At 75.4% G+C, this 228,511-nt stretch carries 213 protein-coding genes and 5 pseudogenes (2 of these 218 only partly in view); 145 read left to right on the top strand and 73 right to left on the bottom strand.

What is annotated here, in order from left to right; all coding sequences use genetic code 11:
• The 4 genes in view from ACYX4T_RS10200 to ACYX4T_RS10185 are tightly spaced (each overlapping or abutting the next) and all read right to left on the bottom strand, a layout consistent with a single transcriptional unit that may run on beyond the window.
• Positions 1–593 carry the start of a (Fe-S)-binding protein gene (locus tag ACYX4T_RS10200; RefSeq protein WP_476014409.1) on the bottom strand. Its footprint begins 820 nt before the window's first position, so 593 of the gene's 1,413 nt are visible here — the first part of the coding sequence; the start codon lies at positions 591–593; its stop codon lies beyond the left edge, outside the window.
• Complete coding sequence (locus tag ACYX4T_RS10195; protein ID WP_476014408.1) at positions 590–1,735, bottom strand: FAD-binding oxidoreductase; 1,146 nt, start codon at positions 1,733–1,735, stop codon at positions 590–592. The genes ACYX4T_RS10200 and ACYX4T_RS10195 overlap by 4 nt, the downstream gene beginning before the upstream one ends.
• On the bottom strand, positions 1,732–3,258 hold the full coding sequence (locus ACYX4T_RS10190) for an FAD-binding oxidoreductase (RefSeq protein ID WP_476014407.1): 1,527 nt from the start codon (positions 3,256–3,258) through the stop codon (positions 1,732–1,734). Before ACYX4T_RS10190 ends, ACYX4T_RS10195 begins: the two co-directional genes overlap by 4 nt.
• Positions 3,258–4,010: an HAD family hydrolase gene (locus ACYX4T_RS10185; RefSeq protein WP_476014406.1), complete on the bottom strand. Its 753-nt coding sequence runs from the start codon at positions 4,008–4,010 to the stop codon at positions 3,258–3,260. Before ACYX4T_RS10185 ends, ACYX4T_RS10190 begins: the two co-directional genes overlap by 1 nt.
• 277 nt (positions 4,011–4,287) lie before the next feature.
• On the opposite strand from ACYX4T_RS10185, the gene ACYX4T_RS10180 reads away from it, so the two are divergent.
• Together ACYX4T_RS10180 and ACYX4T_RS10175 are read left to right on the top strand one after the other, a co-directional pair.
• Positions 4,288–4,551 (top strand): GNAT family N-acetyltransferase, encoded by a 264-nt coding sequence (locus ACYX4T_RS10180; protein ID WP_476014405.1) that lies wholly within the window; start codon positions 4,288–4,290, stop codon positions 4,549–4,551.
• 96 nt (positions 4,552–4,647) lie between these two features.
• A complete protein-coding gene (locus ACYX4T_RS10175; RefSeq protein WP_476015234.1) occupies positions 4,648–5,331 on the top strand; it encodes a uracil-DNA glycosylase in 684 nt (227 codons plus the stop codon).
• A gap of 4 nt (positions 5,332–5,335) precedes the next feature.
• Here the strand turns inward: ACYX4T_RS10175 and ACYX4T_RS10170 are convergent, their stop codons facing one another.
• Entirely contained in the window at positions 5,336–5,755 is a 420-nt protein-coding gene (locus tag ACYX4T_RS10170; protein WP_476014404.1) for a hypothetical protein, read from the bottom strand.
• A 121-nt stretch (positions 5,756–5,876) separates the two neighbouring features.
• Between ACYX4T_RS10170 and ACYX4T_RS10165 the strand changes: the two genes are divergently transcribed.
• Positions 5,877–6,152, top strand: a complete 276-nt coding sequence (locus tag ACYX4T_RS10165) for a DUF397 domain-containing protein (RefSeq protein ID WP_476014403.1) — start codon at positions 5,877–5,879, stop codon at positions 6,150–6,152.
• A 104-nt stretch (positions 6,153–6,256) separates the two neighbouring features.
• Positions 6,257–7,216: a helix-turn-helix domain-containing protein gene (locus tag ACYX4T_RS10160; protein WP_476014402.1), complete on the top strand. Its 960-nt coding sequence runs from the start codon at positions 6,257–6,259 to the stop codon at positions 7,214–7,216.
• A gap of 22 nt (positions 7,217–7,238) precedes the next feature.
• On the opposite strand, the gene rpmB is transcribed toward ACYX4T_RS10160, so the two are convergent.
• A complete protein-coding gene (gene rpmB / locus ACYX4T_RS10155; protein ID WP_274198923.1) occupies positions 7,239–7,427 on the bottom strand; it encodes a 50S ribosomal protein L28 in 189 nt (62 codons plus the stop codon).
• A 181-nt stretch (positions 7,428–7,608) separates the two neighbouring features.
• Here rpmB and recG point away from each other — a divergent pair, with 181 nt between their 5' ends.
• From recG to ACYX4T_RS10140, 3 genes are all read left to right on the top strand, one after another.
• Positions 7,609–9,867, top strand: coding sequence for an ATP-dependent DNA helicase RecG (gene recG / locus ACYX4T_RS10150; protein ID WP_476015233.1), 2,259 nt, complete (start codon positions 7,609–7,611; stop codon positions 9,865–9,867).
• Between the two features lie 398 nt (positions 9,868–10,265).
• On the top strand, positions 10,266–11,192 hold the full coding sequence (locus tag ACYX4T_RS10145) for a C40 family peptidase (protein ID WP_476014401.1): 927 nt from the start codon (positions 10,266–10,268) through the stop codon (positions 11,190–11,192).
• A gap of 348 nt (positions 11,193–11,540) precedes the next feature.
• Positions 11,541–12,293, top strand: a complete 753-nt coding sequence (locus tag ACYX4T_RS10140) for an alpha/beta fold hydrolase (protein WP_476014400.1) — start codon at positions 11,541–11,543, stop codon at positions 12,291–12,293.
• Positions 12,294–12,385: 92 nt separating this feature from the next.
• Here ACYX4T_RS10140 and ACYX4T_RS10135 read toward each other — a convergent pair whose 3' ends face one another.
• The gene (locus tag ACYX4T_RS10135) at positions 12,386–13,153 is read right to left on the bottom strand and encodes a hypothetical protein (RefSeq protein ID WP_476014399.1); all 768 of its coding nucleotides are present in this window, start codon (positions 13,151–13,153) and stop codon (positions 12,386–12,388) included.
• Between the two features lie 143 nt (positions 13,154–13,296).
• Between ACYX4T_RS10135 and ACYX4T_RS10130 the strand changes: the two genes are divergently transcribed.
• From ACYX4T_RS10130 to ACYX4T_RS10120, 3 genes are all read left to right on the top strand, one after another.
• Positions 13,297–16,674, top strand: coding sequence for a pyruvate carboxylase (locus ACYX4T_RS10130; RefSeq protein ID WP_476014398.1), 3,378 nt, complete (start codon positions 13,297–13,299; stop codon positions 16,672–16,674).
• Entirely contained in the window at positions 16,675–17,214 is a 540-nt protein-coding gene (gene rsmD / locus ACYX4T_RS10125) for a 16S rRNA (guanine(966)-N(2))-methyltransferase RsmD (RefSeq protein ID WP_476014397.1), read from the top strand.
• Between the two features lie 344 nt (positions 17,215–17,558).
• Positions 17,559–18,374, top strand: a complete 816-nt coding sequence (locus ACYX4T_RS10120; RefSeq protein WP_476014396.1) for a hypothetical protein — start codon at positions 17,559–17,561, stop codon at positions 18,372–18,374.
• Between the two features lie 45 nt (positions 18,375–18,419).
• Here the strand turns inward: ACYX4T_RS10120 and ACYX4T_RS10115 are convergent, their stop codons facing one another.
• On the bottom strand, positions 18,420–18,659 hold the full coding sequence (locus tag ACYX4T_RS10115) for a hypothetical protein (protein WP_476014395.1): 240 nt from the start codon (positions 18,657–18,659) through the stop codon (positions 18,420–18,422).
• Entirely contained in the window at positions 18,656–19,810 is a 1,155-nt protein-coding gene (locus ACYX4T_RS10110; RefSeq protein ID WP_476014394.1) for a hypothetical protein, read from the bottom strand. Before ACYX4T_RS10110 ends, ACYX4T_RS10115 begins: the two co-directional genes overlap by 4 nt.
• 136 nt (positions 19,811–19,946) lie before the next feature.
• On the opposite strand from ACYX4T_RS10110, the gene ACYX4T_RS10105 reads away from it, so the two are divergent.
• Entirely contained in the window at positions 19,947–20,315 is a 369-nt protein-coding gene (locus ACYX4T_RS10105; RefSeq protein WP_476014393.1) for a hypothetical protein, read from the top strand.
• Here the strand turns inward: ACYX4T_RS10105 and ACYX4T_RS10100 are convergent.
• Positions 20,305–20,967 (bottom strand): GNAT family N-acetyltransferase, encoded by a 663-nt coding sequence (locus ACYX4T_RS10100; protein WP_476014392.1) that lies wholly within the window; start codon positions 20,965–20,967, stop codon positions 20,305–20,307. The genes ACYX4T_RS10105 and ACYX4T_RS10100 overlap by 11 nt on opposite strands.
• Positions 20,968–21,003: 36 nt before the next feature.
• Here ACYX4T_RS10100 and coaD point away from each other — a divergent pair, with 36 nt between their 5' ends.
• From coaD to mutM, 6 genes are all read left to right on the top strand, one after another.
• Positions 21,004–21,477 (top strand): pantetheine-phosphate adenylyltransferase, encoded by a 474-nt coding sequence (gene coaD / locus ACYX4T_RS10095; protein WP_476014391.1) that lies wholly within the window; start codon positions 21,004–21,006, stop codon positions 21,475–21,477.
• 69 nt (positions 21,478–21,546) lie between these two features.
• A complete protein-coding gene (locus tag ACYX4T_RS10090; protein ID WP_476014390.1) occupies positions 21,547–22,302 on the top strand; it encodes a DivIVA domain-containing protein in 756 nt (251 codons plus the stop codon).
• A gap of 71 nt (positions 22,303–22,373) precedes the next feature.
• Positions 22,374–22,976: a YceD family protein gene (locus ACYX4T_RS10085; RefSeq protein WP_476014389.1), complete on the top strand. Its 603-nt coding sequence runs from the start codon at positions 22,374–22,376 to the stop codon at positions 22,974–22,976.
• 15 nt (positions 22,977–22,991) lie between these two features.
• Positions 22,992–23,174, top strand: a complete 183-nt coding sequence (gene rpmF, locus ACYX4T_RS10080; RefSeq protein WP_285649338.1) for a 50S ribosomal protein L32 — start codon at positions 22,992–22,994, stop codon at positions 23,172–23,174.
• A gap of 28 nt (positions 23,175–23,202) precedes the next feature.
• The gene (rnc, locus tag ACYX4T_RS10075) at positions 23,203–23,928 is read left to right on the top strand and encodes a ribonuclease III (RefSeq protein WP_476014388.1); all 726 of its coding nucleotides are present in this window, start codon (positions 23,203–23,205) and stop codon (positions 23,926–23,928) included.
• Positions 23,921–24,799, top strand: coding sequence for a bifunctional DNA-formamidopyrimidine glycosylase/DNA-(apurinic or apyrimidinic site) lyase (gene mutM, locus ACYX4T_RS10070; RefSeq protein ID WP_476014387.1), 879 nt, complete (start codon positions 23,921–23,923; stop codon positions 24,797–24,799). The genes rnc and mutM overlap by 8 nt, the downstream gene beginning before the upstream one ends.
• 62 nt (positions 24,800–24,861) lie before the next feature.
• Here mutM and ACYX4T_RS10065 read toward each other — a convergent pair whose 3' ends face one another.
• Both ACYX4T_RS10065 and ACYX4T_RS10060 read right to left on the bottom strand, forming a co-directional pair.
• Positions 24,862–25,074 carry a hypothetical protein gene (locus tag ACYX4T_RS10065; RefSeq protein WP_476014386.1) on the bottom strand — a complete coding sequence of 71 codons (213 nt, stop codon included), beginning with the start codon at positions 25,072–25,074 and terminating at the stop codon, positions 24,862–24,864.
• An 83-nt stretch (positions 25,075–25,157) separates the two neighbouring features.
• Entirely contained in the window at positions 25,158–25,607 is a 450-nt protein-coding gene (locus ACYX4T_RS10060) for an SRPBCC family protein (protein WP_476014385.1), read from the bottom strand.
• A gap of 169 nt (positions 25,608–25,776) precedes the next feature.
• Between ACYX4T_RS10060 and smc the strand changes: the two genes are divergently transcribed.
• The 8 genes and pseudogenes from smc to ffh all read left to right on the top strand — a co-directional run bounded on the left by smc (position 25,777) and on the right by ffh (position 39,190).
• On the top strand, positions 25,777–29,502 hold the full coding sequence (gene smc / locus ACYX4T_RS10055) for a chromosome segregation protein SMC (RefSeq protein ID WP_476014384.1): 3,726 nt from the start codon (positions 25,777–25,779) through the stop codon (positions 29,500–29,502).
• A gap of 146 nt (positions 29,503–29,648) precedes the next feature.
• Positions 29,649–30,254, top strand: a complete 606-nt coding sequence (locus ACYX4T_RS10050) for a hypothetical protein (protein WP_476014383.1) — start codon at positions 29,649–29,651, stop codon at positions 30,252–30,254.
• Positions 30,255–31,533: 1,279 nt separating this feature from the next.
• A pseudogene (ftsY, locus tag ACYX4T_RS10045) lies at positions 31,534–32,469 on the top strand (signal recognition particle-docking protein FtsY); the annotation flags it as partial.
• Between the two features lie 65 nt (positions 32,470–32,534).
• Positions 32,535–32,921, top strand: a complete 387-nt coding sequence (locus tag ACYX4T_RS10040) for a VOC family protein (protein ID WP_476014382.1) — start codon at positions 32,535–32,537, stop codon at positions 32,919–32,921.
• 250 nt (positions 32,922–33,171) lie between these two features.
• Positions 33,172–34,467: an ammonium transporter gene (locus tag ACYX4T_RS10035; RefSeq protein ID WP_476015232.1), complete on the top strand. Its 1,296-nt coding sequence runs from the start codon at positions 33,172–33,174 to the stop codon at positions 34,465–34,467.
• A 5-nt stretch (positions 34,468–34,472) separates the two neighbouring features.
• Positions 34,473–34,811 carry a P-II family nitrogen regulator gene (locus tag ACYX4T_RS10030; RefSeq protein WP_133824904.1) on the top strand — a complete coding sequence of 113 codons (339 nt, stop codon included), beginning with the start codon at positions 34,473–34,475 and terminating at the stop codon, positions 34,809–34,811.
• Between the two features lie 126 nt (positions 34,812–34,937).
• Positions 34,938–37,406 carry a [protein-PII] uridylyltransferase gene (locus tag ACYX4T_RS10025; protein WP_476014381.1) on the top strand — a complete coding sequence of 823 codons (2,469 nt, stop codon included), beginning with the start codon at positions 34,938–34,940 and terminating at the stop codon, positions 37,404–37,406.
• 146 nt (positions 37,407–37,552) lie between these two features.
• Positions 37,553–39,190, top strand: a complete 1,638-nt coding sequence (ffh, locus tag ACYX4T_RS10020) for a signal recognition particle protein (protein WP_476014380.1) — start codon at positions 37,553–37,555, stop codon at positions 39,188–39,190.
• Here the strand turns inward: ffh and ACYX4T_RS10015 are convergent, their stop codons facing one another.
• Positions 39,191–39,601, bottom strand: a complete 411-nt coding sequence (locus tag ACYX4T_RS10015; protein ID WP_476014379.1) for an MmcQ/YjbR family DNA-binding protein — start codon at positions 39,599–39,601, stop codon at positions 39,191–39,193.
• Between the two features lie 73 nt (positions 39,602–39,674).
• Between ACYX4T_RS10015 and ACYX4T_RS10010 the strand changes: the two genes are divergently transcribed.
• Positions 39,675–40,772 (top strand): amidohydrolase family protein, encoded by a 1,098-nt coding sequence (locus tag ACYX4T_RS10010; RefSeq protein ID WP_476014378.1) that lies wholly within the window; start codon positions 39,675–39,677, stop codon positions 40,770–40,772.
• Positions 40,773–40,776: 4 nt separating this feature from the next.
• On the opposite strand, the gene ACYX4T_RS10005 is transcribed toward ACYX4T_RS10010, so the two are convergent.
• The gene (locus ACYX4T_RS10005; protein ID WP_476014377.1) at positions 40,777–42,234 is read right to left on the bottom strand and encodes an MFS transporter; all 1,458 of its coding nucleotides are present in this window, start codon (positions 42,232–42,234) and stop codon (positions 40,777–40,779) included.
• A 63-nt stretch (positions 42,235–42,297) separates the two neighbouring features.
• Between ACYX4T_RS10005 and ACYX4T_RS10000 the strand changes: the two genes are divergently transcribed.
• The 4 genes and pseudogenes from ACYX4T_RS10000 to rimM all read left to right on the top strand — a co-directional run bounded on the left by ACYX4T_RS10000 (position 42,298) and on the right by rimM (position 44,328).
• Entirely contained in the window at positions 42,298–43,050 is a 753-nt protein-coding gene (locus ACYX4T_RS10000) for a LamB/YcsF family protein (RefSeq protein ID WP_476014376.1), read from the top strand.
• Between the two features lie 150 nt (positions 43,051–43,200).
• Positions 43,201–43,533, top strand: a pseudogene (gene rpsP / locus ACYX4T_RS09995) (30S ribosomal protein S16); the annotation flags it as partial.
• A gap of 20 nt (positions 43,534–43,553) precedes the next feature.
• Positions 43,554–43,793 carry an RNA-binding protein gene (locus ACYX4T_RS09990; RefSeq protein WP_133824910.1) on the top strand — a complete coding sequence of 80 codons (240 nt, stop codon included), beginning with the start codon at positions 43,554–43,556 and terminating at the stop codon, positions 43,791–43,793.
• A 4-nt stretch (positions 43,794–43,797) separates the two neighbouring features.
• Positions 43,798–44,328: a ribosome maturation factor RimM gene (rimM, locus tag ACYX4T_RS09985; RefSeq protein ID WP_476014375.1), complete on the top strand. Its 531-nt coding sequence runs from the start codon at positions 43,798–43,800 to the stop codon at positions 44,326–44,328.
• Positions 44,329–44,336: 8 nt separating this feature from the next.
• Here the strand turns inward: rimM and ACYX4T_RS09980 are convergent, their stop codons facing one another.
• Entirely contained in the window at positions 44,337–45,065 is a 729-nt protein-coding gene (locus ACYX4T_RS09980) for an MgtC/SapB family protein (protein WP_476014374.1), read from the bottom strand.
• A gap of 45 nt (positions 45,066–45,110) precedes the next feature.
• Between ACYX4T_RS09980 and trmD the strand changes: the two genes are divergently transcribed.
• The 10 genes from trmD to ACYX4T_RS09930 all read left to right on the top strand — a co-directional run bounded on the left by trmD (position 45,111) and on the right by ACYX4T_RS09930 (position 55,632).
• A complete protein-coding gene (gene trmD / locus ACYX4T_RS09975) occupies positions 45,111–45,959 on the top strand; it encodes a tRNA (guanosine(37)-N1)-methyltransferase TrmD (protein WP_476014373.1) in 849 nt (282 codons plus the stop codon).
• A 99-nt stretch (positions 45,960–46,058) separates the two neighbouring features.
• A complete protein-coding gene (rplS, locus tag ACYX4T_RS09970; RefSeq protein WP_476014372.1) occupies positions 46,059–46,418 on the top strand; it encodes a 50S ribosomal protein L19 in 360 nt (119 codons plus the stop codon).
• A gap of 1,080 nt (positions 46,419–47,498) precedes the next feature.
• A complete protein-coding gene (gene lepB, locus ACYX4T_RS09965; RefSeq protein ID WP_476015231.1) occupies positions 47,499–48,470 on the top strand; it encodes a signal peptidase I in 972 nt (323 codons plus the stop codon).
• Between the two features lie 74 nt (positions 48,471–48,544).
• Complete coding sequence (locus ACYX4T_RS09960) at positions 48,545–49,414, top strand: ribonuclease HII (RefSeq protein ID WP_476015230.1); 870 nt, start codon at positions 48,545–48,547, stop codon at positions 49,412–49,414.
• Positions 49,411–49,731, top strand: coding sequence for a DUF2469 domain-containing protein (locus tag ACYX4T_RS09955; RefSeq protein ID WP_476014371.1), 321 nt, complete (start codon positions 49,411–49,413; stop codon positions 49,729–49,731). The genes ACYX4T_RS09960 and ACYX4T_RS09955 overlap by 4 nt, the downstream gene beginning before the upstream one ends.
• A gap of 228 nt (positions 49,732–49,959) precedes the next feature.
• Positions 49,960–50,346 (top strand): YraN family protein, encoded by a 387-nt coding sequence (locus tag ACYX4T_RS09950; protein ID WP_476014370.1) that lies wholly within the window; start codon positions 49,960–49,962, stop codon positions 50,344–50,346.
• Positions 50,347–51,948 (top strand): YifB family Mg chelatase-like AAA ATPase, encoded by a 1,602-nt coding sequence (locus ACYX4T_RS09945; RefSeq protein WP_476014369.1) that lies wholly within the window; start codon positions 50,347–50,349, stop codon positions 51,946–51,948.
• A complete protein-coding gene (dprA, locus tag ACYX4T_RS09940) occupies positions 51,945–53,168 on the top strand; it encodes a DNA-processing protein DprA (RefSeq protein WP_476014368.1) in 1,224 nt (407 codons plus the stop codon). The genes ACYX4T_RS09945 and dprA overlap by 4 nt, the downstream gene beginning before the upstream one ends.
• Positions 53,169–53,579: 411 nt before the next feature.
• A complete protein-coding gene (locus tag ACYX4T_RS09935; protein ID WP_476015229.1) occupies positions 53,580–54,515 on the top strand; it encodes a tyrosine-type recombinase/integrase in 936 nt (311 codons plus the stop codon).
• Positions 54,508–55,632 (top strand): FliA/WhiG family RNA polymerase sigma factor, encoded by a 1,125-nt coding sequence (locus tag ACYX4T_RS09930; RefSeq protein WP_476014367.1) that lies wholly within the window; start codon positions 54,508–54,510, stop codon positions 55,630–55,632. Before ACYX4T_RS09935 ends, ACYX4T_RS09930 begins: the two co-directional genes overlap by 8 nt.
• 3 nt (positions 55,633–55,635) lie before the next feature.
• Here ACYX4T_RS09930 and ACYX4T_RS09925 read toward each other — a convergent pair whose 3' ends face one another.
• Entirely contained in the window at positions 55,636–56,217 is a 582-nt protein-coding gene (locus ACYX4T_RS09925) for a peptidoglycan DD-metalloendopeptidase family protein (RefSeq protein WP_476014366.1), read from the bottom strand.
• 298 nt (positions 56,218–56,515) lie between these two features.
• Between ACYX4T_RS09925 and ACYX4T_RS09920 the strand changes: the two are divergent.
• From ACYX4T_RS09920 to ACYX4T_RS09850, 15 genes and pseudogenes are all read left to right on the top strand, one after another.
• Positions 56,516–57,650, top strand: a pseudogene (locus ACYX4T_RS09920) (IS30 family transposase).
• 427 nt (positions 57,651–58,077) lie between these two features.
• A pseudogene (rpsB, locus tag ACYX4T_RS09915) lies at positions 58,078–58,840 on the top strand (30S ribosomal protein S2); the annotation flags it as partial.
• A gap of 357 nt (positions 58,841–59,197) precedes the next feature.
• A complete protein-coding gene (gene tsf, locus ACYX4T_RS09910; protein WP_476014365.1) occupies positions 59,198–60,022 on the top strand; it encodes a translation elongation factor Ts in 825 nt (274 codons plus the stop codon).
• Positions 60,023–60,140: 118 nt separating this feature from the next.
• The gene (pyrH, locus tag ACYX4T_RS09905; protein WP_476015228.1) at positions 60,141–60,887 is read left to right on the top strand and encodes a UMP kinase; all 747 of its coding nucleotides are present in this window, start codon (positions 60,141–60,143) and stop codon (positions 60,885–60,887) included.
• A 13-nt stretch (positions 60,888–60,900) separates the two neighbouring features.
• Entirely contained in the window at positions 60,901–61,458 is a 558-nt protein-coding gene (gene frr, locus ACYX4T_RS09900; protein ID WP_476014364.1) for a ribosome recycling factor, read from the top strand.
• Between the two features lie 21 nt (positions 61,459–61,479).
• Entirely contained in the window at positions 61,480–62,418 is a 939-nt protein-coding gene (locus tag ACYX4T_RS09895; RefSeq protein ID WP_476014363.1) for a phosphatidate cytidylyltransferase, read from the top strand.
• Positions 62,415–63,137 (top strand): class I SAM-dependent methyltransferase, encoded by a 723-nt coding sequence (locus ACYX4T_RS09890; RefSeq protein WP_476014362.1) that lies wholly within the window; start codon positions 62,415–62,417, stop codon positions 63,135–63,137. Before ACYX4T_RS09895 ends, ACYX4T_RS09890 begins: the two co-directional genes overlap by 4 nt.
• Positions 63,138–63,299: 162 nt before the next feature.
• Entirely contained in the window at positions 63,300–64,523 is a 1,224-nt protein-coding gene (locus ACYX4T_RS09885; protein WP_476014361.1) for a glycine cleavage T C-terminal barrel domain-containing protein, read from the top strand.
• A gap of 7 nt (positions 64,524–64,530) precedes the next feature.
• On the top strand, positions 64,531–65,412 hold the full coding sequence (locus ACYX4T_RS09880) for a methylenetetrahydrofolate reductase (protein ID WP_476014360.1): 882 nt from the start codon (positions 64,531–64,533) through the stop codon (positions 65,410–65,412).
• A 25-nt stretch (positions 65,413–65,437) separates the two neighbouring features.
• A complete protein-coding gene (locus tag ACYX4T_RS09875) occupies positions 65,438–67,933 on the top strand; it encodes a GcvT family protein (RefSeq protein WP_476014359.1) in 2,496 nt (831 codons plus the stop codon).
• A gap of 7 nt (positions 67,934–67,940) precedes the next feature.
• Positions 67,941–68,717 carry an electron transfer flavoprotein subunit beta/FixA family protein gene (locus ACYX4T_RS09870; protein WP_476014358.1) on the top strand — a complete coding sequence of 259 codons (777 nt, stop codon included), beginning with the start codon at positions 67,941–67,943 and terminating at the stop codon, positions 68,715–68,717.
• Complete coding sequence (locus ACYX4T_RS09865; protein WP_476014357.1) at positions 68,717–69,688, top strand: electron transfer flavoprotein subunit alpha/FixB family protein; 972 nt, start codon at positions 68,717–68,719, stop codon at positions 69,686–69,688. The genes ACYX4T_RS09870 and ACYX4T_RS09865 overlap by 1 nt, the downstream gene beginning before the upstream one ends.
• Before the next feature lie 85 nt (positions 69,689–69,773).
• Positions 69,774–70,370, top strand: coding sequence for a hypothetical protein (locus tag ACYX4T_RS09860; protein WP_476014356.1), 597 nt, complete (start codon positions 69,774–69,776; stop codon positions 70,368–70,370).
• Positions 70,367–71,530: a dual-specificity RNA methyltransferase RlmN gene (gene rlmN / locus ACYX4T_RS09855; RefSeq protein ID WP_476014355.1), complete on the top strand. Its 1,164-nt coding sequence runs from the start codon at positions 70,367–70,369 to the stop codon at positions 71,528–71,530. The genes ACYX4T_RS09860 and rlmN overlap by 4 nt, the downstream gene beginning before the upstream one ends.
• Before the next feature lie 19 nt (positions 71,531–71,549).
• Positions 71,550–72,812 carry a GNAT family N-acetyltransferase gene (locus ACYX4T_RS09850; RefSeq protein ID WP_476014354.1) on the top strand — a complete coding sequence of 421 codons (1,263 nt, stop codon included), beginning with the start codon at positions 71,550–71,552 and terminating at the stop codon, positions 72,810–72,812.
• Here ACYX4T_RS09850 and ligD read toward each other — a convergent pair.
• On the bottom strand, positions 72,809–73,765 hold the full coding sequence (gene ligD, locus ACYX4T_RS09845) for a non-homologous end-joining DNA ligase (protein WP_476014353.1): 957 nt from the start codon (positions 73,763–73,765) through the stop codon (positions 72,809–72,811). The two genes, ACYX4T_RS09850 and ligD, sit on opposite strands and share 4 nt — an antisense overlap.
• 51 nt (positions 73,766–73,816) lie before the next feature.
• Between ligD and ACYX4T_RS09840 the strand changes: the two genes are divergently transcribed.
• Positions 73,817–75,229 carry an FAD-dependent oxidoreductase gene (locus ACYX4T_RS09840; protein ID WP_476014352.1) on the top strand — a complete coding sequence of 471 codons (1,413 nt, stop codon included), beginning with the start codon at positions 73,817–73,819 and terminating at the stop codon, positions 75,227–75,229.
• 122 nt (positions 75,230–75,351) lie between these two features.
• On the opposite strand, the gene ACYX4T_RS09835 is transcribed toward ACYX4T_RS09840, so the two are convergent.
• The gene (locus ACYX4T_RS09835) at positions 75,352–75,657 is read right to left on the bottom strand and encodes a DUF2631 domain-containing protein (protein ID WP_476014351.1); all 306 of its coding nucleotides are present in this window, start codon (positions 75,655–75,657) and stop codon (positions 75,352–75,354) included.
• Between the two features lie 107 nt (positions 75,658–75,764).
• Between ACYX4T_RS09835 and dxr the strand changes: the two genes are divergently transcribed.
• From dxr to ispG, 3 genes are all read left to right on the top strand, one after another.
• Positions 75,765–76,961 (top strand): 1-deoxy-D-xylulose-5-phosphate reductoisomerase, encoded by a 1,197-nt coding sequence (gene dxr / locus ACYX4T_RS09830; protein WP_476014350.1) that lies wholly within the window; start codon positions 75,765–75,767, stop codon positions 76,959–76,961.
• A gap of 92 nt (positions 76,962–77,053) precedes the next feature.
• Complete coding sequence (locus tag ACYX4T_RS09825) at positions 77,054–78,346, top strand: M50 family metallopeptidase (protein WP_476015227.1); 1,293 nt, start codon at positions 77,054–77,056, stop codon at positions 78,344–78,346.
• Between the two features lie 85 nt (positions 78,347–78,431).
• Positions 78,432–79,595 carry a flavodoxin-dependent (E)-4-hydroxy-3-methylbut-2-enyl-diphosphate synthase gene (ispG, locus tag ACYX4T_RS09820; protein ID WP_476014349.1) on the top strand — a complete coding sequence of 388 codons (1,164 nt, stop codon included), beginning with the start codon at positions 78,432–78,434 and terminating at the stop codon, positions 79,593–79,595.
• Positions 79,596–79,649: 54 nt separating this feature from the next.
• Here ispG and ACYX4T_RS09815 read toward each other — a convergent pair whose 3' ends face one another.
• Entirely contained in the window at positions 79,650–80,258 is a 609-nt protein-coding gene (locus tag ACYX4T_RS09815) for an SDR family oxidoreductase (RefSeq protein WP_476014348.1), read from the bottom strand.
• A 216-nt stretch (positions 80,259–80,474) separates the two neighbouring features.
• Here ACYX4T_RS09815 and ACYX4T_RS09810 point away from each other — a divergent pair, with 216 nt between their 5' ends.
• The 10 genes from ACYX4T_RS09810 to ACYX4T_RS09765 all read left to right on the top strand — a co-directional run bounded on the left by ACYX4T_RS09810 (position 80,475) and on the right by ACYX4T_RS09765 (position 89,957).
• The gene (locus ACYX4T_RS09810; RefSeq protein WP_476014347.1) at positions 80,475–81,080 is read left to right on the top strand and encodes a TetR/AcrR family transcriptional regulator; all 606 of its coding nucleotides are present in this window, start codon (positions 80,475–80,477) and stop codon (positions 81,078–81,080) included.
• Positions 81,081–81,149: 69 nt separating this feature from the next.
• Positions 81,150–82,088: a hypothetical protein gene (locus ACYX4T_RS09805; protein WP_476014346.1), complete on the top strand. Its 939-nt coding sequence runs from the start codon at positions 81,150–81,152 to the stop codon at positions 82,086–82,088.
• Between the two features lie 4 nt (positions 82,089–82,092).
• Positions 82,093–84,114: a S9 family peptidase gene (locus ACYX4T_RS09800; protein WP_476014345.1), complete on the top strand. Its 2,022-nt coding sequence runs from the start codon at positions 82,093–82,095 to the stop codon at positions 84,112–84,114.
• Between the two features lie 52 nt (positions 84,115–84,166).
• Entirely contained in the window at positions 84,167–85,000 is an 834-nt protein-coding gene (locus ACYX4T_RS09795) for a GNAT family N-acetyltransferase (RefSeq protein WP_476014344.1), read from the top strand.
• On the top strand, positions 84,997–85,383 hold the full coding sequence (locus ACYX4T_RS09790) for a DUF3054 domain-containing protein (protein WP_476014343.1): 387 nt from the start codon (positions 84,997–84,999) through the stop codon (positions 85,381–85,383). Before ACYX4T_RS09795 ends, ACYX4T_RS09790 begins: the two co-directional genes overlap by 4 nt.
• A 9-nt stretch (positions 85,384–85,392) precedes the next feature.
• The gene (gene map / locus ACYX4T_RS09785; RefSeq protein WP_476014342.1) at positions 85,393–86,250 is read left to right on the top strand and encodes a type I methionyl aminopeptidase; all 858 of its coding nucleotides are present in this window, start codon (positions 85,393–85,395) and stop codon (positions 86,248–86,250) included.
• Positions 86,251–86,254: 4 nt separating this feature from the next.
• Positions 86,255–87,262 (top strand): dihydrofolate reductase family protein, encoded by a 1,008-nt coding sequence (locus ACYX4T_RS09780; RefSeq protein ID WP_476014341.1) that lies wholly within the window; start codon positions 86,255–86,257, stop codon positions 87,260–87,262.
• 24 nt (positions 87,263–87,286) lie between these two features.
• Positions 87,287–87,799, top strand: coding sequence for a hypothetical protein (locus ACYX4T_RS09775; RefSeq protein WP_476014340.1), 513 nt, complete (start codon positions 87,287–87,289; stop codon positions 87,797–87,799).
• A gap of 59 nt (positions 87,800–87,858) precedes the next feature.
• On the top strand, positions 87,859–88,434 hold the full coding sequence (locus ACYX4T_RS09770; RefSeq protein ID WP_476014339.1) for a pyridoxamine 5'-phosphate oxidase family protein: 576 nt from the start codon (positions 87,859–87,861) through the stop codon (positions 88,432–88,434).
• Positions 88,431–89,957 (top strand): cobyric acid synthase, encoded by a 1,527-nt coding sequence (locus ACYX4T_RS09765; protein ID WP_476014338.1) that lies wholly within the window; start codon positions 88,431–88,433, stop codon positions 89,955–89,957. Before ACYX4T_RS09770 ends, ACYX4T_RS09765 begins: the two co-directional genes overlap by 4 nt.
• Here ACYX4T_RS09765 and ACYX4T_RS09760 read toward each other — a convergent pair.
• On the bottom strand, positions 89,936–91,159 hold the full coding sequence (locus ACYX4T_RS09760; protein WP_476014337.1) for a saccharopine dehydrogenase family protein: 1,224 nt from the start codon (positions 91,157–91,159) through the stop codon (positions 89,936–89,938). The genes ACYX4T_RS09765 and ACYX4T_RS09760 overlap by 22 nt on opposite strands.
• Positions 91,160–91,228: 69 nt before the next feature.
• Entirely contained in the window at positions 91,229–91,630 is a 402-nt protein-coding gene (locus ACYX4T_RS09755; RefSeq protein ID WP_476015226.1) for a nitroreductase/quinone reductase family protein, read from the bottom strand.
• A gap of 159 nt (positions 91,631–91,789) precedes the next feature.
• Here ACYX4T_RS09755 and ACYX4T_RS09750 point away from each other — a divergent pair, with 159 nt between their 5' ends.
• The 4 genes from ACYX4T_RS09750 to ACYX4T_RS09735 all read left to right on the top strand — a co-directional run bounded on the left by ACYX4T_RS09750 (position 91,790) and on the right by ACYX4T_RS09735 (position 94,740).
• The gene (locus tag ACYX4T_RS09750; RefSeq protein WP_476014336.1) at positions 91,790–92,464 is read left to right on the top strand and encodes a TetR/AcrR family transcriptional regulator; all 675 of its coding nucleotides are present in this window, start codon (positions 91,790–91,792) and stop codon (positions 92,462–92,464) included.
• 65 nt (positions 92,465–92,529) lie between these two features.
• Positions 92,530–92,793, top strand: a complete 264-nt coding sequence (locus ACYX4T_RS09745; RefSeq protein WP_476014335.1) for a hypothetical protein — start codon at positions 92,530–92,532, stop codon at positions 92,791–92,793.
• 82 nt (positions 92,794–92,875) lie between these two features.
• Positions 92,876–93,856, top strand: coding sequence for an ATP-binding cassette domain-containing protein (locus ACYX4T_RS09740; protein WP_476014334.1), 981 nt, complete (start codon positions 92,876–92,878; stop codon positions 93,854–93,856).
• Positions 93,856–94,740: an ABC transporter permease gene (locus tag ACYX4T_RS09735; protein WP_476014333.1), complete on the top strand. Its 885-nt coding sequence runs from the start codon at positions 93,856–93,858 to the stop codon at positions 94,738–94,740. The genes ACYX4T_RS09740 and ACYX4T_RS09735 overlap by 1 nt, the downstream gene beginning before the upstream one ends.
• Here the strand turns inward: ACYX4T_RS09735 and ACYX4T_RS09730 are convergent, their stop codons facing one another.
• On the bottom strand, positions 94,741–96,126 hold the full coding sequence (locus tag ACYX4T_RS09730; protein WP_476014332.1) for a mycothione reductase: 1,386 nt from the start codon (positions 96,124–96,126) through the stop codon (positions 94,741–94,743).
• 353 nt (positions 96,127–96,479) lie between these two features.
• Here ACYX4T_RS09730 and ACYX4T_RS09725 point away from each other — a divergent pair, with 353 nt between their 5' ends.
• The 9 genes from ACYX4T_RS09725 (at position 96,480) to ACYX4T_RS09685 (ending at position 106,583) form a co-directional block, all read left to right on the top strand.
• Entirely contained in the window at positions 96,480–97,373 is an 894-nt protein-coding gene (locus tag ACYX4T_RS09725) for a S1 family peptidase (RefSeq protein ID WP_476014331.1), read from the top strand.
• Between the two features lie 251 nt (positions 97,374–97,624).
• A complete protein-coding gene (locus tag ACYX4T_RS09720) occupies positions 97,625–99,694 on the top strand; it encodes a VWA domain-containing protein (RefSeq protein WP_476015225.1) in 2,070 nt (689 codons plus the stop codon).
• 58 nt (positions 99,695–99,752) lie between these two features.
• The gene (cobO, locus tag ACYX4T_RS09715) at positions 99,753–100,367 is read left to right on the top strand and encodes a cob(I)yrinic acid a,c-diamide adenosyltransferase (RefSeq protein WP_476014330.1); all 615 of its coding nucleotides are present in this window, start codon (positions 99,753–99,755) and stop codon (positions 100,365–100,367) included.
• A 2-nt stretch (positions 100,368–100,369) separates the two neighbouring features.
• On the top strand, positions 100,370–101,743 hold the full coding sequence (locus ACYX4T_RS09710) for a cobyrinate a,c-diamide synthase (RefSeq protein ID WP_476015224.1): 1,374 nt from the start codon (positions 100,370–100,372) through the stop codon (positions 101,741–101,743).
• On the top strand, positions 101,707–102,087 hold the full coding sequence (locus tag ACYX4T_RS09705; protein ID WP_476014329.1) for a cobalamin biosynthesis protein: 381 nt from the start codon (positions 101,707–101,709) through the stop codon (positions 102,085–102,087). Before ACYX4T_RS09710 ends, ACYX4T_RS09705 begins: the two co-directional genes overlap by 37 nt.
• 91 nt (positions 102,088–102,178) lie before the next feature.
• Positions 102,179–102,637 carry a LapA family protein gene (locus tag ACYX4T_RS09700; protein WP_476014328.1) on the top strand — a complete coding sequence of 153 codons (459 nt, stop codon included), beginning with the start codon at positions 102,179–102,181 and terminating at the stop codon, positions 102,635–102,637.
• Positions 102,634–103,722, top strand: a complete 1,089-nt coding sequence (locus tag ACYX4T_RS09695; protein WP_476014327.1) for a cysteine--tRNA ligase — start codon at positions 102,634–102,636, stop codon at positions 103,720–103,722. Before ACYX4T_RS09700 ends, ACYX4T_RS09695 begins: the two co-directional genes overlap by 4 nt.
• A 135-nt stretch (positions 103,723–103,857) precedes the next feature.
• Entirely contained in the window at positions 103,858–104,763 is a 906-nt protein-coding gene (locus ACYX4T_RS09690) for a hypothetical protein (protein ID WP_476014326.1), read from the top strand.
• Between the two features lie 68 nt (positions 104,764–104,831).
• On the top strand, positions 104,832–106,583 hold the full coding sequence (locus tag ACYX4T_RS09685; RefSeq protein WP_476014325.1) for a proline--tRNA ligase: 1,752 nt from the start codon (positions 104,832–104,834) through the stop codon (positions 106,581–106,583).
• A 3-nt stretch (positions 106,584–106,586) separates the two neighbouring features.
• Here ACYX4T_RS09685 and ACYX4T_RS09680 read toward each other — a convergent pair whose 3' ends face one another.
• The 3 genes from ACYX4T_RS09680 to ACYX4T_RS09670 form a co-directional block, all read right to left on the bottom strand.
• On the bottom strand, positions 106,587–107,885 hold the full coding sequence (locus ACYX4T_RS09680) for a hypothetical protein (RefSeq protein WP_476014324.1): 1,299 nt from the start codon (positions 107,883–107,885) through the stop codon (positions 106,587–106,589).
• A 235-nt stretch (positions 107,886–108,120) separates the two neighbouring features.
• Positions 108,121–109,383 carry an MFS transporter gene (locus ACYX4T_RS09675; RefSeq protein ID WP_476014323.1) on the bottom strand — a complete coding sequence of 421 codons (1,263 nt, stop codon included), beginning with the start codon at positions 109,381–109,383 and terminating at the stop codon, positions 108,121–108,123.
• Positions 109,380–110,027, bottom strand: a complete 648-nt coding sequence (locus ACYX4T_RS09670) for an HAD-IA family hydrolase (RefSeq protein ID WP_476015223.1) — start codon at positions 110,025–110,027, stop codon at positions 109,380–109,382. The genes ACYX4T_RS09675 and ACYX4T_RS09670 overlap by 4 nt, the downstream gene beginning before the upstream one ends.
• Positions 110,028–110,089: 62 nt before the next feature.
• Between ACYX4T_RS09670 and ACYX4T_RS09665 the strand changes: the two genes are divergently transcribed.
• Positions 110,090–111,277: an ROK family transcriptional regulator gene (locus ACYX4T_RS09665; protein WP_476014322.1), complete on the top strand. Its 1,188-nt coding sequence runs from the start codon at positions 110,090–110,092 to the stop codon at positions 111,275–111,277.
• Here the strand turns inward: ACYX4T_RS09665 and ACYX4T_RS09660 are convergent.
• Positions 111,274–111,684 carry a secondary thiamine-phosphate synthase enzyme YjbQ gene (locus tag ACYX4T_RS09660; RefSeq protein ID WP_476014321.1) on the bottom strand — a complete coding sequence of 137 codons (411 nt, stop codon included), beginning with the start codon at positions 111,682–111,684 and terminating at the stop codon, positions 111,274–111,276. The two genes, ACYX4T_RS09665 and ACYX4T_RS09660, sit on opposite strands and share 4 nt — an antisense overlap.
• A 79-nt stretch (positions 111,685–111,763) precedes the next feature.
• On the opposite strand from ACYX4T_RS09660, the gene ACYX4T_RS09655 reads away from it, so the two are divergent.
• Together ACYX4T_RS09655 and ACYX4T_RS09650 are read left to right on the top strand one after the other, a co-directional pair.
• Positions 111,764–112,546, top strand: coding sequence for an SDR family NAD(P)-dependent oxidoreductase (locus ACYX4T_RS09655; RefSeq protein WP_476014320.1), 783 nt, complete (start codon positions 111,764–111,766; stop codon positions 112,544–112,546).
• Between the two features lie 81 nt (positions 112,547–112,627).
• Positions 112,628–114,082 carry a hypothetical protein gene (locus ACYX4T_RS09650; RefSeq protein WP_476014319.1) on the top strand — a complete coding sequence of 485 codons (1,455 nt, stop codon included), beginning with the start codon at positions 112,628–112,630 and terminating at the stop codon, positions 114,080–114,082.
• 12 nt (positions 114,083–114,094) lie between these two features.
• On the opposite strand, the gene ACYX4T_RS09645 is transcribed toward ACYX4T_RS09650, so the two are convergent.
• Both ACYX4T_RS09645 and ACYX4T_RS09640 read right to left on the bottom strand, forming a co-directional pair.
• On the bottom strand, positions 114,095–114,580 hold the full coding sequence (locus tag ACYX4T_RS09645; protein WP_476014318.1) for a DUF4439 domain-containing protein: 486 nt from the start codon (positions 114,578–114,580) through the stop codon (positions 114,095–114,097).
• Complete coding sequence (locus ACYX4T_RS09640; protein WP_476014317.1) at positions 114,577–115,083, bottom strand: hypothetical protein; 507 nt, start codon at positions 115,081–115,083, stop codon at positions 114,577–114,579. Before ACYX4T_RS09640 ends, ACYX4T_RS09645 begins: the two co-directional genes overlap by 4 nt.
• Before the next feature lie 264 nt (positions 115,084–115,347).
• Between ACYX4T_RS09640 and rimP the strand changes: the two genes are divergently transcribed.
• The 8 genes from rimP (at position 115,348) to ACYX4T_RS09600 (ending at position 124,198) form a co-directional block, all read left to right on the top strand.
• Positions 115,348–116,040, top strand: coding sequence for a ribosome maturation factor RimP (rimP, locus tag ACYX4T_RS09635; RefSeq protein ID WP_476014316.1), 693 nt, complete (start codon positions 115,348–115,350; stop codon positions 116,038–116,040).
• Positions 116,037–117,140, top strand: coding sequence for a transcription termination factor NusA (nusA, locus tag ACYX4T_RS09630; protein WP_476014315.1), 1,104 nt, complete (start codon positions 116,037–116,039; stop codon positions 117,138–117,140). Before rimP ends, nusA begins: the two co-directional genes overlap by 4 nt.
• A 3-nt stretch (positions 117,141–117,143) precedes the next feature.
• Positions 117,144–117,551 carry a YlxR family protein gene (locus ACYX4T_RS09625; RefSeq protein ID WP_476014314.1) on the top strand — a complete coding sequence of 136 codons (408 nt, stop codon included), beginning with the start codon at positions 117,144–117,146 and terminating at the stop codon, positions 117,549–117,551.
• 61 nt (positions 117,552–117,612) lie between these two features.
• Complete coding sequence (infB, locus tag ACYX4T_RS09620) at positions 117,613–120,858, top strand: translation initiation factor IF-2 (RefSeq protein WP_476014313.1); 3,246 nt, start codon at positions 117,613–117,615, stop codon at positions 120,856–120,858.
• 27 nt (positions 120,859–120,885) lie between these two features.
• Positions 120,886–121,182 (top strand): DUF503 domain-containing protein, encoded by a 297-nt coding sequence (locus ACYX4T_RS09615; protein WP_476014312.1) that lies wholly within the window; start codon positions 120,886–120,888, stop codon positions 121,180–121,182.
• 27 nt (positions 121,183–121,209) lie between these two features.
• Positions 121,210–121,758, top strand: coding sequence for a 30S ribosome-binding factor RbfA (gene rbfA / locus ACYX4T_RS09610; protein WP_476014311.1), 549 nt, complete (start codon positions 121,210–121,212; stop codon positions 121,756–121,758).
• Positions 121,759–121,835: 77 nt separating this feature from the next.
• Positions 121,836–122,846, top strand: coding sequence for a DHH family phosphoesterase (locus tag ACYX4T_RS09605; RefSeq protein WP_476014310.1), 1,011 nt, complete (start codon positions 121,836–121,838; stop codon positions 122,844–122,846).
• Positions 122,843–124,198, top strand: coding sequence for an MATE family efflux transporter (locus ACYX4T_RS09600; protein ID WP_476014309.1), 1,356 nt, complete (start codon positions 122,843–122,845; stop codon positions 124,196–124,198). Before ACYX4T_RS09605 ends, ACYX4T_RS09600 begins: the two co-directional genes overlap by 4 nt.
• A gap of 225 nt (positions 124,199–124,423) precedes the next feature.
• On the opposite strand, the gene ACYX4T_RS09595 is transcribed toward ACYX4T_RS09600, so the two are convergent.
• A complete protein-coding gene (locus ACYX4T_RS09595) occupies positions 124,424–125,695 on the bottom strand; it encodes a geranylgeranyl reductase family protein (RefSeq protein ID WP_476014308.1) in 1,272 nt (423 codons plus the stop codon).
• Positions 125,696–125,750: 55 nt separating this feature from the next.
• Here ACYX4T_RS09595 and ACYX4T_RS09590 point away from each other — a divergent pair, with 55 nt between their 5' ends.
• The 8 genes from ACYX4T_RS09590 to dapB all read left to right on the top strand — a co-directional run bounded on the left by ACYX4T_RS09590 (position 125,751) and on the right by dapB (position 134,656).
• The gene (locus tag ACYX4T_RS09590; protein WP_476014307.1) at positions 125,751–126,788 is read left to right on the top strand and encodes an alcohol dehydrogenase catalytic domain-containing protein; all 1,038 of its coding nucleotides are present in this window, start codon (positions 125,751–125,753) and stop codon (positions 126,786–126,788) included.
• A gap of 35 nt (positions 126,789–126,823) precedes the next feature.
• The gene (gene truB, locus ACYX4T_RS09585) at positions 126,824–127,768 is read left to right on the top strand and encodes a tRNA pseudouridine(55) synthase TruB (RefSeq protein WP_476014306.1); all 945 of its coding nucleotides are present in this window, start codon (positions 126,824–126,826) and stop codon (positions 127,766–127,768) included.
• Between the two features lie 75 nt (positions 127,769–127,843).
• The gene (locus tag ACYX4T_RS09580; protein ID WP_476014305.1) at positions 127,844–128,809 is read left to right on the top strand and encodes a bifunctional riboflavin kinase/FAD synthetase; all 966 of its coding nucleotides are present in this window, start codon (positions 127,844–127,846) and stop codon (positions 128,807–128,809) included.
• 102 nt (positions 128,810–128,911) lie between these two features.
• Entirely contained in the window at positions 128,912–129,487 is a 576-nt protein-coding gene (locus tag ACYX4T_RS09575; RefSeq protein ID WP_476014304.1) for a helix-turn-helix domain-containing protein, read from the top strand.
• A 198-nt stretch (positions 129,488–129,685) separates the two neighbouring features.
• The gene (gene rpsO / locus ACYX4T_RS09570; RefSeq protein ID WP_274198811.1) at positions 129,686–129,955 is read left to right on the top strand and encodes a 30S ribosomal protein S15; all 270 of its coding nucleotides are present in this window, start codon (positions 129,686–129,688) and stop codon (positions 129,953–129,955) included.
• 272 nt (positions 129,956–130,227) lie between these two features.
• A complete protein-coding gene (locus ACYX4T_RS09565) occupies positions 130,228–132,591 on the top strand; it encodes a polyribonucleotide nucleotidyltransferase (protein ID WP_476014303.1) in 2,364 nt (787 codons plus the stop codon).
• A complete protein-coding gene (locus tag ACYX4T_RS09560; protein WP_476014302.1) occupies positions 132,588–133,925 on the top strand; it encodes a M16 family metallopeptidase in 1,338 nt (445 codons plus the stop codon). The genes ACYX4T_RS09565 and ACYX4T_RS09560 overlap by 4 nt, the downstream gene beginning before the upstream one ends.
• Positions 133,922–134,656 (top strand): 4-hydroxy-tetrahydrodipicolinate reductase, encoded by a 735-nt coding sequence (dapB, locus tag ACYX4T_RS09555; RefSeq protein WP_476014301.1) that lies wholly within the window; start codon positions 133,922–133,924, stop codon positions 134,654–134,656. The genes ACYX4T_RS09560 and dapB overlap by 4 nt, the downstream gene beginning before the upstream one ends.
• 31 nt (positions 134,657–134,687) lie before the next feature.
• Here dapB and ACYX4T_RS09550 read toward each other — a convergent pair whose 3' ends face one another.
• Both ACYX4T_RS09550 and ACYX4T_RS09545 read right to left on the bottom strand, forming a co-directional pair.
• A complete protein-coding gene (locus ACYX4T_RS09550; RefSeq protein ID WP_476014300.1) occupies positions 134,688–135,344 on the bottom strand; it encodes a hypothetical protein in 657 nt (218 codons plus the stop codon).
• Positions 135,345–135,409: 65 nt separating this feature from the next.
• On the bottom strand, positions 135,410–136,003 hold the full coding sequence (locus tag ACYX4T_RS09545) for a GNAT family N-acetyltransferase (protein ID WP_476014299.1): 594 nt from the start codon (positions 136,001–136,003) through the stop codon (positions 135,410–135,412).
• 143 nt (positions 136,004–136,146) lie between these two features.
• Between ACYX4T_RS09545 and ACYX4T_RS09540 the strand changes: the two genes are divergently transcribed.
• Both ACYX4T_RS09540 and ACYX4T_RS09535 read left to right on the top strand, forming a co-directional pair.
• Complete coding sequence (locus ACYX4T_RS09540; protein WP_476014298.1) at positions 136,147–136,638, top strand: beta-class carbonic anhydrase; 492 nt, start codon at positions 136,147–136,149, stop codon at positions 136,636–136,638.
• A complete protein-coding gene (locus ACYX4T_RS09535; protein ID WP_476014297.1) occupies positions 136,635–137,405 on the top strand; it encodes a hypothetical protein in 771 nt (256 codons plus the stop codon). The genes ACYX4T_RS09540 and ACYX4T_RS09535 overlap by 4 nt, the downstream gene beginning before the upstream one ends.
• 14 nt (positions 137,406–137,419) lie before the next feature.
• Here the strand turns inward: ACYX4T_RS09535 and ACYX4T_RS09530 are convergent, their stop codons facing one another.
• Positions 137,420–137,686 (bottom strand): hypothetical protein, encoded by a 267-nt coding sequence (locus tag ACYX4T_RS09530; RefSeq protein WP_476014296.1) that lies wholly within the window; start codon positions 137,684–137,686, stop codon positions 137,420–137,422.
• A gap of 143 nt (positions 137,687–137,829) precedes the next feature.
• Between ACYX4T_RS09530 and ACYX4T_RS09525 the strand changes: the two genes are divergently transcribed.
• A complete protein-coding gene (locus tag ACYX4T_RS09525) occupies positions 137,830–139,074 on the top strand; it encodes a winged helix-turn-helix domain-containing protein (RefSeq protein WP_476015222.1) in 1,245 nt (414 codons plus the stop codon).
• Here ACYX4T_RS09525 and ACYX4T_RS09520 read toward each other — a convergent pair.
• Positions 139,044–139,988: a LysR family transcriptional regulator gene (locus ACYX4T_RS09520; protein WP_476014295.1), complete on the bottom strand. Its 945-nt coding sequence runs from the start codon at positions 139,986–139,988 to the stop codon at positions 139,044–139,046. The two genes, ACYX4T_RS09525 and ACYX4T_RS09520, sit on opposite strands and share 31 nt — an antisense overlap.
• Before the next feature lie 76 nt (positions 139,989–140,064).
• On the opposite strand from ACYX4T_RS09520, the gene ACYX4T_RS09515 reads away from it, so the two are divergent.
• From ACYX4T_RS09515 to ACYX4T_RS09505, 3 genes are read left to right on the top strand one after another with little or no spacing between them, the layout of a single operon-like run.
• Positions 140,065–140,760 (top strand): succinate dehydrogenase cytochrome b subunit, encoded by a 696-nt coding sequence (locus ACYX4T_RS09515; protein ID WP_476014294.1) that lies wholly within the window; start codon positions 140,065–140,067, stop codon positions 140,758–140,760.
• Positions 140,761–140,762: 2 nt separating this feature from the next.
• Positions 140,763–142,739, top strand: a complete 1,977-nt coding sequence (locus ACYX4T_RS09510) for a fumarate reductase/succinate dehydrogenase flavoprotein subunit (protein ID WP_476014293.1) — start codon at positions 140,763–140,765, stop codon at positions 142,737–142,739.
• A 22-nt stretch (positions 142,740–142,761) separates the two neighbouring features.
• Positions 142,762–143,517: a succinate dehydrogenase/fumarate reductase iron-sulfur subunit gene (locus ACYX4T_RS09505; protein ID WP_476014292.1), complete on the top strand. Its 756-nt coding sequence runs from the start codon at positions 142,762–142,764 to the stop codon at positions 143,515–143,517.
• A 123-nt stretch (positions 143,518–143,640) separates the two neighbouring features.
• Here the strand turns inward: ACYX4T_RS09505 and ACYX4T_RS09500 are convergent, their stop codons facing one another.
• Both ACYX4T_RS09500 and ACYX4T_RS09495 read right to left on the bottom strand, forming a co-directional pair.
• Positions 143,641–144,588: a DUF4097 family beta strand repeat-containing protein gene (locus ACYX4T_RS09500; RefSeq protein ID WP_476014291.1), complete on the bottom strand. Its 948-nt coding sequence runs from the start codon at positions 144,586–144,588 to the stop codon at positions 143,641–143,643.
• Complete coding sequence (locus tag ACYX4T_RS09495; protein WP_476014290.1) at positions 144,585–145,436, bottom strand: hypothetical protein; 852 nt, start codon at positions 145,434–145,436, stop codon at positions 144,585–144,587. Before ACYX4T_RS09495 ends, ACYX4T_RS09500 begins: the two co-directional genes overlap by 4 nt.
• Positions 145,437–145,548: 112 nt before the next feature.
• Here ACYX4T_RS09495 and thyX point away from each other — a divergent pair, with 112 nt between their 5' ends.
• From thyX to ACYX4T_RS09480, 3 genes are all read left to right on the top strand, one after another.
• Positions 145,549–146,301 (top strand): FAD-dependent thymidylate synthase, encoded by a 753-nt coding sequence (gene thyX, locus ACYX4T_RS09490; RefSeq protein WP_476014289.1) that lies wholly within the window; start codon positions 145,549–145,551, stop codon positions 146,299–146,301.
• 34 nt (positions 146,302–146,335) lie between these two features.
• The gene (locus ACYX4T_RS09485) at positions 146,336–146,977 is read left to right on the top strand and encodes a TIGR03085 family metal-binding protein (protein ID WP_476014288.1); all 642 of its coding nucleotides are present in this window, start codon (positions 146,336–146,338) and stop codon (positions 146,975–146,977) included.
• A 76-nt stretch (positions 146,978–147,053) separates the two neighbouring features.
• Entirely contained in the window at positions 147,054–148,841 is a 1,788-nt protein-coding gene (locus tag ACYX4T_RS09480) for a ribonuclease J (protein WP_476014287.1), read from the top strand.
• Here the strand turns inward: ACYX4T_RS09480 and ACYX4T_RS09475 are convergent.
• Positions 148,838–149,224 carry an NUDIX hydrolase gene (locus ACYX4T_RS09475; RefSeq protein ID WP_476014286.1) on the bottom strand — a complete coding sequence of 129 codons (387 nt, stop codon included), beginning with the start codon at positions 149,222–149,224 and terminating at the stop codon, positions 148,838–148,840. The two genes, ACYX4T_RS09480 and ACYX4T_RS09475, sit on opposite strands and share 4 nt — an antisense overlap.
• 35 nt (positions 149,225–149,259) lie before the next feature.
• Here ACYX4T_RS09475 and ACYX4T_RS09470 point away from each other — a divergent pair, with 35 nt between their 5' ends.
• Together ACYX4T_RS09470 and fdhA are read left to right on the top strand one after the other, a co-directional pair.
• Positions 149,260–149,862, top strand: coding sequence for a hypothetical protein (locus ACYX4T_RS09470; protein WP_476014285.1), 603 nt, complete (start codon positions 149,260–149,262; stop codon positions 149,860–149,862).
• Positions 149,863–150,057: 195 nt separating this feature from the next.
• Positions 150,058–151,272 (top strand): formaldehyde dehydrogenase, glutathione-independent, encoded by a 1,215-nt coding sequence (fdhA, locus tag ACYX4T_RS09465; RefSeq protein WP_476014284.1) that lies wholly within the window; start codon positions 150,058–150,060, stop codon positions 151,270–151,272.
• 27 nt (positions 151,273–151,299) lie between these two features.
• Here the strand turns inward: fdhA and ACYX4T_RS09460 are convergent, their stop codons facing one another.
• The 13 genes from ACYX4T_RS09460 to ACYX4T_RS09400 all read right to left on the bottom strand — a co-directional run bounded on the left by ACYX4T_RS09460 (position 151,300) and on the right by ACYX4T_RS09400 (position 160,088).
• Positions 151,300–152,370 carry a sodium:calcium antiporter gene (locus ACYX4T_RS09460; protein ID WP_476014283.1) on the bottom strand — a complete coding sequence of 357 codons (1,071 nt, stop codon included), beginning with the start codon at positions 152,368–152,370 and terminating at the stop codon, positions 151,300–151,302.
• 7 nt (positions 152,371–152,377) lie between these two features.
• Positions 152,378–152,965: a TMEM165/GDT1 family protein gene (locus ACYX4T_RS09455; protein WP_476014282.1), complete on the bottom strand. Its 588-nt coding sequence runs from the start codon at positions 152,963–152,965 to the stop codon at positions 152,378–152,380.
• Between the two features lie 38 nt (positions 152,966–153,003).
• Positions 153,004–153,297 (bottom strand): amphi-Trp domain-containing protein, encoded by a 294-nt coding sequence (locus ACYX4T_RS09450; RefSeq protein WP_476014281.1) that lies wholly within the window; start codon positions 153,295–153,297, stop codon positions 153,004–153,006.
• A gap of 34 nt (positions 153,298–153,331) precedes the next feature.
• Positions 153,332–154,459 (bottom strand): pyrroloquinoline quinone biosynthesis protein PqqE, encoded by a 1,128-nt coding sequence (gene pqqE, locus ACYX4T_RS09445; protein ID WP_476014280.1) that lies wholly within the window; start codon positions 154,457–154,459, stop codon positions 153,332–153,334.
• Entirely contained in the window at positions 154,452–154,733 is a 282-nt protein-coding gene (pqqD, locus tag ACYX4T_RS09440; protein ID WP_476014279.1) for a pyrroloquinoline quinone biosynthesis peptide chaperone PqqD, read from the bottom strand. Before pqqD ends, pqqE begins: the two co-directional genes overlap by 8 nt.
• A complete protein-coding gene (gene pqqC / locus ACYX4T_RS09435; RefSeq protein WP_476014278.1) occupies positions 154,730–155,482 on the bottom strand; it encodes a pyrroloquinoline-quinone synthase PqqC in 753 nt (250 codons plus the stop codon). Before pqqC ends, pqqD begins: the two co-directional genes overlap by 4 nt.
• A gap of 5 nt (positions 155,483–155,487) precedes the next feature.
• Positions 155,488–156,420, bottom strand: a complete 933-nt coding sequence (gene pqqB, locus ACYX4T_RS09430) for a pyrroloquinoline quinone biosynthesis protein PqqB (RefSeq protein WP_476014277.1) — start codon at positions 156,418–156,420, stop codon at positions 155,488–155,490.
• 82 nt (positions 156,421–156,502) lie between these two features.
• Positions 156,503–156,595, bottom strand: a complete 93-nt coding sequence (pqqA, locus tag ACYX4T_RS09425; protein WP_274198783.1) for a pyrroloquinoline quinone precursor peptide PqqA — start codon at positions 156,593–156,595, stop codon at positions 156,503–156,505.
• A gap of 73 nt (positions 156,596–156,668) precedes the next feature.
• Positions 156,669–157,433 carry a ribonucleotide-diphosphate reductase subunit beta gene (locus ACYX4T_RS09420; protein WP_476014276.1) on the bottom strand — a complete coding sequence of 255 codons (765 nt, stop codon included), beginning with the start codon at positions 157,431–157,433 and terminating at the stop codon, positions 156,669–156,671.
• Positions 157,434–157,446: 13 nt separating this feature from the next.
• The gene (gene rd, locus ACYX4T_RS09415) at positions 157,447–157,662 is read right to left on the bottom strand and encodes a rubredoxin (RefSeq protein ID WP_274198781.1); all 216 of its coding nucleotides are present in this window, start codon (positions 157,660–157,662) and stop codon (positions 157,447–157,449) included.
• A 92-nt stretch (positions 157,663–157,754) separates the two neighbouring features.
• On the bottom strand, positions 157,755–157,844 hold the full coding sequence (gene pqqA, locus ACYX4T_RS09410) for a pyrroloquinoline quinone precursor peptide PqqA (protein ID WP_274198780.1): 90 nt from the start codon (positions 157,842–157,844) through the stop codon (positions 157,755–157,757).
• Positions 157,845–157,901: 57 nt separating this feature from the next.
• Positions 157,902–159,593: a PQQ-dependent dehydrogenase, methanol/ethanol family gene (locus ACYX4T_RS09405; protein WP_476014275.1), complete on the bottom strand. Its 1,692-nt coding sequence runs from the start codon at positions 159,591–159,593 to the stop codon at positions 157,902–157,904.
• A gap of 36 nt (positions 159,594–159,629) precedes the next feature.
• The gene (locus ACYX4T_RS09400) at positions 159,630–160,088 is read right to left on the bottom strand and encodes an MSMEG_3727 family PQQ-associated protein (protein WP_476014274.1); all 459 of its coding nucleotides are present in this window, start codon (positions 160,086–160,088) and stop codon (positions 159,630–159,632) included.
• A gap of 576 nt (positions 160,089–160,664) precedes the next feature.
• Between ACYX4T_RS09400 and ACYX4T_RS09395 the strand changes: the two genes are divergently transcribed.
• Positions 160,665–161,441, top strand: coding sequence for a hypothetical protein (locus tag ACYX4T_RS09395; protein ID WP_476014273.1), 777 nt, complete (start codon positions 160,665–160,667; stop codon positions 161,439–161,441).
• Between the two features lie 62 nt (positions 161,442–161,503).
• Entirely contained in the window at positions 161,504–164,299 is a 2,796-nt protein-coding gene (locus tag ACYX4T_RS09390; RefSeq protein ID WP_476014272.1) for a DNA translocase FtsK, read from the top strand.
• A gap of 148 nt (positions 164,300–164,447) precedes the next feature.
• Here the strand turns inward: ACYX4T_RS09390 and ACYX4T_RS09385 are convergent, their stop codons facing one another.
• On the bottom strand, positions 164,448–166,580 hold the full coding sequence (locus ACYX4T_RS09385; protein WP_476014271.1) for an HNH endonuclease signature motif containing protein: 2,133 nt from the start codon (positions 166,578–166,580) through the stop codon (positions 164,448–164,450).
• A 457-nt stretch (positions 166,581–167,037) separates the two neighbouring features.
• On the opposite strand from ACYX4T_RS09385, the gene ACYX4T_RS09380 reads away from it, so the two are divergent.
• Both ACYX4T_RS09380 and ACYX4T_RS09375 read left to right on the top strand, forming a co-directional pair.
• Positions 167,038–167,700 carry a response regulator gene (locus tag ACYX4T_RS09380; RefSeq protein WP_476014270.1) on the top strand — a complete coding sequence of 221 codons (663 nt, stop codon included), beginning with the start codon at positions 167,038–167,040 and terminating at the stop codon, positions 167,698–167,700.
• Positions 167,697–169,721, top strand: a complete 2,025-nt coding sequence (locus ACYX4T_RS09375) for a sensor histidine kinase (protein WP_476014269.1) — start codon at positions 167,697–167,699, stop codon at positions 169,719–169,721. The genes ACYX4T_RS09380 and ACYX4T_RS09375 overlap by 4 nt, the downstream gene beginning before the upstream one ends.
• On the opposite strand, the gene ACYX4T_RS09370 is transcribed toward ACYX4T_RS09375, so the two are convergent.
• Positions 169,722–170,267 (bottom strand): amino-acid N-acetyltransferase, encoded by a 546-nt coding sequence (locus tag ACYX4T_RS09370; protein ID WP_476014268.1) that lies wholly within the window; start codon positions 170,265–170,267, stop codon positions 169,722–169,724.
• A 56-nt stretch (positions 170,268–170,323) separates the two neighbouring features.
• Between ACYX4T_RS09370 and ACYX4T_RS09365 the strand changes: the two genes are divergently transcribed.
• From ACYX4T_RS09365 to ACYX4T_RS09350, 4 genes and pseudogenes are all read left to right on the top strand, one after another.
• Entirely contained in the window at positions 170,324–171,901 is a 1,578-nt protein-coding gene (locus ACYX4T_RS09365) for a MiaB/RimO family radical SAM methylthiotransferase (RefSeq protein WP_476014267.1), read from the top strand.
• A complete protein-coding gene (gene pgsA, locus ACYX4T_RS09360) occupies positions 171,898–172,515 on the top strand; it encodes a CDP-diacylglycerol--glycerol-3-phosphate 3-phosphatidyltransferase (RefSeq protein ID WP_476014266.1) in 618 nt (205 codons plus the stop codon). Before ACYX4T_RS09365 ends, pgsA begins: the two co-directional genes overlap by 4 nt.
• 154 nt (positions 172,516–172,669) lie before the next feature.
• Positions 172,670–172,886, top strand: a pseudogene (locus ACYX4T_RS09355) (helix-turn-helix domain-containing protein); the annotation flags it as partial.
• Between the two features lie 571 nt (positions 172,887–173,457).
• Positions 173,458–174,303: a PspA/IM30 family protein gene (locus tag ACYX4T_RS09350; protein WP_476014265.1), complete on the top strand. Its 846-nt coding sequence runs from the start codon at positions 173,458–173,460 to the stop codon at positions 174,301–174,303.
• Between the two features lie 25 nt (positions 174,304–174,328).
• On the opposite strand, the gene ACYX4T_RS09345 is transcribed toward ACYX4T_RS09350, so the two are convergent.
• Positions 174,329–175,129, bottom strand: coding sequence for a helix-turn-helix domain-containing protein (locus ACYX4T_RS09345; protein ID WP_476014264.1), 801 nt, complete (start codon positions 175,127–175,129; stop codon positions 174,329–174,331).
• A gap of 51 nt (positions 175,130–175,180) precedes the next feature.
• Here ACYX4T_RS09345 and ACYX4T_RS09340 point away from each other — a divergent pair, with 51 nt between their 5' ends.
• Positions 175,181–175,597, top strand: coding sequence for a DUF2000 family protein (locus tag ACYX4T_RS09340; RefSeq protein WP_476014263.1), 417 nt, complete (start codon positions 175,181–175,183; stop codon positions 175,595–175,597).
• Between the two features lie 2 nt (positions 175,598–175,599).
• Here ACYX4T_RS09340 and ACYX4T_RS09335 read toward each other — a convergent pair whose 3' ends face one another.
• From ACYX4T_RS09335 to ACYX4T_RS09325, 3 genes are all read right to left on the bottom strand, one after another.
• Positions 175,600–176,475 carry a DNA-formamidopyrimidine glycosylase family protein gene (locus tag ACYX4T_RS09335; protein ID WP_476014262.1) on the bottom strand — a complete coding sequence of 292 codons (876 nt, stop codon included), beginning with the start codon at positions 176,473–176,475 and terminating at the stop codon, positions 175,600–175,602.
• Positions 176,476–176,511: 36 nt separating this feature from the next.
• Positions 176,512–176,832 carry a hypothetical protein gene (locus ACYX4T_RS09330; RefSeq protein ID WP_476014261.1) on the bottom strand — a complete coding sequence of 107 codons (321 nt, stop codon included), beginning with the start codon at positions 176,830–176,832 and terminating at the stop codon, positions 176,512–176,514.
• 78 nt (positions 176,833–176,910) lie between these two features.
• Positions 176,911–178,698, bottom strand: coding sequence for an MFS transporter (locus tag ACYX4T_RS09325; protein WP_476014260.1), 1,788 nt, complete (start codon positions 178,696–178,698; stop codon positions 176,911–176,913).
• Between the two features lie 209 nt (positions 178,699–178,907).
• Here ACYX4T_RS09325 and ACYX4T_RS09320 point away from each other — a divergent pair, with 209 nt between their 5' ends.
• From ACYX4T_RS09320 to ACYX4T_RS09310, 3 genes are all read left to right on the top strand, one after another.
• Complete coding sequence (locus ACYX4T_RS09320; RefSeq protein WP_476014259.1) at positions 178,908–180,401, top strand: alkaline phosphatase D family protein; 1,494 nt, start codon at positions 178,908–178,910, stop codon at positions 180,399–180,401.
• A gap of 58 nt (positions 180,402–180,459) precedes the next feature.
• Positions 180,460–181,989 (top strand): M28 family metallopeptidase, encoded by a 1,530-nt coding sequence (locus ACYX4T_RS09315; protein ID WP_476014258.1) that lies wholly within the window; start codon positions 180,460–180,462, stop codon positions 181,987–181,989.
• A gap of 104 nt (positions 181,990–182,093) precedes the next feature.
• On the top strand, positions 182,094–182,906 hold the full coding sequence (locus ACYX4T_RS09310; RefSeq protein WP_476014257.1) for an IclR family transcriptional regulator: 813 nt from the start codon (positions 182,094–182,096) through the stop codon (positions 182,904–182,906).
• A gap of 89 nt (positions 182,907–182,995) precedes the next feature.
• On the opposite strand, the gene ACYX4T_RS09305 is transcribed toward ACYX4T_RS09310, so the two are convergent.
• Entirely contained in the window at positions 182,996–183,982 is a 987-nt protein-coding gene (locus tag ACYX4T_RS09305) for a hypothetical protein (RefSeq protein WP_476014256.1), read from the bottom strand.
• A gap of 91 nt (positions 183,983–184,073) precedes the next feature.
• The gene (locus ACYX4T_RS09300; protein WP_476014255.1) at positions 184,074–188,867 is read right to left on the bottom strand and encodes a DEAD/DEAH box helicase; all 4,794 of its coding nucleotides are present in this window, start codon (positions 188,865–188,867) and stop codon (positions 184,074–184,076) included.
• Between the two features lie 81 nt (positions 188,868–188,948).
• Here ACYX4T_RS09300 and ACYX4T_RS09295 point away from each other — a divergent pair, with 81 nt between their 5' ends.
• Positions 188,949–190,175: a patatin-like phospholipase family protein gene (locus tag ACYX4T_RS09295; protein WP_476014254.1), complete on the top strand. Its 1,227-nt coding sequence runs from the start codon at positions 188,949–188,951 to the stop codon at positions 190,173–190,175.
• Positions 190,172–190,843: a GAP family protein gene (locus ACYX4T_RS09290; protein ID WP_476014253.1), complete on the top strand. Its 672-nt coding sequence runs from the start codon at positions 190,172–190,174 to the stop codon at positions 190,841–190,843. The genes ACYX4T_RS09295 and ACYX4T_RS09290 overlap by 4 nt, the downstream gene beginning before the upstream one ends.
• Here the strand turns inward: ACYX4T_RS09290 and ACYX4T_RS09285 are convergent.
• On the bottom strand, positions 190,824–191,522 hold the full coding sequence (locus ACYX4T_RS09285; protein WP_476014252.1) for a response regulator transcription factor: 699 nt from the start codon (positions 191,520–191,522) through the stop codon (positions 190,824–190,826). The genes ACYX4T_RS09290 and ACYX4T_RS09285 overlap by 20 nt on opposite strands.
• Positions 191,519–192,742, bottom strand: coding sequence for a sensor histidine kinase (locus ACYX4T_RS09280; RefSeq protein ID WP_476014251.1), 1,224 nt, complete (start codon positions 192,740–192,742; stop codon positions 191,519–191,521). Before ACYX4T_RS09280 ends, ACYX4T_RS09285 begins: the two co-directional genes overlap by 4 nt.
• Positions 192,743–192,872: 130 nt before the next feature.
• Here ACYX4T_RS09280 and ACYX4T_RS09275 point away from each other — a divergent pair, with 130 nt between their 5' ends.
• Positions 192,873–194,369 (top strand): glycosyltransferase family 39 protein, encoded by a 1,497-nt coding sequence (locus ACYX4T_RS09275; protein WP_476014250.1) that lies wholly within the window; start codon positions 192,873–192,875, stop codon positions 194,367–194,369.
• 4 nt (positions 194,370–194,373) lie between these two features.
• Here ACYX4T_RS09275 and ACYX4T_RS09270 read toward each other — a convergent pair whose 3' ends face one another.
• Complete coding sequence (locus ACYX4T_RS09270; protein WP_476014249.1) at positions 194,374–194,514, bottom strand: hypothetical protein; 141 nt, start codon at positions 194,512–194,514, stop codon at positions 194,374–194,376.
• 87 nt (positions 194,515–194,601) lie between these two features.
• Between ACYX4T_RS09270 and ACYX4T_RS09265 the strand changes: the two genes are divergently transcribed.
• From ACYX4T_RS09265 to ACYX4T_RS09255, 3 genes are all read left to right on the top strand, one after another.
• Positions 194,602–194,796, top strand: a complete 195-nt coding sequence (locus ACYX4T_RS09265) for a DUF3046 domain-containing protein (RefSeq protein ID WP_476014248.1) — start codon at positions 194,602–194,604, stop codon at positions 194,794–194,796.
• A gap of 237 nt (positions 194,797–195,033) precedes the next feature.
• Positions 195,034–196,074, top strand: coding sequence for a recombinase RecA (recA, locus tag ACYX4T_RS09260; protein ID WP_476014247.1), 1,041 nt, complete (start codon positions 195,034–195,036; stop codon positions 196,072–196,074).
• A 5-nt stretch (positions 196,075–196,079) separates the two neighbouring features.
• On the top strand, positions 196,080–196,790 hold the full coding sequence (locus ACYX4T_RS09255; RefSeq protein WP_476014246.1) for a regulatory protein RecX: 711 nt from the start codon (positions 196,080–196,082) through the stop codon (positions 196,788–196,790).
• A 6-nt stretch (positions 196,791–196,796) separates the two neighbouring features.
• Here the strand turns inward: ACYX4T_RS09255 and ACYX4T_RS09250 are convergent, their stop codons facing one another.
• Complete coding sequence (locus ACYX4T_RS09250) at positions 196,797–197,264, bottom strand: GNAT family N-acetyltransferase (protein WP_476014245.1); 468 nt, start codon at positions 197,262–197,264, stop codon at positions 196,797–196,799.
• Positions 197,265–197,518: 254 nt separating this feature from the next.
• Here ACYX4T_RS09250 and ACYX4T_RS09245 point away from each other — a divergent pair, with 254 nt between their 5' ends.
• The 3 genes from ACYX4T_RS09245 to ACYX4T_RS09235 are packed head-to-tail and all read left to right on the top strand — an operon-like array spanning position 197,519 to position 201,257.
• Positions 197,519–198,355, top strand: coding sequence for a hypothetical protein (locus ACYX4T_RS09245; protein ID WP_476014244.1), 837 nt, complete (start codon positions 197,519–197,521; stop codon positions 198,353–198,355).
• A complete protein-coding gene (locus ACYX4T_RS09240) occupies positions 198,355–200,385 on the top strand; it encodes a fumarate reductase/succinate dehydrogenase flavoprotein subunit (RefSeq protein WP_476014243.1) in 2,031 nt (676 codons plus the stop codon). Before ACYX4T_RS09245 ends, ACYX4T_RS09240 begins: the two co-directional genes overlap by 1 nt.
• A 2-nt stretch (positions 200,386–200,387) precedes the next feature.
• Entirely contained in the window at positions 200,388–201,257 is an 870-nt protein-coding gene (locus ACYX4T_RS09235; protein WP_476014242.1) for a succinate dehydrogenase/fumarate reductase iron-sulfur subunit, read from the top strand.
• A gap of 68 nt (positions 201,258–201,325) precedes the next feature.
• Here the strand turns inward: ACYX4T_RS09235 and ACYX4T_RS09230 are convergent, their stop codons facing one another.
• The 6 genes from ACYX4T_RS09230 to ACYX4T_RS09205 form a co-directional block, all read right to left on the bottom strand.
• Positions 201,326–201,988: a DUF3592 domain-containing protein gene (locus tag ACYX4T_RS09230; protein WP_476014241.1), complete on the bottom strand. Its 663-nt coding sequence runs from the start codon at positions 201,986–201,988 to the stop codon at positions 201,326–201,328.
• Between the two features lie 88 nt (positions 201,989–202,076).
• A complete protein-coding gene (locus ACYX4T_RS09225; RefSeq protein WP_476014240.1) occupies positions 202,077–202,592 on the bottom strand; it encodes a GNAT family N-acetyltransferase in 516 nt (171 codons plus the stop codon).
• Positions 202,589–203,443: an amino acid ABC transporter permease gene (locus tag ACYX4T_RS09220; RefSeq protein WP_476014239.1), complete on the bottom strand. Its 855-nt coding sequence runs from the start codon at positions 203,441–203,443 to the stop codon at positions 202,589–202,591. The genes ACYX4T_RS09225 and ACYX4T_RS09220 overlap by 4 nt, the downstream gene beginning before the upstream one ends.
• A 25-nt stretch (positions 203,444–203,468) precedes the next feature.
• Positions 203,469–204,113: an amino acid ABC transporter permease gene (locus ACYX4T_RS09215; RefSeq protein WP_476014238.1), complete on the bottom strand. Its 645-nt coding sequence runs from the start codon at positions 204,111–204,113 to the stop codon at positions 203,469–203,471.
• Between the two features lie 86 nt (positions 204,114–204,199).
• Positions 204,200–205,096 carry a glutamate ABC transporter substrate-binding protein gene (locus ACYX4T_RS09210; RefSeq protein ID WP_476014237.1) on the bottom strand — a complete coding sequence of 299 codons (897 nt, stop codon included), beginning with the start codon at positions 205,094–205,096 and terminating at the stop codon, positions 204,200–204,202.
• Between the two features lie 13 nt (positions 205,097–205,109).
• Positions 205,110–205,838, bottom strand: a complete 729-nt coding sequence (locus ACYX4T_RS09205; RefSeq protein ID WP_476015221.1) for an amino acid ABC transporter ATP-binding protein — start codon at positions 205,836–205,838, stop codon at positions 205,110–205,112.
• A gap of 220 nt (positions 205,839–206,058) precedes the next feature.
• Here ACYX4T_RS09205 and ACYX4T_RS09200 point away from each other — a divergent pair, with 220 nt between their 5' ends.
• Both ACYX4T_RS09200 and ACYX4T_RS09195 read left to right on the top strand, forming a co-directional pair.
• Positions 206,059–206,775 carry a response regulator transcription factor gene (locus ACYX4T_RS09200; protein WP_476014236.1) on the top strand — a complete coding sequence of 239 codons (717 nt, stop codon included), beginning with the start codon at positions 206,059–206,061 and terminating at the stop codon, positions 206,773–206,775.
• Between the two features lie 3 nt (positions 206,776–206,778).
• Positions 206,779–208,203: a sensor histidine kinase gene (locus ACYX4T_RS09195; protein WP_476014235.1), complete on the top strand. Its 1,425-nt coding sequence runs from the start codon at positions 206,779–206,781 to the stop codon at positions 208,201–208,203.
• A gap of 93 nt (positions 208,204–208,296) precedes the next feature.
• On the opposite strand, the gene ACYX4T_RS09190 is transcribed toward ACYX4T_RS09195, so the two are convergent.
• Both ACYX4T_RS09190 and ACYX4T_RS09185 read right to left on the bottom strand, forming a co-directional pair.
• Complete coding sequence (locus ACYX4T_RS09190; protein WP_476014234.1) at positions 208,297–209,955, bottom strand: alanine/glycine:cation symporter family protein; 1,659 nt, start codon at positions 209,953–209,955, stop codon at positions 208,297–208,299.
• Positions 209,956–210,037: 82 nt separating this feature from the next.
• Complete coding sequence (locus ACYX4T_RS09185) at positions 210,038–211,006, bottom strand: TAXI family TRAP transporter solute-binding subunit (protein WP_476014233.1); 969 nt, start codon at positions 211,004–211,006, stop codon at positions 210,038–210,040.
• Between the two features lie 62 nt (positions 211,007–211,068).
• Between ACYX4T_RS09185 and miaB the strand changes: the two genes are divergently transcribed.
• Both miaB and ACYX4T_RS09175 read left to right on the top strand, forming a co-directional pair.
• Positions 211,069–212,571 (top strand): tRNA (N6-isopentenyl adenosine(37)-C2)-methylthiotransferase MiaB, encoded by a 1,503-nt coding sequence (miaB, locus tag ACYX4T_RS09180; protein WP_476014232.1) that lies wholly within the window; start codon positions 211,069–211,071, stop codon positions 212,569–212,571.
• Between the two features lie 3 nt (positions 212,572–212,574).
• A complete protein-coding gene (locus ACYX4T_RS09175) occupies positions 212,575–213,030 on the top strand; it encodes an Rv2732c family membrane protein (RefSeq protein WP_476014231.1) in 456 nt (151 codons plus the stop codon).
• Here ACYX4T_RS09175 and ACYX4T_RS09170 read toward each other — a convergent pair whose 3' ends face one another.
• Entirely contained in the window at positions 213,031–214,452 is a 1,422-nt protein-coding gene (locus tag ACYX4T_RS09170; RefSeq protein ID WP_476014230.1) for a DUF349 domain-containing protein, read from the bottom strand.
• A gap of 222 nt (positions 214,453–214,674) precedes the next feature.
• On the opposite strand from ACYX4T_RS09170, the gene ACYX4T_RS09165 reads away from it, so the two are divergent.
• Together ACYX4T_RS09165 and miaA are read left to right on the top strand one after the other, a co-directional pair.
• Positions 214,675–215,418: a class III extradiol ring-cleavage dioxygenase family protein gene (locus ACYX4T_RS09165; protein WP_476014229.1), complete on the top strand. Its 744-nt coding sequence runs from the start codon at positions 214,675–214,677 to the stop codon at positions 215,416–215,418.
• A complete protein-coding gene (gene miaA / locus ACYX4T_RS09160) occupies positions 215,415–216,356 on the top strand; it encodes a tRNA (adenosine(37)-N6)-dimethylallyltransferase MiaA (protein ID WP_476014228.1) in 942 nt (313 codons plus the stop codon). Before ACYX4T_RS09165 ends, miaA begins: the two co-directional genes overlap by 4 nt.
• 122 nt (positions 216,357–216,478) lie before the next feature.
• On the opposite strand, the gene ACYX4T_RS09155 is transcribed toward miaA, so the two are convergent.
• Both ACYX4T_RS09155 and ACYX4T_RS09150 read right to left on the bottom strand, forming a co-directional pair.
• Complete coding sequence (locus tag ACYX4T_RS09155) at positions 216,479–218,464, bottom strand: MDR family MFS transporter (protein WP_476014227.1); 1,986 nt, start codon at positions 218,462–218,464, stop codon at positions 216,479–216,481.
• A 65-nt stretch (positions 218,465–218,529) separates the two neighbouring features.
• On the bottom strand, positions 218,530–219,132 hold the full coding sequence (locus ACYX4T_RS09150) for a TetR/AcrR family transcriptional regulator (RefSeq protein ID WP_476014226.1): 603 nt from the start codon (positions 219,130–219,132) through the stop codon (positions 218,530–218,532).
• 89 nt (positions 219,133–219,221) lie between these two features.
• Here ACYX4T_RS09150 and dapF point away from each other — a divergent pair, with 89 nt between their 5' ends.
• From dapF to ACYX4T_RS09135, 3 genes are all read left to right on the top strand, one after another.
• The gene (dapF, locus tag ACYX4T_RS09145; RefSeq protein ID WP_476015220.1) at positions 219,222–220,073 is read left to right on the top strand and encodes a diaminopimelate epimerase; all 852 of its coding nucleotides are present in this window, start codon (positions 219,222–219,224) and stop codon (positions 220,071–220,073) included.
• A 60-nt stretch (positions 220,074–220,133) separates the two neighbouring features.
• Positions 220,134–221,669, top strand: coding sequence for a GTPase HflX (hflX, locus tag ACYX4T_RS09140; RefSeq protein ID WP_476014225.1), 1,536 nt, complete (start codon positions 220,134–220,136; stop codon positions 221,667–221,669).
• Positions 221,670–221,758: 89 nt separating this feature from the next.
• Positions 221,759–222,754 (top strand): hypothetical protein, encoded by a 996-nt coding sequence (locus tag ACYX4T_RS09135; protein ID WP_476014224.1) that lies wholly within the window; start codon positions 221,759–221,761, stop codon positions 222,752–222,754.
• Positions 222,755–222,944: 190 nt separating this feature from the next.
• On the opposite strand, the gene lexA is transcribed toward ACYX4T_RS09135, so the two are convergent.
• A complete protein-coding gene (lexA, locus tag ACYX4T_RS09130; protein WP_476014223.1) occupies positions 222,945–223,706 on the bottom strand; it encodes a transcriptional repressor LexA in 762 nt (253 codons plus the stop codon).
• 215 nt (positions 223,707–223,921) lie between these two features.
• Here lexA and ACYX4T_RS09125 point away from each other — a divergent pair, with 215 nt between their 5' ends.
• From ACYX4T_RS09125 to ACYX4T_RS09115, 3 genes are all read left to right on the top strand, one after another.
• The gene (locus ACYX4T_RS09125) at positions 223,922–224,560 is read left to right on the top strand and encodes a hypothetical protein (RefSeq protein WP_476014222.1); all 639 of its coding nucleotides are present in this window, start codon (positions 223,922–223,924) and stop codon (positions 224,558–224,560) included.
• Positions 224,561–225,003: 443 nt separating this feature from the next.
• The gene (gene nrdR, locus ACYX4T_RS09120) at positions 225,004–225,567 is read left to right on the top strand and encodes a transcriptional regulator NrdR (protein WP_476014221.1); all 564 of its coding nucleotides are present in this window, start codon (positions 225,004–225,006) and stop codon (positions 225,565–225,567) included.
• An 82-nt stretch (positions 225,568–225,649) separates the two neighbouring features.
• On the top strand, positions 225,650–228,511 hold the 5' portion of the coding sequence (locus ACYX4T_RS09115; protein WP_476014220.1) for a vitamin B12-dependent ribonucleotide reductase. It continues 6 nt past the right edge of the window; the window shows 2,862 of its 2,868 coding nt (coding positions 1–2,862); it begins with the start codon at positions 225,650–225,652; the stop codon falls past the right edge of the window.

Raw genomic sequence — 228,511 nt, 5'->3', positions numbered from 1 at the left:
AGCGACTCCATCGCCACCAGCCGCGAGAACCGCTCGGGCAGCCGCGCCATGAGCCGGTCCATGCTCCTGGGCCGCAGCTTCTGGTACAGCGCGCCGCCCAGCGACGCCGCGCGCAGCCGCCGCTTGTAGGGGAACAGCGCGAAGATCGCCTCGCGGAAGAGCCGGTCGGAGCGCGAGCGCGCCACGTTGCGCTCGATCTGCGGCCGCGTGGCCTCGAGCAGCCGGTCGTACTGGACGCCCGACGGGCACGCCGTCACGCACGCCATGCAGCCCAGGCAGCGGTCGATGTGCGTCGTGAAGGCGCCCTCGAGCGGGATCTCGCCCTTCTCCGCCATCTCCATGAGGTAGATGCGCCCGCGCGGCGAGTCCATCTCCTCGCCCCACAGCGCGTACGTCGGGCACGTCGGCAGGCAGAAGCCGCAGTGCACGCAGTCGTCGAGCAGTTCCTGGGCCGGCGGGTGGTGGTCGTCGAACGAGCCGAAGTCGCCGCCAAGGAGGTCCGCGCGCTCCGGGGCGGGCTTCTCGCCGCGCTCGGAGGAGAAGTCGGGCGGCCCGGAGTAGTCGTGCGGACCGGTGGTGGGATGGCTGGTCATGCGCTCACTCCGGTCGGTGCGGGGATCCAGGGCGCGAGCCGTCCGCGGCCCAGGCGCTGGTCGGGGTCGAGGGACGCGGCGACGGCGCGCATCAGGGCCGCCGACGCCGGGGCGGGCCCGAACGCCGGCAGGTCGGTGCCGGCCGGCCGCTGGCGCAGCGAGGACGTGCCGCCGGCGTCGGCGACCCGGCGGTGCGCGGCCGCGACGACGTCGGCGTCGGCCGCGAGTGCCACCGTCGCCACGCCGGTGCGCGGCGAGGTCGTGACCTCGGTGAGCCCCCCGGTGTCGGCCTCGAGGCCGTCGAGCACGCCGGTGAGCGACGAGGGGATGACGCCGCAGCGGAACACGGCGCGGTCGCCGGGACGCGCCCGGACCGACGCCGCGTGCGCCTCCCACGCCGCCCCGGCGTCGTCGGGGGCGAGCAGCTCGCCGCCCACGGCCTCGGCGAGCCGTCGGGCCCGGGCGTCGGCGCCGCTCTCGGAGCCCTCGATGAGGACGAGCAGACGGTCCGCATGCCACTGGACCGCCGCCGCCTCGACCGGGCTGTCGGCCACGCGCCGGGCGAGGTCCGCCGACGCCGACCGCGCGCACGGCACCGCGACGGTCGCCGTGACCTGCGGCGTCGGGTGCAGGCGCAGCACGAGCCGGGCGACGACGCCGAGCGTGCCGTGGGCGCCGTGCAGGATCTTCGTGAGGTCGTAGCCCGCGACGTTCTTGATGACGTGCCCGCCGGAGCGGGCGACGGTGCCGTCGGCGAGCACGATCGTCGCGCCGATGACGAGGTCGCGCAGCGAGCCGTACTGCAGCGCGCGCGGGCCCGCGTCGGCGGTGGCGAACAGTCCGCCGAGCGTGGCGCCCTCGGCGGCCCGGGCGGGGTCGACGGCGACGCGCTGGTGGTGCTCGCCCAGCTCCTCCTGGAGCTGCGCCAACGGCGTGCCGGCGCCGACCTCCACGGTCATGTCGCCGGGGTTGTGGGTGACGATGCCGGACAGCCCCGTGAGGTCGAGGACCGTGTCGGCGGGCGCCGGCGTGCCGGCCCAGTCGGCGGCGGTGCCGGCGCCGGCGACGCGGACGGTGCCGGGCCGGTCGAGGACGGCGGTGCGCAGCTCGTCGACGGTGGTGGGCGTGACGGTCTCACTCACAGGCGCTCGATCACTCCGGCTTCCTCGAGGGGGTGGGGCGCGTACTTGCCGGGCCGCTCGCCGCAGAGCCGGGGCGTCGGGAAGAGCTTGCCGGGGTTGCAGCGCGAGTCCGGGTCGAACGCGAGCCGCACGCGGTGCATGACGCCGAGGTCGTCGGGAGAGAACATCACCGGCATCGAGCACGCCTTGTCCGTGCCGATGCCGTGCTCGCCCGACAGCGACCCGCCCAGCTCGACGCACAGCTCGGCGATGTCGGTGGAGAGCTTCTCCGCGGCGTCGTGCTCGCCCGCGGACTCCGAGTAGAGCACCAGCGGGTGCAGGTTGCCGTCGCCGGCGTGGAAGACGTTGGCGACGCGCAGTCCGGCGTCGCGGCCCATCTCCGCGATCCGCGTGAGCACCTCGGCCAGGCGGGTCCGCGGGACGACACCGTCCTGAACGATGTAGTCGGGGCTGATCCGCCCGACCGCGGCGAACGCGGCCTTGCGCCCCTTCCACACCTTCTGGCGCTCCTCGGCCTCGGTGGGGACGTGCAGGCGGGTGGCGCCGTGGCGCTCGCAGATGGCGGTGAGGTGGGAGAACTCGGCGTCGACCTCGTCGGCGGGCCCGTCCAGCTCGATGATCAGCGCCGCGGGGGCGTCGACGGTGAGACCGGCGCCGGTGGCGGCCTCGGAGGCCTCCATCGACAGCGAGTCCATCATCTCCACCGCGGCCGGGATGATCGCCGCGTCGACGATGTCGCCGACGGTGTCGCCCGCGGCCTCGATCGACGGGAAGTCGGCCAGCACCGTGCGGACGCTCTCGGGGGTCTGCAGCAACCGCACGGTGACCCTGGTGCAGACGCCGAGCGTGCCCTCCGAGCCGATGAACAGCCCCCGCAGGTCGGGGCCGGCCTGCTCGCCGGTGGGGCCGCCGAGGGTGACCACCGAGCCGTCGGCGAGCACGACCTCCATCTCGAGGACGTGGTTGGTGGTGAAGCCGTACTTCAGGCAGTGCGCGCCGCCGGAGTTCTCCGCGACGTTGCCGCCGATCGTGCACACCTGCTGGCTCGACGGGTCGGGCGCGTAGTAGAGGCCGTACGGGGCGGCCGCCCTGGAGATCTCGAGGTTGTAGACCCCGGGCTCGAGCACCGCGCGCCGGTTCTCCACGTCGATCTCGAGGATGCGTCGCAGCTTCTGCAGCGAGATCACGACGCCGTCGGCGACGGGCATCGCCCCGCCCGACAGCCCGGTGCCGGCGCCGCGGGCGACGAACGGGACGCCGTGGCGACCGCAGATCCGCACGCAGGCGGCGACCTCGTCCGCGTCGCGCGGCAGCACCACCAGGGCCGGGACCTGGCGGAAGCCGGTCAGCCCGTCGCACTCGTAGCTGCGCCGGCCCACCTCGTCGGTGATCACCAGGTCGGCGGGCAGGACGTCGCGGAAGTCGCGGGCCAGCTCCGGCCCCACGGGCGCGGGCGGGGTCGCCGCCGCGGGCGCGGCGTCCCCCGTGCCGGCGTGGGGGGCCTCCATCGTGCGCTCGGGCATCACGAGCCTCCTTGCATGGTGTGCCACGAATCCTCGCGCGCCGACCGCACCACCGCCACCAGACGGGACGGGTCGGACAGGTCGTCGAGGACGTGCTCGGCCCCCGACGCGACCAGTTCGTCGCGCGTCGCGCTGCCCGTGGCGACGCCGACCGCGACCGCGCCGGCCCCGTGCGCGGCCTCGACGTCGAGCGGGGTGTCGCCGACGACGACCAGCGCCGGGGAGGCGCCGAACCGGGCGGCGAGGGCCTCGCGGGCCGCCACCACCACCCGGACCCGGGCGCCCGGTCCCTCACCGTAGCCGCCGAGGTCGACGTCGATCGGCCCGTCGTGCAGGCCCACCGCGGCGAGCTTGGCGCGGGCCCCGGCCCGGACGTTGCCGGTGGTCAGCGTCTGCACCACGCCGGGCTCGGCGGCCAGGGCGGCGACGGTCTCTCCGACGCCGGGCAGGGTGCGCGCGACGGCGTGGAGGCCGGGTGCGCGCCGCGACCAGCCGTCGGCGACCGCCGCGATCATGGCGTGCCCGAACGCGTCGCCCCGCGCGAGCACCGCGGCCGCGTCGTCGGGGTCCAGCGCGTCGCGCAGCGCCTCGCCGATGAGCCAGTCGGTGCGCCCACCCATGGCGACGGCCTCGGCGCGGGCGGGGTGGCCGGTGACGGTGGTGAACGCCTCGAGCAGCACCTCGCGCCCGACCGTCCCGCCGTGCAGCAGGGTGCCGTCGACGTCCCAGCAGACGGCGATCCCAGGGGTCATCAACGCGGGTCCTCCTCGGGCGGGCCGGCGAGCTCCTCCCGGAGCGGGGCCGGATCGGGGTGCGGGGGTCGGGGTGGGTGGGTCGGGGCGCGTGGGAGCGCGCGCCCTCCACCCTTCCCGGAGCGCTACGGCGGTGCCGACCGCACACCCGTCGACCCCGCCGACTTCGCCCGCCCCGCGGGCTGTTCGTGCTCGGCAGCTTCCCGGTACGGGGCCGGTGTGCTGCGGGGGCTGGCGGCGCCACGACGCGGCGACGATCGATCCGCGCGACGAGGGCGTGCTGCTCCCGGGCGACGCCGAGATCAAGCGGATGTGGGTCGACCCCGCCCACCGGCGCCGGGGCATCGCGACGGCGGTGCTGGCCGAGCTCGAGCGCACCGCCCTCGCCGCCGGCTGCCGGCGCACCGTCCTCGAGACGGGCACCGAGCAGCCCGAGGCGCTGGCGTTCTACCGGGCCCGGGGCTACGGCGCCCTCCCGCGCTTCGGGACCTACCGCGACGAGCCCGACAGCCTCTGCTTCGTGCGCACGCTGGTGCCCTGACCTCCGGGCGGGTGGGCGACGGGCGCGGGCGGCGGTGGCGCTAGCGTCGCCCGGACGGGTCGGCCGGCCCGTCGCCGACCCGGCACGGAGGCTCGCATCGTGGCCCGTCCCCTCTCCGAATCCGTCGAGGCCGGGTGGGCCGAGGCGCTCGCGCCGGTGGCGGACACCGTGGCGGCGATGGGCGACTTCCTGCGCACCGAGGTGGCCGAGGGCCGCACGTACCTGCCGTCGGGCCCGAACGTGCTGCGGGCGTTCCAGCAGCCGTTCGACGAGGTGCGGGTGCTGGTCATGGGCCAGGACCCCTACCCGACCCCGGGGCACGCCGTCGGGCTCTCGTTCTCGGTCGCGCCGGACGTGCGGCCGCTGCCGAAGAGCCTCGTCAACATCTTCCGCGAGTACACGAGCGACCTCGGCCACCCGCCGCCGAGCAGCGGCGACCTCTCGCCCTGGGCCGCGAACGGCGTGCTGCTGCTCAACAGGGTGCTGACGGTCGGGCCCGGAGCGCCGGGGTCGCACCGCAACAAGGGCTGGGAGAAGGTCACGGAGGCGGCGGTGGCGGCGCTCGTCGCGCGGCCCGACCAGCCGCTCGTCGCGGTGCTCTGGGGGCGGGACGCGCAAACGGTCAAGCCGCTGCTGGGCGAGGACGTCCCGACCGTCGAGTCGGCGCACCCGAGCCCGATGTCGGCCGACCGCGGCTTCTTCGGCTCGCGGCCGTTCAGCCGCGTCGACGAGTACCTGACCGAGCTCGGGGACGAGCCGGTCGACTGGCGCCTGCCCTAGCGGGTCAGTGGCCGCCCCAGCGGCGGGTGCGCCGCCGGCGCTGCGGCGAGATCATGCTCCAGCTCTGCGGCGGCGTGGTCTCCGGACGGTGACGCCCGGCGCGGCGGCGCGTGAACACCAGACGCCACAGGTCGGACCACCGGCGCCGCGGGCGCGGAGCCCTCACCGTCAGGCCGGGCCGAGGGGCGACGACGGGCGCGGCGGAGGCGGACGCGGGCTGCGGGGGGCCGACCGCGAGCGGGCCGGAGGGCGTGACGGTGGCGGTGCGCGCCGGCGCGGCCACGGAGGCGGCGACGGCCGCGACGTCGGCCGCCGCGTCGGCCTTCCGGGCCTCCCGGGCCTCGTCGTCCCCGAGGCGTTCGGAGGTGACACGGAGCGGCGCAGGTGCACGCCCTGGAGCCCCTGGGCGTCCCGGCTGGCTCACGTGGACCTCCGTTCGTCGCACTCCCCGACGTCGGCGACGGCCTCGATCCTGACCGACGTACTGTGCAGATGCAAGAACATCTGCACCGCCGAGAGCTGTTGCACGACCAGGGGGAGGTCGCATGACGGATCAGACGGAGCCGACGAGACCGTCCGGAGCACCGGCGCCAGGGGTCCGCGGCACGGTCGCCGACGACATCTCCTGGCGCAAGAGCCGCCGCAGCAACCCGAAGGGCAACTGCGTGGAGGTGGCCCCGCTCCCCGACGGCGGGGTGGCCGTGCGGAACTCGCGCCACCGCGAGGGCCCGGTGCTCGTCTACACACGCGCGGAGATGACGGCCTTCCTGCTGGGCGCGAAGGACGGTGACTTCGACGACCTCCTCGCCGAGGGCGCCTGACGCGCCGGTGGGCCGTCCCCCAGCCAACCGCTGTTAGGGTCGGCCGCCTGACCGGGCGTGCCTCCGTGCGCCCGGCGCGCGGCGAGGCTGGTGGAGGTACCGGCGTGGTCCCACCCCGGGAGCAGGTCGGGTCGGCGGCCGAGCAGGTCGCGGAGCAGGTCGCCGAGCAGGTGCGGGAACCCCCGCGCGACCTGCGTGACGCCTCCGGCGGCGGCCCGACCGTCCTGCGGATCATGCTGGGCCAGCAGCTGCGTGGCCTGCGCGAACGGGCGGGGGTGAGCCGCGAGGCCGCGGGCGACCGCATCCGCGGCTCCCACGCCAAGATCAGCCGGCTGGAGAACGGACGCACCGGCTTCAAGGAGCGCGACGTCGGCGACCTGCTCACGCTCTACGGCGTGCACGACGTCGACGAGCGCGACGCCCTGCTCGCGCTGGCGCGGCGGGCCAACGCGCCGGGCTGGTGGCACCGGTACTCGGACCTGCTGCCGCCGTGGTTCGAGACCTACGTCGGGCTCGAGCAGGCCGCGGACCGGATCCGCACCTACGAGCCGCAGTTCGTGCCCGGACTGCTGCAGACCGAGGCGATGATCCGCCACGTCACCGCGCTCCGGCCCGGCTCGATTCCGGCCGCCGAGCACGAGCGGCGCGTGGAGCTGCGGCTGCGCCGGCAGGAGGTCCTCGTCGGCGACGACCCGCCGACGCTGCGGGCGGTGCTCGACGAGGCCGCGCTGCGGCGGCTCACCGGTGGCGTCGAGGTCATGCAGGCCCAGATCGACCACCTGCTCGAGGTCTCCGAGCAGGACCACGTCGTCGTGCAGATGGTGCCGTTCGGGGTCGGCGGGCACGCCGGAGCCGGCGGGCCGTTCAGCATCCTGCGCTTCCCGCGGGAGGCCGGGGTGCCGGACGTGGTCTACCTCGAGCAGCTCACCAGCGCGCTCTACCTCGACAAGCGCTCCGACGTGGACGACTACCTCGCCACCATGGAGCTGCTGTGCGCCCAGGCGCTGCCCCCGGACGAGACCCGGGACGCGCTCCGGACGCTGCGCGACGACCTGGCCCGTTAGGGCCGGCCGCCGGGGCGGGCGCTCAGCGCGCGATCTTGCCGGCCTTCAGGCACGAGGTGCAGACGTTCATGCGCTTGCGGTTGCCGTTGGCCAGGCGGGTGTGGACGACCTGGACGTTCGGGTTCCAACGGCGGTTCGTGCGCACGTGCGAGTGCGACACCGACTTCCCGAAACCGGGGCCCTTCGCGCACACGTCACAGACGGCACTCACGGCTGAACTCCTCGACACGCTGGTGATCTACGCAGGCGCACGGACACCGGACGGTGGTGCGCACTCCCGACCAGCGTAACCGAGTCCCGCGCCGCGACCGGGCGCCGGGGTCGGCGGCACCGTCGGCCGCGCCGGGCCGTCGCCGTCGGACCGGGATGACATCCTCTCCCGCGTGGTCGGGATGGACACGTCGCTGCGCACGGCCCTGGGCGACAGGACCGCGCGGCCGCTCGCCCGCCAGCTCGAGCTGGAGACGGTGGGCGACCTGCTGCGCCACTACCCGCGCAAGTACATCGAGCACGCCATGGTCACCCACGCCTCGGAGCGGGAGGACCAGCGGTTCCGCCCCGGCGAGCACGTGACGCTGCTGGGCACGGTCGAGAAGCTGGCGAGCCGGCGGATGCGCCACCGCCGAGGCCACATCGTGGAGGCGTCGGTGGCGGTCGGCGCCCAGCACGTCACCTGCACGTTCTTCAACCAGCCCTGGCGCGAGCGCGACCTCGCCGTCGGCACGCGGGCGCTGTTCTCGGGCGACCTGAGCCGCTACCGCGGTGGCTGGCAGCTCGCCGCGCCCGAGTTCATCGTGCTCAACGCCGGCGTCGAGGCGCAGCTGCCCGGCCTCATCCCGGTCTATCCGGCGACGCGCAAGCTGCGGTCCTGGGTGATCCTGTTGGCGGTGCGCCAGGTGCTCGACCTGCTCGACGAGCCCGAGGACCCGCTGCCCGACACCCTGCGCGCCGCCCACGGCCTCGCGTCGCTCGGCGACGCGCTGCGCCGGGTCCACCTGCCCGACACCCGCGAGGAGCAGCGCGCGGCGCGGCGCCGGCTCGTGTGGGACGAGGCGTTCGGTCTGCAGCTCGCGATGATCGGGCGGCGGGCGAGCGCCACCACCCGGCCCGCCCCCGCCTGCCCGCGCCGCGACGACGGGCTCGCGGCGGCGTTCGATGCGCGGCTGCCCTTTGCGCTCACCGGCGCCCAGCGCTCGGTGGGGGAGTCGCTGGCCGAGGTGCTCGCCGGCGAGGACCCCCTCAACCGCCTGCTGCAGGGCGACGTCGGGTCGGGCAAGACGGTCGTGGCGCTGCGGGCGATGCTCCAGGTGGTGGACGCCGGGCGGCAGGCGGTGCTGCTCGCGCCGACCGAGGTGCTCGCGGCCCAGCACGCCCGGTCGCTGCAGGCGATGCTCGGGCCGCTCGGTCGGGCCGGCGAGCTGGACGCCGACCCCGAGCACGCCACCCGCGTCACGCTGCTCACCGGCTCACTGGGCGCGAAGGCCCGGCGCGAGGCGCTGCTCGACGCCCAGTCGGGGGCGGCGGGGATCGTCGTCGGCACCCACGCGGTGATCCAGCAGAGCGTGGGCTTCGCCGACCTCGGGCTGGTCGTCGTCGACGAGCAGCACCGCTTCGGGGTCCACCAGCGCGACGAGCTGCGCTCGCGGCCCGGCCCGACGACGCCGCACGTGCTCGTCATGACGGCCACGCCCATCCCGCGCACGGTGGCGCTGACCCTCTACGGCGACCTCGACACCTCGGTGCTCGACGAGCTGCCGCAGGGCCGCCGGCCCATCGCCACCACGGCCGTGCCGGCGGGCGTCAAGCCACGGTGGCTCGAGCGGGCGTGGGAGCGGGTGCGCGAGGAGGTCGCCGCGGGCCACCAGGCCTACGTCGTGTGCCCGCGGATCGGCGAGGAGGGCGGGGAGCCGGGCGAGCAGTGGCCCGAGCCGCCGGCCGGCGACCTGCTCGACCCGGAGGCGCCGGGGCCCGACGAGTTCGAGGAGGCCCTCCGGAAGCTGCGCCCGCCGGACGAGGAGGAGCAGGAGGAGGCCGCGCGTCCGCCGCTGGCGGTCACCGAGGTCGGGCCGGAGCTCGCCGAGGGCCCGCTGGCCGGGCTGCGGCTCGAGATCCTCCACGGCCGGATGCCCACCGACGAGAAGGACGCCGTGATGCGGGCGTTCTCGGAGGGCCGGGTCGACGTGCTCGTGGCCACCACGGTCATCGAGGTGGGCGTCGACGTCCCGAACGCCACCATGATGATCATCATGGACGCCGACCGCTTCGGCGTCTCCCAGCTCCACCAGCTGCGCGGACGCGTGGGACGCGGGACGGCGGCGTCGTCGTGCCTGCTCGTCACCGAAGCCGCCGAGGGCTCGCCGGCCCTGCAGCGCCTCGAGCGGCTGGCGGCGACCCCCGACGGGTTCGAGGTCTCGCGTATCGACCTCGAGGTGCGCGACGAGGGCGACGTCCTCGGCGCCGAGCAGTCCGGGCGGCGCTCGGGCCTGCACATGCTCTCGGTGCTCAAGCACGGCGACCTCGTGGCCGAGGCCCGCGAGGAGGCGCGCGCGGTGGTGGCCGACGACCCGTCGCTCGCCCGTCACCCGGGACTGGCCGGGCTCGTGCGGTCGGTGGTCGGCGAGGCCGAGGCCGCGTTCCTCGATCGGCTGTAGGCCCGGCCCGTCCGGCCGCACGACGGCGACGAGGCGTGAGCACGCCCGCTCGTCGTCACCGGATCGGGTCAGGCTCGCGCCGAGCGGTGCCGGGTCCCCCGCCCGCACCAGTGAGCGCGGTGCAATGACCGGTGAGCGCGCTGTGACGGCGTGGCGTGGTCGGCGGGGGTCACGGATCGGTTACGTTCCGGTGGTCGCCAGGCATCAGCGTGGCGGCGCGCTCGGCCGCTTCGTCCGACTCCCCGTCCGGCGGCCTCCCCGGAGCGCACGACCTCCCAGGACGGGGCGGGTGACCGACGTCGAGCCGCAGCTCCCCAGCGGCCCGCCGTCCGCGGACCCCGGCCGTCCCCGCGGCCGTGGGCCCGGCGAGCGCCGCCCGGCGGGCGAGGAGATCGCGCATGACGGCTGTGCTGCCCGAGATCGCCGAGGGTGCCGCGCCGCGTCCCGCCGGACGCCACCGCGCTCCCGAGGACGCCACGACCGGCTCGATGGGCGTCGTCCCCGCCGACCGCCGCTCCCGCTCCGCCCACGGCCGTCACGGCCGCCCGGCCGGCCCCACCGGCTCGACGGGCAGGGCTCACGGCTCGGCCACCCACCCCGTGTCGCGGGCCGCGCGCACCGCCGGCCTCTCGCTGGCCGCCCTCGGTGCCGTCGCCACCGCCGGCGGGATGGCCACGCACGGCCTCCTCGGGGACGAGGAGCCGCCGGCCACCGGCGAGTTCGCCGCCGCCCCCGAGCTCGCCTCCGCGGCCCTCGCCGTCACGCCCGCCGTGTCGTCCGGGCACAGCACCGACGCCGCGACCTCCTCGGTCCTGCCGGTCGTCAGCCCGGCCGTGGCCGCCGCCCCGTCGATCAAGCACGACTCGCCGTCCTCGCGCGCCGCGGCCAGCGCGCAGCAGGCCGAGCGGCAGTCGGCGCGCAGCAGCGAGTCGTCGGAGAGCCGCGAGCAGGCGTCCTCGTCGGCCGGCTCCTCGGTGGCGCAGGAGGCCATCTCGGCGGCGCGCAGCCAGCTCGGCGTGCCCTACGTCTGGGGCGGCACCAGCCCCGACGGCTTCGACTGCTCCGGCCTGACGCAGTGGGCGTTCGAGAAGGCCGGCATCGAGCTGCCGCGCACGTCGCGGGCGCAGGCCACCGAGGGCGAGGAGGTCGACTCCGACAGCATGCGGCCCGGCGACCTCATCTTCTTCAACAGCCCGGTCAGCCACGTCGGCATCTACATCGGCGGCGGCAAGATGATCGAGGCGCCGCAGACCGGCTCCGACGTGAAGATCTCCAATGTCGAGCGGCGCATGGACGACATGAACACGATCCGCCGTCTGACCTGAGATCGTCGTCGGGCCCTCGGCCCGGAAGAGGAGGATCCGGGCCCGTCGCCCCGAACGACGGGCCCGGACCATACGGTGGCCGGAGGCTCCCCAGCTCCCACCCACCTGGTCTGCGTACGGTCGGATGCCCCACTGAGATCGTGACAAACATCCGCGTCGCGGCCGATCGGTCGTTCTCGCGCGCCGACCGGTCACCCTGGGCGAGTGGCGCGGGTCGTGGCGGTCGTCCTCCTGGGGCTCCTGGTGCCACTGACCGCGTGTGTTGCGCCGAACGGTCCTGACCCGTGTGCTCCGATCGTCGCTGGCGGGACCACGCGGGACGTCGACACCGCCGATACGCGCCTGCACGTGACCCTCGCGGGGCCGCCGGACGCGCCGGTCGTCGTGCTGCTGCACGGCTTCCCCGAGACGGCGGCGACCTGGCGCGCCGTCGCCGCCGACCTCGCCACCGACCACCGCGTCGTCGTCCCCGACCTGCGCGGGGCCGGCTGCTCAGGCCTCGCCCCACCCGGTACCGACGCCTACGCGACCGCGGAACTCGCCGCCGACCTCACCGACCTGGCGGGCGCCCTGGACCTGCCGCCGGCCACGGTCGTCGGCCACGACCTGGGCGCGATGACCGCCGTCGCCTGGGCCCGCGCCCGCCCCGACCGCGTGGCGCGCCTGGTGCTCTCGGGCGGCGGCGTCCCCGGCTACGGGCTCGCCGAGCTCGGACCGCCGCACCTGCGGACCTTCGGCGACGCCCCACCCGGCGCGGTGGAGGCCGCCGAACGCCCCCGCCTGCGCGCCTTCCTCGCCGCCTTCACCGGCTCGCCCGCCTTCCCGCTCGACGAGGCGGTCGCCGCCTACGCCCCGCTCGGGCGCCTCGACGCCGCGATGGGTCGCTACCGGGCGCTCGAGCGGGACGCGGTCGCCCAGCGAGCGGACCCTCGGCCGCTGGCGATGCCCGTCCTCGTCGTCGCGGGCGGGGCCCCGGACCTCAGTGCCGCGACCGTGACCGCGCTGCGCCCCGACCGGCGCCTGGTCGTGGTGCCCGGGGCGGGGCACTACGTGCAGGTCGAGCAACCGGCGGCGTTCGCGGACGCCGTCCGGGCAGCGTGATCAACGAGGACTTCGCGCGCCGAGAAGCAGCGAACAGCGCGTTCGTTGCCCAAGGCTCAGGCGCGCACCACAGGCTCGGGCGCGCGGAGGGGTCAGGCGCGCAGGCGGTCGCGCAGGTCGCGCGCCCCGCGGACGGCGGCGCGGCGCACGGCGTCGGCGGCCTGGGTGTACTCCGACCCGGGCGGCGGCGCGACACGCGGGGGAGCGGGGTCGACGGCGCGGGTCTCGCGGACCGGCGGGGCCTCGTGCCCCGACGGGGCCTCGGGCGGTGACGGGGCCTCGGGCGGTGACGGTGCCTCGTGCCGCGACCGGGCCAGGCCCTCGGCGACGCGCTGGGCGTCCCGCCACGCGGTCTCGGCCCGGTCGACGGCGGCCGCGAACTCGGCGCGGCGGGGCCCGGCCGGCTCGGTCTCGGTGGCGAGGAACTCGGCGTCGCCCATCGCCTGCACGAAGCGGGCGGTGGCCGGGACGGTGACGTCGGCGAGCGCCGGGCGGGCGGCGACCGCGCGCGGGTCGGCCTCGAACGCGGCGTACTCGGCCTGGAGCGTCGCGAACCGGTCGCGGGCGAGGTGCCAGCGCGCGGCGTCGTGCTCGGCCATGCGCCCGACCCGACCCTGCGGGTGGCCGTGCACCACCGTGCGCACGCGGGTGACGCCACGGCGGACGGCGAGCACGGTGGCGGTGACCGCGGCGACGGCGGCGAGGAAGAGGTCGACGACCGCGGCGAGGAGGGCCACGCCCACGCCCTCGACATCGCCCGCCGCGACCCAGACGGCGAGGAAGACCACGGGTGAGAGCAGCGTGAGCAGCGCAGCGAGGCCGAACAGCCACGGGGCGGCGGAACGTCGGGGTCGGTCCACGATGTCCTCCTCCTGGGGTCTGCTCGCCCCTCCTTGATACCGCACCCTCATGACACACGTCGCCCTCACGGGACGGCCCGGTCGCGATAGCCTCCGCCGACCCGGGTGCCGGGTGGTGCCGGTGGGAGGGGTGTGTCGCAGAGATGTTCCGCAAGGTGCTCGTCGCCAACCGTGGCGAGATCGCGATCCGGGCCTTCCGGGCGGCCTACGAGCTCGGCGCCGCCACCGTGGCCGTGTTCCCCCACGAGGACCGCAACTCCGAGCACCGGCTCAAGGCCGACGAGGCCTACCAGATCGGCGAGGTCGGGCACCCGGTCCGCGCGTACCTCTCCGTCGAGGAGATCATCAACGCCGCGCAGCGCTCCGGCGCCGACGCCGTCTATCCCGGCTACGGCTTCCTCTCGGAGAACCCGGGGCTCGCCACCGCGTGCGAGCAGGCCGGCATCACCTTCATCGGGCCGCCGCCGCGGGTGCTCGCGATGGCGGGCAACAAGCACCGCGCCGTCGCCGCCGCCCGCGAGGCCGGCGTCCCGGTGCTGGACTCGTCGGACCCCTCCGACGACCTCGAGACGCTGCTGGCGGCGTCGGAGTCGATGACCTTCCCGGTGTTCGTCAAGGCCGTCGCGGGCGGCGGCGGGCGCGGCATGCGGCTGGTCCGCGAGCCCCGCGCGCTGCGCGACGCGCTGCAGGCGGCGATGAACGAGGCGTCCAGCGCGTTCGGCGACGCCACCGTCATCCTCGAGCAGGCCGTCGTCGACCCGCGGCACATCGAGGTGCAGATCCTCGCCGACGGCGACGGGCACGTCATGCACCTCTTCGAGCGCGACTGCTCGGTGCAGCGGCGTCACCAGAAGGTCGTCGAGATCGCCCCCGCGCCGCACCTGTCGCCCGAGCTGCGGACGAGCATCTGCGCGGACGCGGTCAAGTTCGCCGAGGCCATCGGCTACGTCAACGCGGGCACCGTCGAGTTCCTGCTCGACGCCGACGGCCACCACCACTTCATCGAGATGAACCCGCGCATCCAGGTGGAGCACACGGTCACCGAGGAGGTCGCCGACGTCGACCTCGTGGCGGCCCAGATGCGTATCGCCTCGGGGGAGACCCTCGCCGACCTGGAGCTCTCCCAGGACTCGGTCGCCCTGCACGGGTTCGCCGTCCAGTGCCGCATCACCACCGAGGACCCGGCCAACGAGTTCCGTCCCGACATCGGGATGATCTCGGCCTACCGCTCGGCCTCCGGCTCGGGCGTGCGCCTCGACGGCGGCACGGCCTACGCCGGCGCGGAGATCAGCGCGCACTTCGACTCGCTGCTGGTCAAGGTCACGTGCCGCGGCCGCGACTTCACCACCGCGGTGCGCCGGGCCCGCCGCGCGCTCGCCGAGTTCCGGGTCCGCGGCGTCGCCACCAACATCCCGTTCCTCATGGCCCTGCTCGACGAGCCGGACTTCCGCGAGGGCCGGGTGACGACGAGCTTCATCGCCGAGCACCCCGAGCTGCTCTCCGCGCGGGCGCCCGCCGACCGCGGCACGCGCCTCATGGCCTACCTCGCCGACGTCACGGTCAACAAGCCCTACGGCGAGCCGCCGCGGCTGGTCGACCCGCGCGAGAAGCTGCCCGCGGTCGACCTGTCGGCCGCGCCGCCGGACGGCTCGCGCCGCCGCCTGGCCGAGCTGGGCCCCGAGGGGTTCGCGTCGTGGCTGCGCGCGCAGACGACCGTGCCGGTGACCGACACGACCTTCCGCGACGCCCACCAGTCGCTGCTCGCGACGCGCGTGCGCACCCGCGACCTGCTCGACATCGCCCCGCACGTCGCGCGCACCACCCCCGAGCTGCTCTCGCTCGAGTGCTGGGGCGGGGCGACGTACGACGTGGCGCTGCGCTTCCTCGCCGAGGACCCGTGGGAACGCCTCGCCCGCCTGCGCGAGGCCGCCCCGAACCTCTGCCTGCAGATGCTGCTGCGCGGGCGCAACACCGTCGGCTACACGCCCTACCCGACCGAGGTGACCGACGCCTTCGTCGCCGAGGCCGCCCGCGTCGGCATCGACATCTTCCGGATCTTCGACGCGCTCAACGACGTCGCGCAGATGCGCCCGGCCATTGACGCCGTCCGGGCCTCCGGCGGGGCGATCGCCGAGGTGGCGCTCTGCTACACGAGCGACCTGAACGACCCGTCGGAGAAGCTCTACACGCTCGACTACTACCTGCGCCTCGCCGAGCAGATCGTCGAGGCCGGCGCGCACGTGCTCGCGATCAAGGACATGGCGGGGCTGCTGCGCCCGCCGGCCGCCCGCCGGCTCGTCACCGCGCTGCGGGAGCGCTTCGACCTGCCCGTTCACCTGCACACCCATGACACCGCGGGCGGCCAGCTCGCGACGCTGACCGCGGCGATCGACGCCGGCGTGGACGCGGTGGACGCCGCGGTGGCGTCGATGGCGGGCACGACGTCGCAGCCGTCGCTGTCGGCGCTCGTCGCCGCGACCGACCACTCCGAGCGCCCGACCGGGCTCTCGCTCGACGCGGTCAACGCCCTCGAGCCGTACTGGGAGCTGGTCCGCAAGGTCTACGCGCCGTTCGAGGCCGGGCTGGCGTCCCCGACCGGGCGCGTCTACACCCACGAGATCCCCGGCGGCCAGCTGTCGAACCTGCGCCAGCAGGCCGTGGCGCTGGGACTGGGGGACCGGTTCGAGCAGGTCGAGGACGCCTACGCGGCCGCCGACCGGATGCTCGGGCACCTGGTGAAGGTCACGCCGTCGTCGAAGGTCGTCGGGGACCTCGCGCTGCACTTCGTCGGGGCCGGCGTCGACCCGGCGGCGTTCGAGGCGGAGCCGTCGCGCTACGACATCCCCGACTCCGTGATCGGCTTCCTGCGCGGCGAGCTCGGCGACCCGCCCGGCGGCTGGCCCGAGCCGCTGCGCACGCGGGCGCTCGAGGGCCGGACCGAACGGCCGGGACTCGCGGAGCTCACCGACGACGACCGCAAGGGCCTCGAGGCCGACCGCGCCGCGACGCTCAACGACCTGCTCTTCCCCGGGCCGACGAAGGACTTCCGCGAGCACCGCCAGTCGTACGGCGACACCTCGGTGCTGCGCAGCCAGGAGTTCTTCTACGGCCTGGAGTCCGAGCGCGAGTACGCCGTCGACATCGACACGGGCGTGCAGCTGCTCATCGAGCTGCAGGCGATCTCCGAGCCCGACGAGCGCGGCATGCGCACGGTGCTGATGTCGCTCAACGGGCAGCTGCGCCCCCTGTCGGTGCGCGACCGCGCCGTCGACACCGACGTGAAGGCCGCCGAGAAGGCCGACCGCAGCGACCCGGGCCACGTGCCGGCGCCGTTCGCGGGCGTGGTGACGCTGCAGGTCGGCGAGGGCGACCGGGTGGAGGCCGGCGACACCGTCGCGACGATCGAGGCGATGAAGATGGAGGCGTCGATCACCGCGCCGAAGGCCGGGACGGTGGAGCGCCTGGCGATCGGGTCGGTCCAGCAGGTGGAGGGCGGCGACCTGGTCGTCGTGCTGGGGTAGGTGACGCGCATCATCGGCGGTGTGGCGGGGGGTCGGCAGATCGCGGTCCCGCCGACCGGTACCCGCCCGACCGCGGACCGGGTCCGCGAGGCCCTCTTCTCCGCGCTCGAGGCACGCGGGGCGCTGGCGGACGCCGAGGTCCTCGACCTCTACGCCGGCTCCGGCGCGCTGGGCATCGAGGCGCTCTCCCGCGGGGCGTCCACCGCGGTGCTCGTCGAGCGCGACCCGCGGGCGTGCGGGGTGATCCGGAGCAACGTCGGGGTCGCCGGGGTGCGGGGGGCGCTGGTGCGCCGGTCGTCGGTGCTCGCGTACCTGCGCCGCACCCCGGGCCCGGTGGACCTCGTCTTCGTCGACCCGCCCTACGCCGACCCGGTCGACGACGTGCTGGCCCTCCTCCCGCCCTGGGTGCGCGGGGGCGGGCTCGTGGTGGTCGAGCGGGACACGCGCTCGCCCGCGCCCACCTGGCCCGGGGGCCTCGACCCCGAGGCACCCCGCACCTACGGCGAGACGACCCTCCATCTCGCGACCGCCCCGACCTGATCCCGCTCCCGCGCGCTGAGCGGGATGGCCACGGGGTGTGCCAGCGATGCGGCGTTGCTGGCGTTCAACGCCAGGATCGCCACATCCTCGCCGGCCCGACACGCCGGGACGGGCGGGGCGGTCGGTCGCGCCGACCGGACGGACGCCCGCGCGACCGCGGCGCAGCGCCCCGCGGTGGCGGGGCGCACCGGATGCGCCGCTCGGAGCCACTTCGCCGTGACGGCTCGGCGTGCGGCGTCACCCGTCCGTGGGTCGGGAATGCCGGGCTCCCACGCGGCGGATCGACCACCTCGGCCCGCCCGCTCCCTCGGACAGCGACGTCCGGACCACGGGAAGGACCCACCATGACCGGAGCGCTCGGCATCGGATCGATCGACCTCCACGGCAGCGTCGTCATCGGCGGCCGTCGGGTGCGGATCGACATCACGACCGAGGACGACCGGCCGCGCAACACCGAACAGTCCGGGGACGGAGACGGCTCCGGCGAGCAGGTCGGTGTCGGCGTCCGGTCCGACGAGGACACCCGCGGGGTCACGGACGAGGACGCAGGCGAGGTCGAGGACGGCGACGAGGCCGAGGACGGCGACGCCGAGGGCGTCGACGCCGAGGCCGACGAGGACGACCTCGAGGCGGAGGGCGCCGATGACGAGGACGCTGAGGCCGCGGCCGACGAGGACGCCGACGAGGGCGCCGACGAGGACGCCGACGAGGACCTCGAGGACGAAGTCGAGGACGAAGCCGACGACGAGGCCGAGGGAGCGGCCGAAGACTCCGACGCCGAGGACCAGGACCAGGACGAGGACCAGGACCAGGACCAGCGCCACGGCCTCGCCGAGCGGCTCCACCTGCGCCGCGCTCGCCGGCCCGAGCAGCCCGAGAGCTCGACGGAGCCCTCGGAGTCGTCGAAGTCCGCGGCGACGCGGACGGCGCAGTCCCCGCAGTCGTCGACCCGGTCCCGCCGGTCGAAGCGCCCCGACGAGACCCCCGACGTGCAGCCGGGCCGGAACGGTGGGGCGCGGCGCCGGCGGTCGTCGGAGTCAGGTACCGAGGAGCCGGCGCGTCCGCGCTCGCCGCGGCGTCCCCGGCAGCCGAGCGAGGGCGGCGACCAGGAGCAGCCGGCGACCCGCCGTCGCCGCAGCTCGTCGGGGTCGGCCGGCTGATCGGTCATCGCGGGCGGCCGGCGCGGTGCCGGCCGCCCGGGACGGTCAGGTCGGGTCGTCGGGCGCGTCGATCCAGGACAGGATCGCCTCGGTGACCTCGATGTCGCGGTAGGTCGTGTGGGACTGGACGCGGTCGGGGAGGTTCCGCCGCCGGCTCCCGGAGGACGAGGCGTCGTCCTGGTCGCCGGTCAGGTCGACCCGGACCTCCGGCTCCTCGTGGAAGCGGAGCCGGCGGGCCCGGATCGTGGTGCGGAACTCGAGGTCGGGCGGGCGGTCGTCGCTCATCCGGTCGCCCGGCGTGCGGGTCGGGGCCGCGTCGACGACGTCGCGCGACGGGAACGCCCGCCGCTCGAGGACCGCTTCGGGGTGCGGGCAGCGCCCTCCTCGCCGGTGCCTTCGCTCCCGGAGGCGTCCGATGCCGCGTCGTCCGCGGCGGGGTCGTCGGCAGACCCGGCCACCTCGTCGAGGTCGGAGCCGGAGTCGGAGTCGGAGTCGGCACTCCCTGCCGGGTCGTCGCCGGCCGCGCCGGCGTCGCCCGCCGTCCGGCTCGCCGACCTCGCCGCCGAGCCCGCCGCCGAGCCCGCCGCCGAGCCCGCCGCGGCGCTCGTCGAGCCGACGACTTCCCCCGCCCCCTGGGTCACGCTGCCCGCGGCCTCACCGGCCGCACCCCCGACAGCGTCGCCAGCCTGCTGGCCGACCTCCCCGACCTCGCCGACCGCGTCGCCCGCCGTGTCCCCGACCCGGCCGACCACGCCGCCGGCCTGCTGCCCGACGTCGCCGACGGCGTCGCCCGCCGCCTCGCCGACGTCGCCGACGGCATCGCCGGCCGCACTCCCGAGCTGACCGACGACCCCGCCGGCCTGCTGCCCGAGCTCGCCCACGGCGCCCCCCGCCTGCTGCCCGAGCTCGCCGACCGCGCTCCCGGCCGCGCGCCCGACCTCGCCCGTCGCCTCGCCCAGGCCCGAGCCGACGTCCTGCACCGCGCTCGCCGCGCTGCGCACGACCGTCTCGAGGATCTGCGGATTGCGGTCGATCGTGGTCAGGACCCGGTCGATGATCCCGGCGACCTCGTCGAGGCGGACCTTCAGTGTCGCCTCGGCCTGCACCCCGTCGATCTCGAGCGCGACCTTGCCGAGCTGGGCGTCGACACCGACGTTGAGCTTGAGCAGGTCGAGGACCTCCGCCTGCAGCGACACCTTCGCGCGCAGGTCCTCGACCTCGAGCCCGATGTGGTCGACCTCGAGCTTCGGGATGTCGAGGTAGACGTCGGGGCGGCCGTTGCCCTCCGCGCGGGGGCTCGTCGACCCGGACGCGCGGCGTTCCGGGCGCTGCTCGCCCCGCCGCCGCGGGGCACTCTCCTCGGACTCGGTGCGGCGGGCGCCCTCGCCCGTCGAGGTGCTCGTCCGCCGCGTCCGCCGCGGGGAACCGTCAGCCATGTGCGCCTCCTTGTGGGGTACCTCGCAGGGTCACCGCCGCCGTGAGGTGCGGAAACGACGCCGGTCGGCGCAGCCGGACCCGCCCGACGGACCAGGTCACGGTTCCCCGCAGGGAGCACCTGCCAGGATCGGCGTCGTGCGGTCGACCGTCCTGCGCGTCCTCCTGACGGCCCTGCTGGTCGCCCTGACGGCGTGCACGACCGAGCCGCCGCCCCGCGACGCCCCGCCCACCCCGGCCCGGGTCGACCGCGCCCTGCGGTTCGCCGCGCTCGCCCCGCTGCCCGCGGGCGCGGTGGTGACGCGGCTGGACACCGAGAGCGGGATCGACACCCGCGTCGTGCTCGCGATCCGCCTCGCCGAGGCCGACGCCGGCCCGTGGCGCGCCGCCTCCGGGCTCCCGCCCGACGACGGTCAGCAGCGCGTGGCGAACCCCGACGGTGCCATCGTGTACCGGTCCGCCGTCGCCGGGGCCGGCGAGGTGACCGTCACGGCGTTCACGACGTGACGAGCGCCAGGAACGCGTCCACGCCCTCGACGTCGACGTCGGACAGGCGCCGCCGTCGCCAGGCCGCCGGCGTGATCGCGGCGTGGACCTCGACGACGCCGTCGCCACCCGTGACGCGGTGGGTCTCGCGGTAGCCGAGGCGGCCCGTCACGGCTCGCGACGCCGCGTTCCCCTCCGCCGCCCCGGTCACCGCCCGCCGGGCCCCGAGGTGCGCGAACGCCAGCTCCAGCAGCATCAGCCGCACCCGCCGCCCCAGCCCGCGGCCCTGCTCGGCGCGCGCCAGCCACGAGGACGTCCGCACCGTCCCCGCAGGGTCGTCGAGCTCGTGCGCCAGCACCGCCAGCCCCAGCGCCCGGCCCCCGTCGAGGATCGCCAGCGGCGCCCGCCAGCGCGCGGGGGTCGGCGCCTCCCGCAGCCGCCACGCCCACTCGAGGAACCGGCGGGCTGCGACCTCACCCTGGTCCTCGGGCCAGCCCAGGAGCTCTCCGGAACGCCCCGGCTCCACCACCCCGCCGGGCTCGGCGACGACGTCGGCGAGCTCGAGCAGCTCCTCGTCGGTGGGCCCGAGCAGCACGGTCCCGGCGTGGGCCACCCGCAGCCCGAACTGCGGGTAGAGCGCGGCGAGGTCGGCGCGCAGGAGGTCGGCGTCCACGCCGCTCATCGTCGCGCTCTGGAATGATCAGGCGCCATGGCGATCGCGGTCTGCCCCGGCTCGTTCGACCCCGTCACGCTCGGGCACGTCGACGTCGTCGCCCGCGCCGCGGCGCTGTTCGACGAGGTGGTCGTCGCGGTCGCGGTGAACCCGAACAAGCAGGGCCTGTTCACCGTCGACGAGCGCCGCGAGCTGCTCGCCGCGGCGCTGGCCGACGTCCCGAACGTCCGCACCGACGCCTTCTCCGGCCTCGTCGTCGACTACTGCCGCGGCATCGGCGCGGCGACGCTGGTCAAGGGGCTCCGGTCGTCGGTCGACTTCGGGTTCGAGGAGCCGATGGCGCAGATGAACCGCCACCAGACCGGCGTCGACACGACGTTCCTCCTCACCGACCCCCGCTTCTCCTACGTCTCGAGCTCGCTGGTCAAGGAGGTCGCGCGCGGCGGCGGGGACGTCAGCGCCTTCCTGCACCCCGAGGTGCACCGGCGCCTGCGCGAGCGCATCGGCTGAGGTCCCCGACACGCCGACGGACGTGCGCAATCCCCGGCCCCGGTGATCGCCGGGCGCACACTGTCCGCCGTGTACCGCGTGTTCGAGGCGCTCGACGAGCTCGTGACCCTCTGCGAGGAGGCGCGCGGGCTCCCCATGACCAGCAACTGCGTCGTGCCCCGCGGCGACGTGCTGGAGCTCCTCGACGACGTCCGCGAGGCGATCCCGGGTGAGCTCGACGACGCCCAGGACGTCCTGGACCACCGCGACAAGATCGTCGCCGACGCGACCGAGGAGGCCGAGACCGCGCGCCGCGAGGCCCGCGAGGAGGCCGACCGCCTCGTGGCCGAGGCGCGCGAGCAGGCCCAGCAGATGATCGCCGAGGCCGAGCACGAGGCGGAGCGCACCGTCGGTCGCGGGCGTCGCGAGTACGCCGAGCTGACCGAGCGCGCCGAGGCCGAGGCCGAGCGGATGGTCGAGGCCGGCCGACAGAACTACGAGCGCTCGGTGGCCGACGGGCGCGCCGAGCAGGCGCGGCTCGTCGAGGCCCACGAGGTGACGCGCGCGGCGCAGGCCGAGGCCGAGCGGATCGTCGACGCCGCCACCGACGAGGCCGACCGCCGCCGCGCGGAGTGCGACCACTACGTCGACGGCACCCTCGCCGACTTCTCCGAGACGCTCGAGTCGGTGCTCGACACCGTCGGGCGCCACCGCCACCAGCTGCGGATGAGCGCGCCGGTCGGTCCGGCGGCCGCGGGCCCGCCCCGTCGGGACGAGGAGCCGGAGCCCCGCGAGGAGGCGCCGCGCGAGGGCTGGCGGCGCTGGACCGAGCGTCTCGGCGCCTGATCGTGCTCGCGTAGACTGGCTCGTCGGGCCGTGATCACGCGGCCTCCGAGCACCACGTCACGAGCAGCGAGATGACGAGCGAGAAGAAGAGCCCCGAGCCGACCCCCATCCGGGCCACTCCGGACGCGACCAGCCCCTGGGTGGTCGACGTCGCGCGCGAGCTGCTGCGTCGCCCCGGCCAGATGAAGACGCTGCGCCGCGACGTGCCCGCTCCCGAGGGCTTCGGCCTGGAGATGGTCGGCGTGCCCGTGGGCGAGCCGATCCACCTCGACCTGCGTCTCGAGTCGGTCATGGAGGGCGTGCTGGCCTCCGGCACGGTCGAGGCCGACGTCACCGGCGAGTGCTCGCGCTGCCTCGAGCCGTTCACCGACCACGTGGACGTGGACCTCACCGAGCTCTACGCCTACCCCGACTCGGTCACCGACGACACGGCCGACGAGGACGAGGTCAGCCGCATCGTCGACGAGCGCATCGACCTCGAGCCGGCCGTGCGCGACGCGGTCCTGCTCGAGCTGCCGGTGACCCCGCTGTGCCGCGAGGACTGCCCCGGCGTGCCGACCCCGGACCCGGAGGCATGGGCCTTCGTCCCGGCCGGAGAGGCGCGTGAGACAATCGATCCTCGCTGGGCCGCGCTGCAGGAGAAGTACGGCGGCACCGGCCGCACCGAGAACTGAGGAGAAGGAACCACCGTGGCCGTCCCCAAGCGCCGGATGTCCCGCGCGAACACCCACGCCCGCCGCTCGCAGTGGAAGGCGTCGGTGCCGCAGCTGGTGGCGTGCCAGAACAAGGCCTGCGCGAAGCCGAAGCCGCCGCACGTGGCGTGCCCGCACTGCGGCCAGTACGCCGGCCGCCGCGCCGTCACCCCGGCCTGAGGCCGCACCGGACGTCACCGTGACGGCCATGAGTGCGGAGCCGGTGGAGCCACCCCAGGAGCCGACGCTCAGCGAGGTCCTGCAGGTCGATCTCGACCAGGAGCTGGTCGAGCTCGCCCTGACCCACCGCTCCTACGCCTACGAGCACGGCGGCCTGCCGACCAACGAGCGTCTCGAGTTCCTCGGTGACGCCGTGCTCGGCGTCGTCGTGACCGAGCGGCTCTACCGCGAGCACCCCGACCTGCCCGAGGGGCAGCTGGCGAAGCTGCGGGCGAGCGTGGTCAACATGCACGCGCTCGCCGGCGTCGCCCGCGAGCTCGGTCTCGGCGACCGCCTGCACCTCGGGCGCGGCGAGGAGCTCACGGGTGGGCGCGACAAGCCGAGCATCCTCGGCGACGCGGTCGAGGCCGTGCTCGGCGCGGTCCACCTCCAGCACGGCATCGAGACCTCGCGCTCGCTGGTCGAGCGCCTGTTCGGCGAGCTGCTGCGCACCGCGCCGCTCCTGGGCGCCGGGCTGGACTGGAAGACGAGCCTGCAGGAGCTCACCGCCGCCCGCGACCTCGGCGTGCCCGAGTACCGGATGGCCGAGGAGGGCCCGGACCACCTCAAGGAGTTCACGGCGACGGTCGTCATCGCCGGCGAGGAGCGCGGCACCGGGGTCGGGCGCACCAAGAAGGAAGCCGAGCAGAAGGCCGCCCGCGCGGCGTACCAGTACCTCGAAGGGGACGACGGGACGCCGTCCGGCAGTGCCTGAGCTGCCCGAGGTCGAGGTCGTCCGGCGGGGGCTCGCCGACCACGTGCTGGGCCGGCGGGTGGGCGCGGTGGAGGTCCTCCACCCCCGCTCGGTGCGTCGCCAGCCCGGCGGCGGCCCGGAGCTCGTCGCCCGCCTGACGGGCCGGGTGCTGCGCGACGTCCGGCGCCGCGGCAAGTACCTGTGGGTCGAGCTGGGTCCTGTCGGCGCCGACGCCCCCGAGGCCGCGTTGCTCGCCCACCTCGGGATGAGCGGCCAGCTGCTCGTCCAGCCGGCCGAGCGCCCCGACGAGAAGCACCTGCGCATCCGGCTCCGCTTCGACGACGACGGCCCCGAGCTGCGGTTCGTCGACCAGCGCACCTTCGGCGGGCTGACCGTCGTCGACGTCGCGGGCCCGGAGGCGCTGCCCCTGCCGGTGGTCCACATCGGCCGCGACCCCCTCGACCCCGCGTTCGACGGCGAGGCCGCGGTCGCCGGGCTGCGCCGGCGCCGCACCGGCCTCAAGCGGGCGCTGCTCGACCAGACCCTGGTCTCGGGCATCGGCAACATCTACGCCGACGAGGCGCTGTGGCGCGCGCAGCTCCACTACGAGCGGCCGACGGCGACGCTGACGCGTCCCGAGGGCCGGCGCGTGCTCGCCGCAGCCACCGCGGTGATGGGGGAGGCCCTGGCCGCGGGCGGCACCTCGTTCGACGCGCTCTACGTCGACGTCCACGGCGAGTCCGGCTACTTCGACCGCACCCTCGCCGTCTACGGGCAGGAGGACCGGCCCTGCCCGCGCTGCGGCACGCCCGTGCGGCGCGCGCCGTTCATGAACCGGTCGTCGTACTGGTGCCCGCACTGCCAGCCGCGGCCGCGGCGCCGGCACCCCTGAGGGTCGAGCTCCGGGGACGACCGCACGGCGGCGGCCAAGGGGGGTGGGCGCGGGGTGAGGCCCTACTGCTCGCCGCGCAGCGAGCGGCGGATCTCCTCGAGCTTGTCGCGGGCCGCGGCGTCGTGGTCGGCCTCGCGCTCCGCGCGCTCCCGACCCGCGGGGCTCTCCCCGACGAGCTCCTCGTAGCCCGCGGCGGTGGCGGAGCGGCGCTCGATGGTCTCGCGGACGTGCTCGAACGTGGGCACGCCGTCCTCGGTGTATCCCGGCTCGGTCACGTCGCCCAGCCTAGCGGCCCGGAGACACGTCGGGCCCCGTCCGCGAGGGCGGAACGGGGCCCGGGAGCGTGCCGAGATCGTGCTCAGACGTTCTGGGAGGAGCGCTCCATGAGCTGCTTGAACTCCTCGAGCGCCTTCTCGATCTTCTTCTGCGGGTCGGCGAACAGCTTGGCGACGGCGTCGCCCGCGGCGCCGCCCGGGGTGTTCACGTGCAGGCTGACCTCGACACCGGTGGTGTCACCGTGCGGGTCGAAGCGCACCGCGCCGCCGGTCTCGACCTGGTTGTTGCTCTGCTCGAGCGACTTCCACGCGATCTTGCGGTCGGTCTCCTCGTCGATGATCTTGGCGTCCCACTCGACGGACTTGCCGAGGGGGCCGTCCACGACCCAGTGCGTGACGTCGGCCGAACCATCCTTCGGCTCCACCGACTTCACGTCCTCCATGATCTGCGGCAGGTGGGTCAGCGGCCGCCACCACTGGTAGCACTGGGCGGCCGGGGCGTTGACCTCGAGGTAGTGCGTTGCGGTAGCCATACCAGCGGGTTGACGGTCTGTCACCAGCCCGAAACCGCCCGATCCGACCCACCCGTGCGACGCGACCCACGGGCTCGACCGATCCGGACGACGTTTCACCGTGCCCGCAGGGGTGTCGGGGGGCTCGCGTAGCGTCTGGCGCACCCGGGGCGGGGAGGAGGACCGGGCCGTGCACCTCAAGAGCCTCACGCTGAAGGGCTTCAAGTCCTTCGCGTCGACCACCACCCTGCGCTTCGAACCGGGCATCACGTGCGTCGTCGGGCCCAACGGCTCGGGCAAGTCCAACGTCGTGGACGCCATCAGCTGGGTGCTCGGCGAGCAGGGCGCCAAGGCGCTGCGCGGCGGCAAGATGGAGGACGTCATCTTCGCCGGCACGTCGGGACGTGCCCCGCTGGGCCGCGCCGAGGTCACGCTGACCATCGACAACGCCGACGGCGCGCTGCCCATCGACTACGCCGAGGTGTCGATCACCCGGCGGGTCTTCCGCTCCGGGGCGGGCGAGTACGAGATCAACGGCGCGAGCTGCCGCCTGCTCGACGTCCAGGAGCTGCTGTCGGACTCCGGCATCGGCCGCGAGCTGCACGTCCTCGTCGGCCAGGGGCAGCTCGACACCATCCTGCAGTCGCGTCCCGAGGAGCGGCGGGCGTTCATCGAGGAGGCCGCGGGCGTCCTCAAGCACCGCAAGCGCAAGGAGAAGGCGCTGCGCAAGCTCGAGGCGATGCAGGCGAACCTCACGCGCCTGTCCGACCTCACCACCGAGCTGCGCCGCCAGCTCAAGCCGCTCGGGCGCCAGGCCGAGATCGCCCGGCGCGCCCAGACCATCCAGGCCGACCTGCGCGACGCCCGGCTGCGCCTCGCCGCCGACGACCTCGTGACGCTGCGGACGACCATCGAGCGCGAGCAGGCCGACGAGGACGCCGCCCGCCGCCGTCGCGACGAGACCGAGCGGGCGCTGGCCGAGGCGGGCTCGCTGGTCGCGGAGCTCGAGGCGGCGGTCGAGGCCGCGACGCCGGCGCACACCCGCGCGCAGGAGGGCTGGTACCGGCTCTCGGCGCTGCAGGAGCGCCTGCGCGGCACCGTGGCGCTGGCCGCCGAGCGTCACCGGCACGTCGCCGGGATCGAGGACGCGCCGTCCGGGCCCGACCCCGACGAGCTCGAGCGCCGCGCCGGCGAGGCCGCCCAGCACGAGGCCGCGCTGGAGGCCGAAACGGCCGAGGCGCGCGCCGTGCTCGAGGGGCACGCCGAGGGCCGCGAGCGCGCCGAGGACGCCCTCACCACCGCCGAGCGTCGCCTGGCCGCCGCGACGCGCGCGGCCGCCGACCGTCGGGAGGGCGTGGCGCGGCTCGCGGGTCAGGTCGAGACGCTGCGCGGGCGCCTGGCGTCGTCGGTCGAGGAGCTCGAGCAGCTCGCGTCGTCGCTCACCGAGGCGCAGGAGCGCGCGGCCACCGCCCGCGAGGAGCTGGCCGCGGTGGAGGAGGAGGCCGGGCCGGAGCCGGCGGTCGCACCGTCTGCGGAGCCGGTCGAGCAGGCACCCGACGACGCCGGGCCCGACACCCCGGACCCCGAGGCCGCCCTCGACGCCGCGGTCGAGCGCCACGAGGCCGCCCGTGCCGCCGTCGACGCCGCCAGCGCCACCCACCGCGACGCCGAGCGCGACCGCGCCCACTGGAAGGCGCGCACCGACGCGCTCGCCCTCGGCCTGACCCGCCGCGACGGAGCGGGCGCCCTGCTCGCCGCCGCCGACGCGTCGTCCGGGGTACTCGGGTCGGTCGCGGCCCTGCTGCGGGTCGGGGCGGGGGACGAGGACGCGGTCACCGCCGCGCTCGGGCCGGCCGCCGACGCCGTCGCGGTGCGCGGGCCGGAGGCGGCCGCCGACGCGCTCGACCGCCTGCACGACACCGAGGGCGGGCGCGCGGGCCTGCTGGTCGGGGGCGGCCCCGCTGCCGCGGAGCAGGGCGAGCCGCCGGCGGGCACCCGCTGGGCCGCGGACCTCGTCGCCGCCCCCGACGAGCTCGCCGGCGCCGTCGCCCGCGTCCTGGCCGGCGTCGTCGTGGTGGAGGACCGCGCGGCCGCCCGCGCCGTGGTGCGCGACCACCCGCACCTGCGCGCCGTCACCCGCGACGGCGACCTCCTGGGTGCCGACTGGGCGGCCGGCGGCCCGTCGGGCAACCAGAGCCTGCTCGAGATGCAGGCCGCCGCCGACGAGGCGGGCGACCGGCTCGCCGCCGCCGAGCGCCACGTCCGCGAGGCCCACGAGGCGCTCGAGTCCGCCCGGGAGGCCGAGTCGGGGGCGCGCGCCGAGGTCGGCGTGGCCCGCCAGGTCCGCGACGACCGCCGCCGTGCCGACGCCGAGGCCCGCCGCGCCGCGGACGCCCGGCGGGCCGCCGACGACGCCGCGCGCGCCGAGGCCGCCCGTCGCCACGGGCGCCTGAGCGAGACCGTGCGCGCCGCGGAGGCCGAGGCCCAGCGGCTCACCGAGCGGCGCGCGGCCGTCGAGCGCACGCGGGACGAGCGCCGCGACGAGCTCGACGAGCTCACCGAGCGGCTCGCGATGGCGCAGGACGAGGCCGCCGACGACGCGGCGGGCGACGCGACCGACGAGTACGCGGCGGCGCGCGACGAGGCCTCGGCGGCGCTGAACGCCTCCCGCGCGGCCGAGGTCGACGCGCGCCTGGCGCTGCGTACGGCCGAGGAGCGGCTGCGTGCCGTCGCCGGGCGCGCCGAGGGGCTGCGCCGCCGCGCCGAGGGCGAGCGCGAGGCGCGGGCCCGGGCGGAGGAGCGCGCGCAGGCACGGGCGCGGGCGGCGGCGGTCACCGAGGAGGCCGTGCGCCACGGGCAGGAGGCCCTGGCGCGCCTGGAGTCGTCCCTCGCGGCGGCGGCCGAGGCCCGCGACGCCGCGGCCGCCGTGCGCACGGCGCGCGCCGGCGAGCTGGACACCGCCCGCGAGCGCCAGCGAGAGCTGCAGGCGAGCCTCGAGCGGCTCACCGACGCCGTCCACCGCGACGAGGTCGTGCGCGCCGAGCAGCGCACGCGACTGCAGCAGATGGAGGCGGGCATCGGCGAGCGCTTCGGCATCGGGCTCTCCGACCTCGTCGGCGAGTACGGGCCGGACGCGCCGATCCCGCCGCCCGCCGGCGAGGTCGCCGAGGTCGAGGCGGCCCGCGAGCGCGGCGAGCAGGTCGTCATGCCCCCGCCCGAGCCGTTCGACCGCGCCACCCAGCAGCGCCGGGCCGCCCGCGCCGAGAAGGAGCTGGGCACGCTCGGCAAGGTCAACCCGCTCGCCCTCGAGGAGTACGCGGCGCTCGAGGAGCGCTACCGCTTCCTGTCCACGCAGCTCGAGGACGTCAAGAACAGCCGCAAGGACCTCCTCGAGGTGGTCTCGCAGGTCGACGCCACGATCCTCGAGGTCTTCGCGTCCGCCTTCGCCGACGTCGCCCGCGAGTTCGAGGCCGTCTTCCCGGTGCTCTTCCCCGGCGGCGACGGCCGGCTGGTGCTCACCGACCCCGACGACCTGCTGGCCACCGGTGTCGAGGTCGAGGCGCGCCCGCCGGGCAAGAAGGTCAAGCGGCTCTCGCTGCTCTCCGGCGGGGAGAAGTCGCTGACGGCCGTGGCCATGCTCGTCGCGATCTTCCGCGCGCGGCCGTCGCCGTTCTACGTCATGGACGAGGTCGAGGCGGCCCTCGACGACGCCAACCTCCGACGCCTCATCGGCCTGCTCGCGGAGCTCCGCCGCAACTCGCAGCTCGTCATCATCACCCACCAGAAGCCGACGATGGAGATCGCCGACGCCCTCTACGGCGTCAGCATGCGCGGCGACGGCATCACCGCCGTGATCTCCCAGCGCCTGCGGGGAAGCGACGCGCCGGGACCCTTCGCGCAGACCACCCCAACGTGATCACTGTGCGTGCTGCTACGTTGCTGTGAGTATCGCCGGGGTCATCGTTCGAGCGGTGAGGACGACGCTGTCGTGGCCTCCCGGCGTGCGGTCGGCGCCTCTACCGTGCTGGTGAGGGCGCTGCGAGGACCCGGGGGGGAGCGGACATGACGGCGGTGCGATCCGGTCCGGTGCACGCGGCCCCCACCACCTCCGCCGCGCCCGCTCCGGGCGTCGTGGCGCCCGTGCCGTCGAGCGGGACCACCGGACGCCACGCCCGGCGCGAGACCGGCGCGCCGTCGGGCCCGCTCGTGCCGCTGCGCACCGTCGTGCGCGCGCCCGAGCCGGAGCGCGCGCTCGAGGTCGCATCGGGCCGCCTGGTCATCGACAGCTCCTACAGCCGCCTCACCCCGCACCTCGGAGCGCGGCGGGTCGCGGTGAGCGTGGACGGGCTGCCGTGGCGTTTCGCCTGGGGGCGCACGCCGATCGACCTGCCCGCCGGCCGGCACCTCGTGGAGATCGAGGTCGAGCAGGGCCGCGCCGGCCGCCGCGCGTGGGGCCACGTCGCCGACGCCGTCCCCGTGGCGGCGGGCCACACCGTCGAGGTCTTCTACCGCGCGCCCGCCCTGCCGCGCCTCGCCGGCTCGCTCGGTCCGTCGCGCCAGCGCACGGCCGGGTTCTCGCTGTGCGCGGCGCTGCTGGTGGTCGGCGGCGCGGCCGTGCTCGCGGTCCTCGCCCTGCTCGTGACGGCGCTGGTCCCGCTCGTCGCCTGACGGCCTGCTGCCGGGTGATCAGGGGGCACCTGGCGCACCACGTCCACCGACGCGTGCCCATGATCGCTGCGGGTGCTCCCGTGACCTCCTCACACCGGGTCCGCGGAGCACCTGGAGCGATCATGGTCGGCGTCGGGGACGGACCCGGCTCCCGGCCGCCGAGCGACCCCGGCCGCGCGCTCTCACCCCGCCCGGCTGGGACACTGACCAGGTGTCGTTCCGGAGCTCGTCGCTGACCTCCCCGCTCGACCTGACCCCCGCGGACCAGGCGGCGCTCGCCGTCGCGGCTCCGTCCGCGGGGCTGTCGCCCGGGCTGATCGCCACGATCGTGGTCGTCGCGGTGGTCGTCGTCCTGCTCATCATCCTGGGCGTCGGCCTCTACCTGCGCCGACGCCGGCAGGTCTCGCTCGCCGAGCCCGAGCCGGAGGAGCCGGCCAAGCCGACGAAGGGCACCTACCAGGCCGGCGGCGGCTTCAGCTTCAGCGCGGGGACGGGCGGCTCGACGCTCACGCCACCCCGTCGGGAGCCGGGCGCCCCGCCGCCCGAGGAGCCCACCGAGCCCGCCGAACGCCCCGAGGCCGGCGGCCCCCAGGGCACCGCGCCGCCCGGAGCTGCCGAGGCGCCGCCGCTGTCCGCGCCCACGGACTCCGCCGCCACGGCGACCCCGGACACCGACACCGCGCCCGACACCACGCCCGACACCACGCCCGACAGCGCGCCCGACACCGCCGCCACGGGCCCCGGCGTCCTCGAGGAGCCCGAGCTCGCCGGCCCCCAGGCCACCGCGCCTCCCGAGGCCGCCGACGCGCCGCCCGCGCCGACGGCCCCGACGACCCCGACGACCCCGACGCCGGTCACCCCGACCACGGACACCACACCGACCGCCGACACCACCACCGAGCGCGCCGACACCCGCGCCACCGACACCCGCACCACCGACACCGAGCCCGTCGCCGAGCCCGAGGTCGCCGGCCCGCAGGCGACGGCGCCCCCCGAGGCCGCCGACGCCCCGCCCGCCGCCGCGACGACGGCCCCGGACCTCGACACCGCCGCCGACACGACGACCGACACCGACACGACGACCGGCACCACCGGCCCCGGCGTCCTCGACGAGCCCGGGCTCGCCGGCCCCCAGGCCACCGCCCCGCCCGAGGCCGCCGAGGCCCCGCCCGCGCCGACGACCCCGACCCCCACCACCACCCCGACCCCCGGCATCACCACCGAGGACACGACCGAGGTCATCCCGCCCCCGACCGGCGACACGGTCGCGCCGGCGGCGCCGACCGAGGAGATCGCGCCGGCCGAGGGGCGGCTCGAGCGCCTGCGGGGCCGGCTGGGCCGCTCGCGGTCGACGCTCGGCCAGGGCCTGCTGGGCCTGCTCGGCGCCGGGGACCTCGACGAGGACTCGTGGGAGGAGGTCGAGGACACGCTGCTGATGGCCGACCTCGGTTCGTCGACCACGCAGGAGATCGTCGCCAAGCTGCGCGAGCGCATCGCGGTCCGCGGGGTCCGCACCCCCGACCAGGCCCGGGAGTTGCTGCGCGAGGTGCTCGTCGAGCAGCTCGGGCCCGAGATGGAGCGCTCGGTGCGCGCGCTGGCCCACGACGGGCGGCCCGCGGTGGTGCTCGTCGCGGGCGTCAACGGCACCGGCAAGACCACGACCACCGGCAAGCTCGCCCGCGTCCTCGTCGCCGACGGCTTCGTCGTGCTCCTGGGCGCCGCGGACACCTTCCGCGCGGCCGCCGCCGAGCAGCTGGCCACCTGGGGCGAGCGCGCCGGCGCCGAGACCGTGCGCGGCAAGGAGGGCGCCGACCCCGCCAGCGTCGCGTTCGACGCGGTCAAGCGCGGCACCGAGTCGGGCGTCGACGCCGTTCTGCTCGACACCGCCGGGCGTCTGCACACCAAGACCGGCCTCATGGACGAGCTCGGCAAGGTCAAGCGGGTCGTCGAGCGCCAGGCCGTGGTCGACGAGGTCCTGCTGGTCCTCGACGCCACGACCGGCCAGAACGGCCTGACCCAGGCGCGCGTGTTCAGCGAGGTCGTCGACGTCACCGGCGTCGTGCTCACCAAGCTCGACGGCACGGCCAAGGGCGGCATCGTCTTCCAGGTGCAGCGGGAGCTGGGCGTGCCGGTGAAGCTCGTGGGGCTCGGCGAGGGCCCCGACGACCTCGCGCCGTTCGAACCCCAGGCGTTCGTGGACGCGCTGCTGCGCTGACCCGCGCCGACCTCGCGCCGGGAACCGGAGGGCCGCTGTCGGTGCCCACCCCTAGCCTGCGTGCCGTGACCGCGATCGCCCGCCTGCAGCTGACCGCCATCGACACCCCGGACCCCTCCGCGCTCGCCCGCTTCTACTCGGCGCTGACCGGACTCCCCGTCGCCGAGGACTCCGAGGACGACTGGGTCGAGCTCGACGCGGGCGGCGCGCCCACGCTGGCGTTCCAGCTCGCGCCGCGCAAGCGCGCCCCGGCGTGGCCCGAGGAGGGCGCGCTGCAGTTCCACCTCGACCTCGAGGTCGGTGACCTCGACATCGGCGAGGCGGCCGTGCTCGAGGCCGGGGCGACCAAGCCGGAGACGCAGCCGGGGACGACGTTCCGGGTCTTCCTCGACCCCGACGGCAACCCCTTCTGCCTCGTGCTCGCCGGCAGCGACGGCGTCGGGGGCGCGTGAGAGGCTCTCCGCCGTTCGGGAGGCCGGTCATCGCGCAGCGTCATGACCCACGTCTCGCCCGGCGGCGGGACGCGGCGAAATGCCCGCCCGCGAAACATGATGGTGACACGGCCGAGCGGGCTGTTAACTGCCACGAAACGAACCGCGACGCCGCCCGAAACACGACCTGCGCATCCTCGCTCAACGAAACCGCCCCCCGCGAGGAAGGATGCTGCTGGCCGTGGAACTCGACAGCGGAACAATCGCCTGGATGTTGACCAGCGCCGCGCTGGTCCTGCTCATGGTGCCGGGCCTGGCGCTGTTCTACGGCGGCCAGGCACGCTCGAAGAGCGTCCTGAACATGATGATGATGGTCTTCAGCACGTTCGCCACGGTGGGCGTGCTGTGGGTGATCTTCGGCTACTCGGTCGCGTTCGGCGACAACTTCCTGGGCGGCTTCATCGGCAACCCGGGCCAGTACTTCATGCTCTCGAGCCTGCTCTCCGAGACGGTACAGACCGACGGTCTGCCGGACATCGCCTTCGTGGCCTTCCAGGCCATGTTCGCGATCCTCACGGTCGGCCTCATCGCCGGCGCCGCCGCGGACCGCATGAAGTTCAACTCGTGGATGGTGTTCTCCCTGCTGTGGGCGACGCTCGTCTACTTCCCGATCTGCCACTGGGTGTTCGACCTCGACGCCGGCTGGATCGCCAACGGCATCGGCGCGGTCGACTTCGCCGGCGGGACCGCGGTCCACATCAACGCCGGTACGGCCGCGCTCGTGCTCTGCATGGTGCTGGGCAAGCGTCGCGGCTGGCCGCGTGAGGCGATGCGCCCGCACAACCTGACGCTGGTCATGCTCGGCGCCGGGATGCTCTGGTTCGGCTGGTTCGGCTTCAACGCCGGCTCCGCCGCCGTCGCCGGCTACGCCGCCTCGTACGCCTTCCTCAACACCGTGGTGGCCACCTGCACCGCGATCTGCGGCTGGCTGATCATCGAGCAGATCCGCGACGGCAAGGCCACCTCGCTGGGTGCCGCCTCGGGCATCGTCGCGGGCCTCGTCGCCATCACCCCGGCCTGTGCCGCGGTGACGCCGCTCGGCGCCATGGCCATCGGCTTCATCGCCGGCATCGCCTGCGCCTACGGCGTCGGCCTGAAGTACAAGCTGGGCTTCGACGACTCGTTCGACGTCGTGGGGGTCCACCTGGTCGGCGGTCTCGTCGGCACCCTGCTCATCGGCTTCTTCGCCTGGGACGGCGCCCCCTCCGAGGCGGGCGGCGTGTTCTACGGCGGGGGCTGGGGCCAGCTCGGCATCCAGGCGCTCGCCGCCGTCGCCGTCATCGCCTACTCGGGCATCGTCACCGCGATCATCGCCTTCATCGTCAAGGCGATCATGGGTCTGCGGGTCGACGACGACAGCGAGGCCGCCGGCGTGGACGAGGGCGAGCACGCCGAGTCCGGGTACGACTTCTCCAGCCTGCGCAGCGGGGGTGGCGGACTGGGGTCCTCGCACTCGACGCTGTCCGCTCCGACGCAGGTCACCGCGACCGCAGGCAAGGAGGGCTGAGCGAGATGAAGATGGTGACGGCGATCATCAAGCCGTTCGTGCTGGAGGACGTCAAGGGCGCCCTGGAGCAGCTCGGGGTCCTGGGCATGACCGTCAGCGAGGTCCAGGGCTACGGCCGCCAGAAGGGCCACACCGAGGTCTACCGGGGCGCGGAGTACTCCGTGGACTTCGTCCCCAAGGTCCGCATCGAGGTCGTCACCGACGACACCGCCGCGGAGAAGGTCGTCGACGCGATCGCCGAGACCGCCCGCACCGGCAAGATCGGTGACGGCAAGGTCTGGGTGACCCCGGTCGAGACCGTCGTGCGGGTGCGCACCGGCGAGCGCGGGGCGGACGCCCTCTAGGGGCCTGCCCTCACGGGCTGCGCACGTGACGACGCCGGGTCCCCTGTCGCACGGGGGACCCGGCGTCGTCGTCGGGGACGGCGCCGTCGTGGTGTCGTCGAGGAGGACCACCGGAGAGGGGACAGCGTGGCCGTGGCGGACGCGGGGCGGGGCGGCACCAACGGGGGACCGTCCGGCCTCGACGACGAGCGGGGGACGAGGGGCGGCGACGCCGTCGACCTCGTCCGCGCCCGCGCCGCCCTGCTCGACCCGCCGCCCGGGGCGCGCCGGCTCGGTCCGGCGGCGCTGCGCGAGGCGCTGGTCGAGCTGCACGACTTCTGGCTCTCCTCGCGCGCCGCGGCGGTGGGCGTGGGGGAGGGCTCGGCGCTGGTCGCGGTCGGTGCGCTCGGCCGCCGGGAGCTCGCGCCGTACTCGGACCTCGACCTCGTCCTCGTGCACGACGGGCGGGGGCGCCGCGGCGGGCGGGAGCAGATCTCCCAGGTCGCCGACGCGCTCTGGTACCCGCTGTGGGACGCGGGGATCGGGCTCGACCACTCGGTGCGGACCGTCGGCGAGGCGATCGAGGTCGCCACCACCGACCTGCGCGTCGCCCTCGGGCTGCTCGAGGTCCGCCACCTCGCGGGCGACCCCGAGCTCGCCGAGCGCCTCGCCGCCACCGCACGCCAGGCCTGGCGGGCGGGCATCCGCCACCGCTTCGACGACCTCGTCGCCGCCACCGAGGCGCGCTGGTCGCGCTCCGGCGAGGTCGCCCACCGCATCGAGCCCGATCTCAAGAACGGGCACGGGGGCCTGCGCGACGTGCAGCTCCTCGACGCCCTGGCCGCGGCCCAGCTCGTCGACCGCCCGACCGTCGACGTCCAGGACGCCCGCCGCCTCATGCTCGACCTGCGCGTCGAGCTCCACCGCCGCGCCGGACGCGCCCGCGACGTCATGCAGGCCGAGGACGCGCACGAGGTGGTGGCCGCCGCCGCGGGCGACCTCGGCGTCACCGACCGCTTCGACCTCGCCCGCGCCCTGTCCGGCGCCGCCCGCACCGTCGTCTTCGCCACCGACACCGCCCTGCGCTCGGCGCGCTCCGCGCTGCCGCGCCGGGGCCTGGCCGCGCTGCGCCGGGCGCCCGCGCGCCGCCCCCTCGACGACGGGGTGGTCGAGCACGGCGGCGAGGTGGTCCTCGCCCGCGACGCACAGGTCTCGCGCGACCCCGCCCTGGTGCTGCGCCTCGCCGCCACCGCGGCCCGCACCCGCCTGCCGATCGCCGCGAGCACCCTGCACCGCCTCGCCGAGGCGGCCCCGGAGCTGCGCGAGCCGTGGCCGCGGGCCGCCCTGTCCGAGCTGCTCGCGCTCCTCGGGGCGGGGGAGGGGATGGTCGACGTCGTCGAGGCGCTCGACCGCACGGGCCTGTGGGGGCGGCTGTTCCCCGAGTGGGGCGCGGTGCGCGACCTGCCCCCGCGCGACCGCCAGCACGTCTGGACCGTCGACCGCCACCTCGTCGAGGTCACCCGCCGGGCCGCGGAGCTGACGACGCGGGTCTCGCGGCCCGACCTGTTGCTGCTCGGCGCGCTGGTGCACGACATCGGCAAGGGCCGCGACGAGGACCACTCCGTGGTCGGCGAGCGGCTGGCCGCGCACCTCGGCAAGCGCCTGGGCCTGTGGCCCGCCGACGTGGACACGCTCGCGGCGATGGTGCGCCACCACCTGCTGCTGCCCCACACCGCGTCGCGCCGCGACCCCGAGGATCCGGCGACCGTCGAGCGGGTCGTCGAGACCCTCGGCGAGGACCCGATCCTGCTCGAGCTCCTGCACGCCCTCGCCGAGGCCGACGCGCTGGGCACCGGCCCGGGCGTGTGGACGCCGTGGCGCGCCACGCTGATGGGCGATCTCGTGCGGCGGTGCCGCGTGGTCATGGCCGGCGACCCGGCGCCCGGGCCGTCACCGCTGTCCGAGGACGCCCTCGCGCTGGCCCGCGTGGTGGCCGCCAACGGGCGCCCGGAGGTGTCGATCGACGGCGACGGCGAGCTCACCACGATCACCATGACCGTCGCCGCCCCCGACCGTCCCGGGCTGCTCTCGCGCGCGGCGGGGGTGCTGGCGCTGCACTCGCTGCAGGTCCACACGGCCGACCTCGGCGAGCACGACGGCGTCGCGGTCGACGCGTTCACCGTCTCGCCGCGCTTCGGGCGCCTGCCCGAGGCGTCGCTGCTGCGCGAGGACCTCGTGCGCGTGCTGCGCGGCTCGCTCGACCTGCCCGCGCGGCTGGAGGCCAAGGAGCGCGACTACGACCGTCCCGGCCCCGCGCCCGCCCCGAGCCGCGTGGTGTGGTTCGACGACGAGGCCACGGGCGCGGTGGTGCTCGAGCTGCGCACCTCTGACCGGATCGGGCTCCTGCACCGCGTCGCGGCCGCGCTCGAGACCCAGGAGCTCGACGTGCGGTGGGCGCGGGTGTCGACCATCGGCAGCTCGGTGCTCGACGCGTTCTGCCTGGAGACCGCCGAGCACGAGGGCCTCGACGACGAGCGCCGCCGGGCCGTCGAGGAGGCGGTGCTGGCCGCGGCCGAGGCCGGGCTCGTGGCCCCGGAGCGCTCGTCGGCGGGATGAGACCCGGTGGTGCGGCGGCCCGCACCGCACGAGGGCGGACGGCGAGGTCGCCCGGGGCCGGCGGTTAGGCTGGGGGTTCGTTCCCGGCGGGCCACCTCACCTGCCCGGGCCCCGCGCCGCCGGCGAGAACAAGGAGAGCGAGCGCCGTGTTCGACACCCTGTCCGACCGCCTCACGTCGGTCCTGTCCGACCTGCGCGGCAAGGGCCGTCTCTCCGAGACCGACATCGACACGACGTGTCGCGAGATCCGTATCGCGCTGCTCGAGGCCGACGTCGCCCTTCCCGTGGTGCGGGCGTTCGTCAAGCAGGTCAAGGAGCGGGCGCGCGGCGCCGAGGTCTCGGAGGCGCTGAACCCGGCGCAGCAGGTCGTCAAGATCGTCAACGAGGAGCTCGTCGGCATCCTCGGCGGCGAGACCCGGCGGCTGCGGTTCGCCAAGAACCCGCCGACGGTGATCATGCTCGCCGGCCTCCAGGGCTCGGGCAAGACGACCCTCGCGGGCAAGCTCGCGCACTGGCTCAAGGGCCAGGGCCACACCCCGATGCTCGCCGCCTGCGACCTCCAGCGCCCCAACGCGGTCAACCAGCTGCAGATCGTCGGCGAGCGCGCCGGCGTCGAGGTGTTCGCGCCCGAGCCCGGCAACGGCGTCGGCGACCCGGTGGACGTCGCGCGCCGCGCCGTCGCCGACGCGAAGAGCCGCCAGTACGACGTGCTCGTCGTCGACACCGCGGGCCGTCTCGGCGTCGACGAGGAGCTGATGCGCCAGGCCGCGGACATCCGCGACGCCGTCAGCCCCGACGAGACGCTCTTCGTGCTCGACGCGATGGTCGGTCAGGACGCCGTCGTCACCGCCGAGGCGTTCCGCGACGGCGTCGGCTTCTCCGGCGTGGTGCTCACCAAGCTCGACGGCGACGCCCGCGGCGGCGCCGCGCTGTCGGTCCGTGAGGTCACCGGCGAGCCGATCCTCTTCGCCTCCAACGGCGAGAAGCTCGACGAGTTCGACGTCTTCCACCCCGACCGGATGGCCTCGCGCATCCTCGGCATGGGCGACGTCCTCACCCTCATCGAGCAGGCCGAGCAGGCCTTCGAGGAGGGCCAGGCCGAGGCCGCCGCGGCCAAGATGGGCTCCGGCGAGCTCACCCTCGAGGACTTCCTCGAGCAGATGATGGCCGTGCGCAAGATGGGCCCGATCGCCAACGTGCTGGGCATGCTGCCCGGCGCGGCGCAGATGAAGGACCAGCTCTCGGGCCTCGACGAGAAGCACCTCGACCGCGTGCAGGCGATCATCCGCGGCATGACCCCGGCCGAGCGGGCCGACCCGAAGATCATCAACGGCTCGCGCCGCCTGCGCATCGCCAACGGCTCCGGCGTCGGCGTCTCCGACGTCAACCAGCTGGTCGAGCGGTTCTTCGAGGCCCGCAAGATGATGAAGAACATGGCCGGCCAGTTCGGGCTGCCGGGCATGGGCGGGGGCCGCAAGGGCAAGCGCCAGGCCGCGAAGGCCGCGAAGAACGTCCGCAAGGGCCCGAAGCAGATGCCGGCGATCGCGGGCATCGCGGCGGAGAGCGCCGGGAGCTCCGCGCAGGCGAGCGAGCGGTCGGTCGGCAGCTACCAGACGCCGGGGCTCAACCAGCTCCCGCCCGCGCTCGCGGGGATGAACGAGCTGCCCGCGGGCTTCGACCCCGGCGCGCTGAGCTTCCCCGGCGGGGGCGGCGGGGGCGGTGGGGGCGGTGGCTCCCGTGGCAGCGGCGGGGGCAAGAAGGGCAACAAGAAGAAGCGCAAGTAGTCAGCGCTCCTGCTCGGCCAGCCACTTCTCGCGGCGGCGGTTCGAGGCCCGCGACAGCCAGGCGTCCTGCACGATCTCGGCCAGCTCGTCGCGGGAGAGCCGGTCGAGGTGGGCCGCGCGCAGCCGCACCGAGAGGTGCCCGTCGAAGCGCGGCGTGGTGAAGAACGGCGTGGTCGGGTCGTGGACGAGGGCGTCCTTGTCCTCCTCCGACTCGACCCAGAACATGATCACGTCCGGGTACTTCTCGCCGGTCCCGGGGTCGCGGGCGTCGGGCTGGGGCGTGCGGAAGAAGACGAACGACTTCCCGCCGACCTGGTAGACCGTGTTGCCCTTGGGCCCCTCGACGCTCGTGACGTGGGGCATCGCCGCCGCGAGGGCGTGCACGTCCTCGACGCGGGCGGGCTCGGTCACCCAGCGGAGCCTAGGTGGCGTGACGAGGTCGTCACCGGGCCGGCGCCGCGGTGGTCTCGTTATCCTGCCCGGCATGACGTCGGCGTCCCCGGCCCTGCACCTGCGCGGTGTGCTCCTCGACGGCACGGCGGAGGGGGAGCGCGTCGGCGAGCTGTGGGTCACGCCCGAGGGCCGGATCAGCCTCGACCCGCTGCCCGACGCGCAGACCGTCGCCGACGGCGGGTGGATCCTCCCCGGCCTGGTGGACGCGCACTGCCACGTCGGTATCGGGCCCGAGGGCGCGGTGGAGCTCGAGACGGCCCGCGAGCAGGGCCACACCGACGCCGCGGCCGGGGCGCTGCTCGTCCGCGACTGCGGCAGCCCCGTCGACACCCGCCCGCTCGACGACGACCCGCGGATGCCCGAGATCGTCCGTGCCGGGCGCCACCTCGCCCGCCCCAAGCGCTACATCCGCGGGCTGCCGATCGACCTCGAGCCCGACGAGCTGCCCGCCGCCGTCGCCGAGACCGCCAAGGCCAACCCGTGGGTCAAGCTCGTCGGGGACTGGATCGAGCGCACCGAGGGCGACCTCGCGCCGCTCTGGCCCGACGACGTGCTGCGCGAGGCCATCGACGCCGCGCACGCGGAGGGTGCGCGGGTCACCGCTCACGTCTTCGGCGAGGACGCGCTGCCGGGGCTGATCGGCGCGGGCATCGACGGCATCGAGCACGGCACGGGCCTGACCGACGAGACGATCGCGATGATGGTCGAGCGGGGCACGGTGCTGGTCCCGACGCTGATCAACGTCGAGAACTTCCCGGAGTTCGCGGACGCGGCCGGCGAGAAGTTCCCCCGCTACGGCACCCACATGCGCGAGCTCTACGCCCGCGCGCCCCGCACCATCGCCGCCGCCATCGAGGCCGGCGTGCCGGTGTTCGCCGGCACCGACGCGGGCGGGGGCATCGAGCACGGCCGGATCGTCGACGAGGTCGCGGCGCTCGCCGGGGTCGGGCTCGGCCCCGCCCGGGCGCTGGCGGCGGCGTGCGGCGACGCCCGGGCCTGGCTGCGCCGCCCCGGCCTCACCGACGGCGCGCCCGCCGACCTGGTCGTCACCGCCGAGGACCCGCGCGTCGCCACCGACGTCCTGCGCGCGCCCGAGCTCGTGCTGCGGGCGGGGACGTCGCTGCGCTGAGTCGTCACGTCCGGTGCGGCAGGCGCCGGGACAGCGCGATGGCCACGACCAGCACGCCCGCCACGACCAGCAGCGCGTCCGAGAACGGCGCGCCGGGCCCGTCGTGCAGCGGGTTCCACGAGCCGGCGCCCCCCGAGGTGCGGGCGGCGAGCACGGTCCCGAGCACCGCCGCGCCCGTGCCGCCGCCCAGGAAGAACGCGCCCTGGTAGAGCCCGAGCCCGACGCCCGCGTGCTCGCCGGGTACGGCCGCGGCGACCGCGTTGATCAGGGGCGAGGTGATCGTCGCGAGCGCGACACCGACGAGGAACGTCACCGCCGACAGCAGCACCGCCGACCCGCCCGCCGCGCTCGACAGCGTGGCGACGGCGAGGAGCAGCAGCGTGAGGCCGAGGCCGACGAGTGTGCGCGGGCCGAGGCGGTCGGAGAGCCGTCCGGCGAGCGACGACAGCAGGGCGACCGCGACGGCGCCGGGCAGGAGCACGAGGCCGACCTGGCCGACGCCGAGCCGGTTGACGTTCGCGACGAGCAGCGGCACCAGCAGGATCGTGCCCAGGTAGCTGAACATCGCGAGGAACCCGACGGCGACCGCGGTGACGAACGGGCCGTGGGTGAGTAGCGCCGGGGGCACGAACGGCCGCGGCGTGCGGCGGATCCACAGCGTGAAGCCGACGGCGAGCACGACGGCGGCCACCAGCGCGCCCCACGACGTGACCGCGCCGAGCCCGACCTGCTGGGCGCGCGTGAGCCCGAACAGGCCGAGGCCGACCGCGCCCCCGAGCAGGACGCCGCCGACGAGGTCGACCTGGCGCCACGACCCCGGGGTGTCCGGGCGACCGTCGGGCAGCACCCGCGGCGCGATGACCAGCAGGGGAGCGACGAGCAGCGCGGCGCCGAGGAACGGCCAGCGCCAGCCGGCGGCCTCGGCGACGAACCCCGCGAGCGGCGGCCCGAGCGCCTGCCCCGCCCCGACGCCGGTGCCGACGATGCCGAACCCGAAGCCCCGCCGCCCCGGCGGCAGCGAGCGCGCGACGGCCACCGACCCCAGGGCGGGCACCGCGGCGCTGCCGAGGCCCTGGAGCACGCGGCCGACCAGGTGCAGGCCGATCGCGGGCGCGAGCCCCGCGACCACCGAGCCGACGATGAAGATCGCGAGCCCGGCCGCGAACACCCGCCGCACCCCGAACACGTCGGCGATCCGCCCGTAGAGCGGCGTGGCGACCGCGAAGCTCAGCGAGAACGCCGTCACCACCCACGCGAGCCCGCCGGGCGAGGCGGCGTAGTCACGGCCGATCTCGGGGACCAGGACGAGCACCATGCTGTTGGCCAGCACCGCCGTCGCGACCGCGACCAGCAGCACGCCGAGGAGCAGGCCGACGCGGACCGGCGGCTCCGGGGCGACCGGCTCGGGTGTCGGGTCGTCGCCGGGGCGGGGCTCGACCGTCGACGGCCGCGGATCACTCACCCCTACAGCCTGCGCCTTCGAGTGCGATCGAGGTCAAGGGACCGCGGGTCCTAGGCTGGCACGGTGGCGCGCCTCGACCTCAACGCGGACCTCGCCGAGGGCTTCGGCACCTGGTCGCTGACCGACGACGACGCGTTGCTCGAGGTCGTGACCTCAGCGAACGTCGCGTGCGGGTTCCACGCCGGCGACCCGGCGACGATGCGACGGGTCTGCGCGGGCGCCGTGGCGCGGGGGGTGGCGGTCGGGGCGCAGGTGTCCTACCGCGACCTCGCGGGCTTCGGGCGGCGGTTCATCGACGCCGACCCCGACGAGCTGACCGCGGACCTGCTCTACCAGGTCGGCGCGCTGCGCGAGTTCACGCGCGGGGCGGGCGGTGAGGTCGCCTACCTCAAGCCGCACGGCGCGCTCTACAACGCCGTCGTGCACCACGACGCCCAGGCCGACGCGGTGGTCGCGGCCGCGCGGGAGGCGGGCCTGCCGGTGCTCGGCCTGCCCGGCTCGCGGTTCCTGGCCCGCGCCGCGGCGGCCGGCCTGACGACCTACGCCGAGGCGTTCGGCGACCGCGGCTACACGCCGGAGGGCACGCTGGTGCCCCGCAACGAGCCCGGCGCCCTGCTGCCCGACGCCGACGCGGTCGTCGAGCGCGCCCGCCGCCTGGCCGTCGACGGTGTGCTCGTGGCCGTCGACGGCACCGAGATCCCCGTCGAGGCCGCCTCGCTGTGCCTCCACGGCGACAGCCCGGACGCGGTGGACTCCGCGCGGCGGGTCGCCGAGGCCCTCCGCGACGCCGGGGTCACCCTCGGCCCCTTCACCTGAGGGCCTGTCTGGCACAATCGACGAGTTGCCGTGAGCACGCCCGGACGTCCCGGGCGGGAGGCCGCGGCCGCGCACGAGCGGGCACGCCGTCCCGGGTCCCCACCCAGCAGGGCGGCCCCGAGCACCATCGACCGAGGAGCACTCAGAGCAGTGGCTGTCAAGATCAAGCTGGCGCGCATGGGCAAGATCCGCGAGCCGCACTACCGCGTCGTCGTCGCGGACGCCAAGAACCGTCGCGACGGGCGCGTCATCGAGCAGATCGGCGAGTACCACCCCAAGAGCCAGCCGAGCGACATCAAGATCGACTCGGAGCGCGCGCAGTACTGGCTGGGCGTCGGCGCTATCCCGACCGAGCCGGTGCACGGCCTGCTCAAGATCACCGGCGACTGGCAGAAGTTCAAGGGCCTCCCCGGCGCCGAGGGCAAGCTCAAGCCGCAGCCCGAGAAGGTCGACAAGCAGGCCCGCTTCAACGAGGAGCTGGCCAAGGTCACCGGCTCCGCCGAGTGAGCGAGCTGGCCGAGGCGCTCGAGCACCTCGTGCGCGGGATCGTCGCGCACCCCGACGAGGTGGCGGTCGACCTCGTCACCAACCGTCGCGGTCGCACCCTCGAGGTCCGGGTCCACCCCGACGACCTCGGCAAGGTGATCGGCCGCAACGGCCGCACCGCCACCGCCCTGCGCACCGTCGTGGGCGGCATCGGCGGCCGCGGCGTCCGTGTCGACGTCGTCGACACCGACCGCTGAGGCCATGAGCACGCCGTCCGGCGAGCGCGTCGTCGGTCGGGTCGTGAAGGCCCACGGCCTGCGCGGCGAGCTCGTCGTCGAGCCCCGCACCGACAACGTCGACGCCCGGTTCACCCCGGGCGCGGTGGTGGCGGTGCGGGGCTCGCGCGCGTCCGGGGCCGGGAGCCTCACGATCACCGCCGCGCGCCGCCACGGCGACCGGCTGCTCGTCACCGTCGAGGAGGTCGCCGACCGCGACGCGGCCGACGCCCTGCGCAGCGCGGAGCTCACCGCGCCCGCGCTCGACGCCGACCCCGAGGACCCGGACGAGTTCGGGGACCACCAGCTCGAGGGCCTCGCCGCGGTCCTCGCCGACGGGACGGCCGTCGGCACCGTCACCGCCGTGCTGCACGGCGCGGGCGGGGAGCTGCTGGCCATCGAGCGCCCGGACGGCGGCGAGGCGCTCGTCCCGTTCGTCGCCGCGATCGTGCCCGAGGTCGACCTCGCGGGTGGACGGCTCGTGCTGGACCCGCCCGAGGGCCTGCTCGAGGAGTAGCGCCCGGCCTACTCCTCCTCGGTCGGGACCCCCACCGCGAGCACGCCCGGGAGCTCGGACAGCTCGCCCGTCAGCGGCGCGAGCGAGCCGCGCCCGGCCAGCGAGAGCGTCACCGTCGCGACGTGCGTGGTGCCCTCGGTACCCCCCACGCCGTCGGTGGCGTCCTCCCGGTCCACGTGCATGCCGGCGACGGCGAACCCGCGCTCCGTGCAGATCGAGAGCACGCGCCGCAGCACCCCGCGCCCGTCGGTGTAGGAGAGGTGCAGGTCGCGCGGCGCGCCCGACGTGCGGGTGACCAGCCGGGCCAGCGGGCGGTACCCCCGCGTGACGAGGTAGTGCACGAGGGTCCCGGCGACGGCGAGCAGCGGCAGGCCGGCGCCGGAGGCCGTCCCGACCGCCGCCGCGGCCCAGATCGTCGCGGCCGTCGTCAGCCCCCGGACCGCGTCGCGGCGCACGAAGATCAGCCCACCGCCGATGAACCCGATCCCCGACACGATCTGCGCCGCGACCCGTGACGGGTCGAGGGTGATGTCGGGGGAGGACAGCAGGTCGTCGAAGCCGTACTTCGAGATGAGCATGAAGCCCGCCGCGCCGACGCCCACCAGCGTGTGCGTCCGCAGCCCGGCGCTCTTCGCCGCGAGCTCGCGCTCCAGCCCGATCAGCGTGCAGAGCAGCAGCGCCAGCCCGAGCGGGGCCAGGAGGCGCCACTCCTGCGGGTACGACGAGAACTGCTCCACCCCGCGCCACCCCCTTCCCGGACACCAGGGGCAGGATCGTGCCCGATGCGCATCGACGTCGTCACCATCTTCCCGGGCTACCTCGCACCGCTCGACGAGGCGCTCGTCGGGCGCGCGCGGCGGGCCGGGCTGCTCGACGTCCGGGTGCACGACCTGCGGGGGTGGGCCACCGGCGTGCACAAGGCCGTCGACGACGCCCCCTACGGCGGCGGGCCCGGGATGCTCATGACGGCACCGGTGTGGGGCGCGGCCCTCGACGAGGTCACCGGGTCCGGCGACGGGGTGCCCCGGCTCCTCGTGCCGACGCCCGCGGGGGCACCGCTGACCCAGCGCCGGGCGGCGGGCTGGGCCACCGAGCCGTGGCTGGTGCTCGCCTGCGGGCGCTACGAGGGCATCGACGCCCGGGTCCTCGACGACGCGCGCCGGCGCATGCCGGTCGAGGAGGTCTCGCTGGGCGACTACGTGCTCGCCGGCGGAGAGGTCGCAGCGCTCGTGGTGGTCGAGGCGGTGTCGCGGCTGGTCCCGGGGGTGCTCGGGAACCCGGCGTCGGCGGAGCTGGACAGCTTCTCCGAGGGGACGGCCGGCCTGCTCGAGGCCCCGGCCTACACGCGCCCCGAGCGGTGGCGCGACCTCGAGGTCCCCGAGGTCCTGCGCGGCGGCAACCACGCCGTCGTCGAGCGCTGGCGCCGCGACCGCTCGCTCGAGCGCACCGCCGCCGTGCGCCCCGACCTGCTCGACGCGCTGCTCGCCCGCCACGGCGCGGCCGCGTTCGACACCCGCGACCGCGAGGTGCTCGCCGCGTGCGGGTACGACCCGGCCGGAGGAGCACGGTCGGCGGCATGGCAGACTGGGGAGGTTGCCGCGGACGGCGCACGGCCCGATGGAGGCCGGTGAGAGCCGCCCGCCGCCCGAGAACCGCCCTGGCCGGCTGCACTCGGACGCCCGTCCCCGCGGGCTCCGGCGCCGGCCCGTGAGACCGCGAGGACGCTGACGATGAACGCCCTGGACGAGCTCGACGCCAAGTCGCTGCGCTCCGACATCCCGGACTTCCGCGCCGGGGACACCGTGAAGGTGCACGTCCGGGTCATCGAGGGTTCACGCTCTCGTGTACAGGTCTTCCAGGGTGTCGTCATCCGTCGCCACGGCGGCGGCCTGCGCGAGACGTTCACCGTCCGCAAGGTCTCCTTCGGCGTCGGTGTCGAGCGCACCTTCCCGGTGCACTCGCCCAACATCGACCACATCGAGGTCGTCACCCGCGGTGACGTCCGGCGCGCGAAGCTGTACTACCTCCGTGAGCGTCGGGGCAAGGCCGCGAAGATCCGCGAGAAGCGCGAGACCACGCCGGTCTCCTGAGCCGACCCGCCCCGGTCTCCTAACCTGAACCGCGTGCGCCCCCAGGAGCCCTACGGCCCCCCGTCCCGGAATCCCGGAGCGGGCGGCGAGACGACCCGTCGCGACGGCGGGTCCGACGGCTACGGCGGACGCGCTCCGGCGCACGCCCGTCCCGACGACGAGCACCCCGCCGATCCGTACGGCGACGTGCCCGCCCCGACGGCCGGCGGCGTGCAGGCGCCCTACGGCGCCTCGGGCTGGAGCGGCTCCGACCGGCCCGGCGCCGGGCGTGCCGACGTGGGCAACGGCTCCTCGGGCGACCCCTACGGGCACGGCGCCTCCGGGAACGGCCGCCACGGGGACCCGTACGGCGACCCCTACGGCGACCCCTACGGCGAGGCGCACGGCTCGCCCGCGGCGGGTCGCGGCGCGCCCGGGTACGGCAGCTCGTTCGGCCCCTCCGGGGTCTCCTCCGGGGCGGACGGCCCCGACGGTCCGCGCCCGGCGTCGCCCGGCGGGCCGACCGGGTGGCCGGGCCAGCAGGCACAGCAGGGTCAGCACGGTCAGCAGGCACCCTCGGGACCGCCCGGCCGACCCGATGACGGTGGCCGGGGCGCGTACCCGGCCGCGACGCCGGCCGCCCCGCCGGCGCCCTCGGGACCGCCCTGGGCCGCCGCGCCGCCGCCCGCACCCTTCGGGGTGCCGCGACCCTCCGGAGCCTCGGGACCCCCGCCCGGCGGGCCGACCGCGCCCGGCCCGGGCAACGGCCACGCCCCCCGCCCGGTGGGCCCGCCGCCGGGTACGAACGGCGCCGCACCCTCGGGTCCGGCCGGCCCGGCGCCGGGGGCGAACGGCGCCGCGTCGTCGGCCCCGTCGTCGGCCTCGTCGTCGGCCTCGTCCTCGACCCCGGCGTCGTCCGGTGGGGCCTCCCAAACGACCTCCGCCGCCGACAGCGGCCTCGCGGGCGCGGACGGGTTCGCCTCGCGGCCGCCGAGGCCGCGCACCGAGAGCACGACGACGGCCACGACCACCGCGCTGGGCGGAAACCCTGCCAACCCCGGCCGGCACCGCCGCGGCGCCGGGGCGGCGGCCGACGAGGACCTGGTCGACGACGACGGCGGCGAGGACGGCGAGGCCGACCCCGGTCGCCGCGGCCGGCACGGCGGCGCCGCCGGCAAGCCCAGGGGCAAGGCGAAGAAGAAGGGCTCGTTCTGGCGCGAGCTCCCGCTGCTCATCGTGGTCGCGGTCGTCCTGACGTTCGTCATCCAGACGTTCCTCGCGCGCATCTACGTCATCCCGTCGGCGTCGATGGAGCGCACGCTGCACGGCTGCAACGGCTGCGCGAACGACCGCGTCGCCGTCGACAAGCTGACCTACCGGTTCTCCGAGCCGTCGCCCGGCGACGTCGTCGTCTTCCGCGGCCCGCCCGCGTGGGGCGACAACAGCGAGGTCGGCGGCAGCGGCCCGCCGTCGGGGAACGTGCTGGTCCGCGGCCTGCAGAGCGGGCTGTCGCTGATCGGCCTCGCGCCGCCCGACGAGAAGGATTTCGTCAAGCGCATCATCGCCGTCGGCGGCCAGACCGTCGCGTGCTGCGACCCGCAGAACCGCGTCACGGTCGACGGGCAGCCGCTCGACGAGCCGTACCTGTACTTCCAGCCCAACCTCGGACGCACCCAGGCCGACTTCGCGCCGGTGCAGGTCCCCGCGGGCCAGTTGTGGGTGATGGGCGACAACCGCAACAACTCCGCGGACGCCCGCGTGCACGGCCCGATCGGCGTCACCGACGTCATCGGCAAGGCCCGGGTCATCGTGCTGCCCGTCGGCCGCTGGGGCGGGGTGCCCGACACGAACCCGCAGGCCCAGGTGTCCGCGCTCGGCGCCCCGTCGTGGACCTCGGCCGCACCGCTGGCCGCCGGCGTCCTCGGTGCGGTCCCGCTCGTCGGGGTGTCCCGGCGCCTGCGCCGGCGCTGGTGGTCCTCCGGCGGCGGCGTGCGCGGTCCCGACGAGAACCCCGGTGACGATCCGGGCCGCGAGCCCGGCGCGTCACCGCCGTCCCCCGATCCCGGCCGGTGACGGCGGGACACGACGCGGGCCGACGGCGCCCCGCCGCGCGCACGAACGGCCGGGGTCCCGCCCGCCGCCGCCCGTTGCCGCCGCGCACCGGGGTGCAGCCGCCGCGCGCGATCGTGCGGCGCAGCACCGAGAGCTGGGCGCTGCAGTCGGCGCTGGAGCGCCACGGGCTCGGGCCGGTCGTCGGCGTCGACGAGGCCGGACGCGGAGCCTGCGCGGGCCCGCTGGCGGTCGCGGCGTGCATCCTGCGACCCGGTGACGCCCGCCGCTTCGAGGGGCTGACCGACTCGAAGCTGCTGACCAGGGACGAGCGCGAGGAGTTCGCGCGGATCATCGAGCGGCGCGCGCTGGACTGGCACGTCGTGCTCGTCGACCCGCCCGAGGTCGACCACCGTGGCGTGCACATCGCGAACATCGACGGCATGCGGCGGGCGGTCGCGCGCCTCGGGGTCCGTCCGGGCTACGTCCTCACCGACGGCTTCCCGGTCACCGGCTTCGGCGTCCCGTCCCTCGCCGTGCCGAAGGGGGACCTCGCGGCGGCGTGCGTGGCGGCGGCGTCGGTGCTGGCCAAGGTCACCCGGGACCGCCTGATGGCCGAGCTGCACGAGAAGCACCCGGAGTACCGCTTCGACCTCCACAAGGGCTACTGCACGCCCACCCACAGCGCAGCGCTGGCCGCGCACGGGCCGTGCGAGGACCACCGCTTCAGCTTCGTCAACGTCGCCGCCGCCGCGCGGGGCCGGAGCCCGGACGGGCACGCGGTCGGCGTGCGCCACAATGGGGCCGTGACCGTCGACGACGTGTCCGCCGAGAGCGGGGAGGCAGACGAGCTCGTGGTCCTCGACGAGACCGAGCTCGACGAGAGAGAGCTCGACGAGACCGAGCTCGACGGCGACCTGCCCGCCGGTCTCACCGAGGACGTGCCGCAGGGGGGAGAGCCGCGATGAGCGCGGAGGATTTCGAGAAGTACGAGACCGACATGGAGCTCTCGCTCTACCGCGAGTACCGCGACATCGTCGCCCAGTTCTCGTACGTCGTGGAGACCGAGCGGCGCTTCTACCTGGCCAACTCGGTCGACGTCGCGGTCCGCAACGCCGACGGCGAGGTCTACTTCGAGGTCACGATGTCCGACGCGTGGGTGTGGGACATGTACCGGCCCGCGCGCTTCGTCAAGAACGTCCGCGTGGTGACGTTCAAGGACGTCAACGTCGAGGAGCTCGAGAAGCCGGACCTGCGCCTCGACGAGGGCCCCTTCAACGGCTGACGCCCGTCGCGTGCGGCTGCACGCCCCGTCCTCGGCGGGCGACGTCCGCGGCCGTGCTGCCGTCGTCGCTGAGCCGTCCGGCGGCTGACCGCGGCCGCCACGACACCGGTCCGTCCCCACCCCCGCGAGCTGTCCCCAGGCGCGCAGCGCGTGCTCCCGCCGCGGCGGGCGACGGCTGCAGGCTCGCCCGTGCCGCCGGAGCGTCCGGCGAGGACGAGGGGGCCGGACATGGTCACGACACACGGGACGCCCGATCGGAGGGTGCTCGGGCGCCGCGGCGAGGACATCGCCGCCGAGCACCTCACGGCCCGCGGGCTGACGGTGCTCGACCGCAACTGGCGCTGCCGCGAGGGCGAGCTCGACCTGGTGGCCGCCGAGGGCGGGCGGCTCGTCGTCGCCGAGGTGAAGACGCGCTCGGGCACCGGGTTCGGGGTGCCCGCCGAGGCGGTGACCGGCGTCAAGGCCGCCCGCATCCGGCGCCTCGCGCAGCGCTGGCTCGCCGAGCGGCACGCCGCCGGGGGCACCGGCTTCGCCGAGGTGCGCTTCGACGTGCTCGCGGTGCTGGTCCGGCCCGGTGCGGCGCCCGAGGTCGAGCACTACGAGGGGGCGTTCTAGGTGGCGCTCGCGTGTGCGTGGTCGATCGGCCTGCGCGGGGTGGACGGTGAGGTCGTGGAGATCGAGGCCGACATCGGCCAGGGGCTGCCCGGTGTCTCGCTGGTGGGGCTGCCGGACGCCGCGCTGGCGGAGTCGCGCGACCGGGTGCGCGCGGCGGTGGTCAACTCGGGGGAGACGTGGCCGGCCCGGCGGATCACGCTCGCGCTGTCGCCGGCGACCCTGCCCAAGCAGGGCAGCGGCTACGACCTCGCCCTCGCCTGCTCGGTGCTGGCCGCGGCGCGGGCGGTGCCGGTCGCGGCGCTGCGCGGGGTGGTGCTGCTCGGGGAGCTGGCGCTCGACGGCCGGGTGCGCGGCGTGCGGGGCGTGCTGCCGGCACTGCTGGCGGCGCGGCGCCTCGGGGTGGAGCAGGCGGTGGTGCCGGCCGCGGCGTCGGTGGAGGCCGGGCTGGTCGACGGGCTGGAGGTGCTCGGCGCCGAGCACCTCTCCGACGTCCTGGCGTGGCTGCGCGGCGACCGGGGGCGGCTGCGGCCGGTGGGTCCGAGGGCGCGCCCGCGCCACGGCGGCCCGCGGGAGGACCTCGCCGACGTGGTGGGGCAGCGCATCGCGCGCCGGGCGGTCGAGGTCGCCGCGGCGGGCGGGCACCACCTGTTCATGGTCGGCCCGCCGGGCTCGGGCAAGACGATGCTCGCGCGGCGGATGACCGGCCTGCTGCCCGACCTCGACGGTGACGCGGCGCTGCAGGTCGCCGCGGTCCGCTCGCTGGCGGGCGCCACCGACCCCCAGGAGGCGCTGCCGGCCGCGCCGCCGTTCGTCGCGCCGCACCACTCGGTGTCGTCGGCGGCGCTGGTCGGCGGCGGCAGCGGGCTCGCCCGCCCCGGCGCGGTGTCGCTGGCCCACCGCGGGGTGCTCTTCCTCGACGAGATCTACGAGTTCGGGCCGCACGTGCTCGAGATGCTGCGCACGCCCCTGGAGGAGGGCGAGGTGCGCCTGGCCCGCACCGACGGCGTCGTGCGCTACCCGGCGCGCTTCCAGCTGGTGATGGCGGCCAACCCGTGCCCCTGCGCGCCGCCGCGGCCGACCGACTGCCGCTGCACGAGCCTGGAGCGCCGGCGCTACCAGCTGCGGCTCTCGGGCCCGATGCTCGACCGCGTCGACCTGCAGGTGACGCTGCGGGCGGTCGAGGAGCTGACGTTCGCGGGCGGTCTCGCCGCGGCCCTCGAGGAGGTCCCCGAGGACACCGCATCGGTCCGGTCGCGGGTGCTGGCCGCCCGGGCGGTGGCGCGGGAGCGCTGGCGCGACGCCGGCTGGCGCACGAACGCCGAGGTCCCGGGCCCGGAGCTGCGCCGGCGATCGCGCCTGCCGGTGGAGGCGGCGGCGGTGCTCGAGCGCCAGCTGCGCAGCGGCGCCATGACCGCCCGCGGCGCCGACCGCGCGCTCCGGGTCGGGTGGACCATCGCCGACCTGCGCGGGGCCCCGAGCCCCGAGACCGCGGACATCGAGGAGGCCGTCGCCTACAAGGGTTTCGTGGACGAGAACGGGCCGGAGCAGGCCGTCGCGGCCCTCGACCCGGCCGTGGCCGCGAGCGACGAGGTCGTCGCGTGAGCGCCACGGTTCCCCGCGCGGTCCCCGGGACGGTCGCGCCGGTCGACCCGGCGGTCCTGCGCGCCCGCGCCTACCTCTCGCGGGTGGCCGAACCGCCGGCCCCCGCCCTGGCGGCCTTCGTCGAGGACGTCGGGCCCGTCGCGGCCGCCCGGCGGGTGCGCGACGGGGACACCGACGGGCCGGGTGCCCTGCCGCCCGAGGTCGCGAAGGAGACCGCCGCGCGCCGGGGCACCGACCGGGCGGAGGCCGACCTCGCCCTGCTCGCCGCGCGGGGCGGGCGGCTGCTCGTGCCGGAGCACCCGGAGTGGCCCGCGGCGGCGCTCGCCGGCCTCGGGTTCGTGGCCGGGCCGGATGGGGCGCCGGGCCTCGACGGCCCCGCCGGTCGGGACGGGCCCGCCGAGCCCCTCGCGCTGTGGGTGCGCGGGCCGCTGCGCCTCGACGGCGGACCGATCCGCTGGGCCGGCATCGTCGGGGCGCGCGCGGCGTCCGACTACGGCCTCTGGGTCGCCCGCGACTGGTCCGCCGAGCTCGCCGACCGGGGCATCACCGTGGTCTCGGGAGCGGCGCTGGGCATCGACGGCGCCGCGCACCGCGGAGCGCTCGCGGTCGGCGGCCCCACCGTCGCGGTCCTCGCGTGCGGCATCGACCGCGCCTACCCGCCGAAGCACGCCACACTGCTCGAGCACATCGCCCGCCACGGCCTCGTCGTCACCGAGTACCCGCCGGGCGCCAACCCGGCGCGCCACCGCTTCCTCGTGCGCAACCGCCTCATCGCGGCGCTCACCGCGGGCACGCTGGTCGTCGAGGCCGCGGCGCGCTCGGGCGCGATGCGCACGGCGCTGGTCGCCGAGGCGCTCGGGCGGGCCGTCATGGTCGTGCCGGGGCCGGTGACGTCGCTGATGTCGCTGGGCTGCCACGAGCTCGCCCGCCGGCCCGCGATCTCGGTCGCCGGACGCGTGGACCACGTCGTCGAGGAGGTGAGTCAAGTGGGCGACGGCCTCGCCGCTCCACCGGGGACCCCCTCGCGTCCGACGGACGGTCTTGACCCGGATGCCCTGCGTGTGCGTGAAGCCCTGCCCCTCCGCGCGGCGCGCACAGCCGCGCGTCTGGCCCACGACGCGGGCGTGGACCCCGCGGACGTCACCACCCACCTGAGCGAACTCGAGGCCCGCGGACTCGTCACGGGGGACGGTGGGCGGTGGCGACGCCGACCCGGGTGAACAGGCACAGCGCGACGAACGGTTGCAGAGCGCGACGAGTGGAACCGCTCCCCGACGGTGGCCCTCGGTCACCGAACGCGTCGTGGCGGTGCTTGACCGTCGGCGCCCGGATCGGGAGTCTTCACCGCGATGACCGGCACGTTCTCTCCCGACGGCTCGACCGGACGCCCCGTGCGGGCGTCTCGGTCACCTGGTCGAGGGCCCTCTCGTGAGTTCCCCTTCGACCCGGTCACGTCGTCACGCTCCGCGTTCACCGGGACGGACGCAGCGGGGGCTCCGCGGCCCACCCCGACCGCCGGTCCGGACGCTGCGCGTGACGTCGTGCCCGACGACGTGCCCGACGACCGCTCCGCCGCCGTGCCGGCCCCGCGGGACGGGGACGCGATCGCCGCCGGGACCGGCGCCGGCGAGATCACCGCCGGCGAGACCACCGCCGCCACGCACCTCGCCGCCTTCGCGTCGCACCTGCGCTACGAGCGGGCGCTCTCCCCGCACACCGTGCGCGCCTACGTCGGCGACGTGGGCTCGCTGCTCGCTCACCTCCGTGGCCCGGACCTCCCCGAGGACGCGCCGCTCGAGCTCGACGCGCTCGACCTCGCGGGCGTGCGCGCCTGGCTGGCCGACGAGCGGGGCCGCGGCGCGAGCCGGACGACGCTCGCGCGCCGGGCGGCCGCCGCGCGCACGTTCACCGCCTGGGCGGCGCGCACCGGGCGCGCGCCCACCGACGCCGGCGCGCGTCTCGCGTCGCCGCGCGCGCACCGCCGCCTGCCCGAGGTCCTGCGCGCCGACCAGGCCGCCGCCGCCCTGGCCGCCGCGGCGTCCGGCGCCGCCGAGGGCGACCCCGTCGCCCTGCGCGACCACCTGCTGCTCGAGCTGCTCTACGCCACCGGAGTGCGCGTCTCCGAGCTGTGCGGCCTCGACGTCGACGACGTCGACGACGGCCGTCGCACCCTGCGGGTCCTCGGCAAGGGCGCCAAGGAGCGCACGGTCGTCTTCGGGGCGCCGGCCGCGGCCGCGCTCGACACCTGGCGCCGGGAGGGCCGCCCGGCGCTCGCGGTCCCGTCCTCGCCACCGGCGCTGCTGCTCGGCGCGCGGGGCGGGCGGCTCGACCCGCGCATCGCACGCAAGGTCGTGCACGACGCGGCGGGCGCGGTGCCGGGCGCGCCCGACATCGCACCGCACGGGCTGCGGCACTCGGCGGCCACACACCTGCTCGAGGGGGGAGCGGACTTGAGGAGCGTCCAGGAACTGCTGGGCCACGCCTCACCGGCGACGACCCAGCTCTACACCCACGTGTCCGCCGAGCGACTGAGGGCCATCCATGACACCGCCCACCCCCGTGCCTGAGCCCGGGCGGGACGGCGCCTCCGGGACCTCGACGGCCACCGTGGCCGGGTCCGACCGCTTCCCGAGCACCGGCCCGCTGCCCGCCCTGCCGGGCTCCGACTCCGACGCCGCCGTGCGCGCCGCCGGCGTCGCCGCCCGAACCCCGCGCCGTCGCGCCCCGGAGCGCCACGAGCCGCCGGCCACCGAGGGCGCCACGGCGCTCGCCCCCGTCCCCGTGCCGGCCGACGGGGAGCGGGGCGGCGCGCGGGACGACCGGTCCGCGCCCGCCGAGGTCCACCCCCTGCCCGCCACGCTCGGCCGCGCGCCCTCGGGCAGCGCGGACGAGGAGGCGATGGTCGAGGCCGGGATCGCCGAGCTCTGGGCCGCGTTCGCCGACGACCCGCGCAAGTCCACGAAGGACCGGCTGGTGCTGCACTACGCGCCGCTGGTCAAGTACGTCGCCGGTCGTGTGGGCACCGGTCTGCCGGCCCACGTCGACATCGCGGACCTCATCCAGTGCGGGATCTTCGGGCTGGTCGACGCCATCGAGCGCTTCGAGCCCGACCGCGGGCGCAAGTTCGAGGTCTACGCGATGCAGCGCATCCGCGGCGCGATCCTCGACGAGCTGCGCTCCCAGGACTGGGTGCCGCGCTCCGTGCGGTCCCGCGCCCGCGAGATCGAGCGGGCCATCGAGCGCCTCGAGGGCCGCGAGCAGCGGTCGGTCAGCGACGCCGAGCTCGCCGCCGAGCTGGACACGTCCACCGACGACCTGCGCTCCACCTTCGGGCAGATCGCGATGACAAGCGTCGCGGCGCTCGACGAGCTCGTCGCGGCCGGACGCGGCGGCGGTTCGGTCGACGGAGCGACGGCCCCGTCGCTCGCCGACTCGCTGCCCGACGCCGGCGCGGAGGACCCGCTCTCGGCGATGGAGGACCGCGAGACGCGGCGCCTGCTCGCCGAGGCGGTCGGGCAGCTCGCCGAGCGCGACCGGACGGTCGTCGGTCTCTACTACTTCGAGAACCTGACGCTGGCCGAGATCGGCCGCGTCCTCGGGGTCACCGAGTCGCGCGTCTGCCAGCTGCACACCCGCGCGGTGATGCGGCTGCGCGCCCGGCTCGCCGAGCTCCAGCACGCCTGACGATCACGGGTCGGTCGGCAGCAGCCGCACCCGCCCGAGGCCGAGCAGCAGGAGCGGGTCGAGGTACTCCAGCGCGCCCGCCGCCGGGTCGGCCGCCGGCCGGCGCAGGCCCCAGTGCAGGCACGCCGCCACGGGGCAGCCGCGGTGCCCGGGCTCGAGGGCTCCGAGGGTGTCGCCGCGGTGCACCACCGCGCCCGGCGCCACGGCCACGGCGACGGGCTCGTAGGTGGTGCGCAGGCCCGCCGCGTGCTCGACCGAGACCACGCCGCGCCCGGCGATGCGGCCCGCGAACACCACGGTCCCGTCGCCGGCGGCCACCACCGCGTGGCCCGGGCGTCCGGCGACGTCGGCGCCGCGGTGCCCGCGGCCGTAGTAGTGCGGGGGCGGGTCGAACAGCCGGGTCACCGCACCCGGCGTGCCGGACGTCGCCGGGGCGCCGTCGCCGGCCACCCCGGCCAGCGGCCAGCCGAACGCTCCGACCGGCACGGCGGGCGGGGGAGCGGGTGCGGCGCGCGCCGGGGTGCCGGCGAGCGCGACCGCGAGCAGCAGCAGGACCGCGAGACCCCTCGCGCGGGAACACCTCACACCGGTTTCGACGCACCCGGCGCCCCGCAGGCTCCCTCGGCGTCGGGATCCCCCGGCCGCACCGACCCGAACGGAGATCACCAGGACGTCAGGCACCCTGAACGGCGGGCGGATTCAAGGGGCTGTCGCAACACCTTGAGTCTGAGCGAGGTGTGCGGTGCCGGGTGCGGGGCGGACGAGGGCGAAGGTGCGCGAGTTCTGGCGGGCTCGGCTTGCGGGGCTCGAGCACGAGCAGGCGTGCGCGCGGGTGGGCGTGTCACGCCACACGGGGTGGCGGTGGGTTCGTGAGGTTGGCGGGATGGTCCCGGATCTCAGCGAGCCGCAGGGTCGGTATCTCTCGTTGGCCGAGCAGGAGGAGATCTCGCGCGGCCTGGTGAGCGGGCTGAGTTACGCCGAGATCGGTCGCCGTCTCGGGCGGCACCGCTCCACGATCAAACGGGAGGTCGACCGCAACCACGCCCGCGGGGAGCGGCGGGGCGCGCACGGGCGCGGCGACGCGCCGGCGCCGCTCGGCCCGCCGCGCCCGCATCGGCGGGTGGATGCCCGTCAGGCCCGCCGGGATGCCTACCGGGCGGGGCCGGCGCGGTTGAAGGCCGACGCGCGGGCCCGACGGCCCAAGGCGACCAAGTTCACCGGGCATCCTGAGCTGATCGCCGAGGTCCAGCGGCGACTGGTGCTGCGCTGGAGCCCCGAGCAGATCGCCGCTGAGCTACGCGACAGATTCCCCGACCGCCCGGAGATGTGGGTGTCCCACGAGACGATCTACCAGGAGCTCTACGTCCAGGGCCGGGGCAGCCTGCGCCGCGAGCTGCACCGCTGCCTGCGCACCGGCCGCGCGGTGCGCCGCCCCCCCCCGCGTTCACCGGCCGCGCCAGCCGCCCCTACATCACCCCGGAGATCATGATCTCGCAGCGGCCCGCCGAGGCCGAGGACCGCGCCGTGCCCGGGCACTGGGAAGGCGACCTGATCCTGGGCGCCGAGAACGCCTCGGCGATCGGCACCCTGGTCGAGCGCAGCACCCGCTTCGTGCTGCTGCTGCACCTACCCGCCCGCCACAACGCCGAAGCCGTGCGTGACGCCATGATCTCCACCATGCAGGCGCTGCCCGCCGCGCTGCGCCGCTCACTGGCCTGGGACCAAGGCAGCGAGATGGCCCGCCACGCCCAGATCAGCATCACCGCCGACCTGCCGATCTACTTCTGCGACCCGCACAGCCCCTGGCAACGCGGCAGCAACGAGAACACCAACGGCCTGCTGCGCCAGTACTTCCCCAAGAGCAGCGACCTCTCGGTCCACACCGCCGACGATCTCGCCGCCGTCGCCGCCGAACTCAACGCCCGACCCCGCAAGACCTCAGCTGGCGCTCCCCAGCCCGAGCCCTCGAGCAACTACTCTCCGGCCCACCAACCACCGATGTTGCAACGACCCCCTGAGCTCAGGGCGTCCCGCGGTGCGCCACGCCCTCCTGATCTCCCTGGAGAGGAGGCGCGCCGCCCACCCCGGCGTGTCGCGCCGGCGAGGATGTGGCGATCCTGGCCTCAGACGCCAGCAATGCCGCATCGCTCGCACGCCCACGCGGGTCAGGGGTGAGGGCGGGGGAGAGGGCGGCGTGGGCGCGGGTACACTCGTGACCAGCGGTCCGTCGTCTCCTCGTCCGCGTGGAGCCGAACGGGCCGACTTCGCGTGCCCTCCAAGCGCCCGCCTCGCGGGCGCTGCCAGCACCCGGGCGGTCCCGCTCCCGAGCGGGTTCCGGGGCCGGTTCCACGAGGGCACCAGGGCGGCGGCCCGGCCGGGACCGCCGCGACAACCGCCAGGCCTGGCCGCAGCGCGCCGGGCCGCCGAGAGAGGTAGTTCCACCGCATGGCCGTCGTCACGATGCGCCAGCTGCTGGACTCCGGTGTCCACTTCGGTCACCAGACCCGCCGCTGGAACCCCAAGATGCGCCGCTTCATCTTCACCGAGCGCAACGGCATCTACATCATCGACCTGCAGCAGACGCTGTCCTACGTCGATCGCGCCTACGAGTTCGTCAAGCAGACCGTCGCCCACGGCGGCACGGTGCTCTTCGTCGGCACGAAGAAGCAGGCCCAGGAGGCCATCGACGAGCAGGCGCGCCGCGTCGGCATGCCGTTCGTCAACCAGCGCTGGCTGGGCGGCATGCTCACCAACTTCACCACCGTGCACAAGCGTCTCCAGCGCCTCAAGGAGCTGGAGGCCATGGAGCAGAGCGGGGGCTTCGAGGGTCGCACCAAGAAGGAGATCCTCATGCTCACCCGCGAGCACGACAAGCTCGAGAAGACGCTCGGCGGTATCCGCGACATGGGCCGCGTGCCCAGCGCGGTGTGGGTGGTCGACACCAAGAAGGAGCACATCGCGGTCGGCGAGGCCCGGAAGCTCAACATCCCGGTCGTCGCCATCCTCGACACCAACTGCGACCCCGACGAGGTCGACTACCCGATCCCGGGCAACGACGACGCCATCCGCTCGGCGGCGCTGCTGACCCGCGTGGTCGCCCAGGCGTGCGCCGACGGCCTCCAGGCCCGCGGCCAGCGCGACGGCGCCGAGCGTGGCGAGGACGAGCCGCTGGCCGAGTGGGAGCAGGAGCTCGCCGCCGGGATCAACGGAGCCCAGGGCGGCGACGGCGCCAGCGCGCCCACCGGCCTGGAGCAGGGCAGCACGAGCTCCGCGGTCGACGCCCCCGGCGACGTGCCGGTGGCGACGCCGGAGGCCGAGGCCACGACCAACGCGATCGGCGACGACACCACGCCGACCAGCCGCCCCGAGCGGACCGGCGGCACGGTCGACGCGAACTCCGAGAGCGACGACAACGCGATCGCCGCCGCCCCGGAGGCCGGCCAGCAGAACGGCGCGCCGACCCCGCAGGGCGGGGCCGGCTGACGGTCGGCCGCACTCGGCCGCACCTGGCCGACGACGCCGACCGCGAGCACCCCACGACACGAGGACGGACGAGAGCCGCACCATGGCGAACTACACCGCTGCGGACGTGAAGAAGCTCCGGGACCTCACCGGGTCCGGGATGATGGACTGCAAGAAGGCCCTCGAGCAGAACGAGGGCGACATGGACAAGGCCGTCGAGGCCCTGCGCATCAAGGGTGCGAAGGACGTCGGCAAGCGGGCCGGCCGCACCACCGCCAACGGCGTGGTGGCCGCCCGTGACGGCGCGATGATCGAGCTCAACTCCGAGACCGACTTCGTCGCCAAGAACGCCGACTTCGTCGCGCTCGCCGACGACATCCTCGGTGTCGCGCTCTCCGCCGGCGCCAAGGACCTCGAGTCGCTCAAGGCCGCGAGCCTGGGCGAGGGCACGGTCGAGGACAAGGTGCAGGAGCTCTCGGCGCGCATCGGCGAGAAGCTCGAGCTGCGCCGCGTCGCGGTGCTCGACGGCCCGACCGCCACCTACCTGCACCGCCGGTCCTCGGACCTGCCCCCGGCCATCGGCGTGGTCGTCGCCTACACCGGCGACGGCGACGACGCGGCCGAGGCGGCCCGTGGCGCGGCCATGCAGGTCGCGGCGGCGCGCCCGCTCTACACCTCCCGCGAGGAGGTGCCCGCGGACGTGGTGGAGAACGAGCGCCGCATCGCCGAGGCCACCGCCCGCGAGGAGGGCAAGCCGGAGAAGATCATCGACAAGATCGTCGACGGTCGCCTCAACGGCTACTACAAGGACACCGTCCTCGTGGAGCAGGACTCGGTGGCGGTGGAGAAGAAGACGGTCGGCAAGGTGCTGGAGGAGGCGGGCGTCTCGGTCCGCACCTTCGCGCGCTTCGAGGTCGGCCAGCCCTGACCCCCGGCGGGGCGGGACCGGAGCACCCGGTCCCGCCCCTCTCCGGGTCCACTCCGGTAGCCGTCGCGCCGAGCACACCATCGGCGGTGGGAGGAACAGCGTGGCCAGTCCCCAGACCGTGCCGGACGCCGGCCCCGAGGCCCGCGCGGGCCACCGCCGGGTCCTCCTCAAGCTCGGCGGCGAGATGTTCGGGGGCGGCGGGGTCGGGGTCGACCCGGTCGTCGTCCAGACCGTCGCCCGCCAGATCGCCGACGTCGTGCGCTCCGGCGTGCAGATCGCCGTCGTCATCGGCGGCGGCAACTTCTTCCGCGGCGAGGAGCTGCACCGCTACGGCATGCAGCGCCAGCGCGCGGACTACATGGGCATGCTCGGCACGGTCATGAACTGCCTCGCCCTGCAGGACTTCCTCGAGCGCGAGCACCACATCGACACCCGCGTGCAGACCGCCATCACGATGGGCCAGGTCGCCGAGTCGTACATCCCGCGCCGCGCGATGCGCCACCTCGAGAAGGGCCGCGTCGTCATCTTCGGCGCGGGCGTCGGCATGCCGTACTTCTCCACCGACACCACCGCCGCGCAGCGCGCGCTGGAGATCGAGTGCGAGGTCGTGCTGCTGGCCAAGGGCGTCGACGGCGTCTACACCGCCGACCCCAAGCTGGACCCCACGGCGACCATGTACCACGAGATCTCCCACCGCGAGGTGCTGGAGAAGGGCCTCAAGGTCGCGGACGCCACCGCGTTCAGCCTCTGCATGGACAACCGGATGCCGATCATGGTGTTCAACCTGCTGGTCGAGGGGAACATCGCACGGGCCGTGCGGGGTGAGAGGATCGGCACGCTGGTCCACACCCCATCCGGCTCCTGAGGAGAGGCGACCCATGATCGACGAGACGCTCCTCGACGCCGAGGAGAAGATGGAGAAGGCGGTCAGCGTCGCGAGGGAGGACCTCGGCGGTGTCCGCACCGGCCGGGCCAGCCCCGCGATGTTCAACCGCATCAACGTCGAGTACTACGGCGCGTGGACCCCGCTGAACCAGCTCGCCTCGGTCCAGGTGCCCGAGGCCCGCATGGCCGTCATCAAGCCCTACGACGCGAGCCAGCTCCAGAGCATGGAGCGCGCGATCCGCGACTCCGACCTCGGCGTCAACCCGAGCAACGACGGTCAGATCATCCGGGTCGTGTTCCCGCAGCTCTCCGAGGAGCGCCGCAAGGACATGGTCAAGGTCGCGCGCAGCAAGGGCGAGGACGCCAAGGTGTCGATCCGCAGCGTGCGCCGCACCGCCATGACCGAGCTGCAGCGCATCGTCAAGGACGGCGAGGCCGGCGAGGACGAGACGAGCCGCGCCGAGAAGGAGCTCGAGAGCGTGACCTCGCGCTACGTCGCGCAGGTCGACGACCTCGTCAAGAACAAGGAAGCCGAGCTCCTCGAGGTCTGAGGTCGTCTGAGGTCTGGAGCCATGCCCTCCTCCGCATCGCGGCCCCGCCGGCCGGCAGCGAGCGTCCCCGCCACGGGCGCGGACGCCCCCCCGTCGGACGAGCCCGGCCAGGCGCGGACGGAGGACCCGCCGGAGAAGCCCTCGTCGCGCGCCGGGCGGAACCTACCGGTCGCGATCGGCGTCGGCCTGGCGATGGGCGCGGTGGTCCTGGTCGCGCTGCTCACGGTGCGGCAGGCCTGGATCGGCATCGTCGCGGTCTGCGCGGTGATCGGGACCTGGGAGCTCTTCGGCGCCCTGCACCGCGCCGCGGGGATCCGGCTCTCGCGGGTCCCCGTGCTGGTCGGCGGCCAGGCGATGATCTGGCTGGCCTGGCCGTTCGGGACCGAGGGCATCCTCGGCGGCCTGCTGGTCACGGTCATCGGCTGCTTCCTGTGGCGCATGCGCCTCGGTGCCGCGGGCTTCGTGCGCGACGTGGGCGCGTCGATGCTCGTGCTGTGCTGGATCCCGCTGTTCATGGCGTTCGGGACGATGCTCGTCGTCCCCGCCGACGGCGCGCAACGGGTCCTGACGTTCCTCATCGTCGTCATCTGCTCCGACACCGGCGGCTACGCCGTGGGCGCGCTCATCGGTCGGCACCCGATGGCGCCGAAGGTCAGCCCGAAGAAGTCCTGGGAGGGCTTCGCGGGCTCGATCGTGTTCGGCTCGCTCGGAGCGTCCCTGTCGATCGCCCTGCTCCTCGGGGACCGGTGGTGGTGGGGCCTGGTCGTCGGCCCCTTGCTCGTCGGCGCCGCCGTCACCGGTGACCTCGTCGAGTCGCTGGTCAAGCGCGACCTCGGCATCAAGGACATGGGCTCGGTGCTGCCCGGGCACGGCGGGCTCATGGAGCGCCTGGACTCCCTGGTCACCTCCGCGCCGGTCGCCTGGCTGCTGCTCTTCCTCCTGGTCCCCGTCCACGGGTGACGCGCTTCCGCAGGGGCGACGTCGTCGAGTCGCCCAACATCTGGCGCTGGCCCGAGGTCTACGAGCGCGAGAACGAGGCGCAGGACGTCACCGGCGCGCTGTGGGACACCGTCGCCGAGCTGGCGCCGTACGACGGCGCGGACGTCGTCGACGTCGGGTGCGGCGACGGCTACCACCTGCCGCGGTTCGCGCAGCGCGCCCGCACGGTCGTCGGCGTCGAGCCCCACGCGCCGCTCGTGGCCCGCGCCCGCGAGCGGGTCGCCGGGCTGCCGTCCTGCCGGGTGGAGCCGGGGAGCGCGGCCGCGCTGCCGCTCGCCGACGACAGCGCCGACGTCGTGCACGCCCGCACCGCGTACTTCTTCGGCCCCGGCTGCGAGCCCGGCCTGGCCGAGGCGTCGCGGGTCCTGCGGCCGGGCGGCGTGCTCGTCGTCGTCGACCTCGACGCCACCCGGCACTCCTACGGCACCTGGATGCGCGCCTCGGCCCCGCGCTACGACCCCGGCGCCGCCGAGCGCTTCTTCGCCGAGCAGGGGTTCGCGGTGCGGCGGGTCGACACGCTGTGGCGCTTCGCCGACCGCGCGACGCTCGGCGACGTGCTGCGGATCGAGTTCACGCCGGCCGTCGCGCAGCGGGCCCTGGACGGCACCCCGGGCCTCGCGCTGCCCGTCGCCTACCGCGTGCACACCCGCCGCGAACCGTCCGGGCTCCTCCGGCCCTGAGGCCCTGCACCGTTCCAGCAACCCACTGATCGAGATCCCTTGACGTGATCTCGGTCACGGTCGCACGCTGGTTGCGGCCAGCGAAACCCGTTGCTGGCAGCGCAACGACCGTCCGCATGCCGGCTCGGGGGGCCGCCGGACGCACGACGAGGTGAGGTGCTGATGACGGACGTCCTGCCCGGCCGCGCGGCGGTGGAACTCGCGCCGGAGCCGTCGTCGACGGTGGTGAGCCCGGGGATCCTGCTCTACCCACGGCTGCGGAAGTCGCCGTACTTCTGGAAGTCGCGCGCGCACGGCGTCGCGATGTACAGCGTCTACAACCACACGTACCACCCGCGCCACTACGGCGACCCGATCGCCGAGTACTGGGCGCTGCTCGAGGACGTGACGCTCTGGGACGTCGGCGTGGAGCGCCAGATCGAGATCGCGGGCCCGGACGCCTTCGCGTTCACGAACTCGCTCGTGCCCCGCGACCTGCACAAGTGCGCGGTCGGCCAGTGCAAGTACGTGTTCCTCACCGCGCCCGACGGCGGGATCATCAACGACCCGGTCCTGCTGCGCGTCGAGTCCGACCGCTTCTGGCTCTCGCTCGCCGACTCCGACGTCGGTCTCTGGTGCACGGCCCTGGCCCACGCCGGCGGCTGGGACGTGCAGGTCCGCGAGATCGACGTCGCACCGGTGCAGGTCCAGGGGCCGAAGGCGAAGGCCGTCGTCACCGACCTGTTCGGGGCCGACGTCGCCGAGATGCCCTACTACCACCTGCGCCACGCGGTGATCGACGACATGGAGGTCGTCGTCAGCCGCACCGGCTACAGCGCCGAGATCGGCTACGAGATCTACCTGCGCGACGCCGTCCGCCACGCGGGCCGACTGTGGGACCGCGTGTGGGAGGCGGGGCGCCCGCACGGGATGCGCCCGATCGGTCCGTGCCACATCCGCCGCATCGAGGGCGGCATGCTCGCCTACGGCTGCGACATCACCCTCGACACCAACCCGCTCGAGGTCGGCTACGACTACACGTGGATGGTCGACCTCGCCCAGGAGGCCGACTTCGTCGGCAAGGACGCCCTCGTCCGCGCCAGGGAGCAGGGCCCGTCGCGGTCGATGGTCGGCGTCGAGATCGGCGGCGCGCGGCTGGGGACGTTCAACGACGGCTCGATGATCGAGCCGTTCACGGTGCGGGACGAGGCCGGCGAGGTCGTCGGGAAGGTCACCAGCGCCTGCTGGTCCCCGCGGCTCGAGCGCAACATCGGGCTGGCGATGGTCGCGACGCCGTCGACGCCGCTCGGCACGACGCTGCAGATCGCCACGCTCGACGACGTGCGCGACGGCGTCGTCGTCGAGAAGCCGTTCGTCGACCCGCGCAAGCAGACACCCAAGGGCTGACCGGCTCGTGGACCACCTCACGGACGGCGCCGGCGAGGGTGGTGCGGGACCCCGCACCACCCTCGCCGCCCTGCTCGCCGACCCGCGCTTCGAGGTGGCGCCGACGGCGGACGTGCTCGACACCCCGGACACCATCGCCGCCGACCTGCCCGCCGGCGCCACGGTCACGGTGACGACCACCCCGCGCCGGGGCGTGGCCGCGACCGTCGCCGCCGCCGAGGCGCTCGCCGCCCGGGGCTTCGCGGCCGTGCCCCACCTCGCGGCGCGCAGCGTGCGCGACCGCGGCGAGCTCGCCGAGCACGTCGACCGGCTGGCCGCGGCCGGGGTGCGGGAGGTGTTCGTCGTCGGCGGCGACGCGCGCGAGGCCGCGGGGCAGCTGCCCGACGGCCTGGCGCTGCTGCGGGCGATGGAGGACCTCGGGCGGCGCCCGGCGCGTGTCGGCGTCCCGTCGTACCCCGACGGCCACCACCGCATCGACGACGACGCGCTCTGGGCCGACCTGCGGGTCAAGCAGTTCCACGCCGACTACACCGTCACGCAGCTGTGCTTCGACGCCGACCTCGTCGGCCGCTTCACCCGGGAGGCCCGCGCGCGGGGGATCGACCTCCCGGTGATCGCCGGCGTGCCCGGCGTCGTCGACGCCGCGCGGCTGCTGCGGCTCTCGGTGCGGATCGGGGTCGCCGACGCCGCGCGCTTCGCCCGCGCGCACCGCGGCACCGCCGGGTCGCTGCTGCGATCCGGTCGCCACACCCCCGACGCCCTCGTCGCGGAGCTCGCGGCGGGTGCGGCGGCCGGCACTGCCGACCTCGCCGGCCTGCACCTCTACACGTTCAACCAGGTCGCGCCGACCGTGCGGTGGCTCTCGCGGGCCCGCCGCTCGGCCGCGTGACGCCACGCCTTCGCGAGGAGGAGCCGTGAGCGCATTCCCGGACCGGGCCCAGGTCGTCGTCATCGGGGCCGGCATCGTCGGCAACGCCGTCGTGCACCACCTCGCCCGCCTCGGGTGGCGCGACGTCCTGCTCGTCGACAAGGGGCCGCTGCCCGACCCGGGCGGCTCCACCGGGCACGCGTCGAACTTCGTGTTCCCGGTGGACCACTCCCGGGAGATCACGCTGCTGACCGGCGACTCGGCGCGCCAGTACACCGAGCTCGGGACGCTGACGACGTGCGGCGGCATCGAGGTCGCGCGCACCGAGGAGCGGGTCGGTGAGCTGCACCGGCGGATGTCGTCGGCGCGGGCGTGGGGCATCGACGCCGAGATGATCAGCCCGGCGGAGGTGGCCGACAAGGTCCCCTTCCTCGACCCGTCGGTGGTGCTCGCGGGGTTCTGGACGCCGTCGGTGTCGGTCGTCGACCCGCTGCGGGCCGGCGAGCTGATGCGCGAGCGCGCGACGGCGGCCGGGGCGCTGACGGTGTCGGCGCTGACCGAGGTGCTCGGCATCGACACCGAGGACGGCCGGGTGACCCGCGTGCGCACCGACCGCGGCGACGTCGACACCGAGTACGTCGTGGTCGCGTGCGGGGTGTGGAGCCCGCGCATCGCGGCGCTGGCCGGCGCGACGATCCCGCTGACGCCGGCCGTGCACCAGATGATCGACGTCGGGCCCATCGCCGAGCTCGCCGCGACCGGGCGCGAGATCGCGTTCCCGATCATCCGCGACATGGACCCGCTGATGTACGAGCGGCAGAGCGGCCCCGACCTGGAGATCGGGTCCTACGCCCACCGGCCGATCCTCTGCGACCCCGCCGACATCCCGTCGATCGCGGCCGCGGCGCTCTCGCCGACGCAGCTGCCGTTCACCCCCGACGACTTCGACCCGCAGATGGAGGCGGCGCTCGAGCTCTTCGGCGGCATCCTCGACCGGCCCGACGCCGGTATCCGCCACGCCATCAACGGGCTGCTGTCGCTGACCCCCGACGGGCACCCGCTGCTCGGGGAGACCCCCGAGGTGCGGGGCCTGTGGTCGGCCGCCGCGGTGTGGATCAAGGAGGGCCCGGGCGTCGGTCGGCTGATCGCCGAGTGGATGACGTGCGGCGCGCCGGAGATCGACCCGCACGCGTCGGACGTCGCCCGGTTCGCGCCGCACGAGCGCACCCGCGCCCACGTGCGCGCCCGCGCCGCCGAGGGCTTCAACAAGACCTACGGGATCATCCACCCGCGCGAGCAGTGGAGCTCGGACCGCGGGGCCCGCCGCTCGCCCTTCCACCCGCGCGAGGAGGCCCTCGGCGCCGAGTTCTTCGAGGTCGCGGGCTGGGAGCGCCCGCAGTGGTACCGGTCCAACGAGCCGCTGGTCGCCGAGCTGGGCGTCGAGGACCGGCCGCACGAGTGGGACGCGCGCTGGTGGTCGCCGATCACGAGCGCCGAGCACCTCGCGATGCGGCGCGGCGTCGCGATGATCGACCTCAGCGCCTTCTCCCAGTTCGCGGTGCACGGGCCGGGCGCGCTCGCCTACCTCCAGCACCTGTGCGTCGCGCAGATGGACCGGCCGGTGGGTCGCGTGGTCTACACGCCGGTGCTCGGGCCCGACGGCGGCTTCCGCAGCGACCTGACGGTGGTGCGGCTCGGCGACGACGCGTTCCGCGTGATCACGGGCGCGTCGGACGGCGCGCGGGACCTCGCGTGGTTCCGGCGTCACCTGCCGGCCGACGGATCGGTCGCCCTGGAGGACGTGACGTCCGCGGTGTGCACCCTCGGGCTGTGGGGCCCGCGGGCGCGCGACGTCCTCGCCGCCGTCACCGACGAGGACGTCACCGACGCTGCGTTCCCGTTCGGGACAGCGAGGACCGTGCACGTCGGCTCGGTCCCGGTGCTCGCGCTGCGGCTGTCCTACGTCGGCGAGCTCGGCTGGGAGCTGCACACCGCCACCGAGCACGGCCTGCGGCTCTGGGACGCCGTCGCCGCGGCCGGCGCGCCGCACGGGATCGTGCCGGCCGGCATCGGCGTCTACGGCACCACGGCGCGCCTCGAGAAGGGCTACCGGCTCATGGGCCACGAGCTCGACGCGGAGCACGGGCCGGTGGAGGCCGGGCTCGCGCTGCCCCGGCTCAAGGAGGCGGACTTCGTCGGCAAGGCCGCCTACACCAAGGCGCGCGAGGGCGAGCCCGAGGCGACGCTGTGCTCGTTGACGCTGGACCCGGGCACGGACCGATGCCCGCAGGGCGGCGAGCCGATCCTCACCCCCGACGGGGAGCGCATCACCGACCGTCGCGGCCGGCCGTCGTACGTCACGAGCGCGGGGACGGCGCCCTCGCTGGGCACCTACCTGATGCTCGCGTACCTCCCGCCCCAGCTCGCGGTCGAGGGCACCGGCCTGCTCGTCGAGTACCGGGGGGAGCGGTACCCGGTGACGGTCGCGCGGGCCGGGCGCACGCCGCTGTTCGACCCCGACGACACGCGGATGCGCGGGTGAGGCCGGCATGCCCACGACGACCGACGTCCTGGTCTGCATCAAGCGCGTCCCCGCCGTCGGCGCCGAGATCGCGCTGACGGCCGACGCGACGGCGGTCGACACCCGCCACCTCGGCTTCACCATCGGCCCGCACGAGGAGTGCGCGGTCGAGGAGGCGGTCCGCATCGCCGAGCGGACGGGCGGGCGCGCGGGCGTGCTGACCGTCGGGCCGCCCGAGACCGAGGAGCAGCTGCGCTACGCGCTGTCCATGGGCGCCGACCACGCTGTCCGGGTCGAGGCGGCGGGGTCGTCCGTGGCGGACCCGGAGCCCGAGGTCACCGCGGCCGCGATCGCGGGCGCGGTGCGGGAGCTGCCGCCCTACGACCTCGTGCTGTTCGGGGAGGCGTCGGCCGACGCCGGGCACGCGCAGGTCGGGTTCCGCGTGGCGTGCGCGCTGCGGCGCCCGATCGTCGGTGGCGTGAAAGGGATCGAGGTCGGGGACGGGCACGTCGTCCTGCGCCGCGAGGCCGGCGGCGGCGTCGAGGTCCACGAGGCCCCGCTGCCTGCGGTGGCCGCGGTGCTCGAGGGCCTCAACCTCCCGCGCTACCCGACGATCAAGGGGCGGCTGCGGGCGAGGAAGGCGCCGGTCCGGGTGCTCGCGGGCCCGGCGGCGACGAGCGGCCTGCGGACACTGCGGCTGCGCCACCGGCCCGAGGCGCGCGCGGAGACCGTCCTGCTCGGGCACGGGGCCGGGGCCGCCCCGGCGGTGGTGGACGTCCTGGCGGAGCTGGGGGTGGTGCGCTGATGGTGCTCGCGTGGATCGAGAGGGACGCGCAGGGGAGCCCGACCGCCGCGGCGGGCGAGGTGCTCGCCGCCGCGCGCGAGCTGGCCGGGGAGCTCGACGCCGAGGTCACGGCCGTCGCGGTCGGGGAGCCCGGCGACCTGCCCGACGACCTGGCCAAGCAGGGCGTGGCGCACCTGGTCCTGCTGCGCCACGAGCTGCTCGCCGACGCGTCGCCGGCCGCCGTCGGCGAGGCGCTGGCCGGGCTCGCGACGGCGCGCGGGCCCGCGGCGGTGCTCGCGGCGGCGACCCCGGAGAGCACCGAGGCGCTGGCGTGGGCGGCCGCGGCGCTCGGTGTGCCGCTCGCCACGGCCTGCACCGGGATCCGGCCCGGCGAGCCGTGGGAGGTCACCCGGGAGCGCGCCGGGGGCATCCTGCTCGAGGACGCGGTGCTCGACGCCCCCGTCCGCCTCGCCACCCTCACCGGCGGTGCGCGGACGACCGGCGAGACCGCGCCGGCGCCGGAGGTGGGCGTCGAGGTCGTCGTCCCCGAGCTGGACCCGACGCTGCCGCGGGCGCGGCTGGTCGAGCACCGGGCGCGGGCGTCGGGGATGACGCTCGCGACGGCGCCGGTGGTCGTCTCGGGCGGGCGCGGGGTCGGCAGCGCCGAGGGCTACGCCGTGCTCGAGGAGCTCGCGGGCCTGCTCGGCGGGGCCGTCGGCTGCTCGCGCGTCGCCACCAACAACGGCTGGCGCCCGCACGCCGACCAGGTCGGGCTCACCGGCACCCGGATCAGCCCCGACCTCTACGTCGCGTGCGGGATCAGCGGCGCCACCCAGCACTGGGTGGGCTGCATGTCGGCGCGGTCGATCCTCGCGGTGAACACCGACCCGGAAGCGGCGATGGTGCGCCGGGCGACGTGGGCGGTGGTCGGGGACGTGCACGAGGTGCTGCCGGCCGTGGTGGCCGAGATCCGGCGGCGTGCAGGGGATTGACGGCCCGGGACGGGACGGGTCGGACCGACGTGGAGGGCGGGGCTGGCGTCCGGTGCCCGCCCGCGCCCGCGTTACCGTGGAGGTCGTGTCCGCGTACCCGCCGCCGCGCCCGCCCGGGCGGGGCTTCCAGGGCTCCCCGCCGCCGCGCGGGGGGCGTGCCGTCCGCCTCGACCCGGTGCTCGTCGAGATCGGGGCCGGGCTGGTGTGGCTCGCGGCGGGGACGCTCGGCCTCGGTGCCGACGGCGTGGGCACGCTGATCCTCGCGGTGGGCATCGCCGTGGCCATCGGCATCGCGGTGGAGAACCGCCGGCGCGGGCCGCGCCCGTTCGACACCACGCGCTCGAGCGAGGTGCTGCGCCTCGGCGGCGCGGTGATCGTGCTGGTGATCGTCGCGTCGATCGTGCTCGGGCTCATCAGCGCCTCGGCGTTCCTGCCGGGCCTCGCGCTGATCGCCACCGGTGTCGCGTTCGTGCTGCTCAGCCGTTCGACCGGGCAGCGACCGACGCGCTGGCTCGGGTTCGTGCTCGTCGGCGCCGGGGTGCTCTCCGCGCTGGTCACCACGGCCACCGCGGGCGGGTTCGTCTCCCAGGGGCTGCTCGGGCTGCTCGCCGGCGTGCTCCTCCTGCTGTCGGCCGCCGACCGTGTCGGCCTCGTCGAGATGCTGCGGGACCGCGCGCGATGACCGAACCCGTGACCGCCCCGGACGCGCAGGACGCGCAGGACGCCCCCGGCCCGGTGCTCTCGCTCTCCCCGCGCGGCACCCGGCGCACGCGCCCGCCGCGCCACCTCGCCGACCTCGACCCGGCCGCGCGCCGCGAGGCCGTCGCCGAGCTCGGCCTGCCCGCGTTCCGCGCCGACCAGCTCGCCCGGCACTACTTCGCGCGCCTCGAGGCCGACGCCGCGGCGATGACCGACCTGCCCGCGGCGGCCCGCGAGGCGCTCGGGCCGGCGCTGCTCCCCGAGCTGCTCACGCCCACCTCGGTGGTCGACTGCGACGGCGGCGCCACCCGCAAGACGCTGTGGCGCGCGAACGACGGCGCGCTCGTCGAGAGCGTGCTCATGGGCTACCCGGACCGCGCCACCGTCTGCATCTCCAGCCAGGCCGGCTGCGGCATGGCGTGCCCGTTCTGCGCCACCGGCCAGAACGGCCTGGAGCGCAACCTGTCCACCGCCGAGATCGTCGAGCAGGTCCGCTCGGCGGCGGCCGTCGTCCGCGACGGCGCGCTCGGCGCGGACTTGCGGCGGCTCTCGAACGTGGTGTTCATGGGCATGGGCGAGCCGCTGGCCAACTACCGCCGGGTCGTCGACGCCGTGCACCGCCTGTGCGACGCGCCGCCCGCCGGCCTGGGGCTCTCGCAGCGCTCGGTCACCGTCTCGACGGTCGGCCTCGTCCCGGCGATCCACCGCCTCGCCGACGAGGGCCTGCAGGTGACCCTCGCGGTCTCCCTGCACACGCCCGACGACGAGCTGCGCGACAGCCTCGTGCCCGTCAACCAGCGCTGGCCGGTCGCCGAGGTGTTCGCCGCCGCCCGCCGCTACGCCGACGTCACCGGGCGGCGCATCTCCATCGAGTACGCGTTGATCCGCGACGTCAACGACCAGCCGTGGCGGGCCGACCTGCTCGCCAAGCTGGCCTCGAAGCACCTCGGCCGGCTGGTGCACGTCAACCTCATCCCGCTCAACCCGACGCCGGGCAGCAAGTGGGACGCGAGCCCGGCGCCGGTGCAGGCGGAGTTCGTCCGGCGGGTGCGCGACGGCGGCGTGGCGTGCACCGTGCGCGACACCCGCGGCAGGGAGATCGCCGCGGCCTGCGGGCAGCTCGCGGCCACCGCCCGGCCCTGACGCCCGGCATGATCGCCGCGTGAGCACCCCGGAGGTCCGCCGCCTCGTCCCGCACGTCGTCGAGGGCGTCGCGGACGCGGACACGGTGACGTGGGCGCGGGCGATGACAGCGGCCTTCCTGCGCCCCCGCATCGATCCCGCCGACCTCGCGCGGGCCGCCGCCTCCTACGCGGGGCAGCGGCTGCGCGGGGTGTACGAGACCGGCGACCCGGCTCCGGTCGCGACGCTGCGCTCGTGGGACTCGCGGATGACGGTGCCCGGCGGCGAGGTCACCGTCGACGCCGTCACCTCGATCGGCGTGCGCTCCACCCACCGCCGCCGCGGTCTGCTGCGCGCGGTGCTCGTCGACGACCTCGCCGAGGCCGTCCGCGCCGGCACCCCCGTGGCCGCGCTGACCTCCACCCAGGGCGCGCTCTACGAGCGCTTCGGGTTCGGGGTGGCGTCCTGGACGCGGTCGCTGCGCCTCGACACCCGCGCCGCGCGGTTCCGCGTGCCCGAGCCCACCGGCCGCCTGCGCACCCTCGACGTCGCGACCCTGCCGTCGGCCGCGGCGCCGGTGCAGGACCGCGCCCGGCGCCGGCACCCCGGCTCGATGGACCGCGCCGGTCATCCGTGGACCGCGCTGATGACCGGCGAGAACACCTTCACCGGCATGACCCCCGACCGCATGCGCCACGCCGTGCTCTGGTCCGACGGCTCGGGCCGTCCGGGCGGCTACGCCGTCTACCGCGTCGCGCGGGACTGGATCGGCGAGGACGGCGGCGAGATCGCCGTGCTGGACCTGCAGGCCACGACGCCCGAGTCGTACCGCGAGCTCTGGCGCCACCTCGCCTCGCTCGACCTCGTCGGGTCCGTGACCTGGTCCGACGCCTCGGTCGACGAGCCGCTGCCGTGGCTGCTCGAGGACCACCGGCCGGTCACCGCGGGCGCGACCCGCGAGATGCTCTGGCTGCGGATCCTCGACGTCCCGGCCGCGCTCGGCGCCCGCCGCTACCCGGTGACCGACCGGATCGTGCTCGCGGTCGACGACCCGGCCCGGTACACCGCGGGCACCTGGGCGCTCGACACCACCGACCCCGTGGAGCCCCGGGCGTCGGGCACCACCGACGAGCCCGACGTCGCCCTCGACGTCGCGACGCTCGGCGCGCTCTACCTCGGCGGCGTCGACCCGCGCGTGCTCGCCCGCGCCGGGCGGCTGGAGGAGCGCACGCCGGGGGCCGCCGGGCGCCTCGCCCGGCTGCTCGCCGCGCCGAGCGTGCCCTGGAACGGGATCCGCTTCTAGACCTCGGGCACCTCGTCCGGCGGCTCGTCGGGCACCGTGTCGTCGCGGTCGGCCCAGTCGAGCAGGGCACGCAGGTCGAACACCGCCTCGTCGATGCCGTCGGTCAGGTCGCCGACCCGCGCGTAGCGGGCCGGCATCGTCGCGATGGTGAAGTCGCCGGGCTCGGCGTCGTCGACCTCGTCCCACCGCAGCGGCGCCGACACCCGCGCCTCCGGCGTCCCGCGCACCGAGTAGGCCGAGGCGATGGTGTGGTCGCGGGTGTTCTGGTTCCAGTCGAGGAAGACCGTCCCGGGCTCGCGGTCCTTGCGCCACCAGGCGGTGGTGACGAGGTCGGGCGCGCGCCGCTCGACCTCGCGGGCGAACGCCAGTGCCGCGCGACGCACCTCGGTGAAGGAGTGCTCGGGGCGGATGCGCACGTAGACGTGCATGCCCTTGCCCCCGGAGGTCTTCGGGAAGCCGACGGCGCCGAGCTCGTCGAGCACCTCGTGCACGACGGCGGCGACCCGCCGGATCGTCGGGAACTCGACCCCGGGCATCGGGTCGAGGTCGATGCGCCACTCGTCGGGCGTCTCGACGTCGGCGGCGCGCGTGTTCCAGGGGTGGAACTCCACGGTCGACATCTGCACCGCCCAGACGACGTCGGCGGGGCTCGACACGCAGAGCTCGTCGGCGGTGCGGTTGAAGCGGGGGAAGTGCACCCGCACGGTGCGCACCCAGTCCGGTGCGCCCTTGGGCAGGCGCTTCTGGTGCACCTTCTCGCCGTCGACGCCGGTGGGGAAGCGGTGCATCATGCACGGCCGGTCGCGCAGCGCGCGGACGATGCCGTCGCTGACGGCGAGGTAGTAGTGCGCGAGATCGAGTTTGGTTTCCCCCCGGGCCGAGAAGTACACCCTGCCCGGGTTGGTCAGCCGCACGGTCCGGCCGTCCACCTCGATCTCCGCAGCGTCCGCCACGGCGGCACCGTACCGCCGCGACGGCCCGATCCCCGGCACGAACGGAGCGCCATGAGCAAGCGGATCGTCGTCCTCGGCGGCGACGCCACCGGCATGTCCGCCGCCTCGACGGCCCTGCGGCACGCCGAGGACGGCGAGCTGGAGGTCGTCGTCCTGGAGCGCGGTCACTACACGTCGTACTCCGCCTGCGGCATCCCGTACTGGATCTCCGGCCACGTGCAGGACGGGGACCAGCTCATCGCCCGCTCACCCGAGCAGCACCGCGAGGCCGGCATCGACGTGCGGATGCGCGCCGAGGCGACGGCGATCGACCTGGAGAAGAAGTCGGTCAGCGTGCGCGGGGTCGACGACGGCGACCGCTACGAGCTCGGGTTCGACGAGCTCGTCATCGCCACCGGCGCGGTGCCCACGGTGCCGCCGCTCGCGGGTTCGGACGCGCAGGGCATCTTCGGGGTGCAGTCGCTGGAGCAGGGCGAGGAGATCGTCAAGGATCTGGCCGGGGGCGAGCGGAGCGACGGGGAAGGCGGACGCGGCGAGCGTCGCCGCGCGGTCGTGGTCGGCGCCGGCTACATCGGTGTCGAGATGGCCGAGGCGATGGTCGTGCGCGGCATCGAGACGACGATCCTCGACCAGGCGCCCGAGCCGTTCACGCAGGTCGACCCCGACATGGGCGCGCTCATCCGCGAGGCCATGGAGGGCATGGGCATCACGGTGGTCACGGGCACGTCGGTCGACGGCTTCGACGTCGGCGAGGACGGCCGCGTGCGCGCGGTGCGCGCCGGCGACGCCGTCCACCCGGCCGACATCGTCATCATGGGGCTGGGCGTGAAGCCGAACGCGCAGCTCGCCGCGGACGCCGGCCTGCCGATCGGACCCTCCGGCGGGATCGTCACCGACGTGCGGATGCACGTCGCGCCCGGGGTGTGGGCCGGCGGCGACTGCGTCGAGGTGCGCCACCGCCTGTCGGGGGAGAGCGTGCACATCGCGCTCGGTACCCACGCCAACAAGCACGGCCGGATCATCGGCACCAACATCGCGGGCGGCTACGGCGCGTTCCCGGGCGTCATCGGGACCGCCATCAGCAAGGTCTGCGACCTCGAGATCGGCCGCACCGGCCTCGGCCAGGCCGAGGCCGACGCCGTCGGCTACGCCTACGTCTGCGCGACCGTCGAGTCGACGACGACCGCGGGCTACTGGCCCGGGGCCGAGATGATGACGGTGAAGGTGCTCGCCGAGCAGCGCACCGGGCGCCTGCTGGGCGCGCAGATCGTGGGCCGGCCCGGCTCGGGCAAGCGCATCGACGTGTTCGCGACGGCGATCTGGAACGGCATGACCGTCGAGGAGATGACGTTCATGGACCTCTCCTACGCCCCGCCGTTCTCGCCGGTCTGGGACGCCGTGCTCGTCGCGGCCCGCAAGGCGGCCAAGGAGGTCCAGGGCGAGATCCCCGCCTCGCCGGTCTGAGGGGCGTCAGCCCACGTGGACGGCGGGGCGGCGGTCGCGGTCGGGCTCGGCCTCGGCAGGACCTCGCGGGTCACGGCCGACGACGACCGGCCCCGACGCCCGGGGAGCGGTCGGTGGGGCGCTCACCGACGCCAGGACGTCCGGGAACGGATGATGGCGCCGAGCGAGAGCGCGAAGAAGCCGATGGCCAGGGCCACCAGCCAGACGTCCTCCTGGCGGCCCTCGTGGTTGCCCCAGAGCATCACGAGCATGATGGCCGCGACGAGGAAGCCCGCGAAGCGCGCGACCTTCGGGTAGTGGCCGTGCCACCCCCACTCGACCGAGGGCTCCTGGTCGGACGAGACGCCGTTGACGACGACGGCCTTCTCGTCGTGGTGGGCGACACCACCGCCGCCCTGGTGCTGGCGGGCGGGGCTGTTCGAGGCCACGGTGACTCCTGGAGGGATCGCTCGTGCGGGCGCGCCCAACCTACCGCGAGCCCGGCCACCGCGCCCCGGCTACCGCGCGAGGCGGGCGCCCGTGATGATGAGCCGCGATGAGCACACCCCCCGAGCCGTCGGAGCCGTCGGACCCGTCCCTGCCGCGCCGGCTCGTCGTCCTTGGCTCCACCGGGTCGATCGGCACGCAGGCCCTCGACATCGTCCGCGCGCACCCCGACCGCTTCGTCGTGACGGGTCTCGCCGCCGGCGGCGGGCGCCCCGACCTGCTCGCGCAGCAGGCCGCCGAGTTCGGGGTCCCGACGCTCGCCGTCGCCGACCCCGCGGCCGCGCCGGACCTGCGCCGGCGCAGCGGGGCCGAGGTCCTCGCGGGGCCGGACGCCGCGACCGAGCTCGCCGGGACCGACGCCGACGTCGTGCTCAACGCCATGGACGGCTCCCGCGGCCTCGCGCCGACCCTGGCCGCGCTGGCCGCGGGGTCGACGCTGGCGCTCGCGAACAAGGAGTCGCTGGTCGCCGGCGGCCCGCTCGTGACGCGCGCGGCGACGCCCGGGCAGATCGTGCCGGTCGACTCCGAGCACTCGGCGCTCGCGCAGTGCCTGCGCGGCGGGCTGCCCGAGGAGGTCGCGCGCCTCGTCCTGACCGCCTCCGGCGGGCCGTTCCGCGGACGCCCGCGCGCCGAGCTCGCCGGGGTGACCGTCGAGCAGGCCCTGGCCCACCCGACCTGGGCCATGGGGCCGGTGGTGACGCTGAACTCCTCGACCCTGGTCAACAAGGGACTCGAGCTCATCGAGGCCCACCTGCTGTTCGGCGTCCCGTACGCGCGCATCGACGTCGTCGTGCACCCGCAGTCGATGGTCCACTCGATGGTCACCTACACCGACGGCGCCACGATCGCGCAGGTCAGCCCGCCGGACATGCACATGCCGATCGCCCTGGCGCTGGCCTGGCCGCAGCGCCTCGCGGGGGCGAGCCGGCCCGAGACCTTCGCCGACCCGACCAGCTGGACCTTCGAGCCCGTCGACACCGCGGCGTTCCCCGCCCTCGAGCTCGCCCGGGCCGCGGGCACGGCGGGCGGGTGCCTGCCGGCCGTGTTCAACGCCGCCAACGAGGAGGCCGTCGCCGCCTTCCTCGCCGGGCGCTGCGCGTGGACCGGGATCGACGAGACCCTCGCCACGGTGCTCGACGCCGCCGGCGACTGGGCCGCCGACCCACGCGACGTCGACGACGTCCACGCCGCCGAGGCCTGGGCGCGACGGGCGGCGTCCGAGCGGCTGTCCTCGCCGGTGGGCTGAGGTCCCACGCCGGTCCCGCGCCGCTCCGACGCGGCTCGGGCACGGGCCCCACGTCGGGCACACGGAGGTCGGGGCTACCGTCGTCGTCCGTGATGCTCGTCCTCGGGATCGTGCTCTTCGCGCTGGGGCTGCTGCTCTCCATCGCCTGGCACGAGCTCGGCCACTACTCCACCGCGCGGCTGTTCGGCATCCGCGTGCCCGAGTTCATGGTCGGCTTCGGGCCGACCGTGGTCTCGTTCCGGCGGGGCGAGACGGAGTTCGGGGTCAAGGCGATCCCGCTCGGCGGCTACATCCGCATGATCGGGATGATCCCGCCGCCACCGGGCGAGAAGGTCGGGCGCAGCCGCCGGTCGGGGCCCTTCCAGGGCATGATCGACGACGTCCGCGCCGACTCGGTGCGCGACATCCGGCCCGGCGACGAGGACCGCCAGTTCTGGACCCGCAAGCCCTGGCAGCGGATCATCGTCATGCTGGCGGGCCCGTTCATGAACCTGGTGCTCGCGATCGTGCTGTTCGCGATCGTGCTCATGGGCTTCGGCGTCGCGACCCCGCAGCCGGTGGTGAGCGCGGTCAGCGAGTGCGTCGTGCCGGCCTCGCAGGTCACGCCGGGCTGCCCGCCGGGGGCGCCGCCGACGCCGGCCGCCCAGGCGGGGTTCCGCGCGGGGGACCGGATCGTCTCGTTCGACGGCCGCGCCTACGGGGACTGGGAGAGCCTGCAGCGGGCGATCCGCGACGCCCGCGGCACCGTGCCGGTGGTCGTGGAGCGCGACGGGGCCCAGCTCACGCTCTACCCGACGCTCATCGAGAACCAGGTGCCCGACCTGGACACCCCGCTGGGCGCCGACCCCACCTACGTCACCGCCTCGTTCCTCGGGCTCTCGCCGATCGAGCCGGTCATGCGGCAGAGCGTCGGCCAGGTCACCGAGCGCATGGGGGAGATGCTCGAGGGCTCGGTCTACGCGATCGCGCGCCTGCCCGAGAAGGTGCCGGCGCTGTTCGGGGCGGTGTTCCTCGGCGAGGAGCGCGAGGTCAACGGACCGGTGAGCCTCGTCGGCGTCTCGGTCATGGGCGGCCAGGTGCTCGAGCAGGAACGCCCGGTCGCGGTGGAGGTCGCATTGTTCCTCAACCTGCTCGCCGCGGTGAACCTGTCGTTGTGCCTGCTCAACCTGCTGCCGATCCTCCCGCTGGACGGCGGGCACGTGCTGCCCGCGGCGTGGGAGGCGGTCAAGAAGCGGATCGCGCGCCTGCGGGGGCGTCCCGACCCCGGCCCGGTCGACCTCGCCCGCCTCATGCCCATCGGCGTGGGGTTCGCCGCGGTGATCATGGCCTACGGGGCGCTGGTGATCGTCGCGGACATCGTCAACCCGATCGACCTGGGGCTGTAAGCCGCGCCACCGGCGGGCGCCCGCGTTCTGGGGGAGACTGGATCGTGACGCGCCCACGTCGTCTCTATGTGAGTCGAGGAGAGAGATGACCGTCGACCTCGGTCTGCCCGAAGCTCCCGCCGTGCTCGCCGCGCGCCGCAAGACCCGCCAGCTCGACGTCGGCGGTGTCGGTGTGGGCAGCGATCACCCGGTCTCGGTGCAGTCGATGACCACCACGCTGACCGCGGACATCAACGCGACGCTGCAGCAGATCGCGGAGCTGACCGCGGCCGGCTGCGACATCGTGCGCGTCGCCGTGCCCAGCGCCGACGACGCCGAGGCGCTGCCCGCGATCGCGAAGAAGTCGGGGATCCCGGTGGTCGCCGACATCCACTTCCAGCCCAAGTACGTCTTCGCCGCGATCGACGCCGGCTGCGCCGCGGTGCGCGTGAACCCGGGCAACATCAAGAAGTTCGACGACAAGGTCGGGGAGATCGCCCGCGCCGCCAAGGACGCCGGCACCCCCATCCGGATCGGCGTCAACGCCGGCTCGCTCGAGCCGTCGATCATGGCCAAGCACGGCAAGGCCACGCCCGAGGCGCTGGTGGAGTCGGCGCTGTGGGAGGCGTCGCTCTTCGCCGAGCACGACTTCCACGACATCAAGATCTCGGTGAAGCACCACGACCCGGTGACGATGGTGCGCGCCTATGAGCTGCTCGCCGAGCAGTGCGACTACCCGCTGCACCTCGGCGTCACCGAGGCCGGGCCGACGTTCCAGGGCACGATCAAGTCGGCGACGGCCTTCGGCGCGCTGCTGTCGAAGGGCATCGGCGACACCATCCGGGTCTCGCTCTCGGCGCCGCCGATCGAGGAGGTCCGCGTCGGGCTCTCGATCCTGGAGTCGCTGAACCTGCGCCCGCGCAAGCTCGAGATCGTCTCCTGCCCGTCCTGCGGGCGCGCGCAGGTGGACGTCTACAAGCTCGCCGACGAGGTCACCGCCGGGCTCGAGGGCATGGAGGTGCCCCTGCGCGTCGCGGTCATGGGCTGCGTCGTCAACGGCCCGGGCGAGGCCCGCGACGCCGACCTGGGCGTGGCGTCCGGCAACGGCAAGGGGCAGATCTTCGTCAAGGGCGAGGTCATCAAGACCGTCCCCGAGGCCCAGATCGTCGAGACCCTCATCGAGGAGGCCCTGCGCCTGGCCGAGGAGTCGGGCGAGGAGGAGCTCGCGGGCGGCACCGCCGGCGGGGCCCCGACGGTCACCGTCGGCTGACTCGTGTCAGCGAAGTGCCGTCGCGGACGTTGAGTGTCCGTATCGGTACTTCGATCACGGTTGCGACGGGCGCTCAGGCCTGCGCCGTCGGGCGGACGACGAGCTCACCGACGTCGACGCCGGGCGGCTGCTCGACCGCGTAGGCGATCGCCGGCGCGACGGCGTCGGGCGGCATCGCCTCTCCGTGGCCCACTGCCGCAGCTCGTCGTCGTCGGTGGCGTCGACGAACGGCGTCGCCGTCGTCCCGGGCGACACGGCGGTGACGCGCACGCCCGGCCCGGCCTCCTGGCGCAGCCCCTCGCACACCGTCTGCACGGCGTTCTTCGTCGCGGCGTAGACGCCCTGGCCGGGCACGATCCGCAGCCCGGCGGTGGACACGACGGTGACGAAGTGGCCGCTGCCCTGCGCCCGGAAGACCGGCAGCGCGGCGGCGACCCCGTGCAGCACCCCGCGCAGGTTCACGTCGATCATCTCGTCCCAGTCGTCGACGGTGAGGTCGTCGAGCGGGGCAACGTGACCGACGCCGGCGTTCGCCACCAGCACGTCGAGGCGGCCGAAGCGTGCGCGGGCGCGGTCCACCAGGCCCGCGAGGTCCTCGCGGCGCCGGACATCGGTGGTGGCGGTGACCACCTCGCCGCCGGCGCCCTCGATCTCCTCCGCCACCGCTGTGAGCTGCCCGGTGCGCCGCGCGCCGAGGACGAGGCGGGTCCCGCGGGCCCGAGCAGGCGGGCGGTCGCGGCGCCGATCCCCGAGCTCGCCCCCGTGATCGCGACGACCTTGCCCTGCACGCCGTCGTCCACCGAGCGGGCTCCTTCGGCTTCGGAAGTGATAGGCCTCTTGCACGCTGGAGTAAGTGGTCCATCACTTCGAGGGGGTGCGATGCCCGACACCGGGGGCGCGGCTCGACGTGGGCGCTACCACCACGGCGACCTGGCGTCGGTGCTCGTGACGGAGGGCCGTGCCCTGGTCGCGGAGGCCGGCCTCGGCGGGTTCTCGGTCGCCGAACTCGCACGCCGGATCGGGGTGAGCACCGCCGCGCCCTACCGGCACTTCGGCGACCGCGACCGCCTGCTCGCGGCGATCGCCTCCGCGACGGCCCGCGACCTCGCCGACGCGCTGGGCTCGGTGCCCGGGGACGACGCCGTGGCCCGGCTCGCCGCGGCGACCGGCGCCTACGTCGCGTTCGTCGCCCGTCACGGCGTCGGCGTCGACCTGGTCTTCGCCCCCGAGCTGCGCCGGCTCGGTGACGAGGACCTCGCCGTCGCGGGCCGCACGGTCATGGACGTGCTCGTGGTCCTCGCCCGGGAGGTGCGGCCGGCGGCGGACGAGGCGCTGCTGCTGGTCGAGCAGCTGGTCGCCCTCGCCCACGGCTACGCCGCCCTCGACGGGGTCGGTCTCACGGCCGCGCGGATCACCGCGGACGACACCCCGACGCGGGCGGCCCGAGCCGCCCGGGCGCTCTGCGCGCCGCCGAGCGGATCGTGACCGAGCCGTGACGTGATCATGCTGCGCGAGGTCCCGGCACTGTCGGGGGGTGGTCCTAGCGTCATGGGTGTGGAGGACGAGCGGAGCGAGGGCGGGCGGGGCGGCGACGCGCCTGACGGCCTGCCGCCGCTCGTCCTGCGGCAGGCCGTGGCCGACGCCATCGCCCACCGTCTGCCGCTCGCCGCCGACGCCGTGCTCGAGGGTTCGCTCGACGCCGAGCAGCTCCTCGTCCTCGAGGAGGGCGTGGAGATCGTCCGCGCGCGGCGCGGGGCCGATGCCGCCACGGCGCTCGAGGGCGAGCTCGTCGACCTCGCCCGCTCCCGACCCGGCGCCGACCTGGCCCCGGCCGTCACCGCGTTCCGGGCCGGGCTCGGACCGATCGAGACGGGCCTGGCCGACACGGCCATTGAGGATGGCGACACCCTCGACGTGGCGTCCGGCGACGTCAGGCTGGTCGCCACCGAGCCTGTCGCTGCCGAGCCGGCGGGCGCCGAACTGGTGAACGCCGAGCCGGTGGACGCCGAGCCGGTGGACGCCGAGCCGGTCGACGCCGAGCCGGTGGACGCCACCGGCGGCGGCTCCCTCGTGCCCGCTGCGGCCCTCGGCGTCGCCGGATCCATTCCGGCAACCGCGGACGAACGACTCGACAGCATCGCCCCGGCCTGGCCGGCGGCGCTCCTCGGTCCGCCACACCGAGACCGGACCGACTCAGCGAGAATGATCTCCGATCGACCCGCGTGCGGTGAGGCCCGGAGTCGTCGGCGCACGGTGCTGGCGAGGACCCACCCTCGGTCGCGCCCTGGAGGGTGCAGACCCCGACTCCTGCGCACGACGACCGCACGAGGTCCGCCGCCCCGCCACGCCCCCGCCACGCGAGGTCGCGCTCACCGACACCAGGCCGACAGCCCGCGGACGTCGACGCGACGCCTTCAGGCGCCCACCACCGGCCATCGGGCTGCGGCGAGCATCCGCTCTCGTGCGGCACAGCCGCGCCCCGTGATCGGATAGTGGCGTGAGCACGTTCGACGACCTCGACGCCTTCGTCGCCACCCGCCGCTGCGCCGGCCTCGCGCTCTCCCCGGACGGGACGCGGCTGGTCACCACCGTCTCGGAGCTCTCCGCGGACGGGAAGAAGTACGGGACGGCGCTGTGGGAGCTCGACCCGCACGGCACCCGGGCGCCGCGGCGTCTGACCCGCTCCACCACGGGCGAGTCGTCCGCGGCCTTCACACCCGAGGGCGACCTGCTCTTCACCTCGCGGCGGGCCGACCCGACCGCGGAGAAGCCGGCGGAGGGAGCAGCGGACCGCTCGGCGCTGTGGCTGCTGCCCGCCGCGGGCGGCGAGGCGCGCCCGGTGGTCGAGCGCCCGGGTGGGGTCAGCGGCTTCGCCGTCGCGCGCGACGCCGGCACGCTGACCGTCGTCACGCCGAAGCCGGTGGAGGGCAGCAAGGAATCGGCCGAGGAGCAGCGCGAGGCCCGGGAGTCCCAGGGCGTGTCGGCGCGCCTGCACACCCACTTCCCCGTGCGCTTCTGGGACCACGACCTCGGTCCCGGCCGCGCGCACCTCCAGCGCTGCGCGCCCCCGGACCCCGCCGATCCGGACGCCCGCTACGGCGAGCCCGAGCACCTCGCCCCGCACGGCGACGAGCGCCTCGGCGGCTCGGCCGTGAGCCCCGACGGGCGCACGGTCGCGGTGGTCGTCGACGTGGCCGACCCCGCCGACCCCGCGTCCTGGCGCCGCCGCCTCGAGCTGCACACCGACGAGGGCACCGTCGTCGTCGGCGACGAGCCGGGCGCCGACCACGAGGCGCCGGTGATCACGCCGGACGGGCGCTGGCTGCTCTGGGTGCGCGAGCGCCACCCGCGTCCCGGCCGCGGCATGGCCCACACGCTGCGGGCCCGCTCGCTGGCCGACGGCACCGAGGACGACGTCCTGCCCGAGGAGGCCCACCAGGTCCGCGGCGTCACCGGGGCGCCGGGTGGGGATGTCGTGTACGTCGTCGTGGACGAGGCCGGGCACGGGCCGGTCCTGCGGGTGTCGATCACCGACGGGACCGTCACCCGGCTCACCGCGTCCGGCGCCTACACCGACGTCGTCGCCGCGCGGGACGGCTCGGCGCTCTACGCGCTGCGCTCCGCGGTCGACGCGCCCCCGACGCCCGTGCGCCTCGACCCCGAGGCCCGCGACCAGGAGCCCGTCGCCCTGCGCGGGGTCACGGCGCTCGACCCGCTGCCCGGCACGCTGAGCGAGGTCCACGCCACCGCGGCCGACGGCACCCCGCTGCGTGCGTGGCTGGTGCTGCCGGGCGGGGCGTCGGCGAGCTCGCCCGCGCCGCTGTTGCTGTGGATCCACGGCGGCCCGCTGTCGAGCTGGAACGCCTGGTCGTGGCGCTGGAACCCGTGGTTGATGGCGGCGCGCGGCTGGGCGGTGCTGCTGCCCGACCCGCGCCTGTCCACCGGCTACGGGCAGGCGTTCCTCGACCCGGCCACCGGCGCGTGGGGCGAGCTGCCCTACACCGACCTCATGACCACCACCGACGCCGCGCTCGCCCGCGACGACGTCGACGCGACCCGCGTGGCGGCCATGGGCGGCTCGTTCGGCGGCTACATGGCCAACTGGATCGCGGGGCACACCGACCGCTTCGCCGCGATCGTCACGCACGCGAGCATCTGGCATCTCGACGGCTTCGTCGGCACCACCGACGCGTCGTTCCACTGGCGCCGCGAGTGGGGCGACCCGCTCGACGAGCGCGAGCGCTACGACGCCCACTCGCCGCACCGGCACGTCCGGTCGATCGCCACCCCGATGCTGGTGATCCACGGCGACAAGGACTACCGCGTCCCGATCTCCGAGGGGCTGCGCCTCTGGTACGACCTGCAGCGCAGCGGGGTCCCCTCCCAGTTCCTGTACTTCCCGGACGAGAACCACTGGGTGCTCGCGCCGGGGGACGCCAAGCTCTGGTACCGCACGGTGTGGGCGTTCCTCGACCACCACGTCCTCGACCGGCCGTACGAGCGTCCGTCGCTGGTGTAGCGACACGGGACTCCACTGGGAGTCGGGGCCCCCGACGTGGCAGGCTGAGAGGGTGCTCCGTACCGCCGGTGCGCGGCTGCTCGACGACCGGGACCGGTCGAAGGTGCGGAGCGCCCTCGACGCCGATCCCGTCGCCACGTGCATGGTCGCGTCGCGGGTCGAGACGGTCGGGGTGGAGCCCTGGCGCCTGGGTGGCGAGCTGTGGGGCGTCGGCGGCCGGCTCGACGGTCTGTGCTTCTCCGGGGCCAACCTCGTGCCCCTGCGCGGCGAGCGCACCGAGGTCCGCCACTTCGCCGAGCGCGCCCGGCGGCAGCGCCGCCACTGCTCGTCGCTCGTCGGGCGCCGCGAGTTGGTGCTGCCGCTCTGGGAGGAGCTGCAGGAGTACTGGGACACCGCCCGCGAGGTCCGTCCCGACCAGCCGCTGATGGCCACCGCGACGGCCCCGTCGATCGACCCCGACCCCGCCGTGCGCCAGACCCGCCCCGACGAGCTCGAGCGCTACCTGCCGGCCGCGATCGCCATGTTCCTCGAGGAGGTCGGCGTCGACCCCCGCCTCGGCGACGGCGGCGCGGGCTACCGGGCGCGGGTCGCCGAGCTGATCGGCGCCGGGCGGGCCTTCGTGCGCTTCGAGCAGGGCGAGGTCGTGTTCAAGGCCGAGATCGGCGCGCTGTCCTCGCGGGTCGGGCAGATCCAGGGCGTGTGGGTGCACCCCGACTGGCGCGGGCGGGGCCTCGGCCAGGCCGGCACCGCCGCCGTCGTCGCGCACCTCGTGCGGGCCCGGCGCGTCGCGAGCCTCTACGTCAACGCGTTCAACACCCCGGCGCGGCGCGCGTACGAGCGCATCGGGTTCGAGCAGGTCGGGTCGTTCGCGACGGTGCTCTTTTGACCGCGCTCACCCCCACCCGCCGCACCGGCGCGCTGATCGCGCTCGACGCCGTCGCCGTCCTGGCCTTCGCCGCGCTCGGGCGGGCGAGCCACGCGGAGGATCTCGCCGGCACCCTGCTCACCGCCGCCCCGTTCGTCGCCGGCGCCGCGGTCGGCACGCTCGCCGGCCGCACCTGGCGGGCGCCCCTGGCCTGGCGCTCCGGGCTCGCGGTGTGGGCGGGCGCGGTGGTCGTCGGCCTGCCCCTGCGCGCGGCGCTGACCGGGCGGCTGCCGCTGTCGTTCGCGATCGTGGCGCCGGTCGCGATCGGGGTGCTGGTGCTCGGCTGGCGTGCCGCTGTCCACGTGGTCGCCCGGCTCGTCACGCGGTCGCGGCGCGGCGCCTAGGCTGGGGACATGCCGGTCCGCGCTCCGCTGCGGCCGGGGCAGCAGACGCCGCTGCGCCCGGTCCCGCCCCAGATCCCCCGCCCCGAGTACGTGGGCAGGCCCGCGCCGTCGCGCAGCACCGACCCGTGGGTGCAGACGCCCGAGATCATCGCCGGCATGCGCCACGCGAGCCGGATCGCCGCGCAGGCCCTGCAGGCCGGCGGCGAGGCCGTGAAGCCCGGCGCCACCACCGACGACGTCGACCGCGTGGTGCACGAGTTCCTCGTCGACCACGACGCCTACCCCTCGACCCTGGGCTACCGCGGCTTCCCCAAGTCGTGCTGCACCTCGCTCAACGAGGTCATCTGCCACGGCATCCCCGACTCGACGGTCATCGAGGACGGGGACATCGTCAACATCGACGTCACCGCCTTCGTCGGTGGCGTCCACGGCGACACCAACGCGACGTTCCTCGCCGGCGAGGTCGACGAGGAGGACCGCCTGCTCGTCGAGCGCACGCACGAGGCGACGATGCGCGCGATCAGGGCGGTGAAGCCGGGCCGCGAACTCAACGTCGTCGGACGGGTCATCGAGTCCTACGCCAACCGCTTCGGCTACGGCGTCGTGCGCGACTTCACCGGCCACGGCATCGGTCGTGCGTTCCACTCCGGGCTCGTCGTCGTCCACTACGACGACCCGAGCCGGCACGAGATGCTCGAGCCGGGCATGACGTTCACGATCGAGCCGATGATCACCCGTGGCACCGTCGACTACGACGTCTGGGACGACGGCTGGACGGTGACGACGAAGGACAAGTCCCACACCGCCCAGTTCGAGCACACGATCCTCGTCACCGACACCGGCAGCGAGATCCTCACCCTGCCCTGAGCGCATGCGCCCCCACGTGCTCGCCTCGGCGGCGGTGTCGATCGACGGGTTCCTCGACGACGCGTCGCCCCGGCGGCTCGTGCTGTCCGGGCCCGCCGACCTCGACCGCGTCGACGCCGAGCGGGCGGGCGTGGACGCGATCCTCGTCGGCGCCGGCACGGTGCGGGCCGACGACCCGCGGCTGCTCGTCCGCTCGCCCGAGCGGCGCGCCGACCGCATCGCCCGCGGCCTCGGGCCCTCGCCGCTGCGCGTGGTGCTCTCCGCCCACCCGGTCGACCCCGCGGCGCGCGTGCTCACCGAGGGCCGCGACGTCGCCGACACCGTGGTCCTGCACGGCAGCCCGCACGAGGTGCTGGAGCGGCTCGCGGGCCACGGCGTCGTGCGGCTGATGGTCGAGGGCGGGGCGGCGGTGCACCGGGCGTTCCTCGGCGCCGGGGTGGTCGACGAGCTGGCGCTCGTGGTGGCCCCGCGCCTCGTCGGCGACGGGCCGCGCTTCACCGGCGCGCCGGCGTCGGCGCACCTCCTCGAGACCCGGACGATCGACGCCGACGTGCTGCTGCGCTACCGCTTCGGCCCCGCCGACGCCCGGTGGCTCGCCGAGGCGTGCTCGCTGGCCGAGCGCTGCCCGCCGTCGCCGTCGGCGTTCTCGGTGGGCGCCGTGGTGGTCGCCGCCGACGGCACCGTGCTCGCCACCGGGCACAGCCGCCGCGACGACGTCCTCGACCACGCCGAGGAGGTCGCGCTGCGCGACGTCGACCGGTCCGACCCGCGCCTGCCCGGCGCCACCCTCTACACCTCGCTCGAGCCGTGCGGCCAGCGCGCGTCGCGGCCGGTGACGTGCGCGCAGCACATCCTCGACGCGGGCATCGGGCGGGTGGTCATGGCCTGGCGCGAGCCGCCGCTGTTCGTCGGCCACCCCTCGGGGGCGGCGCGGCTGGAGGCGGCGGGCGTCGAGGTCGTCGAGTGCCCCCAGCTGGAGGAGCTCGCCCGGCGTCCCAACCGGCACCGGTAGGCCGCCTCGGTCATCGTGGGGGGCGTGCGCTCGCTGCCGATCCTGCTGCCCGCCGCGGTGATCCGTGCCCGCGCCTGCCCGCTCGCCTCGATCCGCCAGATCCGCACGTGGCGGCTGCGCTTCGTCGAGCGTGGCGCCGCCGACGACCTCCCGCGCCCGGCCGGCTGGTCCGACGTCGTCGAGGCCTCCGCGACACCCCACGGCGGGTCGGTCGCGCTCCACGGGGACGGCTTCCGGGCCGTGTGGGACGCGCCGCGCGCGGTGAGCGGCCCCGTGCGCCTGCGCGGGGACCTCGTCGTCGACCCCCTCGACGGCCTCGAGACCCGCGGCCGCATCCTGCGCCTGCGGCTGCTCACCGAGACCGTGCGCGAGGACGCGGCGGGGGAGCGGGTGGTCGCCCTGAGCGCGCGGGACCTCTCGGCGATCCCGAAGGCGGTCGACGACGGGTCGCGGGAGGACGCCGGCGGCGGCACGGCCCTCGACGTGCGGACCCGCGACCGGGGCGTGCTGCTGGACGTCGAGCTCGGCCCCGTCTGACGCGCGCGGAGGTGGGGATCACGTGCGGCGGGTCGGCCCGGCGTGCCACTGTGCGGGGCGTGGCGACGGTCTACGAGCGCATCGAGCCGCGCCTGGCGCGGTGGATCGGTGAGCAGCCGGTGTTCTTCGTGGGCACCGCGCCGCTGTCGGGCGACGGGCTGGTCAACGTGTCGCCGAAGGGCCTGCGCGGCACGTTCGGCGTGCTCGACGACCACACCTTCGCCTACGTCGACATGACCGCGAGCGGGGTCGAGACGATCGCCCACCTGCGGGAGAACGGGCGCGTCTGCGTCATGTTCTGCTCGTTCGACGGCACCCCGAACGTCGTGCGCCTCCACGGGCGCGGGCGGGTGGTGACCCACGGGGAGCCCGGGTTCGACGCCGCGCTCGAGCCGTTCGCGATGGGCCTGGCGTCGCGGCGCACCGAGGCGCGCGGCGTCGTCACCGTCGACGTGACGCGGGTGGCCGACGCCTGCGGCTACGCCGTCCCGCGCATGGCGCTGGAGAGCGACCGCGAGCTGCTCGACTCGTGGGCCGAGCGCCGCAGCCCGGAGTGGCTGCGCGACTACCGGCAGCGGAAGAACCGGCACTCGCTCGACGGCCTGCCCGGCCTCGCGGGCCTGCCCGAGTGGTGAGCGGCGCGCTGCTCGTCGCGGGCACGACGTCGGACGCGGGCAAGAGTGTCCTGGTCGCCGGGATCTGCCGCTGGCTGCACCGCCGGGGCGTCGACGTGGCGCCGTTCAAGGCCCAGAACATGTCGAACAACAGCGTGGTGTGCGCCGACGGCGGCGAGATCGGGCGCGCCCAGGCCCTGCAGGCCGCGGCGTGCGGGCTCGCGCCGAGCGTGCGGTTCAACCCGGTGCTGCTCAAGCCGGGCAGCGACCGCAGCTCGCAGGTGGTCGTGCGCGGCGTCGTCGACGGGACGGTGTCGGCGGCGAGCTACCGCGAGCGCAAGGCGGCGCTGCTCGGCGTCGTCACCGAGACGCTGGCGGACCTGCGCCGCGACCACGACGTGGTGATCTGCGAGGGCGCGGGCTCGCCGGCGGAGATCAACCTGCGCGCCACCGACATCGCCAACATGGGCCTCGCGCGCGCCGCCGACCTGCCGGTGATCGTCGTCGGGGACATCGACCGCGGCGGGGTGCTGGCGCACCTGGTCGGCACCCTCGCCGTGCTGGAGCCGGCGGACCAGGCGCTGATGGCGGGGTGGGTGGTCAACAAGTTCCGCGGCGACCCGGCCCTGCTCGCGCCCGGGCTCGACCAGCTGCGCGCGCTCACCGGGCGCCCCACCCTCGGGGTCCTGCCGTGGAGCCCGGAGCTGTGGCTCGACGCCGAGGACTCGCTGGGCCACGTCGCCGACGGCGTCGTGGGGCACCCGGCCCCGCCGCGCGGGCGGGACTGGCTGCGGGTCGCGGTGGTGCGCCTGCCGCGGGTGTCCAACGGCACGGACGTCGACGCGCTGAGCTCCGAGCCGGGCGTGGCGGTCCGGTGGGTGACCGAGCCGTCGCGCCTCGCCGACGCCGACCTCGTGGTCCTGCCCGGCTCGAAGACGACGGTCGCCGACCTGGCGTGGCTGCGGTCGACGGGGCTCGCCGACGCGGTGGCGGCGCACGCCCGGGCCGGCCGCCCGGTGCTCGGGGTCTGCGGCGGCTACCAGATGCTCGGGCGGCGCATCCACGACCCGCACGGCGTCGAGGCCGCGCCGGGCACGGTCAACGGGCTGGGCCTGCTCGACGTCGAGGTCACCTTCGACGTCGCCAAGCACCTGGGGACGCCGACGGGCACCGCGCTGGGCGAGCCGGTGGCGTTCTACGAGATCCACCACGGTCGCGAGCGGCGGGGGAGCGGGCCGCCGCTGGTCACCCTCGCCGACGGTGGGCCGGAGGGGGTCGACGCCGGGCACGTGCTCGGCACCCACGCCCACGGGCTGCTCGAGAACGACGGGCTGCGCCGGCGCCTGCTCGCCCGCGCGGCGGCCGCCGCCGGGCGGGACTTCACCGCCGCGCCCGACACGTCCTACGCGGCGGTGCGCGCCGCCCAGCTGGACCTGCTCGGCGACCTCGTTGCACAGCACCTGGACACCGACGCCCTGGAGCGGCTCATCGAACGGGGTGCGCCTCCGGGGCTGCCGACGGTTCAGGCCCGCGCGACGTCGTAGACGTGCCCCGCGGTGCGCAGGCGCTCGACCAGCGCCGGGCCCATCGCCGTGGCCGGGGTGAGCGAGCCGGCGCGCTCGGGCAGGCGGTCGCCGTCGAGGGCGAGGCAGAGCGCGCTCTCGCCGAGCATCACCGCGGTGGCGGCGTAGCCCGGGTCGCCCGAGCCGGAGACGCGGGCGGTGTAGCGCGCGCCGGTGGAGGTCGTGGCGTCGACGTCGTGGCGGAACCAGCCCTGCTCGCGGGCCTTCTCGCTCGGGCCCTCGCCCGGCTTGGGCAGCACGCGGTCGAGGACCTGGCGCACGCCCGGCGTGGACAGCCCGGCGAGCATCGCGCCGAGCCCGGCCGTGATCCCGGCGGCGGTGACGGCGCCGACCGGGCCGCTGCCCGCGCCCATGACCTCGCCGTAGCGCAGGCCCTTGCCGTAGGCGTAGCCCGCGATCGCGTTGGAGCGCCGCACGATGCGCGTGTTGTAGGACGCCATGACGAACGGCGCGACCCAGCGGCCCTCGACCTGGTGCGGGCGGGGGACGTCGCTGGGCTGGCGGGTGTCGGGCTCGGCGTCGCGCTCGGGGGAGAGGCCGTACGGATCGCGCATGAGCTTGTAGACCGAGCGGTCGGCCCGCGAGGCGTCGGCGAGCCCGCGCATCGAGTCGATCGTGCCGCCGGACACGCCGCCGCGGATGCGGGCGACGGTGGTGACGTCGGCGAGCTCGCCCTCGCCGTCGGCCTGCACCCGGCTGTGCAGCAGCAGGACCGCGAGGTCGGAGGGGATCGAGTCGTAGCCGCAGGAGTGCACGAGCCGCGCGCCGCTCGTCCGGGCCGGCTCGTCGCAGCGGTCGATGGCCTCGCGGGCGAACTGCACCTCGCCGGTGAGGTCGGCGTAGTGCGTGCCGGCGGTGGCGCACGCCTCGACGACGGGCAGCCCGTACTTGGCGTAGGGGCCGACGGTGGTGGCCACGACGTCGGTCGAGGCCGCCATCCGCGCCAGCGCGTCCCGGTCGCCGGTGTCGGCGACGACCAGGGGCCAGTCGCCTCCGGGGGCGGGCAGCCGGTCGCGGACCTTCTCCAGGCGCTCGCGCGAGCGCCCGCCCAGCGCGATCCGGGTGCCGGCGGGGGCGTGGCGGGCCAGGTAGGCGGCGGTCAGCTCCCCGACGAAGCTCGTCGCGCCGAACAGGACCAGCTCGTGCTCACGATCACCCGACATGGCCGCGACCCTAGCGAGGGCCCTGCCCCCCGGCAGGCTCGGAGATCGTCCGGGGGTGACCGGTCCGGCTCACACGGTCTCGATCGCGAAGATCGGGTGCCGGGGCGCGATCGCCGCGAGCTCCTCGTCGCTCGCGTCCGCGCCGACGCCGGAGAAGAAGGCGCCGACCTCCCACGCCCAGGCCCGCAGGTAGGCGCGCAGGACCGGCACCTTGGCGGCGTCGGGGAGCTCGGTGGCGCGGACGGTCTCGGTGCGCCGGCCGACGGTCAGCCGGGCCTCGCCGGCGACGCGCAGGTTGCGCACCCACTGGGTCGTGCCGCGCGCCGCCACGAGGTAGCGGGTGCCCTCGTACGTCAGCGGGTTGACGGGCGTGGTGCGCACCTCGCCGCTGGTGCGGCCCCGCACGCCCAGCACGGCCGAGCCGGCCAGCGGCAGGCCGAGGCGGGTGAGCCCGGCGACGAGCGGGTTCATGAGGCGGCGGGTCAGCAGGCCGGGGGCCTGGTAGTGGGTGGCGGGCACGGGGTCCTCCTCGGGAGCTTGGTTGCGAGAGCACTGCTCTCGACTCGAGTCTGCTCCCGTCGAGTCGCCACGTCAAGAGCACTGCTCTCGTCGTGTGCCACCATGGCGCCCATGCCCCCCGGGACCCGCGCGCGGGCGCGCGCCGAGACCACCCGCGCGATCCTCGACGAGGCGCGCCGCCAGCTCACCGAGCAGGGCGCGGCCGCGCTCTCGCTGCGCTCGGTGGCGCGCGAGGTCGGGATGGTGTCGTCGGCGGTCTACCGCTACGTGGCGAGCCGCGACGAGCTGCTGACCCGGCTGATCATCGAGGCCTACGACGCGGTGGGCGAGCGGGCCGAGGCGGCGCGCGACCCGCAGGCCCCGCCGCGCGAGCAGTGGCGCGCGGTCTGGCGCGCGGTGCGCACCTGGGCGCTCGAGCACCCGGCGGAGTACGCGCTGGTCTACGGCTCGCCCGTCCCCGGCTACGCCGCACCGGCCGAGACGATCCCGGCCGCCGGGCGCGTCGCGATGGTGCTCGCGACCATCGTCGCCGAGCACGGCGACCCGGGGGCCGGGCACGGCTGGCCCGCGGTGGTGCGGTCCGACGTCCTGCCCACCGTGCCGCCGGCGCTGGTCACGCCCGCGGTGGCGGCCTGGACGCAGCTCTACGGCACCGTCGGTTTCGAGCTGTTCGGGCAGTACGAGAACGTCGTCGACGACCGCGAGGCCTACGTCGACGCCGTGGCCGAGGCGGCCGCGACGGCGGTGGGCCTGCCCGCTCGCCGCGCGGACCGCCCGGAGTCTTGACGCGGGGGCCCGGGCGCCGGACGGTGGCGACGTCGAGGACGACGACGTCGGAAGGGATCACCGAGATGCCCGAGCACGGCGAGCAGGAGCACGTGGCCCCGCCGATCCCCGAGGCCGTCCGGCGCGAGCGCGTGGGCGAGGAGACCGCCGAGCGCGACGACTCGCTCGCCGCCACCGAGCGGCGCGGGCGCGTCAGCGACGCCGACCCCGACACCTCGTTGCCGGGCACCGAGCGTCGCGAGCGCGACGCCGCCGTGGAGGCGGACGCCGCGGCGTCCCGACGCGAGGAGCCGCCGATCCCCGGCGAGGAGTACCGCCACCGCGGGTGACCCCCTGCGCCTCGCGCAGCCACACCGCCGGGTCCTCGCCGGGCGCTAGCGTTCCTCACGCTGCCTGTGAGAGGAGGCGTGGATGGCCACACCGGCGGTCGCGGTCCGCGGCCTGGTCAAGCGCTACGGCGCGGTGGAGGCGGTCCGGGGCATCGACCTCGACGTCGCGCGGGGGGAGACGTTCGGCTTCCTCGGCCCGAACGGCGCGGGCAAGTCGACCACGATCAACATCCTGTGCACGCTCGTCGAGCCCACCGCCGGGCAGGCGGAGGTCGTCGGCCTCGACGTCGTGCGCGACCGGGCCGCGGTGCGCCGGCGGATCGGGCTGGTGTTCCAGGACCCGACGCTCGACGCCCCCATGTCGGGCGAGCAGAACCTGCGCTTCCACCAGGAGCTCTACGGCGTCGACCGCCGCCGCGCCCCGGCGCGCCGCGAGGAGGTCCTGCGCATGGTCGGGCTCTGGGACCGCCGTGGCGACGAGGTGCGCACCTACTCCGGCGGGATGCGGCGGCGCCTGGAGATCGCGCGCGGCCTGCTGCACAGCCCCCAGGTGCTCTTCCTCGACGAGCCGACGATCGGGCTCGACCCGCAGACCCGCGGCACGATCTGGGACTACGTCGCACAGCTGCACCGGACGGAGGAGATCACCGTCTTCGTCACCACCCACTACATGGACGAGGCCGAGCACTGCGACCGGATCGCGATCATGAACGAGGGCCGGGTCGTCGCCCTCGACACCCCCGACGCGCTCAAGGCCCAGGTCGGCGCCGACCGGGTCGCGATCACCACCGACGACGACGAGGCGGCCCTGCGCGCGCTGCGCACCGAACTCGGGCTCGAGGGGGCGGTGCGCGAGGGCGCGGTGACGGTCGCGGTGCCCGACGGCGCGGGGTTCGTGCCGCGGCTGTTCGACCGGCTCGGGGCCCACGACGTCGCCATCCGGTCGGTGACCGTCACCCGCCCCAGCCTCGACGACGTCTTCCTCGCCCACACCGGCACGACGATCCGCGACGCCGAGGCGGGCCCGGACATGCAGCCGATGGCGATGCGGATGAGGCGCTGATGACCACCGGGACCTCCACCGGGGCACCGACCGAGGCCGTCCGCGTCCCCGAGGGCAGCCTCGCCACCGAGGCGCGCGCCGCGGCGGTCGTCTGGCAGCGCGAGATGATCCGCTTCGTCAAGGACCGCTCGCGCATCCTGTCGTCGCTGGCCCAGCCGCTGCTGTTCCTGTTCGTGCTCGGCAGCGGGCTGGGCTCGCTGCTCGGGAGCAGCACCGGCGGGGCCGGTGGCACCGTGCCGTTCACGACCTTCCTGTTCCCCGGGGTCATGGCGATCTCGGTGCTCTTCACCGCGGCCTTCGCCGGCATCTCGATCGTCTGGGACCGCGAGTTCGGCTTCCTGCGCGAGATGCTCGTCGCGCCCGTGTCGACGACGTCGATCCTCATGGGCAAGGCGCTCGGTGGGGCGTCGGTGGCGACGCTGCAGTGCCTGGTGCTGCTGGCCCTCGCCGGGCTCGTCGGCGTGCCCTACGACCCGCTGATGCTGCTGGCGATGATCGGGCTGATCTTCCTCATGGGCTTTATGATCACCGCCCTGGGGCTCGTGCTGGCCGCCCGGGTGCGGCAGATCCAGTCGGCGATGCCGCTGGTCCAGCTCGTCATCACGCCGCTGATGTTCCTGTCCGGGGCGCTCTTCCCGCTCTCGGGGCTGCCGACGTGGCTCGCGGTGCTCACGCTCGTCAACCCCATGACCTACGCCGTCGAGCCCCTGCGCTCGGTGGTGTTCGACCACCTCGACGTCGACGCCGCCGCCCGCGCCCGGTTCGACCCGGGCATCGTCTGGGGCACGTGGCCGGTGCCCGTGGCGGTGCAGATCCTCATCACCGTGGCGTGCTGCGTGCTGCTGCTGGCCCTCGCGGTGTGGCGCTTCCGCCGGACCGAGTGATCACCGGACCGGGTCGAGCGGCAGGCCGAGCAGGGCGTTCTCGATCACCTCGGGCAGCGCCGGGTGGATCCAGTACTGCTTCTCGGCCATGGTGCGCGCGTCGAGGCCGAACGTGATGGCCTGGATCAGCGGCTGGATCAGCGACGACGCCTCGGGACCCATGAGGTGGGCCCCTAGCAGCGTCCCGTCCGGGCTCGCGACGAGCTTGACGACGCCGGTGGTGTCCTCCATCGCCCAGCCGAAGGCGACGTCGCCGTAGCGCTGCACCTTGGTGACGTACGGGATGCCGCGGTCGCGGCAGTCCTGCTCGCGCAGCCCGATCGACGCGATCTGCGGGTCGGTGAACACCGCCGAGGGGACGTGCGCGTTGTTCGTGCGCCGCGGCTGGTCGGGGTGGAGCAGGTTGTGCCGCACGACGGCGGCCTCGTGGTTGGCGACGTGCTTGAGCTGGTGGGAGGAGCTGATGTCGCCGAGCGCCCAGACGCCCGGCGCGGTGGTGCGCTGCTGCTCGTCGACGACGATACGGCCGTCGGGGTGCAGCGCGAGCCCGCCGGCGGCGGCGTCGAGGCGGTCGGAGTTGGGGAGGCGGCCGGTGGCGACGAGCAGGGCGTCGCCCTCGATCGCGCCGTGGCGGCAGTGGACGACGACCGTGCCGTCGGCCCGCCGCTCGGGCGGCGCGGTCGGCGCGGCCTCGAGCAGCACGTTCCAGCGCCCGGCGGCGAGCTCGGTGAAGCGCCCGGAGATCTCCTCGTCCTGCTCGCGCAGCAGCGCCGGTCCGCGGGTGGCGATGGTGACCTCGGCGCCCAGCGCGGAGAAGACGTGCGCGAACTCCGCGGCGATGTAGCCGCCACCGATGATCGTCAGGCGGCGCGGGACCTCGTCGAGGCGCATGACGTCGTCGGAGGTGTGGAAGGGGACGCCGCTCGAGGCGATGATCTCCGGGATGCCGGGGCGGGCGCCCGCGGCGACGACGACCCGGTCGCCGGTGACCGTCACCGGCGCGCCGCCGTCGGTCGGCGCCACCTCCAACGTGCGGTCGCCGCTGAAGCGGGCGTGGCCCAGGTAGACCGTCGTGCCCGTCTGGCCCTGCCGGTAGCGCTGCCCGCCCTCCGAGATCGGGTCGATGCGTCCGAAGACCCGGTCGCGGATGTCGGTCCAGCGGATCTTGTCGATGCTCGCGTCGATGCCGTAGGTGCCGGCGCGCCGGATCGTCTCGGCGACGTCGGCCGCGTAGACGTACATCTTCGTCGGGATGCAGCCCACGTTGAGGCAGGTCCCGCCGTAGATGCCGTGCTCGACGATCGCCACGTCCATGTCGGCGAACCGCTCGTCCGGGATGGTGTTGCCGGACCCGGTGCCGACGATGACGAGGTCGTGGTGGGGCACGCCCCCACGGTAGTGGGCGGTCGATCCGGGCGCGGTCCGCACCGGCGAGGTGCTCCCGGCATCACCCACCTCTCCACCACCCGCCCCCGCGCGCGGCCGGCGCGACGGACGGTCGCGGCATAGTCCGCTCGTCGCTGATCTCCGACCGTTCGTCGGGCGAGCGACCACTCGACGGTGTCGTTTACCGACGGAAATCGACCGTTCGTCGTCGCTCAGGGGAGCGAACCTGCCCGCGCCCGCCTTGTCCGTCGGCGAGCGGACTGCTGTCGTCTCCCGCCGAAGGCAGCTGACCGTTGCGCCGAACGGCACACGGAGAGCTCGCTGAACGGCCGAGCAGCGGAGGGGCGGACCGGATGACGAACGGCGTGCGCGAGGGACTGGTCACGTCCCGGCGGGTGCTCGTGCTCCTGGGGGTGGCCCTCCTGCTCGCGCTCGCCGGCGCCGCCGGTGCCGTCGGGACCGCCCGCGCCGCCGAGGGCACGCCGGGCGGCGACGGGTCCGGCAGCGGGTCCGGCGGCGGGTCCGGCGGCGGGTCCGGCGGCGGCACGGTCGTCGTCGACGCCGGGACCCGCGTGGTCGGCGGCGCGCGCACCACCACCGACGAGCACCCCTGGGCCGTGTTCCTCACCGACGCCGCGGGCTTCCAGTTCTGCGGCGGCACGCTCGTCGCGCCGACCAAGGTGCTCACCGCCGCCCACTGCATGGCGACGACGACCGCCGACGAGGTCCGGGTGGTCGCGGGCCGCGACGACAAGCAGTCGACCACCGGTGAGACCTCGGGCGTGCGGTCGGTGTGGGTCAGCCCCGAGTTCGAGGGCGTCGGGCGGGGCGCCGACCTCGCCGTGCTGACGCTGGACACCCCGAGCGCCCGCACCCCGCTGCCGCTGGCGGGCGCCGGTGACGAGGCGCTCTACGCCGACGGGCGGGCCGCCCAGGTCTACGGCTGGGGTGCGACCGCCGAGAACGCCACGCCCTCGCGCTACCTGCTGACCGCGACCGTGCCGATGCGCGGCGACGACTACTGCCGCGCCGGCGACCGCAGCTTCGACCCGCGCCGCCTGACCTGCGCGGGCTTCGACCAGGGCGGCGTCGACTCCTGCCAGGGCGACTCGGGCGGCCCGCTCGTCGCCGCCGGCAAGCTCATCGGGGTCACGTCCTTCGGCGACGGCTGCGCCCGCGCCGGGCGCCCCGGCTACTACGTGCGCGTCGCGGCCGTCGGCCCACTGCTGAGCGAGCAGCTCGCCTGAGACCGCCCGCCCGACCCACCGACGTCCGGACCGGAGGGCAGACCGGTCCGACGAGACGGAAGCGGGACCCGGACCCACCTGCCCCCGGGTCCGGGTCCCGCTCCGCGGATCCGGCGTCACCTTCATCTCAGCGGTTGCTCAGATGTCGTGGGTTAGGGTCGGCCGTCCCCTCCCGCTCCCGATCCTGAGGACCTTCCTTGGCCTTCCCGTTCTCGGCCGTGGTCGGCCACGAGGACCTCCGACTGGCCCTCATGCTCACGGCGGTCGACCCGGGCATCGGCGGCGTGCTCGTGCGCGGGGAGAAGGGCACGGCCAAGACGACGATCGTGCGCGCGCTCGCCACGCTGCTGCCGCCGGTCGAGGTCGTCGCCGCGGACCGGTTCTCGGTCGACACCGCCGCCGGCGAGGAGAGCCCCGACGGCCCCTTCGCCGCCGACGCCCCCCGCGAGCGGCGCCCCGTCCGGCTCGTCGAGCTGCCCGTCGGCGCCTCCGAGGACCGGGTGACCGGGTCGCTGGACCTCGAGGAGGTCCTCGCCCACGGCCGCGCCACCGTCCGCCCGGGCCTGCTCGCCGCCGCGCACCGGGGGCTGCTCTACGTCGACGAGGTCAACCTCCTGCACGACCACCTCGTCGACCTCCTGCTCGACGCCGCCGCCACGGGCCGGGCCACCGTCGAGCGCGACGGCGTCTCGCTGACCCACCCCGCGGCGTTCCTGCTGGTCGGGACCATGAACCCGGAGGAGGGCGAGCTCCGCCCGCAGCTGCTCGACCGCTTCGGGCTGACGGTGCACGTCACCGCGTCGCGCGACGTCGCCGAGCGCACCGAGGTGGTGCGCCGGCGCCTGGCGCACGACGCCGACCCCGAGGGGTTCGCGGGGCGGTACGCCGGCGACGAGGACGCGCTGCGGGCGCGGCTGGTGGCGGCGCGGGCCCGTCTCGGAGCCGTGTCCCTGCCCGACGCCGAGCTCGTGCGGATCGCGGCGCTGTGCGCGGAGGTCGAGGTCGACGGGATGCGGGCCGACGTCGTGCTGGCCCGGACCGCGGTCGCCCACGCCGCCTGGCGCGGGGCCGACGCGGTCGACGCGACCGACGTGCGCGCCGCCGCCCGCCTGGCCCTGCCCCACCGGCGCCGCCGGGACCCGTTCGACGAGCCCCACCTCGGCGAGGACGAGCTCGACGAGGCGATGCAGCGCGCGGACGAGGCGGCGCGGGACTCGGAGCCCGAGGAACCGCCCGAGCCGCCGGAGGGTCCCGACGGCGGTCCTGACAACGGTCCTGACGACGGCCCCGACGACGGCGGGCCCGACGGGCCGGAGGGTCCGGACGACGGCGGCGGAGGGCCGGGCGGCGGGGCGCCGAGCCCGCCGCCGAGCGGGGCGGGGTCCTCGGCGGGCACGCCGCCGGGGTCGTCGGGAGGGTCGTCGGAGGGATCGTCGGAGGAGGCGCCGTCGCGGGAGTCGGAGTCGGAGCCGGAGTCGGAGCCGGAGCCGGAGCCCGCGGGTGTGCCCGTGGGCGCGCCGGCGCGGACGCGGCTCGCGGCCCGGCGCTTCGAGGTCCGGGGCACGGGGGAGGGCGCGCCGGGCCGCCGGTCGCGGGCCCGGGGGCGGCAGGGCCGGGTGGTGCGCGCGGTGCCCGAGCGTCGCGCCGACACGACGCTGCACGTCCCGGCGACGGTGCTGGCGGCGGCCGGGCGGGGTCGTCGTGTCGAGCACGACGATCTCCGGCACGCGGTCCGGGAGGGCCGCGAGGGCAACCTCGTCCTGTTCTGCGTCGACGCGTCGGGCTCGATGGCGGCGCGCCGGCGGATGTCCGCGGTGACCGGTGCGGTGGCGGCCCTGTTGCGCGACGCCTACCAGCGCCGCGACCGGGTCGGCGTCGTGACGTTCCGGGGTGCGTCGGCGACGGTGGCCCTGCCGCCGACGACGTCGGTGCACACCGCCCACGCGCGCCTGCACGACCTGCGCACCGGCGGGCGCACCCCGCTCGCCGACGGCCTGCGCACCGCCCGCGCGGTCCTGCGCACCGAGCGGACCCGCGACCCGCGCCGTCGGGGGCTGCTCGTGCTGCTCACCGACGGGCGCGCCACGGCGTCGGGGGGTCTGGACGCCGCCCTCGTCGCCGCGCGGGGCCTCGCCCGCGACGCCGGGGCGGCGGGGCGCGGGGCGAGCATGAGCACGGTGGTCGTCGACTGCGAGTCGGGTCCCGTGCGCCTCGGGCTCGCAGGTCGCGTGGCCCGCGTGGCGGGCGGCGCCGTCGTCACCCTCGACGAGCTGACCGGCGAGTCGGTCGCCGGCGTCGTCGAGCGGTTCCGGGCCTCGTGAGCACTTTCCGCCCCTATAGGGGCGGAAAGTGCTCACATACCGACGAAGGAGGCGGACAGTGCCGCAGGGGGTCCCGACGACGATCCCGCAGGACGGGCTGACGACGCGCCAGCGTCGCCGTCGCCCGCTGCTCGTCGTCCACACCGGGGTGAACAAGGGCAAGTCGACGGCCGCCTTCGGGCTGGCGCTGCGGCAGTGGACCGCGGGGTCGTCCATCGCGGTGTTCCAGTTCGTCAAGAGCGCGAAGTGGCGCGTGGGGGAGGAGACCGCCCTGCGCGCGCTCGGCGACCTGCACCGCGACACCGGCCAGGGCGGGCCGGTCGAGTGGCACAAGATGGGCGAGGGCTGGTCGTGGTCGCGCAAGCAGGGGTCGGAGTCCGACCACGCCGCGGCCGCGGGCGAGGGCTGGGCGGAGATCCGGCGCCGGCTCGAGGCCGGGGCGCACGACTTCTACGTGCTCGACGAGTTCACCTACCCGCTGAAGTGGGGCTGGATCGACACCGACGAGGTGGTGGAGGTCCTCCGCGCGCGGCCCGGCCACCAGCACGTCGTCGTCACCGGCCGCGACGCCCCGGCGGCGCTGGTCGACGCCGCGGACCTGGTCACCGAGATGACGAAGATCAAGCATCCGATGGACGCGGGGCAGAAGGGGCAGAAGGGGATCGAGTGGTAGCCCTGCCGCCCCGGGTCGTCGTCGCGGCCCCGTCCTCGGGCAGCGGCAAGACCACCGTGACCACCGGCCTGCTCGGCGCGCTGGCCGCCCACGGCACCGCCGTCGCCCCGTTCAAGGTCGGCCCCGACTACGTCGACCCCGGGTACCACGCCCTGGCCGCCGGGCGCCCGGGCCGCAACCTCGACCCCGTCCTCGTCGAACCCGCGACCCTGCCCGGCCTCGTCGTGCACGGCGCGCGGGGCGCGGAGCTGGCCGTCGTCGAGGGCGTGATGGGGCTCTTCGACGGGCGGATCGGCCGCGACCCCGAATCCGACGGCTCCACCGCGCACGTCGCCCGCCTGCTCGACGCGCCCGTCGTGCTGGTGGTCGACGCGCGCGGCCAGTCCCGCTCGGTCGCCGCGCTGCTCGCCGGGTTCCGGGACTTCGACCCGCGCCTGCGTCTCGGCGGGGTGATCCTCAACCGCGTCGGGTCGAACCGCCACGAGGAGGTCCTGCGCGCCGCCTGCGCCGAGGTCGGGCTGCCGGTGCTCGGCGTGCTCCCGCGCCACGCGGAGCTGGCCGTCCCCTCCCGCCACCTGGGCCTCGTCACGGCGGCCGAGCACGGCGTCGCGGCCCGGTCCGCCGTCGACGCCATGGCGGGCCTCGTCGCCGACCACGTCGACCTCGACGCCGTCACCGCCCTCGCCCGCGCGGCGCCCCCGACGCCCGCGACGGCCTGGGACCCGGTCACCGCGATCGGCGAGCCCGTATCCGGCGACAGGGTGGGCGGGGAGCCCATCGTCGCCGTCGCCGGGGGAGCGGCCTTCACCTTCGGTTACCCCGAGCACGCCGAGCTCCTCGCCGCGGGCGGGGCGCAGGTCGTCACCGTCGACCCCGCCCACGACGAGGCCCTGCCCGCGGGCACGGCCGGGCTCGTGCTGCCCGGCGGGTTCCCCGAGGAGCACGCGGCGGCCCTGAGCGCCAACGACCCGCTGCGCGCGGCCGTGCGGGCGTTCGCGGCGTCGGGCGCGCCGGTGCACGCCGAGTGCGGCGGGCTGCTCTACCTCGCGCGGTCGCTGGACGGGGCCCCGATGTGCGGGGTGCTCGACGCCGACGCCGCGATGGGCCCGCGCCTCGCGCTGGGCTACCGCACGGCGATTGCCGCCGCCGACTCCCCGCTCGCCGCCACGGGCGAGACCGTGACCGGCCACGAGTTCCACCGCACCGTCACCACCCCGCGCGCCGGGACCTCCCCGGCGTGGCGCTGGGACGGCGCCGAGCCCGAGGGGTTCGTCGCGGCCGGGGTGCACGCGTCCTACCTGCACACCCACCCGGCGGGCCGTCCGGCCGGCGTGGCGCGGTGGCTGCGCCACGCCGGCCGGGCGGCCCGCCGGTGACCGTCCTCGGCGTCGGGATCGAGCCGGGCACGCCGCTCGCGCACCTGCAGGACGCCGTCGACGCGCTGGACCTCGACGGGTTCGCCGTCGTCGCCACCATCGACACCCGCGCCGCGGAGCCCGCCGTCCTCGCCGTGGCCGCCGGCCGGACCCTGCGGACCTACCCGGCCCGGGAGCTCGACACCGTCGACGTCCCGCACCCCTCGCCGGTCGTGCGCCGCCTGACCGGCACCGGCAGCGTCGCCGAGGCCGCCGCGGTCCTCGCCGCGCGCGAGGTCGGCGAGGGTGTGCTGGTGGTGGAGAAGCAGCGCGGGCGCGGGGTCACCGTCGCGGTGGCCCGCTGACCCCCGTCGGTGCCGTCCGGTCCCGGTCCCTCGACGTGGCGCCGGACCCCGTGATCCACGCCGGAGCCGCGGACGCGCGAAGATGACGGGCATGAGCGAAGAGCCCCGGTACGGTGCGCCGTCGCCCGCCGACGGGCCCACCAGGCCGGCCACGGGCGCGATCTCGCGGGCGGAGGTCGCCGGCGACCGGAAGGCGGCGTCGGGGCCCCCGTCCACGCCGTCCTCCGGGGGACCGGCGGAGTACCCGACGATCCCCGACGGCGCGGCCGCCGCCCGGCCGCGCGCCCGGGTCTCGCCGGGACGCACACGCATCGGCGGCTTCTGGATCGGGCTGATCCTCGGCGCCGTCGTGCTCGTGTTCCTCCTCATCTTCATCCTCCAGAACCTCGACCCGGTCCGGGTCGTGTTCCTCGGGCTGGAGGCCACCCTGCCGCTCGGCATCTGGCTGCTGTTCGCCGCGATCGCCGGGGTGCTGCTGCTCGCCATCCCGGGCCTCGGGCGGATGGTGCAGTGGCGCCGCGCGGCCAAGCGCACCGGGAGGACCCCGTGACCCCGTCGCTCCGCCTCGCCGGCGCGCCCCTGCCGCTGGTCGGGCGCGCCCGCGCCTACGTCTGCGGCATCACGCCGTACGACACGACCCATCTCGGTCACGCGTCGACGTTCGTCTGGGCCGACGTCGCCGCGCGGGTGCTGCGCCGCACGGGCATCGAGGTCGTGAGCTGTCGCAACGTCACCGACGTCGACGACGTCCTCGACGCCGCGGCCGAGCGGGCCGGGGCGCGGTTCGACAGCTTCGCGGCGGTCGGGCAGTTCCGCTTCGACCACGACATGGCGTCCCTCGGCGTCCGCCCGCCGACGCACGAGCCCCGCGCGCACAACCACGTCGACGGTGTCGTCGCCCTGGCCGCCGCGCTGCTCGAACGGGGTGCGGCCTACGAGCGGGACGGGGCGGTGCTCTTCCCGGCGTCCCGGCTGCCGTCGGTGGAACCCGCCGGCGGCCGGGACCCCGACACCTCGAGCGAGGCGCCCTGGCCCGGCGCCGACGATCCGGACGACGCGCTGGTCTGGCGCCCGGCCCAGCCCGGCGAGGCGGCCTGGCCGAGCCCGTGGGGCGACGGGCGGCCGGGGTGGCACGCGGAGTGCGCCGCGATGGCCCTGACCGTCCTCGGGCCCGCCGTCGACCTGCACATCGGCGGCGCCGACCTGCGCCACCCCCACCACACCACGCAGGCCGCCATGGCCGAGGCCCTCACCGGCGTCGCGCCCTTCGCGCGGGCACGGCTGCACGTGGGGACGGTGCGGGTCGACGGGGAGAAGATGGCCAAGTCGGCGGGGAACCTGCTGCTGGTCGGCGAGCTCCTCGAGACCCACCCGGCCGCGGCGGTGCGCCTGCTGCTGCTCGACCGGCCGTGGGCGCAGCCGTGGGACGTCACCACCGCCGCGCTCGACGACGCCGCGGCGCGCCTGGAGCGGCTCTACGGGGCCGCGGCCCGGCACGGCGGGAGCGACGCCGCCGGGGGCGCCGTGCTCGAGCGGTTGCTCGACGACCTCGACGTCCCCGGCGCCCTCGACATCGCCGAGGACGAGGGCGGCGAGGCGGCCCGGACGACGCTGGCGGTGCTGGGGCTGGCCTGAGTCGCCCGGGGTGACGGGGAGGACAGATCTCCGCGTGTCCTGGCGCGGCGCGCCGGATCCGACCGCACGTCCGCCTACCGTGATCGTGCACGCCGTCTGCGGCGTCGCGCCCCGGCGGCGGAGGGGAGGTGGCACGTGGCGGTGGGCACCCGGTGGTGGCGCCGGACCGAGGCCGAGATGGGCGCCGACGTCTGGGGCGGTCCCGACGAGGTGACGCTCGCGCCCGAGCCCCGCGTGTCGGTCGACGACGCCGCGGCGGTCGCCCGCGAGGACGCCGAGCGTGAGGCGCGCGAGAAGGCCGAGCATGAGGCGCGCGAGCAGGCCGAACGCGAAGCCCGCGAGCAGGCCGAACGCGAAGCCCGCGAGCAGGCCGAACGCGAAGCCCGCGAGCAGGCCGAACGCCAGGCCCGCGAGCAGGCCGAACGCGAAGCCCGCGAGCAGGCCGAACGCGAGGCCCGCGAGCAGGCCGAACGCGAAGCCCGCGAACAGGCCGAACGCGAAGCCCGCGAACAGGCCGAACGCGAAGCCCGCGAACAGGCCGAACGCGAAGCCCGCGAACAGGCCGAACGCGAAGCCCGCGAGCAGGCCGAACGCGAAGCCCGCGAGCAGGCCGAACGCGAGGCCCGCGAGCAGGCCGAACGCCAGGCGCGGGAAGACGCCGAGCGCCGGGCCCGCGAGCAGGCCCAGCGTGACGCGCGGGAGCAGGCCGAGCGCCGGGCCCGCGAGTTCGCCGAGCGTCGTTTCCGCGAGCAGGTGGAGCGCCGGGCCCGGGAGCAGGCGGAACGGGAGGCCCGGGAGCAGGCCGCCCGCGAGGAGCGGGTGTCGACGCTGCCGGGCGAGAGGGTGGCGCCGGGCGTGGCCCGGGACGCGGCGAGCCGGGAGGCCGCGGCGCGGGAGGCCGCGCGGGCCGACCGGAAGCGTCGTCGCCGTCGCGTGCTCCTGATCTTCCTCGTCGCCGCGCTGGCCGTGGCCGCCGTCTGGATCATCCCGTGGCTCGTCGGGCTGGCGATCGACCTGGTGAGCGTGGTGGTCGGCGCCTAGCGCCGGGCGAGCACAGGACGGCGCAGGTCCGGCGCAACCCCCTTCCGGGACGTCGTTACGCTCGGAACATGGCACGAGGGGTCACGCGGATGTCCGGGCTGTTCCTGCGCACGCTGCGCGAGGACCCGGCCGACGCCGAGGTGATCAGCCACAAGCTGCTCGTCCGCGCGGGCTACGTCCGGCGCGTGGCGCCGGGCATCTACTCGTGGCTGCCGCTGGGCATGAAGGTGCTGCGGCGCGTCGAGGAGATCATCCGTGACGAGATGGACGCGATCGGCGGCCAGGAGGTGCACTTCCCGGCGCTGCTGCCCCGCGAGCCCTACGAGGCGACGGGCCGGTGGACGGAGTACGGCGACACCCTCTTCCGGCTCAAGGACCGCAAGAAGGCGGACTACCTGCTCGGGCCGACGCACGAGGAGCTGTTCACCCTCATGGTCAAGGGGGAGACCAGCTCGTACCGCGACTTCCCGATCACGCTCTACCAGGTCCAGACGAAGTACCGCGACGAGGAGCGCCCCCGCGCGGGCATCCTGCGGGGCCGCGAGTTCACGATGAAGGACTCGTACTCGTTCGACCTCACCGACGAGGGCCTGGCCGAGTCGTACGCGCAGCACCGCGCGGCGTACCAGCGGATCTTCGCCCGGCTCGGGCTCGACGTGCAGATCGTGTCGGCGATGTCGGGCGCGATGGGCGGCTCGGCGTCGGAGGAGTTCCTGGCGCCCTGCGAGGCCGGCGAGGACACCTACGTGCGCTGCCCCGCGACGGGCTTCGCCGCCAACGTCGAGGCCGTGACGACGCCGGCGCCGCCCGAGCAGTCGATCGCGGCCAAGCCCGAGGCGGTCGTGTACGACACCCCGGACACGCCGACCATCGAGACGCTCGTCGACCACGTCAACACCCTCGGGCTGGGCCGCACGTTCACCGCGGCGGACACGCTCAAGAACGTCATGGTCAAGACCCGCCTGCCCGGCGCGGCGGAGTGGACGCTGCTCGGGGTGGGCGTGCCCGGCGACCGCGAGGTCGACATGAAGCGCCTCGAGGCCGCGGTCTCGCCCGCCGAGGTGGCCCTGCTCGAGGACGCCGACTTCGCCGCGAACCCGTTCCTCACCAAGGGCTACATCGGCCCTGTCGGGCTCGCGAAGAACGGCGTGCGCTACCTCGTCGACCCCCGCATCGTCACCGGCACCGCCTGGGTCACCGGCGCCGACGAGCACGGCCGCCACGTCGTCGACCTCGTCGCCGGCCGCGACTTCACCCCGGACGGCACGATCGAGGCCGCCGAGGTCCGCGAGGGCGACCCCTCGCCCGACGGCGGCGGCCCGCTGGTCGCCGCGCGCGGCATCGAGATGGGCCACATCTTCCAGCTCGGGCGCAAGTACGCGGAGGCGCTGGGGCTCAGCGCCCTCGGTGCCGACGGCAAGCCCGCGACGGTGACGATGGGCTCGTACGGCGTCGGGGTGACCCGGGCGGTCGCGGCGATCACCGAGCAGCACGCGGACGCCAAGGGCCTGGTGTGGCCCGCCGAGGTCGCGCCCTACGCGGTGCACGTCGTCATCGCCGGCAAGGACCCCGCCCAGGCCGAGGCGGCCGACCGGATCGCGGCCGGGCTGGCCGACGCCGGCCTCGACGTCCTGCTCGACGACCGCAAGGCCTCACCCGGCGTGAAGTTCGCCGACGCCGAGCTGCTCGGGATGCCGACGACCCTCACCGTCGGGCGGGGGCTGGCGACCGGCGTCGTCGAGGTCACCGACCGGGCGTCGGGGCAGCGTCGCGAGGTCCCCGTCGACGACGTCGTCGCGGAGCTCGCCGGGCGGGCCTGACGCTCAGCAGCGGGGAGCTCCCGGCGGGACCAGCGGCCGGAAGAGCGCGATCCGCTCGGCCGTCGTCGGCCCCGGCGGGAGCGGTCCCACGGTGCGCGGCGCCGCCGTGCCGTCGAGGACGGTGACCACGGCACCGGGGTGCGCCCGCAGGAAGCGCTCCACCTCGAACCGCAGCGTCCGGGTCCCGCTCGGCAGCACGGTGAGCGCCTGGTCCTGGTAGCCGAACACCCGGACGGACTCCGGCACGACGAGGCTGTTCCAGGCGCCGGGCTCGGTCCGCAGGCCGCTGAACATCTCGAAGGACGTGTCGGTCTTGAGCCCGAGGTAGGGCGCGAGCCCGTTGAGCACCAGCACCGCGGCCCCGGCGGCCAGGACCGGGGTCAGGCGCGAGCGCCCGGGCGCCCCGCGACGGGTCGCGATCACCAGAGCCGCCCCCGCGCCCGTAAGCGCGAGCGCGACGACCTGGGCGAGCACCCGGACCGTCGGGGACACCGCCGCCGACGGGACCCCGCTCAGGCCCGGAGCGTCCTGGGACGGTCCGGCGAGCGCGCCGACCAGCCAGACCCCGATCACGACGGCCGGGAGGGCGCCGAGCCACCCGCGCGGGACGCGGGCGCACGCGGCGCGGAGACGCTCGCCGGCGCCCGTCGGGAGGAACGCGACGTAGAGGGCCAGCGCGACACCGGTGAACGGCACGTTGCCGGACACCGCGAGCACGGCGTGGAAGCCGAGGCCGAGGAGGAGCCCGGCCGGGCGGGTCCGGGGGACGGCGAGCAGGACCGCGAGCGCTGCCTCGACGACCGCGGTGCCCACCGGGGCGAGGGCGGTGACGGCGGCGGGCGCGGCCGCCCCGAGCAGTCCGAGGACCATCGGCGTGGCGCAGCTCGTGGCCGGGTCCAGGAACGTGGCGTTGAGCTTCGCGAGCGCGGCGAACGCGTACACGACGACCAGCGCGACGCGCAGGAAGGGCGCGACGACGGCGAACACCTCGCCGGGTGCGGGGAGCCGGCGCTCGCGCAGGGCCGACGAGGCGATCGACGCCAGCACCGTTCCCGCCACGATCAGCAGCAGCAGGCGGTGGGTCCCGACGACGGGGAGGTCGCGGGCCACGGCGACGACCTCGACGCCGAACATGGCCGCCAGGGCACCCACCGAGCGGGGCCGGCACAGCACCACGACCGCGGAGGCCACGACCAGGGCGTGCAGCGAGGCCACCTCGAAGCCGCCCCACCACAGCTGGTCGAGGATCAGCGCCGCGGCGAACGTCGCCGCGAAGGCCCCGAACAGCCAGTCGCGGTCCACGGCCGCGTCCGGCGGCGCGACAGGTCTTCGCACACCGCCGGAGGGACCCACGGCCCGCAGGCTACGGCCGTCCCGGCACGACCGACCCGACGCGACGGTTGGTGAGCCTCGTCGGTGGCGAGCGTGGCTCGCTCGCCTCGACGTCGACACCGGTCCGGCCACTCCCCCTCCCGCACAGCGCGGTGACCGGCTGCTGTCGCTCGCTGAGCGAGCGATATCAGCCAGTGACCAGCACCTATCGGGCCGCCGTGCGGCGCTCCAGCCCGACCGACACCGCCAGCACGACGAGGCCGATCAGCGGCAGCGCGGCGCCGACGGCGGCGGGGGCGTCGTAGCCGAGGCCCGCGGCGAGCACGAGCCCGCCGATCGCGGCGCCGACGGCGTTGGCGACGTTGAAGGCGGAGTGGAAGCTCGCGGCGGCCAGCGACGGGCCCTCGGCGGCGAAGTCGATGAGCCGCCCCATGAGGGCCGGTCCGGCCGACATCCCGACGAAGCCCAGCGCGAAGAGGCCGATCGTCGCGGCGACCGCGTCGTGCGCGGCGAACACGAACCCGACCAGCACCGCCGAGTACACCACCAGCGCGACCGCGATCGTCGCCCGCGGCGCCCGCTCGGCGAACCGCCCGCCGGCGACGTTGCCGACGGTCATGCCGACCCCGAGGGCGCCGAGCATGAGCGGGACGGTCGTCGCCGACACCTCCGCCTGGGTGGTGAGGATCGGGTTGATGTAGCTGTAGACAGCGAAGAGCCCGCCGAAGCCGGCGGCGATGACGCCCAGCGTGAGCCAGACCTGCGGGCGCCGCAGGGCCGTGAGCTCGCCGGCGATGCTGCCACCCCCGGCCTCCCGGGGGTTCGGCACGAGCGTGACGACGGCGAGCACGGTGACCAGCGCGATCGCGGTGACCGCGACGTAGGCGCTGCGCCAGCCCAGGGTCTCGCCGAGCCAGGTCGCGGCGGGCACGCCGACGATGTTGGCGATCGTCAGCCCGAGCATCACCGTCGCCAGCGCGCGGGCGCGGCGCTCCGGTGGCACGAGCGCGGCACCGAGGACGGCGGCGGTGCCGAAGTAGGCGCCGTGGGGCAGGCCGGCGAGGAAGCGCAGGCCCACGAACGGGACGAACGACGGCGCGATCGCCGAGAGCGCGTTCGCCACGACCAGGAACACGGCCAGGGCGACGACCAGCTGCTTGCGGGGCCACCGCGCGCCGAGCAGGGCGATCAGCGGCGCGCCGACGACCACGCCGAGGGCGTAGGCGCTGATGGCCGCGCCGGCCGCGGGCACCGACACGCCCAGGTCGGCGGCGAAGCCGGGCAGCACGCCCATGCTCGCGAACTCGGTGGTGCCGATGGCCAGGCCGCCCAGGGACAGGGCGGCGAGGCTGACCCCGGCGGGGACGCGCGAGGAGCGGGCGGGGGCCTGCTGCGGGGCCTGCTGAGCGGGATGCTGCGGGGCCGGCGGGGCGGTCTCCGGAGCGTCGGTCGAGGTCGGCGGGGTCACACGGTCACCTCCTGGGCGAGCAGGGCCGGGATGTCGTGCAGGGTGGCGACGGCGAGGTCGGCGGGCTGGCCGCGCAGGCCGGCGACGACCGCACCCGCGGCGCGGCCGGCGGCGACGCCCACGGCGGAGTCCTCGACGACGAGGCAGTCGGCGACGTCGACGCCGAGGAAGTCCGCGGCGCGCAGGTAGCCCTCGGGGTCGGGCTTGCCCCGCGCGACCATGTCGCGGGGCACCAGGACGGGGTACTCGAGGCCGGCGGCGCCGAGGCGGGCGCGGGCGAGGCGGGTATCGGCGCTCGTGACGACCGCCCAGGGCGTCAGGGTCTCCTCGAGCAGTGCCACGAGCTCGTGCGCGCCCGGCGCGGCGACGACGTCGGCGAGGTCGACGTACTCGTGCTCGAGGTGGTCGCGGGTCGCGGCGGCGACGAGGGCCTCGTCGAGGTCCGGGCGCACGCGGCGCACGGTGGCCTCGGCGGGGTGCCCGGTCATCACGGCGAGGACGGCGGCGGGGTCGGCGCCCCAGCGACGCGCCCAGGTGCGCCAGGAGCGCTCGACGGCGGCGTCGGAGTCGACGAGGGTGCCGTCCATGTCCAGCAGCACGGCGGCGAACCGGTTCGTCGTCCGGTGGGGCGCCTCGGCGGGCATCACCACGGCGGGTCCTCTCGGGGAGCGTTGAATATTCTCGCTCTCCGAGCATAATCGGGGGCATGACCGCGTCAACGGAGACGGGACGTGAGCCCGGTCGCGCCCGCGTCGACCGCTGGCGTACCAGTGCCGAGGTCCTCGCGGAGGTCCGGCGCACCCCGGGGCTGACCCGTGTCGAGCTCGCCCGCCGGCTCGCGCTGTCGAGCGCGTCGGTCACCGAGACGGTCACACGGCTGCGGGGGACGGGCTGGGTATGCGAGCACCGCGCGCCGGTGTCGGGCCGCGGCCGACCCACCACCACGCTCGAGCCCGCCCCTGACGGCCCCCGGGTGGTCACGGTGGACCTGCGGCACGAGGACTGGCGGGTGGGTCTGGCCGGGCTCGACGGTGAGGTCACCGGCGTCGTCGGCGCCCGCCACGACCGCGACCCCGCCCGGGTCACCGCCGCGCTGCGCGGCGCCGTCACCTCGGTCGCCGGGGGCCACCGCGCCGTCGCGGTCGGGCTCGCCGCGCCGGCGCCGGTGTCCGGCGACGGCCTGGTGCGCGCCACGGAGCTGTCGTGGGAGGCGGTCGACCTGGGCTCGGTCACGGCCTGCCTCGGGCCGGGACCGGTCCCGCTGCGCGTCGGCAACGACGCCACGCTCGCCGGGGTCGCCGAGGCCCGCACGGGCGCGGCCGCGGGGGCGGCGACGGCGGTCTACCTGACCGTCGAGGTCGGGCTCGGCGGGACGCTGCTGCTCGACGGACACCCGCACCTGGGCGCGCGCGGCGCGGCGGGGGAGTACGGGCACCTGCCCTTCGGCGACCCGGCGCGCCGCTGCGCCTGCGGGGCCGCCGGCTGCTGGGGTCCCGAGGTCGACGGACGCGCCCTGGCCCGCCGGCTCGGCGACCCCGCTCCCGACGACCCGCGCTCCTACGCCGAGGGCGTCCTCGCGCGGGCGGCGGGCGGGGACGCGGCGGCGGCCGACGCGGTCGGGGTGGCCGCGGCGGCGCTCGCGCGGGGCGTCGCCGGCGTCGTCCACGTCCACGACCCGGACGTCGTCGTGCTCGGCGGCCTCGCCCGCGGGCTGCGGGCCGCGCCGGGCTTCGACGACGCCTACACCGGCGCGCTCATGGCCTTCCGCCGCGACCACCCGGTGCCCGTGCTCGACGCGGTGCACGGCGACGACGGCGCCCTGCACGGCGCCGCCGCGCTCGCCCTCGACCACGCGACCAGCGCCGAGGGCCTCGCCGAGCGCTGCGGCGACTAACCCGCGAGCAGGCTCAGGCGGACCCGGCGGGCGGGGTTGTCGCCGTTGGTGTCGACCAGGCACACCGACTGCCAGGTGCCCAGCGTCATCGTCCCGCCGAGCACCGGCACCGACATCGACGGCGCCACGAGCGCGGGCAGCACGTGGTCGCGGCCGTGGCCCGCCGAGCCGTGGCGGTGCGACCAGCGGTCGTCGGCGGGCAGGATCTCGCGGAGCTGCGCGAGCAGGTCGTGGTCGCTGCCCGCGCCGGTCTCGATGATCGCCACCCCGGCCGTCGCGTGCGGCACGAACACGTGGAGCAGCCCGTCGTGCGACCCCGCGCCCTCGACGAAGCGGCGGCATTCTGCGGTGATGTCGCGGACGGTCTCCCGGTCGCCGGTGCGGACCTCGATCTCCTCGCTGTACACGGGCGACCAGGGTAGGCGCCGGGCGCGGCGACGGACGGTCCAGAATGCCGCCGTGCACCCGGACTCCGGACAAGGACGTGTGGCTGTCGCGGTCGTGACCGGCGCGGGCCGCGGGATCGGCGCCGGCCTGGCCGCCGCGCTCTCGGCGCGCGGCCACCACCTCGTCGTCACCGACGTCGACGCCGACGCCGCGCGGGCCACCGCCGAGGCCCTCGACGGGCCCGCGACGGCCATGCCCCTCGACGTGCGCGACGCCTCGGCGCACCGCGCGGTCGCGCTGGCCGCCGCGGACCTCGGCGACGTCACCGTCTGGGTGAACAACGCCGGGGTGCTGTCGACGGCGCCGGCCTGGGAGGCCTCCGACGAGGACGTCGCCTCGACCTTCGAGATCAACACCATCGGCCTGGTCAACGGGTGCCGGGCGGCGGTGTCGGTCATGCGCCGCGGCGACGTGCTCAACGTCGTCTCGCTCTCGGGCCTCGGCCCGACGCCCGGGTTCGCGACCTACGGCGCCAGCAAGGCCGCCGCGCTGAGCTACTCGCAGGCGCTGGACATCGAGCTCGCCGCGGCGCGCCGCCCCCTGCGCGTGCGGGCGCTGTGCCCCGACGTCGTGGACACCTCGCTGGTCAGCAACGTCGCCCATCGGCCGAGCGCGGCCCTGCTGTTCACCGGCACGCGGCTGCTGTCGGTGGACGAGGTCGTCGACGCGGGCATGGCGATGCTCGGGTCGCGGCGGGCGTTGCGTACCGTGCCCGGCTGGCGCGCGGCCCTGCAGCGCACTTCGGCGGCGCTGCCGGGGCTGGCACGGGTCGCCGTCCCGTTCGTCGCGCGGCTGGGCGAGCGGCGGCGGTTGTCCCGCTGAGTCCGGCGGGGGTCGTGATCGGATCGTGACCCTCTCGGCTACGTTGAGCGCGGTCCATGTCCCCCGAACGTGGAGGATCGGATGCTGGTCCTGGCCCCCGATCCCCGCCTCGGTATCGCTCCGGAGCGGGTGGCGCGGGCGCGCGCCCTGCTCGAGGAGGCGGAGCGGGCCGCCCCGGTGCCCGGCGTCGCCGTGGCGCTGCCGGGCGGACCCGACGGCCCCCTCGACGCGCTCGTGGTGCGCCCCGACGGCGTCCTCGGCCTCGCCCCGCTGCCCGCGGGCGAGCGCGAGGCCGCGCGCGAGTCGGTCGTCGCGGGCGGGGGCCGCGGCCCCGACACCCCGCCGACCGGCCTCTCCCGCACCGGCGGGCCGACGGCCGCCCAGGTCGCCGACGAGCTCGACCGCCTGCTCGGCCTGCCCGACCCGCCCTGCGGGGCGCCCCGACGGATCCTCCCGACCGTCGGCGAGGAGGAGGAGAGCGGCGTCGCCGCCAGCCGGGGGGCGCTGACCGCGCCCGTCGGCTCCTTCCGCGTCCTCGACGTCGACGACCTGCGCCGCCTGCTCGTCGCCTTCCGGCTCGGCGACCACCTGCCCGGGGACGACCGCCTCGCCGAGGCCGGCTTCCTCGCCCCCGAGACACCCGTCCTGCACGCCGGCGCCGCGCCCGAGACGACGCCGGTGCCCGCCCAGGTGGCGCCCGGGACGGACGCCCCGAGCGCCTCGAGCCCCTCGAGCTCCTCGGGCCCATCGGGCTCCGTGCCCCCCGACGGACGCCCCTCGCTGCCACGCACCGGCCGGCTGCCGGTCGACGACCCTTCCCCGCCCACCCCGGCGTCCACCCCGGCGTCCATCCCGGCCTCCACCCCGGGCTCCTCCGGCCCGCGCGCGGCGGGCGGCATCGGGAGCCTCGCGCGCGCCGGCCGGGCCGCCCGGGCCGCGCGCTCCGCCGGCGGGCGCTCCGGGCGCCGGATGCCCGAGTGGGTCTGGGGCTGGCGGGGGCTGACCGTCGCCGCCGTCGCGGCCTTCCTCGTCGCCCTGGCCCTCGCGGTCCTCGTCGGGCGGGCGGCGACCGGCGGCGACCCGTTCGCCGACCCCGCCGCGACCCGCGTCGTCGACGGCGTCACTTTCACCCGCCAGGTGGCGACCACCGACGTCTCCTGCGAGGGCCACGCCTACGGCCAGGCCGCCAACTTCCTGCGCGAGCGCGGGTGCCTGCACCTCGACCGGTCCCTGTGGTCCGGGTTCGCCGAGGGGCAGGAGGTGGTCGTGGCCGTCGCGACCGTGCAGATGCCCGACACGACCACCGCGACCGCGTTCCGCTCGCTGGTCGACAGCAACGGCACCGGGAACGTCTCCGACCTCATCCGCGAGCAGCGCGGCTACCCGGGCGCCCCGCCGGCGCTGTCGGGGCAGGGCTACGCGTCGGCGCAGCTCGGCGACCGCGTCGTGGTGTCCGAGGCCGACGGCATCGACCCGGACTTCACCGACGGCGAGGCCCTCGACCGCATCTCCCGCGCGGGATTGGCCCTGCGCTGATCAGGGCGCTGATCAGGTCGCCGAGCCGTCCCCGGGGAAGGCCGGCACGAGCGGGGTCCGGCCGGCCAGGCCGCGCCAGGTGACCGAGGTCGTCGCCGCCGCGGTCAGCGCGTCCAGCGCGAGGCGGCGCAGCTCGCCGCCGGTGTCGGGCTCCGTGCGCTCGGCGACCGCCCGCCACGCGGCGGCCACGTCTTCCTCCGCGACGGCGGCGAGCGCGGCGGCCGAGGCCGCGTCGGTGACCGGCGACGGCGGGCGGTAGGCCGCGGCCGCCGGGGGCGCGGCCTCGCCGGCGCGCGCGAGGAGGGCGACGACGGCGTCGCGGCGCTCCCGGTGGGCCAGCGCGGCGGCCGCGACCGCCGGCGCCGTGCCGGGCGGCAGGAACGCCGACACGAGCCCGTAGACCCACACCGCGGCGTGCTCGGTGCCCAGGGCGGCGAGCACGGCGTCCCGGAGGTCGTCGTCGAGCGGGGGCGGCGCGGGCGCGGGGGAGGGCGTCACCCGAGCACCGCCACGAGGCCGGCGCAGCTCGCCGCGACCGAGATGAGCAGGCCGCAGCGGTACGACGCCGTGGTCAGCGCGACCGCCCCGGCGCCGTCCCGGGCGGAGCCGAGCGAGCCGCGCAGCGCGGCCACCGCGGCGGCGGCGCTCGCCGGGGCGGGGGCGGCCGGGGGCGGGGCGTCGACGGCGGGCGCGCGGTCGGGGCGGGCGCGGCGGATCTCGGCGGCGAGGGCGTCGGCGTGCGCGCGGCGGGCGTCGGCCAGCGGTGTCAGGCGGTCGGCGAGGCCGGGGAAGGCGGCGGCCGCGGCGCTCGCGGCGGCGGCGTCGGCGCGGGCGGCGCCGAGCGGGCCCTCGAGCTCGTCGGGGCCGTCGGGGGCGGCGCAGCCCGCGGCGGACAGTCCCGTGAGGCCCGCGACGCCGGTCAGCGCGATCAGCAGCCCCGCGCCCTGCAGCACCGTGCGTCGCGGCGGGCCGGGGCGGGCTTCCTCGTCGACGGCGACCACGGCCGGCCAGTCTGCCAGCCGCGGGCCGGTCGGCCGGGACGACACCGCCGGGACGACACCGCCGGGACGACACCGCCGGGGCGGGACCACGAGGTCACCCGGGAGCCCGGCGGCGCGGCGGGCCCCGGTCGGCCGAGCGCTAGGCTGGACCACCGCGCGCCGGCATCCCGGCCCGCCCGTCCCGTCCGCTGCGCCCGGTGTCGCCGTCAGAGAATCCTGCGGCGACCGTGCCGCCCGCGGCGGACCCGCTCGTGAGGAGCCCCGTTGTCCCGTGGGACGTCCCCCGCACCCGCCGGTGGGGGCGGTGGTGGTGCCGCCGCCGAGCGCCTGCGCCCGGCCGTCGTCGAGGTCGTCGAGGCGGCCGGCTTCGTGCTCGACGACCTCGAGGTGCGCCCGGCCGGCCGGCGCCAGGTCGTGCGTGTGGTGGTGGACACCGCCGACGTCCCCGGCCCGCACGACCCGCCCGCGCCCGGGCCCGGTCTCGACGCCGTCGCCGGCGTGAGCCGCGAGCTGTCGGCGCTCTTCGACGCGATGGACCAGGACGGCGGCGAGGGGACCCTCGAGGGCGAGTACACGCTCGAGGTGACGACGCCGGGCACGGACCGCCCGCTCACCCGCCCGCACCACTGGCGGCGGGCGTGGTTGCGCAAGGTCGCGGTCACGCGGACCGACGGCGGCACGCTCAGCGCGCGGGTCGGTCCGGTCGGCGCGTCGGAGGAGGGGGCCGACGGCGGGCCGGACGGCGCGACGGTGACCCTGGCCGAGGGCACCCCGAAGGGGCCGGTGCTGCACCGGCTGCCGCTGGCGGACGTACGCCGGGCCGTGGTCGAGGTCGAGTTCAAGCCGGCGCCGCCCGCCGAGGTCGAGGCCCTCGTGGTCGCGGCCGGCGGGGACCCGGACACCCAGCGGGCCCACGACGGGCAGGACGCGCAGGACGGACAGGAGGACCGGTCGTGAAGGTCGACATCGCCGCGCTGCGCGCCATCGAGCGGGACAAGGAGATCCCGTTCGAGACCGTGCTCTCCGCGATCGAGACCGCGCTGCTCACCGCCTACAAGCAGAACGGCGGCGAGAACCCCCGCGCCCGCGTGGAGGTCGACCGCAAGAGCGGCGCCGTCGCCGTCCTCGTGCCCGAGACCGACCAGGACGGCGAGGTCGTCGGGGAATACGACGACACCCCCGAGGGTTTCGGACGTATCGCCGCGTCGACGGCGCGCCAGATCGTGGTGCAGCGCCTCCGCGACGCGGAGCACGAGCGCACCTTCGGCGAGTTCTCCGCCAAGGAGGGCGAGGTCGTCGCCGGCGTCGTCCAGCGCGACGCGCGGGCCAACGCCCGCGGCGTGGTGGTCGTGGAGATCGGCTCGATCGAGGGCGTGCTGCCGGCCGCCGAGCAGGTGCCGGGCGAGCGCTACGAGCACGGGGCCCGCCTCCGCTGCTACGTCGTCGGGGTCAACCGCGGCGCGCGGGGCGTGCAGGTCACGCTCTCGCGGACCCATCCGAACCTGGTGCGCAAGCTGTTCGCGTTCGAGGTCCCGGAGATCGCCGCGGGCCACGTCGAGATCGTCGCGGTGGCCCGGGAGGCCGGGCACCGGACCAAGATCGCGGTGCGGTCGAAGGTCGACGGCCTCGGGGCGAAGGGCGCCTGCATCGGTCCGATGGGGGCGCGGGTGCGCGGCGTCATGAGCGAGCTCAACGGCGAGAAGATCGACATCATCGACTGGGCCGACGACCCCGCCGAGTTCGTGGGCAACGCCCTCTCGCCGTCGAAGGTCGTCTCGGTGACCGTCGTCGACCCCAAGGCCCGCACGGCCCGGGTCGTGGTGCCGGACTTCCAGCTCTCGCTGGCCATCGGCAAGGAGGGCCAGAACGCCCGCCTGGCCGCACGCCTCACGGGCTGGCGCATCGACATCCGCTCGGACGCCGAGGCGATCCCGGAGGAGGACGAGGATGCCGACGGTGCCGAGGGTGTCGATGGCAACGGCGGCAACGGCGGCACCGGCGGCGTGGGTGTGCGCGGTGGCGGGGTCGAGCAGTCGTCGAGCGGCGCGGTAGAGTGACCGGTGGCCCGAACCCGCGAGCCCGGTCGTGGGGTGGCGCCGGAACGTGACCGTCCAGGCGGTCGGGGCCCGGTGCGCACCTGCATCGGCTGTCGTTCGCGGGCCTCGGCGTCGGAACTCCTGCGGGTGGTGGCCGCGGACGGGATCGCCGATCCCGACCCGCGACATCGGAAGCCCGGTCGCGGTGCGTGGGTGCACCCCGACCCGGACTGCCTGACCCGCGCGGAGCGCCGGTCGGCGTTCCCCCGCGCACTGCGCGTCCCGGGGCCGCTCGACACCGGAGCCCTGCGCGCGCTGCTCGATCCGGACTCCGCCGTCACACCCGCCGGGCACGACAGGCGCGACGACCGTCGCGTGCGTACGAGGAAGCAGGTCGACCCCCATGAGCCAGCCGTGAAGCCCTCCCGATGAAGGCGCAGGCGTAGGAGACGAGGTCGCGGGCCCCCCGCTGACCTCGAGGATGAGGAGATCAGTGGCAGGTAAGGCCCGGGTGCACGAGCTCGCCAAGGAGCTCGGCGTCACCAGCAAGCAGGTACTCACCCAGTTGGAGTCCCTCGGCGAGTTCGTCAAGTCGGCGTCCTCGACGGTGGAGGCCCCCGTCGCGCGCAAGCTGCGCGACTCCATGTCCGGCGGCGGCAACGGCTCCGGCCGTCAGCCGCGCCCCGGCGCCACCCCCGGCCCGCGGGCCGGTGGCGCACCCAGGCCCGGTCCGTCGGGCTCGTCCGGCGGTGCCCCGCGCCCCGGGGCGACCCCCGGCCCGCGTCCCGGCCCCGCGCCGGCGGGCGACGGCGGCGGCAGCGGCGGCGGCAGCGGCTCGGCCGGCTCGACCGGTGGCGCCCCGCGTCCCGGTCCGCGCCCCGGCGCCCGTCCGGGCGACCGTCAGGGCCAGTCCGCGCCGGCGGCGGCGTCCGCCGCGTCGGCGCCCGCGGCCCCGGCCGAGCGCACCGAGCGTCCGGAGCGCGACGAGCGTCCGGAGCGCTCCGAGCGGCCCGAGCGGCCCGAGCGGCCCGAGCGGTCGGACCGTCCCGGCGGCCAGACCCCGCAGGGCCCGCGTCCGGGCGGCGACCGTCCGCGCCCCGGTGGCGACCGTGCCCGTCCCGGCGGCATCCCGCGTCCCGGTGGCGAGCGCTCCTCGGAGCGCGGCGGCGACCAGCGCCAGGGCGGCCGTGACGGGCAGGCGCCGCGTCCCGGCCCGCAGCAGCGTCCGGCGGCCGCGCAGGACGGCCAGGCCGCGGCGGCCGCCCAGGGCGGCTCCCCGGCCGGCGATGCGTCGACCGTCGCGCCGCGCCCGTCGGCCCCCAAGCCGGGGCCGAAGACGCCGCGCGTCGGCAACAACCCCTTCGGCGTCGGTTCCGGTGCCCCGCCCCGCCCGCAGCGCCCCCAGCCGGGCCAGCCAGGGCAGGGTGGCCCGCGTCCGCCGCGTGACGGTGACGCCCCGGCGCCGCGCCCGCCGCGCGACGGCGAGCGTCCGGCCGCCGCGGAGCGTCCGCCGCGTCCCGGCGGCACGGGCGGCGGCGGTTCGGCGACGCCGGGCAACATGCCCCCGCGCCCGAACCCCGGCATGATGCCGTCCCGCCCGTCCGGCCCGCCCGGACGCGGTGGGCCCGGTGGCCCCGGCGGCGGCCGTGGCGGCCCCGGCGGCGGTCGTGGCGGCCCCGGTGGCGGCCGTCCCGGTGGCGGCGGCTTCCGTCCCGGTGGCGGCGGCGGTGCCGGCGCGCCCGCGGGCGGCGGCGGCGGGTTCCGCGGTGGCGGCGGTGGCCGTCCCGGCGGTCCCGGTGGCCGTGGTCGTGGCGGCGGTGCCGCGGGTGCCTTCGGGCGTCCCGGCGGTCCCGCGCGTCGTGGGCGCAAGTCGAAGCGGCAGAAGCGCCAGGAGTTCGACAACATGCAGGCGCCGTCGGTCGGCGGCGTCCGCCTGCCGAAGGGCAAGGGCGAGACCGTCCGGCTGCCGCGCGGCGCGTCGCTGACCGACTTCGCGGAGAAGATCGACGCGAACCCGGCCTCGCTGGTCCAGGTGCTGTTCCACCTCGGTGAGATGGTCACCGCGACCCAGTCGGTGTCGGACGACGTGCTCGAGCTGCTCGGCGGCGAGATGAACTACGACGTCCAGGTCGTGTCCCCCGAGGAGGAGGACCGCGAGCTGCTCGAGTCGTTCTCGATCAGCTACGGCTCCGACGAGGGCGGCGAGGAGGACCTCGAGGCCCGCCCGCCGGTCGTCACGGTCATGGGTCACGTCGACCACGGCAAGACGCGCCTCCTCGACACCATCCGCAAGACGCGGGTGGCCGAGGGCGAGGCGGGTGGCATCACCCAGCACATCGGCGCGTACCAGGTCGACACGGAGCTCGAGGGCGTCGACCGGAAGATCACCTTCATCGACACCCCGGGTCACGAGGCGTTCACCGCCATGCGTGCCCGCGGGGCGAAGTCCACGGACATCGCGGTGATCGTGGTCGCGGCCGACGACGGCGTCATGCCCCAGACGATCGAGGCGATCAACCACGCGCAGGCGGCCGACGTGCCGATCGTCGTGGCGGTCAACAAGATCGACAAGGAGGGCGCGAACCCGGACAAGATCCGCCAGCAGCTCACCGAGTACGGGCTCGTGGCCGAGGAGTACGGCGGCGAGACGATGTTCGTCGAGATCTCGGCCCGCGAGAACATCAACATCGAGGGGCTGCTCGAGGCCGTCCTGCTCACCGCGGACGCCTCCCTGGACCTCCGGGCCAACCCGGACATGGAGGCCCAGGGTGTCGCGATCGAGGCGCACCTCGACCGCGGCCGCGGTCCGGTGGCGACGGTGCTGGTCCAGCGCGGCACGCTGCGCGTCGGCGACTCCGTCGTCGCGGGCGACGCGTCGGGCCGCGTCCGGCGGATGCTCGACGAGTTCGGCGAGGACGTGAAGGAGGCGCTGCCCTCCCGCCCGGTGCAGGTCATCGGCTTCACGTCCGTGCCCGGCGCCGGCGACACGTTCCTCGTCGTCGACGAGGACCGCGTGGCCCGGCAGATCGCCGACCGGCGTCGTGCCCGCGAGCGCAACGCGCAGCTCGCGAGCCGCCGCAAGCGCGTCAGCCTCGAGGACCTCGACGCCGCGCTGAAGGAGACCAACGAGCTCAACCTGATCATCAAGGGTGACAACTCGGGGACCGTCGAGGCCCTCGAGGACGCGCTCATGAAGATCGACGTGGGCGAGGAGGTCCAGCTGCGGGTGCTGCACCGCGGTGTCGGTGCGATCACCGAGGGCGACATCAACCTCGCGATCGCCTCCGACGTCATCGTCCTGGGCTTCAACGTCCGGGCCGAGGGCAAGGCCACGGAGCTGGCCACCCGCGAGGGCATCGACATCCGCTACTACTCGGTGATCTACCAGGCGATCGACGAGATCGAGCAGGCCCTCAAGGGCATGCTCAAGCCGATCTACGAGGAGGTCGAGCTCGGCACCGCGGAGGTGCGCGAGGTCTTCCGCTCCTCGCGCGTCGGCACGATCGCCGGCTGCCTGGTCACCGAGGGGATCATCCGGCGCAACGGCAAGGCGCGCCTGGTCCGCGACGGTGCGGTCGTCGCCGAGAACCTCACGGTGAACTCGCTGAAGAGGTTCAAGGACGACGCGACCGAGGTCCGCGACGGCTACGAGTGCGGTCTGACGCTCGGGTCGTTCAACGACATCAAGGTCGACGACAAGATCATGACCTACGAGATGCGGGAGAAGCCGCGCGAGTGAGGTCCCTGATCGCTCGAGGGCGCTGACGTGTACGTCGGCGCCCTCGAGCTCGACCTGCTGCTCGGCGACGTCGGGAGCATCAAGGAGAAGCGCTCCGTGGTGCGCCCGGTCGTCGCCGAGATCCGGAGGAAGTTCGCCGTGTCGGTGGCCGAGGCCGGTCACCTCGACCTCCACCGCCGCGCCCTGATCGGGGTCGCGGCGGTCGCGGCCGATCCCGAGCACGTCACCGACGTGCTCGACCACTGCGAGCGGCTGGTGGCCTCCCACCCGGAGTTCCAGCTGCTCTCCGCGCGGACCCGCTGGTTGGGTCCGCACGACGACTAGCTACTTCGACCGAGGAGGGACCGCGCCATGGCCGACGCGCCACGGGCCCGCAGGCTCGCCAAGCGGATCTCCCAGATCGTCGCCTCGACGCTGGAGCACGAGGTCAAGGACCCGCGCCTGGCGATGGTCACGATCACCGACACCCGCGTGACCGCCGACCTCCGCGAGGCCACGGTCTTCTACACCGTCTACGGCGACGACGCCGAGCGCACCGGGTCGGCGGCCGCGCTGGCCAGCGCGCGCGGCGTGCTGCGCACCGCCGTCGGCCGGCAGACCGGGGTGCGGTTCACGCCCACCCTCGAGTTCGTCCCGGACGCGGTGCCCGAGGGTGCCGCGCGCCTCGACGAGCTGCTCGAGGGCGTCCGGCGCGCCGACGCCGAGGTCGCGACGCTGGCCGTCGGCGCCTCCTACGCCGGCGAGGCGGACCCGTACCGCAAGCCGCGCGAGGAGGACGAGGACGTCCCGGTCGGCGACGGCCTCGACGAGCCTCTCCACAGCACCCTCGACAGCACTCCCGACAGCAGCGACGCGGATCTCCCGGCCGAGCCCGGTCACGGGGCGCGGTCGACGGGCTGACGGCGACTCCGTAGCGTGATGCCGTCGTCCCCCGCGCGGGGGCGCGGACAGTACAGCCACGAGGAGGCGCGCCGGCCATGGTCGCGGCGGAGGAGAGCCGGGGGGTGAGCCGGCCGGTCGCCCTCGACGAGGCGGTGTGCCTGCTCACGGGAGCACACCGGGTGGTGCTGCTCGCCCACGTGAACCCCGACGCGGACGCGCTGGGCAGCGCGCTGGCCCTCGGGCTCGCGCTGCACCGCCGCGGCGCGCAGGTGCAGGTGTCGTTCGGGGCGCCGGAGCAGCCGGCCGAGTCGCTGCGCGACCTCGACGTCGCGGGCCTCGTCGTGCCGCACCATCTGGTCGCGCACGTCCCGGAGCTGCTCGTCGTGCTCGACACCGGCAGTGTCGACCGCCTCGGCCCGCTCGCCGACCGTGCCGAGACGGCCGGGACGACGCTGGTCATCGACCACCACGCCTCGAACTCCGGCTTCGGCACGCACTACTACGTCGACCCGCGCGCCGAGGCCACCGCGGTGATGGTGCTGCACCTGCTCGACGCCATGGGCGCACCGGTCGACCTGCCGACCGCCCGCTGCCTCTACGCCGGCCTGGTCACCGACACCCGCAACTTCCGGGCCGCGTCGCCCGACACCCACGCCATGGCCGCCCGGCTGCTCGTCGCGGGCGTCGACGCCGAGGCGGTGACCCGGCCCCTGCTGGACACGCACCCGTTCTCGTGGCTCTCGATGCTCTCGACGGTGCTGGCGACCGCCCGCCTGGAGGCCGGCGAGGCCCGGGGGCTGGGCCTGGTGCACGCGCGCATCGCCTCGGAGCACGTCTCCGGCGGACGCCAGGAGGAGATCGAGAGCGTCATCGACGTCCTGCGCACCACGGCCGAGGCGGAGGTCGCGGTCGTGCTCAAGCAGGTCGGCGAGCACCGCTGGACCGCGTCGATGCGCTCGAAGGGCCGTCTCGACGTCGCCGCGGCCGCGTCGGCGCTGGGCGGGGGCGGGCACCGGGTCGCGTCCGGGTTCACGCTCGACGGCGAGTGCACCGACATCCTCGACCGCGTCCGGCACGCGCTGGCGGACGCGCCGCTCCTGGGATGACCGCCGGCACCGAGCCGGACACCGATCCGGGCGCGCGGCGGGTCCTCGCGCTGGCGTCGTCGGCGCTGGTGGTCCTGGTCGCCGAGCCGCTCTACCTGCTGGTCGACACGGCGGTCGTCGGGCACCTCGACGGGGCGAGCGCAGCGACGGGGTATCAACCCGGGGTGCCGCTGGCGGGGCTCGCGGTGGGCGGGGTGGTGCTGGCGCAGGTCGCGAGCCTGGGCACGTTCCTCGCCTACGGCACGACCGCCCGTGCCGCCCGCCACCACGGCGCCGGCGACCGCCCCGCCGCGGTGCGCGAGGGCGTCGCCGCGACGTGGATCGCGCTCGGCGTGGGGTTCGCCGTCGTGGCGGTCGTGTGGCTCGCGGCCCCGTGGCTGGCGGACCTCCTCGGCGGCGGGGGCGCCGTGGCCGACGCTGCCACCGGCTGGCTGCGGATCGCGGTGTGGGGCGCGCCGGGCATCCTCGTCGCGCTCGCCGGGCACGGGTGGATGCGCGGGGTGCAGGACACCCGCCGGCCGATCGTCGTGGTGCTCGCGGGCAACGGGCTCTCGGCGATCCTGTGCCCGCTGCTCGTCTACGGTCCCGGGCCGTTCCCGGAGCTGGGCCTCGAGGGCTCGGCGTGGTCGAACGTGGGCGCGCAGGCGACGGTCGGGCTGTTGTTCGTCGGCGCGCTGGTGCGGGAGCGCGTGCCGCTGCGCCCGGTGCCCGCGGACATGCGCGCGCAGTTCGGGCTCGGCCGTGACCTGCTGCTGCGCAGCGCCGCCTTCCAGGCCTGCTTCCTCTCCGCGACGGCGGTGGCCGCGCGGTTCGGGGCGCCGTCGGTGGCCGCGCACCAGATCGTGCTGCAGCTGTGGATGTTCATGGTGACGGTGCTCGACGCGCTGGCGATCGCGGCGCAGTCGCTGGTCGGGGCGGCGCTGGGCGCGGCGTCGGTGGCCACCGCGCGGCGGGTCAGCGGGCGGGTCACGCGCTACGGGCTGGTGCTGGGGCTCGTCGCCGGCGTCGTCTTCGCGGCGACGGCCGGGGTGCTGCCGGGGGTGTTCACGCCCGACCCGACGGTGCGCGACGTGGTGGGAGAGGCGTGGTGGTTCTTCGTGGCGCTGCAGCCGGTGGCGGCCTACGTGTTCGCGCTGGACGGGGTGCTGCTGGGCGCGGGCGACGCGGCCTACCTGCGGCGCATCACCGTCGGCTCGGCGCTGGGCGCCTTCCTGCCGACGATCTGGCTCTCGCTGGTCCTGGGCTGGGGGCTCGTCGGGATCTGGGCGGGGCTGACGCTGTTCATCCTCGCCCGCGCCGTGGCCGTCGGCCTGCGCGTGCGCGGCGACGCCTGGGCGGTCACGGGGACCTGAGCGGCCCGGCCGCGGTGATCAGCAGGCCGATACGCCCGTCGGCGGGACGGTCGAGGTGCTCGGCGTCCTGCTGATCTCCCCGAACGCCGGGTGTCGGGCGGCGCCCCGACCACCTCGCGCCGACCCGTGTCCCGAGGACACGGGTCGTCGCCCCCGAACCGGAGTCCGAGACCCCAGCTCGCGACCTCAGCTCGCGACCTCAGCTCGCGACCTCAGCTCGTGACCTCAGCTCGCGACCACGGGCCGGCGCAGGTCGGCGGCGGGAAACGGGGGCAGGTCGTCGGCGCGCAGCGACGCGCGGCCGGCCACCCGCCAGGCCCGCGCCACGAGGTCCGCGTCCTCCTCGGTGACGAGGTTGCCCATGACGCGCAGGGCGACGGTCATCAGCGCCCGCGAGCGCATCCCCACCGGCCCGGCGAGCGGGAGCAGGCGCGGCGTCGTCAGCAGCGTCGCGAGCCGGCGCGCGATGGAGAACGCCGAGCCGTAGTGGCGGCGCAGGGTCGCGGGCCAGGCCACCGACAGGTCGTCGTCGGCGTCCAGCAGGCTTGCGACGGTGCGCCCGCTCTCCAGCCCGTAGTCGATGCCCTCGCCGTTGAGCGGGTTGACGAGGCCCGCGGCGTCCCCGACCAGTGCCCAGTTCCGCCCTGCGACGCCCGAGACGGCGCCGCCCATCGGCAGCAGGGCCGACGCGACGTCGCGCACCTCGCCGTCGAGCTGCCAGTCCTCGCGGCGCTGGTCGGCGTAGTGCGCGATCAGCGAGCGCAGCCGCACGTTCGCGGGTCGCGCCTCGGTCGCGAGGGTCCCGACGCCGATGTTGACGTGCCCGTCGTGCAGGGGGAACACCCAGCCGTAGCCCGAGAGCACCTCGTCGGCGGTGCCCCGCAGCTCCAGGTGCGACGAGATCCACGCGTCGTCGTGGCGCCCGGAGCGCACGTAGCCGCGGGCGGCGACGCCGTAGGCGGTGTCGCGGTGCCACTCCCGCCCGAGCACGCGGCCCAGGGTCGAGCGGGCCCCGTCGGCGACGACGAGGCGCCGGCACCCGATGGTCGTGGTCTCCCCGTCGGCGGTGGTGAACACCACGCCGGTGACGCGGTCGCCGTCCCGCTCGACGTCGACGGCGCGGGCGCCCTCCACCGGCACCGCGCCCTTCGCCAGGGCGACGGTGCGGATGCGGGCGTCGAGCTCCGTGCGCGCCACGGCCCCGCCGTGCGCGGGCAGCGAGCCGCCGGGCCAGGGGAGCTCGAGCAGCTGGCCGAAGCCCGCGGCGCGCAGGCCCCGGTTCGTGCCGCGCCCGCGCACCCACTCGCCGAGGCCGAGGTGCTCGAGCTCGGCGATCGCCCGCGGCGTGAGGCCGTCGCCGCAGGCCTTGTCGCGGGGGAAGACGGCGGCGTCGGCGAGGACGACGTCGTGGCCGGCGTCGGCGGCCCAGGCCGCGGCGGCCGACCCGGCGGGGCCGGCGCCCACGACGAGGACGTCGGTGCGCGTCGGGATGGTCACCCCCTCAGCATGCCTGGTGGTCGGCGCTCGGGCCGGACCGAGAGAGACTCGCGACGTGCGCGCGGTGCTCGTCGAGGAGTTCGGGGCCGACCCGACGGTGGTGGAGCGGCCCGACCCGGTCCCGGCGCCCGACGGGGTGGTCGTGGCCGTGGAGGCGACCGGCCTCTGCGCGAGCGACCGCTTCGCCTGGCGCGGGCACGACGCCGGGGTGGTGGTGCCGTTCGTCCCGGGCCACGAGCTCGTCGGCCGGGTCGTCGCCGTCGGCGCGGAGGTGGCGCGGGCCCGCGTCGGCGACCGGGTGCTCACCCCCTTCGTCCAGGGCTGCGGACGCTGTGCGACCTGCGCGGCGGGCCAGGCGCAGGTCTGCCCGCACCAGGAGCAGCCCGGCTTCACCCACGACGGGTCGTTCGCCGAGCTCGTCGCCCTGCGCCATGCCGACGCCAATCTGGTCGCGGTCACCGACGACCTCGACGCCGGGGGAGCGGCCCTGCTCGGGTGCCGGGTCGCCACCGCCTTCCGGGCCGTCGCCGACCGGGGCGGCGTGCGCGCCGGCGACCGGCTCCTCGTGCTCGGCGCAGGCGGGGTGGGACTCGCCGCGGTGCTGGTCGCCCGCGCGCTGGGGGCCGAGGCGGTCGTCGTCGACCCGGCCCCGGCGGCCCGGCAGCGGGCCCTCGACCTCGGCGCGGCGGCCGCCCTCGACCCGGCCGTCGGCCCCGACGGGGTGCGCGCGGCCGCCGGGGGCGACGGCCCGCGGGTCGCGGTGGAGGCGGCTGGGCGTGCGGACTCGCTCGCGCTCGGGGTCCGGGCGCTGCGGCTCCAGGGCACGCTCGTCCAGGTCGGGCTGCTGGCCGCGGAGCCGACGGTGCCGGTGCCCGACGTGGTCGCCCGCGAGCTCGCCCTGCTCGGCAGCCACGGGATGGCCGCCGCCGACTACCCGCGCCTGTCCGACCTCGTGGCGAGCGGCCGCCTCGACCCCGCACGCCTCGTCACGCGGCGCATCGGGCTCGACGCCGCCCCCGCGGCCCTCGCCGCGCCGCCCGTGCCCGGCGAGGTCGTCGTCGTCGAGCCGAACCGAGTCGAGCCGAGCCGCTGACCCCGGTCGCACGGTGTCCGGCATGATGGACGGCCGTGTCCGGACGAGGTGGAGAGCGCCGCGATCGGCGGGAACGGCGGGAGGCACCGCCCCCGGGGCTGCTCGTCGTCGACAAGCCCGCGGGGTGGACCTCCCACGACGTCGTCGGGCGGGCGCGCCGGCTCATGGGCACCCGCAAGGTCGGGCACGCGGGCACCCTCGACCCGATGGCGACCGGCGTGCTCGTGCTCGGCATCGAGCGGGCGACGAAGCTGCTCGGCCACCTGGCGCTCGACACGAAGAGCTACCTGGCGACGATCCGCCTCGGGCAGGCGACCACCACCGACGACGCCGAGGGCGAGCCGCTCGACGCGCCGGCCGACACCGCCGCGGTCACGGACGACTCGATCACTGCCGGCGTCGCCGCCCTCACCGGTGAGATCGCCCAGGTCCCGAGCAGCGTCTCGGCGGTCAAGGTCGACGGCCGGCGCGCCTACGAGCGCGCGCGGGCCGGTGAGGACGTGGTCCTCGAGGCCCGGCCGGTCACCGTGTCCCGCTTCGACGTGCTCGCGACCCGCACCGAGGGCCCGTTCCGTGACCTCGACGTCCTCGTCGACTGCTCGTCGGGCACCTACGTCCGCGCGCTGGCCCGCGACCTCGGCGCCGCGCTCGGCGTCGGCGGCCACCTCACGGCGCTGCGCCGCACGCGGGTCGGGCCGTTCACGCTCGCCCGGGCCCGCACCCTCGAGGTCCTGGGCGCCGAGCAGGAGGAGCACGGCCGGGCGGCGCTCTCGCTCGACCTCGACGCCGCCGTCGCGATCGCCTTCCCGCGCCGCGACGCCGACGCCGACGAGGCCGCGGGCCTCGCGCACGGCCGCCCGCTGCCCGCCGGGGGCGCGGCCGGCACGGTCGGCGTGTTCGGCCCCGACGGGCACGTCGTCGGGCTGGTCGCCGACGACCGCGGCGCCGCCCGGCCGGTGCTCGTGCTGGCCCCGGCGTGAGCCGCGCCGCCGGGGCGCGGGTGATCCACCCACCGACGCGGCGTGACCGCGGGCACCGCCCGTAGGCTCGCCGCCGTGCAACGCTGGCGGGGACTCGACGGGGTGCCGTCGGGCTGGGGTCGGTGCGTCGTGACCATCGGCGTGTTCGACGGCGTGCACCGCGGCCACCAGCAGCTGATCGGCCGGGCGATCGCCCACGCGCGCGAGCTCGGCCTGCCCACGGTGCTCATCACCTTCGACCCGCACCCCGCGTCGGTGCTGCGCCCCGGGACGCACCCGGCGCGGCTGACGACGCTGACGCGGCGCGCCGAGCTGGTCGCCGAGCTCGGCGTCGACGCGTTCTGGGTGCTGCCGTTCACCCCGGACCTGGCGCGGGTGGCGCCCGACGAGTTCGTCCACGAGCTGCTCGTCGACCGGCTGCACGCGGCGATGGTGGTGGTCGGGCGCAACTTCACGTTCGGCTACAAGGCGGCCGGCGACGTCGCCGAGCTCGTGCGGCTGGGCCAGCGTTTCGGGTTCGCCGCCGAGGGCGTCGACCTCGTCACCGAGCCGATCGGCGCCGCCCCTCGAGGGTCCGGCGCTGTCGGCTCGACGGTGACGTTCTCGTCGACCTACGTGCGCGCCTGCATCAGCGCGGGCGACGTCCGCGCCGCCGCCGAGGCGCTGGGCCGCCCCCACCGCCTCGAGGGCGTCGTCGTGCGCGGCGACCAGCGCGGCCGGGAGCTGGGCTACCCGACGGCCAACGTCGACTGCGGCGAGCACGCCGCGATCCCGGCCGACGGCGTCTACGCCTGCTGGTTCCACCACCAGGGCCGCGTCCTGCCCGCCGCGACGTCGGTGGGCACCAACCCGACGTTCTCCGGGCGGGTCCGCACGGTCGAGGTGTTCGTCCTCGACTCCGACGAGGACCTCTACGGCGCGCGGGTCGGCGTCGACTTCGTGGAGCGGCTGCGCGGCATGGACCGCTTCGACTCGGTCGACGAGCTCGTCGTCGCCATGGACGGCGACGTGGCCCGCACCCGCGAGATCCTCGGCATCTAGCGCCGACGACCTCTCCCGAACGGCCACCACCGCCCTCCGCCGGGTGCCACCATCGCCCGGCCGGGGCGGCACGGGGGAGGGGACGGAGGCGGGGTGACGCGCGTGGGCCGATCGGAGCCCGCGGGAGGACGACCAGCCGGGACGGGCGACGACCGTGACGACCGCGGTGACGGTGACGACCGTGGTGACCGCGCGGCCGCCCTGCGCCGCAACCGGGAGCTCCAGCGCCGGTTCTACGGCGAGCCGCTGGGCGACCGGCTGCGACGCCTCCTCGGCGCCCTCGACGTCTCGCAGGCGTCGCTGGCGGCGGCGCTGGGCGTCAGCTCGCTGCAGCTCTCGCAGCTCATGAGCGGGCGGCGCGTGAAGATCGGCACGCCGGCGGTGCTGGGGCGGCTGGTCCTGCTCGAGCACGCGGTCGCGCGGCTCGACGGCGCCCACCCGACCACCCCCGACCGGGCGACCGTCGCGCGGCTGCTCGACGAGGTCCGCGCCGCCGAGCCGCGGGCCACGGCGGGCTCCTACGACCTGCTGCGCACCGTCGCCGGCCCCGACGAGCTGGCCCGCGCCGCGGACACCCTCGACCGCGGCTTCCCGTCCCTCGCGGGCCTGCTCCGACGCGCCGCGACCGGCGACCCGGCGGGCGGGGGCCCGGACGGCCGGCCCGACCCGGGCCGCTGATCCGGCCACCGGGCCCGTCGGTACACTGGGTACCGATTCGCCTGGCTGCGGTCCGTGGTGGCCGGGCGGCGGGTGGTGCGGCCGAGGTGCCGACCCCCGCGAGCGCGTCGCCCACCGTCAGCGACTCCGTCCTCGGGGCGTGGTGGGCGCCGGCCCTCCGCACGGCACCGACGATCAGTAGACAGGAGCACCACCCCCGTGGCACTGACCACCGAGCAGAAGAAGGCGACCCTCTCCGAGTACGGGGTCCACGAGACGGACACCGGGTCGCCCGAGGCGCAGGTCGCGCTGCTGACGCAGCGCATCGTGCGGCTCACCGAGCACCTCAAGATGCACAAGCACGACCACCACTCGCGCCGTGGTCTGCTGCTCCTCGTCGGCCGTCGTCGCCGGCTGCTCAAGTACGTCGCCTCCGTCGACGTGGCCCGCTACCGCTCGCTCATCGAGCGGCTGGGGCTGCGTCGCTGACCTGACGGAGCACCCCTGATCACCGCGTACGCACCGCGCCGACCGGCCACGTCGCCGGCCGGCGCGGTGGTGCGCGCACGACCCATGACCGGCCCCGCCGCCATCGCCCACGAACCCGGGACGCCCGCGCGTCGGCCGGTCCTCGGTAGTGGCCCTCGGACACCGCAGTCAGCACTGCATCCGTGGGCTTCGATCGAAGACCGCTCGTCGCGGACCGCGTCGCGGGGAGTCGTGGACGGCTCGCGGTAGGGGCCCTGCAGAAGGAGAACCCCATGACCGAGACCGACTCCGCCTCCAACGAAGGGGCAGTCCACGAGACCACCGCGGTCCTGGACAACGGTGCCTACGGCACCCGCACCGTCCGCTTCGAGACGGGCCGCCTGGCCCGTCAGGCGGCCGGCGCCGTCGTCGCCTACCTGGACGACGACACGATGCTGCTCTCCGCGACGACCGCCTCGAAGCGGCCGAAGGACAACTTCGACTTCTTCCCGCTGACGGTCGACGTCGAGGAGCGCATGTACGCCGCGGGCCGGATCCCCGGCTCGTTCTTCCGGCGCGAGGGCCGCCCGTCGACCGACGCGATCCTCACCTGCCGGCTCATCGACCGGCCGTTGCGCCCGACCTTCACCGGCGGCCTGCGCAACGAGGTCCAGGTCGTCATCACGGTCCAGAGCCTGGACCCGAAGGACCCCTACGACGTTCTCGCGATCAACGCCGCGTCGGCGTCCACCCAGATCTCGGGCCTGCCGTTCGACGGCCCGATCGGCGCGACCCGGGTCGCGCTGATCAACGGGCAGTGGGTCGCGTTCCCGACCTGGGAGCAGCTCTCCGGCGCGGTGTTCGACATGGTCATCGCCGGTTCGGTGACCTCCGACGGCTCCGACGTCGCGATCGCCATGGTCGAGGCCGAGGCCACCGACCACGCCTGGGAGCTCATCGGCGACGGCGCGCAGGCGCCCACCGAGGAGATCGTCGCCGAGGGCATGGAGGCGGCCAAGCCGTTCATCCGCACCCTCTGCGAGGCGCAGAAGGAGCTGTACGCCGCCACCGGTGTGACGACGAAGGACTACCCGACCTTCCCGGCGTACCAGGACGACGTGTACTCGGCGGTCGAGAGCGCGGTCGGCTCCGACCTCGACGACACCTTCAGGATCACCGGCAAGCAGGAGCGCGACCAGGCCCAGGACGCCGTCAAGGACCGCCTGGTCTCCGAGCTCGCCGACAAGTTCGAGGGCCGCGAGAAGGAGATCGGCGAGGCGTTCCGCGCGCTGACCAAGAAGACCGTCCGCCGGCGGATCCTCGCCGACGGCTTCCGCATCGACGGCCGCGGCACCACGGACATCCGCCCGCTGGCCGCCGAGGTCGAGGTCATCCCGCGGGCCCACGGCTCGGCGCTGTTCGAGCGCGGCGAGACCCAAATCCTGGGCGTCACCACGCTGAACATGCTGCGCATGGAGCAGTCGATCGACTCCCTCACGCCGGAGACGACGAAGCGCTACATGCACCACTACAACTTCCCGCCGTTCTCCACCGGCGAGACGGGCCGCGTGGGCTCGCCGAAGCGCCGCGAGATCGGCCACGGCGCGCTGGCCGAGCGGGCGCTGGTGCCCGTCCTGCCGACGCGCGAGGAGTTCCCCTACGCGATCCGCCAGGTCTCCGAGGCGCTGGGCTCGAACGGCTCGACCTCGATGGGCTCGGTCTGCGCCTCGACGATGTCGCTGCTCAACGCCGGTGTGCCGCTCAAGGCGCCGGTGGCCGGCATCGCCATGGGCCTCGTCTCCGGCGAGGTGGACGGCAAGGAGACCTTCGTCGCGCTGACCGACATCCTCGGCGCCGAGGACGCGTTCGGTGACATGGACTTCAAGGTCGCCGGCACCAAGGACTTCGTGACCGCGCTGCAGCTCGACACGAAGCTCGACGGCATCCCCTCGGAGGTCCTCGGCCGGGCGCTGACCCAGGCCCGCGGGGCCCGCCTCGCGATCCTCGACGTCATGGCCGAGGCCATCGACGCGCCCGACGAGATGAGCGAGTTCGCGCCGCGCATCACCACGGTGAAGGTGCCGGTCGACAAGATCGGTGAGGTCATCGGCCCGAAGGGCAAGATGATCAACTCGATCACCGAGGAGACCGGCGCCGACATCTCCATCGAGGACGACGGCACGATCTACGTCGGTGCCGCCGACGGGCCGAGCGCCCAGGCCGCGATCGACCGCATCAACGCGATCGCCAACCCGCAGCTGCCGAAGATCGGCGAGCGCTTCCTCGGCACGGTGGTCAAGACCGCCGCGTTCGGCGCGTTCGTCTCGCTGCTGCCGGGCCGCGACGGCCTCGTGCACATCTCGAAGCTGGGCGGCGGCAAGCGCATCGGCAAGGTCGAGGACGTCGTCAACGTCGGTGACAAGCTGCGCGTCGAGATCACCGACATCGACAACCGCGGCAAGATCAGCCTGATCCCGGTCAAGGAGGAGGACGCCGGGCAGCCCGCGGCCGCCGCGGACGGCGCCGACGGGGCCGACGGCGCGCCGGCCTCCGACGCCCCGGCCGACGGCGCCGAGTCGACCCCGGCCGCCCCGACCGGGCCGGCCGCCACCACCGGCGCCGTGACCGGCGCCATCGGGGGTTCGTCGCCGGAGTGACGGCTGCTCCCTCGGTCGAGACGCAGCACCCGGCCCCCGGCGTGGCACGCACCGTGCTGCCCGGGGGCCTGCGGGTGGTCACCGAGCACGTCGCCGGCGCCCGGTCGGCGTCGGTCGGGCTGTGGGTCGAGGTGGGCTCGCGCGACGAGCCCGCCCTCGGCGCCGGCACGCACGGCGCCGCGCACTTCCTCGAGCACCTGCTGTTCAAGGGGACGCGGCGCCGCTCGGCGCGGGCGATCGCGGAGGAGATCGACGCCGTCGGCGGCGACCTCAACGCGTTCACCGGCAAGGAGCACACCTGCTTCTACGCGCACGTCCTCGACCGCGACATGCCGCTCGCGGTCGACGTGCTCGGCGACGTCGTGCTCGACGCGGTGATGGCGGCCGCGGACGTGGAGCTCGAGCGCGACGTCGTGCTCTCGGAGATCGCCGGGCGGGACGAGGACCCCGAGGACCTCCTCGCCGACGACTTCGACGCGCTGCTGTTCGGCGCGCACCCGCTGGGCCTGCCGGTCATCGGCACCGAGGAGACGGTCACGGGCATGACCCGCGACCGGCTCGCGGACTTCCACGACCGGCACTACGGCCCCGCACGCTCGGTGCTCGCGGTCGCCGGCAACGTGGCGCACGCCGACGTGCTCGCCGCGGTCACCGAGGCCTACGGAACGCGGCTGTCCGGGCCGGCGACGTCGTGGCACCGCGGCGCGCAGGCCGCACCCGGCGCGCCCGCCGACCGCCTGTCCGTGCGCGACGAGGACACCGAGCAGGCCCACCTCATGCTCGGCGTGCCGTCGCTGGCGCGCGCCGACGAGCGGTGGCCGGCGCTGCAGGTGCTCTCCACCGTGCTCGGCGGGGGCATGAGCTCGCGGCTGTTCCAGCAGGTCCGCGAGCAGCGGGGGCTGGCGTACTCGGTGTACTCGTCGACGACGGGCTACGCCGACACCGGCACCCTCGCGGTCTACGTCGGCTGCGCGCCCGAGCGTCTGGGCGCCGCGGCGGCGGTGGTGCGCGACGAGCTCGGCGACCTCGCCGCCCACGGCGTCACCGGCGCCGAGCTCGCACGCGCGCAGGGCCAGCTGCGCGGCGAGCTCGTGCTGGGCCTGGAGGACACCTCGTCGCGGATGACCCGGCTCGGGCGGCGCGAGCTCGACCACGGCGGCCTCGACCGCGCCACCGACCTCACCACGACGCTCGAGCGGATCGACGACGTCGGTGCGGGTGACGTGGCAGCGCTGGCGTCGGAGCTGCTCACCGGGCCGCGCGCCGCCGCCGTCGTCGGTCCCTACGGTGACGTCGACGAGCTGCCGGGCGAGGTGCGGGAGATGATCACGTGATCAAGGTCGGGGTCCTGGGCGCGCAGGGCCGCATGGGCTCGGAGGCGTGCGCCGCCGTCCGGGGGGCCGGGGACCTCGAGCTGGTCGCCCGGGTGGACATGGGCGACGATCGCGAGGCCCTGCGCGGCGCCGACGTCGTCGTCGACTTCACCCACCCGGCGGCCGTCGCCGACAACCTGCGCTGGTGCGTCGACGCCGGCCTGCACGTGGTGGTGGGCACCAGCGGCGTCGGCGAGGACCTCCTCGACGACGTCCGCGGGCGCCTGCAGCCCGGGCAGGCGGTGCTCGTCGTCCCCAACTTCGGGATCGGCGCGGTGCTGATGATGCGCTTCGCGGCGCAGGCGGCCCGGTTCTACGACTCGGTCGAGGTCGTGGAGCTGCACCACCCGCGCAAGGCGGACGCCCCGTCGGGCACCGCGACCCGCACCGCGCAGATGATCGCCGCCGCGCGGGCGGAGGCCGGCCTGGGGCCGGGGCCCGACGCCACCACGCACGACCCCGACGGCGCGCGCGGCGCGACGGTCGACGGCGTCCCGGTGCACGCGGTGCGGATGGCGGGCCTCGTCGCGCACCAGGAGGTCCTGCTGGGCTCCGAGGGCGAGACGCTGACGATCCGCCACGACTCGCTGGACCGCAGCTCGTTCATGCCCGGCGTGCTGCTGGCGTGCCGGAAGGTCGCCGAGCACCCGGGCCTGACCGTCGGCCTCGACGGCCTGCTCGACCTCGACTGACAGCCCCTCACACCGGCGCTCACACCGGCGCTCACACCGGCGCAGTGCCCCGGAACAGCCACCGGCAGCGCAGGGTCAGCGCGCGCTCGGTGGCGGCGAGGGCCGTCGCGAGGGTGACCGCGACCTGTGCCCACCCCTCCAGGTGGAACGGCGCGGTGAACGCCCCGACGTGCGCGGCCACCACCGGGACCCGGGTGATCGCCTCCAGCGCGACCGTCCCCGTGAGCGCGAGCCCGACCAGCACGACGGCGACGGCCACGGCCCCGATCACCGCGCTCGTCCGCGGGAACCGCGCGCCGAACCGCGCCCGCAGCCCCTCGGTCGATCGCGGGTGCGGTCGGAGGGCGTGCACGGTGCCGTCGTCGGCGAGGAAGTGCATGCGCTTGAGCCCGTACTGACTGACCGCAACCTCGATGACGCCGCCGGGCACCGGGTACGCCGCGGGAAGCGTCGCCCGCCCGACCTGGGCGCCGTCGCGGTAGAAGGAGACGGGGCTCCGGCGGCTCGTGCCGTCCGCGCCGTGCCGCACGTCGACCTCGTACACGTGCTGCCCGACCTCCCCGTCCGGCCGCTCCAGGACGAACAGCGACCGCGAGAACAGCTGCCAGACGCGGTACTCGGGAACCGGGCTCCCGTCTCCGGGCCTGACCTTCGCGACCTGCCGGCGCCGCCGGTACTCCGTGACCATGCCGGGAACGCTCCGCCGTGCCGCCGCGGCATGCTCCAGCGGTCGTGGGCCACCTCACAGTGGGCTCACGGGAGCAGCGGCAGGTCCAGGTCGTCGAGGGAGGGCTCGGGGCGGAACTCCAGGTCGAGGTCGCCCGCCACCCGGATCTCGCGCAGGGGCCGCCCGCCCGCGTCGAGGGTGCGCACGGTGCCGTCGGGCTCCCAGCCGGCGCGCTCGAAGAAGCGGCGTGAGGCGTCGTCGCGCTCGGGCACCCAGGCGATCCCGCGGACGGCGCCGGCCTCCCTCAGCGCGGCGGCGACCTCGACGAGCAGCCGCCCGCCGTGCCCCCGCCGCCCCCAGCGGGGCTCGACGAGCAGCGCCGCCACCGCCGCCACCGACGCCGCGTCGTCCGGGACGCTGCCGGCGGCGTCGGCGAGGTCGTCGGGGGAGGCCGGGCCGGCGGCGCAGAAGCCGACCAGGGTGTCGCCCTCGGTCGCGACCCACACCGCGCCCGCCGCGATCGGGGCCGCCCAGCCCGCGGCGACCGCCGCTTCGTCGAAGCCCGCCACCGCGCCGGGCGGGAGCAGGTCGGCGTAGGCCGAGGTCCAGACCGTGCGCTGGACGTGCGCGACGGCGGCGGCGTCGTCGGGGGCGGCGAGGCGGACGGAGGCGAGCGCCATGGGACAGACCCTAGAGACCGACCCCGGAGACCGAGACCAGAGACCACCGTCACCGCACGCGCGGGCACGGCACGGGGTACAGCGCGACAGACCGGACAGGCGGCAGGGTGGCCGCGACCCGCTCCGACCCGCTGGGAGGCGCCATGACCGCGACCGACGAGATGCTGGCGGCGAACCGCAGCTTCGCCGAGGGCTTCGGCAGCGCCGGCCTGCCCGGCCCGCCGTCGCGGGGCGTGGCCGTCGTGGCCTGCATGGACGCCCGCCTCGACGTCTACCGCGTGCTGGGGCTGGGCGACGGCGAGGCGCACGTGATCCGCAACGCGGGCGGGGTGGTGACCGACGACGTCCTGCGCTCGCTGACGGTCAGCCAGCGCAAGCTGCGGACCCGCGAGGTCGTGCTGATCCACCACACGAAGTGCGGGATGGCGACGTTCGCCGACGACGACTTCGTCGCCGAGCTCGAAGCCGACACCGGGCAGCGGCCGTCGTGGGCGCCCGGCGCCTTCCCCGACACCGAGCAGGACGTCCGCGACTCGGTCGCCGCCGTGCGGGGCTGCCCCTTCCTCGTCCACACCGACGCCGTGCGCGGGTTCGTCTACGACGTCGACGCCGGCACCCTGTCCGAGGTGTCGTGACCCCGGGCACCGCACTCGACGTCTCCGCCGAGCTCGACGTCCCGCACCGCCCGGACCTCGCGCCGGTGGGGCGCCAGCTCGACGCGCTCGCGCCCGTCGCCGCCCGGTTCCTGGTGCCCGACAACGCGACGGCGCGGGCCGCGGTGGCCGGGCTCGTGGTGGCGGGGGAGGTACGCCGGCGGGGCCACGAGACGGTCGCGGTGCTCAACGCGCGTGACCGCAACACCCTCGGCCTGCGCCGCGACCTGCTCGGGCTGCTGGCGCTCGGGGTGGGCGAGGTCCTGCTGCTGCGCGGCGACCGCCCCGACGAGGACGCGGAGGACGGCCCGCTGACCGTCGGGGCGATGCTGCGCGAGGCCCGCGCCCTCGCCGAGGAGCACGAGGTGGCGCTGACGATCGGGGTGGTCGCCGCGCCGGGCCGCGACCTGCCGCGGTGGAAGCGCGGCGCCGACGTGCTGTGGCTGGCCCCGACGTTCTCGGTGCCCGCCGTCACCGAGTGGCGCGAGCGGCACGCCGACCTCGACCGGCCCGTTCGCGCGGGCGTCCTCGTGCCCACCGGGCCGCGGATGGCCCGCGGGGTCGCCGAGGGCATGGACCTCGAGCTGCCCGACGGCCTCACCGACGCGCTCGCCGAGGACGACACGGCCGGCGTCGACGCGGCCGTCGAGCACGCGCTGGCCCTGCGCGAGGCCGGTGTCGACGGCATCCACCTCGTGGCCGTGAGCCGCTACCGCGAGGTCGCCGCGCGCCTGTCCGGGCTGGTCTGAGCGCCCGGTACGGGTCAGGCCGGGCGCGGCAGCGGCGGGGCCGGCGGCTCGTCGGCGGCGAGCCGGGCCTGCCCGGCCGGGTGCTCGACGAGCGCGAGCACCCGCGAGGACATGAACCTCGCGGTGCGCACCGGCGTCCCGCCGCGCGTCACCTCGCTGACCTCCACCACACCTCGACCGTGGGCGATGTCCACGCGCCGCCCGGCCTTCGTGGCCTCGACCTCCCACGTCCGCGTCGCGCCACCGGCGTCGACGACGATCTCCACACGGTCCCCGACCATGGGTCCTCCTCCACTCGTTCTCCCAGGTCAACGCCGGTTCGAGGCGGATTCTTCCGCCTCGCTCGGGCGCGGGTGCCCTCTCCGTGCGAGCACTCGGCCGGTCGTTGTCGGACCCCTCGGGCAGGATCGGCGACGTGGAGAGGATGTCGGCGGCGCAGGCGCGACGGGCCGCGGTCGCCGCCCAGGGGCTGACGGGTCCGGCGCGGCCCACCCGGCCCTCGCGGCGCACCCTGGCGGCGGCGGTCGAGCGTCTCGGCCTGCTCCAGCTCGACTCGGTCAACGTCGCCGTCCGGGCCCACTACGCGCCGCTGTACGCCCGGCTCGGGCCCTACGACCGCGACGCCCTCGACGCGCTGGCCTGGCCGCGGACGCGCGCGGAGGCCCGCCGCCGCACCCTCGTGGAGTACTGGGTGCACGAGGCGAGCCTGCTGCCGGTGGACGACTGGCCGCTGTTCCGCTGGCGCATGCGCGACAACGCCGCCCGCGAGAGCCGCTGGCTGGGCACCGCGCTCGACCACCGTCCCGACGTCCTCGACGCCGTCGTGGCGGGCATCGCCGAGCACGGGCCGCTGGAGGCGGGGCAGCTCGCGGAGGTGCTCGGCGACGCGGGCGACCGGCGGGCGCGGGCCCACGGCGGCTGGTGGGAACGCTCGGACGTCAAGGTGGCCTGCGAGCACCTCTTCGCCACCGGCGTGCTCACCACGGGCACGCGCCGCGGCTTCCGGCGCGCCTACGACCTCCCCGAGCGCGTGCTGCCGCCCGAGGTCCTCGCCCGCGATCCCGACCGCGAGGAGGCGATGCGCGCGCTCGTCGGGAAGGCGGCGACGGCGCTGGGGGTCGCCACCGAGCCCGACCTGCGCGACTACCACCGGCTCCCGCCCGCGGAGAGCCGGGCCGCGGTCGCCGCCCTCGTCGACGCCGGTGAGCTCGTGCCCGTCGAGGTCGAGGGCTGGTCCGCGCCGGCCTACCGCCCGCCCGACGCGCGGCTGCCCCGCCGCGTCACCGGCCGGGCGCTGCTCGCGCCGTTCGACCCCCTCATCTGGTTCCGCGCCCGCACCCTGCGGATCTTCGACTTCCACTACCGCATCGGCATCTACACGCCGGCCGAGAAGCGCACCCACGGCTACTACGTCTTCCCGTTCCTGCTCGACGGACGGCTGGTCGCGCGGGTCGACCTCAAGGCCGACCGGGCCGACCGGGCGCTGCGCGTCCCCGGGGCGTTCCTCGAGGAGGGCGCCGGCCACCCGGGGGAGGCAGCGGTGGCGGACGCCCTCGCCGCCGAGCTCGCGACGATGGCGCGCTGGCTCGACCTCGACGGCGTCGTCGTCGAGGGCGGCGACCTCGCGCCCGCGCTCTCTCAGGCCGTCAAGGCCGGGGGGTGGACGTAGCGCACGCCCGGGGGCAGGTGCCCCGTGCGCGAGGTGCGGGCGAGCACGGCCAGCAGGTCCTCGCGGAAGGCCTGCGCCGCGCGGGTCGGGGCGACGTCGGTGCGGTGCGCCAGCGAGATCGTGCGGTGGCTCCACGCCCCACCGTCGAGGCGGGTCGCGCGCAGCGTGGGGTGCCCGGCGAGCACGAGGCTCGGCACGATCGCCACGCCCAGTCCGCGCTCCACCATGCGCAGCAGGGCGTCCATCTCGCCGCCCTCGACGGCGATCCGCGGGGTCACGCCGGCGGCGGCGCAGGCCGCGAGCGTCACCTCGCGCAGCTCGTAGCCCTCACGGTTGATCACCAGCGGGTGCTCGGCGAGCTCGGCGATGCCGATGTGGCCGCCGAGGTGGGGCCGCGACCGGGCCGCGACGACCACCAGCTCCTCGCGCAGCACCGGAGTGAACGCGAGGTCGCCCACCGTCTCCCCGCGATCGATGACGAGCGCGAGGTCGAGCTGGCCGCGCTGCAGGTCGGCGACGAGATCCTGCGAGCCGCCCTCGGCGATCTGCAGGCTGATCCCGGGGTAGCGCCCGTGGAACACCTCGAGGACGTCGGCCACGACGCTGACGCACAGGCTCGGCGTGGCCCCGAGACGCAGCCGTCCCGTGCGCAGACCGGCGAGCTCGGCGATCTCCATCCGTGCGGTCTCGGAGTCGGCGACGATCCGCCGGGCGAGGGGCAGGAGCGCCTCACCGGCGGCGGTGGGTGTGACGTTGTCGTGACCGCGCGTGAGCAACGTCTCGCCCAGGTCCTCCTCCAGGCTGCGGATCTGTTTGCTGAGCGTCGGCTGCGCGACACGGCACAACGCCGCTGCCTGCGTGAATCGGCCGGTGTCCACCACAGCGAGGAAGTAGCTGAGCTGTTTGATGGTCATCGCCATAGCTCCACGCTATGGGATGGCCGTGTTGCATGCATTAGCGCTCGGTCATGCGGCGACTTACCGTTTTCACGTGGTCATCACCCCGCAGCGCAACATCGTCTCGAGGACGTGGGGCACCTCGGTCGGCAAGAAGACGGTCATCGCCACGACGGGCGCCGTCTTCCTGCTCTACGTCATCGCCCACATGCTCGGGAACCTCAAGGTCTTCTTCGGCATCGAGGCGTTCGACGCCTACTCCGAGCATCTGCGCGAGATCGGTGCGGCCGTCTTCGGCTACGAGGGATTGCTCTGGATCGCCCGGGTCGTGCTGCTCACCAGCCTCGTGCTGCACATGTGGGCCGCGTTCTCGCTCTGGTACAAGGCGAAGCGCGCCCGCCCCGTCGGGTACCAGCACCGGCAGCGGTGGGAGGGCAGCTACGCCGCCCGGACGATGCGGTGGGGCGGGGTGATCATCTTCCTGTTCGTGGTGTGGCACATCCTCGACCTGACCACCGGCACCGTGAACCCGCTGCCCGGTGACTCCAGCGCCTACATGAAGCTCGTCGCGAGCTTCGACCGCTGGTACGTGTCCCTGTTCTACGTCCTCGCGGTGGTGGCCCTCGGGTTCCACATCCGGCACGGCCTCTGGTCGGCCATCCAGACCTTCGGCGCGAACAGCGCGCTGAAGCAGAACGCGCTCAAGACCTTTGCCCTCGTCGTGGCGGCGGCCATCACGATCGGGTTCGCGATCGTCCCGCTGTCCGTGATGTTCGGTCTGGTGAGGTGACGATGTCTGAACTGCAGCAGGAGCCGACGGCCGTCCAGGGCGAGGGTCGCTACGTGCTCGGCGACCCCATCGGGGACACCCGCGCCCCGGACAGCCCCATCGCCGACCGGTGGAGCGACCGCAAGTTCTCCGCGCGCCTGGTCAACCCGGCCAACCGCCGCAAGATGAGCGTCATCGTCGTGGGCACCGGCCTCGCCGGCGCCGCGGCCGCCGCCACGCTCGGCGAGGCCGGCTACCACGTGAAGTCGTTCTGCTACCAGGACAGCCCGCGGCGCGCGCACTCGATCGCGGCCCAGGGCGGGATCAACGCCGCCAAGAACTATCGCTACGACGGCGACTCGATCCACCGCCTGTTCTACGACACGGTCAAGGGCGGCGACTTCCGCTCGCGCGAGTCGAACGTGCACCGCCTGGCCGAGGTCAGCCTCAACATCATCGACCAGTGCGTCGCCCAGGGCGTCCCGTTCGCCCGCGAGTACTCGGGCCTGCTCGACACCCGGTCCTTCGGTGGCACCCAGGTGTCGCGCACGTTCTACGCGCGCGGTCAGACGGGCCAGCAGCTGCTGCTCGGCGCGTACCAGGCGCTCGAGCGCCAGGTCCACGCCGGGACGGTCGAGGTCCATCCGCGCACGGAGATGCTCGACCTCATCGTCGTGGACGGGAAGGCGCGCGGGATCGTCACCCGCAACCTGTTCACCGGCGAGCTCGACACGCACATCGCCGACGTCGTCATCCTCTGCTCGGGCGGTTACGGCAACGTCTACTACTTGTCGACGAACGCCAAGGGCTCGAACGTCACCGCCGCGTGGCGGGCGCACAAGCGGGGCGCGCTGTTCGCGAACCCCTGCTACACGCAGATCCACCCGACCTGCATCCCGGTCTCCGGCGAGTACCAGTCGAAGCTGACCCTGATGTCGGAGTCGCTGCGCAACGACGGCCGCGTGTGGGTGCCCAAGGAGCGCGGCGACGACCGCGACCCCAACGACATCCCCGAGGACGAGCGGGACTACTACCTCGAGCGCCAGTACCCGGCGTTCGGCAACCTGGTCCCGCGCGACATCGCCTCCCGCGCCGCGAAGAACATGTGCGACGCGGAGCACGGCGTCGGCCCCAGCGGGCTCGGGGTGTACCTCGATTTCAAGGACGCCATCGAGCGTCTCGGCCGGGCGGCCGTCGAGGCCAAGTACGGCAACCTCTTCGAGATGTACGAGCGCATCACCGGCGACGACCCGTACGAGACGCCGATGCGCATCTACCCGGCGATCCACTACACGATGGGCGGGCTCTGGGTCGACTACGACCTGCGCTCCACCATCCCGGGCCTGTTCGTGGGCGGCGAGGCCAACTTCTCCGACCACGGTGCCAACCGCCTCGGCGCGTCGGCGCTGATGCAGGGCCTGTCCGACGGGTACTTCGTGCTTCCGACGACGGTGGCCGACTACCTCGCCGACGCCCCGTTCGACGAGGTCCCGAGCGACCACCCGGCCGTGCAGGAGGCCGTGGACGCGACGCGTGCGCGTATCGACAAGCTCCTCTCGGCCAACGGCCACCGCACCGTCGACTCGTTCCACCGCGAGCTCGGCCAGCTGGTCTGGGACCAGTGCGGGATGGCCCGCAGCAAGGAGGGCCTGGAGAAGGCCCTCGACCGCATCCCCTCGCTGCGCGAGGAGTTCTGGCGGGACGTGAAGATCGTCGGCACCGGCGACGGCTTCAACCAGTCGCTGGAGAAGGCCGGCCGGGTCGCCGACTTCATGGAGCTCGCCGAGCTCATGTGCATCGACGCCCTGCACCGCGAGGAGTCCTGCGGCGGCCACTTCCGCATCGAGTCCCAGACCGAGGACGGCGAGGCCCGGCGCGACGACGAGAACTTCTCGTACGTCGCGGCCTGGGAGTACGCCGGCGACAACCAGCGGCCGGTGCTGCACAAGGAGGACCTGGAGTTCTCCTACGTGCACCCGACCCAGCGCAGCTACAAGTAGCTGCTCCGACCACGGAGTACCGATGAAGCTCACCCTGCGCATCTGGCGGCAGGCCTCGCCCGAGGCCAAGGGCAAGATGCAGAAGTATGTGCTGGACGACGTCGAGCCCGACATGTCGTTCCTCGAGATGCTCGACGTGCTCAACGAGAAGCTCGTGATCGACGGCAAGGACCCGGTGTCGTTCGACCACGACTGCCGCGAGGGCATCTGCGGCTCGTGCGGCATGGTCATCAACGGCAACGCGCACGGCCCGCAGCAGTACACGACGACGTGCCAGCTCCACATGCGGCACTTCGACGACGGCGACACGATCGACATCGAGCCGTGGCGGGCCCGGGCGTTCCCGGTGGTCAAGGACCTGGTGGTCGACCGCAGCGCCTTCGACGAGATCATCAAGTCGGGCGGCTACGTCTCGGTCAACACCGGCTCGGCGCCCGAGGCGCACGCGATCCCGGTCGACAAGGTGTCGGCCGACGACGCGTTCGACGCCGCCACCTGCATCGGCTGCGGCGCGTGCGTCGCGGCCTGCCCGAACGGCAGTTCGATGCTGTTCACGGCCGCCAAGGTCACCCACCTCGGACTGCTCCCGCAGGGCCAGCCCGAGCGCCAGACCCGCGCGATCAACATGCTCGCCAAGCAGGACGAGCTGGACTTCGGCGGCTGCACCAACGTGGGCGCCTGCCACGAGGTGTGCCCCAAGGGCATCCCGCTGGCCTCGATCGCGCAGCTCAACCACGACGTCCTCGGCGCCACCCTCTCCGGGGCGCGCTCGGACTAGGCACTCCCGCCGGTCCTGAGCGAAGGGCCCCTTCGATCGGCTAGATCGACCGAAGGGGCCCTTCGTTCGTCATCGGTACCGCGGACGCTCAGGGCGTCCGTCCGTCATCGGTACGGCGGACGCTCAGGGCGTCGCGGTGAGCGCCGGCCGCGGGCGCGCGGTGGCGACGGTGACGTCGCCGGCCCCGGTGCGGGCGCGGACGCGCAGCGGGGCGCCGGCAGGGGTGTCGGTCGGGGCGGCCTCCGGGGAGTCCGGCCGCTCGCCCCGTACCGGCAGCTCGCTGCGCACGCGCCCGACCGCGGCGTGGAGCGCGACCTGGGCGTCGACGCCCGGGTGCACGCCAACCCACAGCGAGCCGACGCCGGTGCCGAGCTCGAGGTCGCCGGCCGAGGCGTCGGCGACCTGGACGTCGCCCGCCGCGGCCCGGACCGCGACGTCGGCGTGCACGTCGCCGAGCCGGATGCGCCCGGCGCCCGTGGTGATCTCGGCGGGCGCGAGGACGTGCTCGATCCGGACGCCGCCGGCGCCGCCGGTCATGCGCAGGGGCCCGGCGAGGCGGGCGATGCGCACCTCGCCGGCGCCGCAGCGCAGGTCGACCCGCCCCGTGACCTCGTCGAGGCGGATCTCGCCCGTGCCGTGCACCGAGACCTCGTCCGCGCGGCCCTCGACCACGACCCGCGCGGCGCCGGCGCGCAGGCGCAGCCCCGAGTCGCGCGGCGCCCTGACGGTGACCGCGAGCGGGACGCCGCGCAGCGCCCAGTCCTGCGGTCCGCGGACGACGAGGCGGCGGGCGCCGGGGTCCCAGTCGAGCGTGGTGGCGGCGACCGCGGCCGCGGCGCGCTCCTGCGGGGTGGTCGTCGAGCGGTCGACGCCGAGGAACCCGAGCAGGCCCGAGAGCCCCCGCATCCAGCCGGGCGGGGCGTCGGGGTCGGCCTCGACCCGGGCCCGGACGGCGTCGTCACCGGTGCGCCCCGGGTCCAGGTGAACGCGCACGGTGCCGGCGTCGAGCGCGACGTCCAGGGTCACCGGCTCGGCGTCGTCACCGGTGACCTCGCGGGCCGGGGCGCTCATCCCCGCACCCAGCCGGACACGTCGTCGCCGCCGTCGTCGCGGCGGTCGGTCGACCCGGTCGAGCCGGTCGAGCCGGTCGACCCGGTGTCGGTGCCCCCCGTGGGCGAGGACGGCGGGGTGGGAGAGGTGGGGGGAGTGGGCGGAGTCGGCGGGGTGTCGTTCCCGGTCGGCCCGGCGTCCCCGGGCCGGCCCTGCTCCCAGCCCTTGCGCCAGTTCTCGTCCCAGCTCTGGTCACGCCCGCTGTCGTCACCGGACGACCGCCCGCTGTCCCAGCCCGCGTCCCACCGGCCGAACGGCCCGCCGCGGTGGCCGCCGTACTGGCCCTTGAGCGCGCCCTGCACGGCCTGGCCGATCCAGGAGTTCAGCGACATCCCCTGCGCGGCGGCGGCCTTCTCGGCCTGGCCCTTGATCTGGTCGACCAGGCGCAGCGTCATCCGCGAGATGTCGCCCACGTCCGGGCCCCCGGGGCCGCCGAAGCCGGCGCCGCCGAATCCGGGGCCGGGCGGGGGCGGCGGGGTGTGGCGGCCCGCGCCGCCGGGGCCGCCGCCGGGCGTGCCCGCGAAGGGCGACGACGACGGGCCGGCGAAGAAGCCGTCCTGGTCGGAGGCGTCGCGGTCGACGACGACCTCGACCTGGCGGCCGGAGAGGCGCAGCGAGACGGTGCGGTCGCCGAGCTTCTCGGAGACCTCGCCGGCGAGGTCGGACAGGGCGTCCATGAGCGCCAGGCGGACGGCGGGCTCGAGGGCGGCGGCGAGCGAGGAGCCCGCCCGGGTCGTGGCCTCGTCGCCGACCGCGGTGGCCGCGGCGAGGTCGTCGCGGAGAGAAGCGACGTACGGTGTCAGGTCCATGACACCACTGTGACACCATGACGCGCTGATCGCCACCATCGTGGTGTCAACCTGCTGTCGGCGAACGCCGACCAGGGCGAGCACCGACCCGGGCGACTTGTACCGTGGGCCCGTGCCGGAGACCGTGCAGCCCGAGGTCACGCTGATCGCGAAGACCGAGTTCTTCGCGCCGCCCGGGGTCCCGTGGGAGACCGACGCCGACGGCGGGCAGGCGCTCGCCGAGTTCGCCGGCCGGGCCTGCTACCAGTCGTGGAGCAAGCCGAACCCGGCGACGGCCACCAACGCGGGCTACCTGCGCCACATCCTTGAGGTCGGCCACCTCTCGGTGCTCGAGCACGGGACGGTGAGCTTCTACCTCACGGGGATGTCGCGCAGCCTCACCCACGAGCTGATCCGCCACCGGCACTTCTCGTACTCGCAGCTCTCCCAGCGCTACGTCCCGGAGACGGACGCGGCGATGGTCGAGCCGGAGGTCATCGCCGAGGACCCCGAGCTGCACCGCCAGTTCCTCGAGGCCGCCGAGGCCGCGCGCGAGGCCTACGAGAAGCTCCTGGTGGGCCTCGAGGAGCGCTTCGCCGACGAGCCGAACCGCACGCTGCGCCGCAAGCAGGCCCGGCAGGCCGCCCGCGCCGTGCTGCCCAACGCCACCGAGACCCGCATCGTCGTCACCGGCAACTACCGGGCGTGGCGCCACTTCATCGCGATGCGCGCGAGCGAGCACGCCGACGTCGAGATCCGCGACCTGGCGATCACCTGCCTCAAGGTGCTCCAGGCCGAGGTGCCCAACGTCTTCGCCGACTTCGAGATCCGCCGCCTGCCGAGCGGCTCCGAGGTCGCGAGCAGCCCGTTCGTCGCCGAGGGCTAGAGCGGCCCGGCGACGGAACGGGTAGGGAGTGACCATGAGTGCCGCCCAGATCGCCGACGCCGAGCGCCGCGATCTCGCCGACCTGTTCCTGCGGCTCGGCCCCGACGAGCCCACGCTGTGCGGGGGCTGGACCACGCGTGACCTGCTCGCCCACCTGGTGACCCGCGAGCGCCGCCCCGACGCGGCGCCCGGCATCCTCATCCCGCCGCTGGCGGGCTGGACCGAGCACGTGCAGGCCTCGGTCGCGCGCGGCGACTTCGGCGAGCTGGTGGCCACGATGCGTTCCGGCCCGCCGTTCTGGAGCCCGATGGCGCTGCCGCCGCTGCGCGCCGTCGACGTCCAGGAGTTCTTCATCCACCACGAGGACGTCCGCCGCGCCCAGGCCGGCTGGTCGCCGCGCCCGCCCGACGAGGCCCGCGACCGCCAGCTGTGGCGCATGGTCGGCCTGCTCGGGCGCCTGAGCTACCGCTCCAGCCCGGTGGCCGTGACGCTGCGCCGCCCCGACGGCCCCGATGCCGCCGAGCACGCCGTGCGCTCGGGGCCGCGCACGGTCATCCTGACCGGTGAGCCCGGCGAGCTGCTGCTGCACGCGGCCGGCCGCGACGAGTGCGTCGTCCACCCCGAGGGTGAGCCCGCCGACGTCGCCACCGTCATGGCACTCGACCGGGGCCTGTGAGGGCCCTGCACACCCGTCCGTACCAGGAGGACCCGATCACCGTCCGTCTCCCGCGTCCCCTCACGGGGAGCGCCCGATGAGCCGTTCCACCGCCCGCCGGCCCGAGCCGAACCAGCAGGGCCAGCAGAACCAGCAGCACGACCACGCGAGCCACGACTGCGCGCGGGGCTCCGGCGTGCCGACCCAGTCGGTGCCGGGCTCCGAGGGCACCCCGCCGCCGACCCCGGACGGCGCGCTGCGCGTCGTCGCCCTGGGGGGCATCGGCGAGATCGGGCGCAACATGACCGTGCTCGAGTACGGCGGCCGCCTGCTGATCGTCGACTGCGGCGTGCTCTTCCCGTCCGAGGACTCGCCCGGCGTCGACCTGATCCTGCCCGACTTCCGGGCCGTCGAGGACCGCCTCGACGACGTCGACGCGCTGGTGCTCACCCACGGGCACGAGGACCACATCGGCGCCGTGCCGTTCCTGCTGCGCCAGCGCCCCGACCTGCTCGTCGTCGGGTCGCGCTTCACTCTGGCGCTGGTCGCGGCCAAGTGCCGGGAGCACCAGCTCACCCCGCACCTGCTCGAGGTCCGCGAGGGCGAGCGCAACCACCACGGGACGTTCGACTGCGAGTTCTTCGCGGTCAACCACTCGATCCCCGACGCCCTGGCCGTCGCCGTCCGCACGCCGGGCGGCACGGTGCTGCACACCGGCGACATCAAGCTCGACCAGCTGCCCCTCGACGGGCGGCTCACCGACCTCGCCGGCTTCTCCCGCCTCGGCGACGAGGGCGTCGACCTGCTGCTGTGCGACTCGACCAACGCCGAGGTGCCCGGCTTCGTCACCCCGGAGCGCGACATCGCCCCGGTGATCGACGACGTGTTCCGCAAGGCGCCGAGCCGTCTCATCGTCGCCTGCTTCGCGAGCCACGTGCACCGCGTCCAGCAGATCCTCGACGCGGCCGGCCAGCACGGACGGAAGGTCTGCTTCACCGGGCGCTCGATGGTCCGCAACATGGGCATCGCGAGCGACCTCGGCCTCCTGCGCGTGCCCGAGGGCCTCCTCGTCGACCTCGACGACGCGCTCGCCATGCCCGAGAAGGACGTCGTGCTGGTGTCGACGGGCTCGCAGGGTGAGCCGCTGTCGGCGCTCGGGCGCATGGCGCGCGGCGACCACCGGCAGATCACCATCACGCCCGGCGACACGGTCGTCCTGCTCTCGAGCCTGATCCCCGGCAACGAGACCGCGGTGTTCGCCGTCATCAACGGACTGACGCGCCTGGGCGCGGAGGTCGTGCACTCCGGGGTCGCGAAGGTCCACGTCTCGGGTCACGCGAGCGCCGGCGAGCTGCTGTTCCTCTACAACGCCCTGCGCCCGCGCAACGTCATGCCGGTCCACGGCGAGTGGCGCCACCTGCGCGCCAACGCCGAGATCGCCCGGCGCACCGGGGTCGAGAACGTCGTCATCGCCGAGGACGGCGTCGTCGTCGATCTGGTCGACGGGCGCGCGACGATCAGCGGGCGGGTCGAGGTCGGTCACGTCTACGTCGACGGCAACCAGGTCGGCGACGTCGGCGAGTCGACGCTGTCGGACCGGCTCGTGCTCGGCGAGGGCGGCTTCATCGCCATCACCGTCGCCGTCGAGGCCGCGACCGGGCGGGCCGTCGCCCCGCCCCGCATCTCCGGACGCGGGTTCTCCGACGACCCCAAGGCGCTCGAGAACGTGGTCTCGCTCGTCGAGATGGAGCTCTCGCGCACCGAGGCCGAGGGGATCACCGACACCCACCGGATCGCCCAGTCGGTGCGCCGCGTCGTCGGTCGCTGGGTGGGGGAGACCTACCGGCGCCGGCCGATGATCGTCCCGACGGTGCTGCCCGTCTAGCGTCGCCGGATCGTCTTCTCCAGGTGGGCGCGCACGGGCGCCCACAGGTCGGGGAGCACCATGTCGACCTGGTCGTGGAGGTACCAGGCGGCGCGGACGCTCTCCGGGATCCCCTCGGGGTCGACGGGGTGCACCGGGCTCGCGGCGACGTAGATGGTGACGATGCCGTCGTGGTTGAAGCGCCCGAGCTGGCGCCCGGCGCGGACCTCCACGCCGGTCTCCTCGAGACAGCCGCGGGCGGCGGTCGCGCCGGGCGACTCCCTGTCCTGGGGCCGCCCGCCGGGCAGCACCGCCGGCGGCACCTCGCCGGGCCGGTGGACGAGCAGGAGCCGGCCCGGGGGCGCCGTCACCACGGCCAGCACGAGGTGCACCTGCCGACTCACGCGTCCTCCCCTCCTCGGCGCCTAGGCTACGGCGCGTGACGGCCGCCGAGGTGACCACGCCCGCCCGCCGCGTCGCCGCGGTCGTCACGTCGGCGACGTCCCCGACGCTGCTGCTCGCCGTCCTCTACCCGGTGGTCGGGGCGCTGGCCGCCGGCGTCGTCGGGATCGCGTGGTCGCTCGTCGGCATGGTGTTCACCGTCGCGATCCCGGCCTTCGTCGTCGACCGCGGCGTGCGGACCGGGCGCTACACCGACCACCACCTGCGCGAGCGCGAGCAGCGCGCGGTCCCGCTGGGGCTGGCGGCGCTCTCGGTGGCGACCGGCGTGGTGGTCCTGTTCGTGGCGGGCGCGCCGCGGGCGATCGCAGCGCTGCAGGTCGCGGTGCTCGTGACGGTCGTCGTGGCCACGGCGATCACGCTCGTCTGGAAGGTCAGCTTCCATACGGCCGTCGTCGCCGCCGCGGCCGCGGTCCTCACGCTGCTCGGGGGCGGGTGGTGGGCGCTGTCCTGGCTCGTCGTGCCGGTGGTGGGCTGGGCGCGCGTCGTGCTCCGCGCGCACACGGCCGCGCAGGTGGTGGCCGGGCTGGTGGTGGGCGCCGGGGTGACGACGGCGGTGCTGCTCCTCGCCGGGGTCCCCTGAGCCCTCCCCGCACCCCACCCCGCACCCCACCCCGCACCCCGACTCCGGGCCCCGCGTCCGTTCGCCCGGCATCTCGTGCTGCGTCCGTGCGAGTGACATGCGTTCATGGTCATAACAGAATCGGTGCGTCAGCCCACCACGGCGGCCCGTCCGGGCCGTTCGGTCCGCGAGACACCATCCATCGGAGGCACGCCCATGAAGGCCGTCGCGTACATCGAACCGATGAAGGTCGAGATCCAGGACATCGAGTACCCGGGTCTGGAGCTCAAGGACGGGCCGGGGGTGAATCCCGCCAACGTCGGGCGGCAGTGCCCGCACGGGGTGATCCTCAAGCTCGTCGCCACGAACATCTGCGGGTCCGACCAGCACATGGTCCGGGGCCGCACCACAGCACCGCCCGGGCTGATCCTGGGCCACGAGATCACCGGCGAGGTCGTCGAGGTCGGCCGCGACGTCGAGTTCATCCAGGAGGGCGACCTCGTCTCCGCGCCCTTCAACATCGCGTGCGGGCGGTGCCGGATGTGCAAGGAGGGGCACACCGGGGTCTGCCTCAACGTCAACCCGGACCGCCCGGGGTCGGCGTACGGCTACGTCGACATGGGTGGCTGGCAGGGCGGCCAGGCCGAGTACGTCATGGTCCCGTACGCCGACTGGAACCTGCTGAAGTTCCCCGACCGTGACCAGGCCATGGAGAAGATCCTCGACCTGACGATGCTGTCGGACATCTTCCCCACCGGCTACCACGGCTGCGTGACCGCCGGCGTGACCACCGGCTCGACGGTGTACGTCGCCGGCGCCGGGCCGGTCGGCCTCGCGGCGGCCGCGTCCGCGCAGCTGCTCGGCGCCGCCGCGGTGATCGTCGGGGACATGAACGAGGAGCGCCTGCGCCACGCGCGCGAGGTCATCGGTGCCGAGACCGTCGACCTGACCCAGGAGGGCTCGCTGCCCGACAAGCTCGAGCAGATCGTCGGCGAGCCGGTGGTGGACGCCGCGGTCGACGCCGTCGGCTTCGAGGCGCGCGGCCACGGCAAGGACGCCGACCAGGAGCAGCCCGCGACGGTCCTCAACTCGATCATGGAGATCACGCGGGCGGCCGGGAAGCTCGGCATCCCCGGCCTCTACGTCACCGGCGACCCCGGCGCGTCCGACGACGCCGCCAAGGAGGGCAGCCTGTCCATCCGGATCGGCCTGGGCTGGGCGAAGTCGCACTCGTTCACCACCGGCCAGTGCCCGGTGATGCGCTACCACCGCCAGCTGATGAACGCGATCCTGCGCGACAAGGTGCAGATCGGGAAGGCGGTCAACGCGACCGTCATCTCGCTCGACGACGCGCCGCAGGGCTACGCGCAGTTCGACTCGGGCGTGGCGAAGAAGTTCGTCATCGACCCGCACGGGTCGATCGCGGCCTGATCACCGACGGCGACCCGGTCGGGGCTCTCAGTCCCCGACCGGGACACCGCCGACGACCACGACGCTGACCACCAGGTAGGTGGCGTAGGCGAGGAGCAGGACGACGCCGTGCCGGCGACGCAGCCGGCCGGACGCGAGGAACACCGCCGACGTCGCCGTCATCAGGACGAGCACCGGCAGGTGCCAGCGCACGACCTCGGGCGTCACGGTCATCGTCCCGCCGGCGAGCAGGAGGATGCCGAGCTTCCCGGTCACCGAGAACACGACGCTGCCGACGACGTTCGCCACGGCGATCTCCGGCGCGCCCCGACGGGCGGGCTCGGCGGTGAGCAAGAGGTCCTCGAGGGACAGGGCGAGCGTCGCGATCGTGACGCCGAAGACCGTGCCCGACAGCGCCGACCCCTCGAGGATGGCCTCGGTCCCCGCGCCGGCGACGACGGCGCCGACGACGAGCCCGGCGAGCGCGAGGACGGCGAGGCCGACCGTGCCGAGCGGCGAGCGGGCGCGGGCGCGCAGGAAGCCCTGGTCGACGCGCAGGCCCGGGGGCGCGGTGCCCGGCGGCCCGGGCGGGTCGCCACGGCCCCGCCGGGAGGCGACCCCGCCGCCGAGGGTCACGCGATCGATCTGCTCGTAGAGCGCGGCGTCGCGCCAGACGGGTCGCCGGGCCGCGTACTCGCGCACGGCGACCCACACCACGAACACGCCGAACAGCACGAGCAGGCCCAGCCCAGCGAGGGGCGTCAGCCAGCCCGTCAGCGCGAGGGCGTACGTGACCACCGGGGCGGCGGCGTAGAGGGCCAGGTAGTCCCGGGGCACGTGGACGGTGGTCGGGGCGAGGATCGCGGCGAGGGCGAGCACGAGGCCGGGCATCGCGATCGTCGTGCCGATGACGGTGGCGAGGGCGACGTCCTGGAGGTCCTCGGCGCCCAGTGCGAGGCCGAACGCCAGGTCGTCGAACTCGATCCCGGTGAAGACCACGGCGACCAGGAAGAGCGAGATCGCCCACCGGCTCGCGATGCCGACCAGCTGACCGATGAGCTTCTCGGCGCTGTAGACGAGGACCGCGACGCCCAGGACGAAGGTGACGACCGGGATCACGAAGCGCTCAGCCCCGAACCGCCCGGACCGCACTGATGACGGCCAGGACCACCATGATCCCGGCCGCCACGACCGCCACCCACCGCACCGGCACGACCTGCCGGAGCCGGTGGCCTCCGTAGACGGCGAGGGCGGAGACGGCCCAGAGGCCCAGCAGCGCGCCTATGCCCACGAGCAGCGGGGCGCTGTACTGCGCGGTCAGCGTCGCGGTGAGGATCTGCGACGGGTCCGCGAGCTCGGAGAGGGCGGTGATGCCGAACGCCGTCGCGACCACCGCCCAGCGCGTCCGCGGTGCCTCCCGTTCGTCGTCGTCGTCGTCGTCATCGTCGTCGTCCTCCAGCCCCTCGCGGAGCGTGAGGAACGCGCCGATGAGGAACATGACGGCGAGGATCGCCTCGAGGGGACGTTCCGGGAGCAGCCCGACGAGGCTGCCGGCCGCCACGGCGATGCCGACGTGCACGAGCATCCCGGCGAAGACGCCGAGGAGCACCCAGCGCGCCGGGAAGCGGGTCGCGAGGACGAGCGTCACGAGACCGCTGGTGTCCGCCACCTCCGCCAGGGCGACGACGACGAAGGTGACGGCGATCACGGACACGGGACCTGGTTACTGCACGCGGCCCCCGGCCGCAAGCGTCAGCGCAGGGGTGTGGGCGCGGCGACCGAGGTCCGCTGCCGGTCCGAGGACGGCTCGGTGCGGTCGTTCGGCCACATCAGCTCGAACTCGAGCTCGATCTTCTCGCCGTAGGGCTCGAGCTCCAGCTCGACCTCGAACTCCTCGGGGAGGTTCAGCGCCACGGTCGGCCCGACGAGGGCGACGTCGGCGGTGCCGCCGTTCTCCAGGGCCGTCGCGAGCTGGTGGAGCCACCGCGCGGCCTCCTGCCGCGTGAGGACCACTCGCTGCTCGATCTTCCCACCGCCACCCGACATCGCGGGTCTCCTCTCTCTGGACGTCTTGCGTCGATCAGTCCGCCCGATGGGGCCGGGCCACGAGTTCCGGCACCGGCACGAGGACCGGTTCTCGGGCAGGGTCGGCGGGCCCCTCGTCGCTGTTGGCGGCCTCGACGGCCGCGTCGATGATCCCGCGGTCCGGCGAGAGCACGCAGACCGGGTCGGTGCGGGTCATGTCGCCGGTGAGCTGGAAGGCCTGGCAACGGCAGCCGCCGAGGTCGACCTCGCGGCGCTCGCAGCTGCGGCACGGGTCGGGCATCCAGTCGGTGCCGCGGAAGGCCGTGAACAGTGGGGACGACCGCCAGATCCAGCCGAGGTCGTGCTCGCCCACGTTCGCCCGCGGCAGCGGCAGCTCGTGCGCCGACAGGCACGGCCAGGCGTTGCCCTCGGGCCCGACGACGAGCTGGCGCGAGCCCCAGCCGCCCATGCAGGGCTTGGGGTAGCGGCTGTAGTAGTCGGGGATGACGTAGATGACGTCGGTGCGACCGCGCAGGCGCTCCCGGGCCTCGCGCGTCACCTGCTCGGCGCGCTCGAGCTGCTCGCGGCTGGGCAGCAGCGCCTCGCGGTTGCGCAGCGCCCAGCCGTAGTACTGGGTGTTGGCGAGCTCGACGCGGTCGGCCTCCAGCTCCTCGACCCGCTCGAGGATGGCGCCGATGCGGTCGATGTTCTGCCGGTGCAGCACGACGTTGAGCGTCAGCGGCCAGCCCAGCTCCTTGACCAGCCGCGCGGCCTCCATCTTCTTGTCGAACGAGGAGATGCCGGCGAGCCGGTCGGACAACACCGGCTCGTCGGCCTGGATGCTGACCTGGACGTGGTCGAGGCCGGCGTCGCGCAGCGCCTCCGCGCGCGGCCGCGACAGGCCGATCGCGCTGGTCACGAGGTTGGTGTAGAGGCCGAGCCCGCTCGCGTGGGCGACGAGGTCGACGATGTCGCGGCGCAGCAGCGGTTCGCCGCCGGAGAAGTGGCTCTGCAGCACCCCGAGGTCGGCGGCCTCGTCGAGCACGCGGCGCCAGTCGTCGGTGGTGAGCTCCGCGGAGCGCTTCGTCAGCTCCAGCGGGTTGGAGCAGTAGGCGCACGAGAGCGGGCAGGCGTGGGTCAGCTCGGCGAGCAGGCCGAGGGGACCGTCGGGGGCTTCAGTCATCCGGGATCTCCACCCAGCGCCGGGACGCGAGACGCTCGAGGAAAGAGGTCACCTCGTCGTCGACGACGCGGTCGTAGCGGCGGCCGAGCTCGTCCACGATGTCGCCCACGCTGTGCGCGCCGTCGCAGAGACCGAGGATGTCGGCGCCGGTCGGGTTGAGCACCACGACCGTCTCCGGCCCGAGCAGCACCTGGCGCCCGCGGGCGGAGTCGTGGCGCATCTTGACGAACCGGGCGAGCCGCGGCCGCCCGGTGCGCGGCACCGTGCTGGTCACGTCGGGTCCGACGTGTCGGCCGGGTACGCCGTGTCGATCGCGTCCATCATGCTCCACAGCACATCGTTCTTGAACGCGAGCGCGGCGACGGCGGCGTCCTGCTGCTCCGCGGTCCGGCAGCGCTCCTTGACGATCTCCAGCGCGTGCTCGGAGTCGCGCGGCGCCTGGTGGAGCCGGTTGCGGAAGTAGTCGAGGCCGTCCTTGTCGATCCACGTGTAGTGCTTCTCGAACGCCGCGAGCCGTTCGGCCATGAGGCCCGGGGCGAACAGCTCGGTGAGCGAGGAGGCGACGGCCTCGACCCACGGCCGGGTGCGCGCGAAGGTCACGTAGGCCTCCACCGCGAACCGCACCCCCGGGACGATGTGCCGGCCGTCCTCCATCTCCTCGCGGGGCACCCCGCAGGCCTCGCCGAGGCGCAGCCAGGCCTCGATGCCGCCCTCGGTGGTGTCGGTGCCGTCGTGGTCGGTGATCCGCCGGATCCAGCGCTTCCGGACCTCGCGGTCGGGGCAGTTGCCCAGCACCGCGGCGTCCTTGCGGGGGATCGCCTCCTGGTAGCAGAACCGGTTGGCCACCCAGCCGCGGATCTGGTCGGGCAAGAGCTCGCCGGCGTTCATGCGCACGTGGAAGTCGTGTTCGCTGTGGTAGCGCGTGGCCTGCGAGCGCAGCCGCTCGACGAGCGCGTCGGGGCCGACCGCCGTCCCGGGCCCGGCGGGCGTCCCGGTGCCGTTGGTCGCGTGTGTCGCCGTCATCCGCCTCAGACCTCCACCTCGAGTCCGTCGGTCGCGACCTCGGCCCCGTGGGCGGTGACCGTCGCGTACTCCGCGGAGTCCTCGAGCAGCATCGGGTTCGAATTGTTGATGTGGGTGTAAATCTTGCGCTCCGCCCGCAGGCCGGAGAGGAGCGCGAGGCTCCCGTCCGGGCCGTCGACGGCCAGGTGGCCCATGTCGCGGGCGGTCTTGGACGCCAGGCCCAGCCGGATCATCTCGTCGTCGGTCCACGTGGTGCCGTCGACGAGCACGACGTCCGCGGCCGCCAGCTCGTCGTGCACCGCGGGCGTGACCTCCTGGACGCCGGGCAGGTACACGGCGGTCCGGCCGGAGGTGGTGTCGGTGAAGCGGTAGCCCACGACGCGGCCCTCGCTGTCCAGCCCGCCACTCGCCCGGGTCGAGCTCCGCTTCGCTGCGTCTCCCGCGAACCGCGCCTTCTTCACCGTCGGCACGTCGAACGCGGTGTAGGTCAGGCCGGCGGCGAGCGTGACGGTCTCGCCCGGGACCACCACGTGCCGCGTGACCTGCGTGTAGCGCTCCAGGGTCGGGACGAAGCCCGTGCCGTCGGTGAGCGTCGCGAACGACGCGTCGGTGGCGTGGACCGCGATGCCAGGTCCCTCGCGCAGCAGCAGCAGGCCCATGGTGTGGTCGAGCTCGGCGTCGGTGAGCAGCACCGCGGCGATCGGGCTGTGGCGCTTGTCCCGCGGGCGCAGCTCCGGGGCGGCCTCGATCTGGGCCCGCAGGTCGGGGGAGGCGTTGACGAGGAACCACGTGGCGCGGTCGGCGCTCACGGCGATCGACGACTGCGTCCGCGGCGAGGCGGGACGCGAGCCCTCGCGGACCGCGCGACAACCCGGGCAGCCGCAGTTCCACTGGGGGAAGCCGCCGCCCGCGCCGGCGCCGAGCACCCGCAGCCACATCGCCGTCAGTCCTCCTCGTCATCGCGGAGACGGCGACAGGGGCGCCGGAAAAGCGATCTCCGGCGCCCCTGTCGGTAGGTCGTCAGTCGTCGAGCTGGGCGACGTACATCGTCACCTCGGGGGCGACGCCGAGTTCCTCGAACTCGGGGGTCTCCCAGATGGAGAGCGACTCCATGATGGCGTGCCACCTCCTCTCGTCGATAGCGATCAACCTACCCGCGCGCGCCGACTCACGTCGGCGCACGAGATCACCAGAATTTGATGCCGACGGACTTGAGACGGCGCTGGTGGAGGTGCTCGACCTGGGCGATGTCGTCCTGCGAGATCAGATCGCCCCACGCGGATGCCGCCTTGACACCCTGGGTGAGCAGTTCCTCCATCTGGTCGTCGACGACGTCCGCGCTCTGGATGACGCGGGAGCCGAAACCGATGTGCCAGCGCTCGTCGCGCAGGACGAGCTCCATTCCCTTGTGCGTGCCCGGCATCTGGACCGACAGGCCCTTGAGCGTCTGCAGCAGGGCGTGCTGGCCCGCCGTGAGCACCACGCCCTCGAGGATCATGTGGTAGAGGCCGACGGCGGCGGTGAGCTGCGAGTGGTCGTCGGCGACCGAGGCCGCGATGGCCGGCAGCCGCTCCTCGAACAGTTCGAGGAGGTCCGGGCTCACCCGGTCGCGCAGGGCGTCGATCCGGTCGGCCATGTTGTCGCCGGGGATGCCCGCGACCTCGCGGACGACCCGGTCGAAGAAGCGGGCGTGGCGTGCCTCGTCACGCGCCTGGGCGGCGAAGACCTCGTCCATCCGGTCGTCGGTGCTGGCCGCGCCACGGAACGACGTGAGGTGGGTGGCCACGGAGGTCTCGCCGACACAGAAGCCGGCGAGCAGTCCGAGGACCTGGTCGTACTCCTCCTGCTCGAGCTTGCCCCAGGCCTCGACGTCGGCCGTGAGGTCGATGGTGGTCTCGTCCCATTGGAGCGATTCGGCGAGCTGCGCGAAGTGGCCGTACCCGGTGATCATTCTTGCTGCTACCTCACATCTCCGGGAACTCGCCCGGGGCCAACTCGCGGAAGTCCGACTTCTCGGCCCCGCAGATCGGACACATCCAGTCGTCCGGGATGTCCTCGAAAGGCGTCCCGGGCGGGATGCCGCTGTCGGGATCACCCTCCTCCGGATCATAGATGAACCCGCACATTTCGCAGAGCCAGCGCTTGGCCTCGGGCCGCGCCTCGGTCTGCTCGACCGTCATGACACCTCCTCCGGATCACCGACGCCGGACGGGCACCGGACACCGCGAAGGGGCGCCGGAACGGATCCGGCGCCCCTTCGCGGTTCAGTCGGTCAGTCGTCCATCTGGGCGACGTACATCGTCACCTCGGGCGCGACGCCGATCTCCTCGAACTGCGGGGTCTCCCAGACGTGGAGCTCCATGTCGATCTCCTCTCTGCCGGCACGGGGCCGGCGACGGTTTCCTGGTGCGGGGTGGGGTCAGCTCTGGGGCAGCGCGAAGACGAACATCGCATCACCCGCCGAGGCACCGAGCAGGCCGGGCAGGAAGCCCTCGACCCAGCCGCCCCAGCCGGTCGGCACGGCCACGTACTGGCGGCCGTCGACCTCGTAGGTGGACGGGCTGGAGTGGTGCCCGCTGCCGCACTGGAACGAGTAGAGCTTCTCGCCGGTGTCGGCGTCGAGGGCGACGAGCTCGCCGGTGGGCGTGCCCTGGAAGACGAGGCCACCGCCGGTGGTCAGCGTCGAGGCGCACATCGGGTACTCGTTGTTCCAGCGCCACTTCTCCTCGCCCGTGAGCGGGTCGATGGCGGCGACGTAGCCGTAGAAGTCGTCGAGGTCGACGGCGACACCGGCGCCCCAGTAGGGGATCGACTCCTTGAACTCACGACGCCGACGGGTGGCCGTCGCCCCGACCTCCTGCACGGGCACGTAGATCAGGCCCGTGTTGGGGTTGTAGGACATGTGCGTCCACTCCTTGCCGCCGGCCGGGCCGGGCCAGAAGTGGACGGGGACGCCCTCCTCGTCCGGGTAGACCTTCGGCGTGACCTTGCCGTCGGGCGTGATCTCGCCCCACGTGATGCGGTCGACGAAGGGGAAGACCCGGACGAGCTCGCCGTTGGTGCGGTCGAGGACGAAGAAGTAGCCGTTCTTGTCCGCGTGGGCGAGCAGCTTGCGCCCGTCCGGAGCATCGAAGAGCAGGTTCTCCATCGTCGAGTCGTAGTCCCACAGGTCGTGGGGCGTGAACTGGTAGTGCCAGCGGATCTCGCCGGTGTTGACGTCCACCGCGATGACGCTGTCGGTGTAGAGGTTGTCGCCGGGGCGCACGTCGCCGTCGAAGTCGGGCGCCGGGTTGCCGGTGCCCTGGAACAGCAGCTCGAGCTCGGGGTCGTAGGTGGCCGTGACCCAGCAGTTCGCGCCGCCGCGCTGCCACGCCTCACCGGCCTCGTCGCCCCAGGTCTCGGAGCCGGGCTCGCCCGGCTTCGGCACCGTGTAGCAGCGCCAGCGGCGCTCGCCGGTCTCGGCGTCGAAGGCGTCCATGTGGCCGCGAAGGCCGAACTCGCCGCCGGCGCTGCCGACGACGACCAGGTCCTTGACGATCAGCGGCGCGACCGAGCCGCTCTCACCCGCGCGCACGTCGCCGTTGGTGACGTCCCAGATCAGCTCGCCGGTCTGCGCGTCCAGGCAGATGAGGTGGGCGTTGAGCGTGTACATGTACACCTTGCCGTGGCCCACCGCGCAGCCGCGGTTGACGTTGCCGCAGCACAGCGACACGTCGTACGGCGAGGCGTGCTTGTACCGCCACAGCTCCTCGCCGGTGGCGGCGTCGATCGCCCAGACCTTGCCGTCGGGGCCGGTCACGTACATGACGCCCTCGACGACGAGCGGGGAGGCCTCGAAGGAGTACGTCGACGCGCCGGAGTGCAGCCCGTTCATGCCGGCCTGGAACACCCACGCCGGGGTGAGCCGCTTGACGGTGTCCTTGTTGATCTGGTCCAGCGCGCTGTAGCGCTGGCCGTCGTAGGTCCCGTAGTAGGTGAGCCAGTTCTGGGGCTCGCTGCGGGCGTTCTGGATGCGCTCGTAGTTGACGTCGCTGGTGGCCGGGGCCTGGCCCTTGACGGCGCTGAGGGTCCGGTGCGGGACGGCCTCGCCGGCGTCCACGTAGTCGGTCATCTGTTTCCTCTCCGGTCTCTGGCGTGGGGTGGGGGCCTACGGGCGCGGCTGCGGGGGCCGGTCGATCTTGGCCGAGTCCGGCACCTCGCCACCGAAGACGAGCGCGGCGGTCAGGCCGCGGCCCTCGTCGTTGCCGGTGGTGGAGCCGTAGTAGTACGTGCCCGGGCCACCCAGGGAGAGACGGGCGGTGCCTTTCGAGTGGTTGACCAGCCAAATGATCTTGGGGTCACCGTTGTGGGGCAGCACCGCGCAGTGGGTGTTCTTGTCGTCGTTGATGAGCGTCAGCTCGACCTCGCCGCCCTCCGGGAAGACGAGGATCGAGGGGTCGAAGACGAGCTCGTCCTCCGGGATGCGCACCGTGGCGCGCATGATGCCGTCGTCGCCCACCTCGGCGTGGCCGATGTTGCCCGTGTTGAGGAGCCGACCGAGCGCGGTCCTGTTCTGTCCGTCCAGGCCGGCTGCGTGCAGCTCGTCCGATCGATCCGTGGACGTCATCCGACGTACCTCCTCATGGATGTCCTTCCTGCCCGTGGCGGCGGTGCCGCCCCGGGACCCGTCTCCGCCGGGCCGACCCCGACCGTGGGTCCGGGTGTCTCCGGGGGCGTGGCGCAGCGAGGCGCGGAACGATGCCGACCGGCGGGGAGCGCGTGGGAGGAGCCCTGGCTGCCGCCGGTCCGATCGACCGTCCGGCCGACGATGTCGACCACTGGGCGGCAGGACACACGGCTTCTGGCGGCGACCGGTTGATCGCGGCCGCCGAGCGGTGTGTGCTGAGCCACAGGCGACAGTAGGGAGCGGATGGGCCGTCGGCAAGGGGCGTGCGGGGTCTTTCGAAACCGGATCGTGCGCAACTGTGTGCCAGCACATGGTTGTGCTGGGCGGACTACGCAGAGTGCCTCTGTGGTCCGATCGGGTCGCGTGCGCGTCCGGCCGGTGCGGGAGGGGGTCCACCCTGTCCGTACGGTCAGGTTCGACCCGCTGCGGTGGGCTGGATCACTCGCCCGCGGCTAGGGTCGCCGACGGGTGTCGCCGTCGGCGGGAGGCGGTGGGGCCCGAGGGGAGGTCGACCGGGTGGGCAGGTTCGGATCGGCCGAGGCGCTCGCGTGGCTCGCCACACACGGGGCTCACGCGGACAGCGTCGAGCTCAAGACGCTGCTGGTGCCGCCGGCCGGCGCCGCCGCCGAGGCCCTCACCGGGCGCCACGGGCCGACCTGGAGCGTCCGGCAGACCTACCTGCTCGACACCGCCGCGCTGGACCTGCTCCGGGCCGGCGTCGAGATCCGCCTGCGCCGGCGCGCCCGGGGACGCTTCGACCTCGCGGTCTCGGCGCGCCGCCGCGGCTCGGACCGCGAGCGGGCGGTGCCCAAGGGGGCGCGCGTCGAGTACGACGTGGTGCCCGAGGGCGTGTGGCAGGACATCGAGGTGCGCCGGGAGATCGACGCCGCCCTCGCCGCCGCGGTGATCGCCGGGTCGGCGAAGGCCCGCGACCTGCTCTCGGGGACCCAGTGTGCGTGGGCCTGCGGGGGCGGGGCCGAGGCGGTCGACGACGCCCGGCTGAGCGAGCTCGAGGTGCACGGCCCGCTGGTGGTCCGCCGGGTCAAGGTCACGGCGGCGGCCCTGGGCCTGCCGCGGGTCGACCTGGAGCACTTCCGGTTCCCCAGCGGCCGCGAGCTGGTGGAGCTGTCCACCCGCTGCTGCCCGCGCGACGTCCCGGCCACCGCCGCGGGGTTCGAGCAGCTGCTCGACGAGCGGTCGGTCGTCGTCGCGCCGGAGTACTGCACGAAGACCGCGGTGTGGCGCGAGGAGGTGTCGTCGCGGCGCGGCGGCGCCGCGCGGGGAGATCGCTAGGTCACCCGCCGGGACGCGTGTGGCTACCGGGGCTCGTGGTGCCCGCGGGCTACCGTGGCGCCATGGCCGGGCGGACCGACACACCAGAGAAGCGCGCGACCCGCAGCCGCCCGATCACGGGCGGGCGGACGCCGCGGCGCCGCGGTGACGGCCCGGACGCCACCACGCGCTCGCCGCAGCAGAAGCGCCCGGCACGGGGCGGGACGAAGCGCCCGGCCGGCAAGGGCCGGGCGCCCGCCCGCCGGTCGGGGCCCGGGCCGATCGTCCGCGCGCTGCGCGGCGGCTGGGTGCTGACCGCGCGCGGGCTCGGATCGCTGGTCCGCACGCTCGGGCGTGCCCGCGACGTCGACGCCGCGCACCGCCGCGACGGGGTCGCGCTCGCGCTCGTCGTGCTCGCCGTCCTCACCGCCGCCGGGGTGTGGTGGCGGGCGGGCGGCCCCGTGGGGGCCGGCCTGGACGTCGGGCTGCGGACGGTCATGGGCGCCGCGGCGCTCGTGCTGCCCCTGGTGCTGCTGTTCGTCGCGGTGGTGCTGCTGCGCACCGACCCGGTCCCCGAGACCCGGCCGCGCACCGTCGTCGGCGCCCTGCTGCTGGGCATCGCGGTCCTCGCCGTCTGGCACCTCGTCGCCGGGGCGCCCGCCGACCTCGACGGCCGCCGGTCCGGGGGCGGGGTGATCGGCGCGGTGGTCGCCGACCCGCTCGCCCGCGGGGTGACGGTGTGGCTCGCCGGCGTCGTCCTCGTGCTGGTGGGGCTCTACGGCCTGCTCGTGCTCACCGGGACCCCGGTCCGCGAGGTCGGCGAGCGCCTGCGCGCGCTCGTCACCGGCGAGTACCCGGACGACGAGTGGGGCGGCCCGGACGACGTGGACGTCGACGGCGAGCCCGCCGACGACGACGGCACCGCGCCCACCACGCGCATCCGGCGTCGCGGGCGCCGGGGCGAGGAGTCGGACGAGGGGGACGAGGGGGACGAGGGGGCCGATGGCGCCGACGGCTCCGGCGGGGACGCGGCCGGCCACCCGGCCCGGCACCGCGACCGGGCGTCGTCCGTGCCCGACCTGACCACCCCGCCCGAGGGCGTGCCGGCGTCCGAGGCGGGGGCGGGCGGGGGCCGCGGGCGCTCGTCGAGGCGCGCGGCCGCGGCTTCGGCGGCGGCACCGGCGTCGGCGGTCTCGCCCGCCGCGTCGCCCGCCGCGTCGCCCGCCGCGTCGCCCGCCGCGTCGCCCGCCGCGTCGACCGCGGTGCCCGACACGACGGCCCCGGCCGAGACCGAGGTCGACCCGCAGGCCGCGACGTCGTTCAGCTCCCACCGCGCGGACCCCGACAGCGACTACCACCTCCCGCCGACCGACCTGCTCACCGCCGGCGAGCCGCCCAAGGCGCGCAGCGCCGCGAACGACGCGATGATCGACGCGATCACCGGGGTGCTCGAGCAGTTCAAGGTGGATGCCGAGGTCACCGGCTTCACCCGGGGCCCGACGGTGACGCGCTACGAGGTCGAGCTCGGGCACGGGGTGAAGGTCGAGAAGATCACCGCGCTGCACCGCAACCTCGCCTACGCGGCGGCGACCGACCGGGTGCTGCTGCTCGCGCCGATCCCGGGCAAGTCCGCGGTGGGCATCGAGGTGCCCAACACCGACCGGGAGATGGTGCGGCTCGCCGACGTGCTGACGTCGTCGACGGCGCGCGCCGAGACCCACCCCATGGTCATCGGTCTGGGCAAGGACATCGAGGGCCGGATGGTCACGGCCAACCTCGCGAAGATGCCGCACCTGCTGGTCGCCGGCTCCACCGGCTCCGGCAAGTCCAGCTTCGTCAACTCCATGCTGGTCTCGCTGCTGACGCGGGCCACGCCGGACGAGGTCCGGATGATCCTCATCGACCCGAAGATGGTCGAGCTGACGCCCTACGAGGGCATCCCGCACCTCATCACGCCGATCATCACCTCGCCGAAGAAGGCGGCCACGGCGCTGCAGTGGCTGGTCGAGGAGATGGAGCAGCGCTACGCGGACATGCAGGCCAACCGGGTGCGGCACATCGACGACTTCAACCGCAAGGTGCGGTCCGGGGAGATCCAGGCGCCGCTCGGGAGCGAGCGCGTCTACCGGCCCTACCCGTACATCCTCGCGATCGTCGACGAGCTCGCCGACCTCATGATGACCGCGCCCCGCGACGTCGAGGACGCGATCGTCCGGATCACGCAGAAGGCCCGCGCGGCCGGCATCCACCTCGTGCTCGCGACGCAGCGGCCGTCCGTCGACGTCGTCACCGGGCTGATCAAGACGAACGTGCCGTCGCGGCTGGCGTTCGCGACGTCGTCGCTGACGGACTCGCGGGTCATCCTCGACCAGCCCGGCGCCGAGAAGCTCATCGGCATGGGCGACGCCCTCTTCCTGCCCATGGGCGCGGGGAAGACGAACCGCCTGCAGGGCGCGTTCATCGGCGACGACGAGATCGCGGCGGTGGTCGACCACTGCAAGGAGCAGGCCGACCCCGACTACACCGAGGGCGTCACCACCGAGGCCGCGGGCGAGAAGAAGGAGATCGACCCCGACATCGGCGACGACCTCGAGCTGGTCGTCGCGGCGGCCGAGCTCATCGTCACCAGCCAGTTCGGGTCGACGTCGATGCTGCAGCGCAAGCTGCGGGTCGGGTTCGCGAAGGCCGGGCGGCTCATGGACCTGCTCGAGACGCGCGGCGTGGTCGGCCCGTCCGAGGGCTCGAAGGCCCGGGACGTGCTGTTCAAGCCCGACGAGCTGCCCGACCTCCTCGCATCCCTGCGCGGCGAGCCGGCCCCGGCGCCGGCGGCCGACCCGGCCTCGGACATCCCCCCGCCGACGGAGGACGGGGAGCAGTAGCTCGCCCCGGACGCCCCGAGGAGGTCCCGCGCCGGAGCTGGATGCGGGCCGGGGCGGGTGGTGACAACGCGTGGCGGTCCGTCTCGACCCGTGGCGGTCCCTGGCGAGACCGCGGTGGTGCTCGGCGTGCTGCGGCCGCCTCGACGACCTAGAAGGGCGGTGGGTCGTCGGGGTCGGGCGTGCCCGCCGGCGCCGGGGCCGGTGTCTCCCTCGCGTGACGAGCGGCGATCCTGGGGGCGATCTTTGCCAGCCAGTCGGTGTCGTGGTCGTCGGTGTCGAGGCCGTCGGGCTCGGGCCAGCCGTCCTCGGGCAGGGGCCGGGGTTCGGCGGCTGGCCGTGGACCCGGGAGGGGCTCGAGGATCCGCTTCGGGCGGGTGGTGTGGGTGATCCCGGCGCGGGTGCGCACGACGAAGCGTCCGGGCGAGGGCTGCGTGACGCGCCAGCCGGCGAGGTGCTTGAGCCGGTGGTGGTGGGTGCACCAGGCGCCGAGGTTCCAGGTCACGGTGGGGCCGCCGGACGCGTGTCCGCGGGTGTGGTCGATCTCGGCACGGTGCGCGTGCTGGCGGCAGGCCGGGGCGACGCAGTGCCGGTCGCGAACCCGGACCCAACGTTCGGCTTCGGCGCCGGGTCGGCGCCGGACCCACTGGTCGGGACCGGAGTCGGCGTCGGGTGGGCGTCCGAGGTGATCGTGCGCCACCAGGTCCCGGAGCCGTTGCCGGAGCTCGCGGAGCAGGGGCGTCCAGTCGCCGTGCTCGTCGGGGTCCAGGGCGGCGAGCATCGCCGTCGGGACCTGGAGCTCGACGATCGCGCCTGTCCGGGCCGCGCCCGGTGCCCGCCCCCGCGCCCGATCCCGGCCGCGGGGGCGGAATGGTCGCCGGCGGGCGAGCAGCACGTGCTGGAGGTGCCCGTCCGGGTCGGTGAGGACGACGCGCCACTCGCCCTGGTGGCGGCGGGAGACCAGCTCGCGGGCCACGGGCGCGGTCACGGCGCCGTAGCCGGGCACGGTGGCGGGGTGCTGGTCGAGGCCGAGTGCCGTGGTCAGGCGCAGCCGCACCTCCACCGTGCCCTGGCGGAGCCGCCCGGTGCGCGACTCCTGCGGCTCGGGTGCGGGCGACTCGGGTGCGGGTGACTCGGTGTCGTCCGACCCGGTCGGCAGGTCGGGGAGATCGAGGGCGCCCTGCTCGTCGGGGGCGCCGGGGGAGTGGTCACCGGCAGCACCGCCCGGCCCGTCGTCCGGCCCCTGGTCCCGATCGTCGTCGCGGGGACCGTCGGGGCCACCGGGATCGTCGGGGCCGGCAGGGCCGTCGTCGGATGGCCCGGAGTCCGGGTCGTCGGGGTCGTGGTCGTCGGGGTCCTCGTCGTCGGGGTCCTCGTCGTCGGGGTCCTCGTCGTCGGGGCCGTCGTCGGATGGCCCGGAGCCCTCGTCGTCGGGGCCGTCTCCCTGTCCGCCCTCGGGCCTGCCGCTGTCGTGGTACTCGGCGGCCAGGAGCGCGGCGACGGCGTCGTCGGGCATGCCGGCGGTCGACCCGTTGAGCAGCCGCATCCCGACCTGCATCCGCAGCTGGTTGATCGGGACCAGCACCCCCAGCCGCCGCACCGCGGCGGCCAGGGCCTCGATCCGCGCCATGGAGGCGATGCCCTCGGTCGACGGCGCGTCCACCAGGGCGAGGGTCGCCGTGCCGGACGGGTTCGCCGACAGCAGCACCCGCCCGCGGGCCTCGGCGCGCCGGCGGCGGCGCTCGGCCCAGTCCGGATCGAGGTCGAGCACGATCTGCCCGAGCCGCTCCCGCAGCGCCGCCACCGGCAGCTCCGGGGCCTCGGGCAGCACCTCAGCGGCGGCGAAGCGGGCGTGGTCGTCGGACAGGTCGGCGGTCAGCTCGCTGATGGCCCGGACCTTCGGCTCGTCGATGCGGCCCTGCCACATCGCGGCGCCCAACGACGGCAACCGCTCGAAGAGGTCGTCGGCCAGGTCCAGCCGGCGGGCCGCCATCGTGCGCGACCACCCCAGCAGCGCGGCGACCTCGTCGCCGGAGAACTCGTCCGAGTTCGCGACCCGGACCGTGCGCCCCTCCCGGGCGGTGCCGAGCTCGCGCAGCCCGGCCAGCAGCTGGGCCACGGCGCGGTTGTGGACCCGCCACCGGGCCCGCACGTAGGAGGCGAGGGCCTCGCCGGTGAGCGTCGTCGGGTCGATGTCGTCGAGTGCCGCGAGGAGGTCGGCATCGGGCGCACGACCGTCGAGCACGGCCGTGGGGCCGGCGCTCGGGTCGTGGTCGATGCTCACACCGGGAACGCTAGAGCCGACCCCCGACACTGCCGGCCCGGAGACGGCGCCACGGAGCCCTCGTCAGGTCACGGAACGGTGACGATTCCCCGGCCAGGCCCGGCCGCCCGGTCGGCGACGAACTCCCGGCGCCGCCCGGGCCTGCCGGGCGCCGTCGGGCCACGGGCCGCAGCGGTGGTGCGGGCTGCCGATCGGAACACGCAAGCGGCACCGAGGCTCGGCGAGACCACGGCGTCGGGGGCGCGCTCCTCACGGTCTGGTGCACGCCGAGGCACGCGTCTCCGCGGTAGGAGTTGATCAGCGCGACCTCCGGTCGGTAGGCCACGTCGAGCTCGTCGTCGGCGTCGGCGACCGCCTGCGGGCCGGGGCCCGGGAGCGGCGTCGTGCGGCGGTGACGCCTGCGGCGTCGGGGCGGACACCGGGACGGTGACCCACCGGCCCTGGCACCATGCGGCCCGTGGGGATCCGTGTGCTGCTCGTCGACGACCAGCCGATCGTCCGCACCGGCTTCCGCACCGTGCTCACCGCCGCCGGCGGCATCGACGTCGTCGCCGAGGCCGGCGACGGGCCCGCCGCCGTGGCCGCCGTGGCGTCCTACCGGCCCGACGTCGTGCTCATGGACGTCCGCATGCCCGGCGGCGACGGGCTGACGGCCACCGAGCGGATCACCGCGCAGCACCCCGACACCCGCGTCCTGGTCGTCACCACCTTCGACGTCGACGACTACGTGCGCCGCGCCCTGCGCGGGGGCGCCAGCGGCTTCGTGCTCAAGGACTCCGACCCCGAGGACCTCGTGCGGGCGGTGCGCACCGTCCACGCCGGCGAGTCGCTGCTCGCGCCGTCGGTGACGACCCGCCTGGTCCGCGACTGGGTGGCGCAGGAGCCGGCCCCGTCCGCGCCCGCCGGGCCACCCGAGGGCCTCACCGCGCGCGAGCACGACGTGCTCGTGCTGGTCGCCCGCGGGCTGTCGAACGCGGAGATCGCCGCTGAGATGGTCGTCGCCGAGTCGACGGTGAAGACCCACGTGGCGCACCTGCTGCGCAAGCTCGACCGCCGCGACCGCGTGCAGCTCGTCGTGCACGCCTTCGAGCGCGGCCTGGTGCCCACCCGGCCGTCATGACGCCCCGCCGCCGCCTCGACCTGCTGCCCGAGCTCCGGGCGGTCGACGGTGTCGTCATCGGGCTGCTGCTGCTCATGGCGGTGCTCACCGGCCTGGCGACGGAGACGTGGATGCCGGGAGCCGGCCCCGGCGCGGTCCTCGCGGTGATGGCGACGGGCACGCTGCAGACGGTGCCGGCGCTGTGGCGGCGCGAGCGGCCGATCGGCGCGCTGCTGGCGTTCGGGGTGACCGTGCCGGTGGCCTGGGCGATCTCCACCACCGTCGCGACCTGGGTGTGGGCGGTCCTCGTCTACGGCGTGGTGCGCCGGGCCCGCCCGCTGCCCGGCGCGCTCGCGGCCGTCGGGGTGACCGTGGTGGCGCCGCTGCTCGCCGGCCTCGTCGCCCACCCCGACGCCCCCGACCGGGCGGTGGGCCTCGCGCTCGGCCTCGACCTCACCCTCGTGCCGGTCGCGCTCGCGGTCACCGCGCTCGCCGTCGTCACGCGCGTCCGCGCCGCCCGGGCCGCGGTCCGGCGCCGCCGCGCGGAGCACGAACGCCTCGCCGACGCCCTCGCCGCCCAGCGCGACCGCCTGGCCGGGGACCTGCGGGAGCTGGTCGCGGTGCGCGTCGAGCGGGTGGTCACGCGCACCCGCGCCCTGGCGGGCGAGGCCGACCCCGGCCCGCGGCTCGCCGCCATCGGCGCGGAGGCGCGGGCGGCGCTGGCCGGGATGCGCCGCGCCCTGACCGTGCTGCGGGCACCGGCGGCCGAGGCGGGTCCCGCTCCCGCCGGCGACGAGCTGCCCGGCGACGCGCCGTCGTGGCGCCCCTCGCGCGGCGGGCTCCTGCTCGGGGCCGGGGTGCTCGCGCTCGTCGCGCTGTCCGGCGCCGCGGCGGCCGCGGCGGCGCCGGCGCTGGACCCGGAGAGCCCGGCGGCGGCGAGCCTGGCCATGGTCGACGTCGACCCCGCGCGCCCGCTGGCCCTCGTGCCGCTGGTCGTGCAGGCCCTGACGCTGGGGTGGTGGCGCCGGGCGCCGCTGCCGGCGCTGGTCGTGGCGACGGCCGCGTCGAGCGCCGCGGGCGTGCTGGGCAGCACGCACCTGCTCACCGAGGCGTCGTGGGGCGTCATCGTCTTCGGTGCGGGGCTGGCGGCCGGCACCGCGGCGGCCACGGTCGTCTCGGCCGTCGTGGTGGCCGCGTCCACGGCCGCGGTGCTGGTGACGACGACGGTGATCGGGATGCCCGCGGGCTTCGCGGGTGACCGGTGGACGGTGGCTGTCTCGTACCTGCTCGTCCCCGCGGTCTGGGGCCTCGGCGTGCTCCAGCGGCGCTCGGCGCAGGCCGAGGCGCGCCGGACCGCCGCGCGCGCCGCCGACGAGGCCGGCCGCGCGGTGCGGGCCCAGCGCCTCGGCCTCGCCCGCGAGCTGCACGACGTCCTCGCCCACGAGCTGTCCGCGCTGGTCGTGACGGTGCACGCCGCGCGCGTGGCGCCCGAGCCGGCGACGCTCGCGACGATCACGGAGGCGGGGGAGCGGATCGCCACCGCGCTGCCGACGCTGCTCGCCGGCCTCGGGCCGGGCGTGGCCTCGGGGGACGCGGCGGAGCACCTCGAGCTGGACGCCGCGGCGCTGGAGGCGCTCGCGGCGCCCGTGCGCGAGGCCGGGCTGCCCGTGACCGTGACCGTCGCGGGCGCGGCGCCGTCCGACCGGCCGGAGGCCGACGTCATCGCCGGGCGGATCGTCACCGAGGCCCTCACCAACGCCCTGCGCCACGCCGGGCCCACCCCGACCCGGGTCGCGGTCCGCCACGAGGACGAGGCGGTGACCGTCGAGGTCATCGACGACGGCCCGCGGCCCGGGCACGGGGAGGTCGCCGAGGGCTCGGGGCTGGGGCTGGTCGGCATGCGCGAGCGGGCGGCGCTCGTCGGCGGGTCCGTCGAGGCGGGGCGCCACGGTTCGGGCTGGCGGGTCGCCGCGCGCCTGCCGCGGCGCGACGCGGGCGTGCTGGGGGAGGAGGAGGGGCGGCGGGCCGAGCCGGTCGGCTAGCTAGAGGTCGAGCAGCATCCGGCTGTTGCCCAGCGTGTTCGGCTTCACGTAGGCGAGGTCGAGGAACTCCGCGACGCCCTCGTCGGCCGACTGCATCATCTCGGCGTAGACGTCGGGGCTCACCGGCGAGCCCTCGATCTCGCGGAAGCCGTGCCGCTCGAAGAACGCCACCTCGAAGGTGAGCACGAACACGCTGCGCAGCCCGAGCGCGCGGGCCTGGGCCACCAGCTCGTGCACCAGGCCGTGGCCGATCCCCGCGCCCTGCATGCGGGGGTCGACGGCGATGGTGCGGATCTCGGCGAGGTCCTCCCACAGCACGTGGAGGGCCCCGCAGCCGACCACGTCGCGCCCGCGCACGGCGACGCGGAACTCCTGGACCGTCTCGTAGAGGGTCACCAGCGGCTTGCGCAGCAGGATGTTGTCGTCGGCGAACGAGTCGACCAGGGTCTTGATGCCGAGGACGTCGGCCGTGCGGGCCCGGCGCAGCAGCACCGGGGCGGCCGACCCGACCGCCGTCTCCCGCGCCGTCTCGTTGCTCGAGGTCACCGGCAGCTCACCACCAGCGGAGGGTAGGCCAGGGGCCGGGCCGATAGGCTGGGCAGGTGGTCGAGCGCTCCCCCCGTACCGAAGAGCGCCCCCGGGTGGCGCTGGTGACCCTCGGGTGCGCCCGCAACGACGTCGACTCCGAGGAGCTCGCCGGCCGGCTCGCCGCCGAGGGCTGGGACGTCGCGGCGTCACCCGACGGCGCCGAGGGTGCCGACGGCACGGCCGACGTCGTCGTCGTCAACACCTGCACCTTCGTCGAGCAGGCCAAGAAGGACTCGGTGGACGCCGTCCTGGCCGCCGGCGGCGGGGACGCGAAGGTCGTCGCCGTGGGGTGCATGGCCGAGCGGTACGGCGCCGAGCTCGCCGAGGCCCTGCCCGAGGCGGCCGCGGTGCTCGGCTTCGACCACTACGGCGACCTGCCCTCCCGCCTCGACGACGTCCTCGCCGGGCGCCCGCTCGCCTCCCACACGCCCACGGACCGCCGCACGCTGCTGCCGATCAGCCCGGTCAAGCGGCCCGACGCGGTGCGCGACACGAGCATCCCCGGGCACGAGTGGGTGCCGACGGTGCCGCGGCGGCGGCTCGACGACGCCCCCGTCGCACCGCTCAAGCTCGCGTCGGGGTGCGACCGGCGCTGCAGCTTCTGCGCCATCCCCTCCTTCCGCGGCGCCTTCGTCTCCCGCGACCCCGCCGACGTCGTCGCCGAGGCCGCCTGGCTCGCCGACCACGGCGTCGCCGAGGTGCTGCTCGTCAGCGAGAACTCCACGTCCTACGGCAAGGACATCGACGCGCGCGGTGCGGCCGGCGGCGCGCTCGAGCGCCTGCTCGGCGAGCTGGCCGTGGTGCCGGGGATGCGCCGCGTGCGGGTGTCGTACCTGCAGCCCGCCGAGGTGCGCCCGCCGCTGCTCGCGGCCATCGCCCGCACCCCGCGGGTGGCGTCCTACTACGACCTGTCCTTCCAGCACGCCAGCGCCACGGTGCTGCGCCGGATGCGCCGGTTCGGGTCCCGCGAGACGTTCCTCGCGCTGTGCCGGGAGATCCGCGCGCTCGACCCGGAGGCCGGCATCCGGTCCAACGTCATCGTCGGCTTCCCCGGCGAGATCGAGGACGACCTGCGCGAGCTCGAGGCGTTCCTCGCGGAGGCCGAGCTGGACGCGGTCGGGGTGTTCGGCTACTCCGACGAGGACGGCACCGAGGCCCTCGACCTGCCCGACAAGGTCGACCTGACCGAGGTCGCCGCCCGCGTCGAGCGGATCACCCGGCTCGCCGAGCACGTCGCCGAGGACCGCGCCGCCCGCCGGGTCGGCACCACCGTCGAGGTGCTGGTGGAGCGGCAGGAGACGGTCGAGGACGTCGAGGAGGCCGACGGAGCCCCCGAGGCCGGCGAGGCCGGCGAGGCCGGCGAGGCCGGGCTCGTCTGGGTCGGCCGGGCCGCGCACCAGGGGCCCGACGTCGACGGCGAGTGCCTGCTCTCCGGGGACGAGGGCCTCCTCGCGGGGCTCGCCCCGGGCGTGGTCGTCCGCGCCCGGGTGGTGGACGCCGAGGGCATCGACCTGGTGGTGGAGGCGCTCGACGTGCTGCCCGAGGGCGGCTCGGTCCAGGACGCGGCGCCCGTCGGCGCCGGGGCGCGATGACCGGGCCCGGCCCCGACGGGTCGTCCCCGTCCGGGGCCGCCGGGGTCGTGACGTCGCCGGTGCCGCTGGTCAACATCGCGAACGCGCTGACCGTCGTGCGGCTCGCGCTCGTCCCCGTGTTCCTCGTCGTGCTGTTCGTCGACGGGGGGCAGAGCCCGGCGTGGCGCTGGGCGGCGTTCGCGGTGTTCGCGATCGCGTCGCTCACCGACACCTTCGACGGCGACCTCGCCCGCCGCTGGGGGCTGGTCACCGACTTCGGGAAGATCGCCGACCCCATCGCCGACAAGGCGCTGACCGGGGCCGCGCTGGTCGGGCTGTCGGTGCTCGGGGAGCTCGCGTGGTGGATCACGATCACCATCGCGGTGCGCGAGCTCGGGGTGACGCTGCTGCGGTTCTGGGTGTTACGCCACGGCGTGATCCCCGCCAGTCGCGGCGGCAAGATCAAGACGGTGCTGCAGACGATCGCGCTCGGGCTGGCGATCATGCCGCTGCCGGCGGTGCTCGATCCCGGGGTCGCCGTCCTCATGCTGGCCGCCGTCGTCGTGACGGTCCTCACCGGCGCCGACTACCTGGTCCGCGCGCTGCGCCTGCGTGCGCGGGCGAAGGCCCGGTAGCCACCCCGGAGCTGTTCGCTCTCGACGAACGGCCCGCGGTCCGCGTCGGCGTCGCCGTCGCGGCGATCTCGGTACGGTGGACGGACACGGTCGTCGACGCCCCGCTGTCGGGGTGTCACCCGGGGTTCCCCGGCGGCCGGTGCTGGGAGGTGCCATGTCGCTGCTGTTGCGCGAGGCCATCGGCGGGGCCGTCCGCCGCGCCCGGACCGAGCGGCGCCGCACGCTGCGCGACGTCTCGCGGGAGGCGCGGGTCAGCCTCGGCTACCTCTCGGAGATCGAGCGCGGCCGCAAGGAGCCGTCCAGCGAGCTGCTCGCCGCCATCTGCGACGCGCTCGCCCTGCCGCTGCCCGAGCTGCTCGACGAGGTCGCCGACACGCTGCGTCCCGTCCCGCGCCGTGTGCCCGCGGGCGTCGGCGTCCGCGGCCTCGAGGGCCACCACGACCACGGCGGCGGCACCGCCGTCGACGACGAGCTGCGCACCGCGGTCGAGGAGGCGTTCGAGCCGGAGCAGGGCGCGGCCGGCGGTGCCGGTGACGGTGACGGGGCCGCGGCGAGCATGTCCGCCCGCATCCCCACCCCGCCCGAGCCCGAGGGCCCGGCGCCACCGCGCACCGTCGCGCTGCCCGAGCCCGAGGGCGCTCCGGGCGACGGCAACGGTGAGGAGGTCGTGGCGCCCGTGGACGGGGCCACGACGGTCCGGCTGGTGGGCCTCGCGGGCACCGGGGGCGGCGCCCGCACGGTGCCGCTGGTGCGCGTCGCGGCGTGAGCCGTGTGACAGCCGGGCGATCGGTGTGAACGCGGTGTGAGCGGCACGCCGGTCGTGATCGTCGGACCCGGCGGGTCGGTGGAAGCCTCCGCGGGGAGGTGAGACGATGGACATCGAGACCAGGCGCGGATGTCGCGGCCTGAGCCGAGTCGACGTCACGAGTTGGGCGGGAGCAGATGGCCAACCCCTTCGTCAAGGCCTGGCGGTACTTCTTGGCCGCGTTCTCCTCGCGGATCGATGAGCACGCCGATCCGAAGGTGCAGATCCAGCAGGCCATCGAGGACGCGCAGCGGCAGCACCAGACGCTGTCGCAGCAGGCCGCATCGGTGATCGGCAACCAGCGCCAGCTGGAGATGAAGCTGAACCGACAGCTCGCCGACATCGAGAAGCTGCAGGCCTCCGCGCGCCAGGCGCTGGTCATGGCCGACGACGCCCGCGCCAAGGGCGACGAGCAGGGCGCGCAGCGCTACGAGCAGAGCGCCGAGCAGTTCGCGTCGCAGCTGGTCACGGCCGAGCAGAACGTCGAGGACCTCAAGACGCTGCACGACCAGTCGATCGGCGCCGCGCAGCAGGCCAAGCAGGCCGTCGAGCGCAACGCGCAGGTGCTGCAGACCAAGATCGCCGAGCGCACCAAGCTCCTCAGCCAGCTCGAGCAGGCCAAGATGCAGGAGCAGGTCTCCGCGTCGCTGCGCCAGATGAGCGAGGTCGCGGCGCCGGGGAACACCCCTTCGCTCGACGAGGTGCGGGACAAGATCGAGCGCCGGTACTCCACCGCGCTCGGGCAGGCCGAGCTCGCGCAGAACAGCGTGCAGGGCCGGATGCTCGAGGTCGAGGAGGCGTCGCGCGACTACGCGGGCAAGAGCCGCCTCGACCAGATCCGCGCCTCGATGGGCCAGGGCCAGGTCACCCAGGGCCAGGGCCAGACCCAGGTGCCCGCGGGCCAGACGACGCAGGCCCAGCCCGCGCCGGCGCAGCCGCAGCAGCAGCCCACCCAGCAGCAGCAGACCCCCGGGCAGTACTAGGGCGCCGGGCAGTACCAGAGCGCCGTCACGCGCCCCGGGCCGCGAACCGGCCCGGGGTCGTGCCGACCACCCGGCGGAAGTGCCGGGTCAGGTGCGCCTGGTCGTGGAAACCCGCGGCCGTGGCCACGGCCGCCGGCGCCATGCCCTCGAGCACGAGCCGCCGGGCCCGGTCCACGCGCAGCCCCGTCAGGTAGCGGTGCGGCGGCAGCCCGAACTCGGCACCGAACGCCCGCACGAGGTGCGTGGGGTGGGCGTGGAGCAGCCGCGCGGCCTCGTCGAGCGCGAGCCCCTCGACCAGGCGGGCGTCGAGCAGGTCGCGCAGCCGGTGGGCGAGGCCCGGGTCGCGCCGGTGCTCGCCCCGACCGGACTCCTGCGGGCGGGCCCCGAGATGGGCCGCGAGCCGCTCGGCGACGAACGCGAGGCGGCTCTGCGCCGCGAGCTCCTCTCCCGGCGCCGCCAGCGCGTGGTGCAACTGGTCGACGCGGCGGCGCAGGACGGGGTCGGCGACCGCCGGGCGGTCGACGGCGCGGCCCACCGACGGGCCGTGGAGGGCGGCATCGTCGAGGTAGACCACCCTCTTGCGGAAGCCCCCGGGGCGCGCCGAGCGCCCGTCGTGCGCGACGTGCGGCGGCAGCAGGGTCACCGAGGCCGGCACCGCGCCGTGCTCGTGGCGGTCGAGGTCGTAGCGCACGGCGCCGTCGTCGACGATCAGCAGCGTCCACGCCTCGTGGGTGTGCGACGGGTAGGCGTGGTCGACGAACCGCGCGTGGAAGACCTCGGCGACGCCCGGGACCGCGGGACGCCAGGCGCGGACGTGCTCACCCACGCCAGGAACGTACAAGACCGGGCCCGTGTCCCCGCGCGATCGTCACCGTCCATGAGCAGCGGATTCGACACCAAGATCGCCGTCGTGCTGCGCGACGACCTCGCCGGCTGGCAGTCCCTCAACGTGACCGCGTTCCTCGTCAGCGGCATCACCGCGGCGGTGCCCGAGCTGGTCGGCGAGCCCTACGCCGACGCCGACGGCACGCGCTACCTCGCGATGCTCGGGCAGCCGGTGATGGTCTTCGCGGGCGACGCCGACGTCCTGCGCGCCGCCCACCGGCGCGCCCTCGACCGGGGCCTCGCGCCCGCGATCTTCACCGCCGACCTCTTCGCCACCGGCAACGACGCCGACAACCGCGCCGCGGTCGCGAAGGTGGCGCGCGCGGATCTGGACCTGGTCGGGCTCGCGGTGCACGGCCCGCGCAACGCCGTCGACAAGATCGTCAAGGGCGCGCGGATGCACGGGTGAGCTCAGTAGCGGGCCTGGCGACCCGACTGCTGCTGGGGGCGGCGGCCGCGGCGGCGCTCGAGCGGCGGGTGGGGCCCGGGCTGGCAGGTGGGGCAGAAGTAGGCGATCCGGTCCTCGCGGTCCGGAGAGCCATCGTCCTGCCCGGCCGTGCGCACGACGTCGCGGCAGCGCCGACAGCCCCGCCCGCCGCGCTCGAACACCCAGTGCTGGGCGCCCTCGCCGAGGTCGCCGGTGGTCGACTGCTCGGGACGCCACGCGTTGCGGACCAGCAGCTTGTGGGCCCACGCGACGGCGTCGTGGACCTGCCCGTCCGTCAGCTCCCCGACCCGCGTCCACGGCGAGACGCCCAGCAGGAAGCAGATCTCCGCCTTGTAGAGGTTGCCGACGCCGCAGGCCACCCTCTGGTCGAGCAGGGCCGCGCCGAGCTCGCGGGCGGGGTCGGCGCGCAGGCGTCGCTCGACCTCGGCGGCGTCCTCGGGACCCCACGACGCGCCGAGCAGGTCGGGGCCGAGGTGCCCGACCCAGGTGTCCTCGCGGTCGGTGGGCAGCAGGTCGAGGTCGTGCAGTCGGAACCCGACGGCCACGCGCTCGGGCACCTCGAGGATCGCCCGCACCTGGTGCTCCGGTCCCCGCCACGGGCGCCCGGGCCGGTAGAGGTGCCACGAGCCGTCCATGCGGAAGTGGCTGTGCAGGCTCGTGGCGTCGTCGAAGCGCGTGAACAGGTGCTTGCCGACACTGACGACCTCGAGCACGGTGCGGCCCGCCAGGTCGTGCTCCACCAGCCGCGGGTGCCGCAGCTCCCCGCGCGTCAGCGTCCCGCCCGCCAGCGCGTCGTGCATCCGCCGGCCGGCGAGGAAGACGGTGTCACCCTCCGGCACGCCGCCATCGTCCCACCGCGCCGCCGACGGCGCGGGTCAGTCGTCGGGCGTGGAAGCGCGCGCCGCGACGGCCTCCGTGTCGACCCCGTCGCGTGGGTCACCGGTGAACGGCCCGGGGGTCAGGGCGCCCGAGAGGCGTTCGCGCAACGTGGCGAGGTCCCGGTTGTGGGGGTCGCGCGGGTCGGTCGTCGCGCGGTCGACGCTCTGCAGGACGTCGACGAGCTGCTCGAGCAGCGCCCGCGCCTCGACCCCGAGCATCGCGAGGTCCTCGGTGTCGAGCGGGCGCGTCACCGTGCCCGCGCGCAGCGCCGAGATGGCCTGGCGGACCGCCACCACCGGGGTGTCGTCGCTGGACATGCGTCCCTCCGGCTCCGTCGTCGTCAGGAGTCCAGGGGATGCCCCGCTGCCGGGGACGACGAACGCCCACGGGCGAGATCAGAAGGGCGACGGGCAGCCGGCGGGTCGGGCGACCTCGGGGACGACCGCCGGCGGGTCCGGCGTCCGGGCGAGCACCAGCGGCCGGTCGAGGGTGTCCTGGCCCGGGGCCACGTGCACCGCGGTGGGCTGCGCGCCGCTCTGCCCGGCGATGACCAGCACGGGACGGTCGGCGCCCGGGTCGGCGGCGAAGGCGCCGTCGGGGTCGACGGGGGTCACGGCGAGCTGGCGCCCGTCGTGGCCCACGAGCGTCACCCGGGCGCCCGCGGCCGGCACGCCGTGGTCGTCGAGGACCCGGCCGCGGACGAGGGGCCGCGGCGCGGGCCCGGCGGGCGTACCGGGCTCGACGGTCGTGCGGGGCTCGACGCGCTCCACGTGCTCGGTCGGCTCGGGCAGGTTCGGCACCGCGAGGCTCACGACCAGCGCGAGCAGCGCGCAGCCCGCGGCGATGAGCAGCGTGGTGCGCAGCGCCCCGAGCGACGGGACGAGCGTGCCCTCGACCGGGACCGTCGACGCCGAGAGCACCACGGCGGCCACCGCGGAGGCGGTCGACGTGCCGATCGAGCGCATGAGCGTGTTCAGCCCGTTCGCGGCGGCGGTGCGCGTGGTGGGCACCGCCCGCATGATCAGCGCCGGCAGGGAGCCGTAGGCCAGGGCCACCCCGGCGCCGATCACCGCGATGACCAGAGACACCTGCCACGCCGCCGACAGCAGGAACGTGCCCGCGCCGTAGGCGACGGCGATGACGACCAGGCCGATCCGCAGCGAGGCGCGCGGGCCCCAGGCCGCGGAGATGCGGGCCGTCACCGGCGACATCAGCATCATGACCAGGCCGTTCGGCGCCAGCGTCAGCCCGGCGACGAGCAGGGACAGCCCCAGCCCGTGCCCCGACGCGAGCGGCGCGGAGAGCAGCTGCGGGAAGACGACCATGCCCGTGAACATGGCGACGCCCACGGGGATCGAGATGAGGTTGGGCAGCAGCACCGCGCGGCGGACGTTGAGCCGCAGGTCGACCAGGGGGTCGCGCACGCGCAGCTCGTAGAGGCCCCAGGCGACCAGGGCGACGACGGCGACGCCGGCCGAGGTGAGGGTCGCGGCGCTGGTCCAGCCCCACTCGGCGCCCTTGGACACCGCGAGGAGCAGGCCGATGAGCCCCACCGAGAGCCCGACCGCGCCGCCGGTGTCGAACCGCCCGCCCGAGCGGGTCGCCGACTCCGGGATGACGACCGCGACGAGCAGGAGCCCGGCGAGCCCGAGACCGCCCGCGACCCAGAACAGGGCGTGCCAGTCGGCGACCTCCACGATGACGGCCGCCAGCGGCAGCCCGAGCCCGCCGCCGATGCCCAGCGTCGCGCTCATCAGCGCGATCCCCGAGCCCAGACGCGCGGGCGGGAGCGTGTCGCGCATGAGGCTGATGCCGAGCGGCACCGCGCTGACCGCGACGCCCTGTAGCGCGCGCCCGACGAGGACGGGGACGAGGTCCGCGCTCACCGCGCAGAGCACCGAGCCGACGACGAGCAGGCCGAGCGTGCCGAGCAGGACGCGGCGCTTGCCGACCATGTCGCCGAGACGCCCGGCGATCGGCGTCGCGACCGCGCCGGCGAGCAGGGTCGCGGTGATGACCCAGGACGCGGTGGCCGTCGACGTCCCGAGCAGCTGGGGGAGCTGGGGCACCAGCGGCACCACGAGCGTCATGCACAGCGACGCGACCAGGCCGACCGACGACAGGACCGTCACCACCACGGCCGGGCGGGGACGGGCGGCCTCCGGTGCCTCGGACTGCGGCACGCACCCTCCTCGGGACAACGGTGAGATTGTTGGCTGTGCCAACCAACAGTAGCGGCCGGGGTCGTCCGCGAGGAGGTGCCGGTCGCCACTCACGCCCGTGATCTCCCGGTGCTCGCCGGGAGTTCACCGCCGTGTCGCCCGCGTCGAGCAGGGTCCGGGATGTGCCCCCGGCTCCTCGTCCACTCACCCGTCGCGGCGCCCTCGTCCTCGTGGGGACCGCCGCCCTGGCGACCGCCGCCGCGACGGCGCTCCCCGCCTGCTCACCCGCCGCACCCGGCCTGGTGCGTAGCGGCCGTCCGGTGCTGACCCACGGCGTGCAGTCCGGCGAGGTCACCGCCGACTCCGGGCTGGTGTGGACCCGCGCGGACCGGGGCGCGCGGATGGTCGTCGAGGTGGCGTCGGACCCGTCGTTCCGGGGCGCGCGCACGGTGCCGGGCCCGGACCTCCTGCCGGCGGCCGACTTCACCGGACGCGTGCGGGTCCCCGTGGCCCCCGGCCCCGTGACCTGGTACCGGGTGCGCGCCGAGGACGGTCCGGCCGTGTCGGAGCCGCTGGCCGGGAGCTTCCGTCCCGCGCCCGCCGGCAGAAACGCCGGTCGCGACGTGCGCTTCGTCTGGACCGGCGACGTCGTCGGGCAGGGCTGGGGTATCGACCCCGGACGCGGCGGCATGCGGCTGTTCGACGCCATGCGGGCGCGCGACCCCGACTTCCTCCTGCACTCCGGCGACACCGTCTACGCCGACGGGCCGCTCGAGGAGACCGTGGTGCTGCCCGACGGCACGACCTGGCGCAACACGATGACCGCCGAGAAGGCCACGGTCGCCCAGGACCTCGCCGGCTTCCGCGGGCAGTGGGCCTACAACCTGCTCGACGTGCCCTACCGCACCTTCACGGCGGCCGTCCCGATGATCGCCTCCTGGGACGACCACGAGGTCACCAACAACTGGTACCCCGACGAGGTCCTCGACGACCCGGAGTACGACCGCGAGCGCCGCGTCGACGTCCTGCAGGGCTACGCCGCGCAGGCGTTCGGCGAGTGGATGCCCCTCGACCCCTCGCGCCCCGTGTTCCGCCGCGTCGGCCACGGCCCGCAGCTCGACGTGTTCGTGCTCGACATGCGCAGCCACCGTGGCGCCAACCCCGCGGCGCTCGGCCCGGGCGCGACGCCGATCCTCGGCGACGAGCAGGTCCGCTGGCTGCTCGACGGGCTCGCCGCGTCGCGCGCGACCTGGAAGGTGATCGCCGCCGACATGCCGCTGGGCATCATCGTGCGCGACGGGCGGACGGGGATCGAGGCGGTCGCCGACGGCGCCCCGGGTGCCCCGGGCGGGCGTGAGGCCGAGATCGCCCGCGTGCTGACGGGGATCCGCGAGCGGGGCGTGCGCAACACCGTCTGGCTCACCGCGGACGTGCACCACACGGCGGCTCACCGCTACACCCCGGAGCGGGCCGGGATCGCCGCCGACCCGTTCTGGGAGTTCGTCTCCGGTCCCGCGCACGCCGGGGCGTTCCCGGCGGGCCCGCTCGACCCGACGCTGGCGCCCGAGCAGGTGTTCGTGCACGCGCCGGGCCGTCCCGACGTCTCGCCGGCCGAGGGCTTCCAGCACTTCGGCGAGGTGACGATCGCGGGAGGGCGCCTGCGCGTCGACCTGCGTGACGCCGCGGGAGCGAGCCTCTGGTCGACGACGCTCGACCCCGCGTAGCGGGCTCCCGGGTGGTTCGTGTCACGCCGTGCCGGAGCATCCGCTACCGTCCGTGAGCATGATCGCGACGCGTCGGGGGGCCGTCACGGCCCTCGCCCTCAGCGCCCTCCTCGCGCTCGTGACCGCCTGCGGCGCCGGCGCCGGCGCCGGCTCCGGTGAGGGCGGCCCCCCGGCGGCCGCGGCCCCGAGCAGCCCCACGGCCGCCGGCCCCGCGCCCGACCGGGACCTCGCGCGCCGCCTCGCCGAGCAGGCCACGGGCGACGGCGCGTTCGCGCACCTGCAGGAGTTCCAGCGCCTCGCCGACGCCAACGGCGGCAACCGCGCCGCGGGGCAGCCGGGCTACGACGCGAGCGTCGAGTACGTCGCGGGCCGGCTGCGGCAGGCGGGCTTCCAGGTGGAGACGCCGAGCTTCCCGTTCGACACCTTCACCGCCGAGGCCCAGACGCTCACCGTCGGTGGCGCGCCCGGCCCCGCGGTGACCGCCCTGACCTACTCGCCGACCACCCCGCCCGGGGGCGTCACCGGCCCGCTGGTCGCGGCCCCCGACGCCCCGGCCGACCCGTCGCCGGGCTGCGAGGCCACCGACTACGCGGATCTCCCGGCCCGCGGCGCCGTGCTCCTCGTGCGCCGGGGGGCGTGCACGTTCACGCAGAAGCAGCAGGTCGCGGCGGAGGTCGGCGCGGCGGCGGTGCTCGTCGGCAACAACGCGCCGGGCCCGCTCGGCGGCACCCTCGGCTCGGTCGCCGACGGCCGCCTGCCCACCGGCGGGCTCGTGGCGCCCGACTTCGACGCCCTGCTCGCCCGCGTGGGCACGCCGGCGACGGTCACGCTCGTCACCCGCTCGCAGACGATCACCACCCGCAACGTCCTCGCCCAGACAACCACCGGCCGCACCGACGAGGTCGTCATGAGCGGGGCCCACCTCGACTCGGTCGACGAGGGGCCGGGGATCAACGACAACGGCTCCGGCTCGGCCGCGCAGCTCGAGGTCGCCCTGCGCCTGGGCAGCGCCCCGCCGGTCGCGAACGCCGTGCGCTTCGCGTGGTGGGGCGCCGAGGAGGTCGGCCTGCTCGGGTCGACGGCCTACGTGCAGGGCCTGACGCCCGAGGCGCGCCGCGACATCGCCGTGGTGCTCAACTCCGACATGCTCGGCTCGCCGAACCCGGCCTACCTCGTCTACGACGGCGACGACTCCGACCGGCAGGGCGCGCCGCCGGGGCCGGCCGGCTCGGACGGCATCGAGCGCACGCTCGCCGGGGCCCTCGCCACCACCGGCGCCCAGCCGCGCGGCACCGACTTCGACGGCCGCTCCGACTACGGCCCGTTCATCGAGGCCGGCATCCCGGCGGGCGGGCTCTTTACCGGCGCCGAGGAGGTCAAGACGCCCGAGCAGGCCGCGCTCTGGGGTGGTCAGGCGGGCCAGCCGTTCGACCGTTGCTACCACCAGGCCTGCGACACCCTGGCCAACGTCGACCGCGTCGCCCTCGACCGGATGCTCGACGCCCTCGCGGTGGGCGTCGGGACCTACGCCGTCGACCTCGGTGGCCCCGACGGCGTCCCGACGCGCGACCAGCGCCAGACGCGCTGAGAGCCGGTAGGGTTGCGTGATCCGCAACCCGAGGCCGTGCCGGATGGGCTGAACGGCCCCCCGCTCACGGTGCGGGTACCCCCGGTCGGCGAGGATGGAGGACGATGACGTCCACCGACGGCGACGACGGCGGGTCCGGTCGTGCGCGCAGCGAGCCCTCGCTCGTCCGCTCGGTCGATCGGGCGGTGACAGCTCTCGAGGTGGTGGCGGCCCGCGGCGAGGTCGGCATCACCGAGCTCTCCGAGGAGCTCGGGGTCCACAAGTCGACGGCCTCACGCCTGGTCGCGGCCCTGGCGCGCCGCGGCATGCTCGAGCAGCTCGGGGACCGCGGGAAGGTGGCGCTCGGGTTCGGCGTCGTGCGCCTCGCGGCGTCGGCGACGGGCCGGATGGACATCGCCCGGCTCGGGCAGCCGACCTGCCAGCAGCTCGCGGAGCTCGTGGGGGAGACCTGCAACCTGGCCGTCCACGACGGCGAGGCGGCCATCAACGTCGCCCAGGAGTTCGGCAACGCGTCGATCACCACGCAGAACTGGGTGGGCCGCCGGACGCCGCTGCACGCGACCTCGGCGGGCAAGGTCCTGCTGGCCTACATGGGCGACGCCGAGCGTCGGACCTTCCTGCGCCGCCGCCTGCCCCGCTACACCGAGTCGACGATCACCGAGCCGGCCGCGCTGCGCACCGAGCTCGCGCGGGTCGTCGACGAGGGCCACGCCCGCTCGTTCGAGGAGCTCGAGGTCGGCCTGCACGCGGTCGCCGTCCCGGTGTGGGGCGCGGCCGGCGACGTCGTCGCGGCGCTCTCCGCCGCCGGTCCGGCCTACCGGCTGCCCCGCCGGCGGGCGCGCGCGATCGTGTCCGACCTGCGCTCCGCCGCCGAGGACCTCTCCACCCGCCTGGGCTGGCTCGGCGAGCCCTCCTGACGCCTCCCGGGGAGCAGCGAACGCGCTGTTCGCTGCTTCTAGCGCAGCGAACAGCGCGTTCGCTGCTCTGAGGGGCGCTCGGCCGGCGGCTACCTCAGGTCCGGGTGGTCCTTGACCCACCACAGGAACTGGCGGGCGTGGTCGAGGTCGACGAACCGGTCGCCGATGAGGCTGACGAGCAGGTCGTTGCTCCAGTAGGCGAGCCGGCCGATGGTCTGCGACGACGTCTCGGGCGCGGGCAGCTCGAGGCCGAACACCTGCCGGGCGATCTCGCGCTTGCCCCCGGCCGGGCTGGTGTAGATCAGGATCGGCAGGAAGCGCTCCGGCTCGGCGATGCACAGGACGCGCGTCAGCATCGCCTCGCGGAAGCCGGGCATCGCGGGCGGCGCGTCGGACGTGATGAGCTCGGTGAGCCGGTCCTCCGGGGCGGGCGGGTCCTCGCCGCGCAGCAGGTGGTCGATGACGCCGCGGAACGCCTCGGCGGCCGCCGCGTTGCCCAGCGCGCGCCACTCGTCGTTGAAGCGGCTCATGTTCCCGGGGCGGGCGACGACCTTGCTGTTCGCGAAGTCCTTGAGTGCCATCGGCGTCGTGTACGGCAGCGCGTCGGCCTCGAACGCCTGCCGGTAGACGTCGCGGTAGCGGCCGGCCTCCTCGTCGGGGTGCGGGAAGTCGCCGAGGAACTCGCGGCGCAGGCCTTCGATCACCCGCCAGCGCTCGGCCGGCACGTCGGCCGCGCTGGCGGTGAAGCGCCGCCGCGCGGTCTCGACGTCCTCGGTGCCGCGCGCCGGGCGCACCGGGCCGCGCGTGCCCGCCGTCCGGCCGGCCGACCCGGTCACCGACGTCGACGAGCGGGTGGGGGCCCGGCTCGCCGGCGTCCGCGTGGTCTTCGTGCTGCTCCGGCTCGGAGTGGCCGAGCGCGAGCGCGTGGTCTGGCTGATCGCCCTCGGAGAGACCGGCTTGGCGCCGAGCACCCACTCGTGTCCGCAGGCGGTGCACCGCATCATGTTGCGGCCGTCGTCGGCCATGCCGAGGTACTCGGCCGCCGACTCCTCACACGTCGGGCACGCCAGTGCCATCGCTCTCCCTCGCCGTGGTGCGGGTGCTGTGCGGTTCGGGTCCAGCCTGCCGTGGGCGGTGCGGGAGCGCGCGGGGAGGGGTGCCGGTCGGTCAGGCCCGCAGCCGCAGCCCCTTGGGGCTGTGGCGGAAGCCCGCCTCGGTGAGGACCTCGGCCAGCACGCCGTCGAGCGCGCCGGACCCGTCGGCCTTCTCCACGGCGATGCTGCCCAGCCAGCCCTCGCGCACGGCCGTGGCCAGCGCGGACGCCCCGGCGGCGAGGGCCTCGCGGTCGGTGGTGAAGCTCAGCAGCGACTTGCCGCCCCGCTCGACGTAGATGCCGGGCTCGCCGTCGACGAGCACCACGAGCGCGCCGGCCTTGCGTCCCGGGCGGTGCGAGCCGCCCCCGTCCCGGCTGCCGACCGTCGCCGGCCACTCCAGCGCCGCGCCCCACGGCTGTGCGGGGTCGGTGGCCGCGAGCACGAGCGCCTTCGGCTCGCCGCCGGAGTCCTCGTCCCGCGACTCGGCCCGCAACCGGTCGATGGCGCCGGGCACCGCGAACTGTGCGGCCCCGAGCCCCTCGATGACGTAGCCGCGGCGGGCGCGCCCGTTCTCCTCCATCGCCCGTAGCACCGGGTAGATGCCGGCGAAGCCGCCGGTGGCGCGCTCGGTGTCGAGCGCGCCGCGGGTGAGCACGCCGTGGCGCTCGAGGAACGCCTCGGTGCGGGCCTGGGCGCGCCGGGTCGGCTCGGCCTCGCGCGTCGGCACCCCGGACCAGCGGCCCGCGGCCGTCGGCGGCCCCGTGCGCGAGGGCATCGGCGCGCGCCCGAGCCGGGCGTAGCGGCCGCGTGCCCCCGTCCGGCGCTGGCGGTGGGCGCCACCCCGGGAGCCGCCCGATCCGCGCGAGCCGCCGCCCGCGACCAGCGCGCGCACCGGGGCGAGCGTGTCGTTGGTGGCGAGGCCCGCCCACACCAGGTCCCACAGCGCGGCGACGAGCGCGGCGTCGTCCGGCATCCCGGTCTCCGACTCGCCCGCCTCCCGCAGCACCGCGTGGGTGCGCTCGCCGAGCTGGCGGAAGAACAGCGCGCCCCCGGCGTCGAGCGTCTCGAGCAGGGCGCGGTGCACCGGGGTGTCGGCGAGATCGGGCTCGGGGTCGGGGAGCAGGAGGTCGGCGAGGTCGGTCGGCGCGACCGCGAGCCAGCCGTCGCCGCCGGCGAGGGTGCCGCAGCCGGTCCACGTCACCTCGCCGGCGCTGGTGAGCTCGTCGAGCAGCGCGGGGGAGTAGCCGGGCAGCCGGGCCGGCAGCACGAGGCTCTCGAGCGCGCTGGCCGGGATGGGCGCGCCGGCCAGCTGCTCGACCACGCCGAGCACGTCGTCGGGACCCGGCGCCCGGCGGATGCGGCGCCCGACGCCGTGCCACGCGGGCAGGAACCTGCCGAGCGCGGCGGGCTCCACGGGCTCGACCTCGGCGCGCAGCCGGGCGAGCGAGCCGCGGCGCAGGCGGCGCAGGACCTCGGCGTCGCAGGCGTCGGGTCCGGAGCCGGGCAGGTCGGCGGGCACCCCGGGCAGCGGCGGCGCGCCCTCGGGCCGCAGCTCGCCGCGCACCAGGCGCCCGGAGGACACCAGCCGGTCGACCACCCCGCCGACCACGGCCACGCCGAGCCCGAAACGGTGGGCCGGCGCGGCGACCGGGAACGGCCCGCGGGTCCGCGCGAAGCGGGCGAGCAGGTCGCCCAGCGGATCGGCGACCGGCTCGGTGAACGCCTCGGGAACCCCGACCGGCAGGCCCGCGCCCAGCGCGTCCCGGAACCGGCCGGCGTCCTCGATGGCGATCCACCGCTCCTCGCCGGCGACCCGCACCCGGATCGCGCGCCGCGCCGCCTCGAGCTCGGTGAGCCACGCCTCCTGCACGCCGCGGGCGGCCGCCTCGGCGGTGGTGAGGTCGCCGACGAAGCGCAGCAGGTCGGCGGTGCCCTCGGCGTCGCGCACGTGGCGTTCGGGGTCGGTGCGCTGGAGCTGGCCCTCGATCTCGGCGAGCACGTCGCCGTCGAGCAGCTCGCGGATGGCCTCCGAACCGAGCAGCTCGGCGAGCAGCGTCGAGTCGAGCGAGAGCGCCGCGGCCCGTCGCTCGGCGAGCGGCGCGTCGAGCTCGTAGAGGAACATCCCGACGTAGCCGAACATCAGCGTCCGCGCGAACGGCGAGGCGCTCGTGGTGGCGACGTCGACCACCTGCACCGCCCGCGAGCGCACGTCGCGCATCAGCTCCGTGAGGCCCGGGACGTCGTAGACGTCCTGGAGGACCTCGCGCATCGTCTCGAGCACGACCGGGAACTGCTCGAAGCGGCTCGCGACCGACAGCAGCTGCGCGGCGCGCTGGCGCTGCTGCCACAGCGGCGTGCGGCGGGTGGGGTCGCGGCGCGGCAGCAGCAGCGAGCGGGCCGCGCACTCGCGGAACCGGGCGGCGAACAGCGCCGAGTTGCTCACCTCGCCGGTGACGACCTGCTCGACCTCGTCCGGGTCGAGCAGCACGTCCTCGGCCGTCGGCAGGATCTCCTCGCCGCTGTCGTCGAGCGCGTCGGGCAGGCGCAGGACGATGCCGTCGTCGGCGCTCGCCGCCGAGACCTCCAGCCCCCGCTGCTCGCGGAACCGCGCGGCGATCGCCAGCGCCCACGGCGCGTTGACCTGGGCGCCGAAGGGGGAGTGGACGACGAGGCGCCAGTCGCCCAGCTCGTCGCGGAAGCGCTCCACGACGATCGCCCGGTCGCTCGGGACGTGGCGCGTGGCCTCCTTCTGCTCGCGCAGGTAGGAGAGCAGGTTGTCCGCCGCCCAGTCGTCGAGCCCGGCGGCCTGCGCCCGCCCGCGCGCCGCCTCCTCGTCGGCCGCGGCGACCTCGCGCACGAACGCCCCGAGCGCCCGGCCCAGCTCCAGCGGGCGGCCCGGGGCGTCGCCCTTCCAGAACGGCATCCGCGCCGGCACGCCGGGCGCGGGCTCGGCGACCACGCGGTCGCGGGTGATGTCGAGGACCCGCCAGCTGGTCGAGCCGAGCAGGAAGGTGTCGCCGACGCGGGACTCGTAGACCATCTCCTCGTCGAGCTCGCCGACCCGCGACCCGCCCGTGCCGCCCTCGCCGGACCCGGGCGTCACCACCGTGTAGAGCCCGCGGTCGGGGATCGTGCCGCCGCTGGTGACCGCGAGGCGCTGGGCGCCCGGGCGGCCGGCGAGCTGGTCGGTCACCCGGTCCCACGTGATGCGGGGCCGCAGCTCGCCGAAGTCGTCGCTGGGGTAGCGCCCGGCGAGCATGTCGAGCACGGCGCCCAGCGCGGAGTCGGGCAGCCCCGCGAACGGCGCGGCCCGGCGGACCAGGGCGGTGAGCTCGTCGACCGACCACGGCTCCATCGCCGTCATGGCCACGACGTGCTGGGCGAGGACGTCGAGCGGGTTGCGCGGGTAGTGCATCGCCTCGATCGCGCCGCCGGCCATGCGCTCGGCGACGACGGCGCACGACACCAGGTCACCCCGGTACTTGGGCATCACGACCCCGGTGGACACCGCGCCCACCTGGTGGCCCGCGCGCCCGACGCGCTGCAGCCCGCTCGCCACCGACGGTGGCGCCTCCACCTGGATCACCAGGTCGACCGCGCCCATGTCGATGCCCAGCTCGAGGCTCGACGTCGCGACCACGCACGGCAGGTGGCCGGACTTGAGCGCCTCCTCGACGTTGGTGCGCTGGGTGCGGCTCATCGACCCGTGGTGGGCCCGGGCGACGATCACCTCGGCGGGCTCTGCCGTGCCCGACTGGCCGACCGCCTCGGCGGCGGGGAAGGGCCCGACGACCGGGGCGAGCTCGTCGGCCTCGTCGTCGACGGGGCCGTGAACGGTGCCGTCGGCGTCGGGGTCGGGGTCGGGGTCGGCGGTGTCGTCGTCCAGCTCCACCGGCGCCTGCTCCGCCGCGGCGTGGGCCCGCTCGGTGGCGAGCTCGTTGATCCGCGCGGTGAGCCGCTCGGCCAGGCGCCGGGAGTTGGCGAACACGATGGTCGAGCGGTGCTCGGCGACGAGCTCGAGGATGCGTTCCTGCACCGCGGGCCAGATCGAGGCGCGCTGGGCGGCCCCCGCCGCCGAGCCCTCGACCTCCTCCTCGACCCCCGGGCCCGACTGGTTGTCGCCCCCGTCGAGCGCCGCCATGTCCTCGACCGGCACCTCGACGCGCACCTGCACCGTCTTCGCCGTCTCGGGCGCCACGACCCGCACCGGGCGGCCGCCGCCGAGGAACGCGGCCACCTCGTCGATCGGGCGCACCGTCGCGGACAGCCCGATGCGCTGGGCCGGCGCGTCGAGCAGCGCGTCGAGGCGCTCGAGGGAGAGCGCGAGGTGCGCCCCCCGCTTGCTGGCGAGCACCGCGTGCACCTCGTCGACGATCACCGTGTCGACCCCGCGCAGCGACTCCCGCGCCGCCGAGGTGAGCAGCAGGAACAGCGACTCGGGCGTCGTGACGAGGATGTCGGGCGGGGTGCGGTTGAAGGTGCGCCGCTCGTCGGCGGGGGTGTCGCCGGTGCGGGAGCCCACCGTGACGTCGGGGCGGGGGAGCCCGAGGCGCTGGGCCGCCTGGCCGAGGCCGGCCAGCGGCGAGCGCAGGTTGCGCTGGACGTCGACCGTCAGCGCCTTCATGGGCGAGACGTAGAGGACGCGGCAGCGGCGCGTCGGCTCCTCGGGCGGCGGCGTGGTGGCCAGCCGGTCGAGCGCCCAGAGGAACGCCGCCAGCGTCTTGCCCGACCCCGTGGGCGCCACGACCAGCGCGTGCTGCCCCTCGGCCACCGCCTCCCACGCGCCCGCCTGCGCGGGCGTCGCGCCCGCGAACGCGCCGGCGAACCAGTCGCGCGTCGCGGGGGAGAACCGGTCGAGGACGTCCATGGGTCCATGGTGCCCCCGACCCCCGACAGCCACGCCGCGGAGACGCCCGCGGCGGCACCGGTGATCCCCTAGCGTGGCGGGATGAGGATCGCGCTCGCGTTCCAGGGCGGTGGCAGCCACACCGCGTTCACGGCGGGTGTCGTCGCGCGCTGGGTGCGGCGCGGGGCCTTCGACGGCCACGAGGTGGTGGCCGTCAGCGGCACGTCGGGCGGGGCGATCAACGCGTTGCTCGTGTGGTCGGTGCTGCGCGAGGGCAGGCTCGACCGGGCCCCCGAGGTGCTCGAGGCCTTCTGGGAGGACAACGCGGCGCGCGGGCCTCTCGAGCGGTTCGGCAACGCCGTCGCCGTCGGTGCCGGGCTCGCGCAGAGCCTGGGGCTGGCCCCGCCGCTCAACCCCTACCTCCTGCCGCCGCCGGTCGACGGGCGCGCGGAGTTCCGCCGGCTGGTGCGCCGCCACGTCGACCTCGACGCGTTCGGGGTGGACACCGACGCCCGCCACCCGCGCCTGGTGCTGGGCGCGGTCGACGTGCTCAGCGGGGCGTTCCGCGCCTTCGACAGCCGCCGCGACGTGATCACCGCCGACACCGTGCTCGCGTCCGCGGCCATCCCGACCCTGTTCCGCGCCGTCCGCCTCGACGGCGCCGCCTACTGGGACGGCCTGTTCTCCCAGAACCCGCCGGTGGCACCGCTGCTCGACGACGACCCCGACGAGCTGTGGGTCGTGCAGATCAACCCCACGCGCCGCGACGCCGAGCCGCGCACGACGCTCGACATCGCCGACCGGCGCAACGAGCTCGCCGGCAACCTCTCCCTCTACCAGGAGCTGGCGTCGATCGAGCGGATCGACCAGCTGCTCGCCGCGGGCACCCTCGTCCCGGAGAGCGGCTACCGCCAGGTCGCCGTCCGCGTCCTCGAGCTGACCCGCACCCCGGGGGCGGCGCTCCTCGGCGCGGCGTCCAAGGTCAACCGCGACGTGGCCTTCCTGCGTGAGCTGCGCCGCCTCGGCCGCCGGCAGGCCGACGTCTTCCTCGCCGCCCTGTGCTTCGAGCGGGCCTGGGCCGACGGCGACGTCACGGCCCTGCGAGCCCTGCTCGCCGACGCCGCCGTCACGGTCCCGGACGCGCCCGACGACCCCGTCGCGTTCCTCGCCCGCGCCGTCGTCCGCGACCCGACCCGCAAGGAGCTGGTCGGCGACGAGGTCACCTGGCGGGTGACCAGCGCGGGCGCCCCCGGGGTGCTGACCGCGGTGTTCGTGGGCACGCACCTCGTCGCCCTGGACCTCGGGCCACTGCCGGAGAGCGAGCGGTGAGCCCCGAGGCGCTGGTCCTGGGCCTGCTCAGCGCGGTGCGCGGCGTGCCGCTCGCGATCGTCTACGCCTTCCTGCTCACCGAGCGGCCGCGCCGGCTCCTGCTCGCCTACGTCGCCGCCGGCGTCGTCGTGACCCTCGGCGTCGGCATCGTCGTCGTGACCTGGCTGCACACCGGCACCCAGGAGTCGGACGCCACCACCGGGCGGGTGCTCGTCGACCTCGTCCTCGGCGCCGTGGCGGTCCTCTGGGCCCTGCTGCGCCTGTCGGGCCGCGAGCTGCGGCGGACCCGGACCCGGCCCACGCGCAGCAGCGTCGTCCCGCCGGCCCTCGAACGCCGGTTGCGCGCCCCCACCGTGCCGCTGGCCGGGGCCGCCGGCGTGGCGACGAATCTGCCCGGGCTCTACTACCTGGCCGCGCTCGTCGCGATCCTCCAGACCCACCCGTCGGCGGTCTCGGGTGTCGCCCAGGTCGCCGTCTACACCCTGCTGCGCTTCGCCGTGCCCGTGGGCGCCCTGGTCCTGGTCGCCCTGCGCCCGGACCGCACGCTCGGGACGGTGCGCTCGGTGCACGCGTGGGGACGACGCCACGCGCGGGTGCTGCTGGCGCTGCTGGTCGGGGCGGTGGGCGTCTACCTGCTGGTCAAGGGGCTCACCGGGCTCCTGGGCTGAGATGGCCGGGCCCGTCCGCGGCGGGGAGCCCCGCGTCGTGGGCGAGCAGGGCGAGCTGGGTGCGGTTCTCCAGGTCGAGCTTGGTCAGCGCGCTCGACAGGTAGGTCTTGACGGTCGAGAGCGACAGCAGCAGCTCGGCGGCGATCCGCGCGTTGCTCCAGCCGCGCCCGACCCCGGCGGCGACCGCCCGCTCCTGCTCGGAGAGCGCCGCGAGCCGGGCGCCGGCCTCGGCGTCCCGCCCGCCGCGCCCGGTGGCGGCGGTGATGAGACGTCGCGTCACCGACTCCGACAGGCTCGTGCCGCCGGCCGCGACCCGGCGGATCGCGTCCTCGATGTCCGCCGGCGGGGTGTCCTTGACGAGGTAGCCCCTGGCCCCGGCGCGCAGCGCCTCGAGCACGTCCTGGTCGCTGTCGAAGGTGGTCAGCACGAGGACGGCGGGCGGATCGTCGCCGGTGAGGAGCCCGGCGGTGGCGCGCACCCCGTCGACGCGCGGCATCCGCAGGTCCATGAGCACGACGTCCGGGCGGTGGGCGGCGACCGCGGCAGGCACCTCGTCCCCGTCGGCCGCCTCGGCGACGATGGTGATGTCGGACGCCTCGCCGAGCATGAGGCGCAGCCCCGAGCGCACGAGTGCGTCGTCGTCGACCACCAGCACCCGGATCGGGACGGCCGCGCTCACCCGACCTCCTCGGCGGCGAACGGCTCGGCCCGCCCGTCCGGGCGCGGCGCCGACCGCCGGGGGACCCGGACGGTGACGCGGAACCGACCGTGCTCCGGCCCGCGGCGCACGACCCGGCCCCCGGCGAGGTCCACGCGCTCGGCGATGCCGAGCAGGCCGTTGCCGGGCGGGCCGGTGGTGGCGCCGCGAGCGGGCAGCGGGTTGCTGACGTCGAGCTCGACCTCGTCCCCGGGCGCGCCGCGCAGCACCACCTCGACCGGGCAGCCGGGGGCGTGGCGGGCGGCGTTCGTGAGCGTCTCCTGGGTGATGCGATAGAGCGTGCGCCCGCACTCGTCGGGCGGGGCGCCGGTGAGCTCGTTGCGCCACGTCACCGGGGTGCCGGCGGCCCGCACCCCGTCCACCAGGCGGTCCAGGTCGGCCAGCGTGGGCTGCGGGGCGCTGTGGGCGGTGCCGACCTCGGCGCCCTCCCCGGCGCCCTCCTCGGCGTCGGGGTCGCGCAGCACCCCGAGGATCGCGCGCAGGTCGACCAGCGCCTCGCGGGCACCGGCGCGGATCACCTCGAGCGCCTCGCGGACCTCGTCGGGCGAGGCCGACCGGCGGTGGGCCAGCGCCCCGGCGTGCAGCGAGACCATGGACAGCCGGTGGGCGAGCACGTCGTGCATCTCGCGGGCGATGCGCGTGCGCTCGGCGGTGCGGGCCGCCTCGGCGCGCAGCGACGCCTCGGTCTCGGCGCGCTCGGCCCGTTCGACCAGCGAGTCGAGCAGCTCGTGGCGGGCACGGACGGCGGCCCCGGTGGCGACCACCATGACCGTGATCGCCACCGCCCACGCGATGTCGCCCCACGACGTGCTCCCCGCCGCCGACGGGCGGACGAGCCACGAGAGCGGCGCGATCGCCAGGGAGAACGCGCCGAGCGCGGCGGCCGTCGGCCAGGGCCGGCGGACGGCGACGGCATAGGTGGCGACCGCGCCGGCGAGCCAGGCCGACGTGCAGAGGACCGTGAGGCCGTAGACGACGAGCGCCACCCCGACCGGCGAACGGCGCCGGGCGAGCAGGACCAGGGCCGCGAGCACCCCGCCGACCAGGTCGACCCACCACCAGGCGGGCGCCTCGTTCAGCAGCACCGGGCGCTCGGGGCCCTGCACGAGGTAGACCCCGGCCAGGGCGACCGCCAGCGCACCCGCGTCGTACAGGCGCGGTGGCAGCGCGGTGGACGGCACGTCGGCCACGGTAACGGCGCGGTCCGACAGCGGCCCCGGCCGAAGGATGACCGGCGATGGTCCCTTCGGCGAGCCACCGGGGCCGTCGCGCCGTGGTGGCGGTCGCCCGCACCTCGCGAGGATCACCGCCATGACCGTCGGCGAAGCCCCCGCACCGGCCACGACGCCCGTGGCGCGCACCGTGCACCGCCTCGCGCGGTGGCCGGTCGGGGCCGTGGCCGGACTCGTCGCCGCCGCCCACCTGGCCGTGGCCGGGGTCCCGGGCTGGTGGTTCGACGAGGCCCTCATGCTCGCGATCGGACGGGACCACCTCGACTGGGGATCGGTCGACCAGCCGCCCGGCGCGCCCCTGATCGCCGGGCTGATGGATGTCCTCGCCCCCGGGAACGTCCTCGTGCTGCGGCTGCCCGCGATCGCCGCGACGGCCGCGACCGTGGTGCTGGCCGCGCTGATCGCCCGGGAGCTCGGGGGTGACCGGCGCGCCCAGACGCTCACCGCGCTCGCGCAGGGCACCGGCATCTGGCTCGCGCTCACCGGGCACTGGGTCACGCCGTACACGTTCGAGCCGGTCACCTGGCTCGCCCTGGGGTGGCTGGTGGTCCGGTGGTGGCGCACCCGCGACGACCGATTGCTGCTCGCCGCCGGCGTCGTGGTCGGGATCGGCGCCGAGGTCAAGTTCCAGATCCTGCTGCTCGCCGCGGTCCTGCTGGTCTCGGTGGCGGTTCTCGGGCCCCGCACGATGCTGCGCCGCCCGCAGCTCTGGGCGGGTGCGGGCATCGCGACGGCACTGGCCGCGCCGACGCTGATCTGGCAGGCGCTCCACGGATGGCCCCAGCTGCGGATGGGCCCGATCGTCGCCGCCGAGGCCGCGTCGCTGTACCAGGGCCGCGTCGGCGTCATGGTGGGGCTCGTCGCCAGCGCCGGGCTCCTGGGCGTGCCGCTGGTGCTCCACGGGCTGTGGCGGCTCGTCCGGGACCCGGAGCTGGCCGAGCTGCGCTTCATCGCCCTCACGACCGTCGTGCTCTACGCGTTCTTCTCGGCCACCCTCGGGAGGCCCTACTACCTCGTCGGTCTCTACGGACTGCTGATCGCCGCGGGAGCGGTCGGCCTCCAGCGTCGCCGCGAGGCCGGGCACCGGCGAGGGCGGTGGATCGCGTGGCCCGCGTCCTCCGTGGCCGTCGCGGTCGCGGTCGGGATGCTCCCGCTGTCGGTGACGATGGCGTCGCCCGCGGTCGGCGCCACGGTCACCGCGGCGACGGTGCGGGCCTACGACGCCCTGCCTCCGGGACAGCGCGCGCGCACGGCGGTGATGGCCGAGTCCTACATCTACGCCGCCTACCTCGACGTCGCGGCCCCGGAGGACGCGCTGCCGCCGGCGGTGAGCAGCAACCGCAGCTACGGGTGGTTCCCGCCGCCGGGCGAGGAGGTCGACTCGGTGCTCTACCTCGGGTCGTCCGGCGACGAGCTGCGGCCGTGGTTCGCCGACGTCCGCCCGATCGGCGTCACCGGTCCCGCGCCGATCGAGGGGACCCCCCAGGACGCCGGGACCACGCTGTGGCTGGCCACCGGCCGGCTCGCGCCCTGGGAGAGCTTCTGGTCGAGCCTGCGCCACCTCGACGTGACGTGACGGCTCAGCGACCCCGGTTCTGGAACCACCAGCGCAGCAGCACGACCAGCGCCGCGACCAGGCCGAGGATCGCCACGATCGCCCAGAGCGTGCCCCCGGTGGGGTCGAGCGATGTGGCGGCGAGCGGGAGGTCGGGGAGGGCCACGACGCCGAGGCTACGCCCGGTTCGTCACGGTCCGGCGCCGGTCCGGGGCCCGTCGGGTGCGCGGGGACACCGACCTATCGTGGAGCCGTGCGGCTGACTCACTTCCGGCAGCTGATGGACGAGGAGTTCGGCGGCGTCCGTGCCGCGTCGATCTCCCGCGACCACGTCTTCGCCGGCCTCGACGGGCGCACCGTCGAGCAGGCCCTCGAGGACGGCGACGAGCCCCGCGACGTCTGGCGGGTGGTGTGCGCGGAGTTCGAGGTGCCCACCGAGCGCCGGTGAGGACCCGGTGAGGGGGCTGCCCGGCTCCGACACGCCCGGACCCCGCGGGGCTCCCGGATCGAACACGTGTTCGTCTACCCTGCTCCGTACGGTCGTGCAGCGGCCCCAGCGCCGCCGCCGCCCGTCCACAACCGTCCCGTCCGTCCCCAGGGCGACCGGCTCCGCCACCGCGCTGTCGGACCCTCCGCCTAGCGTCGGCGTCCGAGAGTCGACCCCCTGACACCGAGGTGACACCCCATGCCACAGGCACCGGATCGCGACAAGGCGCTCGAGCTCGCCCTCGCCCAGATCGACAAGCAGTTCGGCAAGGGCTCGGTCATGCGGCTCGGGGACGAGGGCCGGGCGCCGGTCAACGTCATCCCGACCGGCTCGATCGCCCTCGACGTGGCGCTCGGCGTGGGCGGGCTGCCCCGCGGGCGCGTGGTGGAGATCTACGGCCCGGAGTCCTCGGGCAAGACGACGGTGACGCTGCACGCCGTCGCCAACGCGCAGGCCCAGGGCGGCATCGCGGCGTTCATCGACGCCGAGCACGCGCTCGACCCGGAGTACGCCAAGGCGCTCGGCGTCGACACGGACGCGCTGCTGGTGGCGCAGCCGGACACGGGTGAGCAGGCGCTCGAGATCATGGACATGCTGATCCGCTCGAACGCCCTGGACGTCATCGTCGTCGACTCGGTGGCCGCGCTCGTCCCGCGCGCCGAGATCGAGGGCGACATGGGCGACAGCCACGTCGGTCTGCAGGCGCGCCTCATGAGCCAGGCGCTCCGCAAGATCACCGGCGCGCTCAACGCCTCGGGCACGACGGCGATCTTCATCAACCAGCTGCGCGAGAAGGTCGGGGTCATGTTCGGCTCCCCGGAGACCACGACGGGTGGCCGGGCGCTGAAGTTCTACTCCTCGGTCCGCCTCGACATCCGCCGGATCGAGACGCTCAAGGACGGCGCCGACGCGGTCGGCAACCGCACGCGGGTCAAGGTCGTGAAGAACAAGGTGGCCCCGCCGTTCAAGCAGGCCGAGTTCGACATGATCTACGGCCACGGCATCTCGAAGGAGGGCTCGCTGATCGACATGGGCGTCGAGCAGGCCATCGTCCGCAAGTCGGGGGCCTGGTACACCTACGAGGGCGACCAGCTGGGGCAGGGCAAGGAGAACGCCCGCAAGTTCCTCAAGGACAACCCGGACGTCGCGCTCGAGATCGAGAAGCGGATCAAGGACAAGCTCGGCATCGGGCCGAAGCTCGACGCCGACGAGAGCGCGCCCGCCCCGGTCGACTTCTGATCGGCGTGGCCGGCCGCCAGGGGAGTGCCCGCGAGGGGGTCGGGCGGCGGCGCCGGTCGCCGCGGGGGCGCGCGCCGGGGCCACCCGATCTCCCGGACCCCGATCTCCCGGACCCCGATCTCCCTGCCCCCGATCCCGACGGCACCGGCAGCACGCACGCCGCCGCCGACCCGCCCGCCGACCCGCCCGCCGACCCGCCCGCCGACCCCGAGTCGGTCGCGCGCACGATCTGCCTGAACCTGCTCACCGGCCGCGCCCGGTCCCGGGCCGAGCTGTCCGACGCCCTGGCCCGGCGCGGCGTCACCGACGACGTCGCCCGCCGCGTGCTCGACCGGCTGGCCGCGGCCAAGCTGGTCGACGACGCCGCGTTCGCCGAGCAGTGGGTGTCGTCGCGGCACCGCCACCAGGGGCTCGGCAAACGGGCGCTGGCCGGCGAGCTGCACCGCAAGGGCGTCGACCAGGAGACCGCGAGCACGGCCGTCGACGAGATCGGGCGCGACGAGGAGCGCGCCCGCGCCCGCCAGCTGGTCGACCGCCGGCTGCCCGCGATGGCGCGCCTCGACCACGCCGTGGCCGCCCGCCGCCTCGTCGGCATGCTGGCCCGCAAGGGCTACGACGCGGGCGTCGCGTACGCCGTGGTCCGCGAGGCGCTGGCCGAGCGCGACGTCGCCGAGGACACCCTCGCGGCGTTGCGCGAGGCGCCCGACGACGACTGACCGCGCTCAGGACGTGAGGGTCCACCGGCGCGGGCCGCCGGTGCCGCCGAGGCGGCGCAGGAGCCGGGCGGAGGCGTCGTTGCCCTCGTCGACGTAGCCCACCACCTCGCGGACGCCGTGCGCGGTCGCGCGGTCGAGAACCGCTCCGGCGGCCTCGGTGGCCCAGCCGCGGCCCCACCGCTGCGGGGCGAGGCTGACGACGAGCTCGACTTCCTCACCGTTGGTCCGCGTCCCGCAAGTGCCCTCGAGCGGGCCGTCATCGCGTTCCCGGATCACCCACAGGCCGGTGCCGGGCCGGGCCTCCCCGGCCGCGCGCACCGCTTCCGCGACGGTGGCGTCGTCGACCTCGACACCGTCCCACAGGAACCGGCGCACGTCGGGGTCGCGGTAGTGGTCCACGAGATCGGGCACGTCGGCGTCGGTCGCCGGGGTGAGCACGAGCCGCGGGGTGCGGAGGGGTACCGAGTCGGCCACGACGCCATCTTCGTCCCGGTGGCCCGGCCGTGGGACGGTGCCGGCGGGGAAGACGATCACCGAAGTGGTCATCGTCACCCCCCGGCACGGGGGTGACCCGGGCGACATCGGGGTTTGACGCGTCGTAGTGTGCGGCGCACCACAGAGCGTCGCGTCCGCGGAACGCCTCGCCACCGACCCGATCGGCCGGCGGCAACCGACCCGCCGATGTGCGCCCGTCATCGCAGACGAGGACCAAGACGAGGACCGGTGCCGTGACCACCACACACGACTCCGGGACGTACCGGCCGCCGGCGCCGGGGCGACCCGACATCCGACAGCGCACCCTGCGCACCGACCGCTGGTGGCTGCCGCCGCTGGCGAACGCGCTGGGGCTCGCGACCTTCGTCGTCTACGCGACGATCCGCTCGCTCTGGGGCGCGGCGTACTACGTCGAGGAGTACCACTACCTCTCGCCGTTCTACTCGCCGTGCGTCAGCGCCTCGTGCATCCCGGAGGCGAGCCACCTCGGGCAGTGGTTCGGCGAGATGCCGTGGTTCCTGCCCTACGCGCTGGTCTCGCTGCCGTTCCTGCTGCTCTTCCGGCTGACCTGCTACTACTACCGGAAGTCGTACTACCGGGCGTTCTGGGCGTCGCCGCCCGCGTGCGCGGTGGCGGAGCCGCACACCACCTACAGCGGCGAGACGCGGTTCCCGCTGATCCTGCAGAACGCGCACCGGTACTTCTTCTACGCCGCGTTCCTGATCTCGATCCTCAACACCTACGACATGGTGCTGGCGTTCCAGAGCACCGACCCGGCCACCGGGCAGACGTCGTTCGGGCTGGGGCTCGGGACGCTCATCCTGCTGATCAACGTCATCGGGCTGTGGCTCTACACGCTGTCGTGCCACTCCTGCCGGCACATCGCCGGCGGGCGGCTCAAGCACTTCTCGAAGCACCCCGTGCGCTACAAGATCTGGACCGGCCTCTCGAAGCTCAACACCCGGCACATGCTGTTCGCCTGGCTCACGATCGGGACGCTGATCCTCACCGACTTCTACATCATGCTCGTCGCGAGCGGCACCATCACCGACCTGCGGATCGTGAACTGATGACCGACCCCGGAACCGACCCCGGTATCACGACGGCCTTTCAGGCCAGCGAGGCGGAGGCGACCGGCGACACCGCCGTCACCCACCACACCTACGACGTCGTCGTCATCGGCGCGGGCGGCGCGGGGCTCCGCGCCGCGATCGAGGCCCGCCTGCGCGGCAAGCGGGTCGCGATCATCTGCAAGTCGCTGTTCGGCAAGGCCCACACGGTCATGGCCGAGGGCGGGATCGCGGCCTCGATGGGCAACGCGAACCCGCGCGACAACTGGGAGGTCCACTTCCGCGACACCATGCGCGGGGGGAAGTTCCTCAACAACTGGCGCATGGCCGAGCTGCACGCCAAGGAGGCGCCGCAGCGGGTCTGGGAGCTCGAGACCTACGGGGCGCTGTTCGACCGCACCCCCGAGGGCAAGATCAGCCAGCGGAACTTCGGCGGGCACAACTTCCCGCGGCTCGCCCACGTGGGCGACCGCACGGGTCTCGAGCTGATCCGCACCCTGCAGCAGAAGATCGTCTCGCTGCAGCAGGAGGACTTCGCGCGGACCGGCGACTACGAGTCCGACCTCGCGGTCTTCCACGAGTACACGGTCACGGAGCTGCTCAAGGACGGCGACCGGATCGCCGGCGCCTTCGGCTACCGGCGCCCGACCGGTGAGCTCGTCTGCTTCCACTCCGCGGCGGTGGTGCTCGCGACCGGCGGCGTCGGCAAGTCGTTCAAGGTCACGAGCAACTCGTGGGAGTACACCGGCGACGGCCACGCGCTGGCCATGCGCGCCGGGGCGAAGCTGCTGAACATGGAGTTCGTCCAGTTCCACCCCACGGGGATGGTCTGGCCGCCCAGCGTCAAGGGCATCCTCGTGACCGAGTCGGTCCGGGGTGACGGCGGCGTCCTCAAGAACTCCGAGGGCGAGCGCTTCATGTTCAACTACATCCCCGAGGTGTTCCGCGAGCAGTACGCGACCAGCGAGGACGAGGGCGACCGCTGGTACACCGACGCGGACAACAACCGGCGCCCGCCGGAGCTCCTGCCCCGTGACGAGGTCGCGCGCGCGATCAACAACGAGGTCAAGGAGGGCCGCGGGTCGCCGGCCGGTGGCGTCTACCTCGACGTCTCCAGCCGCATGCCGGCCGCGGAGATCACCAAGCGGCTGCCGTCGATGTACCACCAGTTCAAGGAGCTGGCCGACGTCGACATCACCGCCGGGCCCATGGAGGTCGGCCCGACCTGCCACTACGTCATGGGCGGCGTCGAGGTCGACCCCGACACGGCGGCGTCGGCGGTGCCCGGCCTGTTCGCGGCGGGCGAGGTCGCGGGCGGCATGCACGGCTCCAACCGCCTGGGCGGCAACTCGCTGTCCGACCTGCTCGTCTTCGGCTGCCGCGCGGGTGCCGGGGCGGCGGCGTACCTCGACGGGCTCGGCGGCGCCGTGCCGACCGTGTCCGACGACGCGGTGACGGCGGCCCGCGAGGACGTGCTGCGCCCGATCCGGAGCTCCGGCGGCGAGAACGCCTACACGGTGCACCAGGAACTGCAGCAGACGATGAACGACCTCGTCGGCATCATCCGCAAGGCCGACGAGATGGAGCTGGCGCTCAAGAAGCTCCACGAGCTCGCCGACCGCATCCCGCGGGTCGCGGTCGACGGGCGCCGGGCCTACAACCCGGGCTGGCACCTCGCGCTCGACCTGCGCAACATGCTCATGGTCAGCGAGTGCATCGCGATGGCCGCGCTCGAGCGGCAGGAGAGCCGCGGGGGCCACACCCGCGACGACTACCCGACGATGGACGAGAACTGGCGCCGCGAGCTGCTCGTCTGCTCGCTGCGGGACGGTGAGGTGCAGCTCGAGCACCAGGGCCAGCCGGCCATGCGCGAGGACCTCTTCGACCTCTTCGAGCTCGACGAGCTCAAGAAGTACTACACCGGCGACGAGCTGGGCGGGCACCGCTCGGACGCGCCGCCGCGCACGGAACGCGGCACCGAGGACGCGGGCGGCGACCCGGGCGGCGAGCTCACCGGAGGGGGAGCGTAGGCATGGGCTACCAGGCGAAGTTCAAGGTCTGGCGGGGCGACGCGGAGGGCGGCGACTTCGTCGACTACCGCGTGGAGGTCGAGGAGGGCGAGGTCGTCCTCGACATCATGCACCGGCTGCAGGCCACCCAGGCCGGCGACATGGCGGTGCGCTGGAACTGTAAGGCCGGCAAGTGCGGCTCGTGCAGCGCGGAGGTCAACGGCCGCCCGCGGCTGATGTGCATGACGCGGATGTCGACGTTCGGCGAGGACGAGGAGATCTCGGTCGCGCCCATCCGGACGTTCCCGGTGATCCGTGACCTCGTCACCGACGTCGACTTCAACTACGCGAAGGCGCGGGAGGTGCCGGCGTTCGCGCCGCCCGAGGGCGTCTCGCCGGGCGAGTACCGGATGTCCCAGGTGGACGTCGAGCGCTCGCAGGAGTTCCGCAAGTGCATCGAGTGCTTCCTGTGCCAGAACGTCTGCCACGTGGTGCGCGACCACGAGGAGAACAAGGAGCCGTTCTCCGGGCCGCGCTTCCTCATGCGGATCGCCGAGCTGGACATGCACCCGCTCGACGTGCGCAACCGCAAGGAGGACGCGCAGTCCGACCACGGCCTCGGCTACTGCAACATCACCAAGTGCTGCACCGAGGTCTGCCCCGAGCACATCAAGATCACCGACAACGCGCTGATCCCCATGAAGGAGCGCGTCGTCGACCGGAAGTACGACCCGCTGGTGTGGCTCGGTAAGAAGATCTTCAAGCGGCAGGAGCTGGAGCAGCGGGGGCCGGCGGGCGCCCGGTCGCTCGACGCGCCGGGGCCCGACAACGGCTCGGCGCTCGACGCCGACCGCATCGGGCACATCGAGGAGCGGGGCGGCGCGCAGGCCTGAGCCGCCCTCGAGCCGCGCGGCGGATCCGTGTCCCGAGGACACGGGTCCGCCGGTCTCGGCTCCGGGTCTCATCTCCGGGCCTCAGCTCCGGGACCGGCACCTGGGACCCGGCTCCTGGGATCTGGCTCCTGGGATCCGGCTCCTGGGACCCGGCTCCGTGTCTCAGCCCCGGGCGGTCGGGTCGTCCGGACCCCCTCGGTGCGCTCAGCCGGCTGGGCGGCCCTGCCCTCGGTCTCGCCCCCGTTCTCGCCCCGGGTCCCGCCGGTCCTGGCCGGGCGGCCGAACGCCGCCATCCCGAGGACGAACAGGCCCGCAAAGCCCGTGATCGGCACGAGCAGCAGCACCACGGTCGTGCGCCAGGGCCAGCCGTCCTCCTCGAGGGCGGCGCGGCCCGGGTCGTCGGGGTCGACGACGACGGTGACGATCGCGCCGGGCTCGAGGTCCTCCCGGGGCGTCGAGAGCTCGGTCCGTACCCCGTCGGGACGGGGGAGCTCGACGACGACGTCGTCCATCCGTCCCCACCGGTACTCGTGGTCGACGTCCACCACCCGCGCCGGGACGACCTCGCCCCGGGCGAGCAGCAGCGTGGCGTCCCAGGTGGCGCCCCCGCCGTTCACGGCCGCCCACACCGCTGCGACCAGCAACAGCAGACCGCAGGCGAGATCGGTCACGCGGTCGGTGCGCGAGCTCTTGCCCGTGGTGGCCGCCCGCTCGGCCGGTTCGCTGTCCACACGGACCTCCTCGCGGCGAGAACAGTCACGAAGAGTAAGTAAGATCGGGAGAAGCGCGCCACCGTGTCACTCGGTGGGACCAGTCGGGTCAGAGATCGCGGCGCATGGCGACCCGTGGCCAGCGGTCCAGGCCCCGGGCGATCTCGGCCCGCCGGACGGCGCGCAGGCCCGCGCCGAGCTCGTCGTCGTCCAGCGCACGGAAGCCGAGCCGGGCGTAGTACGGCGCGTTCCACGGGACGTCGACGAACGTGGTCAGCGTGATCGCCGAGCGCCCCGCCGCCCGGGCGCGGGCGACCAGGTCCTCGACCAGCCGCGCCCCGATCCCGCGCCGCGCGTGCGACGGGTCCACCGAGACCTGCTCGAGGTGCGCCTCGCCGTCGACCACGTCGTCCACGAGGTAGGCGACGGGACGGCCGGCGTCGGCGACCACCCACAGCCCGTCGCGGTCGAGCGCGCCCCGGAGCGCGACGGCGGACGGCGGGGTGTCGTCGGCGATCGCGTCCATCCCGACCTCGCGGAACACCGCGCCGGCGGCGACCTCGATCGCCCGGAGCGCCTCGAGCTCGTCGTGCCGCGCCGGGCGGAGGGCCGGCGCGGGGCTCACGCGTCGTCGGGGCGCTCGGCGGCGACGGCGATGGCGGTCGGGCTGCGGCGGGTGCGTCGCTCGAGCCAGGAGGCCAGCGCCGAGAGCATCAGGCAGAGCGTGATGTAGATGACCGCGACGACCATGGCCACCGGGATCAGCGGCGAGTTGAGCGCGGCGTTCGAGCCGAGGAACTGGGCCTGGAACAGGAGCTCGGGGTAGAGGATGAGGAAGCCCAGGGCGGAGTCCTTGAGCAGCACCACGAGCTGGCTGACGATCGAGGGCAGCATCGAGCGCACGCCCTGGGGCAGCAGGACGAAGCGCATGACGCCGGACTTGCGCAGGCCGAGCGCGTAGGCGGCCTCGGACTGTCCCTTCGGCACGGCGAGCACGCCGGCCCGGAAGACCTCGGCGAGCACCGACCCGTTGTAGAGCGTCAGGCCGAGCACCACGGCGGCGTACGTCGAGACGGTGATCCCGATCGAGGGCATGCCGAAGTAGAAGATGAACATCAGCACGACCAGCGGGACGGCGCGGAACGCCTCCACGACCGTGGTCGAGAGGCCGCGCAGCCAGGCGTGGTCGGAGAGGCGCCCGAGGGCGAACACGGCGCCGAACAGCAGCGCGAGCACCGCGCCCGACGCGAACGCCCGCAACGTGTTCACCAGGCCGTCGAGGAGGGCCAGCTGCACGTTCTCGTACAGCACCCACTCCCACACGTCCGCGTCGAACTGTCCGGTCACAGCGAGGCGGACGACGATGAAGACCACCAGCGCGGCGACCACCAGGAGGGTGATCACCCCTGCGGTGGCGTTGCGGGCCCGCGCCCGCGGGCCGGGGACGTCGAAGAGGACCGCGGTCGGGGCGCTCATGGCGTGGCCTCCTTCGTGCGCGGGCTCACCGGCTCACGCTCCAGCGCTTCTCGAGGCGGCGCTGCAGCACGGTCAGGGGGACGACGAGGACGACGAAGCCCAGCGCGACCCAGAGCAGCGCGATGAGGGTGGAGCCGCCCTGCTCGTTCACGGCGCGGTAGAAGCCGCCCGCCTCGAACACGGAGAACCCGGCGGCGACCGTGGTGTTCTTGAGCAGCGCGATCTGCACGCTGGTCAGCGGGGGCACGACCGTGCGGACGGCCTGCGGCAGCACCACCAGGGTCAGCGTCGGGACGAACCCGAGCCCGAGGGCGCGCGCCGCCTCGGCCTGGCCGGCGGGCACGGTGCTGATCCCGCCGCGGACGGTCTCGCAGACGAACGCGGCGGTGTAGAGCGAGAGCCCCAGGACGGCGAGGACGAAGAACGGGAGGTCGAAGAAGATCCGCGGGAACCCGAGGGCGAAGAAGAACAGGACCAGGGTCAGCGGCGTGTTCCGCAGCAGGGTCACGTAGCCGGTGCCGACCGCACGCATGGCCGGCACGGGGCTGACCCGCAGCGCGGCCAGCAGGACGCCCAGCACGAGCGAGGCGATCGCCGAGAGCACGAAGAGCCCGATCGTGCCGCCGAAGCGGGTCAGGTACTGGTCCAGGTTGTCCAGCAGGACGCTCATGCCTGTGCGCCTCCCTTGGTCCGGTCCCGGGAGGGCCCGCCGTGCCGGAGCAGGGCGGGCCTCCCGGGCGCGGAGCGCCGACGGTCCTAGTAGCGCTCGATGGCCGGCGGCGCGGGCGCCGGGGTGCCCGACTGGCCGAGCGTCTGGTCGTAGAGCCGCTGCCAGGTCCCGTCGTCCATGGCGGTCTGGAGGATGTCGTTGACCTTGTTGCGCAGGGCGGCGTCGTCGCGGGGCAGGCCCACGCCGTACGGCTCGGAGGAGAACACCTGCCCGACCACGCGCAGCTCACCGGGGGTCTGGGCCGCGTAGCCGGCGAGGATCGCGTTGTCGGTGGTCACCGCGTCGACCTGGCCCGAGCGCAGCGCGTCGACGCACTGCGAGTAGTTCTGGAACTCGACCACGTTCTGGGTCAGGTTCTGCTCGCGGACCCGCTGGATCGGCGTCGAGCCGGTCGCCGAGCAGACCCGCTTGCCCTGCAGCGTCTGCGGCCCGGTGATCGACTGGTCGTCGGCGCGCACCAGCAGGTCCTGACCGGCGACGAAGTACGGGCCGGCGAACGCGACACGCTGCTTGCGGCTGTCGTTGATGGTGTAGGTACCGACGTACATGTCGACGTCGCCCCGCGAGATCGCGTCCTCGCGGGCGGCCGAGGGCACCACCCGGTACTCGATCTGCTCCGGCCCGAAGCCCAGGCCGGCGGCGACCATGCGGCCGATCTCGACGTCGAACCCGGTGTACTGCCCGGTGGTCGGGTCCTGCAGGCCCAGGCCCGGCTGGTCGTTCTTGACCCCGAGGATGACGCGGCCCCGCTGCTGCATGCGCTCGAACGTCGGCGAACCGGGCACCTGGACGTTCTGCGCGACCGGCACCCCCGCGACCGGCTGGCCGCCGGGGCTGCCCTCGCGACCGCACGCGGCGCCGAACGCCAGCGCGAACACCGCGAGGAGGACCGCGAGGGTCCGGAGCGGGACGGCACGTCTCATGGGGGCTCCCGATCTAGTGGGTGAGGATCTTGCCGAGGAAGTCGCGGGCCCGTTCGGTGGCGGGCCGGGAGAAGAAGCTGTCGGGGGTGGTGTCCTCGACGATCTCGCCGTCGGCCATGAACACGACGCGGTGCGCGGCGCGCCGGGCGAAGCCCATCTCGTGGGTGACCACGACCATCGTCATGCCGTCCTTCGCGAGGCCGCCCATGACGTCGATGACCTCGCCGACCATCTCCGGGTCGAGCGCCGAGGTCGGCTCGTCGAAAAGCATCACCTTCGGCTGCATCGCGAGCGCTCGGGCGATCGCGACGCGCTGCTGCTGGCCGCCGGAGAGCTGGGCGGGGTACTTGCCGGACTGGTCACCGATGCCCACGCGGTCGAGCAGCGCCCGCGCGCGCTCCTGCGCCTCGGCCTTCGCCACGCCCTTCACGCGCATCGGCGCGAGGGTGACGTTGTCGAGGATCGTCATGTGCGCGAACAGGTTGAACTGCTGGAACACCATGCCGACGTCGGCGCGCAGCTTCGCGAGGTCGTGGCCCTCGGCGGGCAGCGGGACGCCGTCGATCTCGACGGTGCCGTTGTCGATCGGCTCGAGGCGGTTGATCGCCCGGCACAGCGTCGACTTGCCCGAGCCGGAGGGCCCCAGGACGACGACGACCTCCCCGCGGGCGACCTCGAGGTCGATGTCGCGCAGCACGTGCAGGTCACCGAAGTGCTTGTCGACCCCCGCCATGCGCACCATCGGCGTGCCGGACATGGGCACGGGGGCGGGCCCCGCGCTCGGCGCGGTCTCGTCGCTCATCTGCCGCGGACCTCCTCGCTGTGCCGTGCGTCACCGGTGGTGCACGGACGGTGCCAGCGCTCGGGACGGGGCGTCCACGCTCTTGAGGAAGACTTAGGGTTGGCGGACCCGTCCGTCACGCGGTGGTTACTCCGGACGGTCGCGGCGGGAGGAGGCCGACGTGCGGGTGCTCGTCGTGGAGGACGACGACCGGGTCGCCGCCGCCCTGCGCGCCGCCCTCATGCGCCACGAGATGCAGGTCGAGCGGGTCGCCCACGGGCTCGCGGTGCTCCCGCGGCTCGCCGGTGCCGACGTGGTGCTGCTCGACCTGGGCCTGCCCGACGTCGACGGGCTCGAGGTGTGCCGGCGCATCCGCGAGGCCGGCGACGTCCCGGTCATCGTCGTCAGCGCCCGGGGCAGCGTCGACGAGCGGATCCTCGGGCTGCACCACGGCGCCGACGACTACCTGGTCAAGCCCTTCGACGTCGGCGAGCTCGTCGCCCGCATCCACGCGGTGCGCCGCCGGCGGGGCACGTCGGCACCGCAGGCCGCCCCGGACCCGGTGACCGACCTCGGCGACGGCGTCGTGCTCGACCGCGCCCGCCACGCCGTGACCGTCGACGGCGCCGACGTCGCGCTCGCGCGCAAGGAGTTCGCCGTGCTCGCCCTGCTCGCCGACGCCGACGGGGCGGTGTGCACGCGCGACCGGCTCGTGGGCGAGGTGTGGGGACGGCGGTGGCCGGGTGCGGACCGCACCCTCGACGTCCACGTCGCCACCCTGCGGACCAAGCTCGCGCGCCCCGGGATGGTGGCGACCGTGCGCGGTGTCGGCTACCGGCTCGCCGCGGGCGGGAGGCCGGGCGCCGCGCGGGCCGAGCGCCCGGACGCGGGCGGCTGAGACGTGCGCGCCCGGCTGCTCGTCGTCTTCTCGGTGCTGGCAGGCCTGCTCGTGCTCGGCCTGGGTGTGCCGCTGGCGGCGGCGTCGGCGGCCGCGGCGACGTCGCGGCTGTTCGCCGACAGGCTCGGCGACACCACCCGCTTCGCGGCGCTCGCGCAGCGGGCGGTCAGCGACGACGAGCCGGGGGCGCTCGCCGCGGAGCTCGGGCGCTACGACGAGCTCTACGGGATCGCCGCGGTCGTCCTCGACCGCGACGGGCGGGTGCTGGCGGCCTCGCGCCTCGAGGTGCCCGGCGGCACCGAGCGCCGCGTCCAGCTGGCGCTGGCCGGTCAGCGGTCCGAACCGCTGCCGACGGTGTGGCCCTGGGACACCGCTCCGCTCCTGCTGGCCGAGCCGGTGCTGGTCGGCGGGGAGGTCCGGGGTGCGGCCGTGACGGTCTCCCCGCCGGACCCCGCGCACGCCGAGACCCTGGGCGCCTGGGGGGTGCTGGCCGGCGCGGGGCTCGTCGCGCTGGCGGTGGCCGCCGGGCTCGCCCTGCCGGTGGTGCGCTGGATCCTGGCGCCGGTCGAGAGCCTCGACGCGGGGACCGCGCAGGTCGCCGCGGCGGTGCGGGCCGGGCGTGCGCCGCGCCCCGTGGGGGAGGGGCGGGGACCCCCGGAGCTGCGGCGCCTCAGCCGGCACTTCGACCAGATGGCGGCCGGGGTCACCGCCGTGCTCGAGGCGCAGCGGGCGTTCGTGGCCGACGCCGGGCACCAGCTGCGCAACCCCCTGACCGCGCTGCGGCTGCGCCTCCAGAACGTCGGCGCCGCCCTCGCCGAGCCGGACGCGCGGGTCGACGACACCCAGATGACTGCCCTGCGCGAGGAGCACGCCGCCGCGCTCGAGGAGGTCGACCGTCTCGGCGGCGTCCTCGAGGCCCTGCTCGAGCTGGCCCGCACCGACGGGCGACCGGTCCACGCCGTGCCCGTCCGGGTCGACCCCGTGCTCGACGACCGCCTGGAGGCCTGGCGGGTGCTCGCCGAGCACGACGGCCGGCGCCTGGCCCGGCGCGGCCCCGGCGGGCTCGTCATCAGCTCCGACCCCGTGCTCCTGGCCACCGTGCTCGACGCCGTCCTCGACAACGCCCTGAAGTACTCGCCGGTCGGCGGGGAGATCACGCTCTCGACCGCCCGGGTCGAGGGCTCGGTGGAGGTCGCGGTGCGCGACCAGGGACCCGGCCTCGACCCGTCCGAGCTCGCCCGGGCCACCGACCGCTTCTGGCGGGGCCCCACGGCCGCGGGCGACACCGGCAGCGGCCTCGGGCTCGCGATCGCGGCGCGGGCCACCGAGCGCGGCGGCGGGGAGCTGGCCCTCGAGCTCCCCGACGACGGCGGCCTGCGCGTCGTGCTGCGCTTCCCCGGCCCGGCCGCCGCGCGCTCGCCGGCCTGAACCGGCGGGACCCCGGGCCCGCGGGTCGGGCACCGACGACAGGGCCCGCCCGGGCGGCGGCGTGCCGCCCGGGCGGGCCCGGGGACGTCGGTCCTACTCGCTCGGCGCCGTGGCCGAACCGGCGGACCCCGCATCGGCGCTCCCGCCGGTGCGGGCGGCCAGGGCCCGGCGGTCCGCCGGGCTCATCTCGACGAGCTCACCGCTGCGCCGCGCGTCGCGGAACGCCTTGACCTCTTCCTTGACCACCGGGGCGAGGATGTAGAGCCCGATGATGTTGACCAGGGCCAGCAGGAAGAGCACCGAGTCGGCGAAGTCGAGCACGGCACCCAGGGTGAGCACCGAACCGACCACGATGAACAGGCAGTACACGCCGATGTAGGTGCGCTCCGAGAGCGGGCTGCGCCCGAACAGGTAGGTCCAGGCCTTGTCGCCGTAGTAGCCCCAGGTGATCATCGTGGAGATCGCGAAGAGGGCGACGGCGAGTGTCAGGACGTAGGGGAACCAGGGCAGCACGGTCTCGAACGCCGACGACGTGACGGTGACGCCGGCCGGGTCCGCGTCCTGGGTGGCGTAGGCGATCTGGGCCTCGCGCCAGTACGGCGTGTTGGCGACGATGATCGTCAGGGCGGTCATCGTGCACACGACGACGGTGTCGACGAACGGCTCGAGCATGGCCACGTAGCCCTCGGTCACCGGCTTGCGGGTCTTCACCGCGGAGTGCGCGATCGGCGCCGACCCGAGGCCCGCCTCGTTCGAGAACGCGGCTCGCTGGAAGCCCACGATCAGCGCTCCGATGGCGCCGCCGACCACGCCCCCGCTGGTGAAGGCGCCCGTGAAGATCGCTCCGAACGCCTGCGGGATGAGCGGCAGGTTCACGATGATCACGGTCAGGCACGCCGCGACGTAGATGATCGCCATCGCGGGCACCAGGCGGCTCGTCACCCGTCCGAGCGAGCGGGCCCCGCCGAAGATGATGTAGCCGACGAAGATGGCGAGCACGACCCCGAAGATCAGCGCTGCGCCGTCCCCGCCGAGGATTCCGGTCTCACCACCGGTGACGTCGGTGAGCTGGGCGAAGGTCTGGTTGGCCTGGAACATGTTCCCGCCGGCCACGCCGAAGAACAGGATGAAGATCGCGGCGAGGACGGCGAGGACCTTGCCCAGGTTGCGTCCGAAGACCGAGGGCATGCGCTCGGCGAGGCCCTTGCGCAGGTAGTGCATCGGGCCGCCGGAGACGGTGCCGTCCGCGTAGACCTCGCGATAGCGCACGCCGAGGGTGCACTCGACGAACTTCGTGCACATGCCCAGCAGGCCGGCCATGATCATCCAGAACGTCGCACCGGCGCCGCCGATCGTCATGGCCACGCCGACGCCGGCGATGTTGCCGAGCCCGACCGTGCCGGAGATCGCGGACGTCAGCGCCTGGAAGTGCGGGATCTCGCCGGGCTCGTCGTCCCCGGTGAACCGGCCCCGGGTGATCTTGATGGCGAGCCGGAAGTTGCGGAACTGCGGAGCCGCGAAGTAGATCGTGAAGATGGTGGCGGCCAGGATCAGCCAGCCGACGATCCACGGGAACGAGACGTCCCCGCCGAGCGGGATCTCGTAGAAGACGAAGGCGGACAGGCCGTCGGAGATCGGCGTGAACACGGCGTCGATGGCGTCCTCGATGCCGGCGAGGACGCCGCTCGAGGCCCCGTCGGCGGAGGCGAGGACATCCGGCGGAGGTGGCGCGGATGCGACGAGACCAGACATGACCGGAGAGTGATACACGTGACGGCGCCGTGAGCAAGTGGAACGCGCAGAATCGTCACGCCGTCGTCAGGTTGTTGCGGTTTCACAACCCCTTTGCCGCGCGGAAGGCGGTACGGGCGCCGTCGTGCAGGGGAACGGGCTGGGTCCCGATGGCCGTGCGCGGGTCGATGCTCCGCCCCGCCGGGTCGGCCGCCGCGAGGGCCTCGCGGTTCTCGAGCATCGCGCCCACGAGCGCCGCGGCGAGGTCGGTCGCCATGTCGGCGGTGGCCAGCAGGACGTTGCGCACCGTAGTGGTGCTGACCGGGTCGACGAGCCCGTAGGTGCCGGCCGGAACCGTGGTGACGTCGTAGACCGGGTAGCGCGTCCGCAGGCGCGCGGTCTCCTCGCCCAGGTCGAGGAGGCGGACGGGGCGGGCGCGGGCCAGGCGGTCGACGCCGGCCGTGGGGACGCCGCCGGACCAGAAGAAGGCGTCGATCTCCCCGCGCTCCAGGGCCGCCGCGGAGTCGTCGAGACCGAGCATCACGGCGTCGGTGTCCCGCTCGGCGGTCAGGCCCACGGTGGCGAGCAGGCGCGGCGCGATGACGAGCACGCCGGAGTTGCGGGCGCCCACCGACACCCGCCGGCCCGCGAGGTCGGCGAGCCGGCGGATCGGCGACTCCGCGGGCACCACGACGTGGATCGCGTCGTCGTGCACCCGCGCCAGCGCCTGCAGCGGGAACCGCGGCCGCGCCCCGTCGACGGCGCCGTCGACCGCGACGTCCGCCGCGCAGAACGCCACCCGCGCGCGCAGCGACACGAGCATCCCGACGTTGTCGACCGACCCCTCGCTGCCCAGCACCCCCGTCGGCACCCCCGGGTCGGTGCGCCACAGCGCGGCCAGCGCCTCCCCGAGGTGGCGGTAGACGCCCTGCGGGCCCCCGGTCGCGACGACGACGGGCGTCGGGTCGGGCCGGGCGCAGCCCGCGGCGAGCAGTCCCGCACCCACCCCCACACCCAGCCCCGCACCCAGCCCGGCGCGCAGCACCGCGCGGCGAGGAAGGGACCGGCTCATCCGCGCATCGTGCCAGCCCACCGGCACACCGGGCCGGTGGCGGGCGCCTACCCTGGGCGGTGATGACCGCAGGCAGCTTCCACATCCGCACCCACGGGTGCCAGATGAACGTGCACGACTCCGAGCGCCTCGCGGGCGTGCTGGAGGAGGCCGGCTACGAGCACACGGACGACGCCGACGGCGCCGACCTCGTCGTGTTCAACACCTGCGCGGTCCGGGAGAACGCCGACAACAAGCTCTACGGACAGCTCGGGCGCCTGGCGCCGGAGAAGGCGCGCCGGCCCGGGATGCAGATCGCGGTCGGCGGCTGCCTCGCGCAGAAGGACCGTGACACCGTCGTCGCGAAGGCGCCGTGGGTCGACGTCGTCTTCGGCACCCACAACACCGGCTCGCTGCCGGCGCTGCTCGAGCGCGCGCGGCACAACGGCGAGGCACAGGTCGAGATCCTCGAGGCGCTCGAGACCTTCCCGTCCCACCTGCCCGCCCGCCGTGACTCCGCCTACGCGGGCTGGGTGTCGATCTCGGTCGGCTGCAACAACACCTGCACCTTCTGCATCGTCCCCTCGCTGCGCGGCAAGGAGGTCGACCGGCGGCCCGGCGAGATCCTCGCCGAGGTCGAGGCGCTGGTCGCCGAGGGCGTGCTCGAGGTGACGCTGCTCGGCCAGAACGTCAACGCCTACGGGGTCTCGTTCGACGACCGCGCGACCGGGCGCACCGCGTTCGCCGACCTGCTGCGCGCGTGCGGGCGGGTGGACGGCCTCGAGCGGGTCCGGTTCACCAGCCCGCACCCGCGCGACTTCACCTCCGACGTCCTCACCGCGATGGCCGAGACGCCGAACGTGTGCCCGCAGCTGCACATGCCGCTGCAGTCGGGCTCGGACCGGGTGCTCAAGGCGATGCGCCGCTCGTACCGCGCGAAGCGCTACCTCGACATCGTCGACGAGGTGCGCGCCGCGATGCCGGACGCGGCGTTGACCACCGACATCATCGTCGGTTTCCCCGGCGAGACCGAGGAGGACTTCGCCGGGACGCTGCGCGTCGTCGAGGCCTCGCGGTTCAGCCAGGCCTTCACGTTCCAGTACTCGCCGCGGCCCGGGACGCCCGCCGCGACGCTGCCCGACCAGGTGCCGAAGGCGGTCGTCCAGGAGCGCTACGACCGCCTCGTCGCGCTGCAGGAGGACATCTCGCTGCAGCAGAACCGGGAGCAGGTCGGACGGGAGCTCGAGCTGATCGTCTCCACCGGCGAGGGCCGCAAGGACACCGCGACCCGGCGGATGAGCGGGCGGGCCCGCGACGGGCGGCTGGTGCACTTCACCCCGACGGGCACCGCCGACGAGATCCGGCCCGGCGACGTCGTCACCGTCCGGGCCACCTACGGCGCCCCGCACCACGTCGTCGCCGACGGGGACGTCCTGACCCACCGCCGCACCCGCGCGGGCGACGCCCACGCCGCGGGGCAGCGGCCCACCACGCCGCGCACCACGGGGCTCGGGCTGCCGACGCTGGGGCCGCCCGCCGCCGCACCCGAGCCCGCGGGCTGCTCGGCGACCCTGCAGGAGGTCTGAGCCGTGACCGACCGCTCCACCGATCGCGACACCGACGGCCGCCCGCCGGCGCCGCCCCGGCCCTCGACGCGGGTCGACTTCGGGCCCGGCGCGCTCGTCGCCGCCGTCGCCGTGCTCGTGCTGCTCCTCGCCGCCGTGCTGCCGTGGACCGGGCTCGGCGCCTCGGGCTGGGAGGTCGTCCTCGGCCGGCCCGGCGTCCCCGGCCTGCCGCGGCTGTTCGGCACGCTCGCGGTGGCGTTCGGCGTGCTCGGCACCGCGGTCTGCCTGCTGACCAGGCGCTGGCCGGCGGTGTTCGTCACCGCGGCCGGGTGCACGATCACGTCGGTGACGGGCCTGTGGGCGATCTGGTCGCAGAACACCAGCGCCGGCACCGGACCCGGGATCGGGCTGTGGCTCGCCCTGCTGGCGATGATCGTGCTCGCCGTGCGCTGGGCGAGCTACGCGTTCTCGCGGAGGTAGCTACCGGGTCGCGTCCTCGGCGGCCGCGAGCCACTCGCGCCACTGCGCGGCCTGGCGCTCGGCCTCCTGCGCGCGGCGGCGGTCGCCCGCAGCGTGGGCCTTCGCGGCCTGGGCCTCGTACTGCTCGACCCGCGCCCGGAACTGCCCGACGCGCGCCTCGGTCTCGGGGTCGGTGGCCTGCCAGCGGCGGTCGACCGCGGCGCGCACCCGGTCCTCGACCTCCTTGAGCCGCGCCGAGAACTCGCGCACCCGCTCGCGGGGCACCTTCCCGATCGCGTCCCAGCGCTCCTGCACGTCCCGCAGCGCCGCGCGGGCCGCGTCGACGTCGGTGAGGTCGATGCGCCCGGCCTCGGCGAGCAGCTGCTCCTTGGCCGCCGCGTTGTCCTCGAACTCGGCGTCGCGGGCGGAGAACGCCGCCGACCGGCGGGAGAAGAACGTGTCCTGGGCGCCCCGGAACCGGGCCCACAGGGCGTCGTCGGCCTCCTTGCCGGTGCGCCCCGCGGCCTTCCACTCGGCCATGAGCTCCTTGTAGCGCCCCGCCGTCGGCCCCCAGTCGGTGGAGTCGACGAGCGACTCGGCCTCGGCGACCAGCTCCTCCTTGCGCCCCTTGGCCGCGGTGCGGGCCCGGTCGAGCTCGGCGAAGTGGGCGCCGCGGCGGCGGGCGAAGGTCTCGCGCGCCCGGGAGAAGCGCTTCCACAGGGCGTCGTCGGTCTTGCGGTCGATCCCCTTGACCGACTTCCACTCCTCGATCATCGCCTGGAAGCGGTCGCCGGCGTGCTTCCAGCGCGTCGTCTCCTCGGCCAGCGTCTCGGCCTCGGCGATGAGGGCCTCCTTGCGCGCGACGGCGTCGTCGCGCGCACCCGCGCGGACCGCGCGCTCGGCCTCCTCGGCCTGCTCGGCGGCGGCGACGACGGCGTCGAGACGGTGCCCGAGCCCGACGACGTCGCCGACGACCGCGGCCTCGGCGACACGCTCCCGCAGGGCGGTGGCGCTGCGCAGGATCGCGCGCGCGTCCCCGCGCCCGGCGGTGAGGCGGCGGACCAGCAGGTCGGTCTCGGTGCGGAGGTCGTCGAAGCGCAGCGCGAAGTGCGCGAGGCCCTCGGCGGCGTCGCCGGCCTGCCAGGAGCCGACCGCCCTCTCGCCGTCGGCCGTCGTCACGTACACCGTGCCGTCGGCGTCGACGCGTCCCCAGCGGCCCGGGTCGCTCGCGGCGGAGCTCACCGACGGGAACGACGGCGCGCTCCCGGTGGGTCCCGGGGTCGGCGCGCTCGCGACCGGCGTGGACGGGGGGACGGCACCCTCGGCGGGGCCCGCCCCGTCGATGACGTCAGGGGCCTGCGGGGCCTGCGGGGCCTGCGGGGTCTCCGGGGCGCGCGTGACCGCCGAGGCCACCGGGACCTCCGCGGCCTGCTCGTCGGTCATCGAGCCCGACACCTCCCGCTCCTACGGTCCGGGCATTCAAGCAGGTCCGGCGACCGGGCCGGAACTCCCTGCCCCGGCGGGGGCACGGCGAGGGGCACGGCGAGGGGCACGGCGAGGGGCACGGCGAGGGGCACGGCGAGGGGCACGGCGAGGGGCACGGCGGGGGCGCAGCGGGAAGCGCCGCACGTGCCGGACCGGCACCGCGCGGATAGCCTCGGCACAGTGATCGTGACGGCGGCGGTGGTGCCCCACCCGCCCCTGCTCGCGGCCGAGCTCGCCGGCGCCGCGGCGGCGGAGACGGCTGCGCTGCGCGCCGCGTGCCGGGCCGTGGCCGGCCTCCTGGCCAGGGCCGGCGGCCGCTGGCTCGCCGTGGGCGCGGGACCGGCGGCGTCGGCGCACCCGCCGGACACGTGCGGCACGTTCGCCGGCTTCGGCGCCGACGTCCGCGTCGCCCTCGCCGGACCGGACCTCCCCGAGGCGGACCCGGCGCGCGCGCCCGACCCCGAGCTGCCGCTGCCGGTGCTCGTCGCCGGGTGGCTGCGGGGCCAGGCGGGGCCGGCCGGCGACGGGGTGCGGATCGACGCCCGCGTCCTGCCGCGCGACACGACCCCCGAGGACGCGCGGCGGGCGGGGGAGGAGCTCGTCGCCGCCGACGGCCACGACGTCCTGCTCGTGCTCGGCGACGGCGCGGCCACCCACACCCCGCGGGCGCCCGGCGCCCTCGACGAGCGCGCCGGGCCCTACGACCGGGTGGTGGCCGACGCGCTGGCCGCCGGGGACGCGGCGGCGCTCGCCGGCCTCGACCCGGCGCTCTCCGACGAGCTGCTCGTCGCCGGGCGGGTGCCGTGGCAGGTGCTCGCGGGGGCCGTGCCGCGCCCGGCCTCGGCGCGCCTCGAGCACACCTCGGCGCCGTACGGGGTCGCGTACCACGTCGCGGTGTGGGAGCTGGGAACCTCGACCGCGTGACCCGCCCGATCGCCCTGCTCGGCCCCACGGCGACCGGCAAGTCCGACCTCGCGCTCGACCTCGCCGACGAGCTGGCGCGCCGGGGGCACGGCGCCGAGGTGGTGAACGCCGACGCGATGCAGCTCTACCGCGGGATGGACGTCGGCACCGCGAAGCTCCCGCCCGACGCCCGGCGCGGGGTGCCCCACCACCTGCTCGACGTCCTCGAGGTCACCGACACCGCCACCGTCGCCGCCTACCAGCGCGACGCCCGCGCCGCGGTCGACGCGATCCGGGAGCGCGGGCGCGTGCCGCTCGTGGTGGGCGGGTCGGGGCTCTACGTGCAGGCGGTCCTCGACGACCTCGATTTCCCCGGCACCGACCCGGCCCTGCGCGCCCGCCTCGACGCCGAGCTCGCCGAGGTCGGCGCGCCGGCTCTGCACGCCCGCCTCGCCGACCGCGACCCGGACGCCGCGCGGACCATCCTCGCCAGCAACGGGCGGCGCATCGTCCGCGCGCTCGAGGTCGTCGAGCTCACCGGTCGCCCGTTCGCGGCGAGCCTCCCTCGCCCCGGCACCCCGCGCCACGACGCGGTGCTGGTGGGCCTCGACCGCGACACCGCGCTGCTCGACGCCCGCATCGCCGAGCGGGTCGACGGGATGCTGGCGGGCGGGCTGGCCGACGAGGTCCGCCGGCTCGCCGCTCGCGGCCTGCGGGAGGGGGCCACGGCGTCGCGGGCGGTGGGCTACCGCGAGGTGCTCGACCACCTCGACGGCACCATCGACCTCGAGGAGGCCCGCCGGCGCACGGTCGTCGCCACCCGCCGGCTGGTGCGCCGCCAGCGCTCGTGGTTCCGGCGCGACGGGCGCGTGCGCTGGCTCGACGCCGACGCCCCGGACCTCGTCGCGACGGTGCTGCGCCTCGCGGATCCGAGCGAAGGGCCCCTTCGCTCGGACTAGATGTCGAGGGGCGACCACCGCCGGTTCCGCCGGGCGCGCTCCCGAGTTGAGCGAAGGGCCCCTTCGCTCGGTCTACTCGAGCGAAGGGGCCCTTCGGTCACCGCTCCCGCTGCGCGCCGGGGCTACCGCTCGGCGGCCAGGGACACCGTCGGGGAGTCGATCGCGTGCCGACCCGGCGCCGCGGGGCCGGTGGCCAGGGCGACGTCCCGGTGCTGCGGGCCGGTGGCCCCGCCGAGCGCCTCGACGTGCGGGGTGCCGCGCCACTGGACGACGAGCAGGTGCGGACGGCCGGGCGCGCCGGCGTACACGGCGTACCGCCCCTCGCGATCGGCGACGGAGCGGCCGAGCTGGCGACCGTCGGCGTCCACCACGGTGAGGACGGCGCGGGTCGCCGGCTCGCCGTCGCCGCACACCGTGCCCGACAGGATCGGGCGCGCCGCGGGCACCGGCGCGGTGGCGAGGCCGGGGTCCGGGTCGTCGGAGCCGGGCAGGGTGGCCGCGCGGGCGTTCGCCCCCGCCGCGGGCGATGCGGTGTCCGCGGCCGCCTCGGCGGCGGTCCGCACCGCGGTCTCCTCGACGTCGATCGTGCGGCGCAGCGGGACCTCGTGCAGGAACAGGATCGCGACCAGCGCGATCAGCGCCAGGGGGGCGGCGGCGAGGAACAGGGTGGCGATGGCGTCGCCGTACGCGTTCTCGATCACCGTCCGGACCGGGGCGGGCAGGGCCGCGAGGTCCGGGATCTGCCCGCCGGACGACGCGGTGGCCGAGGCCGGGATGCCGAGCGCGGCGAGCCCGGAGCTGATCGAGCTCGTGACCTGGTTGCTGAGCAGCGCGCCGAGCGCGGCCACACCGGCGGCGCCGCCGAGCGAGCGGAAGAACGCGACGGTGGAGCTGGCGGCGCCCATCTCGCTCATCGCGACCTGGTTCTGCACGGCGAGCACGAGGTTCTGCTGGGTGGCGCCGACCCCGAGACCGACCATCGCCATGAACACCGCGAGCAGGCCGTAGGGGACGGTGGCGCTGACGAACAGCCCCTCGCCGAGCAGGCCCAGGGTCAGCAGGATGCCGCCGCCGACGAGGTAGGGCTTCCACCGGCCGTAGCGCGTGATCAGCTGGCCGACGATCGTGGAGGCGAGGAACAGCCCGGCGATCATCGGGAGCGTGAGCAGGCCGGCCTCGGTGGCCGTCGCGCCGCGGGCGAGCTGGAAGAACTGCGACAGGTAGACCGTCGAGCCGAACATCGCGACGCCGACGAACAGGCCGGCGACGGTGGCCAGCGCGACCGTCGGGTTGCGGAACAGGTGCAGCGGGACGATCGGCTCGCGCACCCTCGACTCGACGACGACGGCCAGCACGAGGGCCAGCACGCCGCCGCCGACCCAGACCACCGACGACCACGAGGCCCACGCGAACTGGTGCCCGGCGAGCGAGGTCCAGATGAGCAGGGCGGACACGCCGGCCGCGATGAGGACGGCACCGACGTAGTCGATGTGCACCTCGCGCCTGACCGTCGGCACGCTCAGGGTGCGCTGCAGGACGACGAGCGCGACGACCGCGATCGGCACGGTGACGTAGAAGCACCAGCGCCAGCCGATGGTGTCGACGATGACGCCGCCGATGAGCGGGCCACCGACCGTCGCCACGGCCATGATCGCGCCGAGGTAGCCGGAGTACCGGCCGCGCTCGCGCGGCGGGATGATCGCGGCGATCACGACCTGGGCCAGCGCCATGAGCCCGCCCATGCCGAGGCCCTGGACGACGCGGAAACCGATGAGCATCTCGGTGCTCGTCGTCAGGCCGCAGAGCATCGACCCGACGATGAACAGCGTGATCGCGATCTGGACGAGCAGCTTCTTCGAGAAGAGGTCGGCGAGCTTGCCCCAGATCGGCGTGGACGCGGTCATCGCGAGCAGCGACGCCGTGACGACCCACGTGTACTGCGCCTGCGTGCCGCCGAGGTCCGCGAGGATCCGGGGCAGCGCGTTGGACACGATCGTCGAGGACAGGATCGCCACGAACAGGGCCATCAGCAGCCCCGACAGGGCCACGAGGACGTGGCGGGTGGCCGGCGGCTCGGTGGTCGGGGCCGTCGCCGTGGGCGAGGACATGAGGGGTCTCCGGGAGGGGAGCGAGGGGTGGCGGGGTCGGACCGGCGTCGGGCGCGGGCCGGGTGTCACGGACCCGGGGAGGGCGCGTCGCGCAGGCCGGCGGCGAGCAGGTCGATGACGCGGTCGACGACGCCGGCGAGGTCGCCGTGCTCGTCGGACTCGAGCCAGCGGGTGGTGGCCACGCGCATCGCCGCCATGACCGCGGCCGCGGTGACCGCCGGGTAGAGATCCGTCGCGTCGAGGCCGGTGCGCTCGGCGAGGATCGCGGTGAGGCGCCGCTCCGAGGCGGCGTAGGCCGCGAGCTGCTGGGGCACCAGCGACGGCTCGGACTTGACGAGCCGCGCCTGGGCGATCCACTCCCGCGAGCGCGGGGCGTCACCGAGCATCTCGCGCATCACCGCGCGCACCGACTCCAGCACCGGCTCGCCCACGGGGCGAGCGGAGAGGCGCTCGCCCATGTCGCGCGCCCGCTCGACGTCGGCGGCGACGACCGCCTCCTCCTTCGACGAGAAGTAGTTGAAGAAGGTGCGCGGCGAGACGTCGGCGGCCTCGGCGATCTGCTCGACCGTGACCTCGGCGAGCCCGTGGGTGACGGCGAGCTCGAGCGCCGCCGCGCCGAGCGCGCGCCGCGTCCGGAGCTTCTTGCGCTCGCGCAGTCCCGTGGTCACATCGACGACGGTAGTCCGATCTTGCAGTCTTTGCATCTTTGCAGAGTGTGAAGTTGTGCAGCTCACGCAGGAACCGGGCCGTCGCTACGCTGGGCGCCGTGGAGTTCGTCAAGGGGCACGGCACCGAGAACGACTTCGTGCTGCTCCCCGACCCCGACGGCGTGGTCGACCTCGACGACGGTCTCCTCGTGCGCGCGCTCTGTCACCGCCGCCGGGGGATCGGGGCCGACGGGGTGCTGCGCGTGGTCCGCACCGACACGCCGGTCGCCGCGGCCGCGCAGGTCGACGGCGGCGAGGCGACCTGGTTCATGGACTACCGCAACGCCGACGGCTCCCTCGCCGAGATGTGCGGCAACGGCATCCGGGTCTTCGCCCGCTACCTCGTCGCGGCCGGCCTCGCCGCCCCCGGCGCCCACCCCGTCGCCACGCGGGCCGGGACGCGCTGGGTGACCGTCGACCACACCGGCCCGGTCACGGTCGACATGGGCGCGGCCGAGCTCGGGCCCTCGTCGACGACGGTCCTCGGTGGGGCCGGCGGCCCGGAGCTCGACGGTGTCGCGGTCGACGTCGGGAACCCGCACCTCGCGTGCGTGACCACCACCGCGCTCGAGGTCCTCGACCTCACCCGGGCCCCCGCGTACGACCGCTCGCTGTTCCCCCACGGCGTCAACGTCGAGGTGCTGACGCCCCTGGTCGACGGCGCGGTGCGGCTGCGGGTGCACGAGCGCGGGTCCGGCGAGACGCGCTCCTGCGGCACGGGCACCGTCGCCGGGGCCGTCGCGGCCCTCCACGCCGCCGGTCGCGGCACCGGCACCGTCAGCGTCGACACCCCCGGCGGCATGCTGCTCGTGGGCGTCGACGGGGCCACGACCACGTTGACCGGACCCGCCGAGCTCGTCGCGCGCGGGACGTGGGGCGCGCCGGTGGCCGCGGGCGTCTGACGCCGCCAGGCGTTTTCCGGTGGTCCTCGCCTCGGGGGTCGTGGAACCATGGACGGCGACATGACAGAACCCGCACCGCAGGACCCCCGCACGCCGACGACCCGCGTCCCGACGGGCCGTCGCGACCGCAGCAGCGACATCCGGCTCGGCACCCCGCTCGATGCCGCCGCCGAGGACGATCGGTACGGCGAGCCCACCGGTGGCGCGCTCGACCTCGAGGAGCGCACGAGCCTGCGGCGCGTCCCGGGCCTGTCCGGGTCGTCCACCGAGCTCACCGACGTCACCGAGGTCGAGTACCGGCAGCTGCGCCTCGAGCGGGTCGTGCTCATCGGCGTGTGGACGCAGGGCACCTCCCGCGAGGCCGACGCCTCGCTCGTCGAGCTGGCCCGCCTCGCCGAGACCGCGGGCTCCGAGGTGCTCGACGGCCTCATCCAGCGCCGCCAGACGCCCGACCCCGGCACGTTCGTCGGCTCGGGCAAGGTGGTCGAGCTCCGCGAGACGGTGCAGGCCACCGGCGCCGACACCGTCATCTGCGACGGCGAGCTCTCGCCCGGTCAGCTGCGCAACCTCGAGGAGAAGCTCAAGGTCAAGGTCGTGGACCGGACCGCGCTGATCCTCGACATCTTCGCCCAGCATGCGAGCTCCCGGGAGGGCAAGGCCCAGGTCGAGCTGGCCCAGCTGCGCTACTTCCTGCCCCGCCTGCGCGGCTGGGGCGAGTCCCTGTCCCGGCAGGGCGGCGGCGCCGGCGGTGGGGGCGGCGCGGGCGGCGGCGGCGTCGGCACCCGCGGCCCCGGTGAGACCAAGCTCGAGACCGACCGCCGTCGCATCCACCGGCGCATCGCCAAGCTGCGCCGCGAGATCGAGGGGATGTCGACGGTCCGCGACACCAAGCGCGGGCGCCGGCACCGTCGCGCCGTGCCGTCGGTCGCGATCGCCGGCTACACCAACGCGGGCAAGTCGAGCCTGCTCAACGCGATCACCGACGCCGGGGTGCTGGTCCAGGACGCGCTCTTCGCGACCCTCGACCCGACGACCCGGCGCTGGGAGACCGGGGACGGGCGGGAGGTCACGCTGACCGACACCGTCGGCTTCGTGCGCCACCTGCCCCACCAGCTCGTCGACGCCTTCCGCTCCACGCTGGAGGAGGTCGCCGAGGCCGACCTGCTGCTCCACGTCGTCGACGGCTCCGACCCCTCGGCGCAGGACCAGATCGCGGCGGTGCGGCAGGTGATCGGCGAGCTGGACTCGCCGGCGCCGCCGGAGCTGCTCGTCGTCAACAAGGTCGACGCCGCCGAGCCGATGGCCCTGGCCGAGCTGCGCGGGGCCCTGCCCGGCGCGGTGTTCGTCTCGGCGCGCACCGGCGAGGGGCTCGGCCGGCTGCGGGCGCGCCTCGCCGAGGAACTGCCCCACCCCGACGTCGAGCTCGAGGTCGTGCTGCCCTACACCGAGGGCGGGCTGGTCGCCCGCGCCCACGCCGACGGCGAGGTGCTCGCCGAGCGCCACACCCCCGAGGGCACGGTGCTGCACGCGCGGGTCGACGAGGAGCTCGCGGCCGCCCTGCGCGCGGCCGCGGTCGACCCCGCCCGCGTGCCCTGAGCGTCCCCGCCCGCCGCCCCGCCCGCCGGCTCGCCCTCGTCCTGCTGGCGGTCGCCGGCCTGTCGGGGGTCCTGCTCGCGACGCCCGGGGTGGCCGCGGCGGCCCCGCAGGTTCGGTGCACCCTGTCCGACCCCCGGCTGGCCGAGGCGTCGGGGCTGGTCGCGGACGCGGCCGGCGGTGGCTCGTCGATCGGGTACGCGGTCGTCAACGACAGCGGCAACCCGAGCACCGTGTACCGGCTCGACGACGAGTGCGCGGTGGTCGGCGAGACCGAGGTGTCCGTGCAGGGCCGCGACGTCGAGGACCTCGCGCGCGGAGCCGACGGGTCGCTGTGGCTCGCGGACATCGGGGACAACGGGCGGCGGCGCGCGACGGTGGCGATCCTGCGGGTGGGGCCGGGCGGCACCACGGTCACGCGGCTGACCTACCCGGACGGCCCGCACGACGCCGAGTCGCTGCTGCTGCCCGCCGACGACCGCCCGGTGATCGTCACCAAGGACCTCGGCGGGCGCAGCGGCGTCTACGTCGCCGCGGAGCCGGCGGGCGGGGGCGGCACGGGGACGCTGCGGCGGGCCGGCGAGGTCGTCGTGCCCGGCGAGGCGATCACGACGCTGGGCTCGGGCAGCTACACCGGCGGCGCGATCTCCGCCGACGGCCGGGTCGTCGCGCTGCGGACCTACGCCGACGCCTGGCTCTACCCGGCGCCCGCGGGGACGGCGACGGCCGAGGACGTCGTGGCCGCGCTGCGCGGGACGCCGGTGCGGGTGCCGCTGCCGGGCGAGGTGCAGGGCGAGGCGATCGCCTTCGCGCTGGACGGCACCCTGCTCTCCACGAGCGAGACGCCGTCGGGGCAGCCGGCGGCGCCGCTGCACGCGGTGCCGGACGCGGCGGGGCTGGTGGGGGACGCGCCGTCGGCGGGAGCCGCGACCGTCCTGGCGCCCGACCCGGCGGCCGCCCCGGGCGAGGACGGTGCCCGGGCCGGCGTCCCCGAGCCCCTGCGCAGCATCGGCGTGGTCGTCGCCGTCGCGGTGGGCGCGGGCCTGCTCGTGGGCGTTGTGGCGCTGCTCCGGCGGCGTCGGGGCTGACGGTCCCCTCGAACGACGCTCGTGACACTCCGGAGAGATCGATCTGGAGAGCATGCCCCGCCACGGCGCCGCCGGCCGCGGGCTCCGGCCGCGCCCGGGGTCGACGACGAGCCGGCGCGGGGTCGTCGGTCCGGCCGGCATCGTCGCCTGTGGTGAACCAGGGCAAGCCGGGACGCGGTGAGACGGGACTCTACAGCCGGCGCAGGACCGCGACGACCTTGCCCAGCACCGTGGCGTCCTCGCCGGGGATGGGCTCGTAGTCGACGTTGTGGGGCAGCAGCCAGACCCGCCCGTCCTTGCGCTTGAACGTCTTCACCGTGGCCTCGCCGTCGATCATCGCGGCGACGATCTCCCCGTTGTCGGCGACGGGCTGCTGGCGCACGACCACCCAGTCGCCGTCGGTGATGGCGGCGTCGACCATCGAGTCGCCGGCGACGCGCAGGAGAAACAGCGACCCCTCGCCGACCAGCTCGCGAGGTAGCGGGAAGACCTCCTCCACGGCCTGCTCGGCGAGGATCGGCCCACCGGCGGCGATCCGGCCGACGACCGGCACGAAGGTCGGGGCCGGCCGGTCGGCGCGGATCTCCTCGGTGTGGTCCGGCGCCTCGGCGCCGGCGCCCTCGAGCTCCTCGGGCAGCCGCACGTCCAGCGCGCGCGGGCGGTTGGGGTCGCGGCGCAGGTAGCCCTTCTTCTCGAGCGTGCGCATCTGGTGGGCCACCGAGGACGTCGAGGTGAGCCCGACCGCGTCCCCGATCTCGCGCACGCTCGGCGGGTAGCCGTTGCGCTCGACGTGGTCGCGGATGACCTCGAGCACCTTGCGCTGCCGCGGCGTGAGCCCGGGCGACGCGTCGGCGTCGGCGGGCTCCGGGAACGGGTGGACCCGGGCGGCGACGACGGCGTCGGTCGCCACCGGCTCCTCGGGGGCGTTCGGCCCCTGGGGCGTGCGTGCCATCGCCGTGTCCTTTCCGACGTCGTCCCGCGGCGCCCGAGGGGTCGTCGCGCCCGCCGGGTGGCGGGGGGTTCGACGGCGAAGCTAGCGCCGAGCACCGACGGGATCAAACACGTGTTCGAACGACACGCCGGTCGATGCGTCGACGTTGTCGGGGGTCGATGCTAGACATCGCACACGCGTTCGATCGAACGCGTGTGCGAGTCGAGGAGGTCGACATGTCCGTGGGGACGACCGGTCCGCGGGGCCGCTGCGACGTCGAGGTGCCGGGCGCGCGCGAGGAGGCCGCGGGTGGCGGGGGGCCGGTGCCCCCGGTGGGTGCGGTGGGCCCGGTGGGCGCGGTGGCCCCCGCCGTCCGTCCCGCCCTCCGTCCCGCCGGCCGCCCGCTGCCCGCGGGCTCCCGTCCGGCCCGGCCCGCCGGCCCCGACGACGTCCGGGGCCCGGTCCGCCCCGCCGGGCGGCGCAGCCCCGCCGCGCTGCCCCCGGTGCGCCCGCGGGTCGCCGGTGGGGGTGGGGCGCGCCGCGTCGAGGTCCCGCCGGCCGTCGCTCCCGCGGTGCTGCGCCGCCGCCGCCTCGCCGCCGTGGTGGTGCTGGGTGTCCTGCTCGGCGTGCTGGTCGGGGTCCTCGCCGGGCTGGTCGTCCCGTCCACCGCGCCCGGCGCCGCCGTGACGCCGGTGCCCGCGGGCACCGCCGTGGCCGTCGTCGGCGCGGGGGAGTCGCTCACCGACGTCGCGGGGCGCGTCGCCCCCGGCGCCGACACCGGCGCGGTCGTCGCCCGTATCCGCGAGCTCAACGGGATGGCGGGCGCGTCGTCCCTCGCCCCCGGTCGGCCCCTCGTGGTGCCCTCGGCGGGCTGACCCGCGCAGCTCGCCCCGCGGCCGCCCGCCCGTGTCGCGGCGCCGCCACCCACTCGGGCACCGCGCGCCCCCCGTTCCCCACCGCGGGTCCGCCCGACCGGACGTGACGCCCGCTCGGCGCCCCGGTGTCCGGGCACCGTCCGGGGAGTTGCATCGCCTGTCCGCGCGTCGCTACCGTCCCACCCCAACATCTAGTGGTTACACTGGTGTAGTTAGTCCACAGCTTGTGCACACCGGTGAGGGGCTCTCCACAGGGTCCTCCACCGCACGACGGTGGTGCTCCACCGGTCGGGCCGCTCGATCCACGGACCGGGCCCGGTGATCCCCAGTTCCGTCCCCAGGGACGGCGGGGACCCGGGCGGCGATCCCCAGGGTCGGGCGGTGATCCCCAGGGATGGGGACAACCCGGCCGGCGGACGACGACGAGGGAGGGGGAGGTCGACATGCGGTGCCCGTTCTGCCGGCACGCCGACTCCCGCGTCGTCGACTCGCGCGAGGCGGACGAGGGGCAGGCGATCCGGCGACGCCGGTCGTGCTCGTCGTGCGGCAAACGTTTCACCACCGTCGAGGAGCCCGTGCTCGCCGTGCTCAAGCGCAGCGGGGTCACCGAGCCGTTCAGCCGCGACAAGGTCGTGCGCGGTGTGGCCCGGGCCTGCCAGGGCCGTCCCGTCGACACCGATGCGCTGGCCCAGCTGGCGCACCGGGTCGAGGAGACGATCCGCGCCGCGGGCACCGCCGAGGTGCCCAGCCAGGAGGTCGGCATGGCCATCCTGGGGCCGCTGCGCGAGCTCGACGAGGTCGCCTACCTGCGGTTCGCCAGCGTCTACCGCAACTTCTCGTCGGTGGCGGACTTCGAGGCCGAGATCGCCGACCTGCGCTGCTCGCGAGAGGCAGCCGGCGCTCCCGACGGCGCTCCCGACGGCACTGTCGGGGGTCGGCGCGAGACTGCGGGGGCGACGGCGGGCGAGACGGCGCGGGACGCCGCGGGAGCACGGGCCGGGGACTGACGGTCGGGGAATCACAGTGACGGCCCGGAGCGTGGGGAAGCGCCGCCGGTTCGCCGCGAACGACGAACAAGGGATGACACCGATGACGGAGACCGTCGGCACCACGTCCGAGGAGTCGGACACCGCCGCACCGCGGCGGGGCCTGACCATCGAGCGTGTGCACACCACGCCCGGCGTCCACCCGTACGACGAGGTCGTGTGGGAGCGCCGTGACGTGGTGATGACGAACTGGCGCGACGGCTCGGTCAACTTCGAGCAGCGGGGCGTCGAGTTCCCGCAGTCGTGGTCGGTGAACGCCGTCAACATCGTCACCAGCAAGTACTTCCGCGGGGCGCTGGGCACCGAGGCGCGCGAGTCGAGCCTGCGCCAGCTCATCGACCGCGTGGTGCGCACCTACACCGAGGCCGGCTCGCAGCACGGGTACTTCGCGACGCCCGAGGACGCCGAGCTGTTCTCCCACGAGCTGACCTGGATGCTGCTGCACCAGTACTTCAGCTTCAACTCGCCGGTGTGGTTCAACGTCGGCACGAGCTCGCCGCAGCAGGTCAGCGCCTGCTTCATCCTGTCGGTGGACGACACGATGGAGTCGATCCTCAACTGGTACCGCGAGGAGGGGCTGATCTTCAAGGGCGGCTCCGGCGCCGGCCTCAACCTCTCGCGCATCCGCTCCTCGAAGGAGCTGCTGTCCTCGGGCGGCACGGCCTCGGGCCCCGTCTCGTTCATGCGCGGCGCCGACGCCTCGGCCGGCACCATCAAGTCGGGCGGGGCCACGCGCCGCGCCGCGAAGATGGTCGTGCTCGACGTCGACCACCCCGACGTCGCCGACTTCGTCGCCACCAAGCGCGACGAGGAGCGCAAGATCCGGGTGCTGCGTGACGCCGGGTTCGACATGGACCTCGGCGGGTCGGACATCACGTCGGTCCAGTACCAGAACGCCAACAACTCGGTCCGGGTCTCCGACGAGTTCATGCGCGCGGTGCAGTCGGGCGGCGAGTTCGGGCTGCGCGCCCGCACGACGGGCGAGGTCGTCGACACCGTCGACGCCAAGAAGCTCTTCCGCAGCATGGCCGAGGCCGCGTGGGAGTGCGCCGACCCGGGCCTGCAGTACGACGACACCATCAACGACTGGCACACCTCGCCGGAGTCCGGGCGTATCACCGCGTCCAACCCGTGCTCGGAGTACCTGCACCTGGACAACTCCAGCTGCAACCTCGCCTCGCTGAACCTCATGAAGTTCCTCGACGACGACAACGCGTTCCGCGTCGACGACTTCGTGCGCTCGGTCGAGCTGGTCATCACCGCGATGGACATATCGATCTGCTTCGCGGACTTCCCCACCGAGTCGATCGGCGAGACGACGCGCGCCTTCCGCCAGCTCGGCATCGGCTACGCCAACCTCGGCGCGCTGCTCATGGCCACCGGCCGGGCCTACGACTCCGAGGGCGGGCGCGCGCTCGCGGCGTCGATCACCTCGCTGATGACCGGCACGGCCTACCGCCGCTCCGCCGAGCTCGCCGGCGCGGTCGCGCCGTACGACGGCTACGCCCGCAACGCCGACGCCCACCGCCGGGTCATGCGCAAGCACGCCGCCGCGAACGACGCGATCCGCACGATGCACCGCGAGGACGCCCGCATCCGCGACGCGGCCACCGAGCAGTGGCAGACCGGGCTCGAGGTCGGTGCCCGCAGCGGCTGGCGCAACGCCCAGGCCAGCGTCCTCGCCCCCACCGGCACCATCGGCTTCATGATGGACTGCGACACCACCGGGGTGGAGCCGGACTTCTCGCTGGTCAAGTTCAAGAAGCTGGTCGGCGGCGGCTCGATGCAGATCGTCAACCAGACCATCCCGCGCGCCCTCGACGTGCTCGGCTATCAGGCCGAGCAGAGCGAGGCGATCGTCGAGTACATCGCCGAGCACGGCCACGTCATCGACGCCCCGGGGCTGCGCCCCGAGCACTACGAGGTCTTCGACTGCGCGATGGGCCAGCGCTCGATCGCGCCGATGGGCCACGTGCGGATGATGGCCGCGGTCCAGCCGTTCATCTCCGGCGCGATCTCCAAGACGGTCAACATGCCCGAGCAGGCCTCGGTCGAGGACGTCGAGGAGATCTACTTTGAGTCCTGGAAGCTGGGGCTCAAGGCCCTCGCGATCTACCGCGACAACTGCAAGGTCGGCCAGCCCCTGTCCACCGGGAAGACGAGCGGGTCCACCGCCGAGTCGACCTCCGGTCAGGAGGTCGCCGCGGCCGACCCGCGCCCGGTGCGCAAGCGCCTGCCGAAGAAGCGCCCGAGCGAGACCGTGTCGTTCACGGTGGCCGGCGCCGAGGGCTACATGACCGCGGGTTCCTACCCCGACGACGGCCTGGGCGAGATCTTCGTCAAGATGTCGAAGCAGGGCTCGACGCTTGCCGGCGTCATGGACGCGTTCTCGATGGCCATCTCGATCGCGCTGCAGTACGGCGTGCCGCTGGAGACCTACGTCTCCAAGTTCGTCAACATGCGCTTCGAGCCGGCGGGCATGACCGACGACCCCGACGTCCGGATGGCCACGAGCGTCGTCGACTACCTGTTCCGCCGCATCGCGCTCGACCACCTGCCCTACGAGAAGCGCGCCCAGCTGGGCATCTTCTCCGCGGACGAGCGCTCGGCCCAGGTCGCGGCCACCGACTACGGCACCGGTGCGCCCGCCGCGCCGGGCGCAGCGGCCCCGACCGCGGAGCCGGTCGACGTCGAGTCGCTGCGCACCTCGGTGGACGTCACGCCGGCCGAGGAGGGCCCGCGGGACCGCCGCAAGGCCGACGTCTCGGTGGGCAGCTCCACCGAGCTGCTCGAGCTGCAACAGGGCAAGGCGGCCGACGCGCCGTTGTGCCTGACCTGCGGCACGAAGATGCGGCCCGCCGGGTCCTGCTACGTCTGCGAGGGCTGCGGCTCCACCAGCGGCTGC

The sequence above is a fragment of the Actinomycetospora sp. ABD4_176 genome, assembly GCF_056311855.1.
This window is presented reverse-complemented; position numbering and strand designations above follow the sequence as displayed.

Coding starts and splice junctions, on each gene's coding strand:
- ACYX4T_RS09840 (WP_476014352.1), top strand. CDS start 73,817: ATGAGCAAGCGGATCGTCGTCCTCGGCGGCGACGCCACCGGCATGTCC.
- pgsA (WP_476014266.1), top strand. CDS start 171,898: ATGACCGGGCCCGGCCCCGACGGGTCGTCCCCGTCCGGGGCCGCCGGG.
- ACYX4T_RS10185 (WP_476014406.1), bottom strand. CDS start 4,010: ATGACCCCTGGGATCGCCGTCTGCTGGGACGTCGACGGCACCCTGCTG.
- ACYX4T_RS09725 (WP_476014331.1), top strand. CDS start 96,480: ATGACGAACGGCGTGCGCGAGGGACTGGTCACGTCCCGGCGGGTGCTC.
- rnc (WP_476014388.1), top strand. CDS start 23,203: ATGAGTGCGGAGCCGGTGGAGCCACCCCAGGAGCCGACGCTCAGCGAG.
- ACYX4T_RS09755 (WP_476015226.1), bottom strand. CDS start 91,630: ATGAACCCGCTCGTCGCCGGGCTCACCCGCCTCGGCCTGCCGCTGGCC.
- trmD (WP_476014373.1), top strand. CDS start 45,111: ATGCGCATCGACGTCGTCACCATCTTCCCGGGCTACCTCGCACCGCTC.
- ACYX4T_RS09825 (WP_476015227.1), top strand. CDS start 77,054: ATGCTCGTCCTCGGGATCGTGCTCTTCGCGCTGGGGCTGCTGCTCTCC.
- ACYX4T_RS09500 (WP_476014291.1), bottom strand. CDS start 144,588: ATGAGCGCCCCGGCCCGCGAGGTCACCGGTGACGACGCCGAGCCGGTG.
- ACYX4T_RS10050 (WP_476014383.1), top strand. CDS start 29,649: ATGACGGCGGTGCGATCCGGTCCGGTGCACGCGGCCCCCACCACCTCC.
- ACYX4T_RS09375 (WP_476014269.1), top strand. CDS start 167,697: ATGACGCCCCGCCGCCGCCTCGACCTGCTGCCCGAGCTCCGGGCGGTC.
- ACYX4T_RS09550 (WP_476014300.1), bottom strand. CDS start 135,344: ATGGTCACGGAGTACCGGCGGCGCCGGCAGGTCGCGAAGGTCAGGCCC.
- ACYX4T_RS09185 (WP_476014233.1), bottom strand. CDS start 211,006: ATGAGCCGGTCCCTTCCTCGCCGCGCGGTGCTGCGCGCCGGGCTGGGT.
- ACYX4T_RS09125 (WP_476014222.1), top strand. CDS start 223,922: ATGTCCGTGGGGACGACCGGTCCGCGGGGCCGCTGCGACGTCGAGGTG.
- ACYX4T_RS09665 (WP_476014322.1), top strand. CDS start 110,090: ATGACCGCGTCAACGGAGACGGGACGTGAGCCCGGTCGCGCCCGCGTC.
- ACYX4T_RS10130 (WP_476014398.1), top strand. CDS start 13,297: ATGTTCCGCAAGGTGCTCGTCGCCAACCGTGGCGAGATCGCGATCCGG.
- ACYX4T_RS09240 (WP_476014243.1), top strand. CDS start 198,355: ATGACCGACCCCGGAACCGACCCCGGTATCACGACGGCCTTTCAGGCC.
- ACYX4T_RS09740 (WP_476014334.1), top strand. CDS start 92,876: ATGGCCACACCGGCGGTCGCGGTCCGCGGCCTGGTCAAGCGCTACGGC.
- ACYX4T_RS09205 (WP_476015221.1), bottom strand. CDS start 205,838: ATGGTGCGCATGGCGGGGGTCGACAAGCACTTCGGTGACCTGCACGTG.
- pqqB (WP_476014277.1), bottom strand. CDS start 156,420: ATGTGGCTGCGGGTGCTCGGCGCCGGCGCGGGCGGCGGCTTCCCCCAG.
- ACYX4T_RS09670 (WP_476015223.1), bottom strand. CDS start 110,027: ATGCCCGCCGAGGCGCCCCACCGGACGACGAACCGGTTCGCCGCCGTG.
- fdhA (WP_476014284.1), top strand. CDS start 150,058: ATGAAGGCCGTCGCGTACATCGAACCGATGAAGGTCGAGATCCAGGAC.
- ACYX4T_RS09605 (WP_476014310.1), top strand. CDS start 121,836: ATGGTCGCGGCGGAGGAGAGCCGGGGGGTGAGCCGGCCGGTCGCCCTC.
- ACYX4T_RS09700 (WP_476014328.1), top strand. CDS start 102,179: ATGAGCGAAGAGCCCCGGTACGGTGCGCCGTCGCCCGCCGACGGGCCC.
- ACYX4T_RS09495 (WP_476014290.1), bottom strand. CDS start 145,436: ATGGACCTGACACCGTACGTCGCTTCTCTCCGCGACGACCTCGCCGCG.
- pqqE (WP_476014280.1), bottom strand. CDS start 154,459: ATGACTGAAGCCCCCGACGGTCCCCTCGGCCTGCTCGCCGAGCTGACC.
- ACYX4T_RS09315 (WP_476014258.1), top strand. CDS start 180,460: ATGATCGCGACGCGTCGGGGGGCCGTCACGGCCCTCGCCCTCAGCGCC.
- ACYX4T_RS09485 (WP_476014288.1), top strand. CDS start 146,336: ATGAGTGCCGCCCAGATCGCCGACGCCGAGCGCCGCGATCTCGCCGAC.
- ACYX4T_RS10085 (WP_476014389.1), top strand. CDS start 22,374: ATGACGAGCGAGAAGAAGAGCCCCGAGCCGACCCCCATCCGGGCCACT.
- ACYX4T_RS09865 (WP_476014357.1), top strand. CDS start 68,717: ATGGTGCTCGCGTGGATCGAGAGGGACGCGCAGGGGAGCCCGACCGCC.
- ACYX4T_RS09450 (WP_476014281.1), bottom strand. CDS start 153,297: ATGTCGGGTGGCGGTGGGAAGATCGAGCAGCGAGTGGTCCTCACGCGG.
- ACYX4T_RS09295 (WP_476014254.1), top strand. CDS start 188,949: ATGAGGATCGCGCTCGCGTTCCAGGGCGGTGGCAGCCACACCGCGTTC.
- ACYX4T_RS09305 (WP_476014256.1), bottom strand. CDS start 183,982: ATGGCACTGGCGTGCCCGACGTGTGAGGAGTCGGCGGCCGAGTACCTC.
- ACYX4T_RS09685 (WP_476014325.1), top strand. CDS start 104,832: ATGGCACGAGGGGTCACGCGGATGTCCGGGCTGTTCCTGCGCACGCTG.
- ACYX4T_RS10165 (WP_476014403.1), top strand. CDS start 5,877: ATGACGGATCAGACGGAGCCGACGAGACCGTCCGGAGCACCGGCGCCA.
- ACYX4T_RS10035 (WP_476015232.1), top strand. CDS start 33,172: ATGTTGACCAGCGCCGCGCTGGTCCTGCTCATGGTGCCGGGCCTGGCG.
- ACYX4T_RS10030 (WP_133824904.1), top strand. CDS start 34,473: ATGAAGATGGTGACGGCGATCATCAAGCCGTTCGTGCTGGAGGACGTC.
- ACYX4T_RS09405 (WP_476014275.1), bottom strand. CDS start 159,593: ATGACCGACTACGTGGACGCCGGCGAGGCCGTCCCGCACCGGACCCTC.
- coaD (WP_476014391.1), top strand. CDS start 21,004: ATGGCGATCGCGGTCTGCCCCGGCTCGTTCGACCCCGTCACGCTCGGG.
- miaB (WP_476014232.1), top strand. CDS start 211,069: ATGACCGCAGGCAGCTTCCACATCCGCACCCACGGGTGCCAGATGAAC.
- rlmN (WP_476014355.1), top strand. CDS start 70,367: ATGACCGAACCCGTGACCGCCCCGGACGCGCAGGACGCGCAGGACGCC.
- ACYX4T_RS09750 (WP_476014336.1), top strand. CDS start 91,790: ATGCCCCCCGGGACCCGCGCGCGGGCGCGCGCCGAGACCACCCGCGCG.
- ACYX4T_RS10060 (WP_476014385.1), bottom strand. CDS start 25,607: ATGGCTACCGCAACGCACTACCTCGAGGTCAACGCCCCGGCCGCCCAG.
- map (WP_476014342.1), top strand. CDS start 85,393: ATGCCGGTCCGCGCTCCGCTGCGGCCGGGGCAGCAGACGCCGCTGCGC.
- ACYX4T_RS09510 (WP_476014293.1), top strand. CDS start 140,763: ATGTCTGAACTGCAGCAGGAGCCGACGGCCGTCCAGGGCGAGGGTCGC.
- ACYX4T_RS09895 (WP_476014363.1), top strand. CDS start 61,480: ATGCCCTCCTCCGCATCGCGGCCCCGCCGGCCGGCAGCGAGCGTCCCC.
- ACYX4T_RS10145 (WP_476014401.1), top strand. CDS start 10,266: ATGACGGCTGTGCTGCCCGAGATCGCCGAGGGTGCCGCGCCGCGTCCC.
- ACYX4T_RS10115 (WP_476014395.1), bottom strand. CDS start 18,659: ATGAGCGACGACCGCCCGCCCGACCTCGAGTTCCGCACCACGATCCGG.
- ACYX4T_RS09300 (WP_476014255.1), bottom strand. CDS start 188,867: ATGGACGTCCTCGACCGGTTCTCCCCCGCGACGCGCGACTGGTTCGCC.
- ispG (WP_476014349.1), top strand. CDS start 78,432: ATGACCGTCGACCTCGGTCTGCCCGAAGCTCCCGCCGTGCTCGCCGCG.
- ACYX4T_RS09390 (WP_476014272.1), top strand. CDS start 161,504: ATGGCCGGGCGGACCGACACACCAGAGAAGCGCGCGACCCGCAGCCGC.
- ACYX4T_RS09190 (WP_476014234.1), bottom strand. CDS start 209,955: ATGTCTGGTCTCGTCGCATCCGCGCCACCTCCGCCGGATGTCCTCGCC.
- ACYX4T_RS09210 (WP_476014237.1), bottom strand. CDS start 205,096: ATGAGACGTGCCGTCCCGCTCCGGACCCTCGCGGTCCTCCTCGCGGTG.
- ACYX4T_RS09745 (WP_476014335.1), top strand. CDS start 92,530: ATGCCCGAGCACGGCGAGCAGGAGCACGTGGCCCCGCCGATCCCCGAG.
- ACYX4T_RS09885 (WP_476014361.1), top strand. CDS start 63,300: ATGACGGACGTCCTGCCCGGCCGCGCGGCGGTGGAACTCGCGCCGGAG.
- ACYX4T_RS09720 (WP_476015225.1), top strand. CDS start 97,625: ATGCTCACGGCGGTCGACCCGGGCATCGGCGGCGTGCTCGTGCGCGGG.
- frr (WP_476014364.1), top strand. CDS start 60,901: ATGATCGACGAGACGCTCCTCGACGCCGAGGAGAAGATGGAGAAGGCG.
- rimM (WP_476014375.1), top strand. CDS start 43,798: ATGAGCACGCCGTCCGGCGAGCGCGTCGTCGGTCGGGTCGTGAAGGCC.
- ACYX4T_RS09400 (WP_476014274.1), bottom strand. CDS start 160,088: ATGACGTCCACGGATCGATCGGACGAGCTGCACGCAGCCGGCCTGGAC.
- ACYX4T_RS10120 (WP_476014396.1), top strand. CDS start 17,559: ATGACCGGAGCGCTCGGCATCGGATCGATCGACCTCCACGGCAGCGTC.
- ACYX4T_RS09760 (WP_476014337.1), bottom strand. CDS start 91,159: ATGTCGGGTGATCGTGAGCACGAGCTGGTCCTGTTCGGCGCGACGAGC.
- pqqC (WP_476014278.1), bottom strand. CDS start 155,482: ATGACGGCGACACACGCGACCAACGGCACCGGGACGCCCGCCGGGCCC.
- ACYX4T_RS09600 (WP_476014309.1), top strand. CDS start 122,843: ATGACCGCCGGCACCGAGCCGGACACCGATCCGGGCGCGCGGCGGGTC.
- ACYX4T_RS09350 (WP_476014265.1), top strand. CDS start 173,458: ATGGCCAACCCCTTCGTCAAGGCCTGGCGGTACTTCTTGGCCGCGTTC.
- ACYX4T_RS09235 (WP_476014242.1), top strand. CDS start 200,388: ATGGGCTACCAGGCGAAGTTCAAGGTCTGGCGGGGCGACGCGGAGGGC.
- ACYX4T_RS09955 (WP_476014371.1), top strand. CDS start 49,411: ATGAGCGCGGAGGATTTCGAGAAGTACGAGACCGACATGGAGCTCTCG.
- hflX (WP_476014225.1), top strand. CDS start 220,134: ATGACAGAACCCGCACCGCAGGACCCCCGCACGCCGACGACCCGCGTC.
- rplS (WP_476014372.1), top strand. CDS start 46,059: ATGAACGCCCTGGACGAGCTCGACGCCAAGTCGCTGCGCTCCGACATC.
- ACYX4T_RS09950 (WP_476014370.1), top strand. CDS start 49,960: ATGGTCACGACACACGGGACGCCCGATCGGAGGGTGCTCGGGCGCCGC.
- pqqA (WP_274198780.1), bottom strand. CDS start 157,844: ATGGAGCTCCACGTCTGGGAGACCCCGCAGTTCGAGGAGATCGGCGTC.
- ACYX4T_RS09480 (WP_476014287.1), top strand. CDS start 147,054: ATGAGCCGTTCCACCGCCCGCCGGCCCGAGCCGAACCAGCAGGGCCAG.
- ACYX4T_RS09650 (WP_476014319.1), top strand. CDS start 112,628: ATGCTGGTCCTGGCCCCCGATCCCCGCCTCGGTATCGCTCCGGAGCGG.
- ACYX4T_RS09525 (WP_476015222.1), top strand. CDS start 137,830: ATGTCGGCGGCGCAGGCGCGACGGGCCGCGGTCGCCGCCCAGGGGCTG.
- ACYX4T_RS09275 (WP_476014250.1), top strand. CDS start 192,873: ATGACCGTCGGCGAAGCCCCCGCACCGGCCACGACGCCCGTGGCGCGC.
- ACYX4T_RS09170 (WP_476014230.1), bottom strand. CDS start 214,452: ATGACCGACGAGCAGGCCGCGGAGGTCCCGGTGGCCTCGGCGGTCACG.
- pqqA (WP_274198783.1), bottom strand. CDS start 156,595: ATGGAGTCGCTCTCCATCTGGGAGACCCCCGAGTTCGAGGAACTCGGC.
- ACYX4T_RS09505 (WP_476014292.1), top strand. CDS start 142,762: ATGAAGCTCACCCTGCGCATCTGGCGGCAGGCCTCGCCCGAGGCCAAG.
- rbfA (WP_476014311.1), top strand. CDS start 121,210: ATGGCCGACGCGCCACGGGCCCGCAGGCTCGCCAAGCGGATCTCCCAG.
- ACYX4T_RS09340 (WP_476014263.1), top strand. CDS start 175,181: ATGAGCAGCGGATTCGACACCAAGATCGCCGTCGTGCTGCGCGACGAC.
- ACYX4T_RS09420 (WP_476014276.1), bottom strand. CDS start 157,433: ATGATCACCGGGTACGGCCACTTCGCGCAGCTCGCCGAATCGCTCCAA.
- recG (WP_476015233.1), top strand. CDS start 7,609: ATGGACACGTCGCTGCGCACGGCCCTGGGCGACAGGACCGCGCGGCCG.
- ACYX4T_RS09810 (WP_476014347.1), top strand. CDS start 80,475: ATGCCCGACACCGGGGGCGCGGCTCGACGTGGGCGCTACCACCACGGC.
- ACYX4T_RS09530 (WP_476014296.1), bottom strand. CDS start 137,686: ATGGTCGGGGACCGTGTGGAGATCGTCGTCGACGCCGGTGGCGCGACG.
- ACYX4T_RS10110 (WP_476014394.1), bottom strand. CDS start 19,810: ATGGCTGACGGTTCCCCGCGGCGGACGCGGCGGACGAGCACCTCGACG.
- ACYX4T_RS10010 (WP_476014378.1), top strand. CDS start 39,675: ATGACGTCGGCGTCCCCGGCCCTGCACCTGCGCGGTGTGCTCCTCGAC.
- ACYX4T_RS09215 (WP_476014238.1), bottom strand. CDS start 204,113: ATGAGCGTCCTGCTGGACAACCTGGACCAGTACCTGACCCGCTTCGGC.
- ACYX4T_RS09330 (WP_476014261.1), bottom strand. CDS start 176,832: ATGTCCAGCGACGACACCCCGGTGGTGGCGGTCCGCCAGGCCATCTCG.
- ACYX4T_RS09870 (WP_476014358.1), top strand. CDS start 67,941: ATGCCCACGACGACCGACGTCCTGGTCTGCATCAAGCGCGTCCCCGCC.
- tsf (WP_476014365.1), top strand. CDS start 59,198: ATGGCGAACTACACCGCTGCGGACGTGAAGAAGCTCCGGGACCTCACC.
- ACYX4T_RS10190 (WP_476014407.1), bottom strand. CDS start 3,258: ATGCCCGAGCGCACGATGGAGGCCCCCCACGCCGGCACGGGGGACGCC.
- ACYX4T_RS09220 (WP_476014239.1), bottom strand. CDS start 203,443: ATGAGCGCCCCGACCGCGGTCCTCTTCGACGTCCCCGGCCCGCGGGCG.
- ACYX4T_RS09520 (WP_476014295.1), bottom strand. CDS start 139,988: ATGACCATCAAACAGCTCAGCTACTTCCTCGCTGTGGTGGACACCGGC.
- ACYX4T_RS09155 (WP_476014227.1), bottom strand. CDS start 218,464: ATGTCCTCGCCCACGGCGACGGCCCCGACCACCGAGCCGCCGGCCACC.
- ACYX4T_RS09540 (WP_476014298.1), top strand. CDS start 136,147: ATGACCGCGACCGACGAGATGCTGGCGGCGAACCGCAGCTTCGCCGAG.
- ACYX4T_RS09310 (WP_476014257.1), top strand. CDS start 182,094: ATGACGTCCACCGACGGCGACGACGGCGGGTCCGGTCGTGCGCGCAGC.
- rd (WP_274198781.1), bottom strand. CDS start 157,662: ATGACGGTCGAGCAGACCGAGGCGCGGCCCGAGGCCAAGCGCTGGCTC.
- dxr (WP_476014350.1), top strand. CDS start 75,765: ATGAGCACACCCCCCGAGCCGTCGGAGCCGTCGGACCCGTCCCTGCCG.
- lexA (WP_476014223.1), bottom strand. CDS start 223,706: ATGGCACGCACGCCCCAGGGGCCGAACGCCCCCGAGGAGCCGGTGGCG.
- ACYX4T_RS09545 (WP_476014299.1), bottom strand. CDS start 136,003: ATGGCGCTCGCCTCCGTCCGCCTCGCCGCCCCCGACGACGCCGCCGCC.
- nrdR (WP_476014221.1), top strand. CDS start 225,004: ATGCGGTGCCCGTTCTGCCGGCACGCCGACTCCCGCGTCGTCGACTCG.
- ACYX4T_RS09565 (WP_476014303.1), top strand. CDS start 130,228: ATGACCGAGACCGACTCCGCCTCCAACGAAGGGGCAGTCCACGAGACC.
- ACYX4T_RS09780 (WP_476014341.1), top strand. CDS start 86,255: ATGCGCCCCCACGTGCTCGCCTCGGCGGCGGTGTCGATCGACGGGTTC.
- recA (WP_476014247.1), top strand. CDS start 195,034: ATGCCACAGGCACCGGATCGCGACAAGGCGCTCGAGCTCGCCCTCGCC.
- ACYX4T_RS09735 (WP_476014333.1), top strand. CDS start 93,856: ATGACCACCGGGACCTCCACCGGGGCACCGACCGAGGCCGTCCGCGTC.